We start from the raw sequence: 230,686 nt of genomic DNA, 5'->3' as shown, positions 1-230,686 counted from the left end.
CCACCCGGTTCGTGGAGAAACCGCTGCGGGACTGGCACTGGCCCAAGCTGCGGGCCTGGCGCACCGCCGTCGTCATTGCCGCCTGTGGTGCCATCCTCGCCGGACCCGTTTCCGTCTGGCAGACCTTCCTCACCGCGGAAGAAACCGCGACGGCGGCCCAGCCGAGGGAGCTGACGCCCGGCGCCGCGGCGCTCACCCCGGGGATCGAAGCGGACCCCGCTCCCGCCGCGAGGATCATCCCGGGCCCCTCAGCCCTGGACAATGACTGGGCCGGTATCCAGACCCCCTGCGTCGGGTCCAATTCCACGGACGATCCCATCCTCGAGGGCTGCCGCCAGGAGATCCCCGAAGGCGGCGGGACCAAGCGGATCGTCGTCCTGGGTGACTCCCACTCGCAGCAGTATCTCGGTGCGCTGGCCCCCATCGCCGCGGCCAAAGGCTGGGAACTGGTCACTCTCCTGATGCCTGCCTGCAGGTTCGGTGCCGAGTCGGACACCAGGACCGCCGAATGCAACGCCTACAACAGGGCAAGCGCTGATTACGTGCTGGAACACCGGCCCGACGCCGTCTTCACCGTGGCATCACTGACGCACGAGGAAGCCCCGTTCGAAACTGAAGTCCCCGGCTACCTGGACGGCATCCGCCCGTTTGCTGACGCTGGGATCGAAATTCTGGGCATCCGCGACAACCCCCGGTTCACGTTCAACATGCCAGAGTGCGTCCAGCGCAACGGTGCCGACGCACCGGAATGCAACCCGCCCCTTGCCGAGTCCCTGGTGGAGCCTTCGCCGCTGGAAAATTACCGCGGCAAGGTGGACGGCCTGCACCTGATGGACATGAGTGACTTCATCTGCGCCCGCGGCGTCTGCCCAGCTGTGGTGGGCAACGTCTACGTCTACAAGGACGACAACCACCTGAGCAGGACCTACGCCGAATCGATGATTCCCATGTTCGAGCAACGGCTGCTCGCCGCCACGGGCTGGACCTGAGCCATGCCCTGCGGGCCGCACGCCAAGGTGCGGGGCCGGGGGAGTGCGGTTGCTCACATCGTCCGGCTGGAATAGGGGGATTGGCGCGAAGGTTCTAATATTTACTCAACACTTTCTGCTCCGGATGGCCGCCTGACGCAAGCGGCGTTCCGAAGTATGTCCTGCACAGGCCAGTTCCGTAATGACGGGCTGGTCATCGGCTGCAACCCCTACCCGCCCCAGCAACCAAGGTAAGAGGCGCACTCATGACCGAGCCCGAACACAACCCCTTTGGCCTCATCGGCCTGACCTACGACGACGTCCTGCTCCTGCCCGGGCACACGGACGTCATCCCGTCGGACGCCGACACTTCCTCCCGGATCTCCAAGCGGATTTCGGTTCACACGCCGCTGCTGTCCGCGGCCATGGACACCGTCACCGAATCACGGATGGCCATCGCCATGGCACGCCAGGGCGGCCTGGGAGTCATCCACCGCAACCTCTCGATCCAGGACCAGGCGGACCAGGTGGACCGGGTGAAGCGCAGCGAGTCAGGAATGATCACCAACCCGCTGACCATCGGACCGCAGGCCACCCTTGCCGAGCTGGATGAGATCTGCTCCCAGTACCGCGTTTCCGGCCTGCCCGTAGTGGACGAGGGCATGCGCCTGCTGGGCATCGTCACCAACCGCGACACCCGCTTCGTGCCGGAGTCCGACTTCCCGCTGCGGCTCGTCAGCGACGTCATGACCAAGATGCCCCTGATCACCGGGCACGTGGGGATCAGCCGCGAAGAAGCTTCGCACAAGCTGGCCACCAACAAGATCGAGAAGCTGCCCCTGGTTGACGAGCAGGGCCGGCTCAAGGGCCTGATCACCACCAAGGACTTCACCAAGGCCGAGCAGTACCCCCTGGCCACGAAGGATGACGAAGGCCGCCTCCGCGTCGGCGCAGCCATCGGATTCTTCGGGGACGGCTGGGAGCGTGCCATGACGCTCATTGACGCCGGCGTCGACGCCCTGTTCGTGGACACAGCCAACGGCCACTCGCAGGGTGTCCTGGACATGATCCGTCGGCTCAAGTCAGACCCGGTGGCCGCCCACGTGGACGTCATCGGCGGCCAGGCAGCCACCCGCGAAGGCGCACAGGCGCTGATCGACGCAGGTGCTGACGGCATCAAGGTTGGCGTCGGTCCCGGCTCCATCTGCACCACCCGCGTGGTGGCCGGCGTCGGCGTTCCGCAGATCACCGCCATCTACGAATCCGCCAAGGCCGCCATTCCTGCCGGCGTTCCGCTGATTGCCGACGGCGGCCTCCAGTACTCCGGCGACATCGGAAAGGCCCTGGTGGCCGGTGCTGACACCGTCATGCTCGGATCCCTCCTGGCCGGCTGCGACGAATCTCCGGGCGACCTGATCTTCGTCAACGGCAAGCAGTACAAGTCCTACCGCGGCATGGGCTCCCTGGGCGCCATGCAGTCCAGGGGCAAGAACACGTCCTACTCCAAGGACCGTTACTTCCAGGCCGACGTATCCGGTGATGACAAGCTGATCCCCGAGGGCATCGAGGGACGCGTGGCCTACCGCGGCCCGCTGTCCTCCGTGGCCTACCAGCTGGTCGGCGGCCTGCGCCAGACCATGTTCTACACCGGTGCGCCGACCATTCCCGAGCTCAAGGCCCGCGGCAAGTTTGTCCGGATCACTCCGGCCGGCCTCAAGGAATCGCACCCGCACGACATCCAGATGACGGTCGAGGCGCCGAACTACGGTTCACGCTGACGATAACGCTAACGCTGACGCTAACGCTGACGCTGACGCTTGCGATGAAGATGGGATGGGCAGCCTGCCCATCCCATCTTTTTTGCTGCGAAAATCCGTGCTGCCAGCGGTAATAGGCTGATGGCATGTCCCAACCGAGCCATCCGCCCGAACTAAGCCCCAAACGCGAGCCCGCACGCAGGCTTGCCCTGCGGCCCTATGCCCGCGCGGTGGCCCAGGTCCTGAGGGTAAGCTTCCGGGCCTCCCCGGGGGCCGTGGTCATGAAGGTGCTCGGCTCGCTCATCTCCGCCGTCCTTCCGCTCGTCACCACCTACTTCGCGGCCCTCACCACCACAGCCCTGGCGGCCGCGTACGCGGGCGACGCCGGGGCGGGACAACGGGCCATCGTCTACGTCGTCATCACCGCAGTGCTCGGCCTTTTCTGGGGGGCCTTCACCAGTGTGGACCGCTACATCCAGCAGCTGATGAGCTTCAAGGTGGGAGCCATCGTCGGCGACCAGATGTACGAGCGGTTCCTGGCGCTGGAATTCTGGCGCTACGACGACAAGGAAACGGTCGATCTCTACGACCGGGCCAAGCGCTTCTCGGATTCCTATGCACGGGTCCTGGACCGCATCGCGGCGATCTTCACACAGCTGGTCTCCGTCATCCTGGCGGTGGGGGCGCTGCTGCTGGTCAGCTGGTGGATAGCGGTGATCGTCCTGGTGGCCATCATCCCCAGCGTCTACCTGCAGTTCAAGCTGTCCCGTGAACAGATAGCGCACTGGAACACCCAGGTGGATTCCCGGCGGCAGCGGCGGATGATCGAAACCAACCTGCTCCGCCCCCAGCACATTGCCGAGATGCGGCTCTACGGCGTGGTCGGTTTCCTGATGGGCCTGAGGTCCCGCCTGCGCGACGCGGATGAACGGCGCCGGCTTGACTACCAGCGGCGCTACATTCCCCGCCAGCTGGCCGCCGACGCCCTCCAGTACGGTGCGGAGGTGGTTTCGCTGATCTGGGTGGTGGGCCAGATCATTGCGCACGCCCAGCCTGTGGGCCAGTTCCTCTACGTCCAGCAGATCGTCAGCCGGGCCCTGTCCACGGCGAACAACCTCGTCTCCTCGCTCAGCTCCATCGACGAGGACCTCGCCAACCTGAAGGATTACGAACTGTTCATGGACCTGCCCGTCCACTCCGGGCACGCCCCGCCGCTGCCGGCCGCTCCTCGCGAAGTGGAACTCCGGGACATCCGCTTCACCTACACGGGCAGCGACGTAGAGGTCATACGCGGCATCAGCATGACCATCCGGGAGGGCCAGCACATCGCCATCGTAGGGGAGAACGGCGCCGGCAAGTCGACGCTGATCCGCATCCTCGCGGGCCTCTACCGTCCGGATTCCGGGCAGGTGATGCTCGACGGCGTCGACCTCGCCGCGGTGGACGTCACCTCATGGCACCGGCACCTGGCGGTGCTCAGCCAGGAGTTCCTCAAGTACGAGTTCGCCACCGCCGCGGAGAACATCTACTTCGGGGATGTCCAAAGCCCCCGGGACGAGGCCAGGATCCGCCGCTCGGCGGCCGACGCGGAGGCGCTGGACTTCATCAACAAGCTCCCCAACGGACTGGAGAACCACGTCAGCAACTGGATGGAGGACCCGCGCGGCCGCAAGGGGAGCGGCCTGTCCGGAGGCCAGTGGCAGCGGCTGGCCATGGCCCGCAACTTTTACCGCGACGCAGCCTTCATGGTGATGGACGAACCCACATCAGCCATCGATGCCCTTGCCGAGCACCGGATCTTCACCAGGCTTTTCGCGGACCGCAGCAGCACCATCATCGCCATCAGCCACCGGCTCGCCACCATCGAGAAGGCGGACGTCGTCTACATGCTGGAGGACGGGCAGGTGGTGGAGCAGGGAACACACAAGGAACTGGTGGCCCTCCGCGGCCGCTACTTCCGGATGTTCGAATCGCAGCTCACCGTGGATGAAGCCGGCCAGCCCTAAGTCAGCGCCGGACTGGATCATGCCCTTCCACCACAGTCGTACGGACGCGGGCGAGGCTGGGGCGGGGCGGCACGCTGCTGAACCCGAAGGTCACCGGCGGCACCACCGGAGCCAGCGCACCGGCGTCGGCCCCATCCCAGCTGACGACGGCGGACCTGACATGGTGGAGGTCGCTCACCCCGTAGTACTCCAGCCTGCCGCTGCCGGCCGTACCGAACGTCTGCGCACCCGCAGCCACCAGCGATGCGAGGGGGTTGACGGTGGCCAGCCAGCGTGGATGCACGGCAAGCCGGTGCGGAAGCATTCCCAGCGCTGTACCCAGCAAGGTCCTGCGCCCGGTCACCGCCCGGATGGCCAGCGGGCCGGCATCGACCGACAGGATCCGGTCGGCCAGGACTGCCCGGACGTCAGCCACCTGCACATCGTCAAACCGGTACGTGGCGAAGATGAACTCCGCAATGGCTTCCGTGGGTGCCAACAGCAGCCTGTGCCCTGTGGGCTGCTGGACCATGACGTCCGCAAAAGCACCGAAGGGGGAATGCTGCCACATGCCCACCACTGCACGGAGGCCAGATGAGGTACCGATCCCGGCAATGTGCCCGTCGAAGATCCAGCGATTGCGCATCGCGCTGCTCCCGCTACCGGCTCACAGCGGGCCGTAGCCGGCGTTGCCGTGGGGATCCCGCCAAACCGCCAGATCTTCTTCCACAGCCCTCCGGAGCCCTGGGTTGGACTGAACCCGCAGCCGAAATGACTGCCGGGCACGGCCCATGACCGTGGAGGGGACCACGATGCACGCGACCAGGAGGGCCAGGAGCAGCACGAAGGCGCCCACAAGGGAGATCGCCGTGCCGTCACCCTTGGCCGCCGCGGAGGGCAGGTACAGGGCCAGGATCCCCGCCAGGGCAACTCCCAGGACCGACACCATGGCGATGCCGCCGCGGGCCGATCCCGGGCCGCGGCTGATGAGGAGCCGGCCGGTATCCGGAAGTGAGGTGCGCACCCGCTTCCAGGACCACACGCCGAGCAGCGTCAGTGCCGCCCCCAACGGGAGCAACACCAGTACCGGGGCCGGATGTCCGTACATGGCTGAAAAGAATGCGCCCGCAAGGGCCAGAACGGGTCCACCCGCGATCGCGCTGCTCCAACCGGCAGCGATGGTGCCTTGGGCATCTGCCAACTGCCGCAGCCGGGACGGTGCGTTCGGCGGGCTGACGCGGGCCAGTTCAGGCGAGAGCCAGTGGTCGAGCGAATGCGCGGGCGCGCCGGCGGGGAAAGGAATGTGATGTGTCATGCCGGGAGCAGGCCCAGTCCCCGGCGGAGCTGGTCCTCAAGGTCCTCCGATTGCAGCGGCGCAGGGGCAGGCTTGGCGTCATCACCGGTGACGATCTCCAGGGAACCATCGGGCTCCGTCTTGACGTGGACGGAGTGGAAGCTGCCGTCCGCGAGGTGCCTGCGGACCGTGCCGGCCGCCGGGCGTCCGTCCGGTGCGGTCCCAAGGTAGAACGTGACCATCTCGACGGCGGTGGTGAACATGCCCTCGGAACCGGTCAGCGGTCGCAGTTCGTGGACACCGAACTTGCTGAGGCTGAGGACCAGGGCGCCGCCGTTCGAGCCGAACAGAAAGTAGACGTGTTCGGCTTTGGGGGTCACCAGGGCAACTTCCAGCCAGGCATCGGAGTCCGCAAGGACCCCTGCCACGCTTGCGGCCGGCCCTGCCGGCACGAGGCTTTCCCCTTCAACGGTCATGAGTCCGCGTTCCAGGAGGGTAGCCACTCCGGCCTGTTCGAGCGGCGCCCCGGCAGCGTGGTCAAGCCTGAAGAGACTCTGGCACTTCAGTGCGCCCGGCGTTCCTGCCAGGGCAACCAGTGCGATGAGTTCGTGTTCGGTAATGGGCAGGGGTGCGTCTTCTTGGATAGTCACAACAGCCTTAGGGTCGACAGGTCTCGGGTCTTATTCTAGGGAAGCCGGCCCTCAGGTGAGCCAGCCCCACACCTTCTTGGCGCCGTCGGCTACGGCATCAATGGTTTTCTTTGCACCGTCAGCCACGGCATCCGCAGTCTTCTTGGCGGCATCTGCCACCATCTCCGAGGCCGAACCGTAGCCGAGGTTCGAGGCCAGCAGGCCCATACCGCCCCACGCGATCCCGGCCACGGCGAAGAAGGGTCCTGCGCCCGGGATAAAGCTTCCGGCCGCAAGGACCGCGGAGACACCTCCGTCGATCGCCATTCCGGTATTGCCGCTCTCCAGGCCCTGTGCCAACTGGAGGCCGCCGGTGACGATTCCCAGGCCACCGGAAAGCCGGCCCAGCATGGATGTCCCGTTGAGGAGCTGTGTTCCGCGCACATAGCCGACCCCCGGAACCTGGGCGTACTGCGCGCTGAGCCAGGGCCAGTTGGTGAGCTTCGTGAGGAGCCCGCCCTTGGCCATGGTGGCCAGCAGGTTGTCCGTGTACAGCCCCGCACCGGTCACGGCGGCGTTGGCACCCCACCAGCCAGGACTCGCGGCGACACCCAGCACACTGTCCAGAGGGTTCGTCGCGGCAGCGTCCGGGGCAGTACCGCCCGGACCCGACGCACCGGGACCACCGGACGATCCGCCCGTGCTGGCGTTCTCTTGCTCATCAGCCTGCGTGACGAGAGTCTTGGAGGCGTCAAGGAGGATTGCGACGTTTGCTTCATCATGGGGCGCCACGTATCGCTCCATTCACGGCGGAAGCGGCCCCCGTCGTTTCCCTTCCAGTCGATAGCCGATACCAGGCTGGTGATCTGGCGTTCGGTATCCATCAGGCGTGATCCGGAACGGTCCATGGATTTGGACAAGGACCGCAATTGTTCGATGTCGGCGCCATAGAGGCCAGGGGCCATGGTGGTTCTCCTCGGAAGCTGGGCACGGGAGCGTTCACCGAGCCCCCGGCCCTAGGCTACGTGCTTGGTCCACGCCGCCGCCATGGGCAGCCCTGCCCATCCGGACCCCCGCTTGTCCGCGCGGAGCCGAGGCCAGGCGAAGCCACCGAACCTGCTGGGATAACCTAGAGCAGTGACTTACGAGATCGAGATTGGCCGTGGCAAGCGTGGGCGTCGTGCCTACTCCCTGGATGACATAGCTGTTGTCCCCAACCGTCGCACCCGTGACCCCAAGGACGTCTCGGTCTCGTGGCAGATCGACGCCTACCAGTTCAGCATGCCTGTCATCGCCGCCCCCATGGATTCAGCCATGTCTCCCAAGACGGCCATTGCGCTTGGACGCCTCGGCGGACTGGGCGTCCTCGACCTCGAAGGCCTCTGGACCCGGTACGAGGATCCGCAGGCAGTCCTGGATGAAATCAGTGCCCTGGAGGACGAGACCAACAGCCCCGCCGTCACCGGCCGGATGCAGGAGCTCTACAAGGCCCCCATCCAGCCCGAACTCATCACGTCCCGCCTGGCCGAAATCCGTGAAGCCGGCGTCACCGTGGCCGGCGCCCTCACGCCGCAGCGCACCCAGGAGCACTACAAGACAGTCCTGGCTGCCGGCGTCGACATCTTCGTCATCCGCGGCACCACCGTGTCCGCCGAGCACGTCTCCAAGGACCACGAACCGCTGAACCTCAAGCAGTTCATCTACGAGCTCGACGTACCCGTGATCGTCGGCGGGGCCGCCGGCTACACGCCGGCCCTGCACCTCATGCGCACCGGTGCCGCCGGTGTCCTGGTCGGCTTCGGCGGCGGGGCCACCACCACCACGCGCCGCGCGCTGGGGATCCACGCGCCCATGGCATCGGCGATTTCCGACGTCGCCGCCGCCCGCCGCGACTACATGGACGAGTCCGGCGGCCGGTACGTCCATGTCATTGCCGACGGCGGCATGGGCACCTCCGGCGATATCGTCAAGGCCATCGCCATGGGCGCCGACGCCGTCATGCTGGGCAGTGCCCTGGCCCGCGCCGAAGAAGCGCCGGGCAAGGGCTGGCACTGGGGCCAGGAAGCCCACCACCTGGAACTCCCGCGCGGGGACCGGGCCAACGTGGGAACCGTTGGGCCCATGGAGGAAGTCCTCTTCGGGCCCGGCCACCACACCAATGGAACGTCAAACCTCATCGGTGCGCTGCGCCGCTCCATGGCGACCACCGGCTACTCGGACCTGAAGGAATTCCAGAGGGTCGACGTCGTGGTTTCCCCCTACGAAGGAAACTGACACCCACGCACTCCGGCAGGGCGTCCAAAAGGGCGCCCTGCCCAAGCGTGCCCCAAGCAAGTAGGGTGGTTCTACTACCGGCACTTGAGGCACTGGAGGCGTTCAATGAAGACTGATCCTGCAGGCGGCGGGGCCCTGGGCCCGGAAGCCAGGGAAGCATCCATCCAGCGGCTGCGCGCCACGACGGAACCCGGCCAGGAGCTGGACATCCTGATTGTTGGCGGCGGGATCGTGGGAACCGGAGCGGCGCTGGACGCCGTCACCCGCGGCCTGAGCGTGGGCATCGTCGAGGCCAGCGACTGGGCGGCAGGAACGTCCTCCCGGTCATCCAAGCTCATCCACGGCGGCCTCCGCTACCTGGAGATGCTGGATTTCGCCCTGGTTAAGGAGGCGTTGCAGGAACGCGGACTGCTGCTCTCCGAACTGGCGCCCCACCTGGCCCGGCCCGTTCCCTTCCTCTACCCGCTGACCAAGCCCTTCGTGGAACGGCCCTATGTGGGCGCGGGCATCGCCCTCTACGACGCCATGTCCGTCTCCAGCGGCCACAGCCGCGGCGTGCCCTTCCACAAGCACCTGTCCAGGCGCGGCACCCTGCGGGCTGCGCCGAGCCTGAAGAACGACGCGTTCGTGGGCTCCATCCGCTATTACGACGGGCAGGTGGATGACGCCAAGTACGTCGCCAACCTGGTCCGCACTGCCGCCCATTACGGGGCCCATGCCGTCAACCAGATGGCGGTGGTGGACTTCCTCCGCGAAGGCGAGCGGGTGGTGGGAGCCAAGGTGGAAAACCGCGAGGATGGCTCCCGGTTTAACGTCCGTGCCAAGCAGGTCATCAACGCCACGGGTGTCTGGACCGACGAAACCCAGGCCATGGTCACGGACCGCGGGCAGCTGAAGGTCCGGGCGTCCAAGGGCATCCACCTGGTGGTGCCGAGGGACCGCTTCCAATCCACCGTCGGGCTGATCCTGCGCACCGAGAAATCCGTGCTGTTCGTCATCCCCTGGGGCAGGCACTGGATCATCGGCACCACGGACACCGACTGGCACCTGGACAAGGCCCACCCTGCCGCAACCAGCAAGGATATCGACTACATCCTCGAGCACGTCAACAAGGTCCTCAAGCGGCCGCTGACCCGGGAAGACGTCGAAGGCGTCTACGCGGGACTCCGGCCCCTGCTGGCCGGCGAGAACGACTCCACAGCGAAGCTCTCCCGCGAACACGTCGTGGCCCACCCCGTGCCGGGGCTGGTGGTGGTGGCTGGCGGCAAATGGACCACCTACCGCGTGATGGCCAAGGACGCGGTGGACGAGGCCACCCGCACCATGGACGAACGGGTACCGCCGAGCTGCACCGAGACCATCCCGCTGCTGGGGGCCAGCGGTTTCCGCGCAGCCTGGAACCGCCGTAACCGGACGGCCGAGGAAACGGGCGTGCACGTGGCCCGCATCGAGCACCTGCTCAACCGCTACGGCTCCATGACCCCGGAAGTCCTGGCCCTCATTGCCGAGAATCCGGAACTGGCCGAGCCTTTGCCGGGAGCGGATGACTACCTGCAGGCCGAAGCGGTCTACGCGGCCACCCACGAAGGCGCCCGGCATGTCCACGATGTCCTGACCCGGCGGACCCGCATTTCCATCGAGGCCTGGGACCGCGGCGTGTCCGCTGTTCCGGTTGTCGCTAAACTGATGGGTGACGTCCTCGGCTGGAGCGACGCTCAGCGCGAAAATGAGGTCCGGCACTACATTGCCCGGGTTGAGGCGGAACGGCTCAGCCAGGAACAGCCGGATGACGAATCCGCAGACGCCGCCCGCCTGGGCGTGGAAGACATCGTGCCCTTGCGCTAAGGGGTGGATGGCCGGCGCTGCTGACTGAAGGGACACGCCTTGGCGGAACCGCTTGACCCGTACGACGCCGAACTCACCACCCCGGACATGGTCATCCTGGAGTTGGAGGCCACGGACAAGGACGACGCCGCCACTCAACTGTCCGAGCGGTTGTTCGCTGCCGGCAGGGTGTCCGACCTCGACGGGTTCCTCCGGCATGTCAATGCCAGGGAACACCAGCTCGCCACCGGACTCCCGGGCGGCATCGGCCTGCCGCATGCGCGCAGCGAGTTCGTCACCCGCACCTCCATCGCCGTGGGCATCACCAAGTATGGCCATGCCCTGGACTTCGGCGCCGCCGACGGCCCGGCCACCGTGATCCTGCTCATCGCCACCCCCGCCAGTTCCTTCTCGGACCACCTCGAGGTCCTGGCCACGCTGGCGCGCTCGCTGTCCAAGGAATCGTTCCGCGAATCGCTGCGCCGGGCCTACGACGCCGAAGTGATCGCCGAACTCATCAACTCCAGCCTGGTGTTCTTCGACCACTGACCGGAGCCGGCGGGCGTGCCCGCAGCTCCGGCGTTTAGTTGTTCTACAGAACTACGAAGTACGGTTAAGACGTGTGGAAAACAGCCCTTAAGCCCCGATGGATTGCGGGATTCATCTTTGCGATCGCCGTGTCCGGGGTCTTCGTGCTGCTGAGCCAGTGGCAGTTCGGCCGCTCCACCAGCCCGGAAATGCCGGTGAATCCGGACACCGAGAAGGTCCAGCCGCTGACTGACACCCTCCAGCCCGGCGAGTTCTTCCACGGGTCCGACGCCGACCAGATGGTCAGTGCCACCGGAACCTATGATCCTGCCAAGCAGGTCCTGGTCCCCGGGCGCCTGCACGACGGGAAGACCGGCTACTGGGTTGTCTCCGCTTTCGCGGTGGACGGCGCACCCGCGCTGACCGGTGCCGCTGTGTCGCCCCGGACCTGGATCCCTGTGGCCCGCGGATGGGTGGCCGACGCCGCTGACGCGACCGCGCCGCCGTCGGGCCCCGTGCAGGTAACCGGACGGCTCCTGCCCTCCGAAGCGCCCGTGGCCGCTAAGGCCGCCAACCCCGGCGAAGCAACGGCGGTCTCCGTGGCGGAACTCATCAACGATTGGGAAATCAGCAGCTACCCGGGCTTCGTGGCGGCCACCGCCGAGGTTGCCGGGGGAGCGGACGTCAGCGCTGCCGCCGTCCCGGGGGACCTCCTGCCGCTGGAGATCGGTCCGCAGCCGCCCGCACAGCAGATCAACTGGCTCAACCTCTTCTACTCCCTGGAATGGGTGGTCTTTGCCGGGTTCGCATTCTTCATCTGGTGGCGCCTGGTCAAGGACGATTACCACCGGGACCTCGAAGATGCCCTCGAGGGCCACGCCGAACCGCATGAACCAGAACAGCAGCCAGGGACCACCCGGCAGCCTGAACACACCGAGCAAAAGGTACAGCCATGATTGATCCGAAGCCGGCCACCGGAAACGAAACGGCCGGGAAGGCCGCCCCCAGGAAGCGCCGGTTCGGCGGCACCGAAGCGCAGATCCGGTCGGCCCTGAAGTTCTACAAGGTGCTGGCCTACCTGACCGGTGCCATGCTGCTGCTCCTGTGCGCCGAGCTCGTGGCACGGTACGGCTTCGGGCAGTACCTCTTCGCCGGTGGCACCAACGCCACCACCGGCCAGCCCTTCGGCTTCGGTTTTGCCGACGCCGAGCCGCCGGGAGTCCTCAACGGCGTCAACCTGTCCATCACGGTGCTGATCGTCCACGGCTGGATGTACGTGGTGTATCTGATTTCAAACTTCCGGCTCTGGTCGCTCATGCGCTGGCCGTTCCTCAAGCTGATCCTGCTGGCACTGGGCGGCGTGGTCCCGTTCCTCTCCTTCATCGTGGAGAAGAAGTTCCATGCCGAGGTGGAAGCCGAGCTCGCCGCGAACCCGCAGGCGCCGCAGCGCTACTGAAATCCCGGCAGGCCTGAACCACGGCGCTGCCTCGCCAGCAGCTGTGCCGCCCACCCGCCGTCGGACGTTTGCTCCGTCACAGCGCGGCGTCTCAAGGTGCGCCGGTGCAACGCCGCAACGTAGGCTATTACAGTGACTACTCCCACTGCATCCCAGACTTCCCAGAAGCCGGTGCTGGTTGTTGACTATGGAGCCCAGTACGCGCAGCTGATTGCCCGCCGCGTCCGGGAAGCGAATGTGTATTCGGAAGTGGTTCCGCATACCTACACCACCGAACAGCTCCTCGCCAAGAACCCCGCCGCGATCATCCTTTCCGGCGGACCTTCCAGCGTTTATGCCGACGGCGCCCCCAGCGTGGGTGCCGACCTCTTCGAAGCCGGCGTACCCGTCTTTGGCATCTGCTACGGCTTCCAGGCCATGGCCAACGCCCTTGGTGGCAAGGTGGACAAGACCGGCCTCCGGGAATACGGCTCCACCCAGACCACCATCCTGGGCGAGGGACGCTCCGTGCTTGAGGGCATGCCCCAGCACCAGAACACCTGGATGAGCCACGGCGACTCCGTCCACGCGGCCCCGGACGGCTTCGAGGTCCTGGCCACGACGGCCGGCGCCGAGGTTGCAGCCTTCGCCAACGAAGAAAAGTGCCTCTACGGCGTGCAGTGGCACCCCGAGGTCAAGCACTCGGCCTACGGCCAGCAGGTGCTGGAGAACTTCCTCTTCAAGGGCGCCAAGATCGAGCCCAACTGGACCACGGGGAACATCCTCGAAGAGCAGATTGAGCGCATCCGCAACCAGATCGGCGATGCCCGGGTCATCTGCGGCCTCTCCGGCGGCGTCGATTCCGCAGTCGCAGCTGCCCTGGTCCAGCGCGCCGTGGGCGACCAGCTCACCTGTGTGTTCGTTGACCACGGCCTGCTCCGCGAAGGCGAAGCTGAGCAGGTGGAACGCGACTTCGTTGCTGCCACCGGCGTCAAGCTCTACATCGCGAACGAGCAGGAACGCTTCCTCACCGCACTGGCCGGCGTGAGCGATCCCGAAACCAAGCGCAAGATCATCGGCCGCGAGTTCATCCGCGCCTTCGAAGAAGCCGAACTGGCCATCATCGCCGAGGCCGCCGCGCACGGTGAGAAGATCAAGTTCCTGGTCCAGGGCACCCTGTACCCTGACGTCGTCGAATCCGGCGGCGGCGAAGGTGCAGCAAACATCAAGAGCCACCACAACGTGGGCGGCCTCCCCGAGGACCTGCAGTTCGAGCTCGTGGAGCCGCTGCGGGCCCTGTTCAAGGACGAGGTCCGCGCCGTGGGCGCCCAGCTGGGACTGCCCCAGGAGATCGTGGGACGCCAGCCGTTCCCGGGCCCCGGCCTGGGCATCCGGATCGTCGGCGACGTCACCAAGGAACGCCTGGACCTGCTGCGCAAGGCCGACGCCATCGCCCGCGCCGAGCTGACCGCCGCAGGCCTGGACAACGAGGTGTGGCAGATGCCCGTCGTGCTGCTGGCAGATGTCCGCAGCGTCGGCGTCATGGGCGACGGCCGCACCTACGGCCACCCCATCGTCCTGCGCCCGGTCTCGTCCGAAGACGCCATGACGGCTGACTGGTCACGCCTGCCCTATGACCTCCTGGCCCGGATCTCCAACCGGATCACCAATGAGGTGGACGGCGTCAACCGTGTCGTGCTGGACGTCACCAGCAAGCCACCGGGAACCATCGAGTGGGAATAGCATCCTGAAGTGGCCGGCCTCCGTTGACGGAGGCCGGCCACTTTTGTCTTGGCGCCTGGGCCACGGTGGTGAATCTCCCGGGATCCGCCTGTGAAATCTCCCCTATTTCGCGGCTCCAGTGTTGCGGTCTCTCAGTCCGGCCGCGGAAGCGGCTACTCTCGAACCTATGCCGGTATGGTCCAGGGCGTCACGTGCAAACGCAGAAAAGAAGGCAGAAGTGTCAGTTGGTCAAGGCCACCCGGAAGGCTCGGAAGAGCTTCGTAAATGGCTGTCCGGGCTCAAACCCGTCACCGGGGCAGACACAATGCTGCGCTTCACCAAGACGCCCGAAGGTTCCATAGACCTCACCTCGGCCCACCCCTCAGGCCTGGCCCAGCTCATGGCCGGGCGCCGCACACGCCTGTCCACACTGATCCGCGATCAGCAGCAGTATGTGGTGGCAGCCAGGGCATCCCGCAACATCCGGTCCAAGATCTTCGAACTGTCCAATGACCGCGGCATCGACGCCGGGTACCTCTCCGCGGGCACCGTGGTGTGGACCTCCGCCGTCGGAGGTAAACCGCAACGGGTTTCCGCGCCCGTCATGCTCACAGCGATCTCCCTTACCGTCCGGCCCGGGGAAGACGACTACGAGCTCCAGCTGACGGAGCAGGCACATATCAACCCCGCGTTGGTCCGCCACCTGAAGTCTGTCCACGGCATTGTCTTTGACGTCAACGCCGTCACCCGCCTCGCGTACAGCACAGCGCGTTTCGATCCGCAGCCCGTCCTGGACCGGCTTTCCACCCTCATCCGCCCCATCCACGGCGCCGAAGCGCAGCACAACCTGCTGGTGTCCACGTTCGCGGACCTCTCCGGGAACCTTGACGACCCGTGGATCAATGACTCCAACCCGGTTGTCTCCGCCCTGGCCACGGCCGGCGGCGGGGAAGTGGTGGATGTCGAGGCCCCGGACCCGGCCCGCTTCCCGCCGCTGGACAGCCGGCATCCCCAGGACGAACTGCTCCTCCTGGACGCGGACACTGACCAGCAGTACGTGGTGGACGCCGCCCGCGCCGGCGACTCGCTGGTGGTCAGCAGCCCGCCCGGGACAGGGCAGACTCAAACAGCCATCAACACTATCGGCGCCCTGGTGGACGCCGGCCGGACCGTCCTGGTGGTGGGGGACCGGCGCGCCAGCCTGAACGAGGTGTCCGGCCAGCTCGAAGCCCTGGGCCTCGACTCGATCCTGTTCCAGTTGTCCGGGAACGTCACCGCGCAGCAGCTGAAGTCCCAGCTGGTCCGCGCCATTGTCCGGAACGAAAAGTCCCTCAAGCCACAGCTGGGGAACCTGCACAGCACGCTGACCGAACACCGCCACGCGCTGATGGACCATGTGGCGTCCCTGCACAATGTCCGCGACCGGTGGGGCTGCTCGCCCTACCAGGCCATGCAGTCGCTGGCCGAGCTGACCTCCATCCATCCCGCACCCGCCACCACTGTGCGGCTGAAGCGAAGCGTCCTGGACAGCATCCGCGACCGCGAGGAACTCGCCGGCCGGTTGCAGCGTGCAGCAGAGCTGGGCAGTTTCAGCAAGGCGTCCACCACCAGCCCGTGGCATGGCGCCCGGCTCCTGACGCGCAAGGAAACGGAAGAAGCCCAGGACCTGGTCCGGGCCATCGCAAAGAGCCTGCCCGTGCTCCGGGAGCGGATGAACGCCGTGGCCGAGCACGCGGAAATCCGTCTTGGTGAATCGTTCGCCGAGTGGGGCGAACAGCTGGAGCTGCTGGTCGCCGTGCGTGGAAGCCTGGATAAGTTCACGCCGGATATCTTCGACCGGCCGGTCACCGACCTCATTTCCGCCACCGCACCCTCGGCGTGGCGGCGTGAACGCGGGATCGAGATGACCTCCATGCAGCGGTCGCGGCTCCGACGGGTGGCCAAGGAGTACGTCCGGCCGGGCGTCCACATCGCAGACCTGCACACGTCCCTGGTCCTGGTCCAGGAACAGCGGGTCCGCTGGGCAGGCTACGCCACCACCCAGCGGCACCCTGCCGTCCCGTCCGGGCTGGCGGAGATGAACGCCCTGTACCGCGAGCTGGACCAGGAGCTCGCGAGCCTTGGTGAATGCCTGAAGCACACAGCCGGGGGCGGGACGCTGTCCACCGTGCGCTACGAAGACCTCCTGGAGCGGCTGGAACGGCTGGTCGCCGATACTGACACGCTCAAGACGCTCCCCGAACGGACGCTCCTCGTGGAGAACATGCGCGAGCACGGCCTCGGCGAGCTCCTGGCCGACCTCGCCGAACGTGAGGTTCCCGCCGGATCGGTGGCTGCTGAACTTGAACTGGCCTGGTGGCAGTCAGCCCTCGAGGCCATGATCAGCGGCGACGACTACCTCGCAATGTCCGACGGCGATGCCCTGCGCCAGCTCGAAGCCGAGTACCGCCTCGCGGACAACGCCCACATCGCCAGCGGGGCGGCACGCCTGCGCTGGGACCTGGCCGAGCGCTGGAGGGAAGCCATCGGGGACCAGCCCCGGCAGGCAGGCCTCCTGCGCAGCCTGCTCAAGGACGGACGGGTCTCACTGCCGGCGCTGACCGCCCAGGCGCCGGACCTGATCGGCACGCTGGTTCCCGTCTGGTCGGTGAGCCCCTACCTCATGAGCGGGCTGCTGCCCGCGGAACAGCACTTCGACGCCGTGGTGATCCTCGACGCCGAAGCCACCAGCCTGCAGGCGGTCCTGCCTTCCATCGCCCGCGCCCGGCAGGTCATTGCCTTCGGCGATGCCCGGATCGCCAGTCCCCGCAGCTTCACCGTGGGGGTGGAGCGGCTCGCGCCCGGCGAGTCCGCGCACCAGCGGGTCGAGAGCGCCTTCAAGGCCCTCTCCGCCGTGTTGCCGGTGTGGCAGCTCACCAACGTCTACCGGGGTGTGGACGAGGACCTGGTACTGCAGCTGAGCAGGAACTTCTACGACGGCGGCCTCCGCCGCCTTCCAGAGGGCCAGTCGGCCACCGGGCTGGACCGGTCCTTGCTCGTGGAGTACTTGCCGGACGGCACCGGCCTGCCCAGCGCCGACCACGAGGGCGTGGAGTCTGTGGTGGCTGAGGTCAACCGCGTGGTGGAGCTGGTGTTCGAGCACGCTCGGCTGCGGCCCAGGACGTCCCTGGCGGTTGTCACAGCAAGCCTGCGGCATGCCGCGAGGATCGGCGAGTCCATCCGGCTCCAGTTGCCGAACTACCCCGGGCTGGCCAGTTTCTTCGGAGCGGGGCCGGAGTCCTTCCGGGTTGTTGACCTTGAACGGGCACAGGGCCTGGTGCGTGACCATGTCATTTTCTCGCCCGGCTACGGGCGCACACCGCATGGGCGGGCCCTTCACAACTTCGGCCCGCTGTCCGCCGAGGGCGGCAGGGAGAAGTTCGCGCTGGCCATGACCCGTGCCCGCCGTTCCATCCACGTCCTGACGTGCTTCCGCCCGGAGGACCTGGACCAGACCAGGCTGGCGTACGGTGCTCTGGACCTGTACGCGCTGCTTGACCGGGAGATTTCGGGGAACACCGACCTCGGCACTCCGGCGTCCCGGGCGGCTGCCAGCGAGCAGGCGCTCGGAGCCGACCCGCTTGTTGCCGACCTCGGCGACAGGCTTCGTGCCCGCGGCGCCCGGGTGTGGCACCAGTACGACGGCGTCATCGACGTGGTGGCGGCCGCAGACCCGCTGGGCACCATGGGCCAGGATGAGGCAGACCTTCCCTGGCCGGTGGCGATCGAGTCCGACGGCACCGAGCAGTACCGCACCATGAGTGTCCGTGAGCGCAGCCGGCTGCGCCCGCAGATGCTGGAGCGGCTGGGGTGGCGGTACATGCCGCTGTGGACCATTGAGGTGTTCACTGATCCTTCGGCCTGTGCGGACCGGATTGCAGGGTACTTGGGGCTGGAACGGGTGGTTCTTCCGGGCCGCTCTGCCGAGTCCGCCGGTTTCCTTGACGACGACGTCCATCAGGCGCTGAATGGAATCGACGCTGCGCAGCCCGCTTCGGTCCCGTACGCGGGCACGCATGGGTCAGGGTTCCGGCGTGACGCCGCGCGGGGCGAGGAACGCCACGAATCCCGGGACGATTCCGATTCAGGCGGCGCCGATGACGCCGTTGCAGGACCAGACAGTGAGGAGGCGGGCACCGTGACCCCGAATGATGCCGTGACGCCACAAGATGCCGTGAACGCCGAGGATGTTGAGAGCACCGTGGACGCGACCGATACCGGGAGCGCCGCAAGTTCTGGCGATGCCGCGGACGCGGAAGAGGCCGGCTCACCGGCTGCGCGCGGCCAAGTAGAGGACGTACTGCCCAAGACCGCCGCGGAAGATGACCCGCGGGCCTGGGGCGATCGCGACGACGACCACGACGCGTGGTTGAAGGAGCAGAAGCCCCCGCACTGGGGCTGACGGCCAATAGCGCTGCCGACGTGATGGCAGGCCCTGCCGGGCAAGGCAGGGCCGGTCACGACGGCGGTCCCACCAGGACGAAGAACAACTTGCCCTGCGTGGACGCCCCGGCCAGCCGTGCTGACTGTTCAGCGGTGGCTGCCACCACGATCAGCCCGTCGGTTTCGGCGGTGCCCAACCATTGTCCGCCCTGGCCACCTTTGGCAGCGGTCCAGAGGACGGGGACTCCCGCGGCCAGGACTTCCGAGGGTCCCTGTCGGTCGAACCCGTTCCCGGATGTCAGGACGATGTTCACCAGTTGCCCGGGCGAAACCAATTGGATGGACGAGGCATCGGCCATCCGCAACGGAACGGCAGCCGATCCCGGGGGAGTGCCGGTGAGCAGCCCGGGACCCAGGAGCTGGACATCGGTGACCAGCTGCCCTTTTCGCAGCGGCGTTGCCAACTGTTTGCCTTCCGCCTCAGTCTGCTCACTCAGCACGCCCTCGGACAGCAGGCCTGGCGGTACCCGCACCGGAACAAGGTCAGAGGCCGTGACAGCCGTTCCGGCGGGCAGGTCCCTCGCTGCGGACAGGGCTGTGGCAGTGTCGGCCGGCGCAGGGGTGAGCTGGTGGACGGTCATGGACGCCGCTGCGCAGAGCAGCAGGGCAACAGCGAGGCGCCGGTTGCGGTTGAGCAACCCGCCCATACGGGTCAGCGGGCTGCCGCGCCGGGACGAGGCAGCTCCCTTTTTGGCTTGGAAGACAGGCGGTCTGCGGTGGGCACGGACGGGATGTGCAGGCATGCCTTCACGCTAGGCGGGCAGGCATGGCAGACGACAGCGGCCCCGATCCTATGTGGACAACATGGTGCTGCCAACAGGAGCGGGGCCGCGGTCAGCCCGAGTGTGGTGGGGGCCGGTGTCAGCTGGCGGCAGCCGCCGGTGCGGGTGCCGGAGCAGGGGCTGCCGGGGCCGCGGGTGCTGCGGAGACGGTGCTGCCCTTGGAGTCGCGGGAGTCGGTGCGGTAGAAGCCCGATCCCTTGAAGACGACGCCAACGCTGTTGAACTTCTTGCGCAGCGTGCCTTCGCATTCCGGGCAGGACGTCAGCGAACTGTCCGAGAATGACTGGACGATGTCAAAAGCATGGCCGCAATCCTTGCAGGCGTAAGCATATGTTGGCACTGGTGCTCCTCCTCTTGGGCAAACGAGAGGTCCCGTGCTGCCATCCGTTCCAGTGGTGGTCCGTTAGCAGTCGCAGGGCCTGAGTGCTAATTCTATCATCCCCGTCCACCAGCGTCCCGGGTTCAGAGAGCGCCTGCCAGGACCCGCAGTCCGCCCGGAGTCAGGACGGCCGGAACGGGACGGTCGAACTCCTCGGCGGGGATCCGCCCGGCAGGCAGGAGTTCTTCGTCGTAGATAACAGCGGCAAGCGGAATATGCTTCCCGGCAGTGTCCAAATGGCCCAGGAACTTGTCGTAGTAGCCTCCGCCCTGGCCGATCCGGTTACCGGAAAGGTCAACGGCCGTGGCCGGGATGAACAGCCCGGACGCCCCACCGGCCACATCCGGCCCGTGTCGCGGCCCGTCGGGTTCCATGACGGGCGCGTACCGGCTGCGCGCAAAGGGGATGCCGGGAGACCAGAACACCCAGCTCAGTTCGCGCGCCGGTTCGCACACCGGCAGGAGGACCCGGTGTCCGCGGGCGTGGAGGGCCTGGATCAGCGGCAGGGTAGGGGGTTCGACGCCGACGCCCAGGTAGACGCAGAAGGTTGCGGCCGCGCCGTCCGCAAGGGAGCCGGCCCAGGCTGTGCCATGTTCCGCCAGGGCGTTGCCCGCCTCCTCCAGGGCCGCCGGCGAGAGTTCCGCGCGGCGGGCACGGTGGGCAGCCCGAATGCCGTCCTTGGCACCGGTCTGATGTTCAGTCATGGGTTTTCCCTCCATCGCCGCGGGCGGCGGGTTCATGTGCAGGTCGGCGCCGGGGCCGGACCGCTGATTACTTAATGCTTGCCGCTGACGCTAGATTAGTCCGGTGACTACCAGTAACCCGAGAGTTCGCAAAGCCGTCATCCCCGCTGCGGGGCTGGGTACCCGGTTCCTTCCCGCCACCAAGGCTATGCCCAAGGAAATGCTTCCGGTGGTGGACAAGCCTGCCATCCAGTACGTCGTGGAGGAAGCCGTTGGCGTCGGACTCAACGATGTCCTGATGATTACGGGACGCAACAAGCGGGCGCTCGAGGACCACTTTGACCGTGTCCCGTCGCTTGAGTCCACCCTCTCGGACAAGGGTGACACCAAGAAGCTGGAGTCCATCCAGGCCGCCAGCAACCTCGGCGACATCCACTACGTCCGCCAGGGCGACCCCAACGGGCTCGGTCACGCCGTGCTGCGGGCCCGCCAGCATGTGGGCAATGAGCCTTTTGCCGTGCTCCTCGGTGATGACCTGATTGATGCCCGGGACGAGCTCCTGGGAACCATGATCGACGTGCAGGCCAAGACCGGCGGTTCGGTGGTTGCGCTGATCGAAGTGGATCCGTCCCAGATCAGCGCCTACGGCTGCGCGGACATCGAAGAGATCGACGGCGAAGGCTACGTCCGGATCAACAGGCTCGTTGAGAAGCCTGCAGCGGACGAGGCACCGTCCAACCTGGCAGTCATCGGCCGCTATGTGCTGCACCCCGCCGTCTTCGACGTGCTGGAGGAAACCGGCCCCGGCCGCGGTGGCGAGATCCAGCTGACCGACGCCCTGCAGGAACTTGCCACCGGCGAGGGCGAAGGCTACGGCGTCTACGGCGTGATCTTCCGCGGCCGCCGCTACGACACCGGCGACAAACTGAGCTACCTGAAGGCCTGCGTGCAGCTGGCCGTCGACAGTGATGACCTGGGCCCAGGCCTGCGGGAGTGGTTGCCGGGCTTCGCCGCCCAACTTTCCAAGTAGCATCGTGCGCTTCGGTCCCATCTGGCCGGCCACGCTTGAGTGCGGTGACCTGGTCCTGCGGCCCATCCGCTACCGCGACCGGAAAGAATGGACTGAAGTGCGGTCACGGAACAGCCAGTGGCTTGCGCCGTGGGAAGCGTCCAATCCGGATCCGCGCGGAGGGTTGCCGGACTACCGGCAAATGGTACGTTCGCTGAATTCCCAGGCGGCCCAGTCCACGGCGTTGCCGTTCCTCATTACGGAGCGGGTGGCCGGCAGCCGGACCCCGCACATCGTGGGCCAGCTGACGGTGTCATCCATCCTCTGGGGCTCGGCAATGATGGCCACGCTGGGTTATTGGGTGGACCAGGCCCGGGCGGGCCGGGGGATTGCTCCCACGGCGGTGGCCCTGGTGACAGACCACTGCTTCCAGACCCTTGGGCTGCATCGGATGGAAATCAACATCCGGCCAGAAAACGGACCCAGCCTGCGGGTGGTGGAGAAGCTGGGCTTCCGCGACGAAGGGTACCGGCCCCGCTATCTTCACATCAACGGTGAGTGGGCTGACCACCGGTCCTTTGCGCTGACCTCCGAAGAAGTCCCGGACGGCCTGTTGCCGCGTTGGATGTCGTCCCGGCCGTCTTAATTCCACTCATTTGGCAACCGCCCTGCGACACACCGCAGCCAATGCCACTGTGGCAGTGGTGATACTCATACGGTTTTGAGTGTGGACTTCCCCCTTAGCAGCTCTGTGATCCTTGTGGTTGCTGTCGTGCTCTGGATCGTGTGGGTTGCCCCTTACGTCCTCCGGAACCGCAGGCACCAGTTCCAGCCCGCCGGCGATTTCACGGCGGACACACCCGCAGAGGAGAAACCGGAACGGCCGCAAGGCATGGTTCTGAACGTCGCCGCCAAGCAGGAGAAAACGATGGATACGAGGAAGAGCGCCGCACCCGCTGCCAAGCCCGCGGCCGCTGCCGGGGCCACCGGCGCAGCCAATGGGCGGCTGCGCATCCACTACGGGCGCACATCCATTGCACTCGTCGGGTTGCTCTCGCTCATCACGGCGTTCGTCTCCGGCGTCCTGCTCCCCTTCGGCCTCGGTTCCGCGGTCCTGCCGCTGTCCTGCGTGGCGCTCACGGCGGCGTGCGTCGTTCTTCTCCGCACCCTCGCTGTCCGGAGCCGCAAGGAAAAGGTCAACGCAGCGTTCCGCTCAGCCATGAGCGCCCCGTCCAGGACAGCTGTCCCCGTTGACCGGATTCCGCCTAAGCCGGAAACCGCACCGGTGCCTCCCCGGCCGGACAGCCCGCTTTTCGACGCCGAGGCCCACAAACCCCAGGCCAAGCCGCTGACCGCCGTCGAGCTGCGTGAAGCAGCCATTGCCGTAGCCGTGGCCGCGGGCGATACCAGCGCGGCAGCCCCGGCGTCGGACGTTCCCTCCAGCACGCCCTGGGAGCCTGTTGAGGTCCCCAAGCCTGTTTACGTGGAGGCTGCCAAGGCCGAGCGGCCGGAGCCCAAGCCGCTTGAGCTTCCCGAGGCGCCGAAAGCCGTCGGCAAGCCGTCGCTGAAGCAGGGCGCGGCCGGAAACACGGCGGGAGCGGCCGGCGCTGCACCTGCTGACGCCCAGCAGCTCACCAAGGCGCAGAGCGCGCTCAGCAACCTCGACGACGTCCTGCAGCGCCGCAGGGCTTAGTCCCCACAGGGACCCGACGACGCCCGCCAGCGCGGGCCTTCACGGTGCCGGGAACGTCGGTTGGCATTGGGACAGGAAAAATGTGTAGCCTAGGGTCACCGGTTCAGATCCCGCCAAAAGGTCGCACCGTTCCGGGGCTATAGCTCAGTTGGTAGAGCGCTTCGTTCGCATCGAAGAGGTCAGGAGTTCGAATCTCCTTAGCTCCACAGTTTTCGTTTCATCAAAGGCCATCCCTCCGGGATGGCCTTTGTCGTTTCCAGGCAACATCGGGCACAGCGGGGAAAGTGCGCCGCCGTTCTTCGGACCAGAGTTGTCAGTTTGATAATTACCCGCTAGGTTGTAATTATCGGATTGATAATTAGGAAAGGAAGTGGCGATGACGGCCCTACTCGACTGGATGAACTCCACCGCAGTGCCAGATCTCCTCGGCTCTCCCGTGAGCTGGATCGAGGTCATCGGCTTCGTCACCGGCGCCGCGTGCGTCTACGGCGTCGCGAAGCAGAAGCTGTGGAACTGGCCGGTGGGAATTCTGAACAACGTTGCGTTCATCATTCTCTTCCTGGGTGCCGGCCTCTACGGCGAAACGGTCCTTCAGGTCATCTTCGCTGCAGTGGCCGTTTATGGCTGGTTCAATTGGGTCCGCGGCAGCTCCGCCACCGAGGCCAGCAATGATCTGCCCATCCGGGACGCCACCGGCAAGGAAGTCCTCCTCGGCACCGGTGCCACCCTGGCCGGCACTGTTGCCGTGGCCATGATCCTGACCCACGGCACCGACTCCCAGGTGCCATGGCCGGATGCCTTTGTCCTGACAGCTTCCCTGGTGGCGACCTACTGGCAGGCGAAGAAAATCTTCCAGCACTGGTACGCCTGGATCCTCATCGATGTGGTCTCCATTCCGCTGTACTTCAGCCGGGGGCTGGCCCTGACAGCCATCCTCTACATCGGATTCCTCGCCCTCTGCATTTACGGGCTCATCGGCTGGAAGCGCACCCGGGCCGCTGCGAATACCACCCTGATCACCGTCCCGGCAGGAGCCTGAGAATGTTCACCCAGTCAATGGTCATCGGCAAGTTCTACCCTCCCCACGCCGGCCACGCCCATCTCATTGCCACGGCCGCCTCACAGTCCGAAAGTGTCGCGGTCCTTGTCCTCGGCACGCGCTTTGAGTCCGTCACCGTCGCCGACCGCGCCAAATGGCTGGCCGCCGAATTCGAAGACACCAACGTGCAGGTCATCGCCATGCCGAACGACTGCCCCGAGGACTACCACTCAGACGCCATCTGGAAAGCCCAGAACGAGCTCATGCGCCTGGCCCTGAAGTGCCACGGAATCACCGCCGTCGACGCCGTCTTCAGCTCCGAGGCCTACGGCGCCCGGCTGGCGGGCTACTTCGGCGCCGACCACGTGCTGGTCGACCAGTCCCGCACCACCTACCCGATCAGCGGCACCATCTGCCGCGACGACCCCGGCGCGGCCTGGCCGTATGTGATAGCCCCGGCACGGCAGGAGCTGGCCACCAGGATCATCATTGTCGGCGCGGAATCCACCGGCACCACCACCCTCACACGGGCCCTGATGGACCACTATCGGGCCCGGTTCCCGCTGATCGCCGACGTGCCCGAATACGGCCGCGCCTACACCTACGAAAAGTTCGACGCCCTGCGGGCCTGGAAGCCGGACGCGGAACTGGCCGACATGGTGCGGACCGCGCGGGACTTCAGCGTTATCGGTGCCCGGCAAAACCAGCTGGAGAACACGGCAGCCGATACCTGCCCGCTGGTCATCGCCGACACCGACGCCTTGGCCACCACCTTGTGGGAACGGTATTACCTGGGGGAGCGCAGCTACGGTTCCTATCACGCCATGGATACCCTGCCGCGCCGTGATCTGTACCTGGTCACCGACGATGCAGGCGTGCCGTTCGAAGACGACGGCTGGCGGGAAGGCGAGCACCGCCGTGCCGATATAACCGAATGGTTCAAGGAGACCCTGACCGCGGAAGGACACTCCTGGATCCTGGTCACCGGCAGCCACGAACGGCGCATGAAAACCGCCACCGACGTCATCGACCTGGTCCTGGCCCAGCGGAACGGCTTCACCACCCCGCCCTGGGCCACCCGCACCGTCCTGGAAGGTGCGCCGGCATGAATGACTCCAACGCCGAGCGGGACTATCTCGAGTCCTACCGGCCCGGTGACTACCCCTCCGTCGCCCTGACCGCAGACCTTGTGGTCTTCGCCGTCAACGGCGGCGTCCTCCACGCCGCCCTGGTCCGCCGCGGCTCCCACCCCTTCAGGGGCCGGCTGGCACTGCCGGGGGGATTCGTCGGACCCCGGGAATCAGCGGAGGCAGCCGCCGGCCGCGAGCTCTCCGAGGAAACCGGGCTGGACCTGGGAACACTGCCGGTCCACCTCGAGCAGCTGGCTACGTACAGCGACCCCGGGCGCGACCCCCGGATGCGGGTGGTTTCCGTTGCCCACCTGGTCCTGCTGGCGACGGACGGCGCAACCCTTCCCGCCGTCTCGGCCGGGACCGATGCCGCCGGTGCCGACTGGTATCCGGTCCACGACATGTCCGCCGGCGGCGCCGGCGGATCCTTGGCTTTCGACCATTCGCAGATCCTTGCGGAGGGCCTGCAGCGGCTCGCAGGCAAGATGGAATACACCACCGTCGCGGCCAGGCTCCTCCCCGAAGAGTTCACGCTCACCCAGCTGCGCACCGTTTACGAGGCAGTGTGGAACGCTCCGCTGGCGGCAGGAAACTTCACCCGCAAGATGACACCACACCTCGAGGACACCGGAAGGAAGGCCCGCGCCTCAACCGGCGGAGCGCCCGCTGCGCTGTTTACGGCAACCGACCGGTATGTCCATCCGCCGCTGTCACGGCCCAGGCAGGAGTGACGCCCGCGTCCTGCCGGAGGCTCTTCAGGCACCGCCTGGCTACAGCCAGCCCTTGCGTTTGAAGATTCCGTACATGAGTCCCGCAGCGGCCACCATCAGGACCAGCGCCATGGGGTAGCCGAAACCCCAATGGAGTTCGGGCATATGGTCAAAGTTCATGCCGTAGACGCCTGCCACGAAGGACGGCGCGAACAGTATTGCTGCCCAGGACGAAATCTTCTTCACCTGTTCGTTCTGTTCGGCGCTTGCCTCGTTCTGCCGGTTGGCGGTGAGGGTCCCGTCCAGGGTCAGGGCGTTCTGCAACAGGTCCCGGAAGGAATCGGCCCGTGAGATGACACGCTCGGCGTGGTCCTCCACGTCCCGCAGGCTGTGCTGGAGTTCGGTTTCCACTCCGTACTTCGCAAACCCCCGCTTGAGCTGGTGCATCATGTCCGGCAACGGGTGGATGGCGCGCTGGAACTGGATGACCTCACGGGCCAGTTCGTAGATCCGGCGCGAAACGCTGCTATCGCCGCTGAACAGCTGGTCCTCGATCTCATCGATGTCGTTTTCCAGCCCGGCCACCACGGGGGCATAGTCGTCCACCACACGGTCCAGCAAGGCATAAAGCACGGCTTCGGGCCCATGCCGCAGGAGTTCGGGACGGGCTTCGAGCCGCTGCCGAACCCTGGCCACGCCGGCCATCTCCGCGTGCCGGACGGTCACCACGAAGTTCTTTCCGGTGAAGATGTGGAGTTCGCCGAACTCCACGGTCTCGCTTGCATCGAGGTAGCGCGCGGGCCGCAGGACGGTGAAAAGGTTGTCGTCGTAGCGTTCCATCTTGGGGCGCTGGTGTGCCGAGATAGCGTCCTCGACAGCCAGTTCGTGGAGGCCGAACTCGGCAGCTACGGCAGCCATCTCCTCGGCGGTGGGCCTGTACAGGCCGATCCACGCCATGCCGCCGTGCCGGGCCAGGGTTTCGAACGTCTGCTCAAGGCTTTCCGGCTCCGCATGGCGGGCGCCGTCCACGTACACGGCGTTATCGATGATGGTCATTCAGGAAATCCTAGCGGCCGGCGGATGCCGAATTGCTCAGGCCACTGATGAGTGGTTCGGTCCGGTACGGGATGTGGGTGTGCAGGGCCAACACCGTTTCGGTACGGATGACGCCCTTGATCCGCAGCACCTGGCGCAGCGATGACTGGAGGTTGTGGGTATCCGTTGCCACCACCCGGCACCAGACATCGCCGCGCCCGGAAATTTCGTGGACCTCCAGCACCTGGGGAATCAGCCTCAGGGCTCCCACAACGCCGTCCAGTTCCCGGTGTGACACTTCGATGGTCACGAAGGCCACCACGTCGTAGCCCACGGCCTCCAGGTCCACTTCCCGTCCGCCGGGCCGGAGGACGCCGGTCCTGATCAGGCGCCGTACCCGCGTCTGCGCGGTGTTCCGGGCAATACCCACGGCATCGCTGAGTTCCCCTACCTGGATCCGGGGGTCCCGGATGAGGGCCAGCAGGATCTTCAGGTCGGTGGCATCCAGATTGTTCAAATGCTCATTCTCCGTCACTCGCTCGCGGCATCTTTGATGATTGTGCTCAATTCTTGCACTTGTTTCGGATCAAAGGGGCAGCAGTGCCGCACTCTGGAGTCACACCTGTATTTCCCCTGCGCGGCACCCCACAAGGGCCACCCGCGCGGCCAACCCCGGAGGCGGCACCATGACGGTCTTCAGTGAACTGCGGATGCGCCCCGCCACGGCGTCCGGCTGGAACGCCTCTAACACTGCCCGGCTGGTGATCTCCGGCGCGGTGATCTTCGCCCTGCTGGTGGGGGCCAACCTCGCCACCCCGCTGTATCCGCTGCTGCAGGCATCGCTGGGACTTTCCGCGCTGGACGTCACGGCGGCATTCGCCAGCTACGTCCTGGCCCTGGTGGCCACCCTGATGCTGGCCGGGCACTGGTCGGACCACATCGGCCGCAGGGCCGCGCTGCTCCTGGCTGTGCTGGGCGGCCTCGCCGGCAACCTTGTCTTTGCCGAGGCCCACACCCTGGCAGGGCTGTGCGCGGGCCGGGCCCTGCAGGGGATCGCTGTTGCGCTGGCAACGGGCGCCAGCGCGGCCGCCCTGCGCGAGCTGCTGCCCTCCCGCCCGGAGTGGGCGTCGCGCTTCACGCTGCTGGCTTCCTCCGGGGGAGTCGCTGCTGGCCCGGCCATCGGCGGCCTGCTGTCCCTGCTGCCGGGAGCCACCACGGCACCCTACGGCGTGCATTCTGTGGTCCTCGCCGGCCTGCTGGTCCCGCTCTTCCTTATCCGCGCACGCCCGGCCATTGCGGTTCCGGCCGTGTCGCGGCCGCTCCAGGCCCTTGCCCCGCGCCGCCCGGCGGTGTCCCGGAATGCGCGGGGAGCTTTCTGGCTTGCTTCCGGCGTTGGGTTCCTGAGTTTCGCCGTGTTCGGGTTTTCCCTTTCCCTGGCGCCCGGGTACTTTGCACGGGTCCTGGAGACTGATTCCCGGCCACTGATAGGTGTCCTTGCCGGTTTGCCGCTGGCGGCCTCGGCCTTCAGCCAGCTGCTCACCGTGCGGGGCCGGTTTGTTGTTCCGGCGGGCCTTGCCGTCCTGGGGGTATCGGTGGTCCTGCTGGGGACTGCCGGGGCCATGCACAGCCCGCCGCTGCTGGTGGCCGCCTGCGTGGCAGCTGGGATGGGGCAGGGGCTGGCTTTCCGCACGGTCTTCAATGACGTTGCGGGCAAGGTGGAGCCCGCCCGCCATGCCCAGGTGATCAGCACGGTTTACGTCATCACGTACCTGGGCAGCGCCGTCCCGGTACTGGGCCTGGGGTGGGCGTCGGGCATGGTGGGACAGCCTGCGGCGGTGCTCGGCTTCGTTGTGGTGTGCGGCGCAGCTGCGCTGGTCCTGGCCGGCCTTACGCTGGCACGGGCGTTGCGCGGCCGGCACGCCTGACGGCAGTAATCCGTCAGTCGGGCAGCGGCCCGTGGTTGCCCTGGATGTGCTCAAAAACCAGTGTGGTTTCGGTATGGCCCACCACGGGGTCCGTGGCCAGGTTGTCGAGCACCCAGTCACGGAGGTCCTCGGTGCTGCCGACGGCGATGTGCAGCAGGTAATCCACGGAACCTGAGGTGTGGAAGGTGGACAGTACCGCCGGCAGGTGAGGGACCCGTGCGGTAAAGCGGTCGATCTGGTCGCGGTCGTGGGCGCGCAACCGGACAGCCACCAGTGCCTGCACGGACCTGCCGATGGCCGAAAGGCTCAGCTTTGCTTCATAGCCCTTGACTATTCCGCGTTCGGAGAGTGCCCGGGTGCGCATCAGGGCTGTGGACGGCGCGATGCCCACCAGTTCGGCGAGCTGCTTGTTCGAGATCCGCGCATCGGCCACCAGCGCGGCAAGGAGGCGCTCGTCGATGGCATCCAGTGGTTCCAAATGCGCTCCGGGCCTGGGGTGCCGGGGATTCATGCTCACTGCGGGTTCCTTCCAACGGTCCTGCATTCATCCTAGACCGCCGGAACCGCCCTCCCGGGCCCTGCAGCGCCGCTCACACCGAATTTCTGCGGTCCCATCAGTTCCTGCGAAGGACTTAATTCGTTGCGCAGGTAGTCACGGGGGCGCGTTCAGGCCGCCGCGGGCTCGCGCGAGGGATGGACGACGGCGACAATCGCCCCCGTGAGGCAGGCCAGCAGCATGACGGCTGCTGCCAGGGCGTTCCAGCCCAGGGATTGGAACAGCAGCCCGCCCGCCCAGCCGAGCACGCTGGAGCCCAGGTAGTAGGCCAGGTTGTACAGCGATGCCGCCTGGGCCCGGCCGGACGTGGCAATGGCTCCCGTCCACCCGGCCCCGATGCTGTGGGCGGCAAAGAAGCCGCCGGTGAAGACCACCAGGCCGGCGAGGATCAGTGCCAGGGACTGCGTCAGTGTCAGGGCAAGCCCGCCGACGGACAGCGCCAGGCCGGCCAGGAGGACGGACCGGCGGCCGAAGCGCATGGTCAGGCCGGCAGCCCAGCGGGAGGTGACGGTCCCGGACAAGTAGGCAAGGAAAATGAGGCTGATCAGGGTCGCGGGCAGGGTGAACGGCTCGCCGGACAGCCGGAACCCCAGGTAGTTGTAGACAGCCACGAAGCCGCCCATCATGAGGAAGGCCTGGAGGTAGAGCGCCAGCAGGCGGCCATGGCGCACATGCCCGGCAAGCGTCCTGAAAGCCCCGCGCAGGCCGGTGCCCCCGGATGCCACGAAACCCCGCGCCTTGGGGACCAGCAGCAGGAAGGCAACAGCTGCCAGCGTGGCCAGGACGGACACCGCCAGGGCAGCTGCGCGCCAGCCCCACAGTTCCCCGGCCGGTCCGGCCACCAGCCTCCCGGCCAGGCCGCCAAGGGTGGTGCCTGCCACGTAGCTGCCGGCAGCGACGGCGGCGTGCACCTTTGTCACTTCTTCGTTCAGGTACGCGATGGCAATGGCCGGGATTCCGCCCAGCGCCATCCCTTCCAGCAGGCGCAGGGCCAGCAGGAGCTGGAAACTGCCGGCCAAGGGAACCATGAGGCCCAGGACGGTGGCCATGCTGATTCCCCACGTCATGGCACGGACCCTGCCGATCCTGTCGGCGAGGAAAGACCAGGGGATGACAGTCGCGGCAAGTCCCACGGTGGCCAGCGAGATGGTCAGTGCGGCTTCGGCTGCGCTGATCTGCAGGTCGGAGGCAAGCAGGGGCAGCACCGCCTGCGTGGAGTAGAGCTGGGCGAAGGTGGCAACACCTGCAAAGGACAGGCCGGCGAGGATCCTCGCGTAGGCGGCGGATCCCTTCGCATGCCCGGTCCAGCGCGGCGGCGAGGCGTGGGTGCCTGCAAGGCTGGTGTCTGGTGGCATGGGGTAAGCGTAGTCCCGGGCCAACAGATGCTTCCAATGCATAGTTCGTGTCAGACTCATAGCCATCACGGATGGTTTGAGTGAGGAAAGGGCTGATGGAACCGGACCGGAAACAACTCGTTCAGCTGCTTCCGCTGCTCCCCGTGCTGTCCGAGCTGGGCCGCACGGAGCACATCACCGGGACAGCGGAAGTCCTGGGAGTACCCCAGTCCACGGTGAGCCGCGCCATCGCCCGGGCGAGCGCCGTCGTCGGAACCGAACTCCTGGTCCGCGACGGAAGGGGAGTCCGCCTGACCCCCGCCGCGCGGACCCTCCTGCCCTACATCGAAAACGCCCTGGAGGAGTTCCGGGCGGGCCTGGACGTGGTGCGCAATGAATCGGATGTGGCTCGGGGAAGGATCGCGGTGTCGTTCCAGCACACCTTCGGCGAAGGGACACTGCCCCTGCTCATCAGCGCCTTCCGCAGCAGGCACCCTGGAGCGGCCTTTACGCTGAGCCAGGGTGCCCGGAACGCCTGCCTCGAAGAGCTGGCATCCGGCGAGTCAGACCTCGCCCTCACCGCCCCGGCAGCACCTGCCGGCCGCCACCTGGAATCGGCGCCGCTCTACCGGGAGCCGCTGCGCCTCGTGGTGCACCATGCCCACCGCCTCGCGGGAAGGCCGACGGCGGACCTTGCCGACATCAGGACGGAACCATTCGTGGCCCTCGGCGCCGGATACGGGCTGCGGTCCCTGACTGACGCGCTGTTCAAAGAGGCCGGCTACCGGCCCCGGATAGCCTTCGAAAGCCAGGATTCCCACACGGTCCGAGGGCTCGTCTCGGCCGGGCTCGGTGTCAGCATCCTGCCGCCAGGCGGTGACGCACCCGGCAGCACGGTGAGCCCCGAAACCGGCAACCTCGGGTGGGTGGAGGTGCCACTAAGCTCGGCGCTCGCCGTTCGCGAAGTGGGCCTGTCCTGGCGCCGGGCCAAGGCCGGCGCCGAACCTGCGTCCGTGCGCCTGTTCCGGGAGATGGTGGTGACCGAAGGTCCCCGGCTGCTGGCCGGCCTGGTCAGGCACCGCACGGAGCACTGACACCGGCAGTGACATTCCGGCATGCCGCAGCAGCCCCGCTGGCCGCTCCGGACAGTAGTCTTGTGACGTGCAAAACAGCGAACAACCCCCTGCCGTTCCCCTCCAGAACTCCGCTGCGCCCGGCGCCGGCCCATTGGCCGGCATCATCATCGGCCTCGACATCGGCGGCACCAAGACCCGCGGAATCCGGTTCGAAGACGGGATTCCGGCGGCTGACGAGTCAGTGGGAAGCTCCAACGTCCAGAACGTCAGCCGCGACGAGGCCGCACGCAACATTGCCGAGCTGTTCGCACGGATCGGTGAGGGGCCCGTGTCCCGCGTCTACGCCGGATCCGGCGGCATCGATACCGCCGAGGACGCCGAAGCCCTCGCCGCCCTGATCCGGCCGCACGTTCCCGGCGCCGTGGTCACGGTGGTGCACGACTCCCGCCTGCTGCTGGCAGCCGGACGCGCCCGTACCGGCGTGGCTGTCATCGCCGGCACCGGCTCGGCGGCTTGGGGAAAGAACGCCGACGGCGACGAGGCCCGGGCCGGAGGGTGGGGTTACTTGCTCGGTGACGAAGGCAGCGGATACTGGCTGGGCCGGGAAGCGGTCCGCCACAGCCTCCGCAGGATGGACCAGGGACTGGCTGTCGATCCACTCACGGCAGCGCTGCTGGAGTCATGCGGAGTGGACCACCCCAACCGGCTCATTGCCCTGTTCCACTCACCGGACACCGGCCGCAGGTTCTGGGCCCAGCAGGCACGGCACGTTGTTGAGGCAGCCGCCCGTGGGCACCAGGAAAGCCGGGACATGCTCGACCAGGCCGGCAAGGACCTTGCAGGCCTGGCCCTCCAGGTCCTGCGCCAGCTGGGAATCAACGGTCCGGTCATCCTCGGAAGCGGCCTGGGCATGAACGTGGTTCCCCTCCAGGAGGCTTTCCGGCGCCACCTTGCTGAGGGCGGCGCGGCCGACGTCAGGGTGCTGGACCAGGAACCCGTCTTCGGGGTGCTCCAACTGGTGGCCGAGCCCGCCTGCCGGGCAGGGCGGCCCGGCGTCAGTCCCGGACGGTCCGCTTGCGGGGTGTGAGCCGGACGCCTGGAAGCGGCGGGGCCGGTATCCGTCCGGCTTCAGCGCCGGCGTCCGGGCCATGGCCGGGAACCAGCCCGTAGCGTGCGGCTGCCGCCTCGGCCCCGCCCAGGCCCGCCTGCGCTTCCCAGTCCCCGCGGGCCTGCTCCACCTCATCATGGGTGCGGCCCACGAAGTTCCACCACATCAGCAGTTCCTCCCGGAAAGGCTCCCCGCCGATGAGCAGGAACCTGGTGCCGGGATCTGCCTGCAGCCGAAGCTCCTTTCGGCCCGTCCCCAGGTACCCGAGCGGCCCCGGCGGAAGCTCCTGCCCATCCAGGCGCAGCCCGCCGTCGAGCACCAGGATGCCGTGTTCAAATTCCGGATCCAGCGGCAGGACGGCATCGCCGTCGCAGGAGACGTCAGCCCCAACAATGGGTGAGAACATCGTGGCAGGCGAGGCCACGCCGTCGAACGTTCCCACCATGACGGTGGCGGTGAAACCGGCACCGGTGGCCCGCGGCAACTCCCGGTGCTGTTCAAACGCCGGCGCGCAGTGCCGGTCGGCGTCAGGAAGCGCCACCCACAACTGGAGGCCGCGCTGCACAGGCAGGACGCCGTCCTGCGGCAGGACCGCGAACTCCGAGTGGGAGACGCCGTGGCCCGCCGTCATGATGTTCAGTTCACCGGGCCGCACCACCACGTCGCTGCCCACGCTGTCGCGGTGCCGGATGTTCCCGGCGAGCGGCCAGGTCACCGTTTGCAGCCCGATGTGCGGGTGCGGCAGGACGGACATCGCCGTCCGGTCCGGGCCGAAGCTGTCCAGGAAGCACCATGCGCCGATGGTGGGCAGGCCGCGTTGGGGGAGGGTCCGCCGGACGTTCATGGCGCGCACCCCGCCGAGCGGCACTTCGCGTTCAGGCCACAGCTGCAGGCACGGGCCGGACGGACCCTCTGCGGCGGCCGGGGGACAGACTTCCTGCTGCGGCGATACTTCCAAGTTGGTCACCCTCCCACTTTAGGGCCGTGGCGTGCTGCAGTGCGGCAGCGGTGTCCCATCCGAACCGTACCCGGCTGCGAATGGTCACAGTAGGGATTCCTTTGTCCGGATCCGTGCCGCAAACTGCTGTGCGCCGGGCCGGCTTGGGCTACCGTAACTATCAGCGTGCCGATGACCATGTCACGTCGCTTTCAGTGGCATCCGAGCAGAACAGGTAAGTCCGCACCATGGACACATCGATGATCGAATTCCAGAACGTGACCAAGGAGTACCAGGGCGGACAGGCTGCCGTGGACGGCTTGACCATGTCCATCCGCAAAGGCTCCATCACGGTCTTCGTGGGACCATCCGGCTGCGGAAAGACCACGTCGCTGCGCATGATCAACCGGATGGTGGAGCCCACCTCCGGAGTGATCACGGTGGACGGCAAGGACGTCACTTCGGCGCCTGCCGCCGAACTGCGGCGTTCCATGGGCTATGTCATGCAGTCCGCGGGGTTGCTGCCGCACCGTTCGGTGCTGGACAACATCGCCACCGTTCCGCGGCTGAACGGCGTCTCGAAGGCCGACGCCCGCAAGCGCGCCGAAGAACTTCTCGACGTCGTGGGCCTGGCCCGGCCCCTCGGGAAGAGGTACCCCGCCCAGCTGTCCGGCGGCCAGCAGCAGCGTGTGGGGGTGGCGCGCGCCCTGGCGGCCGACCCGCCGGTCCTGCTCATGGACGAACCGTTCAGCGCCGTGGACCCCGTGGTCCGGGAAGAGCTGCAGCAGGAACTCCTCCGCCTCCAGAAGGACCTGGCCAAGACCATCGTCTTCGTCACCCACGACATCGACGAGGCCACAGTGCTGGGGGACATGGTTGCCGTCTTCGCTGTCGGCGGGAAACTGGCGCAGTACGCCACACCGGAGGAGATCCTCCGGGCACCGGCCAACGACTTCGTCGCCTCCTTCGTGGGCAGGGACCGCGGGTTCCGCCACCTCGGGTTCACCCCGTCCGACGGCGTCACCCTCCATCCGGTGCCCACGATCATCCGGGGGGCGGCCGGCAACGAGTCCGATCCCGGGGCCGCCGGCGGCTGGCAGCTGGTGGTGGACGCGGACATGCACCCCCTCGGTTGGGCGGTGCCCGGCAACGACACCGGCCTCATTCCCGGCGGGTCGCTGTTCCGGCCGGGGGAGAGCCTGCGCCGTGCCCTGGACTCGGCCCTGTCCTCGCCGTCGGGCCTGGGCGTGGCCGTGGACGCCGCCGGCAAGGTGCTCGGTGCCGTCCGGGGCGGTGAAGTCCTGGCCCTGATCGAAGAGGCCCGCCAGGTCAGGCAGGCAGCGCTCTGATGGAATGGTTCCTGTCGAACAGCGGCATGGTCTTCGAAAGGGCGGGACAACACCTGGTCCTCGCCCTTGTGCCCATGGTGCTGGGGCTGGTGCTGTCCATCCCGCTGGCGCAGCTCGCGCGCAGGAACGGGGCACTGCGGTCCGTGGTGCTGACGTCCAGCTCCCTGCTGTACACCATTCCGTCGCTGGCACTCTTCATCATCCTCCCCACCATCCTGGGCACCCGCGTCCTGGACCCCCTGAATGTGGTGGTTGCCCTGACCATCTACGCGGTGGCACTGCTCGTGCGGGCCGCGCTGGACGCCTTCGATTCCGTTGACCAGGAAGTGAGCCAGGCCGCCGTCGCCATGGGATACCGGCCGCTCGCGAGGTTCCTCCAGGTGGACCTGCCGCTGTCCCTGCCCGTCATGTTTGCCGGCTTGCGCGTGGTGTCCGTCAGCAACATCTCGCTGGTCAGCGTTGCAGCGCTGCTGGGCATCGGAAACCTGGGCATGCTTTTCACTTCCGGCCTGCAACGTGACTTCGTTACCGAGATCGTGGTGGGCATCGTCGCCATCCTGGTGCTGGCGCTGCTGATGGATGCCGTCCTGGTTCTTCTTGAAAGAATCCTCACACCCTGGGTACGGGCCGGAAGGCACTCCCGGCCGGGACTGGACGCGGATGCTGCCGATGAACCGGCCGATGCCGCGCGGCGCCTGTCCCAGCCGCAGGCCGGAGGGGGCAACGCATGAGCAACGTCTTCACCGATACCTTCGCCTGGCTCGCGGACCCCCTGCACTGGTCCGGAAGCATGGGGATCCCCGTCCGGCTGGCCGAGCACCTGCAGTACACAGGGCTGGTGATGCTGATCGCCACGGCCATTGCCGTCCCCATCGGCCTGTTCGTGGGCCACACCGGAAAAGGGCGGGTGGCGGTGGTGGCCCTGGCGGGCGCGCTGAGGGCCCTGCCCACGCTGGGCCTCCTGACGCTGTTCGTGCTGCTCGCCGGCATCGGCCTCATGCCGCCGGTCTGGGCACTGGTGATCCTTACCGTTCCGCCACTCCTGGCCGGAACCTATGCCGGAATCTCCAGCGTGGACCGCAACGTCGTGGATGCCGCCCGCGCCATGGGCATGACGGAACTGCAGGTCCTGTTCCGGGCCGAGCTCCCGAACGCCCTGACCGTCATGTTCGGAGGGTTCCGCACGGGCGTGCTGCAGGTGGTGGCCACCGTCTCCGTGGTTGCCTACATCAACCTGGGCGGCCTGGGACGGTACCTCTTCGACGGACTGGTCCTCAGCGACTTCCCCCAGATGCTGGGAGGCTCGCTGCTCATCGCGGCGCTGGCCATCGCCGTCGACCTTGTCCTCGCCCTGTTCCAAAGGCTCTTCCTCACCACCGGGGCCTCACACAAGCCACGCCGCAGCCAGCAGGCCGCGGCAGATCGTACAGACCCCGTCCCTGCGGAGACTGTCCTACAAGGAGGTAAGTCATGAAAGAAAACCGTCCACTCAACCTGGGCCGGAGGAGCTTCGGCGGCCTCGCGGCGGGGCTTGGCCTTGCCGTTGTGCTGTCCGGCTGCGGCGGATCCTCCGACCCGCTCAGCAACGCCCCGTCCAGCAACGCCGGGTCCTCCGGCGGTGCGACGTCCCTGACGGTGGGCTCGGCCGACTTCCCCGAGAGCCAGATCATCGCGGAACTGTACGCCGGGGCGCTCAACGCTGCCGGCGTGACCGCCACCACCAAACCCAACATCGGTTCACGCGAGGTCTACTTCAAGGCCGTCCAGGACGGTTCCGTTGACGTGGTTCCGGACTACACCGGCAACCTGCTGCTGTACGTGGACAAGGCAGCCACACAGGTCTCCGCCGACGACATCTACAAGGCCCTGCCGGACAAGCTGGCCGACGGCCTCGCCGTAGCCGACGCGTCCAAGGCTGAGGACAAGGACGCCATGGTGGTCACCAAGGCCACCGCCGAGAAGTACCAGCTCAAGTCCATCGAGGACCTCGCCAAGGTCTGCAGCGAGATTGTGGTGGGTGCGCCGGCAACGTTCGCAGAACGCGCCTACGGGCTGCCCGGGCTTAAGAAGAACTACAACTGCGAGCCCAAGAAGCTGGAACCCTTCAGCGACGGCGGCGGCCCCGTGACCCTGAAGGCGCTCCTCGAAGACCAGGTCCAGGTGGCGGATATCTACACCACCACCCCGTCCATCGCGGACAACGACCTGGTGGTGCTGGAGGATCCGAAGAACAACTTCATCGCCCAGCAGGTAGTGCCGCTGTACAACGAAAAGAACATGACGGACAAGGCCAAGGAAGCGTTGAACTCTGTCTCCCGCATCCTGACCACCGATGACCTCATCAACCTCAACCGCGCAGTCAGCGGCAGCCAGAAGCAAAACGCCAAGGACGCTGCGGCCGCCTGGCTGAAGGACAAGGGCATCGTCAAGTAGTCCCGCGCCCCTCGGGGCTAGATTTGCCATGACGACGGCGGCTGCCGGACTTCCAAAGTCCGGCAGCCGCCGTCGTCCGTATGTGGGCGAGGTCTCAGCGGCTGTCCATCCTTCCTGTGGCATATTTGAGGAATGGCAGAATTCAGGCAGTCCACGAAGCTCAACAACGTCCTTTACGACATCCGTGGACCCATCCTGCAGGCCGCCCAGCAAATGGAAGCGGAAGGCCACCGCATCCTCAAGCTGAACATTGGCAATCCCGCCCCGTTCGGCTTCGAGGCCCCGGACGCCATCCTGGTGGACATGATCCGCCACCTCCCGCACGCCCAGGGCTACAGCGATTCCCGCGGCATCTTCTCGGCGCGCACCGCCGTCTCGCAGTACTACCAGACCCGCGGGATCCAGAACATCCACGTGGATGACATCTACCTGGGAAACGGCGTCAGCGAACTGATCACCATGTCGCTGATGGCCCTCCTGGATTCCGGCGATGAAGTGCTCATCCCCACCCCGGACTACCCGCTGTGGACAGCGTCCGTTGCCCTTGCCGGCGGAAAGCCCGTGCACTACCTCTGCGACGAGGAATCCGGCTGGCAGCCCGACCTTGAGGACATGGAAGCCAAGATCACGCCCCGCACCAAGGGCATCGTGGTGATCAACCCCAACAACCCCACCGGTGCCGTCTACCCGGAAGAGACGCTGAAGCGGATCGTTGCCCTGGCCGAAAAACACGGCCTGGTGCTCTTCGCGGACGAGATCTACGAAAAGATCCTCTACGAGGACGCCGTCCACGTGAACATGGCCGGACTGACCGGCGACGACGTCCTCTGCCTGACATTCAGCGGACTGTCCAAGGCCTACCGGGTGTGCGGGTACCGGGCAGGCTGGATGGCGATCTCCGGGCCGAGGAAGGACGCCGCGGACTACCTCGAGGGCATCAGCCTGCTGGCCAACATGCGCCTGTGCGCCAATGTTCCCGCCCAGCACGCCATCCAGACGGCCCTGGGCGGTTACCAGAGCATCAACGACCTCATCCTTCCCGGCGGTCGGCTGCTCGAACAGCGCAACAAGGCCTATGAGATGCTCAACGCCATTCCCGGTGTCAGCACCCAGCAGGCCAAGGGGGCCCTGTACCTGTTCCCGCGGTTGGACCCCGAGGTCTACCACATCCGCGACGACGAGAAGTTTGTCCTGGACCTCCTGCGCGAGCAGAAGATCCTGGTGTCGCATGGACGCGCCTTCAACTGGGTGCGCCCGGACCACTTCCGGATGGTCACCCTGCCCAACGTCAAGGACATCGAAGAAGCTGTCGGCCGGATGGGGGACTTCCTCAGCAGGTACCAGGGGAACTAGCCTGTGGTCACGGGCGCGCCGCGTCCGTGACCCTCCTGCGGAAGGACCCTCGTGGCCAGCATTGTCGGATTCGACCAGCATCCCTCTGATACCCTCCGCGTCGGGAAGGGCTTCTCGCTGGCGGCGGTGGATCCGGAGGCCACTCCGGGATACAGCGGCAGCAAGGCTGACGGCGAAGCTTTGTTGGCCGACCTCGACGGCAAACTTACCGAATTGCAGGAGAAGCTGTTCGCGGAGTCTCGGTTCGGCGGGAAGAAGCGGATCCTCCTGGTCCTGCAGGCCATGGACACCGCAGGCAAAGGCGGGATCGTCAACCACGTCATGGCCACCATGGATCCCCAAGGTGTCCAGTTCAAGGCATTCAAAGCTCCCTCGGAGCTGGAGAAGTCCTACGATTTCCTGTGGCGCATCGAGAAAGAGGTGCCGGCCGCGGGCATGGTGGGTATCTTTGACCGTTCCCATTATGAGGACGTCCTCATCCACCGGGTCCACAACTGGGCCACACCGGACGAAATCACCCGCCGCTACCGGGCCATCAATGAATTTGAGGCACGGCAGGCGGACGCAGGCACCAGGATCGTCAAAGTGATGCTCAACATCAGCAAGGACGAGCAGAAATCCCGGTTGCTGGCCCGCCTGGACAATCCCGCCAAGCACTGGAAGTACAGCAGCGGCGACCTGAAGGAACGGGCCTTCTGGGAGGACTACATGGCGGCCTACCAGGCGGCCTTTAACGAGACCAGCACTGCCGCGGCCCCCTGGTACGTGGTTCCGGCCAACAAGAAGTGGTACGCGCGGATCGCCGTGCAACAGCTGGTGATGTCCGCGTTGTCAGATTTCCGCCTGGAGTGGCCTAAAGCGGCGTTCGACGTTGAGGTGGAACGGGAACTGGTAGCCCGCTCCTGACCGGCCGGCCACGCCGGGGTGTCGCGCCGGCGGTCGCGGAAGGGTTGCCGTAATACGGGGGTGGATCAGAGCGGTTGGTCCCGGGCGGCGGCGAGCCGTTTGCGGGCGCCCTCCAGCCATTCCTCGCAGCGCGCCGCCAGGGCCTCGCCGCGTTCCCACAGGGCCAGGGACTCCTCGAGGCTGGCGCCCCCTGCCTCAAGGCGGCCTACGACGGCGATGAGCTGTTCGCGTGCTTCCTCGTAGCTCAATGCGGCGGTGCCGTTATCCGGCGTCTGCTCGGTCATGTTGTTTCTCCCGTTTCCGGATGGTGCTGGTCAGGTGTTTCTGGTTTTTCCCCAGGGCTGCCGCTGCTGCTGCCGCTGCCGGTGGACGTGGCGCCGAAGCGGCCTTCGGCGACGCGGATGGCCAGGGGCTGCCCTGCGGGGGCATCGGCCGGGCGCCGCACCACTGCGTGGCCGGAGCCAGACGACGCCGCGTGCGGCCCGGCGAGCTCCACCACCGCGTACCCTCGGTCCAGCGTTTTCTGGGGGGACAGGGCACGTACCTGGGTCCTGAGATGCTCCAGCCGGTCACCGGCACGGACCACCGTGGAGTTCACGGCCGTTGACGAACGCCGAAGCAGCCGTTCGATTTCCTCGCTGCGGACAGTGACCAGGCCTTCCGGCGACGCCAGGACGGGACGGGAATGGAGGGAGGCCAGCCGGTCCGATTCCCGGTCCACCAGCCGTTCAATGCAGCGGCGCAGCTGTTCCCGGGCCTGCCGGACACCGGCCAGTTCCTCGGAGACCTCCGGAACGATCCGCTTCGCTGCATCGGTGGGAGTGGACGCGCGGAGGTCGGCAACGTCGTCGAGCAGCGGCCGGTCGGCTTCATGCCCGATGGCGCTGACTACCGGCGTGGCTGCCGCCGCCACCGCCCGCACCAGCTCTTCGCTGTTGAACGGGAGCAGGTCCTCCAGTGCCCCGCCGCCCCGGGCGATGACAATGACGTCGACTTCCGGGAGTCCGTCCAGTTCCCGGAGGGCGCGCACTACCTGCGAGACGGCGCTGTTGCCCTGGACTGCCACTTCGCGGATCTCAAATTCGACGGCGGGCCAGCGCAGGGCGGCGTTGCGCACGACATCCTTCTTGGCGTCCGAGTCCCGGCCGGTAATGAGGCCGATGCGGTGGGGAAGGAGGGGGAGGGGTTTCTTCCTCGAATCAGCGAACAGGCCTTCAGCTGCGAGGGCCTGGCGGAGCCGTTCGATGCGCGCGAGCAGGTCCCCAAGGCCGACGGGGCGGATATCCCGGACCTGCATGTTCAGCCGGCCGGTCTTCAGCCAAAACTCGGGTTTGAGCAGGGCCACCACCCGTGATCCGCGCTCCAAGGGAAGATTCTTGCGTTCCAGGACCTTGGTCCACACAGACGCCGGCAGCGACACCTCGGCATCGACGTCGCGCAGGGTCAGGTAGGCGTTGCCTCCCCGGCGGTTCATCTCGATGACCTGGCCCTCCACCCAGGCAGACGGCGTGCGGTCGATGTGGACTTTCAGCTTCTGCGAGAGCAACTGCAGGGGCCACGGGTTCTCCGGCGTGGTTTCAGCGGCCGTAGCCGGCAGGGTGGTCGGCGCGGTGTCCGGCAGGGAAGGCTGCTCAGACATGCGTGTGCCCCTGCGGGACTGGAACTGCGGGCATGGGGTCCTTTGGTGGCTGTGACAATCAGGCTGTCTGGAAAAGCTGCGTTTGAAGAAAGCTGGGTACCGGTTCTTCAACCTTATCCATAAGCAATAGCACGCGGGACTGACAGAGCCCGGTCAGGTTACCTGCCTAGGATGGGGTTACCGCCATCAACCTGAAGGACGTGCTGTGCGCACTTTCGTTTCCGCCCTGGCTACCGTGCTGGGCATCCTCCTGGCCGCCGTGGCGGTTCCTGCCATCTGGCTGGACCGCAACATCGTCGGCGAAGACGGTTTCGTGAGCCTTGCGGCACCGATGGGGCAGGACCCCGAATTCCGGCAGCAACTGGCGACGGCCGCCGTCGGGACCATCGACACCAGCGCCGTTCCCGGGTTCCTCAACGACCTGGTGCAGCCGGTCCTGGAGAACGCGGCAACAACCCTGACCGGGCTTCCCGGGTATCCTGCGGCGTGGGACGAGACGCTGCGCAAGAGCCACCGCCTGAGTTTCGCCTCCACGGACGGTGATGCAGGCGCCGCCGGGCAGGCATCGTCCCTGACGCTCGACGTCGCGCCGCTGGTGGCCCTCGGGGTGGAGGAAATTTCCAGGGCCAGCGGGATTCCCATTGATGCACCGCAGGAGACGCTGATCAACGTCGGCCAGCCGGAACACCGGGAGTGGGTGGAACGCCTCGCTACCTATGCGCCCATGGGGTACCTGCTGGCCATCGGTTCAGGTGTCGCCTTCCTCCTCGCGCTGGTGGCGGGCCGCCGCCGCTGGACAGTGGTGGCTGCTGCCGGCATCGGTGCGCTCCTGATGGCCGGTGCGTGGAAGCTGGCCACGGATGCCGGAACGGCCAGGGCCCTTGCAACAGACACGGGCAACGACGTGGCGAACCTGTTCCGTGACGGGTTCGTTCCCGCTGCGGCATCGAATTTCGGGGGCTGGACCCTGGGCACGGCCGTGGCCGGCGGGGTGCTGTTGGTCCTGGCTCTTGTGGGCGGAGCCGTATCGCGAAGGCGGCCCCGGGCAACCCGGTAGCATGGAGAGATGACCTCCACAGCTGTTTCCCTCTCGATGCCAACCGTCCCGCGTAGGCGCCGCTCGCCCGAGGAAGTAGCAGCTGCAGCGCCCGTCACCGGGGCCAAAAAGGTGCTGCTCGCGGCCCCCCGCGGCTACTGCGCGGGAGTGGACCGGGCCGTGATCGCGGTCGAAAAGGCACTGGAGCACTACGGCCCCCCGGTGTACGTCCGCAAGCAGATCGTCCACAACGTCCATGTGGTCAGCTCCCTCGAAGAGAAGGGTGCTGTGTTCGTTGACGAGACGGACGAGGTTCCCGAAGGTGCCCTGGTCATCTTCTCCGCGCACGGAGTGTCACCTGCCGTCGTCGAGTCTGCCGGCCAGCGCGGACTGCGCACCATCGACGCCACCTGCCCCCTGGTGACGAAGGTGCACAAGGAAGCCGTCAGGTTCGCCAAGGACGATTTCGACATCCTCCTGATCGGCCACGACGGCCACGAGGAAGTGGAAGGAACAGCAGGTGAAGCGCCCGACCACATCCAGATCATCAACGGCCCCCACGAGGTGGACAAGGTCACCGTCCGTGACCCGGAAAAGGTCATTTGGCTTTCACAGACCACCCTCAGCGTCGACGAAACCATGGAAACGGTCCGGCTGCTGAAGGCGCGGTTTCCCACCCTGCAGGACCCGCCCAGCGACGACATCTGCTACGCCACCACCAACCGGCAGGTGGCCATCAAGAAGATTTCGCCCCAGGCGGACCTGGTGATCGTGGTGGGGTCCGCAAACTCCTCGAACTCCGTGCGGCTTGTGGAAGTGGCCCTGGAATACGGCGCCAAGGCGTCCTACCGCGTGGACTTCGCCAACCAGGTGGACGAAGCATGGTTTGAAGGCGTAGCGACCGTCGGCGTGACCTCGGGGGCCTCCGTTCCCGAGGTGCTGGTCCAGGATGTGCTCCGATTGCTCGCTGAATACGGCTACGGAAGCGTGGAAGAAGTGGTCACCGCCGAGGAAGACCTCCTGTTCTCGCTGCCCAAAGAACTCCGCGCCACCCTGAAGGAGGCCGGCGACGTCAGCCGCGCCCTCGGCGGACGCCGGCCGCGCGACTGACGTCCGGCGTTCTACGCGGCAGCCTCGTCCTGCTGGAGCTCGGGGGCTGAAAGCGCGCGGGGTGTGACCTCCACGGGTGCCGGGGAGGCCAGGCCCGCTTCGTCCAGGGTGTTCAGCTTGCGGGCCGTGGGCAGCACTCGGGCTTCCAGCGTCCCCACCAGGGAGTTGTAGCGGTCGACCGACGTCTTCAGCGATGACCCCAGCTTGGTGACGTTCTCGCCCAGGGTTCCCATCCGGTCGTAGAGTTGCCGGGCGAGGTCAAACAGTTCCCGCGCATTGTCGGTCAGGACGTCCTGCCGCCACGTGAACGCCACCGACTTCAGCACGGCAAGCAGGGTCCCCGGAGAGGCCAGGACCACGTTCTTGGACAGCGCGTGGTCCAGGAGCGACGCGTCGGCTTCAAGGGCAGCCGCAAGAATCGATTCCGCAGGGATGAAGCAGACCACCAGTTCGGGGGAGTTCCCCGGAATGTCCCAGTACCTCTTGCTGCCCAGAGCATCCACATGGGCCCTCAGCGCCTTTGCGTGGGCAGCCAGGAGCGCCTGCTGTGAACGGCGGTCGGAGACCGACTGGGGTGCCTGCCGCGCCTCGGCATGCTGCATGAAGTGTGCCGCGGAAGCGCCCATCTCCTGTGCCTCAAGGTAGGCGGACAGCGGGACCTTGGCATCCACCACCAGGATCTTCTCGCCGGGAAGCTGGACTACAAGGTCGGGACGGACTGCGGAGTCGCCGCCCGCGCTGTGGACCTGCTCCACGAAATCAACGTGGCGGAGCATGCCGGCAGCCTCCACCACCCGCCGCAGTTGGACTTCACCCCACTGGCCCCTTGCGCTGTTGGACCTGAGGGCCGATTCCAGCGCATGAGTGGAGCGCATCAGCTGTTCATCGGAGAGGCGCGCTTCCTGGAGCTGCTGGGCAAGCTGGCCGTACTGTTCCACGCGGTCCCGTTCCAGCAGCGCCACCTGCTGCTGGACTGCCGTGAGCTTCTCCGCCACCGGGGCAAGGGCGCGCAGCACGCTGCCGTCCTGCGACCTGGCCTCACCCAGCTCGCGGTTCTGTGCCGCCAAAAGCCGGCGTTCGGCGTCGGCCGCTGCAAACTGTGCGCTGACCTCCGACAGCCGGGCGGACACGGCGTCAAAGTCAGCTTCAACGCCGTTGGTGTTCTTCCGCAGCACAAAGTACGTGGCGGCCGCACCGGCCAGGGCACCGGCAAGAAGCATGAAGAGGGCAAGAATCAAGGCAAATCCATCCATGGGTTCACTGTTGCACGGGGCACTGACAATCAACGGGAGTGACATCCGCCGGTACGGGCGGACAGGGCGCTGCGGGTAGAATCAGTGCTCGTGGCTCTTACTATTGGCATCGTCGGACTGCCCAACGTCGGCAAATCAACCCTCTTCAACGCGCTGACCCGCAACCAGGTCCTGGCGGCGAACTACCCGTTCGCCACCATCGAACCGAACGTCGGCGTCGTGAACCTGCCGGATCCCCGGTTGCAGCAGCTTGCCGGGATCTTCAACTCCCAGCGCGTCCTGCCCGCCGCCGTGTCCTTCGTGGACATCGCCGGCATCGTCAAGGGCGCGTCCGAGGGCGAAGGGCTGGGCAACCAGTTCCTGGCCAACATCCGCGAGGCGGAGGCCATCGCCCAGGTGGTGCGCGTGTTCGATGACCCCGATGTCATCCATGTTGACGGCAAAGTTGATCCGCGCTCGGATATGGAGACCATCAACACCGAGCTGATCCTCGCGGACCTGCAGACCATCGAGAAGGCCATTCCCCGGATCGAAAAAGAGGTCAAGATCAAGAAGCGGGAGGCCGCCGAACTGGCTGCCATCAAGGCCGCCCAGACCGTCCTCGAGCGCGGCGACACCATTTTCTCCTCGATCAAGAGCGACAAGCTGGAGATGGAGCACCTCAAGGAGCTCGGGCTCCTGACGGCCAAGCCGTTCATCTACGTCTTCAACGCCGACGAGGCCATCCTGGGCAGCCAGGAAAAGCAGGACGAACTGCGGGCCCTCGTAGCCCCCGCGGACTGCATCTTCCTCGACGCAAAGCTCGAAGCGGACCTCGTTGAGCTGGACGAGGAAGAAGCCCGCGAAATGCTGGAGATGAACGGGCAGGAAGAGTCCGGCCTGGACCAGCTGGCCCGCGTCGGTTTCCACACCCTCGGGCTGCAGACCTACCTGACGGCGGGTCCCAAGGAAGCGCGCGCCTGGACCATCCGCCAGGGTGACACGGCCCCGCAGGCCGCAGGAGTGATCCACTCGGACTTCCAGCGCGGTTTCATCAAGGCTGAAGTGGTCTCCTTCGCCGACCTCGTGGAGGCCGGGTCCATGGCCGAGGCGAAGTCCCGCGGCAAGGTCCGGATCGAAGGCAAGGAATACGTCATGTCCGACGGCGACGTGGTGGAGTTCCGCTTTAACGTTTAGTTCCAGAGGATTTCGGAACGGGCCCATTTGCTTGAGCAGATGGCCCCGTTCCTGTTGGCGCGCTTCCTCCCGATGAGCGGTGAAGCCTGCTTCGCTGCCTGTTTGGTACCGCAGCCGTCCAGCCCAGGGAACCGACGCGCGGACTGCTACCTGCAGCACGTGGCCTAGGATCTATCCATGACGACTCTTGAGGGAGCGGTTGTCCTGGTAGTCGGCGCCAGCGGCGGACTCGGTTCGCGCGTCGCCGCCCTGCTGGAGAGCAACGGCGCCATCGTCGTTAGGTCCTCAAAGTCAGCTGGGCACGATCTGCGCGTACCTTCCGTGATCCAAGCGATGCTGGATGAGACGAATGCGCAGTACGGCCGCCTCGACGGGTTAGTGGTTGCGTCAGGGGTCGTTGCCTTCGGCGCCGCGTCAGACCTTGAACCCGCCACGGTGGACGAACTTTTCGCTGTGAACACGACCGGTCCGATCCGCCTCATCACCAAGAGCCAGCCCTACCTCGCGGTGTCCGCACGCGAGGGCCGGGAGCCCTTCATTGTCACATTGAGTGGCGTTGTGGCCGAGGCGCCTGTCGCTGGCCTGGCGGCATATTCGGCGTCGAAGGCTGGACTCGCGGCCTTCGTTGTTGCAGCGGCCCGCGAGTATCGCCGGGCGGGCATCAGAATCGTGGACGCACGTCCAGGCCACACCGGCACCGCCCTGTCTGAGCATCCGATCGCCGGGACAGCGCCGCGATTCGGCGCGGCGCTGGATCCCGACCTGGTTGCAGCGCGGATTGTCACTGCGATCGCCGATGGCGAGAAGGACCTGCCCAGCACCGCCTTCTAAGCTCGTTCAGCTCCGGCCGGAGACCAGCCAAGTGCCGGACCCAGCCGGGTGGCGATGTCGGTGAGGATCTGGACGTAGTCCTCGTGCTCAAAGCTGAAGGGCAGGGCGAAGGCTACTTCGTCAACTTCCTGGAAACCTGCGTGCGCGTACAGTTCCTCCGCGATGTGCTCGCTCGTGCCGATGAGGTCCCGGGCGAACAGCATTCTTTTCGGCCCCTGCGGGGCGGCCGTGCGGGGCGTGCGTTCGTCGACGTACTGCTGGTACTTCTCCCTCTGTGCCGCTGAGGCCGAATCGGTGGGAATGACCACCAGCCCCTGCGATACGCGGGTCCGCTCCTGCGGCTGTCCTGACGCTGCGGCCGCGTCCCGGTAGGCGCGGATTTGGGACTGCTGGATCCGGGCGAAGTCGGGTTCTTCGCCTGCTTCAGGGAAAATCACGCTGCTGGAGAGCAGGTTGAAGCCGTTTTCCCCTGCCCAGACCGCGGATTTCCGGCTGGCAGCGCCGTACCAGAGGCGATCGCGCAGTCCCGGGGAATGCGGCTCCACGCGGTTGGAGAACTCCTCCACCACACCCTGCTTGCCGGAGAAATCGCGGACAGGTTCACCCGCAACCAGCCGGGCGAACCGCTCCACACGGGCGTAGCTGAAGTCCTCCACCTCGGCGGAATCGGGGTAGAGCTCATGCTTCACCGTGTCCCAGTGCATCGGTTCGCCCACGCTGAGGCCGGGGTTGATCCGGCCGCCCGCCAGCAGGTCCGTGGTGGCGATGTCCTCGGCCAGGCGCAGGGGATTCTCCCAGCCCAGCGGCGTAACGGCTGTACCGAGCTCGATCCGGGACGTACGCTGGCTGGCCGCTGCCATGACCGCCACGGGCGAGGAAATGCCAAACTGCAGGTGGCGGTGCCGCAGCCACGCGCTGTCGAAACCGAGCCGCTCACCCAGTTCGATGACCTGCAAAGTGGATTCGTGGCCTGCGGCCGGGTTGGCCGGATCGAAAAGGCCGATGGTGAGGAAGCCAAGCTTTCGCAGGGGACGGTTCTGATCTGGCATGGGCTTCCTTTGCTTGGGCCTGGTGGTTGACCCCAGAATATGCTCGCCCGGCCCGGCGTTCGTGGACAGGGCAGGTGCAGGTTACCGTTTGCGACAGCGGAGCCGCTGTCCGCCCGGCAACGTCCGGAGAACATTCCAACTATCGTTGGGGCATGCAAGCCGGCCAGCACCTGCGCCTCGTCCTGCCGCATCAGCTCTTCGAACAGCAGCTTGAACTGCCGGCTGACGGCACGGTGTTTGTGCTGATCGAGCACGACCTCATGTTCCGGCAGTACGCCTTCCACTCCCACAAACTGGTCCTGCACCGGGCGTCGATGGCACGCTTTGCCCGGCGGCTCCGCAGCCATGGCCACGAGGTAGCCGTCCTGGCCAGCCACCCCTCGCGCACATCGCGCAGCCAACTGGGGCAGCTCATCCGCAGCCGCCGCCCGCGGCAGGTGACCTGGTTCGACGTCGTGGATGACTGGCTTGAGCAGGACCTGTTCGCCGGCCTCGCTGACGGCGGATACCGGATGCAGGCCGGCGACGTCCTGGAGACTCCCAACTTCCTCACGGACCGCCGTCGGATCGACGGGTGGTTCGCGGGCAATCCTGCCCGGATGCACGACTTCTACGTATGGCAACGCCGCCGGCTCAACGTCCTGGTGGACGGCGGCGGCCCTGTGGGCGGCAAATGGTCCTTTGACGCCGAGAACAGGAAGAAGCTTCCCCGCGGGTACGTTCCGGCCGCCGTGGGCAGGTTCAACAGCGGAAACGACGCCGGGCAGGCGATGTTCGACCTTGACGCGCTGATCGACGACGGCGGGCCGGACACCATCCCCGACGCCGGGTCAAGCGAGGTCGAGGCAGCCATCGCCTGGGTAGCGGAGGAGTTTCCGGACGCCCCGGGGAACCCTGCTTCCTTTGCGTGGCCCACCGACGCGGCGGAGGCCAGGCAGCACCTGCACGAATTTGTCCGCGATCGGCTTGCCGGCTTTGGTGCCTACGAGGACGCCATCTCCACCGCGCACCCGTTCATCAACCACGGCCTGCTCACCCCGGCACTCAATATCGGGCTGCTGGACCCCCGCGAGGTCCTGGACGCAGCTCTCGACGGCGCAGGCCAGGACACGCCGTTGGCTTCGCTCGAGGGTTTCGTGCGGCAGCTGATCGGATGGCGGGAGTACATGCGCGCCACCTACCGTCTCCGCGGCCGGCAGATGCGCAGCGCCAACCTGCTCAACCACACCAATGAGCTGGGCGCCGGGTGGTGGGATGCCACCACCGGGCTGGCCCCTGTGGATATGGTGACTTCCCGGGTGCTTACCACCGGATACAGCCACCACATTGAACGGCTGATGATCCTGGGCAACGCCATGTCCCTCCTGCGCATCCACCCGCACGACGTCTATGAATGGTTCATGGCCATGTATGTGGACGCCTACGACTGGGTCATGGTTCCCAACGTGTACGCGATGAGCCAGTTCGCCTCAGGTGCCGGAATCACCACCAAGCCGTACATCTCCGGCAGCAACTACCTGCGGAAAATGTCCGATCTGCCGCCGGGGGAGTGGATCCCCGACTGGGATGCCCTGTACTGGACCTTCATCGATGACCACCGTCCCGTGATTGAGCGCAACTCCCGGTCCCGGATGGCGGTCTCCCTGCTGGACTCAATGGATCCGGACACCCGGAACGGCCACCGGCGCCGCGCGGAGGCGCTGCTTAAACCGAACGACGGCGGCACGCGGCTGCTGCGGCCCGCCCCCGAACCGGGTGCGTAGGGTTCCTCCTCCCCGCCCAGCCGGCGACACCAAAGTATCCTGACTGTGTAGGGCGCGTTCCTGGCGACTCCAGGCCCCCTTCCCCGGGATGGAATACACAAGGAGGCGGAGGCATGCCAGTCAGGCGCCTGATGCAGTACATCACCGCAGCGGCAGTGGCCGCAATGGCCCTTTCAGGCTGCTCAGGCGGCGGCAGCGCGCCGGTCGTGGTGGGCGAGGCCAAGCGCGGAGGCAGCGCCACCGTGGCTGAGGTCAACGCTTTTTCCTCCTTCAACCCGTTCAGCACCGATGGCAACACGGACATCAATTCCAAGATCGGTTCAGCCACGCACTCCGGCTTCTACTACCTGGACGACAAATCCGTGGTGGTCCGGAACGACAAGTTCGGCCGCTACGAAAAAGTCTCCGATGATCCGCTCAAGGTGCGGTACACAGTCAACGAAGGCGTCAAATGGTCCGACGGCGCGCCGATCGACGCCGGCGACCTCCTCCTGAGCTGGGCCGCGGGTTCGGGTTACTTCGACGACGCGGATCCCGCGGCGGGGACGGGCACCAGGTACTTCTCGGCCGCGTCAGCCGCCGGCGGTCTCGCGGGCACGGCGTTCCCCGAGCTCGGCGACGACGGCCGGTCCATCACGCTGCAGTACGCCGCGCCGTACGCGGACTGGCAGACCGCGTTCGACGTCGGCCTGCCGGCCCACGTAGTCGCCGCCAAGGCCGGGCTGAGCGACGAAGAGGACCTGGTCGACCTGATCAAGGACGCGCCCAAGGGAAACCCCGGGAAGCCGGCAGTAAATTCGGCATTGAAGACGGTGGGAGATTTCTGGAACAACGGATTCGATACGAAATCCCTGCCTGACGACCCCGCGCTGTATCTTTCCAGCGGACCCTACATCGTGCGGGACATCGTTCCTGAAGTATCCATGAAGCTCGTGCGGAACCGCGACTACGTCTGGGGAAGCGAGCCGTGGCTTGACGAGATTAACGTGCGGTTCACCGGTGCTCTTCCCACCGCTGTTGATGCGCTCCGCAGCGGTCAGGCGGACATCATCTCGCCGCAGCCTTCTGCTGACACCGCAAAACTCTTCGCTGGCCTGGCGGACCAGGGAAACACGGTGGAGCAGTACAGCCAGTCGGGATACGACCACCTCGACCTCAACTTCTCCGGGCCCTTCGCGGACGAAGACGTGCGCAAGGCCTTCCTGAAGGCCGTGCCCCGGCAGGCCATCGTGGACGCGGTGGTGGGCGACCTGATTGCGGACGCCAGACCGCTTGATTCGCAGGTGTTCCTTCCCGGGCAGCCCAAGTACGCGGACACGGTGAAGAACAACGGCTCGGCCAACTACGCCACGGTGGACATCAAGGCAGCCAAGGAACTCCTCGACGGCGCCACACCGACGGTCCGGATCCTGTACAACCGCGACAACCCCAACCGGGCCAAGGCGTTCACCCTGATCCGCGATTCTGCGCAGCAGGCCGGTTTCCGCGTGGTTGATGCCGGCCAGGGAAACGCGGACTGGGCAAAGTCGCTGGGGGGCGCAGGCTATGACGCCGCGTTGCTGGGGTGGATCGGAACGGGCGCCGGCGTGGGCCGCATCCCACAGATCTTCCGCACAGGAGCGGGCAGCAACTTCAACGGATTCTCCGACGGCGACGCGGACAAGGCGATGGAACAACTGGCCACCACCACTGACCTCGGAAAACAGGACGAACTGCTGGCCGGGATCGATAAACGCGTCTGGGAGAAGGCGTACGGACTGCCCCTGTACCAGACGGTCGGAGCCATAGCCTTCAACGCCCGGGTGGCAGGCGTGAAACCCAGCCCGGGTCCCCTCGGTGTGTGGTGGAACATCTCCGATTGGCGCCTGGCCCAGCAGGGCACCAAGAACTGATTCCCCGCCGGGCAAATGGGTGATGCAGGCCACGCTTCGATTTCGCAGTGGCGCTACCGCCGAGTAGCATGTGACTTGCACAACTTCCGTTAACCGGTTAACGCGTCTCGAACGCCCCGGTCACGGTTTGGCAACGGAGTACCAGTATCTGGACTTCGTGCGGTTAGGCTACTCGTACATGTAGGACAGGTCACAGTTCACAGCTGTGCCCGGCCTGCGGGGAAACACCAGATTTCCCCTCGTTATCTCCCACAACTCATAGGAGGCGGAATGCGTTTCACGCGCACTTCCAAAGCACTGGGCATCGTGGCAATCGCTGCGCTTGCCCTGACCGGGTGCGGCGCTGGAGGCGGCACCACGGAGGGGTCCAGCGACGCCACCGGCGATCCCAACAAGGTCATCACGGCCTACAGCAACGAACCACAGAACCCGCTGCTGCCGGCCAACACCAACGAGGTCTACGGCGGCCGTGTCGTCGAACTCCTCTTCGAAGGCCTGCGGACCTACGACGCCGACGGCAAGCCGGTCAACGCGTTGGCAGAATCCATTGATTCCTCCGACGCCCAGAACTGGACCATCAAGGTCAAGCAGGGACAGAAGTTCACCAACGGTGAGGCCATCACGGCCAAGACGTTCGTTGACTCCTGGAACTTCGCAGCCAACTCGAAGAACCTGCAGAACAACGGCTTCTTCTTTGAGTCCATCGCCGGCTACGAAGAAGTATCGGCGGTCAACAGCGAGAAGACGGCCGACGGCAAGACCAAGACCACCCCTGCTCCGACGGCCGAGACCATGTCCGGCCTGGCAGCAACCGATGACTCCACGATCACCGTGAAGCTTGCCCAGCCTGAAGCAGACTGGTCGCTGCGCCTGGGCTACTCCGCTTTCTTCCCGCTTCCTTCCGCTGCCCTGGCAGACCCGAAGACCTTCGGCGAGAACCCGGTGGGTAACGGCCCGTACAAGCTCGAGAAGGAAGGCGCCTGGGTACACGACCAGTCGATTTCCCTCGTCAAGAACGCTGACTACAGCGGCCCGCGCGAGTCCAAGAACGGCGGCGTGACCTTCAAGTTCTACACCGATCCGGGCCCCGCATACACGGATCTCCAGTCGGACAACCTGGACATCACCGATGTCCTGCCGTCCAACGCCCTGAAGACCTATGAGACAGACTTCCAGGACCGTAACGCCACCAAGGCAGTTGCCACCAACTCCACGCTGAACATCCCGCCGTACAACCCGAACTTCCAGGGTGAAGCCGGCAAGCTGCGCCGCGAGGCCCTCTCCTACGCCATCAACCGCGAGGAAATCGCCAAGGTTGTCTTCAACGGCACCCGCACCCCGGCCAAGGCCTTTGTCCCGCCGGTCATCGACGGATTCAAGGGAGACCTCAAGGGCAGCGAAGTCCTGAAGTTCGACGCCGCCAAGGCCAAGGACCTCTGGGAGCAGGCCAACAAGATCCAGCCCTACGACGACTCCAAGCCGCTCCAGATTGCTTCCAACACCGATGGTGGCAACAAGGAATGGATCGACGCCGTGGCCAACGGCTTCAAGAACAACCTCGGCATCCAGGCTGAAATCCAGCCCTTCGCCAAGTTCGCTGAAGTCCTGAACCTGCGCAAGTCCCAGCAGCTCCCCGGCCTGACCCGTGCAGGCTGGCAGGGTGACTACCCGTCGCTGTACAACTTCCTCGGCCCGGTCTGGGGCACCAACGCTTCCTCCAACTACGAGAAGTACACGAACCCCGAGTTCGACAAGCTCCTCAAGGAGGGCCTGGCTGCCACATCCACCGAGGATGCAAACGCCAAGTTCAACCAGGCACAGGAAGTGCTGTTCGAGGATCTGCCCGGCCTGCCCCTGTGGGACCAGGCACGTCCGATCGTGTGGAGCAACAACGTCGTGAAGGCCGAAACCGGCTGGAACGGCAGCATCCTCTACTACAACATCACGGCTAAGTAGTCCTTGATCTAACTTGCCGCCAAGGCTAATGGGGGTCCGGTTACGGCCGGGCCCCCATTGGCTTGCACGGCAGGAAGGTATGCATGAACCTGTTCACTTCCTCCCCGGAAGGCTGGTGATACCGTGGTCCGCTTTATCCTTCGCCGGCTCCTCCAGGTGATCCCTGTCTTCATCGGCACCACCCTCCTCGTGTACTACATGGTCTTCGCCCTGCCCGGCGATCCCATCGCGGCACTGTTCGGCGACCGCCAGCCACCCCAGGCAGTCATCGATACCCTTCGCAGCCAGTACCACCTTGATGAACCCTTCATTGTCCAGTACGGCCTGTTCCTGAAGAACCTCTTCACGTTCAACCTTGGCAACGACTTCACCGGCCAGCCCATTGCGGCAAGCCTGGCCCGAGTCTTCCCGGTAACGGCGATGCTGGCCGTCGAAGCGCTGGCCATCCAGGCCATCTTCGGTGTCGCGTTCGGCGTATTCGCCGGGCTCCGCCGTGGCGGCTGGTTTGACTCCACCGTCCTGGTGGCTTCCCTGGTGGTCATCGCAGTTCCCACCTTCGTGCTGGGCTTCGTGTTCCAGCTGGTCTTTGGCGTACAACTCGGCTGGGCGAAACCCACCGTGGGCGCCAACGCAGACTGGGGCAGCCTGCTGCTGCCCGCCGTCGTGCTGGGCCTTGTCTCCTTCGCGTACGTCCTCAGGCTGACCCGTGCGTCGGTCAGCGAGAACATGAACGCGGACTACGTCCGGACCGCCACCGCCAAGGGCCTGTCCCGGCCCCGGGTGGTCCTGGCACACATCCTGCGCAACTCGCTGATCCCCGTGGTGACCTACCTGGGCGCCAACCTTGGCGGCCTGATGGGCGGCGCCATCGTTACCGAAGGCATCTTCAACGTCCCGGGCGTCGGCAACAAGCTGTACCAGGCAGTCCTGCGCACTGAGGGCCCCACCATCGTGTCCATCGTCAGCGTGCTGGTGCTGGTGTTCGTGGTGTCCAACCTGCTCGTTGATCTCCTGTACGCCTGGCTTGACCCGAGGATTCGCTATGACCAGTAACAACAGCCACTTCGTGGCGCCCATCGATGAAACCCCGCTGCAGGCGACGGACGCGGTCAAGACCGACCAAGCCCCGCTCAGCCTGTGGGCAGACGCGTGGCGCAAGCTCCGCCGTCGTCCGCTGTTTATCATCTCGTCGCTGCTGATCCTCGCCCTGATCGTGATTGCGCTGTTCCCCGGCCTCTTCACGTCCACCCCGCCGAACGACGGCTGCGAACTCGGGAACTCGGAAGGCGGGCCCACTGCCGGCCACCCGTTCGGGTTTACGTTCCAGGGTTGCGACATCTACTCGCGCGTCATCCACGGCACACAGGCATCACTGTCCGTTGGCATCCTTTCGGTGCTCTGCGTACTGGTGATCGGTGTAACCCTCGGCGCGTTGGCTGGCTACTACGGCGGCTGGGTCGATGCCGTACTGGCCCGCCTCGGCGACATCTTCTTCGCGCTGCCGCTGATCCTCGGCGCCCTGGTGATCACCCAGCTGCCGCTGTTCCGCGAGAACAAGAGCGTGTGGACAGTAGTGTTCGTCATATCGCTCCTGGCCTGGCCGCAGATGGCACGCATTACCCGTGGCGCCGTCATAGAAGTACGCAACGCAGACTTCGTCACCGCGGCCCAGGCGCTGGGCGTGTCGAAGTTCAAGGCGCTGGTCCGGCACGTCCTGCCCAACGCCCTGGCACCGATCATCGTTCTGGCAACCCTGGAACTGGGCGTGTTCATCGTGGCCGAAGCCACGCTGTCCTTCCTGGGCATTGGACTGCCGCAGAGCATCATGTCGTGGGGCAATGACATTGCAGGTGCCCAGGCCTCCATCCGGACCCGGCCCGAAATCCTGCTGTTCCCCGCTGCAGCCCTGTCCATCACCGTGCTGAGCTTCATCATGCTGGGCGATGCCGTCCGTGACGCCCTCGACCCGAAGAGCCGCCAGCGATGAGAGATAAAGAGATGACAACTCCAGACGTCAGCATCGGCGAGGCCCGCGCCAACGGCAACAAGCCGCTCCTGGAAATCCGCGACCTTGCCATCACCTTCAAGACCGGCAGCGGCGAAGTCCAGGCCGTGCGCAACGCACACCTGACCATCATGCCCGGAGAGACGGTAGCCATTGTGGGGGAGTCCGGCTCGGGCAAGTCCACCACGGCACTGGCGGCCATAGGACTCCTGCCGAATAACGGCAGCGTCTCCGGCGGCCAGATCCTGCTTGACGGCGAGGACATTTCCCACGCCAGTGAGCAGCGGATGATCGAGCTGCGCGGAAACACCATCGGCATGGTTCCGCAGGACCCGATGTCCAACCTCAACCCGGTGTGGAAGATCGGGTACCAGGTGCGGGAGACCCTGCGCGCCAATGGCCGTCCGAGCGGACCGGATGACATCGCCAAGGTGCTGTCCGAAGCCGGCCTGCCCGACGCCAAACGCCGCGCGAACCAGTATCCGCATGAGTTCTCCGGCGGTATGCGCCAGCGTGCACTGATCGCCATTGGCCTTTCATGCCAGCCGCGCCTGCTGATTGCCGATGAACCCACGTCCGCGCTGGACGTGACGGTCCAGCGGCAGATCCTGGACCACCTGGACACCATGACCACGGACCTTGGCACCTCGGTGCTGCTGATCACCCACGACCTGGGCCTGGCAGCAGAACGTGCCAACAAAGTGGTGGTCATGTACCAGGGACGCGTCGTGGAGGCAGGGCCGTCACTGGAACTGCTGCGTAATCCGCAGCACCCGTACACCAAGCGCCTGGTTGAGTCGGCGCCATCCCTTGCCAGCCGGCGCATCCAGGCAGCCAAGGAACAGGGCGTGGAGACGGCGGACATGCTGGCTCCTGCAGCGGAAACGTCCGTCGCGGACAACGTCCTGCAGATCCAGGACCTTCGGAAGGTGTACAAGCTCCGCCAGGGCCTGGGCAAGGCCACGGATTTCGCGGCCGTGGACGGCGTGAGCTTCGACGTCAAACGCGGAACAACGACGGCGATCGTGGGGGAGTCCGGTTCGGGCAAGTCCACGGTGGCCAAGATGGTGCTCCAGCTTGAGAAGCCTACCGACGGCAAGATCCTCTTTGACGGCGTGGATACCTCGCTGCTGAAGGCCGGGGACCTGTTCAAGTTCCGCCGGCGTGTGCAGCCGATCTTCCAGGACCCGTACGGATCCCTGGACCCGATGTACAACATCTACCGCACCATCGAGGAGCCGTTGCGGGTCCACAAAATCGGTGATGCGGCCAGCCGCGAGAAAAAGGTCCGGGAACTGCTGGACCAGGTGGCACTGCCCCAGTCCGCCATGCAGCGGTACCCGAACGAGCTCTCCGGAGGCCAGCGTCAGCGCGTCGCCATTGCCCGCGCCCTCGCACTGGACCCCGAGGTCATCATCTGTGACGAGGCCGTGTCCGCACTGGACGTCCTGGTCCAGGCGCAGGTCCTGAACCTGCTGGCTGACCTGCAGTCGAACCTGGGCCTGACCTATCTCTTCATCACCCACGACCTGGCAGTCGTCCGGCAGATTGCCGACCATGTCTGCGTCATGGAGAAGGGCCGCCTGGTGGAGACCGGAACCACCGACGAAGTCTTCGAAGCGCCGCAGCAGGAGTACACCAGGGCACTCCTGAACGCCATCCCGGGTGCGAAGCTGATGCTGCCGCCGGAAGTGGCATAAAGCGCGATCCGTCGTCGTACAGCTGAAGGGCTGGGGCGCCGCTCCGAATGGAGCGGGGCCTCAGCCCTTCTTGCTGCCGCCTCCGGCCTGGGCGGTGGCCGCGGCAGTGGCGGTGATGTCCGGAATTCCCAGTTCCCGGAGGCGGCGTTCCAGCACCGTCCCCAGCGCCTTCCGGCCTTCGCTGTCCATGTGGACGGGGTCCGCAAGGTGCTGTACCAGGTTGTACTTGGTCAGCCAGTCTCCCGCGCTGACAAACGTGATGCCCTGCTTGGCTGCGATGCTCGAGAGCAGGTTGTCCACTTGGCTCCGGCGGCCGCCACCGTTGTTGGCGCCCTTCGCGAGGGTGCCCACCATGACCATCCTGGTAGTGGGGTAGCGGGCTTTCATGGCCTGGACAAGGCGGTTGGCGTTGGCGGTGATCTGGGCATCCGAGGCGCCGCGGGCAGCATCGTTGCCGCCGCCTTCAATCACCACCAGTCCGGGAGTTCCCACCGGCAGCATCCAGTCGCCCCGCTCCAGGGCGTCAATGTAGTTGCCCACCTTGCCGTTGGCTGCCGTGAAGCCCGTACCGCCATAACCGCAAAAGTGGACGTTGTAGCCAAGGGAAACCAAGGCGCGGCGGGGCCAGCTGTCGTCCGGAACCGACTGGGAGTCGCCGATCAGGACAGCGGTGTTCCGTACGTTCGGCACCACTACTTCGTTCCGCCCAAAGACCGGGTTCCGGAAGACCTCCCCTGGGCGCATGGCGGGGCGGGAGAGGACCTCGGACAGGTCGGCGCCCGGCGTGTATCGGGGCGCATCCGCCGGATCCGTCGCAGCGGCCCTGAGCAGGGAAGGCGGAACCTGGTCCGGGCTGGCCGAGGCTGCCGGTGCATCCGACGCCGGAAGTTGTGCCGGTTGGCCCGGGGCCGCCAGGACGATGCCGGCGGCAATAGCAAATACCGCGATCCGCGTTAAAGCGGATGCGGGACGCATGCTGGTTTCTCGTGGTATTCGCTGCTCATCAACAGCAATAATGGGGCATAAATCCGTATTTATCCAGTGAGTGTGACTGCTCTCAATTTCCGTCCCTCGGCGGATCGGCAGAGGACCGGATACCTGCCGGTTCCGGACCGGTTTTAGGCCATCACTTGCCACTGCGGTTAGACTTGTTGAAGGAGCCCTGTGTTATGGGCCTGATCTGTCGTGCGTTTCGGTTGGAAATGTCGCGATGACTACAGCTGACCACGGAATCGAGTCTTTACGCATGTCTGAAACCACCACCAACACCGCGGTAGCCACTGCCTCGCGCAGTGACCTCCGCAACGTCGCGATTGTGGCCCACGTTGACCACGGCAAGACCACGCTGGTTGACGCCATGCTCAAGCAGACCAACTCCTTTGCCGAGCACAACCACCTCGAAGACCGCGTGATGGACTCCGGTGACCTGGAGCGCGAAAAGGGCATCACCATCCTGGCCAAGAACACCACGGTGGCCTACAACGGACCGTCGTCCAACGGTGAAACCATCACCATCAACGTCATCGACACCCCCGGCCACGCCGACTTCGGTGGCGAGGTGGAGCGCGGCCTGTCCATGGTCGACGGCGTCGTCCTCCTCGTTGACGCGTCCGAAGGTCCGCTGCCGCAGACCCGCTTCGTCCTCCGCAAGGCCCTCGCCGCGCACCTGCCGGTGATCCTGCTGGTCAACAAGACCGACCGTCCCGACGCCCGCATCGAGGAAGTCGTCCACGAGTCCATGGACCTCCTGCTGGGCCTCGCCTCTGACCTCGCGGACGAAGTTCCGGACCTTGACCTGGACAAGATCCTCGAAGTTCCCGTTGTTTACGCTGCCGCCAAGGTTGGCCGCGCCTCCCTGGACCAGCCCGCCGATGGCGCCGCCCCGGACAACGAGGACCTTGAGCCGCTGTTCAAGACCATCATCGAGCACATCCCCGCTCCCACGTACAACCCGGAGGGCGTCCTCCAGGCGCACGTCACCAACCTTGACGCCTCCCCGTTCCTGGGCCGCCTCGCCCTGCTCCGCATCTACAACGGCACCCTGCGCAAGGGCCAGACCGTGGCCTGGGCACGCGCCAACGGTGAACTCAAGAACGTCAAGATCACCGAACTGCTGGCCACCAAGGCCCTGGACCGTGTCCCGGCCGAGTCCGCAGGCCCCGGCGAGATCGTCGCCGTCGCCGGTATCGAGGAAATCACCATCGGTGAGACCCTGACCGACGCCGAGAACCCGCAGCCGCTGCCGCTGATCACCGTGGACGATCCCGCGATCTCCATGACCATCGGTATCAACACCTCGCCGCTGGCCGGCAAGGTCAAGGGCGCCAAGGTCACCGCACGCCAGGTGAAGGACCGCCTGGACAAGGAACTGATCGGTAACGTCTCCATCAAGGTTCTGCCCACCGAGCGTCCCGACGCCTGGGAAGTCCAGGGCCGTGGCGAGCTCGCGCTGGCCATCCTCGTCGAGCAGATGCGCCGCGAAGGCTTCGAGCTGACTGTGGGCAAGCCGCAGGTGGTCACCAAGACCATCGACGGCAAGATCCACGAGCCGATGGAGCACATGACCATCGACGTCCCCGAAGAGTACCTGGGCGCCGTCACGCAGCTGATGGCCGCCCGCAAAGGCCGCATGACCAACATGGCCAACCACGGCACCGGCTGGTGCCGGATGGAATTCATCGTTCCGGCCCGTGGCCTGATCGGTTTCCGCACCAAGTTCCTCACGGACACCCGTGGCGCCGGCATCGCAGCGTCCATCTCCGAAGGCTACGAGCCGTGGGCCGGCCCCATCGAGTACCGCACCAACGGTTCCATGGTTGCCGACCGCGCCGGCGTTGTGACCCCGTTCGCCATGATCAACCTGCAGGAACGTGGCTCCTTCTTCGTGAAGCCCACCTCCGAGGTGTACGAGGGCATGATCGTCGGCGAGAACTCCCGCGCCGACGACATGGACGTCAACATCACCAAGGAAAAGAAGCTCACCAACATGCGTGCAGCTTCCTCCGACACCTTCGAGAACCTGACGCCGCCGCGCGACCTGACCCTCGAAGAGTCCCTCGAATTCGCCCGCGAAGACGAGTGTGTTGAGGTGACCCCGGACGCCATCCGCATCCGCAAGGTCATCCTGGACACCAACGAGCGCGCCAAGGCCGCCCGCGCCCGCGCCAAGTCGTAACACCCCGCAACATACAGAATGCCGCCGGCTCCCATGCCGGCGGCATTCCGCGTTTAAGCAGGCCTGCGGCTCAGCCCCGCGGGCGGCGCTCCGGGGCCGGCGGAACCTCTTTGGCCGCCACCACGGCGGCGAGGGGGATCACGACGTCGGCCTGCCGCGTCCGGACGGTGCACGCACCGCCGTCGCACGAGACAAGGTGGCCCAGGGCGTCAGTGAAGCCTCCATCGATCCGGTACCGCACCACGACGCGGGTTCCGGGGGCGGCAGCGGACAGGAAACCGGCGGGAGCGGGGGTGGGCAGCGTCACCACTTCATACTAGGAGGCCCGGCTAGGTTCGCGGGAACGGCGTGGGAGATAATAGGCTCAGATGTCAATAGTCCGGCCGCGCCGGGCGAAAGAGCCGGCGGGATGCCGGAACCAACGTGGAGAGGCCAGGGACGTGACGTACGTAATCGCGCAGCCGTGTGTAGATGTCAAGGACAAGGCATGCATCGAGGAATGCCCGGTCGACTGCATCTATGAGGGCGAGCGTTCGCTGTACATCCATCCGGACGAATGCGTCGACTGCGGCGCGTGCGAGCCGGTGTGCCCCGTGGAGGCCATTTACTACGAGGATGACACCCCGGACGAGTGGGCTGACTACTACAAGGCAAACGTCGAGTTCTTCGACGACCTCGGCTCGCCGGGCGGCGCCGCGAAGATCGGCAACACGGGCAAGGACCACCCGATGATCGCCGCGCTGCCCCCGCAGAACCAAGACCACTGATACGGACGTAACGGTGACCGCTGCAGTGCGCACTTTCGGCCTGGACCTGCCCGACTACCCGTGGGAGGCCATGGCGCCGTACCTGGCGAAGGCTTCGGAACACCCGGGCGGGGCAGTCAACCTGTCCATCGGAACGCCGGTGGACCCCACGCCTGCCATCATCCAGGACGCGCTGAAGGCTGCAGCCAACGCCCCGGGCTATCCCACGGTGCACGGAACCCCCGCGCTCCGCGAGGCCATTGCAGGCTGGTTCGAGCGCCGCCGCGGGGTGGCCGGCCTGGACCCGCGCAACATCATGCCCACGGTGGGTTCGAAGGAAGTTGTTGCGTGGCTCCCGCTGCTGCTGGGCCTGAAGCCGGGAGACGTCGTCGTACGTCCCAAGGTGGCATACCCCACGTACGATATCGGCGCCACGTTTGCCGGCGTCACCTCCGTGGCCACGGACAATTTGGACGAGCTCGACGACGCCGTCCGCGCCCGTGTGCGCCTCATCTGGGTCAACTCCCCGGGCAATCCCACCGGCAGCGTGCGGGACGTCGAGTCGCTGAAGGCACTGGTGGTCCAGGCACGGGAGCTCGGCGCCGTGGTTGCCTCTGACGAATGCTACGCAGAACTCGGCTGGGGGGACTGGGACGTCCAGCGCGGCGGCCAGCCGGTCCCCAGCATCCTGGATCCGCGCGTGGCGGGCGGATCCCATGAAGGCCTGCTGGCGGTGTACTCGCTGAGCAAACAGTCGAACGTGGCCGGCTACAGGGCGGCGTTCGTTGCTGGAGACCCGGCGCTGATGCCCAACCTGGTCAACAGCCGCAAGCATGCCGGAATGATTGTTCCGTTCCCGGTCCAGGAGGCCATGCGGGTGGCGCTCGGCGACGATGCCCACGTTGAGGCCCAGAAGGACCTCTACCGCAGGCGCCGGGAGCAGCTGGTACCCGCACTGCGAGGGTTCGGCCTGGAGATCAAGGATTCCGACGCCGGGCTGTACCTCTGGAGCTCGGCAGGGGAGAGCACCTGGGATACCGTTGCACGGCTTGCCGATCGCGGCATAGTGGTAGGGCCCGGCGTGTTCTACGGCGAAGCCGGCAACGGGTTCGTCCGCGTCGCCCTGACAGGCTCCGACGAACGGATCGGCGCTGCTGTGGAGCGGTTGTCCTGATCACGTGCGTGATCCCGTAACAATCATGTGACTCGCAGCACACTGCCCGCATTTAAGGGGCATTTGCGCCGACCCGGATTAGTGACACGTGCCCAACTGGCGGTAGTTTTTAAGTGACTATCAATGGTGGCTTTCTACAAGTAGGCAGTCCGGGTGTTGGATCCTGTCTTCTCAGGCTCAAGTGCGCGGCTCACCTGATGTTGGATCAAGCTTTCGACAGAGGCCGAGAAGCCTCATGAAGGGGACTCCATGACTGAGACCAACAACGCGGCCACCCTGCTTCACGCAGGCGGAGAGCTCAAGCTGCCGCGCATCCAGGTTATTGAAGGAAACGAAGGCTACGACGTTTCCAAGCTCCTGAAGCAGACGGGCGCAGTCACCTTCGACCCCGGCTTCATGAACACCGCGGCAACCACGTCCGCGATCACCTACATCGATGGCGATGCGGGCATCCTGCGCTACCGCGGGTACCCCATCGAGCAGCTGGCACAGCACTCCAGCTTCCTCGAGGTGTCCTACCTCCTGATCTACGGCAACCTGCCCACTCCCACGGAACTGGACGAGTTCGACCAGAAGATCCGGCGCCACACCCTCCTGCACGAGGAGCTCAAAGGCTTCTTCGGCGGGTTCCCCCGCGACGCGCACCCCATGCCGGTGCTGTCGTCCGCAGTGTCCGCACTGTCCACGTTCTACCAGGACTCGCTGGACCCGTTCAATGCAGAGCAGGTGGAAGTTTCCACCATCCGCCTCATGGCCAAGCTGCCGGTCATCGCTGCGTACGCGCACAAGAAGTCCATCGGCCAGCCCATGCTGTACCCGGACAACTCCCACAACCTGGTGGAGAACTTCCTCCGCCTGAGCTTCGGGCTTCCGGCCGAGCAGTACGAGGTTGACCCGGTGGTCGCCAAGGCCCTGGACCTGCTCCTCATCCTGCACGCGGACCACGAGCAGAACTGCTCCACGTCAACCGTGCGCCTGGTTGGCTCGTCCAACGCCAACCTGTTCGCGTCCGTCTCTGCCGGCATCAACGCACTGTTCGGCCCGGCCCATGGCGGCGCCAATGAGGCTGTGCTCAAGATGCTGCGCCAGATCCAGGCCGAGGGCCTCAAGCCCGAGGACTACATGGAGAAGGTCAAGAACAAGGAAGACGGCGTCCGGCTTATGGGCTTCGGACACCGCGTCTACAAGAACTACGATCCGCGTGCCAAGATCGTCAAGGCCACGGCCCACGAGATCCTCACCAAGCTCGGCGGCAACGACGAACTGCTGGACATTGCCCTCCGCCTCGAAGAGAAGGCGCTGAACGATGACTACTTCATCCAGCGCAAGCTCTACCCGAACGTGGACTTCTACACCGGCCTGATCTACAAGGCCATGGGATTCCCCGAAAAGATGTTCACCGTGCTGTTCGCCATCGGCCGCCTCCCCGGCTGGATCGCCCAGTGGCGTGAAATGATCAGCGACCCGAACACCAAGATCGGCCGCCCGCGCCAGCTGTACATCGGCGAACCGGAACGCGACTACCCGGTCCGCTAATCTCCACCGCACAGCATTAATGACGACGGCGGCCGCCCACCTTCCAAAGGTGGGCGGCCGCCGTCGTTAATTCCCATCCATTGCTCCCCACCGGCACCCTAACCTCGCAAGCTCGGCCAGGGAACCCTGCCGGCGTGGGCCCACGGCCCTTTTGAGCGGTCAAAACGGCGGTTACTGAGCAGTCGATGAGGGGAGGCTAGGACGCGTAGCCCTGCGGGTTGTTCTTCTGCCAGCGCCAGTGGTCCTCGCACATCTGGTCCACGGTCTTGGTGGTGGACCAGCCCAGGTCCGCCAGCGCGGAGGCGGCGTCAGCCCAGAAGGCCGGGAGGTCGCCTGCGCGGCGCTCCGTAATTTCGTAGGGGATGGGCTCGCCCACGGCCTTTTCGAAGGAGCGGAGCACTTCGAGGACGGATGAGCCCCTGCCGGAGCCAAGGTTCCAGCGGAACACGCCTGCACGGCCGGCCACGTAGTTCAGTGCAGCGACGTGCCCCTCGGCAAGGTCCTCCACGTGGATGTAGTCGCGGAGGCACGTACCGTCCGGGGTGTCGTAGTCGCCGCCGAAGACCATCAGCTTCTCGCGGCGGCCCACGGCCACCTGGGCGATGAACGGCACGAGGTTGTTCGGGATGCCCTGCGGGTCCTCGCCGATCCTGCCGGACGGGTGAGCGCCCACCGGATTGAAGTAGCGCAGCAGTGCGATATGCCAGCGCGGGTCGGCATCGCCCAGGTCCGAGAGGATGTCCTCGATCTGTTCCTTGGTGCGGCCATAGGGGTTGTTCGCGCCGATCTCCATCTTTTCCACGTAGGGGATGGGGTTGTGCTCGCCGTAGACGGTGGCCGACGAACTGAACACGAAGGACCGGACGTCATGGCGGTCCATGACGCGGATCAGGTTCAGCGTGCCCACCAGGTTGTTGTAGTAGTACTTCAGCGGTTCCCGGACGGATTCACCCACGGCCTTCAGCCCGGCAAAGTGGATGACGGCGTCGATGCCGGCGCCGGCGAACACCCGCTCCACCGCGGCTTCGTCCACCAGGTCAACGTTGTGGAACTCCGCTTCCTTTCCGCTGAGTTCGGCAACGCGCCGCAGGGACTCTTCGCTGGAATTGACCAGGTTGTCGATGACGACCACGTCGTGGCCGGCTTCCTGCAGGGAAAGGACAGTGTGGGAACCGATGTAGCCGGTGCCCCCCGTAACCAGAATTTTCATGCCTCAACCCTATCCAACGCAGCCCTGACCTGCCGCCGCGTTCCGGATGCCGGGCAGGGGTGGCCGGTCCCGCTTTTGGGGCACAAGTGTGCTAAATAATAAGGGTGCCCAAAATTGTTGACCCGGATGCCCGGCGCCGGGATGTAGTAGACGCCGTCCTGCGCATTATTGCCGTCGACGGACTGGAGCGGGCGTCACTGCGTGAGGTGGCGGACGAGGCGGGGCTCGCCGTCGGGTCCGTCCGCCATTACTTCGCCGGCAGCGATGAGCTTCTCGCATTTTCCTTTGCCAGCGTTGTGGACAGGGTGGTGGGGCGGCTCCAGGCCATGCTCCCCGCCGCGGATGCTGCACTTCCCGGCAGTGCAGCCCATCGCGAGTCCGTATTAACACTGCTGGGCGGGATGCTGCCGCTGGACGAAGAACGGGCCGTGGAGATCTGTGCCCTGATGGCCTTCAGGAATGCCGCCCGGATCAAACCGTTCCTGGCGCCCGAGGCGGACCGCAGCCACCGGCAGGTCGCAGCCATCGCCGGCCGCATCGTAGCCGGACTGATGCCCGCAGACGAGCCGCAGGAGAATCTGGTGATCGAGGCCGAGCGGCTGCTGGCGACCCTCGATGGCCTGGGCATGCACGCACTCCTTCAGCCCGCGTGGATGACCGCTGAAATGTGCACCGGCGTTTTGGAACGCCATCTTGACGGACTGGGGCGCTGACGGACATTAACGTGAGGTGGAACCGGGAATAGACTGGGAACCGGGGCTGCCGGCGGATGGCGCAGGCGGCCCGGGCAGGGGAGTACTCCAGGAAGGACTTCGGATGCAGCAGGCAAGCGGTTCCAGATGGCAGATCACCACGGACACCTCGGGGCCCATGATGATTGCGCTCTTTCTCCGCGATACCGCAGGACTGAACGGAGCCGGACACCCTGCGCTCTCGCACGCCAAGCCCAAGGTCCGCCCTGCCGACCACAGCCACCTCACAGCCGATGTCGGCGGGCTGGGTGCCCTGAAAACTGAGTGGGAAGCCTGGTGGGAACAGCTGCTCAAGGCCTACCCGCACACCTCGCCGGACCTCTCGCCGCCTGACTTCGAGGCGTTCGGCAACTCTCCGGCCCTCCAGCGGGTCCTGCAGGCACACTTTGGTTCCGCCCTGACCTGGGCCAGGGAACGGCGGAGCGAGTACGCAGAGCTGGAAGCGGAACGGGAGGCCAACGGCGCTGATCACCTGCTCACCGACATGGTGGATGACAGGCTCATGGAGGTGGGCCGCGATTCGCGTGACTTCAAGCTGTCCATCATCGAGTTGCCGCTCAACGAGCACCGGGCGTGGTACCTGGAGCCGGACAAGATCATCATGAGCCAGCAGCTGATGGGCGAGCCGGAGCTGTTCCGCAGTTACGTGCAGCCGGTGGTGGAAATCCTCGTCTGATCCGCAGCCGGGGCTCAGGCGCCGGAGGAGGCCCGGGACACGGTAATGCGCACCTGGCCTTCGGCCGCGTCCGACTCCTGCCAGCCGGCACGGTCGTCGCGGTCCCAGCTCCTGCCTGCGACGTCCACCCGGATAACGTCAAGGCCCTTGGCGTTGGCTACGGCCCATTGGGCGACGGACCACGCCGCGCTGCCGCTGGCCTCCACCACCAGGGCCTGCCCTTCGTCCGTTGCCGCGAGGTTTCCGTAAGCACGGCCGAGTTCGGCCAGGACTGCGCCCGTGTCACCCTCGGTGCCGGCGGATCGGAGCGTGCACTGCACAGCCCCGGGGGTCTGGCCGGACAGTCCGGAGGCGAAGGAGCGGCCCATGTCCTCGTGCTCGGCATAGGCGGTGGGGAAGGCGGAGCGCTGCACGCGCTGGGCCGCGTCCGTAATCTCGAGCGTTTCGTAGCCCGGTACCTTCACCAGGGCGTCGTAGAACGCGTTGACGGCGTAGTAGGGGTCCATGACCTGGGCTTCGGTTCCCCACCCCTGTGACGGTCTCTGCTGGAACAGGCCGCGCGAGTCAGGCCCGGCCTGGTCGCCGTGGCCGATGTTGCGCAGCTTCGATTCCTGCATGGCAGTGGCCAGCGCGATGCTGGCGGCCCGGGGAGGCAGTCCTCGCTGCACCGCGACGGCGGTGATGAGGGAGGCGTAGACGGCCTGGTCCGGAGCCAGTTCGGCCTTCCTGTCGCCCACCACAGCCGTGCAGCGCTCAGAAACGAGGGTTTCGGAGCGCTGCACGAAAAACACTGCAGAGTAGATGCCGCCGGCTACCAGGACCAGGACGAGCAACAGGACAGCGAGTCGGCGGAGGCCGCGTCTGCGTGCCACCGTGGAATCAGTTGGCGTGGAGCGCGTCGTTCAGTTCCACCGTCTGGCCCTGGCGGGGGAGGACCTCCACAGCGCCGGTGGTGGAATTGCGGCGGAAGAGCAGGTTGGGCACACCGGAAAGGTCGGCGGCCTTGACGATCTTTGTGGTGTCTTCGCCTACCTCGTCCTTGGGTCCGGGGACGCGGACACGGGTACCGGCCGTCACGTACAGGCCGGCTTCAACGACGGAGTCGTCGCCGATGCTGATGCCGACGCCGGAGTTGGCTCCGAGCAGGACCCGCTCGCCGATGGTGATCTTTTCCTTGCCGCCGCCCGAGAGGGTGCCCATGATCGAAGCGCCGCCGCCGACGTCGCTGCCGTCTCCGGTGACCACGCCGGCGGAAATGCGGCCCTCAACCATGGAGGTTCCCAGGGTTCCGGCGTTGAAGTTTACGAAGCCTTCGTGCATGACGGTGGTCCCGGCGGCCAGGTGGGCACCGAGGCGGACGCGGTCGGCGTCGGCGATCCGGACCCCGGCGGGCACCACGTAGTCCACCATGCGCGGGAACTTGTCGACTCCGTAAACGGTGACGGCGCCGCGGCGGCGGAGGCGGGCACGGGTGAGTTCGAAGCCTTCGACGGCGGCGGGACCGAAGTTGGTCCACACCACGTTGGGGAGCTTGCCGAAGATTCCGTCCAGGTTGATGGTGTTGGGCCGGACCAGGCGGTGGGAGAGCAGGTGCAGGCGGAGGTAGGCGTCCGCCGTGTCTGCCGGTGCTTCGTCGAGGTTGATCTGGACGAAGACCACCTTCTGTTCGGTGTTACGGTCCTCGTCGGCTCCGTTGTCCGCGATCTGGGTCAGCGCCGGGTCGGCGTTTTCCACGGAGCGGAGGTTCTCCGCGGCAACACCCAGCGACGGCGCCGGGAACCACACGTCCAGGACTGTTGCTTCAACCGAACCATCGCCGCTGGCGCTAGCAATGGTGGCAACGCCAAAGCCGTAGGCGGAGCGGCTGTCAGTGGTGTCGTTCAGGGTTTCGGGCACGGCGGAGGAAGCGGTCTCAGTCATGTGGTCCAGTCTATCGAGGGGTGGCCCCAGGGTTCGAACTAGACTGGCTTCGTGACTGCCGAACCCGCCCCCCGCACATCCGTACCCGCACTGGACCTCCGCCAGGACGTCGCGATGCTGACCGCAGCCGTGATGGACATCAACAGCGTCTCGGGCAACGAGAAGGAACTCGCCGACGCCGTGGAAGCGGCACTGGCGGACATTCCCCAGCTGACGATTGTTCGGGACGGCGATTCCATCATCGCCCGCACGGAGTTGGGGAAGGCCGAACGCGTCATCCTCGCCGGGCACCTGGATACCGTTCCGTTGCCGCTGACGGAGGGGTCGAAGGGAACCGTGCCGTCCACCTGGGAATCCGGTGTACCGGGGGAGGGTGTGCTGTACGGACGCGGTGCCACGGACATGAAGGGCGGGGTGGCTGTCCAGCTGGCACTCGCTGCCACCATGTTCGACGACGGCGGCCAGCCGCAACGCGATGTCACCTTCGTCTTTTACGACCATGAGGAAGTCGAGGCGGTGAAGAGCGGCCTGGGGCGCCTGGTCCGTAACCACGGCCACCTGCTGGACGGCGACTTCGCCATCCTGCTGGAACCGACCCACGGAACCGTGGAAGGCGGCTGCAACGGCACCAGCCGTTTCGAGGCCACCACCGTCGGGGAGGCTGCCCACTCGGCCCGGGCGTGGATGGGCAGCAATGCCATCCACGCGGCGGCCCCGATCCTCGCCCGGCTGGCAGCCTACGAACCACAGACCGTCAACGTTGACGGCCTCGATTACCGCGAGAGCCTGAACGCGGTGAAGATCAACGGCGGAACGGCCGGCAACGTTATTCCGGACCGGTGCGTGGTGGAGATCAACTACCGCTTTGCGCCGGACAAATCGCCGGATGAGGCCGAGGCCGTTGTCCGGAACCTTCTTGAGGGCTTCGACGTGGTCCGTACCGATGCCGCCGCCGGTGCCCGGCCGGGCCTGAACCACCCCGCTGCAGCCTCCTTCGTGGCCGCCGTGGGTGCCGAGCCGAAGCCGAAATACGGCTGGACCGACGTCGCGCGGTTCAGCGAGCTGGGGATTCCCGCCGTGAATTTCGGCCCTGGTGATCCGCTGTTGGCCCACAAGGACAACGAACACGTGGATGCCGAAGCCATCCGTGAGTGCCTGCGGGCGTTGCAGGACTGGCTTCAGGACTGACCGCCCGCTGCCGCCCACGCAGCGCGGCGCTCAAACAGTTATGGCCCGGATCATCAGATCCGGGCCATAACTGTTTAAAGGCAACGCGCGGAACTATGGAGCCCCGGCTTCCACCACAGCCGGGTCGGCCTTGGCTGTGCCACCGGCCGCCTTCTTGGAACCGCGCCGCTCGATCCACACGGCAAGCCGCGAGATGCAGATATTGATGGCGATATACATTCCGGCGGCCACGAAGAACACCGGGAAAAGGTACGCCGGCCCGAGGACGTCAGCCATGAGCTGTACCGCCCGCAGCAGTTCTCCATAAGCGACGATGTAGCCCAGCGAAGTGTCCTTCAGGAGCACCACCAGCTGCGCCACCAGGGACGGCATCATCCGGCGGACAGCCTGGGGAAGTTCAATCAGCATCCGCGACTTGAAGCTGGTCAGGCCGATTGCCAGGCCTGCCTCGCGTTGGCCCTTGGGGAGGGACTGGATGCCGGCGCGGATGATTTCCGCAAAGACTGCCGCGTTGTAGACCACAAGGCCCGCGACGACGGCAATAAACTGCGACGTGCCAAAGCCGAGGAGGATAAACAGCATCATCAGGACTACGGGCATGCCCCGGAGGAACTCCAGGACCACGCGGGTAGGGACGCGGATGAGCTTGACGTCAGAGATCCGGAACAGGCACAGCAGCAGGCCCAAGGGGAAGGCGATGACGGCGGCCAACGCCGCGGCAGACAGTGTCGCCCCCAGCCCGTTGCCAAGCAGCCGCCAAACGTCCGCACGGGTGAAGATTTGCCAGCGGCGGCCTTCAAAGATCCCCTGCTGGCTCAGGGTGAAGATGATCCAGGCGAGCAGGCCGAGGATAGCCAGGCCGCCCACTACCGAACCGATCAGGGAAATCCGGCGGGCCTTGGGGCCGGGAACGTCGTAAAGTACCGAGCTCATCGGGCAATCGCCACCTTTCGCTCCACCGTGCTGGCGAGGATGCCCAGCGGGACGGTGAGAAGGAGATAGAAGAACGCGGTACCCAGCAGGACCGTGATGACCTGGTCACCGTTGGCGTTGGCCAGCTGGCGGCCGTAACCGAACAATTCAAGGACGAAGAAGGCGCCGGCCACTGACGAGTTCTTGACCAGGGCGATCAGGATGTTGATCAACGGCGGGATCACCGTCCGGAGGGCCTGCGGCAGGATGATGAGGTTCAGGACCTGGCCGAAGTTCATGCCAATGCTGCGGGCGGCTTCGGCCTGGCCCACGGGGACACTGTTCACACCGGAGCGGACAGCTTCAGCGATGAACGCCGCGGTGTAGGTGCTGAGTGCGATGATGGCTGCCACTTCGAACTGGGCGAACTGGACGCCCAGGCGTGGCAGCACAATAGCTGCGAAGAAGAAGGCGATGGTCAGGGGGGTGTTGCGGAGGATTTCAACGTAGACAGTGCTGAAACCGCGAAGCGCTGCCACCGGCGAGACCCGGGCGGCTGCCAGGAGGGTGCCCAGTACAAGCGCGATGACCCCGGAAACAACTGACAGGAAAAGGGTGCGTAGAAAACCTTCCCAGTACAGCGGGAGGTTTTCAATGATGACGTCCATGGGTTCCTTCGGCTCAGGAAGCGGAGGGTAGGGGAACAGTGCAGTGCCGGGGCTGCCGAAGCGCGCCCCGGCACTGCCGTTGAGCCTTAGTAGCGGTTGATCGCGGGCAGGCTCGGAGCAGTCTTGATGACTGAACCGGCAGTGGCCTCCCAGGCCTTCTTGTAGTCGCCGTCCTTGTCGAAGGACTCCAGCTGGTCGTTGATCCAGTTGCGGAACTCGGTATCGTCCTTCTTCAGGCCGATGCCGTAGGGCTCCTTGGTGAAGGTTTCGTCCGAGGCGAGCTTGAAGGCGTCCGGTTCCTTGTCAACGAAGCCTGCGAGGATCACGTTATCCGTGGTGATTGCTTCAACCTGCTTGTTGCGCAGCGGCTCCAGGCAGGCGGAGTAGGTGGCTGCGGGAACCAGTTCCGCGCCGTACTTGTCCACGATGGTGGCGGCCGGGGTGGAGCCGGTCACGGAGCAGACCTTCTTGCCCTTGACGTCTTCGGGCTTCTTGATGGAGTCGTTGTCCTTGTTCACCATCAGGGCCTGGCCGGCTTCGTAGTACGGTCCGGCGAAGCTGACAACCTGCTTGCGCTTGTCGTTGATGGTGTACGTGGCGATCACCAGGTCAACCTTGCCCTGCTCGATGAAGGGTTCGCGGTTGGCGGAGACAGTCTCGGACCATTCAATCTTGTCTGCCGCGATGCCCAGCTTGGCGGCGATCAGCTTGCCGATTTCAACGTCGAAACCGACGGGCTTGCCGTCCAGGCCCACCTGGCCGAAGAGCGGCTGGTCGAACTTGGTGCCGATCTTGATGGTGCCGGCCGAAGAGATCTTTTCCATGGTGGTGCCGGCAGCGAACGTCGGCTTTTCCACGGGAGCGGGGTTGCTTCCGCCACCGGCGTCGCCGCCGCCGCAGGCGCTCAGGGACAGGGCAAGGGCGGCGGTGGCCGCCACAACAAATGATTTCCGCCGGGTCAAAAATGCCTTCATGACATTCCTTTCATTGATGGCCGCGGATCACGGCCTGGGTGCGAACTTGGAGTGTTTGTTCGAAGGGGAATCAGTGGGTGAGGAGCTTGGAGAGGAAGTCCTTGGCGCGGTCGCTCTTGGGGTTCGTGAAGAACTCCTCAGGCGTGGCGTCCTCGACGATCTGGCCATCGGCCATGAAGACGACCCGGTCCGCGGCTTTGCGGGCGAATCCCATCTCATGGGTGACCACGATCATGGTCATGCCTTCCTTGGCCAGCTGCACCATGACGTCCAGGACCTCGTTGATCATTTCGGGGTCAAGCGCGGAGGTGGGCTCGTCGAAAAGCATGACCTTCGGCTTCATGGCGAGGGCACGGGCGATGGCCACGCGCTGCTGCTGGCCGCCCGAGAGCTGGGCGGGAAGCTTCGGAGCCTGGTGCCCAACGCCTACGCGCTCGAGCAGGGCCATGGCATCCTTGTCGGCCTCGGTCTTTGAAACACCTTTCACCTTGATGGGGCCGAGCGTCACGTTTTCGAGGATGGTCTTGTGCGCGAAGAGGTTGAAGGACTGGAACACCATTCCGACGTCGGCGCGCAACTGGGCGAGGGCCTTCCCTTCTTCGGGAAGGACCTTCCCGTCAATGCTGATCCTTCCGTCCTCGATGGTCTCGAGGCGGTTGATGGCGCGGCAGAGGGTGGACTTACCGGAGCCAGACGGCCCGATGACCACGACAACCTCGCCCTTGCGGACCTGCAGGTTGATGTCCTTCAAAACGTGCAGCTGGCCGTAATGCTTATTGACGGCGTTCAGGGAGACGAGGGCATCGCCGGGCACATGAGTAGTCATAGGAAGAATCTAGCGAAGAACGGCGGGTTATGACGCGAATCACGGCATGTTCCTGCACATCGTGATTCAAGAGATACCTGCCGTGGCTGCGCCAAGAGTCGCGTTAGCCTTGGGGAATGAGCATCAGTGCAGATCCGGCCAAGAACATCCAACCGCGCCGCAAAGGCCCCCTCGAACTCCGCCGAAAGCAGGCGGCCGTGGAAATGTCGGACCAGCATCTGCTCGATACCAAGGGCCCCGGACAGTTTGTCCACACCGATCCGTGGCGCGTGCTGCGGATCCAGAGCGAATTCGTTGAGGGTTTTGGCGCCCTGGCGGACATCGGCAAGGCGGTCAGCGTCTTCGGTTCGGCACGTACGAAACCGGGCAGCGTCTATTACGAAATGGGCGTTGAAGTGGGGCGCAAGCTGGCTGAAGCCGGCGTTGCGGTGATCACCGGCGGCGGCCCCGGCTCCATGGAAGCGGCCAACCGGGGCACCGTGGAGGGCAACGGTGTCTCCGTGGGCCTCGGCATTGAACTGCCCTTCGAGCAGGGCCTGAACCAGTGGGTGGACCTCGGCATTAACTTCCGCTACTTCTTCGCCCGCAAGACCATGTTCGTGAAGTACGCCCAGGGCTTCATCGTCCTGCCCGGCGGCCTGGGCACCCTCGACGAACTCTTCGAAGCCATGGTGCTGGTGCAGACCCGGAAGGTGACATCGTTCCCCATCGTCCTGCTCGGCGTCGACTTCTGGGGCCCGATGATCGACTGGATCAGGGGAACCCTGGTGGCCGAGGGCATGGTCTCGGAGAAAGACCTCGACCTGATCCAGGTGGTGGACAGTCCGGCCGAAGCCGTTGAGCGCGTGCTCCACGGTGGCCCCATTCCGCCCCTGAACGGCGAGCAGCGCCCGGAGTAGCACGCAGCCTGCCCGGCACCGTTCTGGCACGATGGGACGGTGAGCTTCTTTCTCGTTTTCCTTGCCATCGTGCTGGTTGGGGCAGTGCTGTGGACCGGCGTCGGGCTGCGCTCGCGGAAGACCGGCCGGCAGGCGTTGCCCGCGCTGCTGGACGGCGGTTTTGAGCAACCGCCGGCAAACCTTCCCCCGGTGCTGCTCCCGGCCGACGCCGCGCCCCGCGATGTGGACCGGGTGCGTTTCGCACTCGGCCTCCGGGGTTACCGCATGGACCAGGTGGACCAGGTCCTCGACGAGCTGCGGGACCAGCTCGCTGTGGCCCGGCAGGAGTCCGACGAGCTGCGGTCACGCCTCCACGCCCTGGAGGCCAATGCCGGGCGAGGGGACAGCCAAGGCGCGGTGTCCGCCGTCGAGCCCGGAAAGACGTCCGACGGCGGGACCGCGCCATCCGCTGCGGACGTCCGGTGAGCACCGTGGACAGCCGCCGCGCGAACCTTGGTTCTGCGCAGGCTGCGGCCGCCAGGGTGGGCGAGGTGGTCCGGCGCTGGCCGTGGTGGGCGCAGGTGTCCGCCATTTACGTGGCTGCCCGGCTCGTCAGCGCCTGCATCTTCATGGCTGCAGCACTGCATCAAGGCACCAACCCATGGTTCCCGGCCAAACCCGACTATTGGAACTTCATCAATATCTGGGATGCCCGGTGGTACGGCGAAGTCATTGCCAACGGCTATCCCACGCAACTGCCTACGGATGCCCTGGGCAACGTGCAGGAAAATGCGTGGGCGTTCTACCCGCTTTTCCCGGCGTTGGCCCGTGGCCTGAGCGGCCTGACCGGGATGAACCCCGCAGCTTCGCTGACCATCATCGCCATGCTGTCCGGCTGGGCGGCCGCGCTGGTGGTTTACGTGCTGTTCCGGCACAAAGCGGCCCACGCTCCGGCGCTGTGGGGGGTGGCGTTCTTCGCCACGTTCCCGGTATCGGCCGTCCTGCAGGTGCCCTACGCCGAGCCGCTCACGCTGCTGCTGCTGGCGGCGGCGCTGTTGCTGGTGGTCCGCCGGCAATACCTGTGGGCGTTGCCCGTGGTGGTGCTGATGTGCCTGTCACGCCCGGTGGGGGTGCCCTTCGCCGCGATGCTTGCGATCCTCCTCGTCGTCCGGCTGGTGTCCCGGTTCAGGCAGGGACAACCGATCGCACCGAATTCCGCCGGGCACTCGGCAGGTGAACTGGTCCGCCTGGGCGCCCTGACAGGTGTCGCTGGCCTGTCCGCACTGGCCTGGCCGGCGGCAGCGTGGGCTGTAACGGGCGACATCGAGGCGTATACCAAAACCGAGACGGTGTGGCGCGGGCATGACCTGGTGCCGTTCAGGCCCTGGTTTGATACCGGCGTCGACCTTTTCGGCCCGGTGCTGGGCGTACTGGCCCCGTTTGTTTTCGTGGCGCTGTTCGGCGCCATGCTGTTCCTTCCGCCGGTGGTGCGCCTCGGCGTCGAAATGCGCCTGTGGTGCGCCTGCTACATGGGTTACCTGGTGGTTTTCCTGCACCCGCAGACCAGCACCTTCCGGATGCTGTTGCCCCTTTTCCCGCTGGCACTTGGTGCCGTCCTGCTGTCCCGCTCGAGGGCCTACCGGGGGACTGTCGTGACAATGTTCCTGCTGCTGCAGATGGTGTGGATCGTGTGGCTGTGGGCCTGGGCGCAGTTGCCCGGCGGGGGCGATTACCCGCCCTGATTAATTGTGCTTCCGTGCAGGTCAAAGCCGGAATTAAGGCGTGCCGAAAATGTCCATCGATTAGCTACGTACGGGTAATTCCGGGATAATAGTCAGTAAGCAAGGACAAAAAGCATTCAGAATACGCGCAGCTTTGGCGGTGGAGAGCCCCGCCGTCATAGCAGCCTGATCGACATGCGGACACAGCCCGACCGGGCTGATCAGTCCTGGGACAAAATGGAGGGGAATTCCTCATGGCTGCTATGAAACCACGCACCGGCGACGGCCCAATGGAAGTCACCAAGGAGGGCCGCAGCCTGATCATGCGCGTCCCGCTCGAAGGCGGCGGACGTCTTGTGGTTGAGCTGAACGCTGCGGAGGCAGCAAACCTCAAGGAATGCCTGGTAGGCGTTACCGAATAATCGTGCCGGACAGGGTCCGCGGCCTTTGGCTGCGGGCCCTGTTCCGTTCCCGGTGCGCTTTGCTGCTAATCCGCTGCCGGCAGGGCGCCATCGCGCAAACCAGCAGCGTTACTTCTTGACGGCCACCAGCAAGCCGTCTCCGGTGGGGAGCATGGCGGTGGCCAGCCTGTCGTCCTCGCGGATGGCCTTGCCTACCTGCCGAAGGATGACCGTGTTGGGTTCGCGTCCCGCCGGATTGGCAACCTTGTCCTTGTCCAGGGCGTCGTTGATGATCAGCAGCCCGGAACGCTTCAGGAGGCGGACGGCCTGCTCCACGTAGCCGGGCAGGCCGGGCTTGTCCGCGTCGATAAAGACGATGTCGTAGGCGTTGTCCGTGAGGCGGGGCAGGACGTCGCCGGCGCGGCCCGAGATGGTGCGGGTCCGGTTGGCGGGGCTGCCGGCTTCGGCATAGGCTTCGCGGGCGGCTTTCAGGTGTTCAACATCCACGTCGATAGTGGTCAAAACGGCCTGCGGCCCGAGGCCGCGCAGCAGGCAAACGCCGGACACCCCCGCACCCGTTCCAATTTCGACGGCGGTCTGGGCCTTGGACGCGGCCCCCAAGACCGTAAGGACGGCCCCTACCCCCGGGCCGATGGGGGTTACGCCGAGTTCAAAGGAACGCTCCCGGGCCCGAAGCATGACGTCATCCTCAGCGGGCAGATCTTCTGCAAAGGACCAGCTGATGGACTTGTCGGCACTCATTAATGTTCGCTTTCTGGGCGTAGAGGGGGTTGTCTTCTACAGCCTAATGGGTCGGGGCGAAACCGTATGGCAGGCGGGCGGTTGCGCCCACGGCATAACTTTCCCGCAGTCAGGAAATTCCCAGCCAAGTTTGAAATGATTATTATCCGCTCATCCAAGAGATGACCGGCGCCGAATCAGAGATGTCAACAGTATCCGGGCGTTAGCATTCCACGAGGGGAGTGGACGATGTCATCTTCAGTAGTGGCACCTGTCCCAGCAGTACAACATCCCGAAGCCGATTGGGTCCGTCCCACCTGGGAAGAAGTGGTCACCAACCACTCGGCAAAAGTTTACCGGCTGGCCTACCGCCTGACCGGCAACAGGTTCGACGCCGAGGACCTCACCCAGGAGGTGTTTGTCCGCGTCTTCCGCTCGCTGGAAAACTTCAAGCCCGGAACGCTGGATGGCTGGCTGCACCGCATCACCACAAACCTCTTCCTGGACCAGGCGCGCCGGAAGACCCGCATCCGGTTTGACGCGCTGGCCGAGGACGCAGAGTCCCGCCTTCCCGGACGCGAGCCCGGTCCGGAGCAGAGCTTCGAACTGAACAACCTGGACCTGGACGTCCAGGCCGCCCTGGAGGAACTGCCACCGGACTTCCGCGCCGCCGTCGTGCTGTGCGACCTCGAAGGCCTGTCCTACGACGAAGTGGCAGCAGCCCTTGGCGTGAAGCTCGGGACGGTCCGCTCCCGGATCCACCGCGGCAGGACCATGCTGCGGGAAAAGCTCGCGCACAGGGATCCCCGGCCGCAGCACGCCCGGCGCAAACTGTCCATGCCCCGCATCGCCGGCATCCTCTGATCGGCGCATGAGGCCCCCCTTCAACTCCGGCGGCAGGCACGCGCGCACCTCCAGCCACGTGGCGTCCTGTCCGGAATGCGCCCTGGCCATGCGCCGGGAACGCCAGTACTTGGAGCGGCTCCGTGAGGCTCCCATCCCGCCGGCAAGCAATGACCTGACGGCGCGGCTCCTGGAACGGACGTCGCTGCTCGCGGCCCAGCCGGTTCCTGCAACGCTTCCCCTCACTGCCCCCCGCACGGCAGCACGAGTCCTGGCCATGGCCGCGGGCGGTACCGTGGCCGCCGCGGGTGTCCTCGGTGTCGGTGCACTCGCTGCGGCCGGAGAGCCCCTTCCCGGAAATGCCGTTGCGCCGGCGACACTTGCCCAGGTCTCGGCACACACCCCCGCTGACGGCAGGGCCCTCACAGCGGACCAGCTCAGCAGCCTGCGCCAGGAGGGCTGGGCCTGCCCGGTGCTCGAAGCCATGGGGTTCCGCCTGGAGTCCGCCAAAGCAGTTACCAGGGGCGGACAGCCGGCGGTGGAGCTGCGGCTTAGCGACGGATCCCACTACGCCACCCTGACCGAGCAGCACGCGGGCAACACGGCGGCGGTAGAGGCGGTGGGCCGCCAGGGCAGTCCGGTCCAGGTGCTGGGAACCTCGCCGTGGTCAGCAACCTATACATCCGGAGGACGGACCTTCACTTTCGAGTCGAACCTGCCCGCCGAGCAGGCAGATGACGCAGGGCCCATCCTGGAGCAAGTCGGCGGCGTGGCCGCGGAGGGGCTCACTGCGGGCGTCGACAGCAATGCCCAAGACGCCGCTCAGGAGCCCTTGGGAAACCGATTACAGCGCGGAATCAACAGGATCGTGGCCGTCTTTACCCAGTAATGCAGGCTGTTTCCGCCCCCGCCGGGCGCGAATCGTCACTGGCAGCCCGGAGAGGGTAATCTTCCTAAAGTGTTTGGTATCAACGGCCCGGAGTTCTTCCTCCTGCTGATCATCGGTGTCCTGGTGATCGGCCCCCAGAGGCTGCCCGAATATACCCAGAAGCTCGCCAATCTGGTGAAGGAAGTCCGGCGCATGGCGTCCGGTGCCCGCGAACAGATCAAGGAAGAAGTGGGCATCGACATCGACGATGTCGACTGGAAGAAGTACGATCCCCGGCAGTACGACCCGCGGCGCATCATCAAGGAAGCGCTGCTGGATGACGACACCAAGCCCGTCAGCTCCGGTGCCCCGGCCGCAGTGGCAGCCGTTGCAGGCGCAGCAGCAGTAGGAGCGGCAGATGAGTCCGCCCGGTCCCGGCCGGAACGCGTAGTGCAGAGCCTGCCACCGGGCGAGGCCGCACCATTCGACACCGAGGCCACCTGAGCCGTTCAGGCCAAGCGACTGCGGGATTAGACCAGCGCGACTAGCGGGGCTGCAGGCCCAGCTTCATCCCGGCCAGGCCACGCGGCTTTGAAGCCAGGCTCGCGGCAATTCCCGTCAACGCCTTAGCCGCCGCAGTGTCCGGCTGGCCAAGCACGATGGGCGCCCCGGTGTCCCCGCCTTCGCGAAGTTTGATGTCCAGCGGGATCTGGCCCAGCAGTGGAACGTCGGCGCCCACAGCTGCAGTCAGCCGCTCGGTGAGCACCGCCCCGCCGCCGCTTCCGAACAGTTCCATCCTCCCGCCGTCGGGCATCTCAAGGTAGGACATGTTCTCGATGACGCCCGCAACCGTTTGCCCCGTTTGGGTGGCGATGGCGCCCGCGCGTTCGGCGACGTCCGCGGCGGCGGCCTGCGGAGTGGTGACCACCAGGATTTCGGCCTTGGGCAGTAGCTGGGCCACCGAAATGGCAATATCTCCCGTGCCCGGCGGAAGGTCGAGGAAGAGGGCGTCCAGGTCACCGAAGTAGACGTCCGTGAGGAACTGCTCCAGTGCCCGGTGCAGCATTGGCCCGCGCCAGGCCACGGGCTGGTTGCCGGTGACGAACATGCCGATGGAGATGACCTTCACGCCATAGGCCACCGGCGGCAGGATCATGTCGTCCACGCGCGTGGGGGCCTGGGTGATGCCCATGAGCGCCGGAACAGAGAAACCGTAGACATCCGCATCCACGATCCCCACGCGGAGCCCCTGCGCGGCCAGTGCCGTGGCGAGGTTGACGGTTACGGAGGACTTGCCCACCCCGCCCTTGCCGCTGGCAACCGCATAGACCTTCGTCAGGGAACCGGGCTGGTTGAAGGGGATGCCGCGCTGGCCGCCAGGCCCTCGGAGTTTTTCCTTCAGGGCGTCCCGCTGGGCCTGGTCCATGACCTTGAGTTCGACGTCGACGCCGGTCACGCCCGGGACTGCTGCCAGGGCTGACTCGGCGTCGGACGTGATGGTGTCCCTCAGCGGGCAGCCGGCGATGGTGAGCAGGACCGTGAGGTTGACTTTGCCGTCCCCGGACACGTGGACGGCGTCCACCATGCCGAGTTCGGTGATGGGACGCCGCAGTTCAGGGTCAATGACGGTGGCGAGGGCGTCGTGGACGTCCTGGAGCAGCGGGGAATTGCCGGGTGTTGCTGTATCCATGAAGGGTGTTTACCGGTCCTGGGTGGAATGGCCGGGCTTGACCCGGGGGATTTGCTGCGTGCGGGGATTGCGCTGCCGGTCGCGTTGTTCGCGGAGCTTTTCCTTGACTTTGTCCTTGGGCGACTCGTGGCTGCCCTGGCCGGTGGTGTCGTGCGTGCGCAGTTCTTCCTGGGCTTCCAGCATGTCCTCGAGGAGGGAGCGCAACTCGGCCCGGACATAGTCGCGGGTGGCCACCTCGCGCAGGGCGATCCGCAGCGAGGCGAGTTCCCGGGTGAGGTATTCGGTGTCCGACAGGTTCCGCTCGGCACGCTGGCGGTCCTGCTGAAGGGACACGCGGTCGCGGTCGTCCTGCCGGTTTTGGGCCAGCAGCAGCAGCGGTGCCGCGTAGGACGCCTGGAGGGACAGCATCAGCGTCAGCAGCGTGAAGCCGAGGTCGCGGGAGTCGAACTGCCAGTCAACCGGCGCCCAGGTGTTCCAGCACAGCCAGAAGATGCAGAAAATGGTCATGTAGACCAGGAACTGCGGAGTGCCCATGAAGCGGGCGAAGCCCTCCGTGGCGTGACCGAAAGCGTCGGGGTCCGGAGAGAACTTGGGCAGGATCCGCTGCCTGCCACTCAGCGGCGTGTCCAGGCTGCCCTTGTTGTTGTTCTTGGCCGCGGCGTTGCCGGTGTTCCGCTGGTTGGGGTTCTTCGGAGCGCTGTTGTCAGCCAATACGGCCACCGAGCCTTCTTATCGGGGCCTCGCCATCATGGGCGCGCCAATCATCCGGCAACAGATGATCCAAAACGTCATCAACAGTCACCGCCCCCACAAGCCGGCCGGCATCGTTGACCACCGGAAGGGAGTTCAGGTTGTAGGTCGCCAGCGTCCGCGCCACTTCGCTGATGTGGGCCTGGTCGGAGAGCGGCTCAAGGTTCTTGTCCACCAGGTTGCCCAGCGGCTCGAACGGCGGGAACCGGAGCAGCTGCTGGATGTGCACCACACCCAGGAACCGGCCGGTGGGAGTCTCCATGGGTGGCCTGGCAATGAAGATGGACGAGGCCAGGGCGGGGGAGAGTTCCTCGCGCCGGACATGTGCCAGCGCTTCAGCCACAGTGGCTTCCGGGGGCAGGATGACCGGTACGGGTGTCATAAGGCCGCCCGCGGTGTCCTCGTCGTATTCCAGGAGCCGGCGGACGTCCTCTGCGCCCTCGGGCTCCATCAGCTGCAGGAGTTCCTCCGCCTGCGCCGTGGGGAGTTCACCAAGGAGGTCGGCGGCGTCGTCCGGGTCCATTTCCTCGAGCACGTCGGCGGCCCGCTGGATGTCCAGGGCGGAGAGGATCTCCACCTGGTCGTCCTCGGGAAGTTCCTGGAGGACGTCTGCCAGGCGCTCATCCTGCAGTTCGCTGGCCACCTCGAAACGCCTCTTGTCGCTCATTTCCTGGAGCGCCTCGGCGAAGTCGGCCGGTTTGAGGTCCTCGTGGTTGGCCACGAACTGGGTTGCTGCCTGCGGTTCGGTGCGTGCCCCCTGCTGGGCGTCGGCCCAGTCGATGATGAGGGTTTCGTTGCGGCGCAGGCGGCTGAGCGGGGACAGGGAGTGCCCGCGCCGGACGAAGAGCTTGCTGACGAACCAGTCGCGGGATCTGTGCTGGTCCATCGCGATGTCCTCGATGGTGGCGTCGCCGCTGCCGTCCCGGAGGGTCACGCGGCGGTCGAACATCTCGGCAACCACCAGTGTTTCCGCGCCGCGCTGTTCGAACCGGCGCAGGTTGACCAGGCCTGTGCAGATGACCTGCGTCTGGTCGATGGAGGTGATGCGCGTCATCGGCACGAACACGCGCTTCTTTCCGGGCACTTCGACGACGATACCCACCACGTGCGGGGTCCCCTGCGAGCCGCGGGAGAGCACCACAACATCGCGTAACCGGCCCAGCCGGTCACCCAGGGGGTCGAAGACGTCGAGTCCCAGGAGGCGCGCCACGAAGACACGGGTAGGTGTTGTGCTCACTTGTACAGGCTACCGAGTCTGCTCACTTTTAGCTGAATTTACAGGCAGCACACAACCTCATGGGCAAGAATGGAGGTATGGCAAACATTTTTGGTGCTCCCCGGACAGGTGGCCCCAACGGCCTTGACCAAGCCAGGGCCGTCCCCACCGGCGACACCGTGGGTTCCTACACCTCCTACCTGGATGCCCAGAAGGCGGTGGACTACCTCGCCGACCAGCAGTTCCCGGTGCAGATGGTGTCCATCGTGGGCAACGAGCTGAAAATGGTGGAGCGGGTCACCGGGCGCCTCAGCTACCCCCGTGTCGCCCTGTCCGGAGCCCTCAGCGGCATGTGGTTCGGCCTGTTCGTGGGTGTGATGCTTTCCTTCTTCGCACCCTCGCCCGGGTACTTCTCCATCCTCACGTCCGTGTTGATGGGCGCCGCGTTCTTCATGCTGTTCGGCATTGTTACCTACGCGATGCAGCGCGGAAAGCGGGACTTCACGTCAACCAGCCAGGTGGTGGCCACCAGCTATGACGTGATCGTGGCGCCGGAGGCTGCGCAGGAGGCCCGCCGCCTGCTGCAGCAGCTCCCCATGACCCGCTCGGACGCCGCCGGGGGCAACGCCCACCAGCCGCGGCACGGCTACCAGAACCAGCCGTACGACCAGCAGAACCAGTCTTACAACCCGCAGAACCAGCCGCACAACCAGCCCGGCAACCAGCAGGGTCCGGCGCGTCCCAATGGCTGGAACGACCCCTACGGCCAGCAGGGACACGCGCAGGATCCCGGCTACCCCACGCAGGGCCAGCAGGGTCAGCACCCTGCGCCGCAGCAGGACGCGCAGCAGTACCAGGGGCAGCAGTACGACGGCGGCCAGCACCAGCAGCCCGCGGCCGCACCGGCCCGCGCGGTCCGTTACCCCGACCTGCCCGACGGGAGGCCGCAGTACGGCGTCAGGTTGCCGCAGGGCCAGGACGGCGGAACACAGCAGCCTGCCGCGCCCGCGCAGCCGGAGGCCGGCCCGCAGCACCACGGTGATGCCCCCGCCGGCGAAGGCCAGGACGCCGGCACTGCAGAGCGGCCCGCGGACCCGCGCCACTAGGTACAGCAGCAGAAAGCGGTGCCGCCGGAGGAATCYGGCGGCACCGCTTTTTTGTGCCTGTGTTGCGGCTGTCAGCCAGGCGTCAGGCCTGGGCCGCCTGCCGGGATTCGTCTGCTTCGCGGTAGATGCCGGCCATCCACGTCTCCACATCTTCCGGCGTGCGGGGCAATGCCGCGCTCAGGTTGACCGGCCCGTTGGCGGTCATCAGGATGTCGTCCTCGATCCGGACACCGATGCCACGGTATTCCTCGGGGATGGCCAGGTCCTCGTCCTTGAAGTAGAGGCCCGGTTCGATGGTGAACACCATGCCTTCGGCCAGGATGCCGTCCAGGTACAGCTCCCGCTTGGCCTGGGCGCAGTCGTGGACATCGAGGCCAAGGTGGTGGCTGGTGCCGTGCGGCATCCACCGCCGGTGCTGCTGGCCTTCGGGGCTGATGGCCTCCTCCACGCTGACGGGGAGGAGTCCCCATTCGGCAAGGCGTTCCGCCAGCACCGTGGTGGCGGCGGTGTGGATGTCGCGGAACTTCGTACCCGGCTGCGCTGCTGCGAACCCGGCGTCGGCCGCGTCCAGGACCGCCTGGTACACCTTGCGCTGGACATCGCTGAACTTGCCACTAGCAGGCAGGGTGCGGGTGATGTCGGCCGTGTACAGGGAGTCGGCCTCGACCCCGGCGTCAAGGAGCAGGAGCTCGCCGGCGTGGATCTTCCCGGTATTGCGGGTCCAGTGCAGCACGGTGGCGTTGTTGCCGGATGCGGCGATGGTGTCGTAGCCCAGCTCGTTGCCCACCTCGCGGGCGCGGGCGAAGAAGGCGCCTTCCACTACGCGCTCGCCGCGGGCGTGGGTCAGGGCACGAGGCAGGACCTTGACCACTTCTTCGAAGCCTTCCACAGTGGCGGCAACGGCGAGCTCCATCTGCCCGATCTCCCACTCGTCCTTGACCAGGCGCAGCTCGGAGAGGGCTTCACTGAGCTTCTCGTCCAGGGCATCGAGGACGCCCATGTCGAGGTTTTCGGGATCCTTGGCGGTGTTGTACCGGGCAGTGTCCACCAGGGCGTCAATGTTCTCGTCCACCTTCCGGACCAGGCGGATGGAGATGCCGCCGATCTCCGGTGCGCCCACGTTCTTGGTGATCGCCGTTTCCAGCTGGTCGATGTGGCCGGTTGCCAGGCCAAGGCGGGCTTCGAACTCGGCCAGGGTGGGCCGGGCGCCAATCCAGAATTCGCCGGAGCGGGAGTCGGCGTAGAACTGCTCCGTATCCCTGCCTGCCAGCGGACGGAAGTAGAGCGTGGCGCGGTGGTTCCCGCCGTCGTCGCCCTTTCCTTCATCAACGGGCTCCAGCACCAGGACGGCGTCCGGCTCGTGGTCCAGGCCCAGCCCTGTCAGGTGGGCAAAGCCGGAATGCGGCCGGAACCGGTAGTCGCAGTCGTTGGAGCGGACCTTGGGCGGACCCGCGGGAAGGACCAGGCGTTCACCTTTGAACTGGGCGGAGATGGCCTTGCGCCGGGTCGCGGCGTGGCCTGCGACGTCGTCGCGGCCGGGAAGTTCCTGGCTGGACGGCGCCCAGTTGCTGGCCATGAAGGCCTTGAAGGCGTCGGAACTGGGCCGCTGCGAGCGGTTGTTGACGCGCTCCTCCAGCGGCTGGTTAGCAGAGGTTTGGGTGTTTTCGGCATCGTTCACGGGACCATCGTCTCACCAGCTTCCCGGCTGCGCGAACAGCCTCCGGTGCCGGAGCCGCAGGGTCAACTAGTCTGTACAGGTGAGGATCGACCTGCATGCCCACTCCAATGTCTCCGACGGCACGGAGAAACCCGCCGACGTCATGGCCTCCGCCGCCCGCGCGGGCCTGGACGTGGTGGCGCTGACCGACCATGACTCCACGGGCGGGTGGGCGGAAGCATCTGCCGCCGCGATTGACGTGGGGGTGGCACTGGTCCCCGGCATGGAGGTGTCCTGCCGGACGGCCGAGGGCATCAGCGTCCACCTGCTCAGCTACCTGCACGACCCCGCGCACCCCGGGCTGCTCGAGGAAATCACGAAGGCCAAGCAGGCCCGCCATACCCGGGCGGAGCGGATGGTCACGCTCCTGGCGGAGGACTATCCCCTCACCTGGGACGACGTCATCCACCATGTGGCGCCGGGGGCCACGCTGGGCCGCCCGCATATCGCCGATGCCCTGGTTGCGGCAGGCGTGGTGGAGGACCGCTCGGAGGCCTTTGCTTCCATCCTGACCTCCCGCTCCCGCTACTTCATCCCGCACTACGCACCCAACCCGGCGGTCGCCGTCGAGCTGGTCTGCGCTGCCGGCGGTGTTCCCGTCTTCGCCCATCCGGTGGCGTCCTCCCGCGGAAGGATCGTGGGGGAGCGGGTCTACCGGGACATGATCGATGCCGGGTTGGCGGGGCTGGAGGTCGACCACCGCGACAACCCTGAGGAAGGCCGCAGCTTCCTGCGCCGCCTGGCCGCCGAGAACAATCTGCTCATCACCGGGTCCTCGGACTACCACGGCACGGGCAAGCCGAACCTGCTCGGCGAAAACCTGACCGCACCCGAGGTGCTGGCGCGGATCGAGGAACTGGGTTCGGGAACCGCCGTCGTCCGTTCCTGATCCCTGCGCGCCTTTCCCAACTGGGTAGCAGCAGATGTCGTTTTGAAGGCTCAAAACGACATCCAGTGCTGCCTACTTGGGTGGGAAGGACGCAATGGTCGCGTGCGCACCCAGCCGCTTGGCCATGATGTCCACGGCCGGCTGGTTCTGGTCCACGCACACGAACTTGCGGCCCAGCTTGGCCGCCACCGCACCGAGGGTTCCGGAACCGGCGAAGAAATCCAGGCACCAGTCGCCGGGCCGGCTGGACGCTGAGACGACACGGCGGATGAGACCCTCCGGCTTCTGCGTGGGGTACCCCGTCTTCTCCTTGCCGGTGGGCGAAACAATGGTGTGCCACCAGACGTCGGTGGGCAGTTTGCCCAGCTCGCGCTTGGCTGGCGTGACAAGGCCCGGCGCCATGTACGGCTCCCGGTCCACCTCGGCGTTGTCGAAGTGGTACTTGGACGGGTTCTTGACATACACCAGGATGTTGTCGTGCTTGGTGGGCCAGCGGTTCCTGGCGCGGGCGCCGTAGTCGTAGGCCCAGATGATCTCGTTCAGGAAGCACTCGCGGCCGAAGATGGCATCCAGCATGACCTTGGCATAATGCACCTCGCGGTAATCCAGGTGAAGGTAAAGCGTGCCGTCGTCGGCCAGCAGCCGCCAGGCTTCCACCAGGCGCGGCTCCAGGAAGGACCAGTAATCGCTGAAGGCGTCGTCGTAGCGGTGCAGGGCGCCCTTGATGGTGTCATAGGAGCGGCCCTTGAAGCCCACGCGGTCGCCGCTGCCGCCGGCGTTGGCAACCATGCGGGTTTCCTGCCGGCTCTGCGCCCGGCCCGTGTTGAAGGGCGGGTCCACGTAGATCAGCGTGAAGGCGCCGTCCGGCAGCGTGGGGAGGTACTGCGCGTTATCCGCGTGCACCACCAGGCTGCCGCCGTCCGGCGCCCAAACAGTGTTCGTCATTCCGTCAGGTCAGCCCTCGGTGCTGCCGGGCTGGGTGCCCTTGTCTGCACCGGCCACTACCTCGCCGTTGCGGCGGCGGGTGCGCGTGCGGGGGCGGCGGGTGCGCGAAGACTTTTCAGCGTCGGAGGCGGCTGCCGCTTCCGGACCGGCAGCTGGGGCTGCGGGGGTTTCGGCAGCGTCAGGGGACGTACGACGACGGCGCTCACCTGAGCGGCCTGCTTCGGGGTCGCGTCCGTCGCGTCCGTCGCGTCCGCCCGAACGCGACCGGCCGCGGCCTTCACGGTCCCGGCCATCGTTTCCGCGGCTTTCCCGGCTGTTCTTCTTGCCGGTTTCACCCAGGTCCTCGAGGACCTCGGCGTCGACGCCCGCGAGGGTGCGCTTGTTGCGGGGCAAACGGCCCTTGGTTCCCTCGGGGATGTCCAGCTCTTCGTAGAGGTGCGGGGAGGAGGAGTACGTCTCCACCGGCTCAGGCACGCTCAGGCCGAGTGCCTTGTTGATCAGGCCCCAGCGGGGCATGTCGTCCCAGTCCACGAAGGTCACAGCCGTGCCCTTGTTGCCGGCGCGGCCGGTACGGCCCACCCGGTGCAGATAGATCTTCTCGTCCTCAACGCACTGGTAGTTGATCACGTGCGTAACGTCATCCACGTCGATGCCACGGGCAGCAACGTCGGTTGCCACCAGGACGTCCACCTTGTTGTTGCGGAACGCGCGCAGGGCCTGCTCGCGTGCACCCTGGCCCAGGTCGCCGTGGATTGCTGCGGCCGCAAAGCCGCGGTCCACCAGTTCCTCTGCCACCTTGGCTGCGGTGCGCTTGGTCTTGGTGAAGATGATGGTCCGGCCGCGGCCGCGGGCCTGCAGGATCCGGGCAACAACCTCGATCTTGTCCATGCTGTGGGCACGGTAGATCAGCTGCCGGATGTCCCGCTTGGTCAGGCCCTCGTCATCGGGGTCAGCGGCGCGGATGTGCGTGGGCTGGGTCATGTACCGGCGTGCCATGGCGATGACCGGGCCGGGCATGGTGGCGGAGAAGAGGAGCGTCTGGCGGACGGCAGGGGTGCCGGCGATCAGGGTCTCAACGTCAGGCAGGAAGCCGAGGTCCAGCATTTCGTCGGCCTCGTCAAGGATAACGATGCGGACATTCTTCAGGCTCAGGTGTTTCTGCTTATAGAGGTCAATCAGGCGGCCGGGGGTTCCCACCACAATCTCGACGCCCTTCTGCAGGGCATCCACCTGGGGCTCGTAGGCGCGGCCACCGTAGATGGTGGCGATACGTGCGTTGCGTTTGCGGGAGGCGGTTTCGAGGTCGCTTGCCACCTGCACCGCGAGCTCGCGGGTGGGCACAATCACCAGGGCCTGCGGAGCGCCCGGGACGGGCAGCTTGTCGAAGCCGGCATCGTCGCGGCCCACAACACGCTGGAGCGCCGGGATACCAAAACCGAGGGTTTTTCCGGTACCGGTCTTGGCCTGGCCGATGATGTCGTGGCCTGACAGTGCGACGGGCAGCGTCATTGCCTGGATGGGGAAGGGGTGGGTGATCCCGGCGTCGGCCAGGGACTCCACAATGTCAGCACGGACGTTGTAGTCCGCAAAGGACTTCTCCGCAATTTCATGCGGCTTTTCGTCCGAAATGATGGTTTCTTCCGGCTCGATGGTCTCGGTGCCGGACTCATCGGACAGAAGCTGGTGGGTATGCAATTCACTCACGGGGAGTTTCCTTATTCATTTGGGCAATCGCGCAGCGTGCTCAACAGGCAGGCCGATGGGGCCGATCCGGAGCACGAACGAAGCGCGCAAGCAATTCCAGTGGAAGCCGATCGCGGGCTATCTAACGCTGGCACTGGCGACCAGCGGGCAAATCTCAAGATCGCGTAGGGGCGGGCTTGTTGGTTTCAGTTCAAGGAAATCAACGACCGGGCATCCATTTCTACCTCTTCAGTCTAGCCGCATCAGCCCGGAATCCCTGATTCCGCACCGTGTGGAAGCCGGGACCGGATGGCATCAGGCTCACTGGACCAGTTCGAAGTGCACTTCCCTGGCAGCGATATCCGACGACACCAGGCGAACCCGGACCTTGGTGCCGGACTCCAGCTCACCGGCGCAGCGGGCCGTCACGGCAGGGTCGGCAATCTGGATGATCCCGGAGGAACCGTTCCCGTTCCCGTTCCCGTTCTTTCCGTTGCCGGTGCCGGTGCCGGTGTTGCCGTTCCCGTTGCCGTTCTCTTTCTGCGGCTTCGACCCCGAAATCACGATCGCGTCGAACTCCTGGCCGATGTGGTTGACCAGTAGGGCGGCCTCCACCGTGTCCAGGGCCATGCGCTCCATCCGGGATGCCAACTGGTCCGAGCCTGCCATGATCTCAGGGAGGGTCGGCAGCGCATCCCGCACCCAGCCGGGGACAGTACCTCCGTTGCTCAACGCCTCGCAGGTCACCAGCACAAAGCGGTCCACCAGGCGGCGCAGCGGCGCTGTGGTGTGGGCATAGGCATCGCCGATGGCTGCCTGGACCGCGGCCTCCGGAACGTTGCCATCAAAGGCGGTGTAACCGGCGCCGCGGAAGAGCATGCCGGCCGAGTGCATGATGGCCAGCTGCCGGGGGTCCGTTGGGTCAAGGGTCCGCAGGTATTCCCCGTATCCCACCTCGCCGTCCCAGGGCTTGCCCAGCACTTCCGTCTGCAGCCGGAAATGGTGCAGGGAACGCTCATCCGGTGGCGGCATGGTGCGCAGGATCCCCACCTTGGCATCGAGCATGATCTTGGCGGCGGCCATCCCCGTCATCAGGGAAATCTGGGCGTTCCAGTCCTCCACCGGCAGCTGGGGAGCAGCAGCAATGCGGTAGCCGCCATCGGGCAGCTGGACGATCTCCTGGTCCGGCATGTTCAGGCTTGCGCCGTTGCGGGCGCGTTCAAGGCGGACACGCTTGAGCCCAACTTCCTTCAGCAGGCCCAGCAGGGGAGAGGCAGTACCGGCGTCCAGGTCAGCCTGGGCACCCTTGTAGCTGAGTTTCGCGCGGCTTCGAACGCGTGCCCGGCGGACACCGACGGTCGTGACCTCGGCGTTGCCGTCGAGCCGGAAATCCCAGACGAAGGCCGAGCAGTCCTGGTCCGGCAGGAGGCTCCCGGCGCCCTCGCTGATGACTTCAGGGTGCAGGGGAATACGCCCGTCCGGGGCGTAGAACGTCTGGCCCCGGCGCCGGGTTTCGGCATCCAGGGGTCCGCCGGGCGCAACGAACGCGGGGACATCGGCGATGGCGTACAGGACGTGGTACCCGCCGTCGTCGTCCGTTTCGATGAAGAGGGCCTGGTCCAAGTCCGTGGACGACGCCGGATCGATGGTGACGAACTCCACCGCGGTCAGGTCGTAGTCCGGCAGGCGCAGCGCGGCCACCGCGGCCTCGGCGTCCCTGACCGCGTCACCGGGGTAGGGGCCCGGAAGTTCCAGCTCCGTCCGCAGCGCGGCCAGGGCCTCTTCCAGGGCATTGGTGCGCTCATGGACGTTGGGAGCCAGCCGATGATGTGACACGAAAATCAGCCTAACCCCAAGTCATGCGATTTCGCAGGGAATCGGTGCGGGCGCGGTCGTGACGTGTTGCCGCGGACCGCGGTGCGTTCGGGAAACCGGGTTGTGGGACGTCCGCGGCTTCAGGAAGCCGCGGAGTCCAGTGCAGAACGAAGCGAGGCAGCGGCAGCAGCGGGATCGGCAGCGTCGGTGATGGCGCGGACCACCACGATCCTTGACGCTCCGGCCGCGACCACCTGGTCCACGTTGGAGTGGTCGATCCCGCCGATCGCGAACCACGGCACGTCACTGGGCGCCTTCGCGGCCGCATACTTCACCAGTTCCAGGCCGACGGCGGCCCGGCCGGGCTTGGTGGGGGTGGCCCAGAGAGGTCCCACGCAGAAGTAGTCGAGGCCGGCAGGTCCTGCGGCGTCGGCCAGCGCGGCGTCCACCTGCTCCGGCGTGTGGCTTGACAGGCCGATGGCGGCGTTGCCGTTGAGCAGCGTCCTTGCGGCCGGTACCGGCAGGTCCTTCTGGCCCACGTGGAAAACGGGAGCACCGGAGAGGACCGCAATGTCCGCGCGGTCGTTGACGGCCCACAGCCGCCCGTGCCGCTGGGCTGATTCCTTGAGGATGGCCAGCAGGTCCAGCTCCTCGGCCGCCTCGATGGACTTGTCCCGCAGCTGGATGATGTCCACGCCGCCTTCGAACGCGGCGTCCACGAACCCGGCGAAGTCGCCCCGGCCGCGGCGCGCATCCGTGCAGAGGTACAGGCGTGCGGATTTCAGTGCGCCGTTACCCGCCGCTGTGGTGAAGGCATCGGTGCCGGGTGCTGCGGCGGGGGCAGGGGAGTGGGACACATTCATGGCTGCAAGCCTAGTTCCTCTACACTTGCCTCGTACTGCGGGAGCCCGCGGCAGCTGTCACAAAGCGCCGGGCTGAGAGGGCGTCAGAGCCGACCGCTTGACCTGATCCGGTTAATGCCGGCGTAGGGAAGGAGACACCATGGGCATCCCCGAAAGCCCTCCGGACAGCATCGCAGAGCCAGCCGCTGTCCCGGCAATAGCCGCCGACGTAGCAGTGATCGGCGGGGGCGTCATAGGCCATGGCATCGCCTGGGAAGCCAGGCGCTCTGGCCGGTCCGTGGTGCTGATCGACGATGCACCGGGATCCGGAGCCAGTTGGGCGGCGGCAGGCATGCTGGCCCCCGTCAGCGAGCTGCATTACCAAGAGGAAGAGCTCCTGGGCCTCATGCTGGATGCATCGGAGCGCTGGCCGCAGTTCGCGGCGGACCTTAGCCGCGTGTCAGGCCGCGGTTCCGGATTCCTGGCGACGCCCACGCTCACCATTGGCGCCGACGCCGCCGACCGGCAGGCACTGATGGACCTGCGCGGCGTGCAGCAGGCCAATGGACTCGCCGTGGAACCACTGACGGTCCGTGAGGCCCGGCGCCGGGAACCGCTGCTCAGCCCCGCCATTGCGTGCGCACTCGATACCCCGGCAGACCACCAGGTGGATCCCCGGGGACTCGTGGAGTGCTTCCGGGCAGCCCTGGCCAACCACCTGCCAGCCGGCAGCGGCGTTGCCGGCACTGCGGTTGCAGACACTGCGGTTGCCGGCGCTCTGGACGGATTTGCCGTGGCGGACAGGGCAGTGGGACTGGAGTGGGCGGACGGCGCGGTGGCTGGTGTCCGGCTGGCCGGAGGCGGACTGGTGCTCGCCGGCGAAACGGTGGTGGCCAACGGCATGGCGGCGGGCTCCCTGGAGAACCTGCCGAGGGGACTCCGGTTACCTTTGCGCCCTGTGCACGGCGACATCCTGCGGCTGTCCGTCCCCCCGCACCTGCAGCCCTTGCTGACGTCCACCGTCCGCGGGCTGGTGCGCGGTGTGCCCGTCTACTTGGTTCCACGCGAGGACGGAACAGTGGTCATCGGCGCCACCCAGCGGGAGGACGCCCTGGTTGGGGCCGGCACTGCGTTCGGAGCCATGCCGGCGAGTGCCGGATCCAGTGCAGTGCCCGCCGGTGCAGGACCGGCCAGCGCAGTGTCCGCTGGCGGCGTGTACCAGCTGCTTCGCGACGCCCAGGTGCTGGTGCCTGCGGTCGCAGAGCTGGAGCTGCTCGAATGCACGGCCCGGGCCCGCCCGGCTACCCCGGACAATGCCCCGCTGCTGGGCAGGGTGCCCGTGGACGGGGGAGACGGCAGTGCAGCGCATGTCCCCGGACTCATCGTTGCCACAGGATTCTTCCGCCACGGCGTCCTCCTCACCCCTGCCGCGGCCGCCATCTGCCGCGACCTGATGGATGGGAAGGCCGACCCCCGGTGGCAGCCGTTCAGTCCTGACCGCTTTTCCGGCCGGATCCCGGCCCCCAGATTCAACATCAAGGAGACAGCATGAACATCACCCTGAACGGGGCATCCCGCACCGTGGCGGACGGTGCGTCCATCACGGCATTGGTCAGCGAGGTGACCGGACGCGCGCTTGCGGCCGACGGCCAGGCAACCGACGGACAAAGGCTGGGGGTGGCCGTAGCTCACAATTCCGAAGTGGTGCCCCGCAGCCAATGGCACGGCACCGCGCTCGCGGACGGAGACGACGTCGAACTCGTCACCGCAGTACAGGGAGGCTGACACCATGATTGAAGCGAACACCGTTTCCGAACCGGCCACCCATACCTCCGCGGCACCCGCCAGGCCTGATTCCCTCGTCATTGACGGCGTTGCCCTGGAGTCGAGGCTCATCATGGGAACGGGTGGCGCGCCCAGCCTGGACGGCCTGGGCGCCGCGCTTGTTGCCTCCGGAACCTCCCTCACCACCGTGGCCATGCGCCGCTACTCACCCGCAGAATCGGGCTCCCTGTTCCAACTGCTGGTGGACCACGGAATCCGGGTCCTGCCCAACACCGCAGGCTGCTTTACTGCGCGGGACGCCGTCCTGACCGCCGAACTGGCCCGGGAAGCGCTGGAAACCGACTGGGTGAAGCTGGAGGTCATCGCAGACGAGCACACGCTCCTGCCAGACGCCGTTGAGCTGGTGGATGCAACCGAACAGCTGGTCAACCGCGGCTTCAAAGTCTTTGCCTACACCAACGACGACCCCGTCCTGGCCCTTCGGCTGGAAAACCTGGGTGCTACCGCAGTGATGCCCCTGGGATCTCCTATCGGTACCGGGCTGGGAATCCTCAACCCGCACAACATCGAACTCATCGTTTCCCGGGCAAGCGTGCCCGTGGTCCTGGACGCAGGGATCGGCACGGCATCTGACGCGGCGCTGGCCATGGAACTTGGGTGCGACGCTGTCCTGCTGGCCACGGCGGTGACCCGTGCCCAGAACCCGGCCCTGATGGGTGAGGCGTTCAAGCACGCCGTCATCGCCGGGCGGCTGGCGAAGGAAGCCGGGCGCATTCCGCGCCGCGAGCACGCGCTGGCGTCGTCCGCCATGGAGGGCCGGGCCGAGTTCCTTTAGCCAGTGATGCTTCAGGGGATGTACCGCCTAGGGGATTGCACCGCTTAAACGACTGTGGCCGCCACCGTTGAAGGTGGTGGCCACAGCCGTTTAACGGTGACTAGCGCCTCAGGATGGCGGTCAGCCGATGGGTATCGTTCCTTGCCCGGGTGCGGCTCAGGACAAGCACTGCCCCGACGGATGCCGCCGCGCCCAGCACTATGGGCAGCACCCAGGGGAGCCACGTCAATCCGGGAAGGTAACCGAATCCCGCCGCCATCAGGATGATCCAGCTCAGTGCAGCCACCCCGACGGCCACGCCGGCCGGAAGGCCTGCGCCATACTTGGCATGACGCTTGTCATTGGCCCAGACAATGAAGCCGGCCGCAACGGTGGCCAGCACAACAATGATCAGGGAAAGCATGGGTCTCCTTCGGGAAGCACGGCAGTTCCAGCCGGTGCTAGAACTGCCCGAATCCTACGCGCCGGACTTCTTCCGCGCCGATTTCCACGTAGCCCAGGGCGTTGCCGGGAACAATGATCAGGCGCCCCTTGTCATCGGTGAGGCGCAGTTCGCTGCCACCCTTGATGGCTTCTCCCACAACATTGGCCACGGTCTCCGCATCCTGGTTTGATTCCAGGACGATCTCGCGGCCAACGTTCTGCACGCCGATCTTAATTTCCACAGGGGCCTCCCAGCCGGTCAGGTTCTTTGATGATGGTCTATTTGTAGTCTAGGACTCTTTGGGGAAGCGAGAGATTCCGCGCCAAGCTAAACGGTAGATGAGGTCGCTGGCCACATCGAGGTCCAGGTTGCCGTCCGTTTCCAGCCAGTACCGGGCGCTGACCTGCGCCATCCCCGCCAGGCCGCGGCCCAGCAGTTCCGCTTCGAGGTGGGGCAGCTTGGTGTCCCCGGCGATCACCCGCGCAATGGCATCGGCAAAGGTCCGGTTGAAAGTTTCGAGGCGCGAACTGACGTCGGGATCGTTGACGAGGTCGGACTCGAAGACCAGGCGGTGGGCCTGGTCGTCGCTGGCGATGAACCGGAAGTACGCCCGCATGACAGCCTGGACGCGTTCCTTATTGTCTGTGGTGGAGTTCAGCGCCCCCAGCATCAGGTCGGTCAGGGACGCAAGGTGGCTGTCCAGGAGGGCCAAGTACAGCTCGCGTTTGGACGGGAAGTGCTGGTACAGGACCGGCTTGCTCACATGCGCCGTCTCGGCGATCTCATCCATGGCGGCCCCGTGGTAACCGTTCGCCACAAAGACTTCCTGCGCTGCGGAAAGAAGCTGTGCCCGCCGTTCATCACGGGGGAGCCGGGCCGACCGTTGGCCCGCGGGTCGCGGTGAACTTTGCGGTTCGGCCGCCGGCGGGCGGTCAGCCCGTGCTTCATGGACCACAGTTGTCCTTCTTTCCATTGCAGTTACCCCCTACTTTACTGCGGGGTAATATGACCCGGCGGTACCCCGGGGCATACATTGAAGTATGCCTTCGCCGTTCACTGCAAATGTTTCAGCAGTTTCCCTTGATCCTTTGGTGGAACCCGCCCCGGAACTCACCTCCGAAGAGGTGGAACGGTATTCCCGGCACCTCATCATTCCGGAAATCGGCTCGGCAGGGCAGCGGCGGCTCAAGAACGCGAAAGTACTGGTTATCGGCGCCGGCGGACTGGGCTCGCCCGCCTTGCTCTACCTCGCAGCCGCGGGAGTTGGAACCCTGGGGATCATCGACGACGACGCCGTGGACCTGAGCAACCTTCAGCGCCAGGTCATCCACGGTGTGGCAGATGTCGGACGGCCGAAGATCGAATCGGCGCGCGACGCAATCGCCGCCCTGAATCCACTCGTGGACGTCCGGTTGCACCAGGTCCGGCTCGACGCATCCAACGCGCTGGAGCTGTTTGCCGATTACGACCTCATCCTCGACGGTGCAGACAATTTCGCCACGCGCTACCTCGTCAATGATGCTGCCGCGATCCTGGGAAAGCCTTATGTCTGGGGCTCAATCTTCCGGTTCGACGGCCAAGTGAGCGTCTTCTGGGAAAAGCATGGGCCCACCTACCGCGACCTCTACCCTGAGGCGCCACCGGCCGGCTCTGTTCCTTCCTGCGGCGAGGGCGGCGTCTTCGGCATGCTGTGCGCGGCAGTGGGGTCACTGATGGTGACTGAGGCAGTGAAGCTCATTACCGGCGTCGGGCGCTCCCTGCTGGGGCGGGTGGCGCTGTACGACGCCCTGGGAGGCAGCTGGCGTGAGATCCGCGTGTCCAAGGACCCGGCGGCCGCTCCCGTCACCGAACTGACCGACTACGAGGCGTTCTGCGGCATCGAGCCCCAGGCGCCGGCAGACACCGAACACACCGTCACCGCCGCGCAGCTCGCCACCATGCTGGCCTCACGGAAGGCCGGCCTGAAGGACTTCGACCTGGTGGACGTCCGCGAGCCGGGTGAATTCGAGATCGTCCGGATCGAGGGCGCCGTGCTCATTCCGCAGGGGAGGATCCTGGCGGGGGATGCCTGGGGGGAGATTGCCCAGGACCGGGACATCGTGTTCCTGTGCAAGGCGGGGACCCGCTCGGCGAACGTCCTGGCCGCGGCGCAGAAGGCAGGCTACCGGCGCGTGAGCCATCTCGACGGCGGCATTCTCTCCTGGGTGCGTGAGGTGGAGCCGCAAAAGCCCGTCTACTGACCCCACCACCAACGCCCGCTCACTTCCGGCGGCTTAACAAGCAACGCCCGCTCACTCCCTTGAGGATAGTGAGCGGGCGTTGGCGTTTTGTGCGCCACTAGTGAGCGCGGGTTGGGATTATTGCCGCCACTGGTGAGCGCGCGTTGGGATTGTTGAAGCCACTGCTGAGCGGCCGTGACGAACAGGGGAGGGTCAGGCGCTTTCGAGGCCCTTGTGGTCCACCGGGCATTCCGGCTGGCCGGCTGCGGGAGCTGCTGTTCCGGGCTGTTCCACGGTGATGCCGTAGAGCGCTTCCAGGGCCGCCACATAGTCGTCCTGCTGGCCGTTCGCGGCGAGCTCGCGGGCGCGCACTGTGGGTACGTGCAGCAGTTGCTTCACCATCCGGCGCAGGGCAAACTCCACTTCCTCGGCCGCTGCAGTGCAGCCGTGCCGGGCGCGGACCTTTTCCATTTCGGCGTCCAGGACGTCCATGGTGTGCCGGCGGAGGGCAACGATGGCCGAGTCCACGGACCGGGCTTCGCGTTCCTGTTCAAACGCCTTGGCTGCGCCCTTGACGATGCCACTGGCCTGCGCCAGCGATTCGGCCTGCTCCTGCGGCGCCGCCAGGCGCACGGATTCGAGCGTCAGCAGTTCCACGCCATCGAGTTCTCCCACCGCGGGATCGAAGTCGTGGGTAAGGGCCAGGTCAATGGCGATCAGCGGCTGGGTGGAGCCGGCACGGACCTGCGCCAGTTCGTCGGCTTCAACGCGGGTATCGGAACCGCTGCAGCCGATCATGACGTCCGCTGCGGCCACGGCCGGGCGGAGCGAGTCAGCGTCCAGGGCGGTGCCTCCCCGGGTGGCGACGAACCCTTCGGCACGGCCGGACGAGGAGAAGACCGACACATCGGTGCAGCCGCGTTCACGCAGCAGCGCCATGGTGGCGCCGGCGTACGCGCCGGTTCCAAAAACGACAACCTTTTTGGCGGACCAGTCAGGATTCTCGGAGAGGTCTGTGGCGAGGTCCAGGGCTACTGACACGATGGACAGGCCCCGCGAGCCGAGCGCGGTCTGGGCGCCCACGTCCTTGGCGGTCTTGGAGGCGGCCTGGAAAAGCCGGACCAGGCCTGAGCTGGCAGTGCCTTCATGCTGGGCCGTGATCAGGGCGCGCCGCACCTGGCCAGCGATTTCGCGTTCGCCCACGACGGCGGAATCCAGTCCCGCGCTCACGGCAAAGAGGTGCCGGGTCACTTCGGGGCCGGTCCGGGTGCTGAAGGAGCGCGACACGAGTGGTTCGGCGAGCCCGCTCTTGGCGCTGATCTGGGCCACGAGGGCAGCGCGGGCGGCCTCGACGTCGTCCGTATTCGGAGCCTCGCCGTAGATTTCGTACCTGTTGCACGTAGCCAGGACCACGGCCCCGGACACTGCCGGCGAGCCGGAGAGCACGGAAGCGGCAATCCCGGAGGAACCGTTGCTCAACTGAGCAACAGTCTCAAGATCGATGTCGGCGTGTGTAGCCACCAATGAAAAAAGAACCACAGCAGACCTATCATAGCTTTTTCGCAGCTCCGTAGAACAACAGGTAGGCCGAAGAGCGCCTGGAAGGGGCTGTGATTCCTGCCACCGGGCGGCGGCAGGGCCCATCCGTGACAGCCTGTCGTTATCTTTTGCCGCTGATTTTGGGCACAATCGAAGGCATGACTCCTAGCCCCGCCGTCTCCGCTGCCGGCACACTCGCCGCAGACCATCCGCTCATGGATGGCCGCACCGCAGACTCCCCGCTGATCACGGCCTACCGGGGCGGCAAGCCGTCCCGCCGCCCCGTCTGGTTCATGCGGCAGGCCGGGCGTTCACTGCCGGAATACCTTAGGGTCCGCGAAGGCATCGCCATGCTGGACTCCTGCCTCCGGCCCGAACTGGCCTCGGAGATCACCCTCCAGCCCGTCCGCCGGCACGACGTGGACGCAGGCATCTTCTTCTCGGACATCGTGATTCCGCTCAAGCTGGCCGGCGTGGGCGTCGACATTGTCCCCGGCGTCGGCCCCGTGCTGGACAAGCCCGTCCGGACGGCAGCGGATGTGGCCGCCCTTCCGAAGCTGACCTGGGAAGCCCTGGAACCCATCCGGGAAGCTGTCCGCCTCACCGTTGCCGAACTGGGCAAAACGCCCCTGATCGGTTTTGCCGGCGCGCCGTTTACCCTTGCCGCGTACATGGTGGAAGGCAAGCCGTCACGCGACCACCTGGGCCCGCGCACCATGATGCACGCAGATCCGGAAACCTGGAACGCCCTGGCCAACTGGGCTGCCGACGCCTCCGGCCTCTTCCTGCGCGCCCAGCTTGAAGCCGGAGCATCCGCGGGCCAGCTTTTCGATTCATGGGCAGGCTCGCTGGGCCTTGCTGACTACCAGCGGTTTGTGGCGGCGGCATCCTCCCGCGCCCTTGACCACGTCCGCCACCTTGGCGCACCGCTGATCCACTTCGGAACCGGCACCTCAGAACTCCTCGTTGCCATGCGCGACGTCGGGGTGGACGTCGTGGGCGTGGACTATCGCCTGCCGCTCGACGAAGCCAACCGCCGGCTGGGCGGCTCCGTACCGCTCCAGGGGAACATTGACCCCGCCCTCCTGTCCGCTCCGTGGGACGTCCTCGAAGCACACGTCCGCGAAGTCATTGCCGCCGGAGCCGGGGCACCCGGCCACGTCCTCAACCTCGGCCACGGCGTCCCGCCGGAAACCGACCCGGACGTCCTGACCCGCGTGGTCAAACTCATCCACTCCATCTCCCCGGAGTAGCCGCGTGGACAGCTCGCCGGCAGAAACCAGCCGGGCGCTGGTGGTGGGCGGGGGAATATCCGGCCTGCTCTCCGCGAGGGAACTCGCCGCAGCGGGTTACCGGGTGACGGTGCTGGAGGAAAGTGGCGCCTGGGGCGGCTGCGTCGGCAGCCACACGGTGGCCGGGATCAGCCTGGACAGCGGGGCGGAATCGTTCGCCACCCGGTCCGACGCCGTCGCATCCCTCGCCGCCGAACTCGCCCTGGACACCAACATCGTCACGCCCCGGCCTGGCGGCGCGTGGGTCCAGCTGCCCGAGGGCCCCCGCGAGCTGCCCAAGACAGGCGTCCTGGGCATCCCGGCCAATCCGTGGGACCCGGAAGTCCGGCGTTCCCTGGGCCTGTTCGGTGCGCTCCGTGCCTCAGCGGACCGCTTCCTCCCGGCGTCGGTAGGTGCCGGCACGGACGTGACGAGCGTGGCTGCGCTGGTCCGCGCGCGGATGGGCAAGCGCGTCCTGGAACGGCTGGTGGCGCCGGTGGTGGGGGGCGTCCACTCGGCGGATCCGGGGATGCTCGACGTCGACATGGTGGCGCCCGGTCTCCGTGCCGGACTGCGCCGGGAGGGTTCCCTCGCTGCCGCGGTTTCCGCGCTGCGCCGGGGCAAAGCCGGCGGCCCCGCAAAAGCCGGCTCCGCCGTCGCCGGACTCAAGGGCGGAATGCACACGCTGACCGACGCGCTGGTGGCAGACCTCGCAGCCAGGGGAGTGACCCTTTTGACGGGCACCCGCGCCGAATCCGCGGACCGCACGTCCAAGGGATGGCGGGTAACCGCCGGCCAAACAACCTACGACGCCGCCGTCCTGGTGGTGGCCACCGACGGTCCCGCCGCCGTCGACCTCCTGGCGCCGACGGTTCCGGGCATCGCAGGAAAGAAGCCCGGCGCCGGCCCCGACGTGAAGCTGGTGACCCTGGTCATTGGCAATGCGGCGCTGGACAGCCGACCGCGCGGCACCGGCGTCCTGGTGGCGCCGCAAACGCCCGGCATCGGTGCGAAGGCCTTGACGCACGCCACCGGTAAATGGGAATGGCTGCGCGAAGCCGCCGGGACGGGCCGGCACATAGTGCGGCTGTCCTACGGGCGGGCCGACGGCGACGGCGGGCCAGAGAAGCAGCGCGGTCCGGATACCGATGAGGAACTGCTTGCAGCTGCCCTGCACGACGCCTCGGCGCTGCTGGAAGTTCCCATCCGGCGCAGCGACGTTGTGGACTGGGACGTGGTCCGCTGGCGCGGCTCGCTGCCGTTTGCGGCGGTGGGACACCGTGCACGGGTAGCGTCCATCCGGGAAGCCTGCTCGGGAACCGGCGCCCTGGCCGTCGTGGGCGGCTGGGTGGCCGGCAACGGCCTGGCAGCCGTGGTGTCCGACACCCGGACGCAGCTGCGAAACCTGCTCTCCTGACCATCGCCGCTGGTCAGGAGGGCGGCACCAGCTTTGGGGCTCGCCCGCGCATATAGCGGCCGCGGTTGCAAACTTTTCTTTCCCTGCCGGCTTTGGTTAGGGTCGATGACCATGGTTCAACACAGGTCCGAGCTTTCAATGTCCCGGACCGGTATCCATGGGGGAATCCGACGCAGCGCAGCAGCAGCGGCAGTCGGAGCGGTACTGGTTCTCACCACAGGCGCGCAGGCGTCCCAGGCAGACCAGGGGACGGCTGACCCCGGCGACAGCGCCGCGTCGGCCACACTGGCCGCGGGTTCTTTGCCTGTCAATGTGTCCCTCGCAATCGGCTCCGGGGCGGCCAAGGAGCCCGGCGAACCCCGCGAAACAGCAACCGCGAAGGACACCCGCCGGCGGACGGCAGCCCCGGCCGTTATCTCCGTTCCGGCGTCGCTGGTCCCGGCAGTGCAGGCATCCCTGACGGCCACCGCCACCGTTGCTCCCACGGCCACCGCCACCGTTGCTCCCACGGCCACCGCCACCGTTGCTCCCACGTCCACTGCCAGGGCGCTCACTGCGCCGGCCGTGACCCTCCCGCCGGTTCCGCTCCCGGACTTGCCCCTGCCCTTGCCCTCCGGCAGCCCGGCCGGTCCATCGGCAACCGCCTCGGCACCTGCCGGTGCCGCCACCACGCAGGCCGCACCGGAAACGCGACAGTCCCAGGCCGCCCCCGAACTCCAGGCGGCCCAGCAGGCCCCTGCCGCTCCCCGGGCGAACGCGCCGCGGGTGCCCCCAACTGTGGCTGCGCCGGCAGCCTCCCAGCCATCGTCCACGGACGGCGCCGCGCCGTCCGCCGAAGCTGTTCCCGGCAGCGACGCATCTGCTGGCGGTGCTTCGGGCACTGCCGGATCGACGGGCGCGGACCGGCTGGTATCTGCAGCCAGGGGGCTGGGGCAGGTGGCGGACACGCGCGTGCCCCGGGCCGCAACACTGCCCGGCAGCGCCGCTGCGAGCAGTACCGTTCGGAGCACCGGCACGCTGACGCCGGCGCAGTCAGAAATGCAGACAGCTGTGGTGTGGCTGGGCATTGGGCTCGTTGCCGTGGGTGGTGCAGCGGGCCTCGTTTACCTGCGTCTTCGCAAGCCCTGACGGACACTCGCGCAGCGGCGGACGCCGGGGTGTCTGTGACATTGAGCACTTCTACACGCTGTAGAAGTATTCGGTTTCGACTTGGGGGTAACGAAGGGGCAAACTTGTAACCATGAGCCACACTTCTGCCGAATCTGTCACTAAAACCGAAGAATCAGCCGAGCAGTTCTTCACCCTCTGGACGGTCTTCAAGCGGTCCGGGCAGGTTGCCCGCAGCGCCGATGCTGCAGCTGACTTCGAAACGCTGCTGGAACGGCTCGCGGCCGCCGGTGTCACGCACCGCGGCAGCTACGACGTCTCGGCCATGCGCGCCGACGCCGACGTGATGGTGTGGCTCCACGGCCCCAAGCCGGAGGCTCTGCAGCAGGCCATCCGCGACATCCGCCGCAGCGACCTGTTCGCGGGCACGGAGATTGTCTGGTCGGCCATGGGCGTCCACCGCGAAGCCGAGTTCGCCAAGAACCACACGCCGGCCTACTCACGCGGCGTTGCCCCGGCCGAATGGCTGTGCGTTTACCCGTTCGTCCGCTCCTACGAGTGGTACATCCTGCCCGACGCCGAGCGCGGCAAGATGCTCCGCGACCACGGACTGCTGGGCCGCGACTTCCCCCAGGTCATCTCCAACACGGTCTCTTCCTTCGCCCTGGGCGACTGGGAATGGATCCTTGGCCTTGAGGCCCCCGAACTGGTTGACCTCGTCGACCTGATGCGCCACCTCCGTGCCACCGAGGCGCGGAACCATGTCCGTGAAGAGATCCCGTTCTACACCGGACGCCGGATCTCCGCCGAGGAAGTAGCCGAGGTACTCGCATGAGCCCGCTCGACCCCCAGACCGCCGTCGCCAACCCCGTCACCGAGGCCGGCCGCATGGCTCCCAAGAATTACGACGCCGTCCTCCTCGCCTCCTTCGGCGGCCCCGAGGGCCAGGACGACGTCATCCCGTTCCTCCGCAACGTGACCCGCGGCCGCGGCATCCCCGACGAACGGCTCGAGGAAGTTTCGCACCACTACCGTGCCAACGGCGGCATCAGCCCCATCAACCAGCAGAACCGTGAGCTGAAGGCCGCACTCGAGGCTGAACTCGCTGCCCGCGGCATCGAACTGCCCGTGCTGTGGGGCAACCGCAACTGGGCGCCGTACATTCCGGAGACGCTGCAGGACGCGTACGACGCCGGGCACCGCCGCCTGCTGATGGTCACCACCAGTGCCTACTCCTGTTACTCCAGCTGCCGCCAGTACCGCGAGGACATCGGCATGGCCCTGACGGAAACCGGCCTGGACGGACGCCTCGAAGTGGACAAGGTCCGCCAGTACTTCGACCACCCCGGCTTTGTGGAGCCGTTCATTGAAGGCACCGCCGCAGGCCTCGCCGAGGTCCGCGCCAAGCTGGCCGACGCCGGAACCCCCGACGCTCCGGTCCAGATCCTGTTCGCCACCCACTCCATCCCCACCCGGGATGCCGAGGCCGCCGGCCGGTCTGAGGGCGAACCGCGCGAATTTGAGGAAGGCTCCGCGTACGTGGCGCAGCACCTTGCCACCGCCGCTGCCGTCATTGAGCGCGTCAAGGAAGAATCCGGGCTCACCGCGGACTGGTCCCTGGTGTACCAGTCGCGGTCCGGTGCGCCGCACGTGCCGTGGCTCGAACCCGACATCAACGACGCCATCGAGGAACTCGCAGGCAAGGGCACCAAGGGGATCGTCATCGTTCCGCTGGGCTTCGTCAGCGACCACATGGAGGTGGTCTGGGACCTGGACACCGAGGCCCTGGAAACCTGTGCAAACCTTGGGCTGGCAGCTACCCGTGTCCCCACTCCGGGCACGCACCGGAAGTTCGTCGACGGCCTGGTGGACCTGATTTCCGAACGCACGCTGGCCAACAACGTCAGCGACCGCCCGGCGCTGACCGGCCTTGGTCCCTGGTACGACGTGTGCCGGCCCGGCTGCTGCGCAAACTTCCGTGGCGAGAAACCCACCATCGCAGGGGCGGACACCACCGTCGGCACCGGGCACGACCCGTATCCGGCCGCCGGATCCGGCACCGCCTCGGGCCAGTCCGGGGAAGCAGCGCAGCAGTGACTGTCCGCATCGGCACCCGGGCCAGCAAGCTCGCCCTGACCCAGACGCAGCAGACCGCGGACCAGCTCGCCGCCGTCGGAGGCTTCCCCGTGGAGCTCGTCCACATCCGGACCGACGGCGACGTCCTCACCGGGCCGCTCTCGCAGATGGGCGGCACAGGCGTGTTCGTGGCCGCATTGCGCGACGCCCTGCTTCGGGACGAATGCGACGTGGCGGTCCACTCGCTCAAGGACCTGCCCACGGGTGCCGCCGTGGGCCTGAGCCTCGCGGCGACACCCAAACGCGTGGACGTCCGCGACGTGCTGTGCGCCAGGGACGGACTCAAGCTCGCGGACCTTCCCGAGGGCGCCAAGGTGGGGACGGGTTCGCCGCGGCGCGCAGCCCAGTTGCGGGCCGCGCGCGCCGACCTGGAGATCGTGGATATCCGCGGCAACGTGGACACCCGCCTGGGCCGCGTCCCCGGACTGCCCGGCAACACCACCGCTGAGGTGGTTCCCGGGAAGTCCTGCGACCTTGATGCCGTGGTGCTGGCGGCCGCGGGCCTGGAGCGCATCAGCCGGCTGGACGCCGTCAGCGAATTCCTTGAACCCGACGTGATGCTCCCGGCCGCGGGCCAGGGGTCGCTCGCCATCGAGTGCCGGACCTCCGACGCGCCGCGCAAACCCGGAGCAACGGAGGGTTCCCAGGAAGTGCTGGCGCAGGCTCTGGCCGCCCTCGACGACCCCGACACCCGGCTGGCCGTCACCGCCGAACGCGCCCTGCTGGCCAGGCTCGAAGCCGGCTGCGCCGCTCCCGTCGGTGCCTACGCGTACCGCAAGGGCAGCATGCTCCACCTGGAAGCCGTGGTGTGTGCCGTGGACGGTAAAGCTTCCGTCCGGGACAAGCGCGCCACGGACGGGCTCACCGAAGTGGGCGCCACACTGCTGGGCATCGAGCTGGCCGAAGTCCTCCTTGCCGGCGGGGCCGCCGACATCGCCGACCTCCAGGCCTCCTGACCCGGCCATGACGATACCTTCCAGCGCACCGGGCCAGGACGGACCGCTCAGCGGAACCCGCGTCCTGGTGACCCGCAGCCCGGAACGGTCCGCGGCGCTTGTCCAGGCGTTGGCCCGGGCAGGAGCCACTCCCGTCCTGCTGCCGCTGATCGACTTTGAACGCGCGCCGGACCAGCATGCCCTGGATGTCGCCTGCGACGCCCTGGCCGCCGGTGCCTTCGACTGGCTGGTGGTCAGCAGCGCCACCACCGTCCACGTCCTGATGGAAAAGGCAGCGGAACGCGGACTGGAACTGGGCCGCCTGGTCCCTCAGGCCACCAGGATCGGGGCGATTGGACCTGCCACCCGCAGGATCCTGGAATCCCAGGGCCTGGCAGTGGAGCTGACGCCGGCCGGGGAACAGTCGGCCGCAGGCTTCCTGGAAGCCTGGACCGGGCGCGGCAGGGTCCTGCTGCCGCAGGCCGACATTGCCGCCGACACGCTGGCCGACGGACTTCGAAAAGGCGGCGGCGACGTGACCGCCGTAACGGCCTACCGCACGGTCGACTTCCCGGCGGCAGCGGAGCGCAGGCTCGCCGTGCAGCCGGAAGACGGCGGCGCCAGCCAGGCGACGGCGTCGTACACGCTGCTCACACCCGAAGCCGCAGCGGCCGAAATCGCCGGCGGACAAATCTCCGCCGTGGTGGCCGCATCCCCGAGCGCTGTGCGCCGCATTGCCGCCCTGTCACCGTTGGCCGGCTGCCGGCTCGTGGCCATCGGACGTTCGACGGCGGAACAGGCAGCCGCGCTGGACCTGCCCGTGGCCGCGGTGGCGGATGAGCCCACCCCCGAGGGGCTGGTGGCCGCCGTCGTGAAAGCCCTCACCCCGCCCTGACCGGGCAGACCACCCGGCCGCAGCAGCACCCACGCAACAACCTGAAGGACAGCATCCATGACTTTCCCCAGCCAACGCCCCCGCCGCCTGCGCACCACCCCCGCCATGCGACGGCTCACCGCCGAAACCCGGCTGGCCCCCGCCGAACTCATCCTCCCGGCCTTCATCCGCGAAGGGCTCACCGAGCCGAACCCCATTACGTCCATGCCAGGCGTGGTGCAGCACACCACTGACTCCCTGAAACGTGCTGCGGCCGAGGCGGTTGAACTTGGCCTGGGCGGCATCATGCTCTTCGGCATCCCGGAAACCCGCGACGCCGAAGGGACCGCCTCCCTCGACCCGGAGGGCGTCCTGAACAAGGCCATCCGCGACGTCCGTACCGAAGTGGGCGACGACCTGGTCATCATGAGCGACGTCTGCCTGGATGAATTCACCGACCACGGCCACTGCGGAGTACTCGACGCCGACGGGTACGTCGACAACGACCGCACCGTGGAGATCTACGCCAGAATGGCCGTTGCCCAGGCCGAGGCGGGTGCCCACATGCTGGGGCCGTCAGGGATGATGGACGGCCAGATCGCCGCCATCCGGGCCGCACTCGACGACGCCGGCCACGCCAACACCTCCGTGATTGCCTACTCGGCGAAATACGCTTCGGCGTTCTACGGCCCGTTCCGGGAAGCAGTCGATTCACAGCTCAAGGGCGACCGGCGGACCTACCAGATGGACGCCGGCAACCGCACCGAGGCGCTGCGTGAGGTGGAACTGGACCTCGCGGAAGGAGCGGACATCGTCATGGTCAAGCCGGCCATGAGCTACCTGGATATCGTCGCTGACGTCGCCGCCATGAGCCCCGTGCCGGTGGCCGCCTACCAAATCTCGGGGGAGTACGCGATGATCGAAGCCGCTGCCGCCAACGGCTGGATCGACCGCAAGGCAGCCATTGCCGAGTCCGTCCTCGGCATCCGCCGGGCGGGCGCCCACATGGTGCTCACGTACTGGGCCGCAGAGCTCGCCGGCTGGCTGAAGGAAGCCCGGTGACCGCGACTTCCGGCGAAGGACTGGTCCCGGAATCGCCGGCCGCGTCCCCAACGGCCCCAGTGGGCGGGGACCGCATCCTCCTCGGCCTGAACACGTTCGGCGATGTCGGCGTGAATCCGGACGGCAGCCCCCAACCGCACGCCGAAGTCCTGCGCCAGCTGCTGGAGCAGGCGGAGCTGGCAGACGCCGTCGGACTCCACGCCTTTGGTGTGGGGGAGCACCACCGCAAGGACTACGCCGTGTCCGCGCCGGAGGTCTTCCTGGCCGCAGCCGCGGCGCGCACGTCCCGGATCCGGCTCGGCTCCGCCGTGACCGTGCTGAGCTCCGACGATCCCATCCGGGTATTCCAGCGGTTCTCGACGGTGGATGCGATCTCGAACGGCCGCGCCGAAGTCATGCTGGGGCGGGGGTCCTTCGTGGAATCGTTCCCGCTCTTCGGCCTTGACCTGGCCGACTACGAGGTCCTCTTCGAGGAAAAACTGGAGCTTTTTGACAAGGTGCGGGCACAAAAACCCGTGCACTGGGAAGGACGGACCCGTCCCTCACTGCACGGGCTGAGCGTCTACCCGCCGCTCGAACACCACCTGCTGCCCACGTGGATTGGCGTGGGCGGAACCCCCGAATCCGTGCTGCGGTGCGCCCAGTACGGGTACCCGATCATCTTCGCGATCATCGGCGGCCAGCCGCGTGCCTTCGGTCCACTGGCGGACCTCTACCGCGAAGCCATGGGCAAATACGGACATCCCATGCAGCAGGTGGCCACGCACTCACCGGGACACGTCGCTGCCACGGATGAGCAGGCGCGGGAGGAGTTTTTCCCGCACTGGCTGGCACTGCGCAACCGGCTCGGTGCCGAACGCGGCTGGGGTCCGGCAGGTCGCGGCGAGTTTGATGCCCTCTGCGCCCCGGAAGGTGCCCTGTACGTCGGCTCCCCGGACACGGTGGCGCGGAAGATCGTCCAGCTGAAACGGAACTTGGGCGTGGACCGCTTCGACTTCAAGTACAGCAACGGACCGCTGCCGCATGCGGCCATGATGCGCTCCATCGAACTGCTCGGCACGGTGGTGGCTCCCAGGGTGGCAGACACCCTCGCCGGCTGACCTTCCGTGCCGCCTCCCGGCGTCCCGCGAAACCGGCCCCGGCACCGCCGCCAGCTGATCAGGGCGGCACCCGGTGCGCCGGCAAACTGAGAGAATAGGAACCATGACTTCCAGCACCCCTCGCAACGAGGAACTTTTCGACCGCGCCCGCAAGCTGATGCCGGGCGGGGTCAACTCGCCGGTCCGGGCCTTCGGGTCCGTCGGCGGCACGCCCCGGTTCATGGTCTCAGCCAAAGGCCCGTACCTGATGGACGCCGACGGCAACGAGTATGTGGACCTGGTGTGCTCCTGGGGTCCGGCCCTGCTGGGTCACGCCCACCCGGCCGTGCTTGACGCGGTCCACGCTGCAGTGGACCGAGGCCTGTCCTTCGGCGCCTCCACTCCGGATGAGGCCAACCTGGCCGAGATCGTCATGGAACGCGTCCCTGCCGTCGAACGGCTCCGCATGGTCTCCACCGGCACCGAGGCCACCATGACCGCCGTCCGGCTGGCCCGCGGGTTCACCGGCCGCAACCTCATCATCAAGTTCGCCGGCTGCTACCACGGACACCTGGACGGGCTGCTGGCCGCCGCAGGATCCGGCGTGGCAACCCTCGCCCTGCCCGGCTCGGCCGGTGTCACGGAGGCAACCGCGGCCGAAACCCTGGTCCTGCCCTACAACGACCTCGCGGCTGTGAAAGAGGCGTTCGCCACCCACGGGCCCAACATCGCGGCCGTCATCACCGAGGCAGCCCCTGCCAACATGGGCGTGGTCACTCCCGGCGAGGGCTTCAACCTGGGCCTCTCCCAGATCACCCGGGAGCACGGCGCGCTGCTCATCGTCGACGAAGTCCTGACCGGCTTCCGCACCGGCTACTCCGGCTACTGGGGGCTCACCGGCGGCGCTCCGGACGCAGCAGACCCGTGGACGCCGGACCTGCTCACCTTCGGGAAGGTCATCGGCGGCGGAATGCCGACGGCGGCCCTCGGCGGACGTGCCGACGTCATGGACTACCTCGCACCCACCGGCCCGGTCTACCAGGCCGGAACACTCTCCGGTAACCCCGTGGCGATGGCCGCGGGCGTGGCCACCTTGACCCATGCGACCCGTGACGTGTACTCCTACATCGACGTACGCTCACTGGAGCTGTCCTCCGCGCTGTCCTCTGCACTGGACGCAGCCGGAGTGGACCACTCCATCCAGTTCGCCGGAAACCTCTTCTCGGTGGCGTTCGGAACCTCGGCCCACGGGGTCCACAACTACGCAGATGCGCAGGGCCAGGAGGCGTTCCGCTACGCCCCGTTCTTCCACTCGATGCTGGAGTCCGGCGTGTACCTGCCCCCGTCGGTCTTCGAAGCCTGGTTCCTGTCCGCCGCGCACGACGACGCTGCCATGAACCGGATTTTCGACGCCCTGCCCGCAGCGGCCAGGGCTGCCGCAGCCGCGCAAGGCTAGTTTCCGCCCGGTCCAGCAAGACGAGGTGCCCCCATTGGCGAGGGCCGTCGTCGTGCGGCCTTGAACATGAAAAATCCCCGGCTGCGGCGCAACCGGGGATTTTCCTTGTGTTCCCGTGGCTAGAGGACGTCTGAGAGGAAGCCCCTCAGACGGTCCGTCGCGGGAGCCGTGAAGATCTGTTCCGGCGGGCCGGACTCCACCACCACGCCGGCGTCCATGAATGTCACAGTGTCCGACACGTTCCGGGAGAAGCCCATCTCGTGCGTCACCACCACCATGGTCATGCCGCCCTTGGCCAGGTCCGTCATCAGCGCAAGGACACCCTTGACCAGCTCGGGGTCCAACGCTGATGTGGCCTCGTCGAAGAACATGACCTCGGGCTTCATGGCCAGTGCGCGGGCGATCGCGACGCGCTGCTGCTGGCCGCCGGAAAGGTTGGCCGGCCGGACATCAGCCTTGTGCTTCAGTCCCACCAGGTCCAGCTGCTCCAGGGCCTCGGCACGCGCCTGGTCCTTGGGCAGCTTCCGCAGCTTGCGCAGGGCCAGCGTCACGTTCTCCGCCACAGTCTTGTGCGGGAAGAGGTTGAACTGCTGGAACACCATGCCGATCCGCTGGCGCAGCTCGTCCGGATTGTCCTTCAGGACCGAGCGGCCATCCAGCAGGATGTCGCCCTGGTCCGGCTCGATCAACCGGTTCATGACCCGCAGCAGGGTGGACTTGCCCGAACCTGAAGGGCCGATCACCGATGCGGTGGTGCCCTTCTCCACATGCAGGTCGATGCCGCGCAGGACGTGGTTGTGTCCGAACGAAAGGTGCAGGTTCTTGCCGGTCAGGGTTCCGGAAGCGAATTCCGTCATGCCTGTGCCCCCTTGCCGATAGGTGCTGCCACGTCGTCGGGTTCTTTCTTCTCCGGCCGGCCCGTGCGGAGCCGGTTATCGATGAAGTTGACGAAGTGGGTGAGCGGGACGGTCAGGATCAGGTACAGGACGCCCGCAGCCACCAGCGGCGAGAGATTGCCCGTGTTGGCCATGGCATCGTTGCCGATCCGGAAGATTTCGCGGTCCGAGGCAGCAAGGCCCAGCATGAACACCAGCGAGGAGTCCTTCAGCAGCGAGATGAACTGGTTCACCAGGGCGGGGAGGACCCGGCGGATACCTTGCGGCACCACCACCAGGCGCATGGAACTGCCGTAGCTGAACCCGAGCGCCCTCGACGCCTCAAGCTGGCCCTTTTCAACGCTCTGGATGCCTGAACGGAAGATCTCGCCAATGTACGCGGCGGCGACCAGGGTCAGGGCCAGGATGCCCAACGGGTACGGGTTCCGCGAGCCCGTGATTTCCCGGGCAATCGGGCTCAGGCCGATGCCGATCACCAGGATCACGAGGATGGCCGGGAGGCCACGGAAAATGTCCGTGTAGATGCGGGCAACCCAACGCGCACCGGCGTTCCGTGAGATACCCATCATGGCCAGCAACAGTCCCAGCAGGGAACCGAGGATGCCGGAGGCCACGGCGAGGATCAGGGTGTTGGGCAGGCCCACCGACAACAGGGAGGGAATGACCTTGGCCATTTCCTCCCAGTTGAAGAAGGTGTCAGCCAGTTGATCGAGGAGATCCATAAACGTCCCGGCTCAATCAGCTCTGGGGAGCCGTGGCGGCCTTGCTGCCCGGCTTCCAGTCAGTCGGCGTTTCGCGGTCCGGGTACCACTCCTTGGTGAGCTTGGACCAGGTGCCATCGGCAATCACGGCGTCCAGGCCGGAGTTCAGGGCGTCGATCAGGGGCTGGTTGTCCTTGGCGACGGCGTAGGCCGTGAAGTTCTGCGTGTTGACCACGGACTCGGCGATGACGGTGCCATCACCCTCCTTGACCTGGCCGGTTGCCTGCTGCGACGGCGCCACCCAGGCGTCCACCTGGCCGTTGCGCACGTTGGCGTAGACCGTGGCGTAGTCCGGGAAACGGATGGGCTCGAGCTTGAGCGTGTTGGTGACGTAATCGTCCTGGACCGTGCCCTGGACGACACCGATGCGGAGGTCGCCCTTGAGGTCGTCGAAGCCCTTGACGTCGCTGTCCTTCTTGGCGACAACAGCCATGAAGCCGAAGTCGTAGCCGTTGGTGAAGCCAACGTTCTGGCGGCGGGCGTCCGTGGTGGAGATCGAGGAGGATCCGACGTCGAACTGCTTGGTGGAAACCTGGGACAGCAGTGCGGAGAAGTCCGTAGCTACGAACTCGACCTCAAGGCCCAGCTTGCCGGCGATGGCGCGCAGGAGCTCGTTATCGTAGCCGGTGAACTTGCCGGACGGGTCGATGAAGATGTTCGGCGGGGCGTCGGAGAGCGTGCCCACTTCGAGCTTGCCTTCGGTGTTCAGGCCAAGCTTGGTCTTGTCGATCTTGTCGACAGGGGTGACATCGGCAGTGGTGTACTTGTCCAGCGTCTGCTGGTCGCTGCCCTGCAGGGCGTCCGTGGGCGTTCCGCTCGGCTGGGAAGAGCCGGAGCCGCATGCGGCCAGGGAGACCGCCAGTGCAATGGCAACGGGAGCGGTAGTCAGCCACTTCATCGCTTTGATTTTCATCAGGTTGTCACTTTCATTGAGTCTTAAGTCAGCCGGGCCGCAAGGCTGCGCTGGTGGCGCCTGGCACCTGCCCGGTGCTGGTCCAGCATGGCCAGGGCAGGGGTGACCGCAAAACTAAATTCTCTCACCTTGGGCAAACACTGCCGTGAGGCGAAGATCCGGGCACCAAGCTGAGACAAGACCGTATGAAATTCGGCCAATGGTGCGTCCCGGGCACCGGGCGGCCGGTCAAATCCAGTACAGCCGAACAGATGGGTGCTCCCGGACGCGCCAAATGTTACGCGGCACTACTGTGACGTGCCTCGCAGCAGGGTTATGGGGGCTTAGAACCCGCCGCCGGTAGCGTCCTGCGGGGGCAGGACGGGCCAATCACCTTCGATGACGGCCGTGGGCTTCGTCTTGCGGAGATACCCCTGGAAATCCGCGGCCTGCGTCACCGCCCAATCCACCTGCAGCTGATGGAGCTGGCTTGCGGGCATCATCAGTTTAGGGAATTTACCTGCCATGGCGTCCAGGACCTTCAAGGTGGCCAGGGCATCGGCTGCGGAAGTGTGGGCATTGTCGAGGACCACTCCGTACTCCTCGCAGAGGGCCGTCAGGGTGCGTTTGCCCTTGCGGTAGCGGTCCACCTGCTTGTTCATGATGTAGGGGTCCAGCACGGGGAACCGGGTGAGCTGGGGAACACCGTACCGGGCCGACTCCGCCGCCAGGACGGTGAAGTCGTAGCTTGCGTTGAACGCGATGACGGGGACGCCGGTATCGAAAAGTTCCTGCAGCACTGCAGCAAGCTCCCTGGTGACCTCATGCGCGGGACGGCCGTCCTTGCGTGCCTGCTCCGTGGTGACGCCGTGCACATCGCTGGCTTCGGTGGGGATTTCAACCCCGGGATCGGCCAGCCACTCGTGCTCCCGGATGACCTCGCCCCTGTGGTCCACGACGGTGACCGATGCGGTCACTATCCGGGCGGCCCGCGAGTTGCGTCCGGTGGTTTCCAGGTCAAAAGCGGCGCGGGGGAGGGTGTTCCAGGTGCTCATACCTCCACGCTAAAGGGACCCCCGGACAATTCCGTGGAACGCCACTGCGGCTACATTGGATCAATGCGGATTGAGTATGTGCAGGCGGTCCTCGCCATCGTGAGGATGGTGCCGGCAGGATCCGCGGTATCGTATGGCGACGTCGCGGAACTGTTGGGTTCCGGGGGACCGCGCCAGATCGGTTCGGTCATGAGCCACTACGGCAACGGCGTCCCGTGGTGGCGGATCCTGAAGGCCAGTGGACACGCCCCCGAAGGACACGAGGCGGACGCGCTGGGCCGATACCTTGATGAAGGGACGCCGTTGGTCGGCGCCTACCGGGAGTGGCAGCGCACCGGAGACGGCCGGTGGCGGGTGGACCTCCAGGCGGCGCGCTGGGCACCCGATGGAGAGGATTTCGACCGGATGGATGCGGTGGCGGAGCAACTGGAGCGCGAGCTCCACAGATTGTCAGTGGCTGATGATGGGATGTCGGTGTGACGGTAACACTCCCACTGACAGGCCCCCTCGAGGACTACCCGGACCCGGCTGTCCAGGTTTTTGGCGACCGCGGCGGGGCGGGCGGGGAAGCTCCTGGCGGCCGCGCTGCGCAGGGTATGCTCTCCGGCTCCGGCCCCCTCAGGCTGCTTCCTCCGAGCCAGTCCCATGCCCAACGGCCCGCACTGACCCCGGACCAGCAAGCCGCCGTCGACGTCGCGGCCGGTTCCGGGCCTGTGCTGGTTCCGGGAGCTCCCGGAACCGGCAAGACCACCGTCCTTGTCGAGGCCGCCGTAGAACGGGTCCACCGAGACGGCCTTGACCCTGCAGGGATCCTGATCCTCGCCCCAACACGGCTGGCGGCGGACCACCTCCGCGACCGCTTCACCGCCCGTCTGGACAGAAGCCTTAGCACCACTCCCGCGCGGACCTGGGCCTCCTACGCATTCGACCTCATCAGGAGGGCCAAGGCTGAAGGCATCATCCCCCTTTCCAGGCCGCCGCGGCTCCTCTCGGGTCCGGAACAGGACCTGGTTATCAAGGAGCTGCTGGAAGGGCACCGGCTGCCCGGGCTGGAACTGCCCTGGCCCGCCGACCTTTCGGGTGCCCTGGAGACCCGCGGGTTCCGGCAGGAAGTCCGCCAGCTGTTCGACCGCATCATCGAGTCCGGCCGGACACCCGCCGACCTGGTGGAGCTGGGCAAGGCGTGTGGCAGGCAGGACTGGATCGCGGCGGCCGCCCTCTACAGCGAATACAGGGATGTGCTGGACCTGCGCATGCCGGAGGCTTTCGATCCGGCCGGCATCATCACCGCTGCCCGGCAGATCTTCCAGGACGCCCCGGAATTCCTCGCCGCGGAGCGACAACGGCTGCACCTGATCCTGGTGGATGACATCCAGGAAGCCAACCCTGCGGTCTTCGAACTGTTGGCAGACATCGCCGCCGGCAAGGACTGCCTGGTCACCTCTTCTCCGGACACCGTGGTCCAGGGGTTCCGCGGCGCCCGGCCCGATCTTGTGGCCGAGTTGCCCCGGCTGCTGTCGCCGGAGGCCCTGGTGCTCGAAAGGCCACTATGGCACGCCCACCGGCTGGCTCCCGCTGTCGCGGAAGCCTGGCTCGGTGTGGCAGGCCGCATCTCCCAGCGGGCCGGCGGCCAGCTTTCGCGCCGCCTGGAGCAAGGCTCCGCCGGCGATGATCCGGGCCGGGTTGAAGCCCATCTGGTGCCCTCGGCCGTCCACGAGTTGCGGTACGTGGCCCAGCGGATTCTCGACCAGCACATCGGTCAGGGCCGGCCCCTGACGGACATCGCAGTCATCGTTCGCAACGGCGGCCAGGTCAGCGAACTGCAGCGCTACCTGTCCGGGCAGGGCGTCCCTGTGCGGGTCCCGGTGGCTGAGTCGGCGGTGCGTGACGAAGTGGCCGTCCGCCCCCTCCTGGACGCCTATGCCATCGCCCTGGACCCCTCGCTCCTGACACCCGAAGCGGCGGTATCGCTCCTGACGTCCAGGATCGGTGGAGCCACCCCCCTTGAACTCCGGCGGCTCCGGCAATCGCTTCGGCGCGAGGAGCTGACGGGCGGGGGCGGCCGCGGCAGCGACTCCCTGCTGGTCGAGGCGCTCCTGGAACCAGGGGCACTGGGGAGCCTCGGGATTGAAGGCCGTGCCGCCCGCCGGACTGCCCGGATGATCCAGTCCGGCAAGGAAGCGGCAGGCCAGCCGGGGGCCAACGCCGAGTCTGTGCTGTGGGCCCTGTGGAGCGCCACCGGACTTTCCGCGGCCTGGACGGAAACCGCACTGGCCGGGGGACCGCACGGCGCCCGGGCGGACCGGGACCTGGACGCGATGATGGCCCTGTTCCACACGGCAGAGCGCTACGTGGACCAGATGCCCGGCGCCGGCCCGGAACAGTTCCTGGAATATCTCCTGAACCAGGAGCTGCCCATGGACACTCTCGCCGCCCGTGCCCAGGTGGACGACGCCGTCGAACTCATGACCCCGGCCAGCGCCGCGGGCCGCCAATGGCCAGTAGTCCTCATCGCAGGCCTGCAGGAAGGGGTGTGGCCCAATACCAGGCTCCGGGGGGAGCTCCTGGGCAGCACACTCTACGCTGACGCTGTTGAGCACGGGACGGCCTACGCCCTGCAGCGCGACCCGCTCAGCCGGCTGCGCGATATCCGGTATGACGAACTCCGCAGCTTTTCCACTGCCGTCTCCCGTGCGGAGGAACTGCTGATCTGCACTGCTGTGGCCTCCGAGGACGACCAGCCGTCGTCGTTCCTGGACTACGCGGCACCGTTGGCCCCGGGTGGGGATGCACGGAGCTTCACGGCAGTTGAACGGCCCATGACGCTGCGTGCCCTCGTCGCGGAGCTTCGCCAGCACGCACAGCTTGAGGGCGCCCAGGCGCAGGAGGCGGCGAAGGTCCTGGCAGGCCTCGCGGCCGCCGAGCCTCCGGTCGCGGGCGCCCATCCGGACAGCTGGTGGGGGATTCAGCCGCTCACATCCGCCGACGCCGTGGTGCCGCCGGGCGGCACGGTGTTTGTCTCCCCCTCAAAGGTCGAATCCGTGCAGAAATCACCGTTGGACTGGTTCGTCCAGGCAGCCGGCGGCGAAGCGGCGACGGACTTTGCCCGCAGCCTCGGCACACTGGTCCACGCCATCGCCCAGGACATGCCTGACGCGTCCGGCCACGAATACGTTGCAGAGCTTGCCCGGCGCTGGCCGCAGCTGGGAATGAAAGACAACTGGGAGGGCAGGCTCGACCACCAGAGGGCCGAGGCCATGGTGCGGAAGCTCGCCCAATACGTGCTGGCGATGCGCGGCAGCGGACGCAGCCTGCTCGGCGTGGAACAGGACTTTGACATTGCCCTGGGAGAAGTGTTGCTCGATGACGCATCTCCGCGGGAAGCAGTGCTCCGCGGCCAGGTGGACCGGCTCGAAATCGACAGCGAGGGAAGACTGGTCATCGTCGATCTGAAAACAGGGAAACGGCAGCCGGGGAAGACTGAATTGGCCAGCCACCCGCAGCTGGGCGCCTACCAGGCCGCCGTCCTCGCCGGCGGTTTCGGCGATGGCAGCGACACCGGGCAGGTGCTTCCCGGCGGGGCGGTCCTTGCCCAGCTGGGGACAACGGCGAAGTCGCCCGCTGTCCAGGAACAGGAGCCGCTGGACCCGCAGGACAACTGGGCGCTCGACATGGTCAAGGAGGCCGCAGCCGTCATGGGAGGCAACACGTTCGAGGCCAGGCACGACCCCGGTAAGGGAAGCTTTGGCGGACACGGCTGCCGGCTACCTGAGGTCTGCCCGCTCTGTGCCCGCGGACGGCAGGTGACCGAATGAGCCAGGATGTGCAGGCGCCCCTCGACGGCCGGCCAACCGCCGAACCTGCTGACGCCGAATTCCCGCCGCCCGTGCGTTTCAGCCCTGAGGAACTTTCGGTCCTGCTGGGGGAGAAGAACGTCCCCACCACGGAGCAGTCGGCAATTATCTCCTCGCCGCTGACGCCGCGTCTGGTCATTGCAGGGGCAGGTTCGGGCAAGACCGCCACCATGGCGGACCGTGTGGTGTGGCTCGTGGCCAACGGCTGGGTCCGGCCCGAGGAAGTCCTCGGTGTGACGTTTACCCGGAAAGCCGCCGGCGAACTCGCGTCGCGGATCAGGGCCAAACTCGTGGCGTTGCAGCGGGTGGCGTCCCGGGACACCGGCGCACCGCTGTTTCCGGCCGGGATGATCAGCAGTGACGCCCTTGAGCCCAAGGTCTCCACCTACCATTCCTTCGCCAGCGGCGTCGTGTCGGACTACGGGCTTCGGCTCGGCGTCGAGCGGGACGTGGTGCTCCTGGGCGGGGCGCAGGCGTGGCAACTCGCCACCGAAGTCGTCGAGGCGTACGACGGCGAGTACGGCCACTTCCGCGCGGCCAAGTCCACCCTCGTGAAGGCCGTCGTCCAGCTGGCCGGCGAATGTGCCGAACACCTGCAGGAGCCCGAGGAGGTGGAGGCCTGGCTGATGGCCCGGCTTGCCGACTATGAGGCGCTGCCGTACCTCGCCGAGAAGCAGAAGAATCCGCCCCAGGCAGCCGCGGACATCGCACGCATGCTGAGGACGCGGGCCAGCGTGGCGGACATGGTGGGCCGCTACACGGATGCCAAACGCGCCAGGGGAGCGCTGGACTTCGGGGACCTGGTTTCCCTGGCCGCCCGGGTGGCCCGCGATGTTCCCCTCGCGGCACACATGGAGCGGCAGCGGTACAAGGTGGTGCTGCTTGATGAATTCCAGGACACCTCCTATGCCCAGCTGGTCCTGTTCTCGCGCCTGTTCGGCGGCGGTCACGCCGTCACTGCGGTGGGCGATCCCAATCAATCCATCTACGGATTCCGGGGCGCCTCGGCAGGGCAGCTGTTCCACTTCGTTCGCGAGTTCCCGGTCCGCACCGGCCCGGCGGAAGGCCCCGCCCGGTGGGAGCCGGCCCCCACGTCGTACCTGACAACGGCCTGGCGGAACGGCAAGTCGATCCTGGCCGCCGCCAACGTCATGTCTGAATCCCTGGCCAAGGCAGAAGCGCAGCGCGGACCGGCCGGCGGGGGAGCCACAGCCGCGGCCAGCGTGCCGCCGCTGCAGCCCAGTCCGTTCGCAGTGGAGGGCAGGGTGGTCCTGGGGCGCTTCGCCAGCGACGCTGAAGAGGCCGCTGCGCTCGCGGACGATGTCCTGAAGTACCGGGTCACTGACTTTGAAACCAAGACGGACGGATCGTCGGTGGCCCCGGCGCTCGCCGTCCTGTGCCGGCGCCGTGCCCAGATGGAAACGATCCGCCGGCAGTTTGAGGCACGCGGCATTGCCTACGAAATTGTAGGGCTCGGCGGGCTCCTGGATACCCCGGAAGTGGTGGATCTGGTGGCCACCCTCAGGGTCCTGGCCGACCCCGGCAGGTCCGATGCTTTGATGCGCCTGCTGGCCGGTGCCCGCTGGCGGATTGGACCGGCAGACCTGATGGCGCTGCGCGACTGGTCCAGCCACCTGGCCCGCCGGCGCGGGCAGCTTTCAACAAGTCCGGAGGGTGATGAACCCGGGGACGACGACGGAACGGTCCCGGAGTCTGACCTGACCGACGGCGCCAGCCTGGTCGAAGCCCTTGACTGGCTGCCCCGCGAGGGCTGGACCTCCTCCGCCGGGCGGTCCCTGACGGAGGTTGCCCGCGGGAGGCTCCAGCGTCTGTCCGTCGAGCTGCGCCAGCTTCGTGGCTACCTTGGCGATGACCTCACCACCCTGCTAGGCGAAGTTGAACGGGCCATGCTCCTCGACATCGAAGTTGCGGCCGTGCCCGGTGTCAGCATCCACCAGGCCCGGCGGAACCTCGACGCCTTCCAGGACGCTGCTGCCGGGTTCCTGCGCACCTCCCACAGGGTGGACATCCTCGCGTTCCTTTCGTGGCTCGAGGCAGCAGCTGCTGAGGAAAACGGCCTCGAGGCCCCGCCCGGGGACGTGAACCGGGAAGCCGTCCAGCTCCTGACGGTTCACGCCTCCAAGGGGCTGGAATGGGATGCGGTGTTCGTTCCGGGGCTGAACGCCGGGGCTTTCCCCACCGACAAGGATTCACGCTGGAGCAGCGGAACCGCTGCGCTTCCGTGGCCGCTTCGCGGGGACCGGTCCGACCTCCCGCAATGGGACCTGGACCAGCCGGACCAGAAGGGCTGGATCGATGCCGAAAAAGACTTCAAGGCAGCCGTGCAGGTACACGGTGAATCGGAGGAACGCAGGCTTGCCTACGTGGCCTATACCCGGGCAAAACATGTCCTGTGGGTGTCCAGCGCTGCCTGGGTAGGCTCGCGGTCGGGCCGGAGCACCATGTCCCCCTTCCTTGCCGAACTGGAAACCTTGGCGGTGCCGGCGGCCGGATCACTGGCCCGTGCAAGCGTGCATCCCCTGTCACTCGATGAAGAAGCCCTGCCGGAAAACAGCCCTCTGACGCTGGAAACGGAAGTGGCGGGCTGGCCTTACGATCCCCTGGAAGGACCAATTGATCCCCGTTCGGGAGAACGGCTCCGTCTCTCCGGAGGGCGCAGGGCACCCATGGAAGCCGCCGCAGCGAGGGTGCTGGCCGAACTGGAAAAAGGGCCCGCCAATCTCCTGGCCCAGCAGGACCCGGCCAAAAACCCCGGATTGGCCGGCCCGGCAGCCGGCTGGGCCCGGGAAGCTGCGTTGCTGCTGCAACGCCGTTCACGCCGGTCCCAGGGACAGGACGTCCACCTGCCAACCCACATCTCTGCTTCCACCCTGGTTGACCTGGAGGAGGATCCGGCGGCCGTGCTGGCCAGGCTCCGCCGGCCCGTACCAAGAGAACCTGGCATGTCCGCCCGCAAGGGGACAGCCTTCCACGCATGGGTGGAGGACTACTTCGGCTCCGCGGGAATGCTCGACCTCGGCGAGGCCCCAGGGTCTGATGACCACATTGATGCCGCTTACGACCTCGACGCCATGGTGGCAACTTTCCGGTCTTCGGAATGGGCCGACCGGGCGCCTGCCTACGTGGAAGTTCCGGTGGAAACCCGGGTGGGCGACGTGGTGGTGCGTGGTCGGATCGATGCTGTGTTCCGCGACGCCGACGGACGCTGGGATCTGGTCGACTGGAAGACGGGGCGAAGGCCGTCGGGCGCGCGGCTCAAGACGCGGGCCGTACAGCTTGCTGTCTACCGGCTTGCCTGGGCGCGGCTCATGGACGTTCCAGTTGAATCGGTACGGGCAGCGTTCTTCTACGTGGGAGACAACGAGGTAGTCCGGCCCCACGATCTCGGGACAGCAGCAGAACTTGAAGGGATCGTTGCCGCGGCTGTTGCCAACCAGTAACCGTTCGCTGCCGGGCTCGGCAGCGAACGGTTACTGGCCGGGGTTGGTTTTGATGACGGAAAGGGCCGCAGTGGAGGTATCGTCTCCTGCTCTGCCGGCGCCCTGGTCCGCGTCGGCCGGGGAAGCCGTGTCGCTGCCGTGCTCCGTGGCCGGCACGCCCTCGCCCTTTGCTGCTGCGGCAGGCGCCTCAGGAATCCTGGTCACGTGAACTGCTGCTTGCGCCGGCAACGGAATGGCGGAAACTGAGGGCTGGACCGGCACCGGAACAACCGTCACGGCGGGCATTCCCGCCGCCGGGCCGCCGTCGAGCGCTTCCTGCGTGGAAGAACCCGCGTGGGACTGGCCCTCCGGGGACTGGGTGTCCGATGCGGTGCCGGCGCCCGAACCTGCCGGCGCCACGTCGGCCGTCTGCCCTGGCTGGATTGGCGGCTGGGGTTCGACACTGATGGGTTGGCCTCCGTGCTCCGCGATGTCAGCGGCCAGCGTTTCAAGCATGCCCTCTGCTTCGGCCACCATTTCGGCGTCCCCCGCGGCGATGCCCTTGACCAGGTACTGGGCGAGGGCAAACTCCGCAGACAGGGCTGCCCGGCGCAGCAGGTGCGCGTCCGGGGTGTCGCGGCGGCTGGCGGTGTAGCCAGCCAGGACTGCGTCAACAAAGTCCTGTTCGTTGGAGGCCACCAGCCATGCGAAATCGTCGGCGGGGTCGCCGATCCGCAGATCGGTCCATCCCGTGACTGCCGTGACGCGCTGGCCCTCCACCAGGAGGTTGTCCTCGTGCAGGTCGCCGTGCACCACGCAGGGATTGAAGCGCCAGAGCGACACGTCTTCCATGGCGTGTTCCCAGCGCAGCAGCAGCGCCGAAGGAATTTTGCCGGTGGTGGCCGCCTGGTCCAGCTCATTAAGGCGCCGCTGGCGGAACTCATTGGGGGTGTAGCTGGGCAGGTCGGCGTTGCTGACCAGCGACCTCGGAAGGTCATGGATGGCTGCCAGGGCAGCGCCGATCTCCCGGGCCAGCGGAGCCGGGCCGGCGGTGAGGTCCTCAACGCTGCGGGTGCTGCCGGCCAGGTGCGAGTAGACGAAGGTGCTCAGGGTTCCCAGCCGGACGCTGCCAGCCACCGTGGGCATGAGGAACGGCAGTTCAGCCCGGATGGCAGGAGCGAAGGCACGAAGGACGAGGAATTCCGTTTCCAGCCGGGCGCTGGCTTCCGCATGGCGGGGTGACCTGACGCGCCAGCGTTTGCCTTCGGAGTCAAGGAGCAGCGCCGAGTCGAAGTCCGCGGGATCATCCGGAGCGGAGCTAACTGCCGTCGGGGTCAGTCCGGGGACTGCTGCGGTTGCAACGGCTGCCAGTTCAATCGGTTTTCTTCTCACCGTCCCACGGTAGATTGCCCGCCGTCCAAGACGCCGGTCCGGTAGCGGCGAGTCTCCAGATACGTGCAAAACAGGGGGATACCCAACGGGGCCAAAATGTTCAAATGTCAGTCCCAGTCAGTACGGTGGAGTCATGAGCCACGCGGAGTCTGCCACGCCCGTCCACCAGGAAACGCCCGCCCAAGGGCAACCAGCCATCATGCCGGACGGGCCGGGACTCCTGGCTGCCAACCATCTTCGCGACACCCTGCTTCCGGTGCGGCCCGCCCTGGTGGACAGGGGCTCCACGGAACGGATGAAGGCAGGAATGGTGGAAGAGCTCCTGGCCGCTCCGGACACCCTGGCGGTTGTGTTGGCAGGCAGGCAAGGGCTGGTGAGCGGGGGCAGCCTGCTCCTTTCCAACGCCCGCTCCCTGCACGCGGAGCTGGCGGCGGCGGGTACCGTTCCGGAGCTGATGGTTTACCTGGGTTCCGCGTTGCCGGCGGCCGATCTTCCCACGGGGACGGAACTGCTGCTGTTCGTGCTGCCCGCCCCGGTCGAGCCGGGAACGGCAGGCGTTCCCGAAGAGGCTTCATGGGCCGGGTTCCGTGATGTGGCCGCCGGCCTGGGTCCCACGGCGACAGCGCTCTTTGTGGAGGCGAGTGCCATTGCCAACTGGCACGCCGGCCATACGCACTGTCCGCGGTGCGGCACGCCCACTGAAGTGCAGGCCGGAGGCTGGGTGCGGCGTTGCCCCGCGGATTCGTCCGAGCACTATCCGCGGACAGATCCTGCCATCATCGTGACGGTGGTGGGCCCGGATGGCCGCCTGCTCCTGGGCGGCGGGGGGCCGGCCGACGCAAAAAACTTCTCCACCCTGGCCGGCTTCGTCGAACCCGGGGAGTCGCTGGAACAAGCCGTGGTCAGGGAGCTGTTCGAGGAGGTGGGTGTCCGCGTGAAAGCCTGCCAGTACTTGGGCTCGCAGTCGTGGCCTTTCCCCGCCTCCCTTATGCTTGGATTTACCGCCGTCACCGATGACGCCGTGGCAACGCCCGACGGCGTGGAGGTCACCAGGGCGCGCTGGTTCAGCCGGGAGGAACTCCAGGACGCCGTGCTCAGCGGCGAGATCACCATTTCCAGCAGGCTCTCCATCGCCCGGGCACTCATTGAACACTGGTACGGCGGCCGGATCCGGGACCTCGCCGACGTCTGAGATCCATATTCACAAGACTGGCGCGGCAGTCGAACAAAGCAGCAACGGGACACAGAGCAATAGACGTGACTACAGACAACTTCACCGGAGCCCTTTCGCAGGACGGTACTGCCTCACTGGAGGACCGCATCCTGGGCGGGCTGGACGCCGAACAGCGCGAGGTGGCCAGCACCCTGAACGGACCCTTGTGCGTCCTGGCAGGTGCCGGAACCGGAAAAACCCGGGCCATCACCCACCGCATCGCCTATGGGGTCCACTCCGGCGTCTACACACCGCAGCGGCTCCTGGCCGTGACTTTCACGGCGCGGGCCGCGGCGGAGATGCGAAGCCGGCTCCGGGACCTTGGGGCAGGCAACGTGCAGGCCCGGACGTTCCATGCGGCGGCGCTGCGCCAGCTGCAGTTCTTCTGGCCGCAGGCCGTTGGCGGCACGCTGCCGAACCTCCTGGAGCACAAGGCACAGACCCTGGCGGAGGCTGCCCGCCGGCTGCGGCTCAGCACTGACAGGGCTTCCATCCGCGACCTCGCCTCGGAAATCGAGTGGGCCAAGGTTTCCATGCTGACCCCGGCCAACTACCTGGAAAACGCCCAGGACAGGGGCGCCCCGGGCGGCTTCGACCTCACCGCCGTGGCCCGCGTCTTCCAGTCCTACGAGGACGTGAAGACAGACCGCAACGTCATCGACTTCGAGGACGTCCTCCTCATCACCGTGGGGATACTGCAGGAGGACGAGAAAGTGGCTGCCACCGTCCGGGAGCAGTACCGTCACTTCGTGGTGGACGAGTACCAGGACGTTTCGCCCCTGCAGCAGCGGCTGCTGGAGCTTTGGCTCGGTGGCCGGGACGAACTCTGCGTGGTGGGCGACGCAAGCCAGACCATCTACTCCTTCACCGGCGCCTCGCCCCGGCACCTCCTGGATTTCAAGGCCCGGTACCCGCAGGCCAACGTGGTCAAGCTGATCCGCGATTACCGGTCCACACCCCAGGTGGTGAAGCTGGCAAACGACCTGCTGGGCGGACGTCGCAGCGGTGGTCCGGCAGCGGATGCCGCGTGGGCCGCGCCCCTGCAACTGGTGGCGCAGCGTCCCGCCGGCCCGGTGCCCACCTTTACCGAGTGCACCGACGACGAAGCCGAGGCGGCCACCGTCGCCCAAAAGATCAAGGCACTGCTCGACGCCGGCACCCCGGCAAGCGAAGTTGCCATCCTTTTCCGCACCAACGGGCAGTCCGAGGCCTACGAGCAGGCACTGGCCGCCGCCGGCATCGGCTACCAGCTCCGCGGCGGCGAGAGGTTCTTTGCCCGCAAGGAAGTACGGGACGCCATCCTCCAGCTGCGTGCCGCCACCAGGGCGGTGAGTGAAGAGGGAGCCAGCGAACCGCTCGGGCAGTTGGTCCGGGACATCGTCTCCTCCCTTGGGTATACGGACTCCGCCCCGCACAGCGGCGGTGCACTGCGGGAACGGTGGGAGTCCCTGGCGGCACTGGTGGCCCTCGCTGATGAGCTGGTCCAGGTCCGTGGACCGGAGTTCGGACTGGCGGACTTCGTCAACGAACTCCAGGAACGTTCGCTCGCCCAGCACGCCCCCACAGTGCAGGGCGTCACCCTGGCGTCCCTGCACGCCGCAAAAGGCCTGGAATGGGACGCGGTGTTCCTGGTGGGCCTCAGTGAAGGCCTGATGCCCATCTCCTTCGCCGATTCCCCGGAATCGGTGGATGAAGAGCGCCGGCTTTTGTACGTCGGCATCACCCGTGCGCGGGAGAACCTTTCCCTGTCCTGGAGTACGGCGCGGACGCCGGGCGGCCGGGCAAACCGGAAACCGTCCAGGTTCCTTGACGGACTCCGTCCCAATTCCGTGGCCACGTCCAGCACCCGCGGGAAGGGCCCGGCTCCACGGCGGAAGGCTGCCGCCCCGGCAGTGTGCAGGGTCTGCGGCAGCATGCTGTCCTCCGGCGCGGAGCGCAAGGTGGGACGGTGCAATGCGTGCCCGCCCAGCTACGAGGAACAGACGTTCGAAGCCCTGCGGACCTGGCGCCGTGAAGTGGCACTCTCTGCCGATGTGCCAGCGTTCGTGGTCTTCACCGACGCCACCCTGACCGCCATCGCCGAGGCGAGGCCGGCATCAATCGAGGACCTTGCCGGCCTGGCGGGTGTGGGTCCATCAAAGCTTGAGAAGTACGGCGAAGACGTCCTGCGGGTGCTGACCGAGAGCACCGAGCTGTGAGGTCCGGCGGGCCGCCCACACTGACCACAGCCGACGGCGCGCCGGTGGAGGTCAGGCGGTCTTCCCGCCGGACCCGTACGGTGGCTGCGTTTTGGGAGGATGGGACTGCCGTCGTCGCCATCCCTGCGCGGTTTACCTCGGCCCAGGAAACCGAGTGGGTTCGGCGCATGCTGGCAAAGTTGCAGCGGCAGGGGGAGCGGCGCAGCGCGGCGGGCAGGAAACGGCCGGCGTCCGATGCCGCCCTCGCGGCCCACGCCGCCCACCTTTCTGCCCAGTACCTGGGGGGACGGTCAGCTCCGGCTTCCGTCCGGTGGGTCAGCAACCAGAATTCACGTTGGGGCTCCGCCACCCCGGCGGAGGGCACCATCCGGCTTTCGGACAAGCTGAAGCCGATGCCCCAGTGGGTCATTGACTATGTCCTGCTGCACGAACTCGCGCACCTCCTCGTGGCCGGGCACAACGCCGCGTTCTGGAAGCTGCTCGAGGCGTACCCGGAAACGCAGCGGGCGAAAGCATTCCTTGAAGGGGTGTCCTTTGCCTCCGCGCGCGGCCTGGCCAACGGCCGCGGAGCCGGAGACGACAAAGCCGGCGCCCTGCCGGAGCCCGAGGGCTGGCCGGAGGACGCCGACTAGGTGGAATGCGCTGCCGCCGCAGCGGGAAGGTCAGGCCTTCGGCTGGGTACCTTCGCCGCCGTCGTCGGTGGCTGGGGCATCAAAACCACCACTGAGCAGCTTCTGCAGGGCATCGTCCACTTCGCTGTCGCTGGCCTCTGCCAGCTTGCGGCGGGCGCTGAAACCCTTGGGATCGTCCAGGTCCTCGGCGGTGGGCAGCAGGTCCGGGTGGTGCCAGATGGCGTCCCGGCCTTCGACGCCGCGCTCGTCCTTGAGGGCGGCCCACAGCGTGGCCGCGTCCCGGAGGCGGCGCGGCCGCAGCTCCAGCCCCACCAGGGAGGCGAAGGCATGTTCTGCCGGGCCGCCGGTTGCGCGGCGCCGCCGGACGGTTTCACGCAGCGCGGCAGCGGAGGGGAGCACATTCTCGGTGGCCGCGGCCGTCAGTTCGTCCACCCAGCCTTCCACGAGGGCCAGCGCCGTTTCGAGCTTTTCCAGGGCCTGCTCCTGCGCAGGGGTGCGCTTGGGCATGAAGACACCCTGGGAGAGGGCTTCCTGGATTCCCTCGGGGTTGCTCGGATCCAGGTCCCGGGCCAGCTCTTCGATGCGCGAGGTGTCGATGTGGATGCCGCGGGCATATGCCTCAATGGCTCCGAGGAGGTGCCCCCGCAGCCAGGGGACCTGCACGAACAGCCGGGCGTGGGCGGCCTCACGCACTGCCAGGAACAGCCGGATGTCGTTTTCCGGCAGGGACAGGCCATCCCCGAAAGCGGCAACGTTGGCCGGCAACAGGGCCATTTCCAGATCCGCAAGCGGCACGCCGATATCAGTGGAGCTGACAACGTCTGCCGAGAGTGCGCCGATGGCCTGGCCCAGTTGCATCCCGAAGATGGCGCCGCCCATGTTCTGCAGCATCGAGGAGGCGCCGCCCATCATGGACTTCATTTCCTCGGGCATCTGCTCCGTCATGGCGGAGGAGAGGGCATTGGCAATGCTGTTCGCCACGGGCTCCGTCAGCCGCTTCCAGGTTCCCAGTGTTGCCTCGACCCACTCCGCACGCGACCAGGCCCGCCCGATCAGTCCGGTGGACGGCAGGTCCGTGACCGGGTCAAGCCACAGCTCCGCCAGGCGAAGGGCCTCATCCACCTCCCGGGACTGCTGGGAGGTAACCGACGGATCGGAGCTGCTCGCGGCCACTCGCCGTGCATTGTCGTGTGCCAGCGTCCAGTTGACGGGCCCCTCGGACGGGGCACTCATCATGGCCTGGACCTGGGAGAACATCTGGGCCAGCAGGTTGGGATCGTTCGGCAGGCCGGCAGCCTTTGCGAGCTCGGCCGGATCGAAGTTTTCCATGCCCTTGCCGCCCATCAGGTTCTGCAGCATCTCGGCCAACGGATCCTTGGGGGTATCGTCGCCGTTCGAAGAATTGTGTGGGTTGGAGGTCATGATCCCGCCGATCGTCGGTGTGACTGGTGCTCAACCTTCACGGTACCCCGGCCATCCGCGGCTGTCTGCCGCACCGGCTTGACGTTCGCTGTGGGCAAAGAGCCCCCGGGTCCTGCCACCGCGTACTGTTGTTGGGTGACTACAACCCGTGGCGGGTACCCCTCCGAGGACCACGCTTCAGAGCTTCTTTCCCAGCCCCGGCAAGGGGATCACGACGGCGGAGCGGCCGGCGGCAATGACGCGGACGGCGGCGCGCCAACTGGGCCTGCGCCCCGCCGAAGCCCCAGGGTTTCAGCCATGATGCTTGCCGGTATGACGGCGCTGGGCCTGGGCATCGCCGTCGGGGTCATCCCCGTGCCGTACGTCATCGAATCCCCGGGACCCACGTATAACACCCTGGGACAGGGGCAGGGGACTCCCGTCATCAAGGTCACCGGGCATGAGTCCTACCCGGCGGCAGGCAACTTGGACCTCACCACGGTGTACGTCGACGGCGGCCCCAACAGCCCGGTCAGCATCCTCACCGCTTTCTCCGCCTGGCTTGACCGGTCCAAGTCCGTCTATCCGGTGGAGCTGATCTATCCCACGGGGACCACCAAGGAAGAAGCCGCCCAGCAGAGTTCCGTCGCCATGACCACTTCCCAGGAAAACGCCGTCGCCTCGGCCCTGAACGAACTGGACATCCCGTTCGGCCAGCAGCTAGAGGCCGCGGGACTGTCAAACGGGTCGGCTGCGGAAGGCAAGATCCAAACCGGGGACGTCCTCAAGACCATCAATGGCAAGGACATCACGTCACTGGCCGTCATCCAGGACGAGCTCGCGGCAGGCAAGGGCGCCCCCGCAGCCGTGGTGCTGGAGCGGGACGGTCAGCCGGTGACTGAGACCATCACCCCCAAGGACAACGGCGAAGGCCGGTTCATCCTCGGGGTGATGCTCAAGTACCTGTTTACGTTCCCCTTCGATGTGCATATTTCGCTGGACAAAGTGGGCGGCCCGTCGGCCGGGCTGATGTTCTCCCTGGGCATCATCGACACCATCACCCCCGGCGACCTGACCGGCGGCAAGCACATCGCCGGCACAGGCACCATTTCGCCTGACGGCACTGTTGGGGCCATTGGCGGCATCGTGCAGAAAATGCAGGGCGCCCGCGCCGGGGGAGCCACCCTGTTCCTGGCACCCGCGGAAAACTGCGGGGAAGTGGTGGGGCACATCCCGGACGGGCTCCAGGTGGTCAAGGTGGACAAGCTCGCGGAGGCAAGGTCCGCCGTCGAACGTGCCGGCAGCGGCCAGGACACAACGGGCCTGCCCACCTGCGGAAACAACTAGACTGGGCGCATCTAGACTCGACAGGAACTAAGCCTTACCGCCACTCGTGGCAAAGGTGACGGACAATTCCAGCTGCAGGCCGGGGGAGTACGTCACTCGCACGCACGCTTCGAATATCTGACGACCAGCTATGAGGTACCCAGTTTGTCCCGTCCCGCCAGCACCATGTCCACCGGCAGACCCCCTTCCCGACGCGGCGCGCTGACGCCCACCCTGATCGTTGTTGCCCTCGTCGTCGTGGGCTTCATCTTCTTCGCCAACGTCTGGACCGACGTCCTTTGGTACCGGCAGCTGGGGTTCATGGAAGTCTTCATCACTGAGAACCTTGCGAAGATCGCCATCTTCGCTGCCGGGTTCGCCTTGATGTTCGCCGGCGTGTTCTTCGCCATCCGCATTGCCTACCGCTCCCGGCCGGTCTACGCGCCTGATTCCGATATCCGGGACAACCTCAACCGCTACCAGGCACAGCTGGAACCTGTACGGCGGGTGGTCATGATTGGCCTGCCCATCCTCTTCGGCCTCTTCGCCGGAAGCGCGGCCGCGAGCCAGTGGCAGAAGGTATTGCTCTTCTTCAACCAGGTGGGCTTCAACAAGCAGGACCCCCAGTTCAACATGGACATCAGCTTCTATGTGATGGTCCTGCCCTTCCTGGGATTCGTCACAGGCTTCCTGATCAGCGTGGTTGTCATTGCCGGCATCGCCGGCATCCTGACGCACTACCTCTACGGCAGCATCCGGCTCATGGAGCGCGGCGTCTACACCGCCCGTGCCGCCCAGATCCACATTGCCGTCACCGGTGCCGCGTTCCTGATCCTGCTGGGCATCAACTTCTGGCTTGACCGGTATTCCTCGGTCCAGAGCAATGGCGGCCGCTGGGCCGGTGCCCTCTACACGGACGTCAACGCCGTCATCCCCACGAAGGCCATCCTCGCCGTCGCTGCCGTGCTGGTAGCCGCGCTGTTCATCGTGGCAGCCATCATCGGCCGCTGGCGCCTGCCGGTCATCGGAACGGCGATGCTGATCATCACGTCCATCCTGGCCGGTGGAGTGTACCCCTGGGTGATCCAGCAGTTCCAGGTCCGTCCCTCGGAAGAAACGCTGGAGAAGGACTACATCCAACGGAACATCGACAACACCCGCAGCGCTTACGGGCTCGATGGAATCCAGGAGACCCGCTACGACGCCACCAACACCGCAACATCAGGTGCCCTGGCCCCGGACGCGCAGACCACCGCAAACATCCGGCTCCTGGACCCCAACCTGATCTCTGACGCCTTCGCACAGCTGGAACAGTACCGCCCGTACTACCAGTTCCCCGAGGCCCTCAACGTTGACCGGTACGAGGTGGACGGCAAGATCCAGGACACCGTGATCGCTGTCCGGGAACTGAACCCCACCAACGTGGCAGCCAACCAGCAGGGCTGGTTGAACCAGCACGTCGTGTACACGCACGGCTACGGCGTGGTAGCGGCCAAGGGCAACAAGTTCACCGTGGACGGCAAGCCTGAATTCCTGCAGTCGGGCATCCCCTCCAATGGCGTCCTGGGCAACGACTCCTCCTACCAGCCCCGCATCTACTTCGGTGAATCCTCACCCGAGTACTCGATCGTTGGCGCCCCGGAAGGCACCGCTCCGCGTGAGCAGGACCGTCCGTCCGGCCGCGAAGGCGAAGGCGAAACCCAGTACACGTTTACCGGCAACGGCGGCCCGAACGTGGGCTCGTTCTTCAACAAGGTCCTGTACGCCATCAAGTTCCAGTCCTCGGACCTGCTGCTCTCGGACGGCGTGAACTCCGATTCGCAGGTCCTGTACGACCGCAACCCCCGGGAACGCATCCAGAAGGTTGCGCCGTACCTCACCGTTGACGGCAACGCCTACCCGGCGGTTGTTGATGGCCGCGTGAAGTGGATCGTGGACGGCTACACCACCAGCCAGTACTACCCTTACTCGCAGCAAAAACAGCTGTCTGAGGCCACTGCTGACACGCAGACCACCTCCGGCCGCGCCGTGGCCCTGCCGAACAGCACCGTGAACTACATCCGGAACTCCGTCAAGGCAACCGTGGACGCCTACGACGGCTCCGTCACCCTGTACGCCTGGGATGACCAGGACCCTGTCCTCAAGGCCTGGAACAAAGTGTTTCCCACGTCCCTGAAGCCCTATTCTGAGATGTCCGGCGCGGTGATGAGCCACGTCCGTTACCCGGAGGACCTGTTCAAGGTCCAGCGTGAACTGCTGGGCCAGTACCACGTGACGGACCCCCGCAGCTTCTACAAGAACAACGACGCCTGGAGCGTTCCGGCCGATCCCACAGTGGACACGGACGTCAAGCAGCCGCCGTTCTACATGTCGCTGCAGATGCCTGACCAGGACAAGCCGGCGTTCCAGCTCACGTCATCCTTCATTCCGCAGATCGTGAACAACAACGCCCGCAACGTCCTCTATGGCTTCCTGGCAGCGGATTCCGACGCCGGTAACCAGGCAGGGGTCAAGGGTGAGGGCTACGGCAAGCTGCGCCTGCTCAATATCCCGCCGGAAACCCAGGTCCCCGGCCCGGGCCAGGCGCAGAACAAGTTCAACTCCGATCCCACGGTGTCCCAGGCCCTGAACCTGTTGCGCCAGGGTGCCTCGGACGTGCTGAACGGCAACCTGCTGACCCTGCCCGTGGGCGGCGGCATCCTGTATGTGCAGCCGGTCTACCTGAAGTCGACCGGTGAGACCTCCTATCCCACCCTGCAGCGCGTGCTGGTGGCGTTCGGTGACAAGGTGGGCTTCGCGCCCACCCTGGACGAAGCACTCAAGCAGCTGTTCGGCGGTAATTCCGGCGCAGCGGCGGGCGACTCGGACAACAACGGGCAGACGCCAGCCGCGCCGGCTAATCCATCGGAGCCGGGAGCGGACGCCAAGGCTGAGCTCAAGGCGGCGCTGGACGAAGCAAATGCCGCCATCCAGGCCGGCCAGTCGGCTCTCTCAACCGGTGACTTCGCCGCTTATGGTGAGGCGCAGAAGCGGATCACAGCGGCACTGAAGAAGGCCGTGGACGCCGAGGCCAAGATTCCCGGCACCGCCCCGGAAGCCAGCCCGGCACCAACGGCAACGCCGACACCGTCGCCCAGCAACTAGCCAGGCTCGCGGCGTCCTGAGCCCCCCCGGGTGCCCAGGACCTGAATGAAAGTACGACGACGTAAAGCGGCACCCGCTTCCTCCGGGAAGCGGGTGCCGCTTGCGTAACGGACGTCACGCTGTCTCGATTTGGCTTGGCGTTCACCTCCCGGTAAAGTAGTTCTTGCGACGCGGGGTGGAGCAGTTCGGTAGCTCGCTGGGCTCATAACCCAGAGGTCACAGGTTCAAATCCTGTCCCCGCAACTGGTAAAAGACCCGGACATTGGAAACAGTGTCCGGGTCTTTTTGTGCTCCTGGCTGTGTCGGTTGGCGGTGGCATGGCACGCCTCTGGCGGATGGCCGGGAGGGGCTTTGGGCCACGTGGTCACGGCGGCCGAAAAGATAGGGTAGTGTTGATCAAGCGACGCGGGGTGGAGCAGTTCGGTAGCTCGCTGGGCTCATAACCCAGAGGTCACAGGTTCAAATCCTGTCCCCGCAACTATGGAAAGACCCCGTTCGGCACACCAGCCGGACGGGGTCTTCTTTTTTCCGTGGATGAGGGTAGTTCCTAGTATTCTCGTTCGCAGGGCTTGCGTGCTGCGAGCACCTGGCCAGTCATTCTCGAGAGGAATGTAGTTCGATGTCCACACCCACGAAGAAGCCCGGCGCCGCCACGGGTAAGCGGTCCCGACTCTACTGGGGCGTCCCGGCCGTCCTCGTGGCGCTGGTACTGGTGGTCCTCGCCGCCCGATGGCTTGTGGGCCTTCCCGCCGTGGCTTCCTTCGTGGCTGCCTACCCGGGGCATTCGGAGCTGCCGGCCTCGGCACCCGAGGGCTTCCCGGCGTGGCTGGCGTGGCAGCACTTCCTCAACGCCTTCTTCCTGCTGCTGATTATCCGTACGGGCTGGCAGGTGCGGACCACCACCCGTCCCAGCGCCCACTGGACCCGCAACAACAAGGGCCTGATCCGGACCCGGAACGCTCCAACGAAGATCAGCCTTGAGCTGTGGTTCCACCTCACGTTGGATGCCCTGTGGATCCTCAACGGCCTGGTGTTCGCCGTTCTCCTGTTTGCCACCGGCCAGTGGATGCGGATTGTCCCCACCAGCTGGGATGTGTTCCCGAACGCCCTTTCGGCCGCCCTCCAGTACGCATCGCTGAACTGGCCCACGGAGAACGGCTGGGTCAACTACAACGCGCTCCAGCTGCTGACCTACTTCATCACCGTCTTCATCGCCGCACCGCTGGCGTTCATCACCGGGCTGCGCATGTCCGGTGCATGGCCCAAGAAGGCTGCCGGCCTGAATAAGGCCTACCCCATCGAGTGGGCCCGTGCCGTGCACTTCCCGGTGATGATCTACTTCGTGGCCTTCGTGGTGGTGCATGTGTTCCTGGTCTTCGCCACGGGGGCGCTCCGGAACCTCAACCACATGTACGGTGTGCGTGACGACGACGGCTGGTTCGGTTTCTGGGTCTTCGCCGCTTCCGTGGCTGTCATGGTTGGCGCCTGGTTCCTCGCCCGCCCGCTTTTCCTGCGCCCCATCGCGTCACTGATGGGCAAGGTCAGCCGCTGACCCTGGCGGCCCGTACAAGCGGTCACGAGTCCTTGAGCTTCTGGTAGGCATCCAGTGCCCGCTCCCGTGACTCTGGGAGCTCCACCAGGGGCTGGGGGTAGCTCTCCAGCTCCGCCGTCCATGGTTCGTGGATCGCTTTGCCCTCAAGGCCGGCGATCTCCGGGATGAACCGGCGCAGGTAGTCGCCGCCGGCGTCGAACTTCTTGCTTTGGGTTACCGGATTGAAGATGCGGTAGTAGGGCGAGGCATCCGCTCCGGAGCCGGCCACCCATTGCCAGTTTGCGGGATTGTTTGCGGCGTCGGCGTCCACCAGGGTGTCCCAGAACCATTGTTCGCCCACCCTCCAGTCGGTCAGGAGGTTCTTGACCAGGAAGGATGCCGCTGCCATGCGGACGCGGTTGTGCATCCACCCGGTCTGCCAGAGCTGCCGCATACCGGCGTCAACCAGCGGATAGCCGGTCTGGCCCTGCTGCCACGCGGCCAGTTCCTGCCGGCTCAGTGATCCCCATTCGAACTTCTCAAAGTCGGGCCGGAAGCTCCGGGTGGCCAGTTCCGGATTGTGATACAGCAGGTGCCAGTTGAATTCCCGCCAGCCGAGTTCGGAGCGGAAGATGCCGACGTCGGCAGGAACCTGCCGCGGATGGCGGCGGCGGATCTCACGCCATACCCGGAACGGACTGACTTCGCCGAACCGGAGGTACGGAGACAACCGGCTGGTTCCCTCAGTGCCGGGGATGTTCCTTCCGGTCCCGTAGTCCTCAATGGGACCGTCCAGGAAGTCCGTTAGGCGGTCCAGCGCGCCCTTTTCGCCCGGCACCCACGTGTCGGCCAGCCCTCCGCTCCAGTCGGGCGAGGTAGGCAGCAGCTTCCAACTGCCTAGGGAGTCGCTCGCCGGGAGGCCGCGGCCGGAGGAAGCCGGTTCGGGAAGGTCTTGGGGAACGTCGAAAGGATCCCGGATGTCGCCGGCTGCCAGGCAGGCACGCCAAAACGGTGAGTAGACCTTGTACGGGCCGCCTGCGCCGGTCCTAATGGTCCAGGGCTCGAAGAGCAGGTTGGCCTGGAAACTGAAGGCCTCGATGCCGTTGCCGGCAGCCCATTCCTTCAGGCCGGCGTCGATATCGCGTTCCGGCCCGCCGTAGCGGCGGTTCCAGAAGAGGTGGCCCGCATGCGTCTGCGCAGCCAGTGAACTGATGACGTCGGCGGCCTTGCCGCGGCGCAGCACCAGCCGCGAACCCTTGGCTTCCAGATCGGCGCTGAGTGCCGCCAGCGAGTGGTGCAGCCACCACCGGCTGGCCCCTCCGAGCGCCCGAACACCGTCCGACTCCTCGTCCAGTACATAGACCACTGTCATCGGCACACCGAGGTGGGCAGCTTCGGACAGTGCAGGGTTGTCATCGAGGCGAAGGTCGTCGCGCAGCCATACGAGTGACGTCAGATCTGTGGAAGCCATGCCACCACGCTACACACCGGGGAACGGCAAAGGGCCGGGACTTTCCGTCCCGGCCCTTCAACGTTGGTGATTACCTGCTCCCGCAGGCTCAGAGCTTATCGAAATCCGCCTCATCCACGGTGGATGCTGGTTCGGCCGAATTGCCCGAACCGATGGCCTGGGTGCTCTTGCCGCCGGACTTCAGTGCGGCCAGGCGGGCCTCGATCTCCACCTGCTCACCAAGGTCTTCCAGCTGGTTGAACTGTGCATCGAGGCTCGATGCGGCGAGTTCCTGCTGGCCGCGGACCTTCGCCTCTTCGCGGCGGATCTTCTCTTCGAAGCGTCCCACTTCGCTGGTGGGATCCATGATGTCGATGCTCTTGATGGCGTCGTGGACCTGCGTCTGTGCGGCTGCGGTCTTGGACCGTGCCACCAGTTCGTTGCGCTTGCTGGTGAGCTGGTTGAGCTTGCCCTTCATCTGGTCGAGGCCGTTCTTGAGCTTGTCAACCACTTCGCGCTGCGAGGCGATGCTGGGCTCAGCGCCCTTGGCTTCGCTCTCGGCAGCCATCTGGCGCTGCAGGGCCACCTTGGCCAGGTTGTCGAACTTCTCGGCGTCCGTCACGTCGCCATTGCTGCGGAACTCATCGGCCTTGCGCGAGGCGGCCAGGGCCTTGTTGCCCCAGTCGCGGGCATTGCGGACATCCTCGTTGTAGTCGTCTTCGAGCATGCGGAGGTTGCCAATGGTCTGCGCCACGGCTGACTCAGCCTCGGCGATGTTGTTGGTGTAGTCCCGGACCATCTGGTCCAGCATCTTCTGCGGATCCTCAGCGTTGTCCAGCAAGGAGTTGATGTTTGCCTTCGCCAGCTGAGCGATGCGGCCGAAAATGGACTGCTTAACCATGGTGTTACCTTTCGTCCTGCTCTGTTGTGGCCACTGCTGCCGGTGAACAGTGGTGTACTGCGTCTATCCGCCCGCCGGTATTCCGGCGGGCGCCTAGCCTGTGGATCTAGAAACTCCCCGAGTCACCGCCGCCGAAGTCACCGCCGCCGAAGTCGCCGCCACCGAAGCCGCCGGAATCTCCGCCGAACCCGCCGCCCCCGTCGCCGTGGCCGCCGCCCCAACCGCCGCCGCCGCCACCGTTGAGGATGGAGTTGATCAGGATGCCGCCCAAGATGGCGCCACCCAGGCCGCCGCCTCCGCCGCCGCCGAACATGCCGCCCCGGCCGTAGCCCTGGTTGGCGTAGCCGTCGAAGTGGTCCACATCCGCCTGGGCCAACTGGGCTGCCTGCGCGGCGAGGGCGTGTGCCTGCTGTGCGTAGGTGAGGGCTGTGACGGGATCGGTCCGTGCAATGGAGAGCGCGTAGTCCAGGTTCCGCTGGGATTCCGCCAAACGGGTCCGCGCCTCGGTGCCGACGCCGCCGCGGCGGGCCGTGATGTAGTCCGAGGTAGCGCTGATCTGCGCCTGTGCGGACATGATGGTCTGCTGCAGCGAGGCCTGGGCCCGGCGTGCCTGCTCCTGCTGGTCGCGGATTCCGGTCAGCGACTGGTCGAGGGACTGATGGGCAGCCTCGACCCGCTGCAGCGTGGCAATGGGGTCGATCTTGCCACCCTGGATTTCGGCTTTGACCTGGGCCAGGGCAGCCTCGACGCCTGCTACCGGGCCGGCAAGCTCGGGGTGGGCGCCGGATTGGATCATCGCCCGGGCCTGGGCAAGGTCCTGGGAGGTGTCAACCACCGCGGCCTCAAGGCTGTTGCGGGCCTCGTCCAGGCTGGACGAGAGCTTGGAGATGGCATCGATCAGGACGGTCGTCTGGTGGAGGCTTTCCTCAGCAGCACGCACGGCCACGGCGGCGAGGCTCGCTTCACCCTCGTCCAGCTTCTGCTGCGCGGCCGCGGTGGCGTTCTTGACGAAGGCGAGGCGTTCCTTGGCCTGAAGGATGTTGTCGGACACCTGGACCAGGGCGCTGTCGGCGTACTTGGCGCGCAGCGTGGTGAGCGATTCCTCGGCGTTGGCAATCTTTGCGTCGGCGTCGCGTGCTCCGGCATTGATGACGGCAAGGGCCTGGGGAGCGTTCTTTTCGAGTTCCCTCAGCGAGTCGAAGTCCGCCTTCTGCTCCTGCAGGGAGGCCAGCGCAGCCTCCGACCGCCGGATGATCTCGCCCAGCCAGGTCCGCTGCTGCTCCTCAGTGTCCGGGATGTGGTCGTCGAGCTGCTGCTGGAGCTTGAACGATTCGGTCATGTGGGCTTTGGCCTCATCGAGGGCCTTGGTGAAGTTGCCCACGGCAGAGTCGCCGTACTGGGCCTGGGCGAACATGAGTTCCTGTTCGCTGGACTTGATGGCGTCATCAGCCTCGATCAGCAGTGGGCCGCTCTTGCGGCGCAGTTCTTCGACGCTAAGGGAAGCCAAGGGGTCCACCTGGCCACCTTGAGGGCCATAGCTGGCGCTCGAAGCCTGACCGGCTGCCTTCTTGCGGCGGTTGCGGAAGTACAGGTAGGCGCCGGCGCCACCGGCGGCCACAACGCCTGTCCCCACGAGTACCGCAGCACCGGCGTCGTTGCCGGAGGAGACGTTGCCGTTACCTCCGCCTGCAGCGTCTCCGATAGCCGCCGCAGTGTCGATGGCGGCTTGGGCATAGTCGCGCTTGCCACCGGCGAGGTTGGCTGTGACAGCGTTCTGGCTGATGTTGGCCTGCTTGGACCGTATCGGGCTCGCGGAGTTCGTGACGAAATTGAACTTTCCGTCATCCACGGCCATCGCCAGAACTGCGTCGGCCCGGCCCATGCCCTTCAACTCGGCCACCTTCTGCGTCCATTGGACGGGATCAGTAGGGCTCGTGAAGGTGTCGACCGTGACAACGTAAAGGTTGTACTTGTGGTCTTTGAGCAAGTCCTGGATGGCCTTCTGGACTTCACCCTCGCGGCCGCCAAGAACCTTCGCGTTGTCGACGATGTTCTTTCCCGACGGGATGGTGACCGGATCTTCGGCCCAGGCCGCGCCGGCGGGCACCGCCAGCAGGCCGGCAAGGCCAACGACGGCGAGAATACGTTTGAACTTTGACCGCATGTGCAACCCTTCAGCACGCCTGACACCGATTCCGGACGAATCAGTCGTCACGAAATCCAGCAGCGCCCCCACGCTTGGTGTGAAGCCGCAGGTCGCTGTGGCATTTCATCTTGATTCTATGGTGCACCCCACAGGCCGTCCATTGAGCTGAATATGCCACCAGCGAAACGATGCGGGCAGGGCCGCTCCCAGGGGAGGTCATAGCTGGTGTTCAGGCGCCAGCCGCGTTCAGCAAGCTCCCAGCAAACATCCGAACTTGTTCCAGCGACGGGGTACATAGTTAATGCAGACGAGGATGAAAGGAAGTCCCATGACTGAGAACCAAAGTTCCGGACACGGCCCCGAGGACGGCCGGTCCACCAGCCGGAATCCCTGGCAGCAGCCCACGATGCCGGGAGACGGTCCCACGGACGCTCGGCATGCGGACGGTCCGGGTGCCGGCCCTGAAACAGGAAACCAGGGCGCGGACGGCAATACTCCTACCCACGCGACCACCGGGGGAGCTGACCAGGGGCGCCAGTACCCCACCGAACAGTTTGACCGCCAGGCCACGGACAACCCCACCCGGGAAATTCCGCGGGGCCAGCACCCCGAGTACCCGCAGCGCCAGCCGTTCTACGGCCAGTCGGCCTATTACGGGCAGAACCCGCAACACGGGCAGAACCCGCAACACCAGCAGAACGGGAACGCGCACAATTACGGCCAGCCGGCTGCCGGAACTGCCCACGGGGATCCCGCCGGCGGCGTTGGATTTGCCCCCAACGCCAAGGATGCTCCTCGGCGCAAGGCGACGTTCGGGGTCGGGACCCTGGTGGCCAGCATCCTTGCTGCCGGCCTCGTAGGCGGCGGCGTGGCCACGGTTGGTTCCGGCGAGCTGTTCGGCAGCACGGGAACCTCCACCACGGCCAGCAGCAACAGCCAGCCCGGCACCGTGATCGTCAACAACCAGGACAGCGTCAACGAGATCACCGCGGCCGCCGTGAAGGCTTCGCCGAGCGTGGTCACCATCAGCGCCACCAGCGGAAGTTCCGGCGGAACCGGCTCGGGCATCGTCCTTGACGACCAGGGCCACATCCTGACCAACACCCACGTGGTGACCCTTGACGGCCAGTCTGCCAACGCCAGCCTGGAGATCCGTACCAGCGGCGGCAAGGTGGTTCCCGCCAAACTGGTGGGCACCGACCCGTTGTCTGACCTTGCGGTGATCAAGGTGGACGACACGTCCGGCCTCACGCCTGCCACCCTCGGCGACTCCTCCAAGCTCAATGTGGGCGACACCGCCATTGCCATCGGTTCACCGCTGGGACTCACCGGCACCGTGACGGACGGCATCGTCTCAACCCTCAACCGCACCATCAGCGTGGCCTCGTCGGCAGCGCCCGAAGGCGGAGACAACAGCCAGGGCGGGGACGAGGGCTTCCAGTTCGCGCCTCCCGGCGGCGGCCAGAGCCAGCAGAGTTCAAGCCAGGGATCCATCGCCATTAATGTGATCCAGACTGACGCGGCCATCAACCCGGGTAACTCCGGCGGCGCACTGGTCAACAGCAAGGGCGAGATCATCGGCGTGAACGTTGCCATCGCCTCCGCCGGCTCGGGCACCTCATCCTCCTCCAGCGGCAACATCGGTGTGGGCTTCAGCATCCCGATCAACAACGCCCAGCGCGTGGCCCAGGAGATCATCGACAACGGCAAGGCGTCCCACGGGCAGCTTGGGGTCAGCGTCAAGGCAAAGACGACCTCCGGGGCATCCTCCGAGTTCTCCGTCGGCGCAGACGTTGCCACCGTGGAAGCCAACTCGCCCGCAGCCAACGCGGGGATCATGGTGGGCGATGTCATCACCAAGTTCAACGACCTCGCCATCGGTGAGCCGAACCAGCTGACCGCGGCTGTCCGCGAACAGCCGGCAGGATCCTCGGTGAAGATCACGGTCCTGCGCAGCGGCAAGGAACAGACGTTCGACGTCAAACTGGGCACCGCGGCCAGCTAGGGCCACCACACCGGTGAACGGGCAATAACGACGGCGGCGCCGCACCTTCGGGGGCGGCGCCGCCTTCGGTTGACCACCCGTCCGCCGTGTTTCCGGATGCCGGCGTCCGCGCAGGGAAACGCACGGACACAGGGGTTAACCGGGCGTCACATGGCGGTCGCAATATGGTTAGCTAGACCTACCCGCATGCCGGGCACTCCGCGGCCATGACCTCACCCGGCTGGCTGTCCACAAGCATGGAAGGCTGCTGTCACTACAGTGGAAGATACTTTGAAGATTGTCGTCTTGGTCAAGCATGTACCGGACGCCCAGTTCGACCGCCACCTCAACGGAGAGGGCAACACTACGGACCGCGATGAAAGCATCCTGTCCGAGCTGGACGAGTACGCGCTCGAAGCGGCGCTGCAGCTCGCCGAGGCACGCGGCGGCAGCAAGGCCGGCAACCAGGTCATCGCCTTGAGCATGGGCCCCTCCGGCGCAGTCAACGCCGTCAAGAAGTCCCTGCAGATGGGTGCCACCGAAGGCGTCCACCTCACCGACGACGCCCTGGCAGGCTCCGACGCGGCCGCAACGTCGCTCGCGCTCGCAGCAGCCATCCGGCACCTCGGCCAGGTGGACCTGGTCATTACCGGCATGGCATCCACCGACGGTGAGACTTCCCTGGTGCCGGCACAGCTGGCCGAACGGCTTGGCCTGCCGCAGGTGACCTTCGCTTCCTCGCTGGAGGTCGCCGGTGGCAGCCTTACTGCACGCCGCGACGCGGACACTTCCTCGGAAACCGTGGAAGCACCGCTGCCCGCCATCGTGTCCGTGACGGACCAGATCAACGAGCCCCGGTACCCCAACTTCAAGGGAATCATCGCTGCCAAGCGCAAGAGCATCGCCACGCTGTCCCTCGCGGACATCGGAGTTTCCCCCGACCAGGTTGGCTTCGCCGGCTCCTGGACCACGGTGACCAGCGCCGAAGAACGGCCGCCACGGACCGCCGGCACCATCATCACCGACGAAGGCGACGCCGGCATCAAGCTGGTGGACTTCCTGGCCGCCCAGAAGCTGCTCTAAGAGGATCACAGACATGGCAAAAGTACTCGTTTTCATTGACAACCCGGGCGCAGCCCTGAAGAAGAGCAGCCTTGAGTTGCTGACCCTGGCCCGCTCGCTGGGGGAACCCGCCGTCGCCGTCAACGGTGAGCTCACCGACGCCGTCGCCGCCTCCCTCGCCGAATACGGCGCCGCGGCCGTGCTGCGGCCCTCTGCCCAGGACCTGAACGACTTCCTGGTCGCCCCCAAGGCCGCCTTCCTGGCCGCGGCCGCAGAGAACACGGGAGCCGGCGTCGTCCTGCTGGATAACTCGCCGGAAGGCAAAGAAGTAGCGGCGCGCCTGGCCATCCGGCTCAACGCCGGCGTCATCACCGACGTCGTGTCAGTGGATGCCGACGGAACCGCCCACAAGTCGGTCCTGGCGGGGTCCTACACCACTGCCTGCAAGGCCAAGACCCCTGTGTCCGTCCTGACCATCAAGGCCAACAACGTGGTACCGGAACCGGCGGCAGCAACCTCTGCACCGGAAACCGTCACCGTGGAGGTTGCAGCCGGAACCGTCCCCGCTGCCCGCATCACTGCCCGCGAGCAGAAAGCGGCGAGCGGACGCCCCGACCTGACAGACGCACGCGTAGTGGTGGCCGGCGGGCGCGGCATGGACGGTGACTTCGGCCCCGTCGAGGAACTGGCAGACGCCCTGGGCGCTGCCGTGGGTGCATCGCGGGCGGCTACAGACGCAGGCTGGATCAGCCACGACGCCCAGGTGGGACAGACCGGCAAGACCGTGTCGCCGCAGCTCTACATCTCGGCAGGCATCTCGGGCGCCATCCAGCAGAAAGCCGGGATGCAGACCTCCAAGGTCATCGTCGCGGTCAACAAGGACGCCGAGTCTCCCGTCTTCGAAATCGCAGACTTTGGAATCATCGGCGACGTTTTCGATGTGCTGCCCCAGGCAGCGGCGGAAATCAGGAAGCGCAAAGGCTGACCTTGGCTGCACTGATTCAGCAGGACCAGAGCCCGTTCAATCCGGAAATCCACCGGGTGGAGCGGGTGCTCTGTTTCGCGGCACATCCCGATGACATCGACTTCGGTGCTGCCGGGACTATCGCCGCCTGGACGGCGGCAGGGGTGCAGGTGAGCTACTGCATCATGACCGACGGCGACGCCGGGGGATTCGATCCGGCCCACCGGGCAGACATTATCGTCATGCGTGACGCTGAACAGCGAAGGGCCGCCCAGCTGGTGGGCGTCTCCGACATCCACTACCTCCACGAGCGCGACGGCTACCTCGAACCGACGCACGACGTGATGCGCGGAGTGGTGCGGCTTATCCGCGAAATCCGTCCCGACGTCGTGCTTTCCATGCATCCTGAACGTAACTGGCGGCGCATCCAGAAAAGCCATCCGGACCACCTGGCGGTGGGGGAGGCCGTGACACGCGCCGTCTACCCGGCGGTCGAAAACCCCTTCGCCTACCCGGAACTGGCTGAAGCGGGGCTTGAGGCCTATAAGCTGCCGTGGCTGTGGCTCTATGCGGGCCCGGAGGAGCGCGAAAACCACGTGGTGGACGTGACCGGCCACGTGGACGCGAAGCTCCAGGCCATTCACGTGCACGTGAGCCAGCATCCCGATGTGGCAGCCATGGAGGCAGCCGTCAGGCAGGGCATGAGCGTCAACGCCCAGCGGGCCGGGCTTCCGGCCGGGCAGAGCGCAGAGGCGTTCCATGTAGTGGCCGTGAACGGCCCAGGGACCATCGCCGGCTTCTAGCCGCCAACGCAAAACACCCCGCCTCCTTCAGGAGGCGGGGTGTTCTGCGTTCGGGGTGCGGCTACGCTCCGAGCGGAGCAGCTGCGACCGTGGGCAGGGTGGGGGTGCGGGAACCGCCCACAGGCTCCACGGTGATTCCGAGCGTTGCGGCTGACGAAATTCCTTCCACCACAGCCGGCTTGGACAGTGCTTCCTTGTCCATCAACCCCTGGGAAACTGGTGCCGAACCGTCCTTGGGAATGAGCCACATCTGGTAGACCTTGCCCGCCGGAGGCGCCGGAACGCCGTTCATCTTCACCACAGCGGCGTTTTCCGAGGGCGAGATGAACAGTGTGGCCGTACCGCCGCCGGTAACGTCCACAGACGCCTCGCGAAGATCCGATGCCCTGACTACCTGGTTGACGGGATCGTTCTGGTCTGCGAAGTACGCTCCCAACCCGACTCCGCCCAGGGCTATTGCCGCGGCAGCAGCAACGCCCGCGAGCCAGCGGCGTGTTCCCGAAGACCGGCGCCGTTCTTCCCGGCGCTGGCGCGCCATGGCGAGTTCATCGCCGTCCGCCGCTGCGGGCACTGTTGCCGGTGGGGCCTCGGTGGCCACTGCGTGCGCCGGAAGCTGGGCGACAATCCGATCAAAGAGATCTGCGGGGGGTTCTTCCTCGACGCGGAAGGCGGCAGCCAGTGTTTCCCGTGCCTGGCGGACCCTGTCGAGGAAGGCCTGCCGCTCGGGCTCCGGTGCGGAGGAGACGTACTCGTCGATGGCGCTCCGCTCCTGGTCCGTCACAGCGTCCAGGGCATAGAGCTCCGCGAGATCCACGGCCCTGCCTGATGCGAGGTCCGCGGCGACCGTATCGCCGAAAGACCGGCCGTGGTGTCCTTGGTTCATGTCTGTCATCTCAACTCACCCCCAAACAGGTCTTCAATCGGATCAGCCCGTCGCGGATTCGGGACTTAATGGTTGGTACTGCAGCGTTCAGCCGTTCAGCGACTTCCCGGTAGGTAAGGCCGCCGTAGTAGGCCAGGCGCACTGACTCCTGCTGCGTTTCGGTCAATGTCTCCAGGCAGCGGACCACAGCTTCGGCTTCCAGCCTGCTGCTTACCTCGTCTGAAACACTGTCATGCTCGATGTCCTGCGAGCTCGCGCCGTACTTTGCCTCGCGGTCGCTGGAGGACTGTGCCGACCTCACCCGGTCCACGGCCCGCCGATGGGAAATAGTCATCAGCCAGGACAGCGGGCTTCCCGCCGAGGAATCGAACTTCGCAGCGTTCTGCCACACCTGCAGGAATACTTCCTGGGTGGTGTCTTCGCTGAGTTCGGGGTCGATAAGCACCCGGCGCGCCATGCCGAACACCCTGCGTGACGTCAGCCGGTAAAACTCGGCAAATGCTGCCTGATCGCCCCGCGCTATACCCTCCAGCAGGACTGCCAGTTGGTGGCTCGAGTCAGCCGGGGGATCTGTTACTGCTGCCACAGCCTCGGTGTTTGGCGCCTTGGGAGTCTCCATTGCTTCCAAGCATAAGTCTCCTGGCGGAGAATCTTTAGCAATGCCCTTGACATGCCGAGCGGGTCTGGACCCTGCCTCCAGAAGTGTCACCTGCTCCTCCTCCATCACGCGTGCGACGATTCCCAGCTGTGATTCGGGGCTGCCGGGCCAATGGATGGGCCGCCTTGCGGATTTCCTGCAGGCACCCGGCTTCGGCGCGACGCGGAGTGACGATGCCTGATCAGACTTTGGCGCCGGCAAACCCCTGCTGCCGCCACGCCTCATAGACGGCGATCGAGGCGGCGTTGGCCAGGTTGAGGGAACGCAGGGCGGGCAGCATGGGCAGCCGGACAGTGGCCGTTACGTGCGGGTCGGTCTTCACCTCGGCGGGCAGGCCATCGGATTCGCGGCCAAACATCAGGACGTCGCCGGGTTGGTAGGCGATGTCCGTGTAGCTGGCTGTGCCATCGGAGGTGAAGGCGTAGACGCGTTCCGGCTTCAGGTGGCGCCACGCGTCCTCAAGGGTGGGATGCACGGTAACGACGGCGAGGTCATGGTAATCCAGGCCCGCCCGCCGGAGCTTCGCGTCAGAAAAGTCGAAGCCCAGCGGCTCCACGAGGTGCAGTTCCGCACCGGTGATGGCTGCGAGCCGGATGGCATTGCCCGTATTGCCGGGAATCTCGGGTTCGTGAAAGAGGATGCGGAACACCATCCCATCCTAGCTACCGCAGTCAGTGCATTCCGCGCAGGAGGCGGGCAAGGACCGGAACATTCACGGTGTTGGGGGCCGGGCCGGAGGACAGGAACTCCTTGAGCCCGCGGGTCAGCCCCGCAGCGTTCACGATCCTGACTGCTTCGAGTTCGCCAGCTGATCGCCGGTGCTGGTCAATCACCGGTTCGTGCAAATTTCCGCCGGGGCTGTGGACCACAGTCCATCCCGTCACGTTCAGCTCCGGGAAGATATCCTGCATGGCGCGCACCACCTGCCCAAGCTGCGGTGGTGCGATGGCACGCCCTCCGTGGTTCAGCGTCCGGCCGTCCCACGCGTAGGCGCCCTTGGGAAGCAGCATGGAACCCACCAGCGCCAGCCGGTAACCCGAGAGGACCGCGTGATCGATGTGGCTGTTGTCAGCGGGGGACAGGAGGCCGTTGATCAGCCTCGCGGCCGGGATGGCCGGCAGCACCTGCCGGGTGAGGAGCTGAACCGTGCGCATCTCGCGCTGGATTCTGGCCTCGGCGCCGAAGATCCCGCGTTTACGCGGCATGCCGTGGACCTGCTGGCTGGCCTGGGCGAGGGGAATCAGCGGAACCGTGCCGCCGTCGTCGTAGGGCGGCACATAAACGGGTGGGTCTCCGGCGGTGTTGCGCGTCCCGGGCTGGCGGTGGACGGTAGCGGAAGCCCGGCTGCCGGCAGGCGGAGCGTCAAAATGCGGTCCACTGTCCGCTGCACCGTTCTGGAAGGATCCGGCCGCATAGGAACGGTCGTAGGCCTTGCGGCGCTGCGGATCGATGAGGGTTTCATACGCTGCAGTCACCTGCCGGAAAATCGCGGCATCGCCGCCCTGGTCCGGATGAGCCGAGCGGGCAGCGCGGCGGTACGCCAGCTTGATTTCCTTGTCGGTGGCAGTGACGGCCACCTTGAGGACCTGGTAGTGGGAGCTGTTGCCCTCAGTCAAACACTCATCCTTTTCTCCGTCAGCCGGTCCGCGGGAATCCGGCCTGCCCAGTCTAGCCAGCGACCTTCCTTATGGGACGGCCGCGGTCTCTGTTCTCTCAACGTCTGTCCGGGCGGCTCCGGTTCCCGGTGCCCTGGAGTTTAGACTCGTGGGGGCACGGCCGAAGCGGCCGTCCGGGAACTGACTGGGGTGGAGATGGAGATGCCGACGGCGGACAGGGCTGCGCGCGTAAGGCCTCGGCGGGTGCCGCTGCAGGCGCTCGCGGCCGGAGCCGCAGTGGTGGGTACTTTGCTGGCGGGGTGCAGCGTGGATGTCCGCGATCCGTCCGTTCCCGAACCGGTGCAGAGTCCGTCGGCGCTGGCCACCCCTACCATCACTCCAGGCCATGATGCTGAAGCCGTGGCTGCGCAGGACCTTCCCTTCAGCGCCGGCGCCATCCTGGCGCGCGGTGTTCCGGTAGGGCTGGCTGACGGCCTGAAGGAGGCCCCGGGGTGGAAGCAGGTCAAGGACAACGTCGCCGGTGAAAGCCAATATCTTAAGGCTGACGGCTGCCTGGTGGCGGCGAAGGTCAGGGGTAACCAGTCGGCGTTGGCCAAGGGTGACGACCGCGAATCCACAGTGGCGCTCTTCAAGTACCTGGATCCCACCATCCTGCCGGAATACCTCAAGGCGGAGAAGTTGCGGTGGGGCGGCGATCCTGACGCGCCCGCCCGCACCGTCGAGGTACTGGCGCTGGAGCCCGCCGTTCCGCAGGGCGGCCGGGCCACGGCAATCCTGGCCCGGCTGTTTGCGACTGCAGCTTCTTCGGTCTACGTCAGTGTGTCCTGCCCTGATACCGCATCCTTGGGGTCGGCACGTGGCGACGTCGTTAAGTTCCTGCCGGTCCTGCCACCGTCCAACTAAGTGGTCCGCGGCGCTGTCTGCTCCTGCCGGGACGCTCCATTCCGCTGGGCGCTGCCGTTCCATTGCGCCAGGCGGTTGAGGGCCAATGCACCCACCAGCAGGCCGAAATCGCGAAGGGCAACGTCGAAGAAGCTTCCCAGGACGAGGAGGTTGATGATGATGCCGGCCAGCCAAGCGGCCACCAGCAGGGATCCGAAGCGGGGGCGTACTGCGACGGCGATGCCTGCCACTACCTCCACGACACCAACCACGTACATGAAGGTCTGGGGTTGGAGCGGCACTACGGCGGTGGCCTGCGGGGCGAGGTAGATGGTCCAGTCCGTGAGCACGTTCGTGAACTTGTCCAGGCCGAACAGGATCGGCGCAACCGTGAACACCGTGCGCAGGAGCAGGAAGGCCTGCCGCGCCGGATCAACGGCCGTCAGGTGATGGGTGCGTGTGGCTGATGCAGTTTTCATAGCAACTCCTTCTAAAAGTAGATTTCACTATTTTAGAAACTTCGCAGGTCTATAATCAAGAGATATTGACTATGGAAGTGGTGGAATATGGGCAGGCTTCCCTGGGTGCGCCGTGTGGCGGCCCTCGCCTCGCTGGCCGACGACAAGCGGCTCCGGATTTTTGAACTCGTCGCTGCCGCCCCGCACGCGCTGGGACGCGATGAGGTGGCCGGCGCGGCCGGCGTACCGAGGAGCACCGCCTCGTTCCACCTGGACCGCCTGGTCCAGGACGGCCTTCTGTCCGTGGAATTCCACAAGCCGCCGGGGCGCACCGGGCCCGGATCGGGCCGGCCGGCCAAGATGTACCGGCCCGCTGCCCGGGAAGTTACGGCCTCGGTTCCCGACCGGAACTATGACCTTGCCGGAGAAGTCCTTGCTGCGGCCATTGAGCGGGCGCAAACCACGGGGGAAACGGTCGGCGAGGCGCTTCGGGAAGCTGCCTTTACGGCGGGCCGCGACCAGGCCGGCGGCGCCGCGTCGCTGGAGGACTTCCTGACGTCCACGGGATACCGGCCGGTTCCGGACGGGAGTGGCGGCTACACGTTGCCAAACTGCCCGTTCCACCGGCTGTCACGGGAGTACCGCGACGTAGTCTGCGTCATGAACGGAGCCTTCCTGCGCGGCGCCGCGCAGGCCTGCGGGGGCAGCGGGGACGATGTGGCGGCCGCCGCTGTCCCGGGAGGATGTTGCGCCAGGATCAACGCGGATACAGCTGTGGATACGCCCGCGGGTACACAGCAGCCAGGGGCGGTCACGCCCCGGGGATAGAATTGCAGCGTGTCCGCCTACCTCGACCACGCCGCCACCACCCCACTTTCCGCCGAAGCGCTGGCCGCTTTAACGCGCGAGTTGGCCCGTACCGGAAACGCGTCGTCACTGCACGGCTCAGGGCGCCGGGCGCGCCGCACGGTCGAGGACGCCCGGGAAGTGGTGGCCGCTGCCGCCGGCGCCCACCCCTCCGAAGTCATCTTCACCTCCGGCGGCACTGAGGCCGACAATCTCGCCGTCAAAGGCCTGTTCTGGTCCCGGGTGGCAGAGGATCCTGCGCGGCGGAGAATCCTCTGTTCCGCCGTCGAACACCACGCAGTACTGGACACTGTGGAATGGCTGGAGCGGCACGAACACGCCGACGTGACGTGGCTGCCTGTAGACAGCGACGGCGTAGTGGACCTCGGCGTCCTGGAAACTGAACTTGCGCGCGACCCCGGATCCATCGCCCTGGTGACCGTGATGTGGGCCAATAGCGAAGTGGGGACCATCCAGCCCATTTCGCGGATTGTCGGGATGGCCCACGCGGCTGGCGTTCCTGTCCATTCGGATGCCGTCCAGGCCTTCGGCTCGGTAGAGGTGGACTTCAAGGGCTCGGGGCTGGACGCCATGTCCGTGTCCGGCCACAAAATCGGCGGTCCGGTGGGCGTGGGGGCGCTGCTTCTGGGCCGGGCAGTCAAGCTGACCCCGGTCCAGCACGGAGGGGGCCAGGAGCGCGATGTCCGCTCGGGGACCCTGGATACGGCGTCCATCGCCGCTTTTGCCGCTGCGGCCCAGGGGGCAACCTCTGCCCTGGCCTCGGAGTCCAGCCGGATCGCCGCCCTCCGGGACCGGCTGATCGACGGCGTCCGGGAGCGGGTGCCGGAAGCGATCCTTCGCGGTGCGCCGGGCGATGGCCGGCTGCCCGGCAATGCCCATTTCACCTTCCCGGGTTGTGAAGGCGATTCGCTGTTGTTCCTCCTGGACCTCGCCGGCGTGGAGTCCTCCACCGGTTCGGCCTGCACCGCCGGGGTGCCGCGCCCCTCGCACGTCCTCCTGGCCATGGGGCTGGATGAGGAAACCGCGCGTGGTGCGCAGCGCTTCACCCTCGGCCACGCGTCCACGGAGGCGGATGTGGAGGCCCTGCTGGCAGCGCTTCCTGATGCCTGCGCCCGTGCGCGGCAGGCGGGGATGGCCGGCCATGAATCCTCCATCCAAACGGCCGCAACGGTTGCCCGCCGAAACGTCCGCTGACCGGGTGCCGTTACCGGCCGTGGGCGGGCAAGGGTGTCGATTTGCGGCTGGCCGTAGAATAGATAGGCGAGGATCGTTTTCCGGCACGTGCCGGCGGTCCGCCCCTTGGCCACGAGCCGAATACCTCCACCAGAAAGCCAGCATGCGAGTTTTAGCAGCCATGAGCGGCGGCGTTGATTCCGCCGTTGCAGCCGCCCGCGCCGTCGAGGCGGGCCACGACGTCGTCGGCGTCCACCTGGCGCTGTCCCGGATGCCCGGTACGCTGCGGACAGGCAGCCGGGGTTGCTGCACCATTGAAGACTCGCGGGACGCCTGGCGTGCTTGCGATGTACTCGGCATTCCCTATTATGTGTGGGACTTCTCGGAGCGCTTCAAAGAAGATGTGGTCCAGGACTTCATCGACGAATACGCCGCGGGCCGCACCCCCAACCCCTGCATGCGCTGCAATGAACGGATCAAGTTCGCGGCGCTTCTCGAAAAGGCCATCGCCCTGGGCTTTGACGCCGTCTGCACCGGCCACTACGCCAAGGTCATCGAAGACTCCCACGGGAACCGCGAGCTCCACCGCGCCGCGGACTGGGCCAAGGACCAGAGTTATGTGCTGGGCGTCCTGACCCACGAGCAGCTCAAGCACTCGATGTTTCCCCTTGCAGACACGCCGTCCAAGGCCGAGGTCCGCGCGGAAGCTGAACGCCGGGGGTTGTCGGTGGCCAACAAGCCCGACAGTCACGACATCTGCTTCATCCCCGACGGCGACACCGCCGGGTGGCTCGCCGAAAAGATCGACATGGCCACCGGGGACATCGTGGACGAAACCGGCGCGAAGGTTGGCGAGCATCCCGGCGCCAACGCCTTCACGGTAGGCCAGCGTCGCGGCCTGAAGCTGGGACGCCCGGCCGCTGACGGCAAGCCCCGTTTCGTGCTGGAGATCCGGCCCAAGGAAAATAAGGTGGTGGTCGGCCCTGAGGCGCTGCTGGCCATCGATGAGATCCAGGGCATCAAAGTGTCCTGGGCCGGGCTGCCCATCGGGGAAGTGGAAACCGGCGCGGCATTCGATTGCTATGCCCAGGTCAGGGCCCACGGGGACCCCGTTCCGGCGCGTGCCCGGATGGAAGCGGATCCAGAGGCCGCGGACGCCCCTGCTCGGCTTGTGGTCACGCTGACTGACCCTCTGCGCGGCGTGGCACCCGGGCAGACGGTTGTCCTGTACCAGGGCAGCCGGGTGCTCGGCCAGGCCACCATCGACGCCGCCCGCTCGCTTCAGCGAGCAGTGCTCTAGGACATTTCCCCAGGCCGGGCAGTCGCCCGCCTCACGACGCCGCCCCGCGCAGTAGGGGCGGCGTCTTTTGCCGTGCCGCCCCCTGACCGGCAGGCCGGAGGAAAACATCTGTTGCCCAAGGTAAATTTTGTGTCTCAACTCACAGGATTGGCGCTCCTGGGTGCTGACTCTCTGATTGAATCTACCCATCAGCACTGCGCGCCGCTGCCCGGGCTCATGCGCCTTTTCGTGGCCGGCGCGCAGGTACTCATCGGACAGAAAGTTCAGAGATGACCAAGAGCAACAAAGCACTGCACAGCGCCATCGCGCTGGCAGGCATCTCCGCACTCGCACTGACGGCCTGCACGGGCCCGTCGGGCGGTGGCGGTACCTCCACGAACGGCAGCGGAGGCAGCACGATTACCCTCGGAACGACTGACAAAGTGGTCACGCTCGACCCCGCGGGTTCCTACGACGCCGGTTCCTTCCTGGTGATGAACCAGATCTACCCCTTCCTGCTGAACGCCAAGCCCGGAAGTGCCGACGCCTCGCCGGACATCGCTGAATCAGCGTCCTTCACCGCCCCCACCGAGTACACGGTCAAGCTGAAATCCGGACTGAAATTCGCCAACGGGCATGCGCTCACTTCATCCGATGTGAAGTTCTCCATTGACCGCGTGGTCAAGATCGCGGACCCCAATGGCCCCGCGTCGCTGCTGAGCAACCTGGAGTCCGTTGAAGCGACTGACGACACCACCGTCGTTTTCAAGCTCAAGGCCGCAAACGACCAGGTCTTCCCGGGCGTCCTGGCGTCAAACTCGGGACCCATCATCGACGAGGAAGTCTTCCCGGCGGACAAGGTCATGGGCGACGACGACATCGTCAAAGCCAAGCCTTTCGCCGGTCCCTACAGCATCGACAGCTACAAGAAGAACGAGCTCATCAGCCTCAGCGTGAACCCTGACTACCAGGGACTGCTCGGCAAGCCAGCCAACGGCGGCGCCAACATCAAGTACTACGCCGACGCCAACAACCTCAAGCTCGATATCCAGCAGGGCAACATCGATGTTGCCGGCCGGTCGCTGACCGCCACGGACGTCGCCGACCTGGAGAAGGACTCCAAGGTCAAGGTCCACAAGGGCCCCGGCGGCGAGCTGCGGTACATCGTCTTCAACTTCGACACCATGCCGTACGGCGCCAAGACCCCCGAGGCCGACCCCGCAAAGGCCTTGGCCGTCCGACAGGCCATGGCCAACATCGTGGACCGCGACGCCATCGCCACCCAGGTCTACAAGGGCACGTACCTGCCTGCCTACTCCGTGGTCCCGGAAGGATTCCTCGGCGCAAAGCAGCCCCTGAAGGACCTCTACGGAGATGGCGGCAAGCCGAGCCTGGACAAGGCCAAGAAGGTCTTCGCCGACGCCGGAATCAGCGGCCCGGTCACCATCAAGCTCCAGTACAACCCGGACCACTACGGCAGCTCCTCGGGCGACGAATACGCCATGATTAAGGAACAGCTTGAAAAGTCCGGCCTGTTTACCGTGAGCCTGCAGTCCACCGAGTGGGTCACGTACTCCAAGGACCGCACCGCCGACGCCTACCCGGTCTACCAGCTGGGCTGGTTCCCCGATTACTCCGATCCGGACAACTACCTCACCCCGTTCTTCGTTCCGGGTAACTTCCTGAAGAACCACTACGACAACCCCGCCGTTGCAGCCCTGATCCAGAAGCAGCTGACCACAGTGGACAAGGACGAGCGCGTCAAGATCCTGGGCGAAACCCAGGACGCCGTTGCCAAGGACCTCTCCACCCTGCCTTTGCTCCAGGGTGCCCAGGTCCTCGTGTCCGGTGCCGACGTCAAGGGCGTGGAGACCACCCTGGACGCTTCGTTCAAGACCCGCCTGGGTGTTATCTCCAAGTAGTCCGGCCAATTCTGCCCACGGCGGGCAAAGGGGCGGGATGCACCAGCATCCCGCCCCGTTGGCCGCTTCCAGCCAGTCCTGTGGGGGAGCAATGGCGCGGGCTTTAGCTTTTAGGTAATCCGATGACCACATTGATTGAAGCGCCGCCGGAAGATTCCGACGGCCTGTTGCCGGCTAAGAAGAAGTCGTCCGGCGGGGGACTTGGCCAGTACATCCTGATCCGTTTCCTCCTGATTTTCCCCACTATTTTCATCCTGGTCACCATGGTGTTCTTCCTCATGAGGATCACAGGCGACCCGATCACCGCCGCGATGGGCGGCAGGCTGCCGCCAGACCAGTTGCAGCAGCGGATCACCGCCGCCGGGTACGACCGGCCGCTCCTGGTGCAGTACTTCGAATACCTGGGACAGCTGGTGACCGGCAACTTCGGCACCACACTGTCCGACAACCGCAAAGTGACAGAAATGCTCGGGACCTACGGGTCCGCCACCCTGGAACTGAGCATCAACGCCCTGATTGTGGCGCTCCTCGTCGGCATTCCGCTGGGCATGCTGGCGGCCCAGCGCAGGGACCACCTTCCGGACGCCGTCCTGCGCATCTTCGCCATCCTCTGCTACGCCACCCCCGTGTTCTTCGCCGGACTGCTGCTGAAGCTGACGTTCTCCGTCTGGCTGGGCTGGCTGCCGGTGGCCGGGCGCGCGAAGACCTCGACCGAACTGGCACTGACGTCGCTCCAGGCTCCCACGGGAATTTACTGGCTGGACGCCTTGCGCAGTGGGAACATGGCTGCCCTGGGCGACGTCATGGCCCACGCTGTGCTTCCGGCCATTGCCCTGGGCCTGCTGACGGCCGGGATTTTCCTCCGCCTCGTGCGGACGAACGTCATCGGCACGCTCGGCAAGGACTATGTCGAGGCCGGCCGTTCACGCGGGGTCAGCGAGTTCAGGCTGGTGACCAAGCACGCGTACAAACCGGCGCTGATTCCGATCATCACCGTGATGGGATTGCAGATCGCCGTGATGCTCGGTGGTGCAGTCCTGACGGAGAAGACCTTCGAATGGAAGGGGCTGGGCTTCCAGCTTGCAACGTACCTCACGGCCCGTGACTACGTTGCCGTCCAGGGCATTGTGGTGCTCCTGGCAGTCATCGTCGCCACCACCAACTTCATCGTGGACGTCGTCGCCGCGCTGATCGACCCGCGGGTGAGGTACTGACCATGTCCACAACTGAAGCACCAGCACCCGTGGCCAACCCGCGGGCATCCTTCTTCCTTCGGCTCCCGGTGGTGTCGCATGTGCGCCAAAGCGTGGGATTGCAGCGCGGGATGCTCATCATGGGCCTCGTCCTGACAGCAGTCTTTCTCCTGACCGCACTGCTTGCCCCCTTCATCGCCCCGTACGGATTCGCCCAACTGTCTGACGGCGACGGAAACTTTCCCGCCCAGCAGCCGCCCGGCGGCAAGCACCCGCTGGGCACCACCGTGGGTGGCTACGACGTCCTCTCCCGCGTGATGTGGGGAACCCAGACGGCACTGCTGGTCATCATCATCGCCGTGGTGCTGTCCATCTTCGCCGGCGTCATCCTTGGACTGGTCAGCGGCTACATCGGCGGCTGGCTTGACCGGATCCTGGTGGTGGTGGCTGACGCCATCTACGCCTTCCCTTCCCTGCTGCTGGCGATCGTCATGGCCATCGTGATCAGCGGCGGACAGTCCAGCCTCTTCGGCGGTGTCATGGCAGCGGCCATATCCATCACCGTGGTGTTCATCCCGCAGTACTTCCGGGTCATCAGGGCCGAGACCATCCGGCTCAAAGCCGAACCGTTCGTTGAGTCCGCCAAGGTGGTGGGGGCGTCGAACCTCCGCATCATCACCCGCCATATCTACCGGAACGCCACGCGGACACTGCCACTGATCTTCACGCTCAATGCGTCAGAAGCGATCCTCACGCTGGCCGCACTGGGTTTCCTGGGCTTCGGCATTGAACCCAGCTCGGCCTCCGAATGGGGCTTCGACCTGAGCAAGGCCCTTGCCGACACCACCTCCGGTATCTGGTGGACGGGAGTCTTCCCGGGCCTGGCCATTGTGTGGGTGGTCCTGGGACTGACCCTGGTGGGTGAAAGCATCAACGACCTCAACGATCCCCGCCTGCGCGGCCGCAAGCGGGCGAACCGCAAGGCCCCGGCCGCTTCCCCTGCCGCTAACGCCGCCCCGGGACGAGACACAGAATCGAGCAACCCGTGACCGAAAACCTGGACACGCCATCGGGCAACGGAGGCCCGGAAACAAAAACCGTCCTTGGCATCGACCACCTGGAGGTGACCTTCGCCACCGACTCCGGCGACGTTCATGCCGTCAAGGATGTGAGCCTGGAGCTCAAGGCCGGTGAAGTCCTGGCCATCGTGGGGGAGTCGGGCTCGGGCAAGACCGTCACCGCCAAAACCATCCTCGGCCTGCTTCCTGAAACGGCAACCAGTTCCGGCGCCGTCCTCATCAACGGCACCAACATCATCAGCCTCAGCCCTGCCCGCCTGCGCCAGATCCGCGGGCGGGACGTGGCAATGGTGTTCCAGGAACCGTCCACGGCGCTGAACCCGGTCTTTACTGTCGGCTGGCAGATCGCAGAGGGTATCCGCGCCCACTCCGGACAGGGCGGCGGCAAGCGGGTCTCAGCCAAGGAAGCCAAGGAACGGGCCATCGATGCCCTCCGCAAGGTGGGTATCCCGGATCCTGAACACCGGGTGAACTACTACCCCCACCAGTTCTCCGGCGGGCAGAAGCAGCGGGTGGTCATCGCGGCAGCCCTCGCGCTGAACCCCGGACTGATCGTGGCGGACGAACCCACCACAGCCCTCGACGTCACTGTCCAGGCGGAAATCCTGGAACTGCTCCGTGACCTGCGCAGCCAATACGGCACCTCGATCGTCCTGATCACCCACAACATGGGCGTGGTGGCAGACCTGGCTGACAGGGTGGTGGTGATGTACCGGGGCGACATCGTGGAAGAGGCGCCGGCGCGGAAGCTGTTCGCCGAGCCCAAGCAGGAGTACACCCGGCAGCTCCTGGCCGCGGTGCCGCACCTGGGCCGGAACTCGGCGTCGGAAGGGCTGACGGAACGGCGCCACCAGGAGGAGGAGGTGCTGGTCGAGGCGAAAAACCTCACCATCGAATACCCGGGAAGGTTGGGAACACCGGCCTTCAAGGCAGTGGACGGCGTCAGTTTCACCCTGTCCAGGGGTGAGGTTTTCGGGCTGGTGGGGGAGTCCGGCTCCGGCAAGACCACCATTGGGCGGGCCATCGCCGGCCTGAACCGGACCACCGGCGGCAGCCTCAAGGTCCTGGGCTACGAGATGCTGGACCTGCGGGAAAGGACCTTCAAACCGCTCCGCAAGGACATTGGCTTCGTCTTCCAGGACCCGGCCGCTTCCTTCAACCCGCAACTGACCATCGGGGAATGCATCGCCGAGCCTATGGTGATCCACACCCGGCCCAGCGAAGCGCAGGCGCGCAAACGCGTTGGCGAGCTGCTCGAATCAGTCCAGCTCCCGGCGTCGTATGCGGGACGGTACCCGCATGAACTCTCCGGCGGGCAGCGGCAGCGGGCGTCCCTGGCGCGCGCGCTGAGCCTGAACCCGCGGCTGCTGATTGCCGACGAGCCGACGTCGGCCCTCGACGTCTCGGTCCAGGCGAAGGTCCTGGAGCTGTTCCGGGACATCCAGGAGGAGTTCGGTTTCGGCTGCCTGTTCATCAGCCACGACCTCGCAGTGGTTGACATCCTGTCCACGTGGGTGGGCGTGCTGTACAAGGGAAAGCTGGTGGAACAGGGGATCGGCAGCCAGGTCATGGGAAGCCCGCAACACGACTACACCCGCCGCCTGATCGCCTCGCTTCCGGTTCCCGATCCTGACGAGCAGGCCCGGCGGCGGGAGGAAAGCCGGGCACTCCTGGGCCTCTAGGCTCGGGGCTCGGCCACGGGGTGAAGCGCCGGTGCGGCAAACGCTGCACCGGCGCTTCACAGCCGGTTCAATACGCTGCCTGCCCATAGACTGGATGCATGACGCAGCACAACCTCCATTCTTCCGATTCCGACGATTTCGACCCCGCAGCCAGTTCGCTGGCCGGGCAGGTCGACCAGTCGGTGATGGCTGAACTGCTGTCAATCCGCTCCAGCATCGACAACATCGATGCGACCCTGGTGTACCTGCTGGCCGAGCGGTTCAAGGCAACGCAGAAAGTCGGATTCCTCAAAGCCAACCACCGCCTGCCTGCGGGCGATCCCGGGCGGGAATCGGCGCAGATCGCAAGGCTGCGGAGGCTCGCCGAGGACGCTCACCTGGATCCGGCGTTCGCCGAGAAGTTCCTTAACTTCATCATTGGCGAAGTGATCCGGCACCACGAAGCCATTGCCGAGGACCACCAGGCGGCGACTGGCCGGCAGGCGCAGGCGCCGACGCGAGCGTGACCGCCCAACACCCAGGGGTTTCCGCTCCGGCGCCGGAACAGCTCCTGCCCACGGAAGTGACCGCCACGGCACTCGGGCAGTGGCCCGGTGACGACCCCTACGAAGCAATGCGGATCATCCGCGGCGAACTCGGCAGCCCGCACCTGCCGTTCCTCCCGGAACTCCCGGCCCGCGGCGTCGGCTCCGACGCATTGGGGCGCACCGCGTCCCTCCTTGAAGAGCTCGCCGTCGATGTGCAGCCCTTCGGCTGGCGCCTGGTGGACCGGCCGGGCAAGGATTACCGCCGCGCGGCCTCGGCATTGTCCACGGACATCAACATCCTGGCCGATGTGGCGGGCGCAGAAGACAGCCCTGCCCCGGAAATCAAGATTCAGCTGGTCGGCCCGATGAGCCTGGCCGCGGGACTGCACCTGCATAACGGTGAGCGTGCCTTGATCGACTATGGTGCCCGGCGGGACCTCGCGGCGTCGCTGGCTGCCGGCGTGGGAAGCTACCTCGGCAGGGTGGCGGCCGCCGTGCCCGGAGCCCAGCTGGTTGTCCAGCTGGACGAACCGGACATTGCTGCGGTCCTGGCCGGCACCATCCCCACGGCCAGCGGCTACCGTACCCTCCGCGCGGTGGCGGGTTCCGAAGCCCGGGAGTCGTGGCGCCTGGTCCTCGATGCATTACGCGATGCCGGCGCCATGGAAACTGTTATTGCGGTACCTGAGGTGGAGGCGCCGTTCGAACAGATCCTCGCGGCCGGTGCGGACGGTATTGCCGTGCCGCTCAAGGCGCTGACCACCCGCCAGTGGGAACAGCTGGCGGGCGCCTCTGAAGCGGGGAAGCGGCTCTGGATCGGCGCGCTGGACGTGGCCGGCACTGCACGGACGAAGACCGCTGACTGCGTTGACGCCATATGGCGCCCGTGGCGGCAGCTTGGTCTTCCTGCCGCCGCCATCAGCAGCGTCCGGATCACACCCTCATCCGGGCTGGCCGCCGTCACCCCGTCCCGGGCACAGGAACTCCTGGGCCAGCTGACCAAGGTGGCCGACGGGCTGAACCAGCAGGCCCTCGGCTAGGCCGGCCAGGACGCTTAGGTTCGGTTTTCCCACCGGTCAGGCTGGGCGTACCGCGGCAGGAAACTCTGGGCGGAGCTGCCCCCGGTGTAAGGCCGCAGCCGGTAATCGAAGCTGCCGGCGTACACCAGCACCAAGCCGATCTGCGGCTGGATGACCTTGACCTGGATGCGGTGCCTGCCGGCGGGGCCCTCGGCGGGATCCCACCATTGCTCGGCGTAGGCTTTGGCGTCGAGCGCGGACGGCAGGGGAATGCGCAGCGGCCCGAGGAACAGGCGGGAGGCCTCGGATACGCCGCGCAGCCTGCCCTCCGGGGTCACACTGAGGTTCAGGTCGGTGACCATCCGCCGGTACCGTCCCACGTAGTCCACCAAGGGGGTTCCGCCGTGCGGCCCCTTCCCCTCGCCCTGCTCCTGCCCTTCGCTCCGCTGGTTGACGCTGGTGGTGTCCTGGAACATCCGGGTGCGGCCCGTAAAGCGGATCTCCCGCCGTGCCGTCAGGCTGGAACGGCCGAAGGGATCGAGGTGGGCGTGGTTCTCGATCCTGAACGGGACATTCTCGCCGTACTCCGGAAAGAACGCCTCTTCGCTGCTGGTAAGCCGCATGAGTGGGCGCAGCCAGGATTGGCGGCAGCCCACGACGTCGAACGTTCCCTCGCCCACGCCGTACCGCCCCGAGCCGGGCACCAGGGAAAAGTACTCCTGGAGTTCCGGCTGGAGCCGGCTGAAGTCCGCGCCCAGGGCCTGCTGATAGATCGGTGCGTTCATGGGGACCTCCTGCTGGATTGCGGCGCTGGATTCACAATCTACCGGCAGCCTTGAGCCGGATGTACATGTCGGCCAGCCCGGGTGGCAGCTGGTGCGGCTCGGCATCCACCACCTCCACGCCAAAACGGCGGAGTTCAGCGCTGACGGCGGCACGCTGGAGGAGTGCACGTTCGGCGGCAGCTGCCCTGAAGACTCCTGCAGCATCGCTGCGTTCGGCCAACATGGCGCCCAGTTGGGGGTCACGCACCGCGGCCACCACCACCACGTGCTGTGCGGCCAGCTGCGCCGCCGCGGGAATGAGGCCTTCCTCCGGTGCGCCTCCGTCGAGGCTGGTGAGCAGTACTACCAGGGAGCGGTGGGCAGTTACCGCCCGTACCTCGGCGGGAACGGCAGCCCAGTCCATCTCGATGAGTTCCGGTTCCAGCGGTGCCATGGCCTGGACAAGCCGTCCCAGCAGGTTGCCCTTGCCCGCGGTGCCAGCCCGGGCGCGTGCCCTGCGGTCGAAAGCGAGGAAGTCCACCCGGTCTCCGCCGCGCTCGGCGAGGATGCCAAGCAGCAGGGCAGCTTCCAGGCCGCTGTCCAGCCGCGTCTCGTCGTCGATCCTTGCCGCCGCGGTGCGGGAAGTGTCCAGCACCATCACCACGCGGCGGTCCCGTTCGGGACGCCAGGTCCGCACCACCACGGCGGAGCGCCGCGCCGTTGCCCGCCAGTCAATGGAGCGGACGTCGTCGCCCCGGACGTAGTCGCGCAGGGAGTCGAACTCGGTGCCGGCGCCGCGGATCTGGACCGCCGCCTTGCCGTCGAGCTCGCGGAGTTTCTGCAGCTTCGAGGGCAGGTGCCGCCGCGAATTGAACGGCGGAAGCACCCGGATCGACCCGGCCGAAATGACGCTCCGCTGCCGGGCGGCAAGCCTCATGGGGCCGAAGGAACGGAAGGTGACATGCGGCGATTTCAGGTCGCCGCGCCGGACGGGCCGGAGCACGACGGCGGCACGCCGGCTTTCGCCCGCGGGCACGTCCACCAGCTGGATTGGGTTGGCCGCCCCGGCCGAAGGCTGCCAGGCGTCGCGGAAACTGCCGCGCACGCGGCGCCGTCCGTTGTTATGGATGGTGAGCGCGGCGTGCACCGGCGCGTTGAGGGCAACGTTGACGGGCCCGCTGCGGACCAGCTGCAGCAAGCGGGGCGATCCGGCCAAGGCAAGGTCAGCGCCTGCAACGGCTGCAAGCACAGCGGCCACGGCGAAGAACGAGCCCCACCCCGGCAGCAGCAGGACCGGTACCAGCCCCAGCAGTACCAGGAGGACGAAACGCCCGGAAATGGCCATCAGCGCGGAACGGGGACCGACGCCAGGATGCTGCCCAGCACATCATCCACCTGCACCCCGTCCATCTGTGCTTCCGGCTGCAAGGCCACCCGGTGCCGCAGGCAGGGGAGGGCGAGCGCCTTGACGTCGTCCGGCGTGACGAACGTCCGGCCGGACAGCCATGCCCAGGCCCGGGACGTGTTCAGCAGGGCTGTCGCCCCGCGCGGCGACACACCCAGCAGGAAGGACGGGGCAGTCCGGGTAGCCCGCACGAGGTCAACGATGTATCCGATGATTTCGGGGGTTACGTCCACGGTGGCCACTGCCTGCCTGGCCCGCTCCAGGTCACGGGCATCCGCTACGGGACGCACACCCGCCGCTGCCAGGTCCCGGGGGTCGAAACCCGCCGCGTGGCGCCTGATGACTTCCATCTCGTCTCCGCGCTCCGGCAACGGCATGGTGAGCTTGAGCAGGAACCGGTCCAGCTGCGCCTCCGGCAGGGGATAGGTTCCCTCGTACTCCACCGGGTTCTGCGTGGCGGCAACCAGGAAGGGCGACGGCAACGGGCGGGGCTCCCCGTCCACCGAGACCTGGCGTTCCTCCATGGCTTCGAGCAGCGAGGCCTGCGTCTTGGGCGGGGTCCTGTTGATTTCGTCGGCCAGCAGCAGGTTGGTGAAGACCGGCCCCTCCCGGAACGTGAATTCGGACGTGTGGGAATCGTAGACCAGCGACCCTGTCACGTCGCCGGGCATGAGGTCCGGCGTGAACTGGACCCGCTTGGTTTCCAGGTCCAGTGCCGCGGACAGTGCCCGCACCAGCAGGGTCTTGGCGACGCCGGGCACCCCCTCTAAGAGGACATGGCCTTGCGACAGCAGGGCTATCAGCAGGCCGGTGACGGTAGCGTCCTGTCCCACCACGGCTTTGGCCACTTCATGCCGTACATCCAGGAGCGCCTGCCGGGCGGAATCGTGCTCCATCGGGTCAAGGACCTGCTGGCCGCTGCCATGTTCACTCATCGTCTTTTGACCTCTTTCTCCAGGGTGTGCAGTTCCCGGGCCCAGGCCACCAGGCGGGCCTCGCTGCGGGGATGTTCATTGACCAGGTCGTTGACCGTGGACGCCGGCTTACCCAACTGCCGTGCCGCGGCATCACCGATCGCCTCTGCGGTGGCTCCTGGACCAAGCCGGAGGGTTGCCGCAAGCCGGGACAACGTGCCCGCGCGCAGGTTGTCCCGGGCCTGATCCATCGCCCGGTAGTCGTGGTAAAGCCGGGCACGGCCCTCGGCAGTCTCCACCGCCTTGACCACTACGGGAAGGGGCTCGAAGACCAGCGGCCCGTGCCTCCGGCCGCGCCAGGCGATGGCGGCGAGGGCTACGACAACCAGCCATGGGCCCAGGAAGCGCACCCAGTCCGGTGCCAACTCGTCGAGGGTCCGCGGCGAGCCTGTGAGGTCCATGTCCTCCAGCGACGGCAGGTACCACACCAGGTCAAGCGAGCCACCCAGCAGCCGCAGCCCGAGGGCGGCATTTCCCAGTTCGTCCAGCCGCTCGTTTCCCAGGACTGCGGTGCTGCCGAGGACCACCAGCCTGCCGTCGGCGCCGGCCGCAAGCACCCCGGCGGCCGAGCCGGACGGGCGGAAACAGGTGGTCCCGCCGTCGTACACAAATCCTGACCCGCCGCTGACCTGGCCTGCCGCCCGCGCATCCGGGAGGGAGCAGCCGGGGTCCAGCGCGGGCGTGCCGTCCGGCACAACGCCTGCCTGCCGGATGTCACTGTCCAGGGCGCGGAGCGTCTCGAGGCGTGGTGAGACCACCACTACCCGGGCACTTGAGTCCGCGAGGTCACGGAGGCGCTGCCCGTCCAGGGCTCCGTTCCGGTCGTAAAGCAGGAGGGTGGGGGATGAACTGCCGTCCAGGGCAGCCATTGCAGCGTCGTAGTTCCGGACGTCGTGGACCTTCACGCCGTGGTCGCCAAGGATTTGGGCGACGGCACGGGCGCCGCCGGGACCGGCATTACTCACGGACAGCGGGACGACGTCTCCCTTGGGCGCCAGCTGGGCCCAGATCACCAGGCCAAGCCCGACGGCGACCAGCGCGCCGAATGCGGCCAGTCCCCGGTGGCGGCGCAGCCGGGCCCGGAAGGACGGGCGGGTAGCTTGTTCCGGGCCCGCTTGCCGGGCAGCCTCCGTCGCGTGTCCGGTCACGGCAGGACCGCCGGCTGGTGCCGGTCCAGGGGCCGTTCGGGTTTGGCTGCCGCCAGGGCGTCGTCGAGCAGGACCATGTCCTGGTACTCCGCGCTGCCGGCAGGCCTGTTGCCGTAGCGGACCGCGTCGAAGGCAGCGGCTGCCTGGGCCAGCCGCTGCGCCTCGGCACTGAACGGCACGGAGAGTTCGCGTGCGGTTTCATCTGCGGTCCGGCCCGGCTGCGGATCGATGACGGCCCTGTCCTCGGCGGAGCGCACCAGGGCACGGAAACGGTCGACGACGGCGTCGCCCCACTTTCCGGCGGCAGCGGCCTCAGTGGCGCGCTGGCGGTAGTCCGTGGAACTGAGGGTGCTGTCAGCACCAAAGACATCCTTCGGCTTCCGGTCGGCCGGGTTGAGCCGTGGGCGGGCCAGGACAATGGCCGCGGCCAGGACCAGGACGATAACGATGCCTATGACCGGGGTGGGAACCGACCCGTCAGGACCCGAGGGCCCGTCCAGGGAACCCAGCCACTCGAGGAAGTTCCGCCACGCGGTCTCCAGCCAGGACGGCTCAACGTCCCGGTACTCAGGCTTTGCCAGCTCCTCCGCGGCCCACCTGCGTGCCTGGTCCGCGTCGGGAAGCACCGGGGGTTCAGCGGACATCCGGCCATGCACTTCCGGTCGGTCCCTGGGAACCGTGGCCCGGTGCGGTGAATGCCGCACCCCGGCCTGGAACGCCGTCGGGATCAGCGCCCGTCTCGAGCAGGCGGAGGAGTGTGATGTCCAAGCCGTCCTTCCGCATGCGGAGGTCCATGTACAGCAAGGCCATCACCGACGTTTGGAACGCGTAACCCAGCGCGCCCACCAAGGCGCCGAGGACAGCGGTGGCGATCCCTATAGCCACCGCCATCCCCGCGTCCTGTCCCGATCCGCCGTGGGGTGAGACCACGGTGCCGAGGAAACTGGTCAGCAGGCTGACCGGGATCATCACCACCTGGCTGATCACGCCCACAAGAAGACTTACCACCAGGGTCATTCCGAAGATCCGCCACCAGTTGGCGCGGGTCAGTTGCCAGGACCGGCGGAGGGCGGCGATCGGACCCACTTCCTCGATGACCACCGCGGCCGGGGCCACCATGACCTTGATGGCAATCCAGGCAAACACTGCAATGAAGGCAGGGACAAGGGGAATCAGGAACAGCGCCCCGGCTGCCCGGTCGGTGCCGGCGATGAGCGCGAACGCCACGCCACCGAATATCACGAAAGCAAGCAGCACGGCTGCCACCAGCAGCGCAGCGAGGCCAATCAGCGCACCGGCCCTGGACTTGGCGAGGGCCCACATCTGGCGGAACCCTGTGGGCCTGTTGAGGATCGAGCGGGCCACCGGCACCACCATGGCGCCCTGCAGCACCGAAGAAATAACGAGCGTCAGGATACTGGCCACCAGGATGGCGCCGGCGAAGCCGAATCCCACTCCGGCCAAGTCCGCGGGGCTGGCGCCCTCCACCCAGGCTTCGATGGAGCCGGCAGATGTGGCGGACACGGCCGTGACGACGGCGGCGAGTATCGCCGAGAGCGATTGCGCCAGCAGGGCGGCACCCAGCATGGCTTTCGGGTTCCGGCGGATGGCCTGGAAGGAGCCGTCAAGGATTTCGCCGAACATCAGTGGCCGCAGCGGAACGATGCCGGGCTTAGGCGGGGCAACATAGCGGGGCTGTCCGTAGGGGCTCCCAAACTGGTTGCCGTACTGGTTCCCGGAGCCGGGTGAATAGGGCGTTCCGTAGGGCTGCTGCGGATAAGCTGCGCCCGGGTAAGCCGGCGGGGGACCGTTCCACGGGGCCTGCTGTCCGTACGGGGCCTGCTGTCCGTACGGCGGCTGGCCCGGCCCCGGCTGGGCTTGGCCTGGTTGGTCTGGGCTGCCGCCCGGGTGCTGGGACCATGGCCCGGGGGGACCCCACGACGGGGTGCCATCCCACGTCCCCTTGCCTTCGCCGGCAGTTTCCCGGTTCGGAGCCACCCATCCGTCATCGCCACGGCTCCGCTGGTTCCCGGTGCTGCCGTGCTGGCTTTGGCCTGGCCACGGTTCCCGGGAACCGTCGGAGGGCTGCTCCGCTCCGGCCGGTTCCTCCCGGCCTGAATCCTGTCCTGCCACGCTCTTCCTTCCCCCATTCCCGCCGCACCCTTGTCCCGCGGCCGGGCCCTGAGAGCCGTAAGCCGCCGGGAAGGTCCGGCACGGTCCCAGCCTATAGTTCCGGCGTCGGACGTCCTAGCGTTCCGCCATGCCGAAGCCGCTCAACAGGACAAAGCCCCGCTGATAAGGGAATATATAACTATGAAGGCACGCATTCTGGTGGTTGACGATGACGAAGCGCTGGCCGAAATGATTGGAATTGTTCTTCGCAACGACGGCTTTGAACCCCTCTTCTGCGCGGACGGCGCCCAGGCGCTTGACATCTTCCGGTCATCGCGGCCGGACCTGGTCCTGCTGGACCTTATGCTCCCCGGGGTGGACGGCATCGAGGTCTGCCGGCAGGTCCGCGCTGAGTCGGACGTGCCCATCGTCATGCTCACCGCTAAGGCGGACACGTCCGACGTCGTCCGTGGCCTTGAATCCGGTGCCGACGACTACGTGCCAAAACCGTTCAAACCCGCCGAACTTGTGGCACGGGTGCGGGCAAGGCTCCGCCCGGGAGACCAGAAGGCACCCGAAACCCTGCGGATCGCGGACATCACCATTGACGTTGCAGGGCACACGGTAAGCCGCGGGAGCGAACGCATCTCCCTGACGCCGCTGGAGTTCGACCTCCTGGTTGCCCTTGCCCGCAAGCCGTGGCAGGTATTCACCCGTGAACTGCTGCTTGAACAGGTATGGGGTTACCGCCACGCGGCAGATACCCGCCTGGTCAACGTCCATGTCCAGCGCCTGCGGTCCAAGATCGAGCAGGACCCGGAAGCTCCGGAAGTTGTATTGACGGTGCGTGGTGTCGGCTACAAAGCAGGGGCCTGACCCCGCTTCCTCCGACGGGGAACGCCGGTCCGGCGTCCCCGCGCAGGCCACCCCCGGAGAAGCAGCGGATACGGAACAGCATGCCGTGGCACAGCCACACCCGGAACTGCAGCCGCACCAAGCAGCGCAGCACCACCAGGCGCCGGAGCACACCGACGCCATCAGCCCCGGATTCAGGCAGTTCGCCTTTCGCGCGAGAATCTGGCAGCGGCGGGCCGTCATTGTCAGTCTCAGGGTGGCCAGGCTCGTCAAAACGGGAATCCTCCGTTTCCTGCCGGCCCTGCGCTACGTTGGACGCACCCTGCGAAAGCGTTGGCGCCGGTCCCTGCAGTTCAGGACTGTCCTCACCACCCTGCTTCTGGCCGTCACGTCGTTCGCCGTCGTTGGCGCCTACCTGTCGAACCAGATTGCCAACAATCTCTTCCAGGAACGGCTGACACAGGCCGAATCGGAAACCCGGTACAACGTCAAGCAGGTCCAGGAGACGTTCGACGGCGCCCAGGTCACCGACCAGTCAAGCGTCATCACGCTGGTCTACGACACCCTGAACGCGGTGGAAGGCCGTGGCTCGGTGATCCAGCGGCGCTATGTCTTCGAAGCCATGCCGGAGCAGACCAAGCCACGGAACCGCTGGGTGGAATCCCGGGCCTCTGACCAGCTGACTGTCAGTGTCATCCCCCCGGAGCTCCGCAAGGCGGTCCAGGAATCCGGCAAGGACCAGTACTGGGCGTCCACCGTGATCCCTGTGGGCACCGAGGACCGGCCAGGCATCGCCGTCGGTAACAAGGTGACCTTCAACGGCACCGTTTATGAGCTGTATCTGATTTATGACCTCAACACGGCGCAGCAGACCCTGGACGAGATCCAAAGCGTCCTCTGGGCCGGCGGCGCAGTGCTGGTTCTCCTGATCGGTGCGGTGGCCTGGTACGTCACCCGCAACGTGGTCAGCCCGGTCAGCCACGCAGCGATGGTGTCGGAGAAACTGGCCGCCGGGCAATTGCAGGAACGCATGGTGGTCCGCGGCGAGGACGAGGTGGCCCGGTTGGGCGCCTCGTTCAACCACATGGCTGCCAGCCTGCAGGAGCAAATCACCCAGCTCGCCACACTCTCGCAGATGCAGCAGCGTTTTGTGTCCGACGTGTCCCACGAACTGCGCACTCCCTTGACCACCGTCAGGATGGCGGCCGAGGTACTGTACGACGCCCGTGACGATTTCGACCCCATTAACAAGCGGTCTGCCGAGTTGCTCTACAACCAGGTGGAGCGGTTTCAGTCGCTGCTCTCGGACCTGCTGGAGATCTCCCGCTTCGACGCCGGTGTGGCCGTGCTGGATGCCGAACCGGAAGACATCCTCCACGTCATCGCGCACGTTATCGAGGGCGCGTCGCCCGTAGCCGCGGAATACGGCTCAGAGATCGTTCTGAGTGCACCAGCCGGGGCCATCGTTGTGGACATGGACGCGCGCCGGATCGACAGGATCCTGCGGAACCTGATCCTGAACGCCGTCGAACACGGTGAGGGCAGGCCGGTGACCGTCACTGTGGCAGCCAGCGAAACCGCCGTCGGCATCGCTGTCCGTGACCATGGCATCGGCATGGAACCGGCTGAGGCGGCCCGGGTCTTTGACCGGTTCTGGCGCGCGGACCCTGCCCGCGCCCGGACCACCGGCGGCAGCGGCCTGGGACTGTCCATTGCCGCGGAGGACACCAAGCTCCACAACGGCTGGCTGCAGGCATGGGGGAGGAAAGGCAGCGGGGCAAACTTCCGGCTCACCCTGCCGCTGCGCCAAGGCGAAGAGATCGGCAACTCGCCCGTGCAGCTCGAACCCGAAGACAACATCACCACTGGCGAACCGGGCAGCGTTCCCCGGGAACCCGACACCAGGAACATCCTGGTCCTGGAAACCGGAGCGGCGCGGTTGGCGCCGGTGCCGACGACGAAGGAGAACCCATGACCGGCCGCGGCCGTCCGGCACAGCTCGGTGCTTTCCTGCTGGCTCTGCTGGTTGTGGTGCTGGCAGGCTGCGCCCGGATCCCCATCTCGGGACCGGTCGGCAAGAGCAGCGAAGGCAGCGCCGGCAACCTGAACGCGCCGGTCTTCCTCCCGGCTGCACCGCAACCGGGCGCATCACCGGAAACCATTATCGACTACTTCTACCGCGCCGGCAGCGGCTACGAGGACGACTACGCCGTGGCCCGCCAGTACCTCACGCAGGCCTCGTCCGTGTCCTGGAAGCCGGACCAGCGTGCCCTCGTATACCGGGACGCGCGCGTGGTGGCCACAGGCACCGAAAACGTCTACAACTATGAATTGGATGTGGCCTACACCGTCGACGCCGACGGGATCACCACCCAGTCCCCGGAAGGCACCGTGGAACGGATCCCCGTCACCGTTACCCAGGTGGACGGGGAATGGCGTATCTCTGCAATACCGGACGGGACCGCCATCGCCGAGGAAACGTTCAAGGTGATCTACGGCGCCTATCCCATCTACTTCTACGACCCCACGTTCACTTACGCCGTCCCCGACGTCCGCTGGTTCATCAGGAACAAGACGGTCAAGGCCATGACAAGTGCCCTGCTGGCGGGGCCGGCCCCCTACCTTCGCGGCGCGGTGGCCAGCGCCTTCCCGTCTGGCATCAAGCTCGCCCGTGAGTCCGTTCCCGTAGTCTCGGGAGCCGCACAGGTGGACCTGACGGCCAAGGAACTCACTGAGACATCCCCGGAGGACCGCCTTCGGATGCAGATGCAGCTCACCCTGACGTTCCGCAGCCAGCCCGACGTCGTGAATGTCGAGCTGCGGGCCAACCAGGACCTGGTGAGGGTGGAGGACAACGGCTCGGTCCTCCCGCCGGTCCAGGACAAGAGCGCCCCCTCGCGCCAGATCGCCGTCAGCGGCAATGAACTGGTGCGGTACGAAAACAACAGGATTTCGCCTCTTCCGGATATGCAGCCCGTCTCCGCCCTGGACCCACGGTTTCCTGCGGAATCTCCGGTCTCGCAGACCGCTGCCTTCCTCAATGAGAGCCGAACAACCCTGTACAGCATCAACCCGGGCCAGCCGGCCCGCGCCCTGACGACCCGGAGCACACTGAGCCGGCCCTCCTTCAGCCTCAACGACTGGGTATGGTCGGCCGGGCCCGGGGGAAACGGGGCCACCGAAGTGGTGGCCTTCCGCCCCACCGGAGTCGCTGAAGGGGCTTCGGTTCCGTCGGTGACGCTGGCGCCGGCCTGGCTGGCGGGACGGTCCGTCAAGGAATTCCGGGTTTCCCGGGAAGGCGTCCGTGCGCTGGTCATCTCCGAACAGAACGGCAAGACCCGGGTCCAGGTCGCCGGGATCATCCGCGGCGGTGACGGGACACCCCGTGAACTGACCCAGCCGACCACCCTGGCGACCGACAGCAACCCGGACCAGGGTGCCTGGGTCAACGACTCTACGGTGGTGGTCATGAAGGGCGCGGCGGCAGCCAACGTGACGCCGGAACTGCTCTCCCTCACCTCGGGCCAGCCCCAGCAGCTCGCTCCCTGGCCGGGCCTGGTGGCGCTCAGCGCAGGAAACGGGCAGGAGGAGATCTACGGGCAATCGTCAGAGGGTATCTTCCAGCGGCTTGGGAACGGATGGTCGCCGCAGATCAAGGGCCCCATCGATCCTTCGTACCCGGGGTAGGGGCTGCAGGTACTGAGGCCCATGGGTAACGCGGTGTGGTCTGGGTCCACATAGGCCCTGGTGCTGCTTTCCTTTGCTGCCGGCTGCAGGAATCGTCGAGCCGTGAGCAGCGAATCAATGCCCGGCAGTGGCCGGGCAGACCCTGACCTCCTCCCGTCCCAACCCGTGGCGAGGCACCGGTCAGAACATCGGAGCGCCCTCCTTCGGTTTGGCGACCAGGTGGCAGGAGCCGCGGCAGACCTTCTGGCTCTGGCGATTCCTGCCGACTGTGTGGGCTGCGGTGCTGAGGACCACCAGCTCTGCCCGCACTGCTCCCGGCAGGTACGCCGGCTCACCGCGCAACCGTTCCGTGCCGAAGCTGCCGCACCCGCGCTGACAGATGTGGACGGAAGGATCCTGCTGCCGGTGGTTGCAGCCGGCGTCTACAGGGAGGAACTCGCCCAGGCTTTGCTGTCCTATAAGCGCCACGGCCAGCACCGGCTCCGGAAGTGCCTGGGCAGGGCGCTCGCAGAAGCGGTGCGGACGGCAACGGGAGACTGCCGGCCCTATGTCCTGGTTCCGGTTCCCACCAGTTCAGCCGCCTATCTGGCTAGGGGATTCAGCCCCGTGCACCTGCTCCTTGCCGAGGCCGTCCGGCAGCTTCCCGGCGCCGTTATGCAGGACGTCCTCGCCAAGGCCACCCCCGGAGGTATCCGGCCGGCCGGCGGCCAGAAAGGCCTCGACAGGGGTGACCGGGCAAGGCGCGTCCGGGGCTCCATGACGGTGCGGCGGCGCGCCCGCGGCAGGGTGGCCGGGAGGCGCTGCATCATCGTCGACGACGTCCTCACCACCGGTTCCACGTTGTCCGAAGCCGCGCGTGCACTGCACCGCGACGGGGCCCGGGTGGCAGGGGCGGTGGTACTCGCCGCAACGCGTCCGCCGGTCTCGGGCGGCCCGGACGGCCCATCCTAAGCCAGCAGCGAAACTACCGCGACTTAGAAAAAAATAAACCGGGAAAGGATGAATAACGGATGACGATGAACTAACGTCGGTTGTGGGTACCAAGACAGAATGTACCTTTCGATGGCGGCTCGGAGAGGGGCTCGACTGTCAGGCAGATCGGCCCAGGGAAGCGCCGCCGTCGTGTCACCGAAGTCATTTGGAGGGCACCATGGAGTTTATGATCAGCGGACGAAATCTGACAGTGTCAGACCGGTTCCGCGAATATGCCGGGGAGAAGATCTCAAAGATCGAGTCGTTGGGGGACAAAGTCCAGCGGGTCGATGCCAAGGTTTCCAAAGAGACCAATGCCCGGCAAACAGGCGACCAGTTGACCGTTGAGGTGACAGTCCTGGGCCGCGGACCGGTGATCCGCGCCGAAGCCAGCGCTGCCGACAAGTTCGCCGCCTTCGATCTTGCGTACAACAAGCTGCTTGAACGCCTGCGCCGGGCCAAGGACCGGAAGAAGGTCCATCACGGACGCCACACGCCCAAGGCTGTGAGGGAAGCAACCGCGTCCCTCGAACCGGCCAGTGCGCACGAGCCCCTTTACATGGAGGCCAGCCACCGGAGCGAGGCCAGCGCGTCATCCGCCGACAGGTCTCCCTACGACGTGGACAACGATATCCCGGCAGGCGATTCCCCCGTCCTGATCCGCAGGAAGGTCTTCCCGGCAGCGTCGCTGACGCTCGACGACGCCGTGGACAACATGGAACTCGTGGGGCACGACTTCTATCTGTTCGTCGACAAGGCCACCAATACCCCGTCCGTCGTGTACCGGCGGCGCGGCTGGACCTATGGTGTGATCACGCTTGACCACGAGTGCGAACCCGGAGACACCGTGGTGGAAGAAAAGATCCTCGCCTACCGTTCGGATGATGCCGCGGCAACCGCTTAGGGTGCTGGCAGCAACAATCAACAGAGAGGACTGGGGTGCCCGCTTCGCTGAGCCTTAACCAGGCCCGGCGGATCGCTCTGGCAGCACAGGGGCTCGACAAAGGACGGCCCACCGGACCCGTAACTTCACGGACGGTGGGCCGCACCTTTGCCCGCTTGCAGCTGGTCCAGATCGATTCCGTAAACGTCCTGGCGCGGAGCCATTTCCTTCCCTTCTACTCGCGCCTCGGGAACTACGACCGGAGCATTCTGCAACGGATGTCCGGTGTCCACCCGCGCAGGATGGTTGAGTACTGGGCACACGAGGCCAGCTACATCCGACCGGAACACTATGCGGACCTCCTGCTCTGGCAGAAACGTTCGTGGGTTGGTGCCGGAAGCATGGACCCGGACCAGCGGGCTGCGATATCGGAGCTGATCCTGGCAACCCTTGCCGGTAGCCGTCCCCTGACCGCATCCGAGCTGACCGCCCGGATCGGCCACGTGGAAGAACGGCAAACAGGCAATTGGGGCTGGAACTGGAACGCCGTCAAAAGGGTCCTGGAACACCTCTTTGAAGCGGGGCTCGTCTCCGCAGCTGCACGGACAGAGCAATTCGAGCGGAAATACACCCTCACGGCGAAGATTCTCCCGCATGCCGGAATTGGCGCGGGGGAGGACCCCACGGGAACCGGAGATCGGGCCGGGGCACTGGACCGGCTGACTGAGGCTGCCGCCCGTGCGCACGGCGTCGGAACTGTCCGGTGTTTTGCCGATTATTTCCGGACACCCGTCAACGCAACGGCGCAGTCTGTGGAACGCCTGGTGTCGCGGGGTGTGCTGGAACCGGTGACCGTCTCGGGCTGGAAGCGCGATGTCTACCGCCATGCCGATGCTGTCCTGCCTCGGCGGGCAACTGGACGTGCCCTGCTCAGCCCCTTTGATTCGCTGGTGTTCGAGCGCCGCAGGCTGGAAGAACTCTTTGGCTTTCACTACCGGATTGAGATCTACACGCCCGAACACAAGCGGCGGCACGGCTATTACGTCCTTCCCTTCCTCCTCCGGGACGGCATCGTTGCCCGGGTGGACCTGAAGGCCGACCGCGCAGGCGGAAAACTGCTGGCCCGGGCCGCCTTCGCCGAGCCGGCCGCCCCGCCGGACACCGCCGTCGAACTTGCCGCGGAACTGCGCCTTATGGCTGAATGGCTGGGCCTCCAGTCCGTGGAGGTCTGGCCGTCCGGTGACCTCGCGCCGGACCTTGCGCGGGCCGTCGGCAACGCGGACTCCGATCCGCTCTGAGGGAAACCGGCACCGGCAGGTTGTCTCTCCCGTAGACTAAAAACGCCAGAATTCGGCGGCATGAGACTGGGAGCATCTTCACGTGGCATCACTTATCGAAAAACTTCTCCGCACGGGTGACAAGAAAACACTTCGGCAACTGCGGAATTATGCCGACTCCATCAATGCCCTCGAAGACTCGTTCAAGACCTTTACCGACGCCGAGCTCCGTGAAGAAACGGACCGGCTCCGCGAACGCCACCAGGACGGCGAAAAGCTCGAGAACCTCCTGCCGGAGGCCTTTGCTGCTGTTCGGGAAGCGTCTTCGCGCACCCTGGGAATGCGGCACTTCGACGTCCAGCTGATGGGTGGCGCCGCCCTCCACCTGGGCAACATCGCGGAAATGAAGACCGGTGAAGGCAAGACCCTGGTGGCAACCGCTCCTGCCTACCTGAATGCCCTCGCCGGCAAGGGTGTCCATGTGGTCACCGTGAACGACTACCTCGCCGAATACCAGTCCGACCTCATGGGCCGCGTCTACCGCTTCCTCGGGCTGACCAGCGGATGCATCCTTGCCAACCAGGACCCTGCGGTCCGGCGCGAGCAGTACGCAGCGGATATCACCTACGGAACCAACAACGAATTCGGTTTCGACTACCTGCGCGACAACATGGCCTGGGACCGGAACGAACTGGTCCAGCGTGGACACAACTTCGCCATCGTCGATGAAGTTGACTCCATCCTCATTGACGAGGCCCGTACCCCGCTCATCATCTCGGGACCCGCCCAGGGCGACACAAACCGCTGGTACAGCGAATTCGCAAAGGTCGTTCTTCGGCTGCAGCCCGAAAAAGACTACGAAGTCGATGAAAAGAAGCGCACCGTCGGCGTCCTTGAGGGCGGCATCGAGAAGGTCGAGGATTACCTCGGCATCTCCAACCTGTACGAGTCCGCCAATACGCCACTCATCGGCTTCCTTAATAACGCCATCAAGGCCAAGGAACTCTTCAAGCGGGACAAGGACTACGTCATCATGGACGGCGAAGTCCTGATCGTTGACGAGCACACCGGCCGTATCCTTGCCGGCCGCCGGTACAACGAGGGCATGCACCAGGCGATCGAGGCCAAGGAAGGCGTCGAGATCAAGGCGGAGAACCAGACCCTGGCCACCGTCACCCTGCAGAACTACTTCCGCATGTACGGCAAACTCTCAGGCATGACCGGTACCGCTGAGACCGAAGCGGCCGAGTTCATGAGCACCTACAAGCTCGGCGTCGTGGCCATTCCCACCAACCGCGACATGCAGCGCATCGACCAGTCCGACCTCGTTTTCAAGAACGAAACAGTGAAGTTCGACGCCGTCGTCCGGGATATTGCCGAACGCCATGAAAAGGGCCAGCCCGTCCTGGTGGGTACCACCAGCGTCGAGAAGAGCGAGTATCTTTCCCGGCTGCTCGCCAAGGACGGCATCCGGCACGAAGTCCTGAATGCCAAGAACCACGCACGGGAGGCCGCGATCGTTGCGCAGGCCGGCCGTAAGGCCGCCGTCACGGTGGCCACCAACATGGCCGGCCGAGGCACCGACATCATGCTGGGCGGCAACGCCGAGTTTACGGCGGTTGCCGAACTTGCCAAGCGCGGCCTCGACCCGGAGGAGAACTCCGAGGAGTACGAGTCCGCGTGGCCGGCTGCACTTGAAGCGGCCAAACAGGCCGTCAAGGATGAGCATGAAGAGGTCCTCAACCTCGGTGGACTGTATGTCCTCGGCACCGAACGCCATGAGTCCCGCCGCATCGACAACCAGCTGCGCGGCCGTTCCGGACGCCAGGGCGACCCGGGCGAGTCCCGGTTCTACCTTTCCCTGACAGACGACCTCATGCGGCTGTTCAACTCCGGCGCTGCAGAACGCCTCATGAACAGCTCCGTTCCTGACGACGTGGCCCTCGAATCCAAACTCGTATCCCGCGCCATCGCCTCGGCGCAGGGTCAGGTGGAGGGCCGCAACGCTGAGCAGCGAAAGAACGTCCTGAAGTACGACGACGTCCTGAACCGCCAGCGTGAGGCGATCTACAGCGACCGCCGCCGGATCCTCGAGGGTGACGACCTGCACGAAAAGGTGCAGTTCTTTGTCGAGGACACCATCATGGCCCTCATCGATGACGCCACGGCCGAAGGCAACGGCGACGACTGGGACTTCAACCAGCTGTGGACCAATCTCAAGACGTTGTACCCAGTCAGCGTGAGCGCGGACGACATCATCGAAGAAGCCGGCGGAAAGTCCCGGCTGACGGTGGAGTTCCTGAAAGAAGAGCTGCTTTCGGATGCCCGGCTTGTCTACCAGGCGAGGGAGGAAAGCATCGGCTCCGAGAGTATGCGGGAACTGGAACGCCGCGTCGTGCTGTCAGTCATCGGACGCAAATGGCAGGAACACCTCTACGAGATGGACTACCTCAAGGAGGGCATCGGGCTGCGTGCCATGGCCCAGCGCGATCCCCTGGTGGAGTACCAGCGCGAGGGTTTCACCCTTTTCCAAAGCATGATGGAAGCCATTCGGGAGGAAAGCGTCGGGTTCCTGTTCAACCTTGAAGTCGAAGTGACTCCGGCCCAGGACGTGGTGGTGGAGGACGCCGCCGGCGGACACACCGAACACGTTGAGCCGCAGGTCCGGGCTGCCGGCCTGGAAGCCCCCGAAAAGCCTGCGCAGCTGCAGTACACGGCACCCAGCGAGAGCGGTGGCACCCAGACCCGGGTGGAAACCCGTTCCTCAGGACGCTCAGGAAACCCCGCAAAGGCGGCGGAGCAGGATGCGGCGAAGGAAGCCGCCAAGCGTCCGGCTAAGAAGAAGCGGCGCTAAAGCAGAGTCCACGGACGACGACGTGTAAGGCGAGGGCAGGGCCAGCGGGAGACAGTATCCCGGGGCCCTGCCCTTTTCTTCGTCCGGTGGCCAGCCGGATGGTCATCCAATGACGAGCTCTGTGACCCGCCACACCTTCTTGCTGCGCTCCAGACGGATGGCGACGGCCCGCGCACGGACGTCATCGACTACCACTGCACTGGCTTCATAGGTGCCCTCTGCCACCTCGCAGATCCTTACTGACCGGACAATGGAGTTTCGGTGCAGCCGGCCCAGCGCAGGATTTCCGCTCCTGGTGATTTCCCGCCGAATCAGTGCAGCGCGGTGCTGGAGGGCAGCGAGGCACCGGGGGTCAAGCCGGCGGGCCAGTTGGTGGACGGGCCGGATCCCGGCCAGCACTTCCATGGCAGCCTGCACCGTTCCACGCGTAAGGGCCCGGACTTCCGATTCCTCGTCCGCGGCCCGGAGCTGAACCGGCTCTCCGGAACGCGGGGCCGGCCGGCCCTGGCCCAGGGCCCGCAGCTGCCCCTGTCGCAGCTGCGTGTGTTCCTGCGGCTCCTGGCTGGCTGCGCCCGGGGTGAAGCCCTTGTCAGCTTTACTTTCGGTTCTTCCTTGGAGGGCGCGGATTGGCGTCACTGCTGGCATTGCTTTCCCCTTTGGTTTTTGTGGTGCCGGCACCAAACCGGCATGGTTACGGATGCTTAAGACGCTGAGGGTGGCTGCAGGACCTGGCCCGGGAGCAGGACATCCGGGTTCTGGCCGATGACAGCCCTGTTGGCTTCGTACCATCTCGGCCACTCGAGGGCGACGTCAATGTCGGAAGCATTGGTGCCCAACTGGCCCCGCACAATGTCCCACAGGGTGTCCCCGGCCAGGACTGCCACGTTTCCTGTTGTGTGATCTGACCCCCTACCCGGCGTGGCCTCTTCGCGCGTGGCGGGCGGGGCCAACAGCCCTGGATCCACCAGCGGGGCAGTCCGGGGCTGCCATCGGGGTTGCAGCTGGGAATGATTCGCGGCGCCGGAGCTTGCGTCCGCAGTGATTGGGGCAGCAGCGTGCGTTGTCTGGGCAAGTTGGTCCGGTCCCGTTGACGTCGGGACTAATCCCGGCGTCAAGGTCTGCTCCGGCTGGCCCGCCGCCGGGCCTGCATCCGATGCCGGAGCCTGCGTGGAGGTGGCGTCCCAGATGGGATTGCCTGGCGTACCTGTGGAAGGTACCGGGCGCGGGACCGGCAGGTCCGGGGTTGCCTCCATAGCCGAGGCGTACTCCTGCGTGGGGGCCCACTGCGGACCCGAAGCCAAGGTTTCGGCGTTGGCCGCTGCACCCGACACCAGTTGCAATGAGAACGCCGTGACGACCAGGCGCCTCATGAAAGCGGGCGAAAGCTTGCGCGTCAGCGAAGCTGCACGGACCTTTCCGTGTCGCTCCAGGAGCACGCCCGCTCCGGCGGCCACAAGAGACAGAAACCACCAGGCGATAAGCACCGAGCCCGAAATTAGTGCAACGGCCCCCAGGATGTCCTCGGCGGACGTGCTCTGGTGCCTGGCCGTTGCCTCCTGCCACTGCAGGACAAGACCACATCCGATGAAAACGAGCACAGCTCCCAGGACTAACAACGCCAAGGCCATCAGGGCGTCCAGCCTGAATCCGTGCGAGTCGCGCTTCATCATTGATTCATCCTTTTGATGTCGTTTGATGCAGTTTGATATTGCTTGACTCAGTTTGCGCCCGTTTTCAGCCATATGTCCAGACGGTGGAGAGAAAAACTTCCTGGAATTGACGGCGTGCCCGGTCGGACCTACTGTGGCCGGATGCGCTGGGATGCACTCTTCAACGACCTGGAAAGCCAACTGGCGGAATCTGACCGGCTTTCACTGGAGGCCGAGATCGGGGAGAGGACCCGCGCTGAACTGGTGGCTATCGAATTCTCCGACAGGCTCCGCGGCGTACTTGGATGCACGCTCGGGGTCCACCTCCTGAGCGGAGAATCGGTCAGTGGCCGCCTTGCCCACGCCGGTGCCGAGGCCCTGGTTATTGACGAAGACTGGTACCAGGTCCTCATTCCATACCCGGCGGTTGCCCGCTACGTAGGCCTGGGCAGGCTCGCTCGAACCGAACCGTCAGCCGTACGGCGCGCGCTTGGGTTGGCGCATTCGCTCCGGGCCCTCGCCAGGGACAGGGCTGAGCTGAGTATCAGCCTCGGTGGCAGCACGGGCGTCACGCGGTTGGACGGCGTAATTGACCGCGTGGGCAAGGACTATGTGGACGTAGCGGCAGTTACGCCCGGTGAAGCCCGGAGAAGCCGGCATGTTGGAGACGTATCAACCGTGCCGTTCGCCGCACTTGCGGCCATCAGGTCCAGGAAGCAGGCCGGACTGTAGCCGGCGCCCGGTCCCGGCAGGGCCGGCGGTGACGAAGCACGCGCCCGCTCAGACCGACTTCGACTTGGACTCCTGAATCATCCTGCTCGCTTCTGCATAGCGTTCCTCGATGTACTGTTCGAGCATCTTCTCTTCCACGCGCCATTGCCCGCGGCCACCAACCTGGATGGCCTTCAATTCTCCGCTCCGTACAAGTGCGTACGCGGCTGGAGAGTTGATCTGGAGCTGCTCGGCAACATCTGCGAGCGTGAGGAACCTGGGCATGCCACCATTTTGCCATCCGAACGGGGTACACGCCTGCGTTATCCACAGTTCCGGCATATTTGGGACTTTGACTTTCGTTCCGGCGTCCGTCCCGCCACAATGAGGTGTCCGGCCACGGAACGGCCCGCCGGCATGTCTAGGGGGAGAAACGGCATGGTTCCAGAAACATCAGCCGCATCAGCACGCCTGAAGCGCCCCTCGTGGAAAGATCCGCGCCTGCTGGTAGGGATCCTCCTGGTGTTTGCATCAGTGGCGGGAGTCGTATTCCTGGTCGGAAGTGCAGACCAAACCACGGAGGTCTACGCGGCCCGCGACGGAATAGCCGTGGGCGAAGCGCTGACGGAAGAGAACGTGGTACGTGCCAAGGTGCGGCTCGGCGATTCGGAACAGCACTACATCACCGCCGAATCCGGGTTGCCCCGGGGCGCGGTGGCCGTGCAACGCATCGGAAAAGACCAACTGGTCCCTCGTGCCAGCCTCGGGGAGGTGGACGACCTTGACCGCAAGCCGGTGGCCATTACGGTGGACGGAACCCTGCCTGCGCAGGTTATCGCAGGGGCCCGTGTGGACGTCTGGGTTGCCCAGCCGGATGCCAAGAACGGATTCAGTGAACCCAAGCTCCTGCTGCCGGGTGCCGAAATCGCCGAAGTAGCAGCAGGTTCAACAACACTCGGATCCGCCAAAAGCACGGTGCTTATGGTGCTGGTGGAGGACAGCCGTATGCCGGCGATCCTGGGCGCCCAGGCCAACGACGCCCGGATCTCCGTCGTGTGGAACCCGGGGGGCGCCAAGTGAGCATACCTGTCGTCACTGTCGGGCAAACCCGGGAAGACCTGGTGGGCGGACTCGAACGCCTGCACGGCCCTGTCACAGTTGTCAGGCGATGCGCCGAACTGCCCGAACTGCTGGCGGCGTGCCAAAGCGGGCTGGCCAGGGCGGCCGTCGTGGCAGACGGATCCGAAGGTCTCACGGCTTCGTTGGTAGACCGGCTGGGAGCGGTTGGCGTGGCCATCATCGCCCTGACCGACAGTGCCGAAGAAGCAGCACGACTCCGCAAGATCGGTGTGGCGTCCGCGCTGACGGGCGTGCAATCTGCAGAACTTTCGGACCGGATCGCCGACGCCGTGGAGCAACTGACAGGGGCGCCGGCCCGTGCGGCCGCAATGAGCTCCCTTGCGGACACAGGCGCAGCCCTGCATCCGGTTGCCGCGGAACCTGAGCCAGATCCGGGCGGGCCCGGACCAGGACGAATAATCGCAGTATGGGGACCCGTCGGCTCTCCGGGCCGGACCACCCTTGCCGCCAACATGGCGGCTGAACTGGCGGCCGATGGCGAGCAGGTCCTCCTCATCGACGCTGACAGCTACGGGGCAAGCGTCGCTGCGGTGCTCGGGCTGCTCGACGAATCAGCTGCATTGGCACAGGCCTGCCGGCTTGCCGACCAGGGCGCCCTCGATGCCGACGCCCTCCGCAGGCTCGCCGTCCCTGTGGCAACCACTGCCGGAACCTTCACAGTACTCACCGGGATTACGCGGGCAGACCGCTGGACGGAGCTCAGGGCACCGGCCTTGGCGCTCGTCCTGGAACGGGCGCGGCAGATCGCCGACGTTGTTGTGGTGGACACAGGCTTCTGCCTCGAGGCGGATGAAGAACTGAGTTTTGACACCATGGCGCCACGGCGAAACTCGGCAACCCTGCGTGCGCTGGAGGTGGCGGACACCGTGTTCGCGGTCGGGGCTGCTGATCCCGTGGGCGTTCCGCGGTTGGTCAAAGGACTTGCTGAACTTGAGAACGTCGTTCCCCAGGCCTCGCCCATGGTAGTGATGAACAAAGTGCGGTCGTCTTCTGTTGGAAGGGGCCCCGAACGGCAGCTGCGGGATGCCTGGGAGCGTTACGGTCCGGCATCTGAGCTCCAGGCATTCCTGCCGTACGACATCGCTGCCGCAGATGCGGCCCTGCTTGCCGGATCATTGCTGCTCGAATCGTCGCCCGAGTCAGCCCTTCGCCGCTCCATCCGCCAACTTGTTTGTGCACCCGTCCAGCAAAAGGCGAAATCCTCTGTATTTTCTTCCACAGCGGGCCGCAGGGCAAAGGACTAGGCTCGCCATAAGAGCTGCAAAGGTGCAGCGCATATCGTGTGATGGAGGCGTTTGTTGATGTCGTCTGGATCCAGCGTGGAGGATCAGGCCCTTTCCGTTGAAGGCTTTGAAGGCTTCATGGGGGACTACTACCAGCATCTCGCCGAGGAGGACGCGCGCAGCTATCCGCAGGAACTGCTGGCACAGCGGGCGGAGCACCACCGCGAAGTCGCGTCAGAGCGGTTGCCGGGGCAGGCCAAAGTGGCCATTTCCGATGAGGAAGACAGCAGCGTCGTGTTTGTCGTCACGGACGACATGCCCTTCCTGGTGGATTCAGTCAACGCTGAACTGGTCCGCCAGCATGCAGCCATCAAGCTCGTCATCCACCCCATGTTCGTTGCCACGCGCAACCGGGAATCCGGGCACCTGGTCAAGGTCAACAGGGTTCCGTCGCATATCGGAATTTCCAGCGGTGACACTGCGGCAATGCCGAGCCTGTCCCACCTGATTGCCACCGGCGAAAACGCCTCACACATGGAGTCCTGGATCGCCGTCGAGATCAGCCGCATCTCCGACGAAGCCAAAGCATCGCTCCTTGAAGGACTGCAGCGAGTACTCAAGGACGTGCGCGCCGCCGTCGAAGACTGGCCCAAAATGCGCCAGAAAGCGCTGCAGATTGCCGAAAGCCTTGACCAGGTAGCCAACCCGGCCCAGATAGCCGAACTGCGGCAGGCGCAAGACCTCCTCCGTTGGCTCGACGACGGAAACTTCACCTTCCTCGGTTACCGGGAATACGTCCTGATCAACGTAGACGGGGAAGACGTCCTGGAATTGCGGGAGGACAGCGGCCTTGGCCTGCTTCGGGCAGCGGCCGATTCCCCCCACATCCAGCACCTGACGGACACGGGACGCAAAAAGGCCCGGGAAAAGCGTGCCCTTGTCATCACCAAGGCCAATTCCCGCTCCACCGTCCACCGGTCCGCCTACCTGGACTACATCGGCGTCAAGAGTTTCGACGCCGCCGGCAACGTCAACGGAGAACGGCGCTTCATCGGGCTGTTTGCCACCAGTGCCTACACCGGCTCAGTACGCGAAGTTCCGATCGTCCGGGAAAAGGTCGACGCCGTCCTCCGCAATGCGGGGTTCCCGCCGGATTCGCACTCCGGAAAGGACCTGCTCGGCATCCTGGAGACCTATCCCCGCGACGAGCTGTTCCAAATCGAAGTCCCCGACCTCGCCGCCACGGCAGTCGGCATCCAGAAGCTGCAGGAGCGCCGCCGGACCCGGCTCTTCCTCCGGCCCGACATCTACGGCCGCTTCATGTCGGCTGTCGTCTACCTGCCCAGGGACCGCTACACCACCAATGTCAGGCTTCGGATCGAGCAGGAACTCCGCGAGACCTTCCAGGCGGTGTCCATTGACTACGAAGCCAGGATGACGGAATCGGCTCTGGCCCGACTCTTCTTCAGGATCCGCCTGCCGAAGGATGCAGACGTCAGCCACGTTGACAGCGGGGAGCTCGAAAAGCGGCTGGTCCGTGCGGCGAGGTCCTGGAGCGAGGGCATCGCCGAGGTGCTGCGCGACGGCGGCGACGCGGCGGAAGCCAAGGAACTGGCGGCCATCTGGGCTGAAGCGTTCCCGGCGAGTTACCGGGTGGACTACGAAGTGGAAGATGCCCTTGCCGACATCGCCCGCTTCGAGAAGTACGGAGCGGCAGCCGAGCGCACCGAAGGTGCACGGCAGGAGCGTCCGGGCGTCCACGTCTACCTCCCCGAGGGGGCCGGCGCAACCCTTGAGGAGGACGCGCGGGTCAAGCTGTACATGCTCGAGCCCAAGAGCCTGAGCCAAATCCTTCCGTTCTTCCACAATCTGGGACTCGAGGTTCTCGATGAACGGCCCTTCGAAATCGAGACCGCGGACCGCCGCGACTTCTTCCTCTACGACCTTGGGCTGAAATACCCTGCGGGCGTTGACCCGGTGGCAACCGGAGGCTTCCTGGCCGACTCCTTCAGCGCGGCTGTGACCGGCGCGGCAGAATCCGACGCTTTTGACCGTCTGGTCCTTCGGGAGGGGCTGCACTGGCGCCAGATCACCGTCCTGCGTGCCTACGCCCGCTACATGCGTCAGATGGGTAACACCAATTCGTTCGGGTTCATGGCTGATACCCTCCTCGCCAACCCCGACGTGACCCGGGGGCTTAGTGCCCTTTTCGCCGCACGGTTCGATCCGTCACTGGATGCCGATGCACGGCAGGCGGCCCAGGAATCCGTACGCGAAGAACTGTCAGCGTCCATCGAAAAGGTTGCGACACTGGACGCTGACCGTGTCCTGCGGACATTTGTGAACCTCATTGAGGCCACCCTGCGGACGAACTTCTACCAGGACAAGCGGCACCTGAGCTTCAAGCTCGATCCGGCGCGGATCGACGGCCTGCCGTTCCCGCGCCCGATGTTCGAGATCTGGGTCTACTCTCCGCGGGTTGAGGGCGTGCACCTCCGATTTGGCAAGGTCGCCCGCGGTGGCCTGCGCTGGTCGGACCGCCGGGAGGACTTCCGCACCGAAGTGCTCGGCCTGGTGAAGGCCCAGACGGTAAAGAACGCGGTCATTGTTCCCACCGGGGCCAAGGGCGGCTTCTTTGCGAAGCAACTGCCGGACCCCTCCGTCGACAGGGCTGCGTGGATGGCCGAAGGCGTTGAAAGCTACAAGACCTTCATCCGGGGCCTGCTGGATCTCACCGACAATCTGGTTACTGAAGGCGCGGATGAGAAGCTGGTGCCGCCGTCGGACGTTGTCAGGCATGACGACGACGATTCCTACCTTGTGGTCGCAGCGGACAAGGGGACTGCCACTTTCTCGGACATTGCCAACGGCCTGGCCGCTGAGTACGGATTCTGGCTGGGAGACGCGTTCGCTTCGGGCGGCTCCGTTGGCTATGACCACAAGGCGATGGGCATCACCGCCCGCGGTGCGTGGGAATCCGTGAAACGGCACTTCAGCGAGCTGGACCTGGACACCCAGACCCAGCCGTTCACCGTGGTGGGCGTGGGCGATATGTCCGGCGACGTGTTTGGCAATGGCATGCTGCTGTCCCGGCACATCCGGCTGCTCGCTGCCTTCGACCACCGGCACATCTTCCTGGATCCCACGCCGGACGAGGAGCAGTCCTTCGCTGAACGCCGGCGCCTGTTCGAGCTGCCCCGGTCGTCATGGGACGACTACGACAAGTCCCTCATCAGCGCAGGTGGCGGTGTCTTCGCCCGGCAGGCCAAGTCCATTCCGGTGTCGCCCCAGGTACGCGACGCCCTGGGACTTCCCGCCGCCACCACGGAGCTCAGCCCGCCCGAACTCCTGCGGGCCATCCTGCTGGCCCCCGCAGATCTTCTCTACAACGGCGGCATCGGGACGTACGTGAAGGCCAGCAGCGAGACCAACGCGTCGGTGGGGGACAAGGCCAACGACTCGATCAGGGTTGATGGCAGGGACCTCCGCGTCAAGGTGGTCGGTGAAGGCGGCAACCTGGGAATGACGCAGCGCGGACGAATCGAGGCGGCACTCCAGGGCGTCATCCTGAACACCGACGCCATCGACAACTCCGCAGGCGTGGACTGCTCCGATCATGAGGTCAACATCAAGATCTTCGTTGACCGGATGGTTGCTGCGGGGAAGCTGGACGCGGCCGAACGTGCTGAATTCCTTGCCTCCATGACCGACGAGGTGGCACGCCTCGTTTTGGAAGACAACATTGACCAGAACATCCTGCTGCTGAACGACCGCACAAGGGTTGCCGAGTGGAGCCCCAGCTACGAACGCCTCATGGACTGGCTGGAAAAATCAGCCGACCTGAAGCGCGACCTGGAGGCCCTGCCCACCACGGACACACTGCGCGAACGGCTGCAGCAGGGCCAGGGACTGACGTCTCCTGAGCTTTCAGTCCTCGCGGCGTACGCCAAGATAGAACTGGCGACAGCACTGCGGGAAAGCGATCTTGCGGACGATCCGTGGTTCCGGCAAACCCTCCGCGATTACTTCCCGACGCAGCTGCGTGAACGTTTCGACGCTGAACTGGACACCCATCCGCTGCGGCGCGAAATCATCGCCACGGTGGTTGCCAACGACATGATCAACATGGGAGGCATCACCTTTGCTTTCCGCGTCATGGAAGAAACGTCAGCCAGCGAAGTGGCCGTGGCCAAGGCTTTCGTCGCACTGCGTGAGATTTACGAGCTGGACGTGATGGTCCGGGAGCTCAACAGCCTGCCTGCCTCGTTCCCCACGGAGCACTGGAGCACGGTCCACCTGGATATCCGCAGGTTGCTTGACCGCGCAGTGCGGTGGCTCCTCACCCAGGGCACCGTATCCCAGCCCATCGATGAAGTGGTGGCTGAGTTCAAGCCACTCATGGATCCCCTGCGTGCTCGCGTCCTGGACTACCTGCGGGGCGAGGACCGTGAACGGGTGGGAAGCTGGCTCGAGAACGCGCGCGAATGGGAACTTCCGGATGGCCTTGCCCTGCGCTGGGCTGAACTGTTCGAAAGCTTCGTGCTGCTGGACATCGCAAAGATCGCCCGCCTGCGGAAAGAGCCGGTTGAGGACATCGCCGCCGCGTATTACACGGTGTTCAACCGTTTCCACGCCGATTCCCTACTGGAACGGATCAGCAGCCTTCCCCGGCAGGACCGCTGGCAGGCATTGGCGAGGGCGGCACTTCGTGATGACCTGTACTCCACGGTGTCGGACATTACGACGGCGGTGCTGGACGCCACGGCCGCGGGACAGTCACCAGAGGCGCGGCTCACGGAGTGGGAGGCCCGGAACGCCGAACAGCTGGGGCGTGCGAAGAGCATGTTCGATGAGGTCAACGCACTCGAAACAGACGATATGGCGTCGCTGTCGGTAGCATTGAGGCTCTTGAGGTCTATCGTCCGGCGCTGATTAATCAGGCGTCGCAACTGGAGGTGCAGTGGCAATCTTTACCGACCCCATCAGGGAACACGCCGATTTTGGCCCAGGTGATGCCGAATGGCTTCACCTGCTGGTGGGGGACTGGCAGATGGTTGCTGACCTGGCCTTCGCCGACCTCGCACTGTGGTTCCCGCATCCCGAATACGGGTATGTGGCGCTGGCGCACGTCCGGCCGTCCACAACGCACACCGTGTTTCACGGGGACTTCGTCGGCGAAGGCATCCGCTCCGACCTTCGGCCCCTGGTGGACAAGGCCTGGAACAGCAGGGCCATCGAGCGCTCCAGCGAGACAAACTGGAGCAGCGACATGGCCCTGCGGGTCGAGGCTGTTCCCATGGTTCGGAATGGACGGACCCTGGCCGTTGTCACTACCCACATGGACCTGTCCAGCTCACGGATGCCGTCCCGGCTAGAGCTGACGTACCGTCAGTGCGCCTATGACCTGTTAAGGATGGGGACGCTTGGCCTGTGGCCCGACTTCGCTTCACCAACGGGGTCGCGCCGCGGCGCACCGCGGGTAGGGGACGGATTGATCAGGCTCGACGCCGACGGTGTGGTGCAGTACGCCAGCCCCAACGGCGTTTCTGCCTTCCGCCGGCTGGGTGATGGTGAATCGCTGGAGGGCCGTTCCTTGGCGGAAGTAACCGCCAGCCTCCTCAAGGACCGCCGGATGGTCGATGAAACCTTGCCCCTGGTTGTTACCGGCCGGATGCCGTGGCGCAGTGAAATCGAGTCCCGCGGCGTCAGCCTGTCCCTTCGGGCGATTCCCCTTCGCGACGAACAGCAACGGTTCGGAGCCCTGGTGCTGTGCCGCGATGTGTCGGAGCTCAGGCGGCGGGAAATGGAGCTGGTCACCAAGGACGCCACCATCCGCGAGATCCACCACCGGGTGAAGAACAACCTGCAAACCGTTGCCGCCCTGCTGCGGATGCAGTCGCGCCGGATGGTCAGCGAGGAAGCCAAACAGGGCCTGGAGCAGGCGATGCGCCGGGTTGCGACGATCGCCCTGGTCCACGAAACCTTGTCCCAGGGCCTGACCCAGAGCGTCGATTTCGATGAGCTGATCGGACGGCAGTTCAGGCTGTCCGCGGAGGTCGCCTCGCCGTCCCAGCAGGTGAAGACGGAGCGTTCGGGTACCTTTGGCGAGCTTCCCAGCGATCTGGCCACCCCGCTCGCGCTGGTGATCAACGAATTGGTCACCAATGCTGTGGAACATGGCCTTGAGGGGCGGGCAGGGACTGTGTGGCTCATTGCCGACCGTGCCGAGGGCGAAGATGGTGACGACGAAGAGCTCACCGTGACCATCGCCGATGATGGCGTGGGACTACCGGATACTCCGCACGTCGAGGGTCTTGGCCTTCAGATCGTGCGGACCCTGGTGACCAGCGAGCTTGGCGGAACCATCCAGTGGCTGCCCCGCGAAGGCGGCGGCACAGCGGTCCGCATCCGCCTCAGCCTCTTGGGCAGGTAGCCGGACGCCGCCTGCTGTCCGGCGGCGTCCCCTGGCATTGAATGGAGAGAGCCCCGGCGGCAACCTGATCGGTTGCTGCCGGGGCTCTTTCTACTTGGCGGATATCCTTCCGCTGTATGTCGGGGGGGCTGCCGCTTATGAAGCGCGGCGTGCCCGGGCTGCCCGGCGCTTAAGGGCGCGGCGCTCGTCTTCGCTCATGCCGCCCCAAACGCCGGCATCCTGGCCGGACTCAAGTGCCCACTGGAGGCAGGTATCGACTACCGGGCACCGGCGGCAGACACTTTTGGCTTCCTCAATCTGCAGGAGAGCCGGCCCTGTGTTCCCGACGGGGAAGAAGAGTTCCGGGTCCTTTTCGAGGCACGCTGCGCGGTTACGCCAATCCATGCTGATTAGTTGCTCCATTTCTGGGAATCGCCCTTTGTGAAATTATTCACTAGTAGCTACAAAGGAAAAGGGCCCGGCGGGGCCCCCTTGGTCATCTCCATCAAGCCTGTCATGTTAACGCTGTGTAAACAAGGGGTAATAACGCTTGATATCCCGGGAATGCTGAGCGATACATCACACTGCTGGCACTGGCCCTCACCAGTCTCCGACTATGTCGGGTAGGGTGCCAGTGTGTCAAGACCCCCTTCCAACCCCGCAGATTCCTCGCCTCCTCCGGGGGGAACCCACCCTGGCCAGGACGGTGCCGTTCCATCAGTGAAAGTGCGGCCTCCCCGCGCCGCTGTCCTTATTGCCGTGGTGGTTGCGGTTGAGGCGACGGCCCTCCTGGCGGCAGCTGCCTGGTACGCATTCGAGTTGGTATCGGGGAGCCCTGTCCTGTCGTTCTGGGGTGCGGTGTTTACCCTCGGGCTTTTGCTCGCCTTTTCGGCGTGGTTGTTCGCGGTCGGTCATTTCCTGTACCGCGGGTTCCGGTGGACCCGTGCGGCGGCCCTGGTAGCCCAACTGTTCGTTCTGACGATCGGTTTCCCCACCCTGACCAGCGGACTGATCCTGGCTGGATTGGCGATGGTCGTTCCTGCGGTGGCAGCCCTTGTGCTCCTGTTCCATAGCAGCGTTATCGCCTACGCTTCCCGGACCGGAGGAGCGCCGCCGGCCTTATAGCCCGCCTACGCTTCCCGGACCGGAGGAGCGCCGCCGGCCTTATAGCCCGCCTACGCTTCCCGGACCGGAGGAGCGCCGCCGGCCTTTAGCCCGCCTTGCGGCCTCCGGCGACCCCTCCCGGCGGCGCCCACGCGACCTGGAGGGCGGCCGACCCTCCTCCGGAAATCAGCACTGCCCTGCCCGGCGGAGCAGTGGGCTCCGCTTCGAAGCGGACGCCGAAGAGGTCCCCGTCCGCCATGGAGCGCGGCGCGAGCAGCATTCCGGTGCCGTGAGCCCTGGACGCCATAACAAGGGGGAGGCGTTGCAGCAGCAGGGGATTGTAGTTTGCTGTCAACAGGACGTTATGGCCCCGTGACTGGAGTTCCGCCAGTGCGGTCAGGGCGTCGGCAGACAGTTGGTCGGCGTCGTCGGCGATGAGGATCCGGCGCCCGGCCGCGGCCCGGGACGCGGGGTCCAAGCGCAGTGATGTCCAAAACCTGTCCGGCTCTACGGTGTCCGGCGGATGCACCCAGCAGGCTTCCGGGTTCAGGATCCTCAGCGCGCGGAGGCTGTTGGTTTTACCACCGCCGGGGCGGCCAAGGATGGTGAAAACGCCGCCGGCGGGTAAGTTCAGGCGGACCGGGGAGAGTTCGTCCCCACCCACGCCGATCAGAAGTCCGGGCGGGGTGGACCGGGCGGCGGCCACGGATGAGAACGGGCTCGCCGCAGACTCCTGAACGTCCGTCGCTGAGATAAGCGGGGGCAATGACTCAATCCGGAAGGGCGGGACTTCAGGCGTGGAGTTCAGCTCCATGTCCGGGTCCCGTTGCCACTGGTCCGCTATGGCGAGGTCGTAGACCTGGCAGACCGCGGGCTCGCTTCCGGCGACTGGTCCGAAGGCCACCGCCCGCCCTTTTACCTTTTCCGTGGAAGGCATCCTGGGCCACGCGAGCCTGCTGTCCTCGTTGGAGGCTGCGGGGAAGTACAGCCGGTTGGGCAGGGAACCGCCAAAGCGGGCGGTGGCCAGTTCCCGTTCCCCGGATATCGCGACAGTTATCCCGGCGCGCTGACCGTCCCGGACCAGGTCCTGTACCACGTCCTCAGCCCACGCAAGCGGTCCGGACCTGAAGGCAGACATCCACGATCCCCATCCGGAGATGACCAGCACCAACGGAGTAGCCCCTTCATCAGGGCGGCTGAGGCGGTGCCCAAGCTCGAGGGCCAGCCGCTCCAATATCCGGACCGCGCGGCGGAGTTCGTGGATTCCGGCATGGGCACCCGTCCTTCTATGGCCGGCGGCATGCTGGAGTCCGCCAGGGGCGTCGAGGAAGTAGCAGTGTGACTCACGCGGGTGCGCCAGAAGGCGACGGACTGCGAGGTCCAGGGCTTCAACGGCGCCGGAGGAGGCAGAGCCAACAAGTGCCAGGTGGCCGTGCCGGGATGGTTCCCAGGTCAGGGGAAGGACGCATTGGGCATGGGGCAGGTCGAGGGCGCCCAGCTCAACAGACCAATCCGGCCGCGATCCGGTTGGCGGCTGGCCGCTTGCCTGCGCCGGTGCCGAAACAGGGTCTCGGAGATCATGCGGGAGGGGAGGCGCTACTGGGTGCCGGGGCAGGGACCGGCCCCGTGATGTCCAAAGCCTGCGGACCATTTCAACATAGGGCCGCGCGGCCTGCGCTGGGGTTGGCGTTTGGCATCCGGGAGCAGCTCCTTCTTCCGCCCTCAGGAAGTCGAAGGTGCGCTGAACGTGAAGGGCATCGATCCGGGTTTCACTGCCGGAAAGGTTCAGTGTTGCCGCTTGGAATTCCTGGGCAGGCTCCGTTCCCCGTGCAAGGAATGCGCGTCCTGGGCAGTCCACTCCGATGCCCGCCGCAGCTTTGGTGCCGATAATGTCATGGGATTCCATGTCGGACTGGACCCGCAGGGCAATGCTGGATGTCACGTTGGCCCTGATATCGGCTGTCAGTGCTCCCTGCGGCCGCTGCGTGGCCATCACCAGATGGATGCCCAGGGACCGTCCGATGGCGGCAATGCGCATCAGCTCCCGCAGGACGTCCGGGGCGTCATCCACGAGCATCCTGAACTCATCAATGATGATGACCAGATGGGGGAGCGCAGGGCCGGCCGCATCCTGCGTGGATTGGTAGGAGGCCAGATCCGGCACGTTGGCCGCGGCGAGGGCCTCCTCACGGAGCCGGATCTCAGCCCGCAGTGAGGCAAGCGTGCGGTCAAGCTCACTGGCGGACAAGTCAGTCAGCAGCCCGACACAGTGCACGAGGTCGGCCAGCGGCCCGAGTCCGGAGCCACCCTTGAAGTCGACGAACAGGAAGTTCACCAGTTCTGGCGGATGATTTAGTGCCAGCGCAATAACGAGGGTTCGCAGCAACTCCGACTTCCCCGAACCGGTGGTCCCCGCCACCAGGAGATGAGGCCCGTCTCCGTCAAGGTCCCAGGACCTGACGCCTCCGGCGCTGAGCCCCAACGGAACTGCCAGCCCGGTGGTCTGCGCACCCTTCTCCCACCGGGCAGCCGTTGCGTCCGCCGATAAGGGCATGACGTCCGCGAGGGCGCACGTATCCGGGATGCAGTCTTCCCGCGCCCTGCCATCCGCTCCGGCTGCAAGGTTTCGGCAGAACGCGTCAAAGACCTTCGCAGGGGCCAGATCGGAAACGAATTTCGTGTGGGTTTCCGGGCAAAGGAGGGACGATTCCGGTTCGGACAGTTCCACATCCGCGGTACTGGCTGGCTCTGCCGGGGTGGTGAACCTGAGCACCTGCCATCCGAGCTGGACGCCAGTCGCGGCAAGGGTGTTGTCCGTTTCCCGGCAATCGGACGGGCCGGCCAGAATGAGGACTCCATGCGGGCAACCCCCTAATAACTTCTCCGACAGATGCCGTCGGCATGACTCCCCGGTTGCCGTCAGGACGACTCGCGGAAGGAACCTTGCAGCGAGGGGCAGGACTTCGGGCCGGCCGTGGATGACCACCCTGGTCTCACGGCCCCTGGGATAACCGGCCAGTTGCATGACCAGCGCCCTAATCATGGCATCCAGCGCCGGGCGTGCTCCTTGAAACACTGTTTCCGGCCGGGACGGGTCGAGGAGGAGTGGCACTGCACCCGCGGACGGCAGGTCCCGGACGGCGCGGGCATGCTGGACGCTGATATTCGCGGGCTGGACGCCGAGGCCGAGTCGAAGCCAGATCCTCCCTTCGCCGGCGCCTGTTCCGTTGGATCCAAGGCGCGGCGTACTCAAGGCGAGTGTGGCCAGGGATGGCCCGGCCCGCCGTCGTCGTTGTCTGTCTTCCTGGACAGCACCAGCGACTGCGGCTGCGGTTTCCCGCCGTTGCCTTCGCCCTGTTAGCAGCGGAATCAGCATCGAGACGGCTGAGGCGCCGGCGAACGCCAGGAACATCCACATTCCCGTAAAGACGGCCAACCCGACCCCGATGGCCAGGGGGAGCGTTGCGGTCAGTACGAGGACTGCGCGGTTTCCATGATCAGTGCCGGCGGTAACGGGGATGGGGTCCGCCACCGAAGCGCCCGCGTCCGCCAGGGGCGCCGGCGGGCCGTCCGTGAAGATCAGGGACATGGCCGACGTTCCGCACCGGATGTCGGATGCCGTGGACACCGCCGCATTCCGGACTCTCCGGCCATCCACCCATGTTCCGTTGGAGCTGTCCAGGTCTTCGATGAAGATGCCCGTGTCCGTGACGGTCAGTTTTGCGTGCTCCCGCGACATTTCGGCGTCGTCAATGGATATCCGTGCGCCGCTCCTGCCAATCGTGAAGGTCCCGCGGGCGAGGGCTACAACGGTGCCGGCTCCCGAGCCGCTGTGGACAGCCAACGCCAGTCCAGCTTCCGCCTCGTCTGCAATCCGGGGCAGCTGCTTCCGGAGCGGCGGCCTGGCATCTCCGGCATCGACGAGTACCGCGCCGGCGACTAGGGGAGCCGTGCCAACGTTGAGCGAGCCCAGGCGTATTCCCCGGACGGTAACCTCCCCTGTGCCGAACTTGCGGGCAAGAAGGTGGTGGATTTCCGTCCCGGCCGTTCCGGCGGGAGCCTCGATGGTCAGCTCCAGGGGCTCGTTGCCCGAACCAGGGCCGGCTGCTCTTACCAACGTGCAGTGGAGTGTCATGTGGTGGATTCCTTTGAACGTTGTTTCCAAGCTAAGGGCCGGGCTCCGAACGGGCAGGCCCGTACCGGGGCTATGTGGAAAACCTCGAATTGTTCCGCAGGTACTGCCTTGCTGATCCTTCGCTGGGCTAGGATCGCCCACACGGACCTCCACCGGCGGTCCTGCGGCCACGAAGGAGACCTGTGAGCACCATTGCTGCCAGTGCCGATGTTTCCCCCGATTCCGTCATCGGGTCCGGTTCGAAAGTGTGGCACCTTGCCCAGATCCGGGAATCGGCGCGGCTGGGGAGTAACTGTGTGATTGGACGCGGGGCCTATATAGGTCCGGGAGTGGTCCTGGGGGACAACTGCAAGGTGCAGAACTACGCCCTTGTCTATGAGCCCGCCGTCCTTGCCCCGGGCGTCTTCATCGGACCCGCCGTTGTACTCACCAATGACGTCTTCCCCCGGGCGGTCACGCCCGACGGGGGCCTGAAGGCGGAGGGGGACTGGGACAAGGTAGGGGTAACCATCCGGGAAGGTGCCGCCATTGGAGCGCGGGCCGTGTGCATTGCGCCCGTAACGATCGGTGCTTGGGCCACCGTTGCTGCGGGCGCCGTCGTCACCAAGGATGTGCCGGACTTCGCCCTTGTCGCGGGGGTGCCTGCCCGCCGCGTTGGATGGGTTGGCCGTGCCGGGCACCCGTTAAAGCAGGAGGGAACCTTTTGGGTCTGTCCGCAGACCGGGGCCAATTATGTGGAAACAGACGGGGAGCTGCGCGAGGTATGACCCGCATCCCTGGCCGAGCCGGTAAGGGAGGCGATTCGACTGGCGCCGCAGTCACTCGGGTAGGCTAGAGCAGCAGACAATGCTCAACATTGCGCTGCCCGCATTCGAACCAGGAGATTTTGTGACCGCTGACCTCGTCATCGTAGGGTCCGGCTTTTTTGGCCTGACAATCGCAGAACAGGCCGCCACTGAGCTCGGCTTGAAGGTCGTTGTCCTCGACCGTCGCCACCACATCGGCGGAAACGCCTACAGCGAAAAGGAAGAGCAGACAGGTATCGAGGTGCACCGCTACGGTGCCCACCTGTTCCACACCTCAAACGAACGCGTGTGGGAGTACGTCAACCGGTTCACCAGCTTCACCAACTACGTGCATAAGGTTTACGGCGTTCACAAGGGTGAGGTTTACTCCCTCCCCATCAACCTCGCCACCATCAACCAGTTCTTCCGGGCAAACCTCACTCCGGGCCAGGCCAAGGACCTGATCCAGGAGCAGGCCGGAGAGCTTGCAGGCACCGACCCGCAGAACCTTAACGACAAGGGAATCCAGCTGATCGGGCGTCCCCTGTACGAAGCTTTCATCAAGCACTACACGGGCAAGCAGTGGCAGACGGACCCGAAGGACCTTCCCGCCGGGATCATCTCGCGGCTGCCGGTCCGCTACAACTACGACAACCGGTACTTCAACGACAAGTACGAGGGCCTGCCCACCAATGGCTACACGGCCTGGATCGAAAAGATGGCGGAGCACCCGAACATCGAGGTCCGCCTGAACACTGACTTCTTTGACGAGTCGCACGAATACAGCAAGAACAAGGTTGTCGGCAATATTCCGGTCGTATACACGGGTCCCGTTGACCGCTACTTCGATTACGCCGAGGGTGACCTCTCCTGGCGCACGATTGATTTCGAAGAGGAAGTCCTCGATGTCGGCGACTTCCAGGGTACGTCCGTGGTCAACTACAACGACGAAGACGTGGCTTACACCCGCGTTATCGAACCCCGGCACTTCCACCCCGAGCGGGAATACCAGACGGAAAAGACCATCATCATGCGCGAGTTCTCGCGCTTTGCGGAGAAGGGCGACGAGCCCTACTACCCGATCAACACATCGGCAGACCGCGACCGGCTGCTCAAGTACCGCGATCTTGCGGCCGGTGAGAAGGACGTCCTCTTCGGTGGCCGCCTGGGCACCTACAAGTACCTTGACATGCACATGGCCATCGGTTCTGCCCTGACCATGTTCGACAACAAGATCCGTCCTCACTTCGAGGCGGGAGCCGACATCGAAAGCGGAGGAGTCGACGCATGAGCGTCCCCACCGATACCAAGAACCAGAACAAGGCCGAGGGCGGAGCGGTGGAAACCGGCCAGCAGTGGCAGACGCTGCAGCGCGTCATCCTCCCCAGCGCCAGCCAGATGGATACTGTTCCCCTCTACATGGACATGGGCACTGCCACAGGGATCCAGTTGCCGACAGCCGGCGACAGGGACGGGAAAACCCCCAAGGCCCGGACTATCAGCAGCCCCACCAAGGAAGCCCACGTGGAGGATTTCCTCTCGCGGCACTCGACTTCCGTACGGTCTGGCGAACGGGTGTCCTTCGGCAGCTACTTCAATGCCTTTCCTGCAAGCTACTGGCGGCGCTGGACCACCGTGGACAAGGTCCGGCTGCAGGTCCGCACGCAGGGTGCTGGTTCTGTCATCGTGTACAAGTCGAACGCCCGCGGCTCCCTGCAGCGCGTAGACACGCGCCGCGTTGAGGGTACTGCCGAGAACTTCTTCGAGCTGTCGCTGGCACCTTTCGGTGACGGCGGTTGGTATTGGTTCGACCTGTTGGCCGGAACCGAGCCACTGGTGATGCTCGATGCGGAATGGCAGGGCCCTGCCGTTGAGAGCAGCCCCGGCTCTGTGACCCTCCAGATCACCACCCTGAACAAGACCGACTTCTGCCTCAATAACCTTCGGCTCCTGGCCGAAAGCAAAGAGGCTCTCGACCACGTACAGGAAATCCTGATTGTGGACCAGGGGACGCAGAAGCTCGCCGATGCGGATGGCTTTGAGGACATCAAAAAGATGCTCAACGGCAAGTTGCGCATCATTAACCAGTCCAACCTCGGCGGGTCGGGCGGATTCGCCCGTGGCATGTTTGAGGCCGTTGAAAACGGCAGCGACTATGCACTGCTCATGGACGACGACGTCGTCGTGGAGCCGGAAAGCATCATCCGGCTGCTGACCTTCGCGGATCGCTGCAAGACGCCAACGCTGGTGGGCGGGCACATGTTCGACCTCTACAACCGGACGGTGCTGCACACCTTTGGAGAGGTGGTTAACCCCTACCGCTTCCAGCCGTCCCTGCCCAGCGACGAAATGATCCTGGGTCACGACTTCCAGTCCTCCAACCTTCGTCAGACGTCCTGGTTGCACCGCCGCTGCGATGTTGACTACAACGGGTGGTGGATGTGCCTGATACCCACGCAGGTAATCCGGGAAATCGGGCTCTCCCTTCCTTTGTTCATCAAATGGGACGACTCGGAGTACGGGCTGCGTGCGAAGGCCCACGGTTACTCCACTGTCTCTCTTCCGGGATCGGCCGTGTGGCATGTCTCCTGGATTGACAAGGACGACCTCGTCGGTTGGCAGGCGTACTTCCACGCCCGGAACCGCGTAGTGGCCGCCCTGCTCCACAGCCCTTACGAGTTCGGCGGGCGCGTGATCAAGGAATCGCAGTATGCCGATGTCAAACACCTTGTTTCCATGCAGTACGCCACCGCGCAGGGCCGCCAGTGGGCGCTCGAAGACGTCCTGAAGGGACCCGAAGCCCTGCCTGACCTTCTGCCGGCCAAGCTGCCCCAGATCCGCGAAATGATGTCCGCGCACCCCGACGCCGTCTTCAAACCGAATCCTGAAGACTTCCCGGCGGCCAAGATGGACAAGCCGCCGCGCCGAGGACACGGGCCGGCCCAACCGTCAAAGATTTCCCTGCTTCCCTGGGCAGCAAAAACCGTCGTCCGCCAGCTGGCGAGCCCGGTGAAGGGAACCAGCACTGAACGCCCGCAAACGACCATTGCCCACCAGGACAACCGGTGGTGGCGCATGGCGCAGTACGACAGTGCAGTTGTCTCGAACGCCGAGGGGACCGGTGCGTCCTGGTACCAGCGGGACCCCAAGCAACTGAGGAAGATGCTGGCGGAGAGTGCGCGCCTGCACACCGCGCTGCTCAAGGAATGGCCCGCGCTCAGCAGGAAGTACAAGGCAGCTGTCGCAGACCTGACGTCGATGGAGTCGTGGAGGAAGACGTTCGAGCAACACACGCAGAACGAAATCAAGTGAGTGCATCTTCTCCGGCTGAACTGACAAGTCCAGGGCTTGGGGGTGGACTGCGGGACATCCGGCAGTCGGGATTCCTCCTCAAGCTGTTGGTCCGCAAGGAACTCAAGGTCCGCTACCGAGGGTCCGTTCTCGGACTGCTGTGGTCCTACGTAAAACCCGGCGTTCAGTTCGTCGTCTTCTACGTTGCCCTTGGTGTATTCCTGGGGCTGGAGCGCAGCGCCAGGAACCCCGAGGGTCTTCCGAACTATGCGGTCTACCTCTTCTCGGGGATCGTTCTGATCAACTTCTTCTCCGAGGCGCTGGGAAACGCGTCCCGTTCAATTGTGAACAACGGAAACCTGATCAAGAAGATCTACCTGCCCCGTGAGCTCTTCCCGGTTGCCTCTGTGTGGGTGTCCGCGGTTCACTTTTTCCCCCAGTTGGTGGTCCTTGTGGCCGGCTGCCTGCTGGCAGGATGGCACCCGAGTGTGTTCCAGCTCCTGGCAGCTGTGGCGGGTTTCGTGATCGTGGGCCTGCTGGCCACCGGCCTTGGCCTGCTTTTCGGATCTGCCAACGTGTACTTCCGGGATTCGGAGAACCTGGTGGACATGCTCCTGATGGTTGCAACCTGGGCTTCGCCGGTGATGTATGCGTGGTCGATGGTGGAAGCGAAACTCGGTTCAACGTGGTTTGCCATCTACCAGGCGAACCCCATCACCATTGGTGTGGAACTGTTCCATTACGCGTTCTGGTTCCCCACCACAGATGGCACCACCGCTATGCCACCAAATCTCTTCACCCTGTGGACACCGCTGGGCCTGGTTATCGCCTTGGCCATTGTCATTTTGGGTCAGTTCACCTTCCGGCGGCTCGAGGGCCGCTTCGCTCAGGAGCTGTGAGTGGTCAACGCAATTGAAGTTTCAGACATCAGCAAGCAGTTCGTCCTCCGCCACACGCGCTCCATCAAGGAGGCAGTTGTTTGGTTGGTCAAGGGCCGGAAAGGCGATCTGTCCGAGAAGTTCCACGCGCTGAAGAACGTCTCTGTCGACGTCAAAACGGGGGAGACCGTGGCGCTGTTGGGCCTCAATGGTTCCGGCAAATCGACGTTGCTGAAGCACATCTCCGGAGTGATGCTGCCGGATTCGGGAACCGTAAGGACCAGGGGGCGGGTGGCGGGCCTCATCGAAGTGGGGGCCGGATTCCATCCCGACCTGTCCGGCCGGGACAACGTCTTCCTCAACGGCGCCATCCTGGGAATGACCGAGCAACAGGTCAAGGACCGATTCGACGACATTGTCGAATTTTCCGAGATCGGGCAATTCATTGATACCGAGGTCAAGTTCTACTCATCAGGAATGTATTTGCGGCTCGCATTTTCCGTTGCCGTCCATACTGATCCCGAAGTGTTCCTGATCGATGAGATCCTTGCCGTGGGCGACGAGCCTTTCCAGCGAAAGTGCATCGACAAGATCCAGGAACTCGCCCGCGACGGGAAGACGCTTGTGGTGGTGAGTCACGACCTGGACCTGGTCTCCCGCATCTGCGACCGGGGAATCCTCCTGGAGCACGGTAACGTGAAATTCGACGGACCAATCCACGAGGCAGTCTCGATTCTGCGGGCCTGACAGTTAGCTGCGCGAGGACGTTCGCTTCGGGGCGGATGATGGTCCCTTATCGTCAAAGTTTTGTGGCACGGCGTGCCGCTCTGGCCGCTGTGCCACTGAATTTTCGGAGGATTCTTGTCCTGGTTTGATACAGTCCCTCAGTTTGTCCTGGCAGCGGCATTGCTGTTTGTTCCGGGACTCGCCGTGGGTGCGGCAGCCAGGCTGAGGGGATTCCGTATCTTCGCCTTGGCACCCGGAATCAGCGTCTCAATCGTGGCCATTGCTGCGATCGTGGCTCCGTTCGCGGGAGTCCGGTGGTCGCTGCCGCCAGTCCTTGTTATCACTGCGATTTTGGCCGGACTCGCCTTTGTGGCGTCGGTTGTGGTGGCGAAGAAAGGCACGGCAGTTCAGCCGCATGACGGCGGCAATCGGCGTTGGGTCCTGGGCTCCATCGTGTTGGCGGTTGTCATGGCAGCCTTTTTGGTTGCGCGCCGGCTTGTGGAAGCGATCGGCCACCCGGAGTCATTTTCCCAGACATTTGACAATGTCTTTCATCTGAACGCGATCCGGTACATCCTCGACACCGGCTCAGGCTCATCCCTGACGCTCAATGAGATGACCGGTGCGGCCTCCTACCCCGCGGCATGGCATGACCTTGTTTCATTGCTGGTCAGCGTTGGCGGCGGCGGAATACCGGTCTCGGTCAATGTGATCAACATTGTCGTAGCCGCCGTTGTCTGGCCCCTGGGCTGCCTGTATCTCGCACGTACTGTCTGGGGAAAGCGCCCCGCGGTCATCCTGTCCGCCGGTGTCCTGTCCGCCGGTTTTGGCGCCTTTCCCATTTCACTGCTGGATTTTGGGGTGCTGTACCCGAATTTCCTTGCCGTTGCCCTCCTGCCCCTGGTTCTGGCTGTCTCGCTTGAGGTACTCGGATTGTCCGCGGTGCCGATCCATTCCAGGATCATCGGAGCACTCTTCCTCCTCGCAGTACTCCCGGGCGTCGCCCTCGCCCACCCCAGCGCCGCCATGGCCTGGATTGCCCTGATGACTCCGCCTGCGGTTTTCGTCTATGTGCGCTTCCTGGTGCGGACATGGACTTCGGCGCGCGGGCGAACCCGATGGACGGCCACGGCGGCCCTGATGGCGATGGGCGTGATCGCCGTCGTCGTTGTGCGCATCCTCTGGGACCTCGTCCGGCCACCGGCGGAGGCTGCCTTCTGGCCGCCCGTTGAGAGCAGCGGCCAGGCCATAGGAGAAGTCATCGCCAGCTCCGCGATTGGCCGCCCCGTGGCGTGGGCCGTCATGGCGCTGACCCTTGTTGGCATCTTCGTGGTAATCAGGTCCGGCCGGCATCTGTGGTGGTTGGGAACCTATGCCGTGGCGGCGTTCCTCTTTGTTGTGGTCAGTTCTTTCCCTGCTGACAACTTCAGGGCCTACTGGACGGGAATCTGGTACAACGATCCTCCCCGGCTTGCCGCTCTCCTGCCGTTGGTCACGATTCCCCTTGCCACCCGTGGTGCTGTTTGCGCTTGGGAGCTCATGCTTCGGGGCGTCACCCGCAGCGCGGGGATTGTGAAGCGGAAGACTGCAGCGGAACGGGGCAAGCCCTTCGAAAAGGGCGCCCGTGTACCGCAGGCAACCTACATGGTGGTTGCCGGCCTGATTGCCGTCCTGGCGCTGGGTGTGCTCACCCAGCGTGGAAGCGTGCGCCAGGCGCAGGACTCCATGGCCGGTTCATACAGGCTTTCTGCTGACTCACCCCTGATCTCCAGTGATGAGCTGGAGCTGATTGACCGCCTTTCGGAGGAAGTGCCGGAGGACGCCGTCATGGTGGGGAACCCCTGGAACGGCAGTTCCCTGGCTTATGCCCTGGCAGACCGGAAGCTCATCCAGCTGCACATCCTTAGCGCCGTTCCTGACGGAACGGGAGCGCTCCTCAACGGGCCAACCCCGTCCAAAGACGATCCCGCGGTTTGCCCTGCGGTCCAAAAGCTGAACATCGACTACATACTGGACTTCGGCCACCGTGAAGTGCACGGCCGGGACAGCGGTTACAAGGGGCTGGACAGCCTCATTGCCGCAGGCATGGCCACACTTGAAGATTCGGAAGGCGACGCAAAGCTTTACAAGCTCCAGCTTTGCGGCAACTGAGCGAGGGACCCGCCAGCGCCACATACCGTGGCGTTGACGGAAACTGGTACTGGGCTACGCCTTTTTCAGCAGGCGTAGCCCAGGCACCAGCAGGCCCAGGAAAAGTATGGCCTCGCTGAGGGCCATTGCCAGCGCGATGCCATCGGCCCATCCTCGGCTCGCAGCAAGAAACATGAGGGTAATTCCGATGACGGCCGAGATCAGCGTCCAAACAAGGATGAGACGCTGGCGGCCCTGCGGGAGCAGGAGGTTACGGATGAACGGAGTGCTGGCGGAGATGAAAAGGAATGACAGGCCGTAGAGAGCGCATGTCGCTTGGCCGGCCTTGTTGACGGATCCAAGGATAATCTCTGTAGCCAGCGGTCCCAGGATCGCCAGGAAGGCAGCTCCCGCCAGCCCCAGTGCAAGGTGGGACACAATGGCGGCGGTGTGGCGCTTCTTCGGACTGGCCTCCTGCGGCTCCAAAGTCCAGCCTTGGAACGTATTGCCCAAAGCCATCACGGAGAAGAGACCGAAACGGTAGACCGTGTCCGCGGAACTGAATCCAGCCATAACGGTATTGGGAACAAGGGCCTGGCCTATGGGGACAGGTGTTGCTGCGTAAGTTGTGCCGGACAGGCTGATGGCGGCCGGCCCGAAGTGTTGGCGCAAGTAGCGCCAAGTTCCGCCCCAGGACGTGAAGGTTTTACCCCGTTCCGGGACTACGATGCGTTGGAATATGGCCAGGCTTACGCCAACGGCAGCGAGCAGGATGACTCCGTACAGCCAAATATGAGTCGTCAGCAAGATCACGGGGACGGCAACAATTGTGGCCGCCACCCGGGGAAGCGCGTCGAACGTTGCCAGAAGGGCAGGCTTTCCTGCGCCGATGCAATACCAGGCCGGGGATAGTCCAGCAACAGCGGTGGTCATGGACATCGCTGCGCCATCCAGCCGGTGGTCAGGGGCTGCCAACTGCCAGGCCAGTATGAACACAAACGGGAAAACCAACGCCGACAGGACCAGCCTGGTTCTGATGCTTTGCCGGTAAACCTCGGCACGGTGCTGCTGGGAAGGGTTCTGGGCTATCTCTACTGGGCCGAGGGTGTTCCAACTCCACGCGATGACTGCACCGCCAAAGGCCCCAATGGCCTGCCCGGATGCGACGGTAGACCAGCCGCCCTCCCCGGCAACGCGCGCCACTATGGGAACAAGAAGGAACGGGGTCAGTATCGACACCAGGGGCAACCCTGTAAAGCCGGCCAATCTTAACAACACAGCTTTCATGCTCTAAGTGCTTCCTTCTGTTGGTATTGCCGGCTGGCCGTGGGGCAGCTCCGTCCGGTCTTGTTAGAGCCGTTTGCTGCGCGTCCCAGGGCCGCGTGCGTGGATGTTTGACGATCCCGAGCCAGATCGTGGCGGAGCGCCGCCTCAGGTCTCTACCGCCGGTGCTCTGGGAGCGACACTGGGTTACCGTGGATTGCTGATCCCGCTGTGCCGGTTCCATGGGAGCACGACGCCGAGGTAAATCTCCGCAGCCCGGATGGGAGCGACGTTCTTGCGCCGCACCCCGTCCCTCAGGGACCTGAACAGGCGCCAGGCCCGGGGCCGTGCATACAAGTTCAGGGCATCCTGCAATTCCGGGTTCGTGGAGGAGCCGGCCTGCGCGGAGCGTGCCAACAGAGTCCTCGCCATGAGCGTCCGCCATCCGAGCCCGGTCTTATAGATGATGCTGCAGATACTCCGCGGTGAGGTGCTTCCTTCGTACCGCTTCACGAAACGGAGCGTGTTCCGTATGGAAGTGGGCAGGCTTTGCCGCGATTCGCCCACCACGTTGCCGCCGTGCTGGATGTAATCCTGCAACACCTCGTCAAGGATGCTGATGCCTCCGGAGGCGAGGGCGCACAGCGCAAGCCAGTGGTCGTGATATTGGGACGGCGCTGCCAGCGACGGGAAGGGGATAGCTGTCTCAAGCAATTCGCGCCGGAATACGCACAGGGATCCGGTGACCTGGTTAGTGGCGATGAGGTCCGCAGCCCCGACATTTCTCCTATCGGTGAGCCTCCCCCTTGCGGGGTCCGAGTCGGTTGCGGAGATTTCCGGCGACACCACCCGTGCCTGCCCTGTAACCAGGGCGGCACCGTCAAGGCGGGGGAGAAGCGCCTCCAGTTTCCCGGGATACCAGTAGTCGTCCTGGTCGCTGAGGGCAACCCAGCGGGCCTCTTCCGGAACGGCTTTGAGGGCCCGCTCGAAATTGTGGTGGAACCCAAGCCGGCTGCTGTATCCGAGAACCTGGAAGCGGTCATCCCCGCCACAGATCTGCCGGACCATATCCGCAACCTGCTGGTAGTCGCCGTCCACCGAGATGAGACAGACGAAATGCGTGTGGGTCTGTGCCTGGATTGACAGGAGTTGGCGCGCAAACATGGGATGGTCCGGCTTGTAGGCGGCCAAGGCCACCGCGCCGAAGGTTCCGGCGTAGGTACCCGCCCCGGATGGGTGCGGTGCAGGGGTCCCTTGCGATGTCATCGAGTTCCCGGCTTCCGCACCAGGGCCACGAAAATGGCGCGAAGGAGCATGATCCTTGCCCGCAGGATCACTGCGACCGGACGGCGGGATTTGGGGGTCGTATTCTCGTCGTGCAGCCTCCGGGCAACGGTGGGGGCTGCCACGTGGACCATGCTCCGGTTGAGGTTGGCGACGATAGCGATCCATTGATCGTGGGTTTCGGTGAGGAACTCCGGGAAGGGGAGGATCTGTTTCTTGGCTGCCGCCCGGAATGCCATGGTGCACCCGTAGTAGGGGCGGATGCCTATCCACGTGGTGACCAGGTTGGCCACCCACCTACCGCTGTCCGATTCCTTGAGCTGAACTTTGTGATATCTGTTGGCCGGGCCCCCGAACACGGTGAAATTACTCGCGGCGAAGTCCTTGGTCTGCAGGGCGTCCACTAGCTTCTCGACGCGTCCGGGAAGCCAGATGTCGTCCTGGTCCGACAGCATGATGTACTCGCCCCTGCTGGCAGAGACTGCCTTTTCGAAACTGGCAACATAACCCTTGTTTTCCGCGCTTGGCAGGAGAACTATGCGCGGGTCCTCAATGCGACGGACGACGTCGAGCGTGGAGTCCTTTGACGCATCGTCCACGACGATGAGCTCGTCCTCCGGTGACAGCTGCGAAAGGATGGATTGAATCTGTTCTGCAACGTACTCCTGGCCGTTGTACGTTGCCATGCACACGGATACCCGCACAGCGCCGGCCCCGCTCACGCGCTGATCTTCCGCTGGAAAGACGGATCGATCTTGCCGAGCCGTCCCAGCCAGCCATCCACGAAGCCGCGGGCGAACGCCCGGTACTGCCCCTTCCGATTGGCGCCGTACAGCATCCTGAAAACGTCACTTTCCACTTGGAAGCGGAGCCTGCGGAGCAGCCAGATCGGGAATCTGGCGCCGTACTGCCGCCAGAGGTGGATGTTGTTCCGGGTCATGTAGTACACCCGGAAAGCGGCATGTGAATGTACGTGGCGCTTTCGGCCCAAAACGCTGACATGCCATCCGAAAAGCATCATTGGCTGTGCCTGGCCGAGGGCATGGGTCATGTTGCACCCCTTGCCCACAAGGGTGGCCAGGCCGTGGGACCTGACACGGAGGTTGAATTCAGAATCGACGCAGTCAATGAACAACCTGCCGTCGAGCATTCCAGCTGTTTTGAGCGTGGATACCGGGATGACGGCGCCCGACTGCAGGGGGTCAAAGGCTTCGGGAAACCGTGCCCTCTTGGCCAGCAGCGGAACGTGGAGGCCGTTGTGCGACTGGGCACTGACCAGGCCGACGTCGACCCCGTTGGCACTTGCCTCCGCGTACGTGGCCAACGCGGCAGCGATGTATCCATCATCAAGCGCGGAGTCCTGGTCAAGCGTGACGAGGAAATCCGGAGACCACGCCTTGAGCGCTTCATCGATTCCTGCGTTGAGTGCTGCCGCAATTCCCACGTTCTCGGGCATGCGCAGCACGGTGCATCCCAGGGCTTCCAGACCCTTCAGCACGCTGCTCGTTTGCTGGGGGTCGGAACCGTCGTCTACAACAACTGTGTGGACGACTTGCTGGTTGAGTTTTTCGACCCTCTCGGGAAGGTCCTGGGGAGGGTGGAAGGCCGAGATAACAGCCACCACCCGCGGGTCACTCTGGTGCGTCACGTCTTATAGTTCCTTCTCGCTTACCCAAATAGACCGTTCCAATGCGTCAGGGAACTGTCAGACAGCAGGCTTCAGTCTATCGTCGGGGCGGAGGGGCCTCCATTTGCCCAGGGTCAGGGGCCGGGACAGGCAGCTGGAAGCCGCCCGCACAGGCCGACACGGTAGCATTGACCGGGGTGCTCATCTCCGGGCAAACAGATCCAACCCTGTGAATCTTCAAGAAAAGGACCTACCTGGCACATGGCCATTGATGTATTGCTTCCGTACTACGGCGACGTCGACCTGATGAAACTTGCGGCGCAAAGCGTCATGAGCCAGCAGTTCGAGGATTGGCGCCTCATCGTGGTCGACGACGGTTACCCCAGCCCGGAACCCCAGCGTTGGTTCGAATCCATGTCTGACCCGCGGGTCAGCTACCAGAAGAACGAAGAGAACCTCGGCGCCAACGGCAACTACCGCAAGGCGCTGGAACTGGCCGAAGCTCCCATTGTTGTGGTCATGGGTGCCGACGACATCATGCTGCCGAACTACCTCGACGTCGTGTCCAGGGCGTTCGAAGCCTACCCCGAGGCCAGTGTTGTCCAGCCCGGCGTTCAGGTTATCGATGAGCAAGGGCGTGCATGCTCCCCGCTGGTGGACATCGTCAAGAAGGTATACGCACCCTCCACCAAGTCCACAGTCCTGCTGCAGGGCGAAAAGATGGCCACCAGCCTTGTCCGGGCCGACTGGGCGTACTTCCCGTCCCTGGCATGGCGCACGGATGTTATCCGCCGTATCGGCTTCACGGAGGGTTTGCACGTGGTGCAGGACCTTGCGCTGCTGTTGGATATTGCAGCCGAAGGCGGTGCCATGGTGGTTGACCCGACGCTCGCGTTCCTCTACCGCCGGCACTCGGCATCGGACTCGTCGGTCAAGGCACTTGACGGGCGCCGGTTCGATGAAGAGCGCGCGTACTTCGAAGGACAGGCACGGCGTTTCCGGGAACTTGGCTGGAACGGGACGGCGCGCGCTGCGGCCTTCCACACGACGTCGCGGTTGAACGCAGCCACCTTGGTTGCCCGCTCACTGATGATCGGGAAAACCGATTCGCTGCCCAGGCTGCTGAAGCACGTGGTTTCCTAGCGGACTGAATAAAAAGGTGGCTGCCCCCAGATCCTGGGGCAGCCACCTTTTTTCGTTAAGCTGTTGGTTCGGGTGGGAGCGTTTCCGGGTGTGTTTCATTGCCGGCGGCTGTGCCACGCTGCGTCAGGCTCTCTTCCAGCTGGAGGACTTTGAGCCGAAGGATACCCACTTCCTCCGCCAGGACGCGGACTTCGTCTTCCGCCTGGGACTGTTCGAAGGACAGGTGCAGGCAAACGGACACCAGCAGCACGATAGCCATGGCGAACAGGAGGTTTGAAGGCACCTTCACGCCGAGCACTCCGCTTGACCAGAAGAGAAGCTGCGGAAAGGCCACCAGCACCAGGACGCCAATCCCAATTATGATCCAGATGACGGCGTACTTTTCGCGCAGGTGACGGCGGCGCAGCATTTCGAAGATGATCAGCAGAATGACCAGCACAAAGATGAAGCCAACGAGGGTGGCCATGGAAACTCCTAGTTGGACGACGGTTCGTTCTTCTTGCGCGTCAACGCAAAGAGGAGGGCAAAGGCTGACCGGCCCAGGTAGATGGCGGCCTTGACGGGGTCATGGCTTGGGGTCCCGCCCTGCCGTTCGCGCATCGAGACGCCCACCTGGCGCACGGTACATCCCGACCGGATGGCGACGACCAACGAATCGATGGTGTCGCCAAGGTATTCGGCGGGGTAGTGGTCCACGTACTGGCGGATGGCCTTGGCATTGGCAGCGCGGAAACCGGACGTCACGTCCGTGAGCCGGGTGCCCGCAATCCGCGAGATGGTCCAGGCCAGGACGTTCATGGCCCACTTGCGGGGGCCCCTGACGGTGTACGTGCCCTTGTCCGCGAACCTGGCCCCGATAACGATGTCCGCTTCCTGCAGGCCGTCGAGGACGGCCTTGATATCACGAGGATCATGCTGGCCATCGGAGTCCACCTGGATGACCCGGGTGTAGCCATGCATTTTTGCGTACTTGAAGCCGGTCCGCATCGCTCCGCCCACCCCCATGTTGAACGGGAGCTGCACCACCAGTGCGCCGGCGTCGCGGGCAACCTGGGCAGTGTTGTCGCGTGAGCCGTCGTCCACGACGAGGACGCTGCAGTCAGGGCCGAACTCGAACACTTCCCGGATGGTGCCGCCGATGGCCTCCGATTCGTTCCAGGCCGGCATGATCACCAGGGTGCGGTGGGCTTGCTCTGCAGGAGTCATGCTTTATCGTTTTCCGCCTTTAGGTAGGCAGTCAGCCGCTCATCGGCATTGGCGACATCAAAACCCGTGGAGTGTGCCTTCGCCAGGTTCAGGGCACTCTTGAGCGGTCGCGGAGCGGCGGCCTTGTCCTTGAAGTATTCAGCAGTGGTGATTCCAGTGACATCAGCCCTGGAGGCGCCGGCCTGCTCGTAAACGTCCGCAGCTATGTCGGCCCAGCTCTTTACGGGTCCGGCGTTGCTGAAGTTGTAGGTACCGTAGGCGGCTTCGGTGGTCAGCAGGTGGCTGATGAAAGCTGCGATGTCCTGGGTGAAGGTCAGGCGGCCGGTCTGGTCATTGACCACCGCCGGCTTGATCCCCCGCCCAGCGAGGCTGGCCATGGTCCGGACAAAGTTGTTGCCTTCACCGATAACCCAGCTTGTACGCACGATGTAGTGGCGGGGAACGACACCTGCCACCGCCTCGCCTGCAGCCTTGGTCTGGCCGTAAACGCCCAGGGGTGTGAGGGGCTCGTCCTCGTCGTGGTTGTCCTGGCTCCCGTCAAAAACGTAGTCGGAGGAGACGTGGACCAGCGTGAGGTCATGCTCGACGGCGGTGCGCGCCAGGTTGGCGACGGCCGTTACGTTGATGGCCCAGGCGGCAGCCCGGCCTTCCTCGGATTCGGCAGCGTCCACAGCGGTGTAGGCCGCGGCGTTGACGATGGCGGAGTAATTCTTCCAGTTCCGGTTCTTGAAGGAATCCTCCCGGGCGAGGTCGAACTCACCGCGGCCGGCGAACTCGACCCTTGCGTCGCCGTCGTACTGTTCGCGCAGTGCCTTGCCCAGCTGGCCGTTGGCGCCAACGACGAGGATCTTCTTGGCCGGCATCGGGGCGACGTCTGCCATCCGCGGGTGGGCTTTGTCCTTGTCGGAGAGCTCGGCCTGGTCCAGCGGGATCGGCCAGGAAATGGCAGCGGTTTCGTCAGCCAGGTTCAGGAAGGTGTACTGCCCCTGGGCATCGGCGGACCAGTGGTCGTTGACCAGGTAGGTGTAGGCCGTGTTGTCCTCGAGGGTCTGGAAGGCATTACCGACTCCGCGCGGAATGAAGATGGCCTGGCTGGGGTCCAGTTCAGCGGTGAAGACAGCGCCGAACGAGGGCCCTTCGCGAAGGTCAACCCAGGCCCCGAAGATCCGGCCCGTGGCAACGGAGATGAACTTGTCCCACGGTTCGGCATGGATGCCGCGGGTGGTTCCGGCTTTTTCGTTGAAGGAGATGTTGTTCTGGACCGGCCGGAAGTCCGGCAGTCCCAGGGCAACCATTTTTTCCCGCTGCCAGTTTTCCTTGAACCAGCCGCGGTTGTCGCCGTGGACCGGGAGGTCGTAGAGAACGACGCCGGGAATGGGGGTTGTGTGGCCGGAAAGCTTTTTCGAGAACTCCAGAGACATGGACTACTGGCCCTGTTCCTTGTATTTGGCTTCGGTGGCGGCTTTTTGCGGGCGCCACCACTGTTCGTTGTTGCGGTACCAGTCGATGGTGTCTTCGATGCCGGCGTCGAAGTTGGAGAACTGGGGTTCCCAGCCAAGTTCGTTGCGGAGTTTGGTGGAGTCGATGGCGTACCGCAGGTCGTGTCCGGGGCGGTCCACTACATGGTCGTACGCGTCCGGGGCCAGGCCCATGTGCTTGAGGATCAGTTCAACGACGTCCTTGTTGTTCTTTTCGCCGTCAGCACCGATCAGGTACGTTTCCCCGATGGTTCCCTTGGCGATGATGGCCAGGACGGCGGAGGAGTGGTCGTTGGCGTGGATCCAGTCGCGGACGTTCTCGCCCTTGCCGTAGAGCTTGGGACGGATCCCGTCGATCACGTTGGTGATCTGCCGCGGGATGAACTTCTCCACGTGCTGGTACGGGCCGTAGTTGTTCGAGCAGTTGCTGATGGTTGCCTGCAGCCCGAAGGAGCGCACCCAGGCGCGGACCAGGAGGTCCGAGCCGGCCTTCGTGGACGAGTACGGGCTGGAGGGGTTGTACGGGGTCTGCTCGGTGAACCGCTCGGGATCGTCCAGCTCGAGGTCGCCGTAGACCTCGTCGGTGGAGATGTGGTGGAAGCGCTTGCCGTGCTTCCGGGCCGCTTCGATCAGCGTGTAGGTGCCGATGATGTTGGTGTCCAGGAAGGGGCGGGGGTCGTGCAGGGAATTGTCGTTGTGCGATTCTGCTGCGTAGTGGACCACGACGTCGGTGCCTGCGACCAGGCCGTCCACGATGCCGGCGTCGGCGATGTCACCCTCAACAAAGGTGAAGCGGTCCTCGGGCAGGCCGCGCAGTGATTCAAGATTGCCGGCGTAGGTCAGCTTGTCCAGAACAGTGACGTGGTCATCAGTGTTTTCCAATACATAGTGGACAAAGTTTGAGCCAATGAAGCCGGCTCCGCCGGTCACAAGAAGTCGCTGCATAATTCCCAAGGGTACCGGATTTGCCGCTGCACTTAGCGAAGGGAAAGATGGGGGGCATGCGCGGAATAATACTTGCCGGCGGAACCGGCTCAAGGCTTCACCCCATCACACTGGGTGTCAGCAAGCAGTTGGTACCTGTCTACGACAAGCCGATGATCTACTACCCGCTGTCGACCCTCATCCTTGCCGGGATCAGGGACATTCTTATTATCACCACCCCGCATGACGCCGAACAGTTCGAGCGGCTCCTCGGAGATGGCTCCCGTTTCGGCGTCTCCATCACCTACAAGCAGCAGCCCTCGCCGGATGGCCTTGCCCAGGCATTTGTCCTCGGAGCAGAGCACATCGGCGACGACAGTGTGGCCCTCGTGCTCGGCGACAATATCTTTTACGGCCAGGGCATGGGCACCCAGCTGCGCCGGTTCAAGACCATCGACGGCGGTGCGGTCTTCGGGTACTGGGTCAAGGATCCGTCGGCCTACGGCGTGGTCGAGTTCGACGAACAGGGCAAGGCACTGTCCCTGGAAGAAAAGCCAGCTGCACCGAAGAGCCACTACGCGGTGCCCGGACTGTACTTCTACGACAACAACGTGGTGGACATCGCCAAAAACCTGAAGCCCTCGGCACGCGGAGAGCTTGAGATCACGGATGTCAACCGTAAGTATCTCGAAGCCGGAAAGCTGCAGGTGGAGATCCTGCCACGGGGAACTGCCTGGTTGGACACGGGGACATTCAATGACCTGAACGACGCTTCAAACTTCATCCGCACCGTCGAGAACCGGCAGGGTCTCAAGATCGGGGCACCGGAAGAGATCTCGTGGCGCCTGGGCTTCCTGACGGACGACGAGTTGCGCGAACGCGCCGAGCCGCTCGTCAAGAGCGGTTACGGGGCGTACCTCCTGGAGTTGCTGGCCGAGAGCAACAACTAGTTACCAACAGAAAGAGGGGTGAAGCCGAGCTTCACCCCTCTTTCTGTTGGCCGGGCAGCCCCTAGTACGTCAGGGTCCGGCAACCCAGCGCCGTGTTACCGGTGGTGAACGGTGACACTCCGATCCCGTAGGTGCACAACGTATAAGTTCCACGGACCGTGGTTTTGACGTTGACGGAATATCCGTGGGTACCCGTGATACCGAAAGCCTTGTTTGCATCGGGCCGGTCCACCGTCGTTGAGAAAACGTATCCCGTGGTCTTGCCGTCGGGGCCGGTGACATAAGCGTGAACAGGATTCGAAAGCGTGGGCATATCCGGGTCGTAGGTCCACCCCGTCGCCTCCAGCGAGGTAACCCCCGCAACCGTCTTGATTGCTACAGAGTCGAGCACGCCCACTGGTACACCGCTCTTGCCGGCGTCAGCCGTGCGGCAGCCGATCAGCGGGTTGTTGGACGCCAGAGGGCTGGGCGCGATGGCGTAAGCACAGGCAGTGTAGACGCCGGGGCTGGTGATGGGGATCGAGGGAGCGAAGCCGTGGTCGCCCGTCACACCGAACGCAGTATTGACGTCAGCCCTGGGGCGGGACGCGTTGAAGGCATAGCCCTTAGTGGTTCCATCAGGTGCCGTGACATATACGTGCACGTCGATGGGCCGCGAGGCGTCTGCCTTATCCACGGCCCAGCCGGCGAGGGACAGCGAGGCAGCGGTGCTCGTCTTGTTGACAGTCAGGCTGTCGAGGCTCCCGATTGGTGGTGCGACCGCTCCGACATCGACGTTGCGGCAGGACAGCAGGGGGTTTCCGGGGGCAAGCGGGCTGAGTGCTATGGCATAAGAGCAGACCTTGTACTGTCCGGGCGCCGTGATGGGTATGGCCGCGGCAAAGCCATGGTTCCCCGTCACCCCAAGGGCGCTGTTGACGTCGGCCCGGGCCTGGGCGGCGGAGAACGGATAGTTCTTGGTGGTGCCGTCCGGCGAGGTCACATAGACGTGGACAGAGATGGACCGTGTTGAGTCCCCGCGGTCCAGCGCCCAACCACGGACTGAAAGTGCGGCTGTGGTGGAGGTCTTTATCAGGGACGCGTCATCGAAGCTGCCAATGGGAGCGGCCGCCGGGGCGAAGTTCAGCTGCCTGCAGCCGATCTCGGTGTTGCTGTACTGGCCGATGGCATAAACGCAGAGTTTGTAACTGCCGGGCGCCGTAATGGGAATATCGCGTTGGTAGCCATGATTGGCGCCCATCCCCAATGCTTGGTCGACGTCGGGTCGCGACAGGTTCGCGGGCATCACGTAACCGGTCCTGGTACCGTCCGGCGCCGTCAGGTAGGCATGGGCTTCTGTTGCCGTGGCCGGGTTGGCACCGTCAATTGCCCAGCCCCGAAGGGAAAGCGTGACCTTGTCTGCGCTCCGCACTTCCCTGGCGTCATCAATGCTGCCCATGGGCGACTCAACGCCCTTTGCATCAATCGACTTACAGCCAATTTCAGTACTGCTGAATGCGCCAATGGCGTAGGCGCAGACCTGGTAGGTTCCGGATTTCTGAATCTGGATGCCTTGCTGGAAGCCATGTTGCCCGGTGACTCCAAGGGCAGCATTCACATCCGGGCGGGCTATGTTGGCGGGGAGCGCATAGCCGGTGCGCACGCCATCCGGGCCGGTGACATAGACATGAGCCTGCGTTGAGGCCGAAGAATTGGCAAAGTCGACAGCCCAGCCGCGCACGTTCAGTTGCGTAGTGGATCCGACCCGCTGCACGGACATGTCGTCGAAGGACCCGTCGGGAGCCGCAGCTCCGGCAAACGTCCGCAAGGAGGCGTAGTCGCCGTTCCAGACGTTGGAATCGCCGGCGAAGGGGCCCGTGGAACTGTATTGCCAGATGCTGTAGGTGCTCCAGCTACCCGTCGGGACAGGGCCGGCATTGTTGGTGGCAGAACTGGGGTAGGCGGCCATCCACAGTGGATAATCACCGAACCCGGAAGGATTGCCCACACATTGGTTCCACCAGCTCGTGTTGGTGTAGATAACGGGAAGCCGCCCGGTCAATGAGCGCATGGTGTTTCCGAAGTCCCGGATCCAGGACTGAAGCTGCGCTGCGGACATGTTGTAGCAGGTGTTGCCGAAGTAGAAACCGTTGATCGTTCGGCCCTCGTAAGGGTTGAACTCAAAGTCCAGAACCGGCGGCATGGTGTAGCCGTCCGAGGACCAACCGCCGCCATTCTGCACAAAGTAGCGGGCCTGGTCTGCGCCGGACGACCAGTTGGGGATGGCGAAGTGATAGGCGCCCCTGATCATTCCCACGTTCCGCGCTCCCTGGTATTGGGAACTGTAGGAGGGATTGGTGTAGTAGTTCCCTTCAGTTGCTTTCACATAGGCGAACCGGGACCCCATGTTCCACTGCTGTTTCCAGTCCACGCTTGGCTGGTGGCCGCTCACGTCGAGCCCCTGGACCCCGAACGTGGGCATCCAGGTGCCTTCGCTGGTCAGCGCTTCGGAACTAAGCTTCCGTACGGATTCCGAGGGGGCCGAGCGCACCACCCGTGCAGATCGCTGGCCCATTTCGGCGCCGCCAATCCCGACCGCTTCGGCCATGGACTGCTGGGCTTCCGGAGAGGGCGCCGGAGCCGGCGGCTCGGTGGCTGCCGCGGGCTCCTGCGATGCCGGGGTGGCTCCGCCCGGAGATGGCGAGGCGGGTGCAGGCGGTGTGGTCGGCGAACTTGCTTCTGGTGCTGCCGACGCAGTTGGTGAAGGCGCCGGTTCAACAGCCACGGCGGCGCCCGTAATTCCGGGGCTTGCCATTAGCGAGGCTGCGAGCAGCATGACCCACAGCGATTTCACGGCGGGGCGACGGGACTGAGACGGGTTCCGCTTCATATTGGCTCCGGAGACAATGTGGCGCTCTCCTGAGCGCTCATTTCGATAACTGGCCAAATGCTGCCCCCCAGGGAGGCACCTGACCGTGGTAATTCGACAATTAACGCGCTCACCATAGCACTGGTGTGACCAGCGTAACCAGTGGTTCTTTTGGGGCTGGAGTGATAAGGGGCGGCGCTGTGGTGGTTTATCCACATTCTGTGGAATTTGACTTGTTGCCATGGTGTAGCCTCCCTAGGCTGGACCCAATTGCACTGCCTCCGCCGGGGGCGGCAGTCAACTGGGGGAAACTGGCATGGATGCTCTGGGGATAGTCGAGGACGAAGTCCGGGAACTGATCAGGCGCAGGGGGCTTGACCCGCTCAACCAATCAGGCGAAGTGCGACGGCTAGTCGACGCCGCGGTAACGGACTACGACGAGCGGGCCCTCATGGGGCCGCTTCCGCCACTGGGTCCCTTGGACGCAGCGCGACGGTTTCTGTTCGACGCAGTTGCACGCTTCGGAGTGCTCCAACCGCTGCTGGACGATCCTTCGATAGAAGAGATCTGGCTGAACGCCCCCAACGAAATCTATGTGGCACGCAACGGGGAATCAGAGTTGACCTCGCTCAGCCTTACTGAGCAGCAGGTGCGGGACATGGTGGAGAGAATGCTGAAGAGTTCCGGCAGGCGCCTGGACATGTCATCTCCGTTTGTTGACGCTGCGCTCCCTGATGGCTCCAGGCTCCACGTCGTCATTCCGGACGTGACGCGCCGCCACTGGGCCGTGAATATTCGAAAGTTTGTCGTCAAAGCCAGCAGGCTCGAACACCTGGTGGAGCTGGGCACCCTGACGCCGCAGTCGGCCCGGTTCCTTGGGGCGGCAGTGTCCAGTGGTCTCAACATCCTGGTATCAGGGGCAACCCAGGCCGGTAAGACCACCATGTTGAACTGCCTCGCCGCCAGCATCGGCAGCCGGGAGCGGGTCATCACGGTGGAGGAAATCTTTGAGCTGCAGTTTCCCCTGCGTGATGTGGTGGGACTCCAGTGCCGGCAGCCGAACCTTGAAGGAACAGGCGAGATCCCGCTCCGGCGCCTCGTCAAGGAAGCGCTGCGAATGCGGCCGGACCGCCTCGTGGTCGGTGAAGTACGGGAGGCTGAAAGCCTTGACATGCTGATTGCGCTCAACAGCGGATTGCCGGGGATGTGTACCGTCCACGCCAACTCAGCCCATGATGCCGTCACCAAGATCTGCACGCTTCCCCTGTTGGCAGGGGAGAACATCTCGTCGGCTTTCGTCGTTCCAACGGTCGCATCCTGTATTGACCTGGTGGTTCACTGCAGCCGGCTTGCCAACGGACGCCGGGAGGTAACCGAGATCCTTTCCCTTGGGCGGCGGGTTGAAAACGGAATCATTGAGTCATCGCCGGTGTTCGCCATGGCCGACGGCATTCTGCAGTCACGCGCCAACGCGATGCCTGCGATAGAAAAGTTTGCCCGCGCAGGCTATGACGTTGCAGCCCTGCTGGACCCGCGATGATGTCCGCACTGCTGGGAGCCACGGCGGGAACGGGCCTGTTCCTTATTTGGTGGTCACTGTGGGAATCGCCGGAGCGCAAGCCCCGCCAACGGAAGCCCAGCCGGATCGCAGACCTGCTGGCCGCCGCAGGAGTCGAAAAGGTCTCTGTGGGCGGACTGCTCGGAACCTGCCTCGGATTGGGATTGTTCGTAGTCCTGGTGTTCTTCGCCGTGAGCAGGTCGTGGCCGATCGCTGTGTGCTTCGGGCTGTTCGCCGGCTGGCTTCCGCTGACCATCCTTCGGTGGCGCGCGAAGAAACGGACTACACTCCTTCGCCAGCTGTGGCCCGACGTCGTTGACCATCTGCGATCCGCGATCCGGGCCGGACTCCCGTTGCCGGAGGCGCTCATCCAACTGGGTGATAAGGGGCCTGAGGAGCTAAGACCGGTCTTTCGCGACTTCGGCGCGGACTACAGGGCCGGAGGACAGTTCGACGGTTCCCTGAACAAGCTGAAGAACCGGCTCGCCGACCCCGTGGCCGACCGGATCGTCGAAGCCTTGCGGCTGACCCGTGAGGTCGGAGGGTCGGACCTCGGCAAGTTGCTGGGAACCCTGGCCGAGTTCCTCCGCGAAAACGCCCGAACGCGCAGCGAACTCGAAGCCCGCCAGTCCTGGACCGTCAATGCCGCCCGGCTTGCCGTCGCGGCGCCGTGGATTGTGATGCTTCTTCTCGCTACCCGGCCCGAGGCTGTGCAGGCATACAACACAGCCATGGGAGCGGCGGTACTCCTCGGCGGGCTCGTGATCTCGTTGGTCTGCTACTCAACGATGCTCAGGATCGGTGCCCTGCCCCAGGATGAACGGGTGCTCCGATGATCACCGTGTCACCGGCCGCCGCCGTTTGCGGTGCCGTGCTGGGAATCGGACTGTGGCTGGTCATTTTCAGGTCTCCGCTCATGCGGGCGACCACTCTGGCCCAGCGCGTTGAGCCCCAGCTTAAATCGCAGAACCTGGAATCGCGCCTTCTGTCCGGTGAACACACCCTGACGCCCTTCGGACCGTTGGAGCGGATCCTCCGCCCGTTTATCCGCGATGGCATCTCCGCCCTGGGAAAGATGAGTCCCGCTCCGGGGGCAACAGCCCGCCGGCTCGCACAGGCCGGAATCAGCAAGTCAGTCATAGATTTTCGCGCCGAGCAGGTCATGTGGGCCGCCGCAGGTTTTGCCCTCACTTCGGCCATTGTCGCCGTGGGGGCTGCGGCCGGAAGGTTTAACGCCCTGCTGGCTGCTGTGGCCATCATCGGCAGCGGGGTGGCGGGCTTTGTTGTCCGGGACTACTGGCTGGGTGTGCAGGTCCGCAGGAGGGAAGAGCGGATGATGGCCGAGTTTCCCAGCCTCGCCGAACTAATGGCACTGGCCGTCGGTGCAGGGGAGAGTGCCACCGGAGCCCTGGACCGGGTCTGCCGGAGCGCCAAGGGCGAGTTGTCCAAGGAGTTCTCCACGATCCTGGCAGAAACGCGGGCAGGCAAGCCCTTGATCAACGCCCTACAGGAGTTCTCCGCGCGTACGGACCTTGCACCTCTCGTCCGGTTCGTGGACGGAATCGTTGTTGCGGTCGAACGGGGTACACCCCTCGCAGACGTACTGCGGGCGCAGGCCCAGGATGTCCGCGACACAGCCAAGCGGGACCTGATGGAAGCCGCCGGAAAGAAGGAAATTGCCATGATGGTGCCCCTCGTCTTCGGCGTGCTTCCACTGACGGTGGTATTTGCCGTCTTTCCCGGCATCGCCGCAATCAGCCTGGGTCTCTAACGGCGTCAACTGATCGGGACGAAAACAGCACGCAATCCAAGACAACGCCGTCAACGGCACGGAAAACAACAGGACAGGAAGAGTAAATGAAGATTCGAGCACTCCGCTGGGCAGTATTACTGATTGCGCTCGCCGCCTCACCCGGCGCTTGGGCCAGCACGGGCGTGCGGCGAGCGGCCCGGTACCGTTTCCCTGCCGTCCATCGCCGCGCGCAACAGCGGGGGCAGTCCCACGTTGCCGATCATCCCGAGAGGGGTGATGTTCCTGGGTGGGTCATGATCACATTGATGTCCGCGGTGCTCGTGGCTGCTCTGCTGGCGCTAGCCGGTCCCGCCCTTGAGGCCATGTTCAACCAGGCAATGGACAAGGTGGGCAACTAGCCCCATGGCCGCTTCCGTACGCGCCTTCGGTCGCGCTCAGCCAGGTGTCCCTGGCCGGGAGCAGGGTTCGGCAGTGGTGGATTTTGTGCTGGTGGGTGGCCTGCTCACGATGTTCTTCCTGGCAATTCTCCAACTGACCCTTGTACTCCACGTCCGGAACACACTGATTGACGCGGCAGCTTCTGGCGCGCGGTACGGAACACTCGCGGACCGGGGTCCTGGTGATGCGGAAGAACGGACCCGCGGCCTCATCATGACTGCCCTGAACCCATCCTTCGCTGAGGAGATCAGCACGAGCGAAGTGACCGTCCAGGGGCTAAGGACGCTGGAAGTAACGGTCCGGGCTCCCATGCCTGTAGTGGGGTTGATCGGACCCCGCGGAATGTTGGAGGTGACGGGCCATGCCGCGGTACAGCCGTGACTCCCGGCGAGTGCTCCGACGTGTCTGTTGCCGGTTGCTGGAGGCACTGTGCCGGGGACCGGAATCATCCGGCCGGCGAGCCGCCGGGAGCAGCGAGCAGGGAAGTGCGGTTGTGGAGTTCACGTTCCTTGCCCTGCTGCTGATGGTCCCGCTCGTTTACTTCATCATCACCGTCGCGCAGATGCAGGGCGGCTCGTTCGCTGTGGTGGGGGCGGCCGACCAGGCTGCGAAGGTCTACGTCGCCCAACCCGACAGCACGTCAGCCCAGGCGGCCGCGGAGCAGGCCGTGGCGTTGGCACTGGCCGACTTTGGACACAGCCCGGATCAGGCCTCGATGGCAACAACCTGTGACCCCGCTGACTGTCTCGCGCCGGGCACTGCTGTGACCGTCACCGTCAGGTTGTCCATCCCGCTGCCGTTCGTTCCGTTCCAGGATGGCGTCCGGCTCTCTGCCACCGAGGTGGAGGCAGCCGCTACCCAGATTGTGGGGAGGTTCCGGTGAGGGAGTCGACATCCGAGGACGGCCAGATAACGGTGATGATAGTCGGGTATGTGGCGTTGGCGCTGCTGGTGGCCACAGTCGTGATGGGAATTTCTTCCGTTTACCTGGAGCATAAGCGCCTGCTGTCACTGGCAGACGGCGCCTCCCTTGCTGCAGCGGACAGCTACACGCTGGGTGAGGTGGCTTCCCAGGGCGGCAGCCCATCTGCCGTCCTCAACCCCGCGAGGGTTCGGAGTGTCGCGGCTGACTTTGTAGCCAGGAGCCCCGCCTCGGTACGGTTTGACGCCCTGGCAGTTGCCGGGGCAACCGGTACCCCGGATGGCTCTACCGCCGTTGTGGTGCTCACCGCCGCGGTCCATCCGCCGGTGGTGAACTTCCTGGTTCCAGACGGAATCCTGATTGAAGCGACGTCGACAGCGCGCTCGCGGTTAACACGGTAGGCCGGCAAACCCGCGGCCGGGTGCGGAGAACAGTGCCTTTCGCCGGATAGCGTAGGCTTAAACGACCATGGCCAATATTGATTTTTCCGCTGAAATCCGCGCGCTCCGCGCCACCTACGAGTCCATTGAACGGGTTACCGACATGGAGGCGCTGAGGGAAGACATCGCCGAACTCAGTGAGCGTGCGGGGGAGCCGGACCTGTGGGATGACCCCGCCGCGGCCCAGAAAATCACGTCCCGCCTCTCGCACCGGCAGTCAGAGCTTGAGCGCTTGACAACCCTGGCATCGCGCATCGATGACCTTGAAGTCCTGGTGGAGCTCGGCCAGGACGAAGGCGACGCCGACTCCATGGGAGAAGCGGCCACGGAGCTGGAGTCGATCCAAAAGGCGCTGAAGAACCTGGAGGTGGTCACGCTTCTGTCCGGCGAGTACGACGAGCGTGAAGCTGTGGTCTCGATCCGTGCCGGCGCCGGCGGCGTTGACGCTGCCGACTTCGCTGAAATGCTGATGCGGATGTATCTCCGCTGGGCAGAGCGCCACGGATATCCCACCACTGTCATGGACACGTCATACGCCGAAGAAGCCGGGCTTAAGTCGGCCACGTTCGAGGTCAAGGCACCGTACGCGTTCGGCACCCTCAGCGTTGAGGCCGGCACCCACCGGCTGGTGCGGATCAGCCCCTTCGACAACCAGGGGCGGCGCCAAACGTCCTTCGCCGCGGTGGAGGTCATTCCGCTGATCGAGCAGACGGACTCGATCGAGATCCCGGATAACGAGATCCGGGTAGACGTCTTCCGGTCCTCCGGTCCTGGCGGCCAGTCAGTCAACACCACAGACTCCGCTGTCCGGCTCACGCATATTCCCACCGGCGTAGTGGTGTCGATGCAAAACGAAAAGTCGCAGCTGCAAAACCGGGCAGCTGCACTGCGCGTCCTGCAGTCCCGCCTTCTGCTGCTGAAGAAGGAACAGGAAGACGCCGAGAAGAAGGCGCTGGCCGGGGACGTCAAGGCATCCTGGGGAGACCAGATGCGCTCATACGTCCTGAACCCGTACCAGATGGTCAAGGATCTGCGCACCGAACACGAGGTGGGCAACACGTCGGCTGTTTTCGACGGCGAGATCGACGACTTCATCGACGCCGGCATCCGCTGGCGCACGGACAACCGCAACGCTGAGAAGTAGGGCCGGAACGCGGCCACGGCAGATCGGCTTACCGCGACACGCCCCCAAAGCCGCGTATTAGCCAGCGAATCCTGCGTATAGTCGAGGGGCCGGGGCCCTACTTCCCCCAACGAACACCCGTGCACCGGCTGCAGAACTGGGCTGCATTCCGAATCAGCCATGCCCTGCAGGGTACTTAGGGCCATGATCCGATTCGAAAATGTCACCAAGGTCTACGACCAGAAGGCCCGGCCGGCGCTGGACTCCATCAACCTTGAGATCGACCGCGGCGAATTCGCGTTCCTCGTCGGAGCATCAGGCTCCGGAAAATCAACATTCCTGCGGCTCGTGCTCAAAGAGGACCGCGCCACCTCGGGCGCCGTCTACGTGGCCGGCCAGAACGTCGCGAAGATCTCGAGCTGGCGGGTGCCCCGCCTCCGCCGCGGCATTGGCGTCGTCTTCCAGGATTTCCGCCTCCTGCCTCAAAAAAACGTCTTCGCCAACGTGGCTTTCGCCATGCAGGTTATCGGCAAGAGCCGCAGCGTCATCCGCGACACCGTCCCCGAGGTCCTGAAGACCGTGGGGCTCGAAGGCAAGGAGCACAGGATGCCCCACGAGCTCTCCGGCGGTGAGCAGCAGCGTGTCGCCATCGCCAGGGCCGTCGTGAACCGCCCCGGCATCCTCCTCGCTGACGAACCGACCGGAAACCTGGACCCCACCACCTCCATGGGCATCATGGGAGTGCTGGACAAGATCAACCAGAATGGCACCACGGTGGTCATGGCCACCCACGACGACGACATCGTCAACGAAATGCGCAAACGGGTGGTGGAGCTCAAGAACGGCGTGGTGATCCGCGACGAGGCCAAGGCTCTTTACACCTCGATGATTCCGGTCATCGGGCAGTCCCGCAGGCTCAAGGACGCCAGCGGCAGGGACGAACCCGACGCGCGCCCGGCGGACGAAGGCAGCGAAGGTGAGGCGCAGCGATGAGGCTCGCATTCATCCTTTCCGAAATCGGCAGCGGCCTGCGCCGCAACCTTTCGATGGTGGTCTCGGTCATCCTGGTCACGTTCGTCTCGCTGACATTCGTGGGTGCGGCCGGAATGCTGCAGATGCAGATCAACCAGATGAAGGGCTACTGGTATGACAAAGTCCAGGTAGCAGTCTTCCTGTGCAGCGACGGCTCGACGGCCACCGGCTGCGCGGGCGGTTCGGTCACCCCGGAGCAGCAGGACAGCCTCAATACCCTGCTCGAGTCCCCGGCAGTGGCCCAATACATCAACGACTTCCAGTTCGAGTCCAAGGAAGATGCCTACAAGCACTTCAAGGACCAGTTCTCGAACTCACCGATCGTCGATTCCGTAACCCCGGACCAGTTGCCGGCTTCCTTCCGGATCAACATGAAGGACCCGGAAAAGTACGAAATCATCAGTGAAACCTTCAGCTCTCAGCCCGGAGTGGAAACCGTGATCGACCAGCGTCAGCTGCTGGAGCGGCTCTTCTCGGTGATGAACGGGGCTTCCCTCGTTGCGGTGGGCATCGCGGGTGTCATGATCGTGTGTGCCATCCTGCTGATCGCCACCACCATCCGGCTTTCGGCCTTCAGCCGCAGGCGGGAAACCGGAATCATGCGCCTGGTGGGCGCCTCGAAGACCGTCATCCAGTTGCCCTTCATCCTCGAAGGCGTCATAGCAGCGGTGATCGGTGCAGCCCTTGCCTCGGCAACGCTGTGGGCCGTGGCCCACTTCTTCCTGGGGGAGTACATGTCCAAGCAGTATCCGGACACCGCGTTCATTTCCTCGGGCCAGACACTGATCCTGGTGCCTGCACTGCTGATCCTTGGCGGATCCTTGGCTGGAATTTCGTCCCTCTTGACCCTTCGCAGATATTTGCGCGTTTAGGCTATGCAAACCGACCAAGGAATGCCGATGAACGTAACGTCAGAAAATCCCGTGCGCCTGCGACCGAGGCGTCATGCAGGGCGCCGCTCGGCGCTCCTGAGCGGGGTACTCGCCGTCGTCCTCGCTTCCGGGCTTGCCTCGTCCACACCGCCGGCATTCGCCGATGAGCTGGAAGACAAGCAGGCCGCGCTCCAGGCCGAAGCGCAACGCGTCCAGCAGTCTTTGGAGTTCGTTGACTCGCGGATTGCCAAGGCCGCCGGCGACCTGGTCCTGTACCAGGGCCAACTGCCCGGCGCCCAGCAGGCGCTGCTCGAAGCGCAGGGGCGCGTGGCCAGCGCCGTCAAGGAAGTCGAGGCACTGTCCGCCCGCGTTGACATGGCCCAGCAGAACAAGGCGAAAATCACACAGCAGCTGGAAACGGACAAGCAGAAGATCGCCGACACCAAGAAACTGATCGGCCAGATCGCCACGCAGGCATACAAGTCCGGCGGTGTCCCCTCCAACCTCTCGCTGTTCTTCGGTTCGAACAACGGCGGCAGCCTCACCGACACCATGGACCTTGCGGATCAGGCCATGCGCAGCCAGAACGCCGCCATGGACAAGTTGAGCCAGCAGAACGCCACCAACGTCAACTCCGAGGCACGCCTCCAGGCCGTGGAAGCGGAAATCAAGGACCTAAAGGCCAAGGCCGACGCCGCCCTTGAGCGTGAGAAGGCGGCCCGCGACGAAGCCGCAGCCAAGAAAGCCCAGGTTGACCAGCTGATCGCAGACACGACGCGCCTCGACGCTGAGCTGCAGGCCGCCAAGCCGGGAATCCAGGCCCAGCTCGCCGGGGTCCAGGCAAGCCAGAACCAGGTGGCCAACGAGATCGCCGAGCGCGATCGCAGGGCACGGGAGGCATGGGAAGCTGAGCAGCGCCGGCTGGCCGAAGCAGCTGCTGCGGCTGCCGCCGCCGCGGCCGCGGCAGCGAACCGCCCGGCACCGCCGGTCCAGCCGTATGTGCCCCCTGCTGCCGGATCGCCGTCGGCCTTCGGCCTCCGCCATCCGTTCGACGGCAGCATTCCCATCACGTCCGGTTTTGGTTGGCGGACCACTCCGCCAGGGACCATCGATTTCTACGGCCAGGGCGGCTATGTCCACACTGGTATCGATTTCGGTGCCGCCTGCGGTACTCCTGTGTACGCCGCAGCAGCCGGTGAAGTCTTCAGCTCCGGCTGGAACTCCGCTGACGGCGGCGGCTGGCGGGTGAAGCTGGACCATGGGGTGGTGCAGGGCAACTCGCTGACCACCATTTACTACCACAACTCCAGCATCGTGGTGTCGAATGGGCAGCGGGTCTCGCAGGGCCAGCTCATCGCCTACTCCGGCAGTACGGGCAACTCCACAGGTTGCCACGCCCACTTCGAAACCTGGCTGAACGGTGCCGCCGTCGACCCGATGGGCCTGCTCTAGGGCTGCGCGGCCCTGCCGTACACTGGTATGACTCCGCTGCGACCCGGCCGGAGGACATTTCGATTCGATTGAGGAGCTGTTCCGTGCCCAAAGAAAGTGGCCGTAAGGTGGTGGCCACCAACCGCAAGGCCCGGCATGATTACCACGTGCTGGATACCTATGAGGCCGGCATTGCGCTGATGGGCACCGAAGTGAAATCCCTTCGAGAGGGGCACGCGTCCATGGTGGACGGGTTCTGTACCTTCTATAACGACGAACTGTGGATGGAAGCCATCCACATTCCGGAGTACAACCAGGGCAGTTGGACCAACCACGCTGCCCGGCGCCGCCGTAAGCTGCTCCTGCACCGCGAAGAGCTCATCAAGATCTCCCGCAAGGTCCAGGAGGCCGGCTACACCATCGTGCCGCTGCAGCTGTACTTTGTGGATGGCCGCGCGAAGGTTGAAATAGGCGTAGCCCGCGGTAAGCGCGAGTACGACAAACGCCAGACACTCCGCGAACAACAGGACAACCGCGAAGCCCAGCGCGAGATGCGGGAACGCAACCGGCGGCGCGGCTGAGCGGTGTTGCCCGGAATGAATCCGGCACAACATGCGTTACTATGAATAGTCCGGCGGGTACGCCCGCGGGATTGGGTAACATGGATTGGTAACAAAATACGGGGATGATCGGTTTCGACGATGTTAGTCGCGACAGGTGAAGCGGGCCGAGGATGCAGAATTATCTCGTAAACGCTGTCTGCAAACCAATAAGTGCCGAATCTAAGCGCACTGACTTCGCTCTTGCTGCCTAAGCAGTAAGACAGTCCGTCAGCCCGAGGTTGCTATTGCCCCGGATCCTGGCGTCATTTAGATAGCCACTGCTGTTTGCCCCCGTCATCGGGGTAAACGGGACTCTTAGATGACTGGGCCCGGATCAGCCAGCTGTTTGCAGCATGGCTGGGGCCGAGAAAGTCCGACGCAAACTGCGCCCGGAGAAGCCCTGACAACACGACATCGGACGGGGGTTCAATTCCCCCCATCTCCACACCCAAGCGGTGATTCGGGACATCCTTCGCGGATGGGTCGAGTCACCGAAAAAGCACCCCGGTCTTCGGACCGGGGTGCTTTTCTTTGCCCGGATTGCCCAGGCTGGTGCCTCAAACAAAGAGCGGACCCTGGACCAGCGTGATCCAGGGTCCGGTTCCTCAGACCTCTGCAGGCAGGGTTATTGCCGGGCCTCGTTGAACCGCTGCGCCACCACGGGCATCAGCGAGTGGATGTAGCTCCGTGAGGCGTGGTCGAAATCGGCGTAGACCTGCAGGCCGCCGATGACCGCGTAGCAGGTCTGGTCGTCGCAGAACTGGTCCGACATGTCGAGCACCTTCACCGAGGGCTTGCCCATGCCAACGGCTGCACTCGCAATCGGGTCCGGCACCAGAGCCTCGGTACGGGGGTTCGCGCAGTTGATGGGCTGTTGCTGGTTGAGCGCCACGCAGTCCGGGCTGCTGTGGCGCAGGGTCAGGGGGGGATCGCGGAAGACGAAGACCCGGGACCCCGCACCTGTCCAGGCGAGGAAGCGCTTGGCGACGGCGTCGCTGTACTGTTCCAACTGGGGGCGGCCGGTGCCGTCGTCAATCGTCTCGCCGGCGCCGAAGGAGGACGCGAAGACCATGCCGGGTTTTTCCTGGACGATCCTGTCCGTCACCTGCTTGCTCCATTCCAGGCACCGTTTCTGGGAGCGTGCGTCATCCGCGGGTTCGCCCATGAAAGCGACCCGCTTTACATCGACGAACGGACACCCGCCCACCATGGACTCTTTCAGCTTCCACTTGTGCAGCCGGGCCAGTTCATACAGGGCGCTTTTCCACTGCTCCGCGTGCGAGTCGCCGATCAGCCAAACAGTTGCGGAGGCCGGAGCGCCGCCGGTGAAATCGCATTCCGTCAGGAGTTTCTGGTCCTCAAAAACGATGGGGTCTGCGGCCGGGTGGCATTCCGGGGCGTCAAAGCGCGGTGCCTCGTTCGGGCCCACGTTGGCAACCCGGGCAGCGCCAAAGGGATCACCGCAGTTGTTTTTCGGGTCCAGGCTGCGGGCGCCGTAGCAGGGGTCCCCGGAAAGATTCTGCAGCTTGGCTGTCTCTGCCTCCTGCGCTTTTCCGAAACTCAGCAGAAGGCCCCCGCACAAGGCACAGACGGTGGCCATGGCGGCCGCCATGACCAGCACGACGCGGAGCGGTTTGGCCCCCTTCAGGAGCTTGGTGCGGCCCGGGTCTTCAACGAGTTTCTTCGAGGCGTAGGAAAGTCCGATGGCCAGTGCCAGGATGCCGATCTTGTCCAAGGTGCCGAGCGGGCGGCTCAGGATGGCCGGCGCCAGGACGATGAGCGGCCAGTGCCACAGGTAGAGCGAGTAGGACACGTCGCCCACAAACTGGATAGGCCTTGCGGCAAGGACCTGGTTGGGCGACCAGAAGGGGCTGTTCGGCCCCGACGCAATCACCAGTACAGTGCCGAGGACGGGAACCGCGGCAGCGAAGCCGGGAAAAAACGTCTGCTCATTAAACGTCAGGGCGGAGAACGCGATCAGGCCGTACCCCAGCCACTGCGCTGTTCCGGAGAGGGCCAGGTGGTAGGAGGGCAGCCGCAGGCGCAGAGCTCCCACAGCGTGGGCGCCCCCAATGGCTAACAGGGCCCCGGCGCCGAACTCCCAGACGCGGGCCGGCGTGACAAAGTAGGCCGGGCTCTTGTTGGTGTATGTAAACCAGATGCAAAACACCAGCGCGATGACGCTGGCAAGAGCGACCCCCAGGGCCAGAAGCGCCCGCCGGCGGAGCCGGAACCTGACCGCGGCGGTAAACAGTCCGAGCATAAGCAGCGGCCAGACCAGGTAAAACTGTTCCTCGACGGAGAGCGACCAATAATGCTGCACTGTGGACGCGGCTTCGTTGTGCGCTGAATAGTCCACGGATTTGGCGGCCAGAACCCAGTTTTCGACATACAGGACCGATGCCATGGTCTCCTGGGCTATGGCCACCCAGCGCGAGAACGGAAGGAGCACCCAGGCGGCCAGGAGGGAGACGACGCCCACAAGGGTTGCTGCCGGAAGGAGCCGCCTGATCCGCCGGGCATAGAACTGACCAAGGTTGATGCGGTCTGACCGTTCCAGCTCGCCGAGCAGGTGCTTGGAGATCAGGTAGCCCGAGATCACGAAGAATACGTCGACGCCGACGTACCCGCCTGGAAGCCGGACGGGCCACAAGTGGTTGAGGACCACGAGCATGACTGCCAGGGCCCGAAGGGCCTGGATGTCCTTGCGGGTCGCGTTGACCGATTCTTTCCGTCGCAGTTCCGACCGCGTTCGGAACAAGACCTGTCCGGTCACACGTACTCCTTGTTATTCGTCCTGTGGGTTCACCTTGGTACGGGGTCCTGTGCCGGCACAGCTTTGGCGGCCAGGCGTGCTTTCCGCGGGAACAACGCCCGGGTGGCATGAAAACCGCTTCGTCGGTGAAGCCAGTACAACCCACAAAGTTTGGGGTTGTGGAGGAATTCCCCTCGGGTACTTTAGCACCGCACATGCCCCGGTGATGGTGCGGGCGGGCCAAGGTGAAGGCGGCCCGGGGTGCGCCGGAGATGCGGTTGCAGCAGGGGAGGAGCACGAAGAGCAGGCGTTCACCGAAGGCGTAGCCGGCCCGGGACTAGGGTTGCCCGGCCGCCGGTTGTATCCGGTATGCACCCCAAGCGCCGCAGGCGCAGGGTGCCAGGACAGGGAGGTGCGTCATGGAGCGCGCACGGGAAGAGGCTTCGGGCAGGTACGACGACGACGCCTTGGATTCGTATTCACGCACAGTCATGCGGGTGGCAGCGGCGGTCACGCCGCATGTTGCCGCCATCGAAATGTCAGCCACCCGCCGCAACGGCCGGATGCGCGTTGGAGCGGGTTCAGCGGTGCTTTTCACGGAGGACGGCTACCTCGTCACGAACTCCCATGTGGTGACGGGAACAAGGAACGGGCACGCTGTCTTTGCCGATGGGAGCAGGATGGAGTTGGAATTGGTGGGCGCTGACCCGCTGTCCGACCTTGCAGTGGTCCATGGCCGGCGCCCCAGGGTCCGGCCCGCCGAGCTGGGAGATGCCGAGTCGCTCCGCGTCGGGCAACTCGTCGTCGCCGTCGGAAACCCCCTGGGACTTGCAGGATCCGTAACAGCAGGAGTGGTCAGCGGCCTGGGCCGCGCCATACCGGTCTGGGCGGACGGCAACCGGAGGGTGATCGAGGACGTCATCCAGACCGACGCTGCGTTGAACCCGGGGAACTCAGGCGGCGCCCTGGCCGATACGCACAGCAGGATCGTGGGCATTAACACCGCTGTGGCCGGGGCAGGGCTGGGCCTGGCAATCCCCATCAACTCCACCACCCGGCGGATCATTTCCGCCCTGCTATTGGACGGCCGGGTGCGGCGGGCCTACCTGGGACTCGTCAGTACCCCGGTCCGGCTCAATCCCAGCGCTGTCATCCGGAGCGGCCAGCGGGACGGCCTCCGCATCGTTGAGGTGCTGCCCGGCTCTCCGGCAGACCGGGCTGGCCTGGCTGCAGGGGACATTGTCATGACCGCCGGCGGGAGGGCAGTCAGCAACGCCGAAAGCCTGCAGCGGCTGCTGTTCTCCGATGCCATCGGTGAGCCGCTGGACCTGGAGGTGCTCCGTGACGGGGCGGAACTCCGCCTGGTGGCGGTCCCTGACGAAATGACCAGCAACCCCAAGTGAGCCTGGCCGAACGGGTCAGCGTCCGCCGTCGGGCGCTTCCACGTCCGCGATGCCGACGAAGCGGGTGCCCACGCCGTCGAACTCGCTGCGGACAAATCCCGGCTGGGCCGGCGGCACTTCGTCCGGGCGGTGATGGTCGCACACCACATAGGTGAAGTCCGGCCACCATTTCTTGGGCCGTGCCGCTTCCTCGTAACCGCACACCGCGCACACGAGGTGAACCCAGACCGGCCGTTTGCCCGTCCGGTTGGCACGGGACTGTTCCAGCCAGGCCGGCGGGCTGTCCAACAGCGCGCTGAGTTGCTCCTCGGACATGAACTTGGGGAGGCCGTGGCGCTGGGCCATTTCCATGGGGATATCGAGGGCTATAGCCACGTCGCGTCTGCTGATCATCACCTCCACAATACGTGAACGGGACAGGCCGCCATGGACGGGACGGCGTCCTCAGGACACCAAGGCGATCCCGGCGGCGGCGGCGCCAAGGCCCAGTACCAGGTTCACTGCGAGGTTCATGGCTGCGGCTCCGAACCTTGCCTCTCCGAGCAGGCGCACCGTGGCAGTGGTCCAGGAACTGAAGGTTGTCAGGCCGCCTGCAAAGCCCGTAGCCAGGCCAATGCTCCACTCGTGCCCCAGCCCCAGCTGCGTGGTGAGGCCGTACGAGATCCCGATGATGAAGGAGCCTGCCACGTTGACCACCAGTGTTGCCCAGGGCCAGTGGAGCCGGTCCTTCGACAGTCCCAGCCGGACGGTGCGCCGGGAGCTGTGGTGGGCGAACCAGCTGTCCGTGGCGAACCTCAGGAGCGCACCCGAGATACCGAAAATTCCCACCAACACGGCGCTGATCACTGCCGGCTCCCGGAGCCGTCCGGGGTGGACAATCGCCCGGTGAGCTTACCGAGGCGCCAGCCCAGGGCGGCCGAGAGCAGGCCCAGCAGCAGGGAGAGCCCCAGGTAGGCGATCCACACCATGTGCTGCCCGTCGCGCGCCAGCTGGTCCACGGCAAACACCACCGCCGAAAACGTTGTGAAGGAGCCAAGCAGTCCAGGCCCCAGCCCGGCACGGAGCCAGAACGCGGTGTGCGGCCGCGCCATCCAGGCGGTGGTCAGGGCGGCCAGGACGAAACTGCCGACGACGTTGATCCAGAGCGTTGTCCAGGGCACCGACCCGGCGGGGTCGGGGAAGGCCAGGCCCAGCCCGTACCGGAGTTCAGAACCAACGAGGCCGCCGGCGGCTACCGCCAGCCAGGCACGGCCCGACGGAATCCACGACTCCCTCATCCGGCCGTGCGCATGTCAGGACTCCGCCAGGATGCAACCCTCGTGGGGGCGGCCGGTGTGCACCCACAGCGCGGAGGTGACCTCGTCCGCGAGATCGAATTCCCTGGTCCGGCCGGCACTGCTGATGCGCACGATGAGTGCACCGCCGAAGGGCCGCCGTCCCAGGATTTCAACCTCGGAATCAAGGTCGATCTCTTCGGCCGCGAGGTAGCGCAGCAGCTCAGGGTTGTCATCGCTGATACGGGTGATCCGGCCGGTGTGGCCCTCGTCGAGTTCGCCGAGGAGGCGGGCAACGGGCATGTGGACCTTGCCGTCGGCCGTGGGAATGGGATCACCGTGCGGGTCGCGGTCCGGGTGGCCCAGTTGCGCTGACACCCGTTCGATAAAGGTGTCTGAGACAGCGTGTTCCAGCAGTTCGGCTTCGTCGTGGACTTCATCCCAGCTGTAGCCCAGCTGCTGGACAAGGTACGTTTCGATGAGCCGGTGGCGGCGCACCATGGACAGCGCAAGCCGGAGCCCGGCATCCGTGAGGGTAATTGCGCTGTAGGGCTTGTGGTCCACCAGCCCCTGGTCCTTCAGCTTGCGGACCATCTCCGAAACTGAGGAATTTGCCACTCCCAGGCGCTGCGCCAGCTGCGAGGACGTGATGGGCTTGTCCTGCCATTCAGTGAACGAATAGACCACCTTGACGTAGTCCTCAATGGAGGAGGAGGGCGCGCTGGTCTTCACAGTTCAAGCCTACCCGTTGGCGGGACGCGGCCGGGATCCGCGTGTCACGCGCGGACGGCGCGCCAGGACAACGTCAGGTACGGCAGGCTGAGTTCTTCACCCTCGGCGTGCCCCAGATGTTCGTGGAGGTACCAGGTGAGGTTGGCCAGGACCTTGGCACGGGTCTGTTCATTGGCCCGCAGGTAATAGCTCCGGGATTTGGTCAGTTCCATCAGGTCGGCCGGCGTGACAGGATCCTGCCAACGGGTCACGTGACCTTCGAGGCCCTCGAATTCGGGGCCTACCAGCGGCCGCTGTCCGGGCTTGTAGACGTCCCCGGCATGCATGATGCGGGAAAGCCGGTGCACCCACGGCACTGAGGTGTCCAGCTGGTTCCACACCAGTCCCAGCGTTCCCTGCGGGCGGAGGACCCTGGCCAGTTCCGTGCTGGCCGCGAGGGCGTCGCACCAGTGCCAGGCCTGGGCAACGCTGACGACGTCGAAACTTGAGTCCTCGAGCCCGGTGGCCTCGGCAGTGCCGCGCAGGGCTGCAACGGCCGGGTATTGGCCGGACAGTTGCGCGAGCATGTCCGCGGACGGGTCGACGGCGGTTACGGACAATCCCAGCGCCAGCAGCAGGTCGGTAAATTTTCCCGTCCCGGCACCGACGTCGAGCGCATCATGGGCGCCCGCGGGCACCAGCCACTGCGCGGATTCCGCCGGGTACCCCGGACGGACCCTGTCATAGTGCTTGCCGCCGTCCTGGAAGCTCTGGCCGAGCTCACGGCGCCGCCCGTGATCGAGTTTGGGCCCACCCCGAACCACGTACGGCCTCCTTCAGCTGATTCCCTGCGGGTACCGTCCGAATTTACCGCATGCACCCGGGTGCGGGCTTCTGGCCGTCAGTCGTCGAGGCAGGGAGCTGCGCCGGCAGTTCCCGGGGTGTTCGGTGCCCAGTGGGGGTAGGTCCTGGTGTCGTTGGCCGGCACCCATCGTCCGGCATCCACTACGTAGTCCCAGCCGAGCCCGTCCCGGCGGAGCTTTTCAATGCCTGCGAGGAGCCGCTGGGCATCTTCGAGCCGGGAGCCGACTCCGAAGCTTGCCCGCAGCGATCCCGATGGCAGGCCGAGGCGCTTCAGCAGCGGGTGGGCGCAGAAACGGCCATCACGGAGTCCCACACCGTGCTCGGCGGACAGGTACGCGGCTACCAGGCCGGCGTCGTAACCCGCCACCGAGAAGTTCACTACCCCGATGGTGTCTTTGTCAGGATCGGTGTCCTTGAAGATCTGGTGCACCGTGACGCCGTCGATCGCCTGCAGGCCTTCCACCAGGTAGGAACGGATGGCCGACTCGTGGGCGTGCCAGCGGTCCTGGTCCAGGCCCGCGATAACCTGTGTTGCCCGCGCCAGGGTAGCGGCGCCCAGCACGTTCGGGGAGCCGCCCTCATGGCGGGCCGGGCCAGTGGCCCAGCTGACGCCGTCGAGCCTTGCTTCCTTGACGGCGCCGCCGCCGGCAAGGTGCGGGGTACCAGCGTCGAGCCAGTCCGGGCGGCCCACCAGGACGCCGGCGCCAAAGGGTGCGTAGAGCTTGTGCCCGGAGAAGGCAAGGTAGTCGACGTCGTCGGCGCTGATGTCGACGCGGCGGTGCGGCGCCAGCTGGGCCGCGTCCACCACGATGCGGGCACCGTACCGGTGGGCGAGGGCGGCGAGCTCACGGATGGGAAGGATTTCGCCGGTGACGTTGGAGGCGCCGGTGACGGCCAGCAGGCTGACGCCGCCCTGCTCAAGCTCGGCGCGCACCGAATCGATGGTCCCGGCGATCGTGTCGGCCGCAACGATGCTCCGGTGGGGGACACCCTGCCACGGCAGCAGGTTGGCATGGTGTTCGATGTCCAGGTAGAGGACATCCCCTGCGGGGCGCCCGTCCGTGGTGGGCAGGCAACCTGCCAGGAGGTTAAGGGAATCGGTGGTGTTCCTGGTGAAGATGACGGAATCGTCGGGGCGTCCGCCGACGAACTCGCGGACGATGTTGCGCGCGTTCTCGTAAACGGACGTGCTGATCTGCGAAGCGTAGCCGGCGCCGCGGTGGACGCTGGCGTAGAACGGCAGGATCTCGTTGAGGTAGGCCGACACCACGGTCAGGGCCGGGGCGGACGCCCCGTAGTCGAGGTTGGCGTAGCGGACGTGGCCACCTGAGATCAACGGGGCCAGGATTTCAGCGCCGGTAACCGCTGAAAGCGGACGTCCGGCGGCGGCCAGGCGTTCGTCAGGGACGTTTTCGGCCGCGATGGCGGTAATGGGGGAGTCGACGGCAGTAGTCATGGAGACCTCACTTCAGGACAGGACTCCGGCAGTGCTGGAATCCGCGCTTGCCGCATCCGCTCCGGACCGGCCTGGTCGTCACCCGGGGCACCCCACCGCGAATGGAGGGTTGCCGGCCAGCAAACCGGGGTTTAGCGCTGGCACTCGTGACCTGGATAAAACCTTAGAACATCCGGCGGCCCCGT

General features: G+C 65.6%; 201 protein-coding genes, 3 tRNA genes, 1 other RNA gene and 2 riboswitches (1 of these 207 only partly in view). Of the genes, 126 read left to right on the top strand and 79 right to left on the bottom strand.

The annotated features are described in order from the left end of the window. From AC1DBN_RS04650 to AC1DBN_RS04640, 3 genes are all read left to right on the top strand, one after another. Nucleotides 1-989: the 3' end of an acyltransferase family protein gene (locus AC1DBN_RS04650; protein WP_477722644.1), read on the top strand. It extends 1,075 nt beyond the left edge of the window; 989 of the gene's 2,064 nt are visible here — the last part of the coding sequence; its start codon lies off the left edge, out of view; it ends in the stop codon at nt 987-989. Between the two features lie 245 nt (nt 990-1,234). Further along, the gene (gene guaB, locus AC1DBN_RS04645) at nt 1,235-2,746 is read left to right on the top strand and encodes an IMP dehydrogenase (protein WP_091721801.1); all 1,512 of its coding nucleotides are present in this window, start codon (nt 1,235-1,237) and stop codon (nt 2,744-2,746) included. 125 nt (nt 2,747-2,871) lie between these two features. Next, the gene (locus tag AC1DBN_RS04640; protein ID WP_091721799.1) at nt 2,872-4,731 is read left to right on the top strand and encodes an ABC transporter ATP-binding protein; all 1,860 of its coding nucleotides are present in this window, start codon (nt 2,872-2,874) and stop codon (nt 4,729-4,731) included. 1 nt (nt 4,732) lies between these two features. Here AC1DBN_RS04640 and AC1DBN_RS04635 read toward each other — a convergent pair whose 3' ends face one another. Genes AC1DBN_RS04635 through AC1DBN_RS04620 form a run of 4 tightly spaced genes read right to left on the bottom strand, consistent with a single transcriptional unit; the run spans nt 4,733 to nt 7,425 of the window. Further along, nucleotides 4,733-5,356, bottom strand: a complete 624-nt coding sequence (locus AC1DBN_RS04635; RefSeq protein WP_314213880.1) for a hypothetical protein — start codon at nt 5,354-5,356, stop codon at nt 4,733-4,735. A gap of 21 nt (nt 5,357-5,377) precedes the next feature. Beyond that, nucleotides 5,378-6,025, bottom strand: coding sequence for a hypothetical protein (locus tag AC1DBN_RS04630; protein WP_091721795.1), 648 nt, complete (start codon nt 6,023-6,025; stop codon nt 5,378-5,380). Next, complete coding sequence (locus AC1DBN_RS04625) at nt 6,022-6,654, bottom strand: hypothetical protein (protein WP_091721792.1); 633 nt, start codon at nt 6,652-6,654, stop codon at nt 6,022-6,024. Before AC1DBN_RS04625 ends, AC1DBN_RS04630 begins: the two co-directional genes overlap by 4 nt. Nucleotides 6,655-6,705: 51 nt before the next feature. Then, nucleotides 6,706-7,425, bottom strand: a complete 720-nt coding sequence (locus AC1DBN_RS04620; protein WP_477722643.1) for a WXG100 family type VII secretion target — start codon at nt 7,423-7,425, stop codon at nt 6,706-6,708. A 345-nt stretch (nt 7,426-7,770) separates the two neighbouring features. On the opposite strand from AC1DBN_RS04620, the gene AC1DBN_RS04615 reads away from it, so the two are divergent. From AC1DBN_RS04615 to AC1DBN_RS04585, 7 genes are all read left to right on the top strand, one after another. Next, the gene (locus AC1DBN_RS04615; RefSeq protein ID WP_091721788.1) at nt 7,771-8,907 is read left to right on the top strand and encodes a GuaB3 family IMP dehydrogenase-related protein; all 1,137 of its coding nucleotides are present in this window, start codon (nt 7,771-7,773) and stop codon (nt 8,905-8,907) included. A gap of 105 nt (nt 8,908-9,012) precedes the next feature. Further along, on the top strand, nt 9,013-10,752 hold the full coding sequence (locus AC1DBN_RS04610) for a glycerol-3-phosphate dehydrogenase/oxidase (protein WP_091721784.1): 1,740 nt from the start codon (nt 9,013-9,015) through the stop codon (nt 10,750-10,752). Nucleotides 10,753-10,791: 39 nt separating this feature from the next. After that, nucleotides 10,792-11,280, top strand: a complete 489-nt coding sequence (locus AC1DBN_RS04605; protein WP_091721781.1) for a PTS sugar transporter subunit IIA — start codon at nt 10,792-10,794, stop codon at nt 11,278-11,280. 71 nt (nt 11,281-11,351) lie between these two features. Further along, the gene (locus tag AC1DBN_RS04600; RefSeq protein WP_091721778.1) at nt 11,352-12,215 is read left to right on the top strand and encodes an SURF1 family protein; all 864 of its coding nucleotides are present in this window, start codon (nt 11,352-11,354) and stop codon (nt 12,213-12,215) included. Then, on the top strand, nt 12,212-12,715 hold the full coding sequence (locus AC1DBN_RS04595) for a DUF3817 domain-containing protein (RefSeq protein WP_091721776.1): 504 nt from the start codon (nt 12,212-12,214) through the stop codon (nt 12,713-12,715). The genes AC1DBN_RS04600 and AC1DBN_RS04595 overlap by 4 nt, the downstream gene beginning before the upstream one ends. 132 nt (nt 12,716-12,847) lie before the next feature. Continuing rightward, the gene (guaA, locus tag AC1DBN_RS04590; protein ID WP_091721773.1) at nt 12,848-14,437 is read left to right on the top strand and encodes a glutamine-hydrolyzing GMP synthase; all 1,590 of its coding nucleotides are present in this window, start codon (nt 12,848-12,850) and stop codon (nt 14,435-14,437) included. 166 nt (nt 14,438-14,603) lie between these two features. Continuing rightward, nucleotides 14,604-18,857, top strand: coding sequence for an AAA family ATPase (locus tag AC1DBN_RS04585; RefSeq protein WP_477722642.1), 4,254 nt, complete (start codon nt 14,604-14,606; stop codon nt 18,855-18,857). Between the two features lie 55 nt (nt 18,858-18,912). On the opposite strand, the gene cpaB is transcribed toward AC1DBN_RS04585, so the two are convergent. From cpaB to AC1DBN_RS04570, 3 genes are all read right to left on the bottom strand, one after another. After that, nucleotides 18,913-19,641: a Flp pilus assembly protein CpaB gene (cpaB, locus tag AC1DBN_RS04580; protein ID WP_091721768.1), complete on the bottom strand. Its 729-nt coding sequence runs from the start codon at nt 19,639-19,641 to the stop codon at nt 18,913-18,915. A gap of 118 nt (nt 19,642-19,759) precedes the next feature. After that, nucleotides 19,760-20,020, bottom strand: a complete 261-nt coding sequence (locus AC1DBN_RS04575) for an FmdB family zinc ribbon protein (RefSeq protein ID WP_015937748.1) — start codon at nt 20,018-20,020, stop codon at nt 19,760-19,762. 122 nt (nt 20,021-20,142) lie between these two features. Next, the gene (locus AC1DBN_RS04570; protein WP_091721766.1) at nt 20,143-20,763 is read right to left on the bottom strand and encodes a 5-formyltetrahydrofolate cyclo-ligase; all 621 of its coding nucleotides are present in this window, start codon (nt 20,761-20,763) and stop codon (nt 20,143-20,145) included. 103 nt (nt 20,764-20,866) lie between these two features. Between AC1DBN_RS04570 and galU the strand changes: the two genes are divergently transcribed. The 7 genes from galU to AC1DBN_RS04535 all read left to right on the top strand — a co-directional run bounded on the left by galU (nt 20,867) and on the right by AC1DBN_RS04535 (nt 26,344). Continuing rightward, nucleotides 20,867-21,772 (top strand): UTP--glucose-1-phosphate uridylyltransferase GalU, encoded by a 906-nt coding sequence (gene galU, locus AC1DBN_RS04565; RefSeq protein WP_091721764.1) that lies wholly within the window; start codon nt 20,867-20,869, stop codon nt 21,770-21,772. A 4-nt stretch (nt 21,773-21,776) separates the two neighbouring features. Next, complete coding sequence (locus AC1DBN_RS04560; protein WP_091721761.1) at nt 21,777-22,397, top strand: GNAT family N-acetyltransferase; 621 nt, start codon at nt 21,777-21,779, stop codon at nt 22,395-22,397. 105 nt (nt 22,398-22,502) lie between these two features. Next, nucleotides 22,503-23,444, top strand: coding sequence for a hypothetical protein (locus AC1DBN_RS04555; RefSeq protein WP_091721759.1), 942 nt, complete (start codon nt 22,503-22,505; stop codon nt 23,442-23,444). A 133-nt stretch (nt 23,445-23,577) separates the two neighbouring features. Continuing rightward, nucleotides 23,578-23,650 (top strand) — tRNA-Ala (locus AC1DBN_RS04550). A gap of 170 nt (nt 23,651-23,820) precedes the next feature. After that, nucleotides 23,821-24,483, top strand: coding sequence for a nicotinamide riboside transporter PnuC (gene pnuC, locus AC1DBN_RS04545; RefSeq protein ID WP_091721756.1), 663 nt, complete (start codon nt 23,821-23,823; stop codon nt 24,481-24,483). Between the two features lie 2 nt (nt 24,484-24,485). Further along, nucleotides 24,486-25,592: an AAA family ATPase gene (locus tag AC1DBN_RS04540; protein ID WP_477722641.1), complete on the top strand. Its 1,107-nt coding sequence runs from the start codon at nt 24,486-24,488 to the stop codon at nt 25,590-25,592. Beyond that, a complete protein-coding gene (locus AC1DBN_RS04535; protein WP_477722640.1) occupies nt 25,589-26,344 on the top strand; it encodes an NUDIX hydrolase in 756 nt (251 codons plus the stop codon). Before AC1DBN_RS04540 ends, AC1DBN_RS04535 begins: the two co-directional genes overlap by 4 nt. A gap of 39 nt (nt 26,345-26,383) precedes the next feature. Here the strand turns inward: AC1DBN_RS04535 and corA are convergent, their stop codons facing one another. Both corA and AC1DBN_RS04525 read right to left on the bottom strand, forming a co-directional pair. Then, nucleotides 26,384-27,379 carry a magnesium/cobalt transporter CorA gene (gene corA, locus AC1DBN_RS04530; protein ID WP_045729655.1) on the bottom strand — a complete coding sequence of 332 codons (996 nt, stop codon included), beginning with the start codon at nt 27,377-27,379 and terminating at the stop codon, nt 26,384-26,386. A 10-nt stretch (nt 27,380-27,389) separates the two neighbouring features. Then, nucleotides 27,390-27,875 carry an Lrp/AsnC family transcriptional regulator gene (locus tag AC1DBN_RS04525; RefSeq protein WP_091721748.1) on the bottom strand — a complete coding sequence of 162 codons (486 nt, stop codon included), beginning with the start codon at nt 27,873-27,875 and terminating at the stop codon, nt 27,390-27,392. A gap of 169 nt (nt 27,876-28,044) precedes the next feature. Here AC1DBN_RS04525 and AC1DBN_RS04520 point away from each other — a divergent pair, with 169 nt between their 5' ends. Then, nucleotides 28,045-29,283: an MFS transporter gene (locus AC1DBN_RS04520; protein ID WP_477722639.1), complete on the top strand. Its 1,239-nt coding sequence runs from the start codon at nt 28,045-28,047 to the stop codon at nt 29,281-29,283. Nucleotides 29,284-29,296: 13 nt separating this feature from the next. On the opposite strand, the gene AC1DBN_RS04515 is transcribed toward AC1DBN_RS04520, so the two are convergent. Together AC1DBN_RS04515 and AC1DBN_RS04510 are read right to left on the bottom strand one after the other, a co-directional pair. Continuing rightward, nucleotides 29,297-29,794 (bottom strand): Lrp/AsnC family transcriptional regulator, encoded by a 498-nt coding sequence (locus AC1DBN_RS04515; protein WP_314214202.1) that lies wholly within the window; start codon nt 29,792-29,794, stop codon nt 29,297-29,299. A 155-nt stretch (nt 29,795-29,949) separates the two neighbouring features. Next, the gene (locus AC1DBN_RS04510) at nt 29,950-31,194 is read right to left on the bottom strand and encodes an MFS transporter (protein WP_477722638.1); all 1,245 of its coding nucleotides are present in this window, start codon (nt 31,192-31,194) and stop codon (nt 29,950-29,952) included. A 95-nt stretch (nt 31,195-31,289) separates the two neighbouring features. Here AC1DBN_RS04510 and AC1DBN_RS04505 point away from each other — a divergent pair, with 95 nt between their 5' ends. Then, nucleotides 31,290-32,267, top strand: a complete 978-nt coding sequence (locus tag AC1DBN_RS04505; RefSeq protein WP_477722637.1) for a LysR family transcriptional regulator — start codon at nt 31,290-31,292, stop codon at nt 32,265-32,267. 67 nt (nt 32,268-32,334) lie between these two features. Then, nucleotides 32,335-33,336 carry an N-acetylglucosamine kinase gene (locus AC1DBN_RS04500; protein ID WP_477722636.1) on the top strand — a complete coding sequence of 334 codons (1,002 nt, stop codon included), beginning with the start codon at nt 32,335-32,337 and terminating at the stop codon, nt 33,334-33,336. Here AC1DBN_RS04500 and AC1DBN_RS04495 read toward each other — a convergent pair. Further along, nucleotides 33,305-34,324 carry a pirin family protein gene (locus AC1DBN_RS04495; RefSeq protein ID WP_477722635.1) on the bottom strand — a complete coding sequence of 340 codons (1,020 nt, stop codon included), beginning with the start codon at nt 34,322-34,324 and terminating at the stop codon, nt 33,305-33,307. The genes AC1DBN_RS04500 and AC1DBN_RS04495 overlap by 32 nt on opposite strands. Before the next feature lie 218 nt (nt 34,325-34,542). On the opposite strand from AC1DBN_RS04495, the gene AC1DBN_RS04490 reads away from it, so the two are divergent. The 6 genes from AC1DBN_RS04490 (at nt 34,543) to AC1DBN_RS04465 (ending at nt 40,335) form a co-directional block, all read left to right on the top strand. Continuing rightward, entirely contained in the window at nt 34,543-35,643 is a 1,101-nt protein-coding gene (locus tag AC1DBN_RS04490) for an ABC transporter ATP-binding protein (protein WP_091721735.1), read from the top strand. Beyond that, nucleotides 35,643-36,374 carry an ABC transporter permease gene (locus tag AC1DBN_RS04485; protein ID WP_477722634.1) on the top strand — a complete coding sequence of 244 codons (732 nt, stop codon included), beginning with the start codon at nt 35,643-35,645 and terminating at the stop codon, nt 36,372-36,374. The genes AC1DBN_RS04490 and AC1DBN_RS04485 overlap by 1 nt, the downstream gene beginning before the upstream one ends. Beyond that, nucleotides 36,371-37,117, top strand: coding sequence for an ABC transporter permease (locus AC1DBN_RS04480; protein WP_091721729.1), 747 nt, complete (start codon nt 36,371-36,373; stop codon nt 37,115-37,117). Before AC1DBN_RS04485 ends, AC1DBN_RS04480 begins: the two co-directional genes overlap by 4 nt. Further along, entirely contained in the window at nt 37,114-38,076 is a 963-nt protein-coding gene (locus tag AC1DBN_RS04475; RefSeq protein ID WP_091721726.1) for an ABC transporter substrate-binding protein, read from the top strand. Before AC1DBN_RS04480 ends, AC1DBN_RS04475 begins: the two co-directional genes overlap by 4 nt. A gap of 132 nt (nt 38,077-38,208) precedes the next feature. Further along, on the top strand, nt 38,209-39,429 hold the full coding sequence (locus AC1DBN_RS04470; protein WP_477722633.1) for a pyridoxal phosphate-dependent aminotransferase: 1,221 nt from the start codon (nt 38,209-38,211) through the stop codon (nt 39,427-39,429). A gap of 51 nt (nt 39,430-39,480) precedes the next feature. Continuing rightward, nucleotides 39,481-40,335: a polyphosphate kinase 2 family protein gene (locus AC1DBN_RS04465; protein WP_314216750.1), complete on the top strand. Its 855-nt coding sequence runs from the start codon at nt 39,481-39,483 to the stop codon at nt 40,333-40,335. Nucleotides 40,336-40,400: 65 nt separating this feature from the next. Here the strand turns inward: AC1DBN_RS04465 and AC1DBN_RS04460 are convergent, their stop codons facing one another. Together AC1DBN_RS04460 and xseA are read right to left on the bottom strand one after the other, a co-directional pair. Then, the gene (locus tag AC1DBN_RS04460; RefSeq protein WP_015937726.1) at nt 40,401-40,619 is read right to left on the bottom strand and encodes an exodeoxyribonuclease VII small subunit; all 219 of its coding nucleotides are present in this window, start codon (nt 40,617-40,619) and stop codon (nt 40,401-40,403) included. Beyond that, nucleotides 40,616-41,974 carry an exodeoxyribonuclease VII large subunit gene (gene xseA, locus AC1DBN_RS04455; RefSeq protein ID WP_314216749.1) on the bottom strand — a complete coding sequence of 453 codons (1,359 nt, stop codon included), beginning with the start codon at nt 41,972-41,974 and terminating at the stop codon, nt 40,616-40,618. Before xseA ends, AC1DBN_RS04460 begins: the two co-directional genes overlap by 4 nt. 205 nt (nt 41,975-42,179) lie before the next feature. Between xseA and AC1DBN_RS04450 the strand changes: the two genes are divergently transcribed. Continuing rightward, the gene (locus AC1DBN_RS04450) at nt 42,180-43,031 is read left to right on the top strand and encodes a hypothetical protein (protein WP_477722632.1); all 852 of its coding nucleotides are present in this window, start codon (nt 42,180-42,182) and stop codon (nt 43,029-43,031) included. 9 nt (nt 43,032-43,040) lie between these two features. Next, entirely contained in the window at nt 43,041-44,120 is a 1,080-nt protein-coding gene (locus AC1DBN_RS04445) for a 4-hydroxy-3-methylbut-2-enyl diphosphate reductase (protein WP_314216747.1), read from the top strand. Between the two features lie 11 nt (nt 44,121-44,131). On the opposite strand, the gene AC1DBN_RS04440 is transcribed toward AC1DBN_RS04445, so the two are convergent. Beyond that, entirely contained in the window at nt 44,132-45,373 is a 1,242-nt protein-coding gene (locus AC1DBN_RS04440) for a DNA recombination protein RmuC (protein WP_477722631.1), read from the bottom strand. Nucleotides 45,374-45,463: 90 nt separating this feature from the next. On the opposite strand from AC1DBN_RS04440, the gene ychF reads away from it, so the two are divergent. Both ychF and AC1DBN_RS04430 read left to right on the top strand, forming a co-directional pair. After that, nucleotides 45,464-46,549: a redox-regulated ATPase YchF gene (ychF, locus tag AC1DBN_RS04435; RefSeq protein WP_477722630.1), complete on the top strand. Its 1,086-nt coding sequence runs from the start codon at nt 45,464-45,466 to the stop codon at nt 46,547-46,549. 177 nt (nt 46,550-46,726) lie between these two features. Next, complete coding sequence (locus AC1DBN_RS04430; protein ID WP_477722629.1) at nt 46,727-47,380, top strand: SDR family NAD(P)-dependent oxidoreductase; 654 nt, start codon at nt 46,727-46,729, stop codon at nt 47,378-47,380. On the opposite strand, the gene AC1DBN_RS04425 is transcribed toward AC1DBN_RS04430, so the two are convergent. Then, nucleotides 47,377-48,429, bottom strand: a complete 1,053-nt coding sequence (locus AC1DBN_RS04425) for an LLM class flavin-dependent oxidoreductase (protein ID WP_477722628.1) — start codon at nt 48,427-48,429, stop codon at nt 47,377-47,379. The genes AC1DBN_RS04430 and AC1DBN_RS04425 overlap by 4 nt on opposite strands. 152 nt (nt 48,430-48,581) lie before the next feature. Here AC1DBN_RS04425 and AC1DBN_RS04420 point away from each other — a divergent pair, with 152 nt between their 5' ends. The 6 genes from AC1DBN_RS04420 to AC1DBN_RS04395 all read left to right on the top strand — a co-directional run bounded on the left by AC1DBN_RS04420 (nt 48,582) and on the right by AC1DBN_RS04395 (nt 57,745). Next, nucleotides 48,582-50,192 (top strand): cryptochrome/photolyase family protein, encoded by a 1,611-nt coding sequence (locus AC1DBN_RS04420; RefSeq protein WP_477722627.1) that lies wholly within the window; start codon nt 48,582-48,584, stop codon nt 50,190-50,192. A 113-nt stretch (nt 50,193-50,305) separates the two neighbouring features. Then, on the top strand, nt 50,306-52,084 hold the full coding sequence (locus tag AC1DBN_RS04415) for an ABC transporter family substrate-binding protein (RefSeq protein WP_314216740.1): 1,779 nt from the start codon (nt 50,306-50,308) through the stop codon (nt 52,082-52,084). A gap of 270 nt (nt 52,085-52,354) precedes the next feature. Beyond that, nucleotides 52,355-54,040 carry a peptide ABC transporter substrate-binding protein gene (locus AC1DBN_RS04410; RefSeq protein WP_091721703.1) on the top strand — a complete coding sequence of 562 codons (1,686 nt, stop codon included), beginning with the start codon at nt 52,355-52,357 and terminating at the stop codon, nt 54,038-54,040. A gap of 123 nt (nt 54,041-54,163) precedes the next feature. Beyond that, nucleotides 54,164-55,093 carry an ABC transporter permease gene (locus AC1DBN_RS04405; RefSeq protein WP_056075047.1) on the top strand — a complete coding sequence of 310 codons (930 nt, stop codon included), beginning with the start codon at nt 54,164-54,166 and terminating at the stop codon, nt 55,091-55,093. Next, nucleotides 55,083-56,027, top strand: coding sequence for an ABC transporter permease (locus tag AC1DBN_RS04400; RefSeq protein WP_056075044.1), 945 nt, complete (start codon nt 55,083-55,085; stop codon nt 56,025-56,027). Before AC1DBN_RS04405 ends, AC1DBN_RS04400 begins: the two co-directional genes overlap by 11 nt. Nucleotides 56,028-56,038: 11 nt before the next feature. Further along, complete coding sequence (locus AC1DBN_RS04395) at nt 56,039-57,745, top strand: dipeptide ABC transporter ATP-binding protein (protein ID WP_477722626.1); 1,707 nt, start codon at nt 56,039-56,041, stop codon at nt 57,743-57,745. A gap of 60 nt (nt 57,746-57,805) precedes the next feature. Here AC1DBN_RS04395 and AC1DBN_RS04390 read toward each other — a convergent pair whose 3' ends face one another. Next, a complete protein-coding gene (locus AC1DBN_RS04390; RefSeq protein ID WP_477722625.1) occupies nt 57,806-58,720 on the bottom strand; it encodes an SGNH/GDSL hydrolase family protein in 915 nt (304 codons plus the stop codon). A gap of 271 nt (nt 58,721-58,991) precedes the next feature. Here AC1DBN_RS04390 and typA point away from each other — a divergent pair, with 271 nt between their 5' ends. Next, on the top strand, nt 58,992-60,920 hold the full coding sequence (gene typA, locus AC1DBN_RS04385; protein ID WP_056075034.1) for a translational GTPase TypA: 1,929 nt from the start codon (nt 58,992-58,994) through the stop codon (nt 60,918-60,920). A gap of 70 nt (nt 60,921-60,990) precedes the next feature. On the opposite strand, the gene AC1DBN_RS04380 is transcribed toward typA, so the two are convergent. After that, entirely contained in the window at nt 60,991-61,227 is a 237-nt protein-coding gene (locus tag AC1DBN_RS04380; protein ID WP_091721694.1) for a putative acetyltransferase, read from the bottom strand. A gap of 133 nt (nt 61,228-61,360) precedes the next feature. Here AC1DBN_RS04380 and fdxA point away from each other — a divergent pair, with 133 nt between their 5' ends. From fdxA to AC1DBN_RS04365, 3 genes are all read left to right on the top strand, one after another. After that, nucleotides 61,361-61,687, top strand: coding sequence for a ferredoxin (gene fdxA, locus AC1DBN_RS04375; RefSeq protein WP_009356972.1), 327 nt, complete (start codon nt 61,361-61,363; stop codon nt 61,685-61,687). A gap of 13 nt (nt 61,688-61,700) precedes the next feature. Next, the gene (gene dapC / locus AC1DBN_RS04370; RefSeq protein WP_477722624.1) at nt 61,701-62,840 is read left to right on the top strand and encodes a succinyldiaminopimelate transaminase; all 1,140 of its coding nucleotides are present in this window, start codon (nt 61,701-61,703) and stop codon (nt 62,838-62,840) included. A 249-nt stretch (nt 62,841-63,089) separates the two neighbouring features. Further along, a complete protein-coding gene (locus AC1DBN_RS04365) occupies nt 63,090-64,376 on the top strand; it encodes a citrate synthase (protein WP_091721691.1) in 1,287 nt (428 codons plus the stop codon). Nucleotides 64,377-64,572: 196 nt separating this feature from the next. Here the strand turns inward: AC1DBN_RS04365 and galE are convergent, their stop codons facing one another. Beyond that, complete coding sequence (galE, locus tag AC1DBN_RS04360) at nt 64,573-65,586, bottom strand: UDP-glucose 4-epimerase GalE (RefSeq protein WP_091721688.1); 1,014 nt, start codon at nt 65,584-65,586, stop codon at nt 64,573-64,575. A gap of 104 nt (nt 65,587-65,690) precedes the next feature. On the opposite strand from galE, the gene AC1DBN_RS04355 reads away from it, so the two are divergent. Then, entirely contained in the window at nt 65,691-66,299 is a 609-nt protein-coding gene (locus AC1DBN_RS04355; RefSeq protein WP_314216772.1) for a TetR/AcrR family transcriptional regulator, read from the top strand. Between the two features lie 103 nt (nt 66,300-66,402). Then, a complete protein-coding gene (locus AC1DBN_RS04350) occupies nt 66,403-67,014 on the top strand; it encodes a hypothetical protein (RefSeq protein WP_056075023.1) in 612 nt (203 codons plus the stop codon). Nucleotides 67,015-67,028: 14 nt separating this feature from the next. On the opposite strand, the gene AC1DBN_RS04345 is transcribed toward AC1DBN_RS04350, so the two are convergent. Beyond that, entirely contained in the window at nt 67,029-67,886 is an 858-nt protein-coding gene (locus AC1DBN_RS04345; protein ID WP_314216771.1) for a transglycosylase SLT domain-containing protein, read from the bottom strand. A 7-nt stretch (nt 67,887-67,893) separates the two neighbouring features. Continuing rightward, the gene (dapD, locus tag AC1DBN_RS04340) at nt 67,894-68,934 is read right to left on the bottom strand and encodes a 2,3,4,5-tetrahydropyridine-2,6-dicarboxylate N-succinyltransferase (RefSeq protein ID WP_091721682.1); all 1,041 of its coding nucleotides are present in this window, start codon (nt 68,932-68,934) and stop codon (nt 67,894-67,896) included. A gap of 51 nt (nt 68,935-68,985) precedes the next feature. Here dapD and dapE point away from each other — a divergent pair, with 51 nt between their 5' ends. Further along, nucleotides 68,986-70,122, top strand: coding sequence for a succinyl-diaminopimelate desuccinylase (gene dapE, locus AC1DBN_RS04335; protein ID WP_091721679.1), 1,137 nt, complete (start codon nt 68,986-68,988; stop codon nt 70,120-70,122). A gap of 93 nt (nt 70,123-70,215) precedes the next feature. Here the strand turns inward: dapE and AC1DBN_RS04330 are convergent, their stop codons facing one another. The 4 genes from AC1DBN_RS04330 to AC1DBN_RS04315 all read right to left on the bottom strand — a co-directional run bounded on the left by AC1DBN_RS04330 (nt 70,216) and on the right by AC1DBN_RS04315 (nt 73,502). Then, nucleotides 70,216-71,055: an amino acid ABC transporter permease gene (locus AC1DBN_RS04330; RefSeq protein WP_091721676.1), complete on the bottom strand. Its 840-nt coding sequence runs from the start codon at nt 71,053-71,055 to the stop codon at nt 70,216-70,218. Further along, nucleotides 71,052-71,702, bottom strand: a complete 651-nt coding sequence (locus AC1DBN_RS04325; RefSeq protein WP_091721673.1) for an amino acid ABC transporter permease — start codon at nt 71,700-71,702, stop codon at nt 71,052-71,054. The genes AC1DBN_RS04330 and AC1DBN_RS04325 overlap by 4 nt, the downstream gene beginning before the upstream one ends. Nucleotides 71,703-71,788: 86 nt before the next feature. Further along, on the bottom strand, nt 71,789-72,676 hold the full coding sequence (locus AC1DBN_RS04320; protein WP_091721671.1) for a glutamate ABC transporter substrate-binding protein: 888 nt from the start codon (nt 72,674-72,676) through the stop codon (nt 71,789-71,791). 70 nt (nt 72,677-72,746) lie between these two features. Beyond that, nucleotides 72,747-73,502 (bottom strand): amino acid ABC transporter ATP-binding protein, encoded by a 756-nt coding sequence (locus tag AC1DBN_RS04315; RefSeq protein WP_477722623.1) that lies wholly within the window; start codon nt 73,500-73,502, stop codon nt 72,747-72,749. A gap of 116 nt (nt 73,503-73,618) precedes the next feature. Between AC1DBN_RS04315 and AC1DBN_RS04310 the strand changes: the two genes are divergently transcribed. From AC1DBN_RS04310 to AC1DBN_RS04295, 4 genes are all read left to right on the top strand, one after another. Further along, nucleotides 73,619-74,401, top strand: a complete 783-nt coding sequence (locus tag AC1DBN_RS04310) for an LOG family protein (protein WP_091721666.1) — start codon at nt 73,619-73,621, stop codon at nt 74,399-74,401. A gap of 39 nt (nt 74,402-74,440) precedes the next feature. Further along, complete coding sequence (locus AC1DBN_RS04305; RefSeq protein ID WP_091721649.1) at nt 74,441-74,866, top strand: DivIVA domain-containing protein; 426 nt, start codon at nt 74,441-74,443, stop codon at nt 74,864-74,866. After that, nucleotides 74,863-76,122, top strand: a complete 1,260-nt coding sequence (locus AC1DBN_RS04300; protein ID WP_091721647.1) for a hypothetical protein — start codon at nt 74,863-74,865, stop codon at nt 76,120-76,122. The genes AC1DBN_RS04305 and AC1DBN_RS04300 overlap by 4 nt, the downstream gene beginning before the upstream one ends. A gap of 233 nt (nt 76,123-76,355) precedes the next feature. Then, nucleotides 76,356-76,523 (top strand): DUF3117 domain-containing protein, encoded by a 168-nt coding sequence (locus tag AC1DBN_RS04295; protein WP_009357720.1) that lies wholly within the window; start codon nt 76,356-76,358, stop codon nt 76,521-76,523. A gap of 108 nt (nt 76,524-76,631) precedes the next feature. Here AC1DBN_RS04295 and AC1DBN_RS04290 read toward each other — a convergent pair whose 3' ends face one another. Then, on the bottom strand, nt 76,632-77,264 hold the full coding sequence (locus AC1DBN_RS04290; RefSeq protein WP_477722622.1) for an O-methyltransferase: 633 nt from the start codon (nt 77,262-77,264) through the stop codon (nt 76,632-76,634). Between the two features lie 228 nt (nt 77,265-77,492). Here AC1DBN_RS04290 and sigE point away from each other — a divergent pair, with 228 nt between their 5' ends. The 3 genes from sigE to AC1DBN_RS04275 all read left to right on the top strand — a co-directional run bounded on the left by sigE (nt 77,493) and on the right by AC1DBN_RS04275 (nt 79,458). After that, nucleotides 77,493-78,107 carry an RNA polymerase sigma factor SigE gene (gene sigE / locus AC1DBN_RS04285; protein WP_045729696.1) on the top strand — a complete coding sequence of 205 codons (615 nt, stop codon included), beginning with the start codon at nt 77,493-77,495 and terminating at the stop codon, nt 78,105-78,107. 7 nt (nt 78,108-78,114) lie between these two features. Further along, a complete protein-coding gene (locus tag AC1DBN_RS04280) occupies nt 78,115-78,975 on the top strand; it encodes an anti-sigma factor (RefSeq protein ID WP_091721642.1) in 861 nt (286 codons plus the stop codon). A gap of 69 nt (nt 78,976-79,044) precedes the next feature. Beyond that, nucleotides 79,045-79,458, top strand: a complete 414-nt coding sequence (locus tag AC1DBN_RS04275) for a twin-arginine translocase TatA/TatE family subunit (RefSeq protein ID WP_091721639.1) — start codon at nt 79,045-79,047, stop codon at nt 79,456-79,458. Nucleotides 79,459-79,498: 40 nt separating this feature from the next. On the opposite strand, the gene AC1DBN_RS04270 is transcribed toward AC1DBN_RS04275, so the two are convergent. The 3 genes from AC1DBN_RS04270 to AC1DBN_RS04260 are packed head-to-tail and all read right to left on the bottom strand — an operon-like array spanning nt 79,499 to nt 82,631. Next, nucleotides 79,499-80,644, bottom strand: a complete 1,146-nt coding sequence (locus tag AC1DBN_RS04270) for an Mrp/NBP35 family ATP-binding protein (protein WP_091721637.1) — start codon at nt 80,642-80,644, stop codon at nt 79,499-79,501. Nucleotides 80,645-80,653: 9 nt separating this feature from the next. Continuing rightward, nucleotides 80,654-81,364, bottom strand: a complete 711-nt coding sequence (locus AC1DBN_RS04265; protein ID WP_091721635.1) for a DUF1003 domain-containing protein — start codon at nt 81,362-81,364, stop codon at nt 80,654-80,656. Next, nucleotides 81,348-82,631 (bottom strand): magnesium transporter MgtE N-terminal domain-containing protein, encoded by a 1,284-nt coding sequence (locus AC1DBN_RS04260; RefSeq protein WP_091721632.1) that lies wholly within the window; start codon nt 82,629-82,631, stop codon nt 81,348-81,350. Before AC1DBN_RS04260 ends, AC1DBN_RS04265 begins: the two co-directional genes overlap by 17 nt. Nucleotides 82,632-82,708: 77 nt before the next feature. Here AC1DBN_RS04260 and AC1DBN_RS04255 point away from each other — a divergent pair, with 77 nt between their 5' ends. Continuing rightward, complete coding sequence (locus tag AC1DBN_RS04255; protein WP_477722621.1) at nt 82,709-83,716, top strand: YflT domain-containing protein; 1,008 nt, start codon at nt 82,709-82,711, stop codon at nt 83,714-83,716. A gap of 82 nt (nt 83,717-83,798) precedes the next feature. Here AC1DBN_RS04255 and AC1DBN_RS04250 read toward each other — a convergent pair whose 3' ends face one another. Continuing rightward, on the bottom strand, nt 83,799-85,394 hold the full coding sequence (locus AC1DBN_RS04250; protein WP_477722620.1) for an aminopeptidase P family protein: 1,596 nt from the start codon (nt 85,392-85,394) through the stop codon (nt 83,799-83,801). A gap of 79 nt (nt 85,395-85,473) precedes the next feature. Between AC1DBN_RS04250 and AC1DBN_RS04245 the strand changes: the two genes are divergently transcribed. Next, nucleotides 85,474-86,322 (top strand): PHP domain-containing protein, encoded by an 849-nt coding sequence (locus AC1DBN_RS04245; protein ID WP_477722619.1) that lies wholly within the window; start codon nt 85,474-85,476, stop codon nt 86,320-86,322. Nucleotides 86,323-86,394: 72 nt separating this feature from the next. Here AC1DBN_RS04245 and AC1DBN_RS04240 read toward each other — a convergent pair whose 3' ends face one another. The 4 genes from AC1DBN_RS04240 to thiE all read right to left on the bottom strand — a co-directional run bounded on the left by AC1DBN_RS04240 (nt 86,395) and on the right by thiE (nt 91,628). Further along, nucleotides 86,395-87,267: a DNA-methyltransferase gene (locus tag AC1DBN_RS04240; RefSeq protein WP_477722618.1), complete on the bottom strand. Its 873-nt coding sequence runs from the start codon at nt 87,265-87,267 to the stop codon at nt 86,395-86,397. Between the two features lie 9 nt (nt 87,268-87,276). Beyond that, a complete protein-coding gene (locus AC1DBN_RS04235; protein WP_477722617.1) occupies nt 87,277-88,971 on the bottom strand; it encodes a DEAD/DEAH box helicase in 1,695 nt (564 codons plus the stop codon). Nucleotides 88,972-89,271: 300 nt separating this feature from the next. Next, entirely contained in the window at nt 89,272-90,786 is a 1,515-nt protein-coding gene (locus tag AC1DBN_RS04230; RefSeq protein WP_477722616.1) for an RNB domain-containing ribonuclease, read from the bottom strand. A gap of 119 nt (nt 90,787-90,905) precedes the next feature. Next, complete coding sequence (gene thiE, locus AC1DBN_RS04225) at nt 90,906-91,628, bottom strand: thiamine phosphate synthase (protein WP_314213798.1); 723 nt, start codon at nt 91,626-91,628, stop codon at nt 90,906-90,908. A 27-nt stretch (nt 91,629-91,655) separates the two neighbouring features. Beyond that, nucleotides 91,656-91,774: riboswitch (TPP riboswitch) on the top strand. Here thiE and AC1DBN_RS04220 point away from each other — a divergent pair. From AC1DBN_RS04220 to AC1DBN_RS04210, 3 genes are all read left to right on the top strand, one after another. Then, nucleotides 91,768-93,159 (top strand): FAD-dependent oxidoreductase, encoded by a 1,392-nt coding sequence (locus AC1DBN_RS04220; protein WP_314213796.1) that lies wholly within the window; start codon nt 91,768-91,770, stop codon nt 93,157-93,159. It overlaps the preceding riboswitch by 7 nt. Continuing rightward, the gene (gene thiS / locus AC1DBN_RS04215) at nt 93,156-93,392 is read left to right on the top strand and encodes a sulfur carrier protein ThiS (protein ID WP_091721612.1); all 237 of its coding nucleotides are present in this window, start codon (nt 93,156-93,158) and stop codon (nt 93,390-93,392) included. The genes AC1DBN_RS04220 and thiS overlap by 4 nt, the downstream gene beginning before the upstream one ends. 4 nt (nt 93,393-93,396) lie before the next feature. Next, nucleotides 93,397-94,227 (top strand): thiazole synthase, encoded by an 831-nt coding sequence (locus AC1DBN_RS04210; protein WP_477722615.1) that lies wholly within the window; start codon nt 93,397-93,399, stop codon nt 94,225-94,227. A gap of 100 nt (nt 94,228-94,327) precedes the next feature. Here the strand turns inward: AC1DBN_RS04210 and AC1DBN_RS04205 are convergent, their stop codons facing one another. The 3 genes from AC1DBN_RS04205 to AC1DBN_RS04195 are packed head-to-tail and all read right to left on the bottom strand — an operon-like array spanning nt 94,328 to nt 95,606. After that, nucleotides 94,328-94,630, bottom strand: coding sequence for a hypothetical protein (locus AC1DBN_RS04205; RefSeq protein WP_091721609.1), 303 nt, complete (start codon nt 94,628-94,630; stop codon nt 94,328-94,330). 37 nt (nt 94,631-94,667) lie between these two features. After that, nucleotides 94,668-94,892 (bottom strand): DUF3107 domain-containing protein, encoded by a 225-nt coding sequence (locus AC1DBN_RS04200; protein ID WP_091721591.1) that lies wholly within the window; start codon nt 94,890-94,892, stop codon nt 94,668-94,670. A gap of 48 nt (nt 94,893-94,940) precedes the next feature. Continuing rightward, nucleotides 94,941-95,606, bottom strand: coding sequence for a TetR/AcrR family transcriptional regulator (locus tag AC1DBN_RS04195; RefSeq protein ID WP_314213790.1), 666 nt, complete (start codon nt 95,604-95,606; stop codon nt 94,941-94,943). A gap of 85 nt (nt 95,607-95,691) precedes the next feature. Here AC1DBN_RS04195 and moeB point away from each other — a divergent pair, with 85 nt between their 5' ends. Next, complete coding sequence (gene moeB, locus AC1DBN_RS04190) at nt 95,692-96,891, top strand: molybdopterin-synthase adenylyltransferase MoeB (protein WP_091721568.1); 1,200 nt, start codon at nt 95,692-95,694, stop codon at nt 96,889-96,891. Between the two features lie 192 nt (nt 96,892-97,083). Here the strand turns inward: moeB and AC1DBN_RS04185 are convergent, their stop codons facing one another. Beyond that, nucleotides 97,084-98,409, bottom strand: coding sequence for a glutamyl-tRNA reductase (locus tag AC1DBN_RS04185; protein ID WP_314213787.1), 1,326 nt, complete (start codon nt 98,407-98,409; stop codon nt 97,084-97,086). A gap of 158 nt (nt 98,410-98,567) precedes the next feature. Between AC1DBN_RS04185 and hemE the strand changes: the two genes are divergently transcribed. The 10 genes from hemE to hemL all read left to right on the top strand — a co-directional run bounded on the left by hemE (nt 98,568) and on the right by hemL (nt 109,746). Further along, on the top strand, nt 98,568-99,662 hold the full coding sequence (gene hemE, locus AC1DBN_RS04180; RefSeq protein WP_477722614.1) for a uroporphyrinogen decarboxylase: 1,095 nt from the start codon (nt 98,568-98,570) through the stop codon (nt 99,660-99,662). Nucleotides 99,663-99,666: 4 nt separating this feature from the next. Beyond that, nucleotides 99,667-101,097 (top strand): protoporphyrinogen oxidase, encoded by a 1,431-nt coding sequence (gene hemG / locus AC1DBN_RS04175; protein ID WP_314213784.1) that lies wholly within the window; start codon nt 99,667-99,669, stop codon nt 101,095-101,097. 111 nt (nt 101,098-101,208) lie between these two features. After that, nucleotides 101,209-102,225, top strand: coding sequence for a hypothetical protein (locus AC1DBN_RS04170; RefSeq protein ID WP_477722613.1), 1,017 nt, complete (start codon nt 101,209-101,211; stop codon nt 102,223-102,225). Nucleotides 102,226-102,337: 112 nt separating this feature from the next. Then, nucleotides 102,338-103,039, top strand: coding sequence for a hydrogen peroxide-dependent heme synthase (gene hemQ, locus AC1DBN_RS04165; RefSeq protein ID WP_091721556.1), 702 nt, complete (start codon nt 102,338-102,340; stop codon nt 103,037-103,039). After that, a complete protein-coding gene (locus AC1DBN_RS04160) occupies nt 103,036-104,301 on the top strand; it encodes a ferrochelatase (RefSeq protein ID WP_477722612.1) in 1,266 nt (421 codons plus the stop codon). Before hemQ ends, AC1DBN_RS04160 begins: the two co-directional genes overlap by 4 nt. Continuing rightward, nucleotides 104,298-105,296 carry a hydroxymethylbilane synthase gene (gene hemC / locus AC1DBN_RS04155; RefSeq protein WP_091721551.1) on the top strand — a complete coding sequence of 333 codons (999 nt, stop codon included), beginning with the start codon at nt 104,298-104,300 and terminating at the stop codon, nt 105,294-105,296. The genes AC1DBN_RS04160 and hemC overlap by 4 nt, the downstream gene beginning before the upstream one ends. Nucleotides 105,297-105,303: 7 nt before the next feature. Next, a complete protein-coding gene (locus AC1DBN_RS04150; protein ID WP_231994303.1) occupies nt 105,304-106,170 on the top strand; it encodes a uroporphyrinogen-III synthase in 867 nt (288 codons plus the stop codon). Nucleotides 106,171-106,227: 57 nt separating this feature from the next. After that, nucleotides 106,228-107,211 carry a porphobilinogen synthase gene (gene hemB / locus AC1DBN_RS04145; RefSeq protein WP_091721549.1) on the top strand — a complete coding sequence of 328 codons (984 nt, stop codon included), beginning with the start codon at nt 106,228-106,230 and terminating at the stop codon, nt 107,209-107,211. After that, nucleotides 107,208-108,311, top strand: a complete 1,104-nt coding sequence (locus AC1DBN_RS04140; protein WP_314213774.1) for an LLM class flavin-dependent oxidoreductase — start codon at nt 107,208-107,210, stop codon at nt 108,309-108,311. Before hemB ends, AC1DBN_RS04140 begins: the two co-directional genes overlap by 4 nt. A gap of 103 nt (nt 108,312-108,414) precedes the next feature. After that, nucleotides 108,415-109,746 carry a glutamate-1-semialdehyde 2,1-aminomutase gene (hemL, locus tag AC1DBN_RS04135; RefSeq protein ID WP_091721545.1) on the top strand — a complete coding sequence of 444 codons (1,332 nt, stop codon included), beginning with the start codon at nt 108,415-108,417 and terminating at the stop codon, nt 109,744-109,746. Nucleotides 109,747-109,865: 119 nt separating this feature from the next. Here hemL and AC1DBN_RS04130 read toward each other — a convergent pair whose 3' ends face one another. The 4 genes from AC1DBN_RS04130 to AC1DBN_RS04115 form a co-directional block, all read right to left on the bottom strand. Continuing rightward, nucleotides 109,866-110,603 (bottom strand): amino acid ABC transporter ATP-binding protein, encoded by a 738-nt coding sequence (locus AC1DBN_RS04130; protein WP_091721542.1) that lies wholly within the window; start codon nt 110,601-110,603, stop codon nt 109,866-109,868. Then, nucleotides 110,600-111,364, bottom strand: coding sequence for an amino acid ABC transporter permease (locus AC1DBN_RS04125; protein ID WP_314213772.1), 765 nt, complete (start codon nt 111,362-111,364; stop codon nt 110,600-110,602). Before AC1DBN_RS04125 ends, AC1DBN_RS04130 begins: the two co-directional genes overlap by 4 nt. Nucleotides 111,365-111,380: 16 nt before the next feature. Then, nucleotides 111,381-112,316: a substrate-binding periplasmic protein gene (locus tag AC1DBN_RS04120; protein ID WP_091721540.1), complete on the bottom strand. Its 936-nt coding sequence runs from the start codon at nt 112,314-112,316 to the stop codon at nt 111,381-111,383. A 323-nt stretch (nt 112,317-112,639) separates the two neighbouring features. Next, complete coding sequence (locus tag AC1DBN_RS04115) at nt 112,640-113,350, bottom strand: 3'-5' exonuclease (protein ID WP_015937658.1); 711 nt, start codon at nt 113,348-113,350, stop codon at nt 112,640-112,642. Nucleotides 113,351-113,413: 63 nt separating this feature from the next. Between AC1DBN_RS04115 and AC1DBN_RS04110 the strand changes: the two genes are divergently transcribed. The 3 genes from AC1DBN_RS04110 (at nt 113,414) to AC1DBN_RS04100 (ending at nt 120,665) form a co-directional block, all read left to right on the top strand. After that, a complete protein-coding gene (locus AC1DBN_RS04110) occupies nt 113,414-113,830 on the top strand; it encodes an MGMT family protein (RefSeq protein ID WP_314213769.1) in 417 nt (138 codons plus the stop codon). 116 nt (nt 113,831-113,946) lie between these two features. Then, nucleotides 113,947-117,165, top strand: coding sequence for an ATP-dependent helicase (locus AC1DBN_RS04105; RefSeq protein ID WP_477722729.1), 3,219 nt, complete (start codon nt 113,947-113,949; stop codon nt 117,163-117,165). After that, nucleotides 117,162-120,665, top strand: coding sequence for an ATP-dependent helicase (locus AC1DBN_RS04100; protein WP_477722611.1), 3,504 nt, complete (start codon nt 117,162-117,164; stop codon nt 120,663-120,665). Before AC1DBN_RS04105 ends, AC1DBN_RS04100 begins: the two co-directional genes overlap by 4 nt. Nucleotides 120,666-120,695: 30 nt before the next feature. Here AC1DBN_RS04100 and AC1DBN_RS04095 read toward each other — a convergent pair whose 3' ends face one another. Next, nucleotides 120,696-122,036: a macrolide 2'-phosphotransferase gene (locus tag AC1DBN_RS04095; RefSeq protein ID WP_091721532.1), complete on the bottom strand. Its 1,341-nt coding sequence runs from the start codon at nt 122,034-122,036 to the stop codon at nt 120,696-120,698. Between the two features lie 133 nt (nt 122,037-122,169). Here AC1DBN_RS04095 and nudC point away from each other — a divergent pair, with 133 nt between their 5' ends. From nudC to AC1DBN_RS04080, 3 genes are all read left to right on the top strand, one after another. Then, on the top strand, nt 122,170-123,228 hold the full coding sequence (nudC, locus tag AC1DBN_RS04090) for an NAD(+) diphosphatase (RefSeq protein WP_091721530.1): 1,059 nt from the start codon (nt 122,170-122,172) through the stop codon (nt 123,226-123,228). Between the two features lie 65 nt (nt 123,229-123,293). After that, nucleotides 123,294-125,447, top strand: a complete 2,154-nt coding sequence (locus tag AC1DBN_RS04085; protein WP_091721527.1) for an ATP-dependent DNA helicase UvrD2 — start codon at nt 123,294-123,296, stop codon at nt 125,445-125,447. Next, nucleotides 125,444-126,079 (top strand): M48 metallopeptidase family protein, encoded by a 636-nt coding sequence (locus AC1DBN_RS04080; protein ID WP_091721524.1) that lies wholly within the window; start codon nt 125,444-125,446, stop codon nt 126,077-126,079. The genes AC1DBN_RS04085 and AC1DBN_RS04080 overlap by 4 nt, the downstream gene beginning before the upstream one ends. Before the next feature lie 30 nt (nt 126,080-126,109). Here the strand turns inward: AC1DBN_RS04080 and AC1DBN_RS04075 are convergent, their stop codons facing one another. After that, complete coding sequence (locus AC1DBN_RS04075) at nt 126,110-127,501, bottom strand: zinc-dependent metalloprotease (RefSeq protein ID WP_477722610.1); 1,392 nt, start codon at nt 127,499-127,501, stop codon at nt 126,110-126,112. 135 nt (nt 127,502-127,636) lie between these two features. Between AC1DBN_RS04075 and AC1DBN_RS04070 the strand changes: the two genes are divergently transcribed. The 5 genes from AC1DBN_RS04070 (at nt 127,637) to AC1DBN_RS04050 (ending at nt 133,502) form a co-directional block, all read left to right on the top strand. Beyond that, nucleotides 127,637-128,827 carry a YlbL family protein gene (locus AC1DBN_RS04070; RefSeq protein ID WP_231994302.1) on the top strand — a complete coding sequence of 397 codons (1,191 nt, stop codon included), beginning with the start codon at nt 127,637-127,639 and terminating at the stop codon, nt 128,825-128,827. A gap of 165 nt (nt 128,828-128,992) precedes the next feature. After that, nucleotides 128,993-131,950 carry a UPF0182 family membrane protein gene (locus AC1DBN_RS04065; protein WP_172829981.1) on the top strand — a complete coding sequence of 986 codons (2,958 nt, stop codon included), beginning with the start codon at nt 128,993-128,995 and terminating at the stop codon, nt 131,948-131,950. Nucleotides 131,951-132,119: 169 nt separating this feature from the next. Continuing rightward, nucleotides 132,120-132,193 (top strand) — tRNA-Met (locus AC1DBN_RS04060). Nucleotides 132,194-132,354: 161 nt separating this feature from the next. Continuing rightward, a tRNA-Met gene (locus AC1DBN_RS04055) sits at nt 132,355-132,428 on the top strand. 141 nt (nt 132,429-132,569) lie between these two features. Further along, on the top strand, nt 132,570-133,502 hold the full coding sequence (locus AC1DBN_RS04050; RefSeq protein WP_091721515.1) for a cytochrome b/b6 domain-containing protein: 933 nt from the start codon (nt 132,570-132,572) through the stop codon (nt 133,500-133,502). A 22-nt stretch (nt 133,503-133,524) separates the two neighbouring features. On the opposite strand, the gene AC1DBN_RS04045 is transcribed toward AC1DBN_RS04050, so the two are convergent. The 3 genes from AC1DBN_RS04045 to AC1DBN_RS04035 form a co-directional block, all read right to left on the bottom strand. After that, nucleotides 133,525-134,952, bottom strand: a complete 1,428-nt coding sequence (locus AC1DBN_RS04045) for a cryptochrome/photolyase family protein (protein WP_091721512.1) — start codon at nt 134,950-134,952, stop codon at nt 133,525-133,527. An 88-nt stretch (nt 134,953-135,040) separates the two neighbouring features. Then, entirely contained in the window at nt 135,041-135,832 is a 792-nt protein-coding gene (locus tag AC1DBN_RS04040) for a PspA/IM30 family protein (RefSeq protein ID WP_091721510.1), read from the bottom strand. Between the two features lie 106 nt (nt 135,833-135,938). Continuing rightward, nucleotides 135,939-137,996, bottom strand: a complete 2,058-nt coding sequence (locus AC1DBN_RS04035) for a TPM domain-containing protein (RefSeq protein ID WP_091721507.1) — start codon at nt 137,994-137,996, stop codon at nt 135,939-135,941. A gap of 310 nt (nt 137,997-138,306) precedes the next feature. Here AC1DBN_RS04035 and AC1DBN_RS04030 point away from each other — a divergent pair, with 310 nt between their 5' ends. The 4 genes from AC1DBN_RS04030 to AC1DBN_RS04015 all read left to right on the top strand — a co-directional run bounded on the left by AC1DBN_RS04030 (nt 138,307) and on the right by AC1DBN_RS04015 (nt 142,791). After that, the gene (locus tag AC1DBN_RS04030; protein WP_477722609.1) at nt 138,307-139,983 is read left to right on the top strand and encodes a S1C family serine protease; all 1,677 of its coding nucleotides are present in this window, start codon (nt 138,307-138,309) and stop codon (nt 139,981-139,983) included. 270 nt (nt 139,984-140,253) lie between these two features. After that, a complete protein-coding gene (locus tag AC1DBN_RS04025; protein ID WP_015937642.1) occupies nt 140,254-141,045 on the top strand; it encodes an electron transfer flavoprotein subunit beta/FixA family protein in 792 nt (263 codons plus the stop codon). 13 nt (nt 141,046-141,058) lie between these two features. Next, on the top strand, nt 141,059-142,009 hold the full coding sequence (locus tag AC1DBN_RS04020) for an electron transfer flavoprotein subunit alpha/FixB family protein (RefSeq protein WP_477722608.1): 951 nt from the start codon (nt 141,059-141,061) through the stop codon (nt 142,007-142,009). 2 nt (nt 142,010-142,011) lie between these two features. Then, nucleotides 142,012-142,791, top strand: coding sequence for a PIG-L deacetylase family protein (locus AC1DBN_RS04015; protein WP_091721500.1), 780 nt, complete (start codon nt 142,012-142,014; stop codon nt 142,789-142,791). A 61-nt stretch (nt 142,792-142,852) separates the two neighbouring features. On the opposite strand, the gene AC1DBN_RS04010 is transcribed toward AC1DBN_RS04015, so the two are convergent. From AC1DBN_RS04010 to AC1DBN_RS03995, 4 genes are all read right to left on the bottom strand, one after another. Continuing rightward, nucleotides 142,853-143,683, bottom strand: a complete 831-nt coding sequence (locus AC1DBN_RS04010; protein ID WP_477722607.1) for an anti-sigma factor — start codon at nt 143,681-143,683, stop codon at nt 142,853-142,855. 1 nt (nt 143,684) lies between these two features. Continuing rightward, nucleotides 143,685-144,293 (bottom strand): sigma-70 family RNA polymerase sigma factor, encoded by a 609-nt coding sequence (locus AC1DBN_RS04005; protein WP_091721495.1) that lies wholly within the window; start codon nt 144,291-144,293, stop codon nt 143,685-143,687. A gap of 220 nt (nt 144,294-144,513) precedes the next feature. Next, nucleotides 144,514-144,981 carry a tRNA (cytidine(34)-2'-O)-methyltransferase gene (locus AC1DBN_RS04000; RefSeq protein WP_091724047.1) on the bottom strand — a complete coding sequence of 156 codons (468 nt, stop codon included), beginning with the start codon at nt 144,979-144,981 and terminating at the stop codon, nt 144,514-144,516. 22 nt (nt 144,982-145,003) lie between these two features. After that, entirely contained in the window at nt 145,004-145,948 is a 945-nt protein-coding gene (locus AC1DBN_RS03995) for a J domain-containing protein (protein WP_477722606.1), read from the bottom strand. A 201-nt stretch (nt 145,949-146,149) separates the two neighbouring features. Here AC1DBN_RS03995 and AC1DBN_RS03990 point away from each other — a divergent pair, with 201 nt between their 5' ends. Next, nucleotides 146,150-146,851, top strand: coding sequence for a hypothetical protein (locus AC1DBN_RS03990; RefSeq protein WP_477722605.1), 702 nt, complete (start codon nt 146,150-146,152; stop codon nt 146,849-146,851). Here the strand turns inward: AC1DBN_RS03990 and AC1DBN_RS03985 are convergent. Next, nucleotides 146,848-147,309, bottom strand: coding sequence for a hypothetical protein (locus AC1DBN_RS03985; protein WP_477722604.1), 462 nt, complete (start codon nt 147,307-147,309; stop codon nt 146,848-146,850). The two genes, AC1DBN_RS03990 and AC1DBN_RS03985, sit on opposite strands and share 4 nt — an antisense overlap. Before the next feature lie 87 nt (nt 147,310-147,396). On the opposite strand from AC1DBN_RS03985, the gene AC1DBN_RS03980 reads away from it, so the two are divergent. From AC1DBN_RS03980 to AC1DBN_RS03940, 9 genes are all read left to right on the top strand, one after another. Then, nucleotides 147,397-148,116, top strand: coding sequence for a helix-turn-helix transcriptional regulator (locus AC1DBN_RS03980; protein WP_091721487.1), 720 nt, complete (start codon nt 147,397-147,399; stop codon nt 148,114-148,116). Between the two features lie 9 nt (nt 148,117-148,125). Then, nucleotides 148,126-149,349 carry a cysteine desulfurase family protein gene (locus tag AC1DBN_RS03975; protein ID WP_477722603.1) on the top strand — a complete coding sequence of 408 codons (1,224 nt, stop codon included), beginning with the start codon at nt 148,126-148,128 and terminating at the stop codon, nt 149,347-149,349. Nucleotides 149,350-149,491: 142 nt separating this feature from the next. Continuing rightward, nucleotides 149,492-150,628 (top strand): tRNA 2-thiouridine(34) synthase MnmA, encoded by a 1,137-nt coding sequence (mnmA, locus tag AC1DBN_RS03970; protein ID WP_314213740.1) that lies wholly within the window; start codon nt 149,492-149,494, stop codon nt 150,626-150,628. 269 nt (nt 150,629-150,897) lie between these two features. Beyond that, on the top strand, nt 150,898-152,529 hold the full coding sequence (locus tag AC1DBN_RS03965) for an ABC transporter substrate-binding protein (RefSeq protein ID WP_477722602.1): 1,632 nt from the start codon (nt 150,898-150,900) through the stop codon (nt 152,527-152,529). A 122-nt stretch (nt 152,530-152,651) separates the two neighbouring features. After that, on the top strand, nt 152,652-153,743 hold the full coding sequence (locus AC1DBN_RS03960) for an ABC transporter permease (RefSeq protein WP_314213739.1): 1,092 nt from the start codon (nt 152,652-152,654) through the stop codon (nt 153,741-153,743). Nucleotides 153,744-153,745: 2 nt separating this feature from the next. Beyond that, a complete protein-coding gene (locus tag AC1DBN_RS03955; RefSeq protein WP_477722601.1) occupies nt 153,746-154,771 on the top strand; it encodes an ABC transporter permease in 1,026 nt (341 codons plus the stop codon). Then, a complete protein-coding gene (locus tag AC1DBN_RS03950) occupies nt 154,768-156,483 on the top strand; it encodes an ABC transporter ATP-binding protein (RefSeq protein WP_477722600.1) in 1,716 nt (571 codons plus the stop codon). The genes AC1DBN_RS03955 and AC1DBN_RS03950 overlap by 4 nt, the downstream gene beginning before the upstream one ends. A gap of 98 nt (nt 156,484-156,581) precedes the next feature. After that, on the top strand, nt 156,582-156,989 hold the full coding sequence (locus AC1DBN_RS03945) for a chorismate mutase (protein WP_314213733.1): 408 nt from the start codon (nt 156,582-156,584) through the stop codon (nt 156,987-156,989). Next, entirely contained in the window at nt 156,986-158,050 is a 1,065-nt protein-coding gene (locus AC1DBN_RS03940) for a uroporphyrinogen decarboxylase/cobalamine-independent methonine synthase family protein (protein ID WP_314213731.1), read from the top strand. Before AC1DBN_RS03945 ends, AC1DBN_RS03940 begins: the two co-directional genes overlap by 4 nt. A 14-nt stretch (nt 158,051-158,064) precedes the next feature. Here the strand turns inward: AC1DBN_RS03940 and AC1DBN_RS03935 are convergent, their stop codons facing one another. The 6 genes from AC1DBN_RS03935 to AC1DBN_RS03910 are packed head-to-tail and all read right to left on the bottom strand — an operon-like array spanning nt 158,065 to nt 164,453. Then, a complete protein-coding gene (locus AC1DBN_RS03935; RefSeq protein WP_477722599.1) occupies nt 158,065-158,814 on the bottom strand; it encodes a DUF4166 domain-containing protein in 750 nt (249 codons plus the stop codon). 31 nt (nt 158,815-158,845) lie between these two features. Continuing rightward, on the bottom strand, nt 158,846-160,138 hold the full coding sequence (locus AC1DBN_RS03930) for a DUF58 domain-containing protein (protein WP_477722598.1): 1,293 nt from the start codon (nt 160,136-160,138) through the stop codon (nt 158,846-158,848). Next, nucleotides 160,138-161,133, bottom strand: a complete 996-nt coding sequence (locus tag AC1DBN_RS03925) for an AAA family ATPase (protein WP_477722597.1) — start codon at nt 161,131-161,133, stop codon at nt 160,138-160,140. Before AC1DBN_RS03925 ends, AC1DBN_RS03930 begins: the two co-directional genes overlap by 1 nt. Further along, nucleotides 161,130-162,320, bottom strand: coding sequence for a DUF4350 domain-containing protein (locus AC1DBN_RS03920; RefSeq protein WP_477722596.1), 1,191 nt, complete (start codon nt 162,318-162,320; stop codon nt 161,130-161,132). Before AC1DBN_RS03920 ends, AC1DBN_RS03925 begins: the two co-directional genes overlap by 4 nt. Next, a complete protein-coding gene (locus AC1DBN_RS03915) occupies nt 162,317-162,964 on the bottom strand; it encodes a DUF4129 domain-containing protein (RefSeq protein ID WP_477722595.1) in 648 nt (215 codons plus the stop codon). The genes AC1DBN_RS03920 and AC1DBN_RS03915 overlap by 4 nt, the downstream gene beginning before the upstream one ends. Then, nucleotides 162,954-164,453 carry a DUF7847 domain-containing protein gene (locus AC1DBN_RS03910; protein WP_477722594.1) on the bottom strand — a complete coding sequence of 500 codons (1,500 nt, stop codon included), beginning with the start codon at nt 164,451-164,453 and terminating at the stop codon, nt 162,954-162,956. Before AC1DBN_RS03910 ends, AC1DBN_RS03915 begins: the two co-directional genes overlap by 11 nt. Before the next feature lie 180 nt (nt 164,454-164,633). On the opposite strand from AC1DBN_RS03910, the gene mtrA reads away from it, so the two are divergent. The 7 genes from mtrA (at nt 164,634) to secA (ending at nt 174,960) form a co-directional block, all read left to right on the top strand. Beyond that, nucleotides 164,634-165,308 (top strand): MtrAB system response regulator MtrA, encoded by a 675-nt coding sequence (mtrA, locus tag AC1DBN_RS03905; protein WP_477722593.1) that lies wholly within the window; start codon nt 164,634-164,636, stop codon nt 165,306-165,308. A gap of 160 nt (nt 165,309-165,468) precedes the next feature. Further along, complete coding sequence (gene mtrB, locus AC1DBN_RS03900) at nt 165,469-167,262, top strand: MtrAB system histidine kinase MtrB (RefSeq protein WP_477722728.1); 1,794 nt, start codon at nt 165,469-165,471, stop codon at nt 167,260-167,262. Then, nucleotides 167,259-168,974 (top strand): LpqB family beta-propeller domain-containing protein, encoded by a 1,716-nt coding sequence (locus AC1DBN_RS03895; RefSeq protein WP_091721458.1) that lies wholly within the window; start codon nt 167,259-167,261, stop codon nt 168,972-168,974. The genes mtrB and AC1DBN_RS03895 overlap by 4 nt, the downstream gene beginning before the upstream one ends. 102 nt (nt 168,975-169,076) lie before the next feature. Beyond that, nucleotides 169,077-169,925, top strand: coding sequence for a ComF family protein (locus AC1DBN_RS03890; RefSeq protein ID WP_477722592.1), 849 nt, complete (start codon nt 169,077-169,079; stop codon nt 169,923-169,925). A gap of 199 nt (nt 169,926-170,124) precedes the next feature. Next, nucleotides 170,125-170,850, top strand: coding sequence for a ribosome hibernation-promoting factor, HPF/YfiA family (gene hpf / locus AC1DBN_RS03885; RefSeq protein ID WP_015937616.1), 726 nt, complete (start codon nt 170,125-170,127; stop codon nt 170,848-170,850). Between the two features lie 35 nt (nt 170,851-170,885). Continuing rightward, nucleotides 170,886-172,127 (top strand): winged helix-turn-helix domain-containing protein, encoded by a 1,242-nt coding sequence (locus AC1DBN_RS03880; RefSeq protein ID WP_091721453.1) that lies wholly within the window; start codon nt 170,886-170,888, stop codon nt 172,125-172,127. Nucleotides 172,128-172,209: 82 nt separating this feature from the next. Next, on the top strand, nt 172,210-174,960 hold the full coding sequence (gene secA / locus AC1DBN_RS03875) for a preprotein translocase subunit SecA (RefSeq protein WP_477722591.1): 2,751 nt from the start codon (nt 172,210-172,212) through the stop codon (nt 174,958-174,960). A 102-nt stretch (nt 174,961-175,062) separates the two neighbouring features. On the opposite strand, the gene AC1DBN_RS03870 is transcribed toward secA, so the two are convergent. Both AC1DBN_RS03870 and AC1DBN_RS03865 read right to left on the bottom strand, forming a co-directional pair. Continuing rightward, nucleotides 175,063-175,605 (bottom strand): Rv3235 family protein, encoded by a 543-nt coding sequence (locus AC1DBN_RS03870; RefSeq protein ID WP_477722590.1) that lies wholly within the window; start codon nt 175,603-175,605, stop codon nt 175,063-175,065. 56 nt (nt 175,606-175,661) lie between these two features. Beyond that, a complete protein-coding gene (locus AC1DBN_RS03865) occupies nt 175,662-176,630 on the bottom strand; it encodes a LysM peptidoglycan-binding domain-containing protein (protein WP_477722589.1) in 969 nt (322 codons plus the stop codon). Nucleotides 176,631-176,771: 141 nt separating this feature from the next. Between AC1DBN_RS03865 and AC1DBN_RS03860 the strand changes: the two genes are divergently transcribed. Then, entirely contained in the window at nt 176,772-177,341 is a 570-nt protein-coding gene (locus AC1DBN_RS03860) for a hypothetical protein (protein ID WP_477722588.1), read from the top strand. Between the two features lie 48 nt (nt 177,342-177,389). Here AC1DBN_RS03860 and AC1DBN_RS03855 read toward each other — a convergent pair whose 3' ends face one another. Next, nucleotides 177,390-177,605: a helix-turn-helix domain-containing protein gene (locus AC1DBN_RS03855; protein WP_045729765.1), complete on the bottom strand. Its 216-nt coding sequence runs from the start codon at nt 177,603-177,605 to the stop codon at nt 177,390-177,392. A gap of 153 nt (nt 177,606-177,758) precedes the next feature. On the opposite strand from AC1DBN_RS03855, the gene AC1DBN_RS03850 reads away from it, so the two are divergent. Genes AC1DBN_RS03850 through AC1DBN_RS03835 form a run of 4 tightly spaced genes read left to right on the top strand, consistent with a single transcriptional unit; the run spans nt 177,759 to nt 186,116 of the window. After that, nucleotides 177,759-178,400, top strand: a complete 642-nt coding sequence (locus AC1DBN_RS03850; RefSeq protein WP_477722587.1) for a hypothetical protein — start codon at nt 177,759-177,761, stop codon at nt 178,398-178,400. Then, entirely contained in the window at nt 178,397-179,704 is a 1,308-nt protein-coding gene (locus tag AC1DBN_RS03845) for a CpaE/TadZ family protein (RefSeq protein WP_477722586.1), read from the top strand. The genes AC1DBN_RS03850 and AC1DBN_RS03845 overlap by 4 nt, the downstream gene beginning before the upstream one ends. A 57-nt stretch (nt 179,705-179,761) precedes the next feature. Continuing rightward, nucleotides 179,762-184,615, top strand: coding sequence for an NAD-glutamate dehydrogenase (locus AC1DBN_RS03840; protein ID WP_477722585.1), 4,854 nt, complete (start codon nt 179,762-179,764; stop codon nt 184,613-184,615). 28 nt (nt 184,616-184,643) lie between these two features. Continuing rightward, a complete protein-coding gene (locus AC1DBN_RS03835; RefSeq protein ID WP_091721433.1) occupies nt 184,644-186,116 on the top strand; it encodes a sensor histidine kinase in 1,473 nt (490 codons plus the stop codon). 135 nt (nt 186,117-186,251) lie between these two features. On the opposite strand, the gene AC1DBN_RS03830 is transcribed toward AC1DBN_RS03835, so the two are convergent. Continuing rightward, the gene (locus AC1DBN_RS03830; protein ID WP_015937605.1) at nt 186,252-186,500 is read right to left on the bottom strand and encodes a WhiB family transcriptional regulator; all 249 of its coding nucleotides are present in this window, start codon (nt 186,498-186,500) and stop codon (nt 186,252-186,254) included. Nucleotides 186,501-186,821: 321 nt separating this feature from the next. On the opposite strand from AC1DBN_RS03830, the gene AC1DBN_RS03825 reads away from it, so the two are divergent. Continuing rightward, nucleotides 186,822-187,220, top strand: a complete 399-nt coding sequence (locus AC1DBN_RS03825) for a hypothetical protein (protein WP_091724039.1) — start codon at nt 186,822-186,824, stop codon at nt 187,218-187,220. Nucleotides 187,221-187,305: 85 nt separating this feature from the next. On the opposite strand, the gene AC1DBN_RS03820 is transcribed toward AC1DBN_RS03825, so the two are convergent. Beyond that, nucleotides 187,306-191,334: an FtsK/SpoIIIE domain-containing protein gene (locus AC1DBN_RS03820; RefSeq protein ID WP_477722584.1), complete on the bottom strand. Its 4,029-nt coding sequence runs from the start codon at nt 191,332-191,334 to the stop codon at nt 187,306-187,308. Nucleotides 191,335-191,516: 182 nt separating this feature from the next. Here AC1DBN_RS03820 and AC1DBN_RS03815 point away from each other — a divergent pair, with 182 nt between their 5' ends. From AC1DBN_RS03815 to AC1DBN_RS03790, 6 genes are all read left to right on the top strand, one after another. Beyond that, nucleotides 191,517-192,101 (top strand): acyltransferase, encoded by a 585-nt coding sequence (locus AC1DBN_RS03815; RefSeq protein WP_091721426.1) that lies wholly within the window; start codon nt 191,517-191,519, stop codon nt 192,099-192,101. Nucleotides 192,102-192,222: 121 nt separating this feature from the next. Then, a complete protein-coding gene (gene glf / locus AC1DBN_RS03810) occupies nt 192,223-193,410 on the top strand; it encodes a UDP-galactopyranose mutase (RefSeq protein ID WP_091724038.1) in 1,188 nt (395 codons plus the stop codon). Then, a complete protein-coding gene (locus tag AC1DBN_RS03805; RefSeq protein ID WP_091721424.1) occupies nt 193,407-195,431 on the top strand; it encodes a glycosyltransferase in 2,025 nt (674 codons plus the stop codon). Before glf ends, AC1DBN_RS03805 begins: the two co-directional genes overlap by 4 nt. Continuing rightward, nucleotides 195,428-196,309, top strand: coding sequence for an ABC transporter permease (locus tag AC1DBN_RS03800; protein WP_056085018.1), 882 nt, complete (start codon nt 195,428-195,430; stop codon nt 196,307-196,309). The genes AC1DBN_RS03805 and AC1DBN_RS03800 overlap by 4 nt, the downstream gene beginning before the upstream one ends. Beyond that, nucleotides 196,310-197,035 (top strand): ABC transporter ATP-binding protein, encoded by a 726-nt coding sequence (locus AC1DBN_RS03795; protein WP_045729775.1) that lies wholly within the window; start codon nt 196,310-196,312, stop codon nt 197,033-197,035. 114 nt (nt 197,036-197,149) lie between these two features. Further along, complete coding sequence (locus AC1DBN_RS03790; RefSeq protein ID WP_477722583.1) at nt 197,150-199,165, top strand: DUF6541 family protein; 2,016 nt, start codon at nt 197,150-197,152, stop codon at nt 199,163-199,165. Between the two features lie 54 nt (nt 199,166-199,219). Here the strand turns inward: AC1DBN_RS03790 and AC1DBN_RS03785 are convergent, their stop codons facing one another. The 4 genes from AC1DBN_RS03785 to AC1DBN_RS03770 all read right to left on the bottom strand — a co-directional run bounded on the left by AC1DBN_RS03785 (nt 199,220) and on the right by AC1DBN_RS03770 (nt 203,339). Continuing rightward, complete coding sequence (locus tag AC1DBN_RS03785; protein WP_477722582.1) at nt 199,220-200,431, bottom strand: lipopolysaccharide biosynthesis protein; 1,212 nt, start codon at nt 200,429-200,431, stop codon at nt 199,220-199,222. Between the two features lie 183 nt (nt 200,432-200,614). Then, nucleotides 200,615-201,673: a glycosyltransferase gene (locus tag AC1DBN_RS03780; protein ID WP_091721416.1), complete on the bottom strand. Its 1,059-nt coding sequence runs from the start codon at nt 201,671-201,673 to the stop codon at nt 200,615-200,617. Next, nucleotides 201,670-202,377: a glycosyltransferase gene (locus AC1DBN_RS03775; protein WP_091724036.1), complete on the bottom strand. Its 708-nt coding sequence runs from the start codon at nt 202,375-202,377 to the stop codon at nt 201,670-201,672. Before AC1DBN_RS03775 ends, AC1DBN_RS03780 begins: the two co-directional genes overlap by 4 nt. A 32-nt stretch (nt 202,378-202,409) precedes the next feature. Then, entirely contained in the window at nt 202,410-203,339 is a 930-nt protein-coding gene (locus AC1DBN_RS03770) for a glycosyltransferase (protein WP_091721414.1), read from the bottom strand. Between the two features lie 240 nt (nt 203,340-203,579). Between AC1DBN_RS03770 and AC1DBN_RS03765 the strand changes: the two genes are divergently transcribed. After that, nucleotides 203,580-204,461 (top strand): glycosyltransferase family 2 protein, encoded by an 882-nt coding sequence (locus tag AC1DBN_RS03765; RefSeq protein ID WP_091721411.1) that lies wholly within the window; start codon nt 203,580-203,582, stop codon nt 204,459-204,461. 55 nt (nt 204,462-204,516) lie between these two features. On the opposite strand, the gene AC1DBN_RS03760 is transcribed toward AC1DBN_RS03765, so the two are convergent. From AC1DBN_RS03760 to rfbB, 4 genes are read right to left on the bottom strand one after another with little or no spacing between them, the layout of a single operon-like run. After that, nucleotides 204,517-204,927, bottom strand: a complete 411-nt coding sequence (locus AC1DBN_RS03760; protein ID WP_091721409.1) for a DUF2304 domain-containing protein — start codon at nt 204,925-204,927, stop codon at nt 204,517-204,519. 8 nt (nt 204,928-204,935) lie between these two features. Then, complete coding sequence (locus AC1DBN_RS03755; protein WP_056085032.1) at nt 204,936-205,667, bottom strand: glycosyltransferase family 2 protein; 732 nt, start codon at nt 205,665-205,667, stop codon at nt 204,936-204,938. Beyond that, a complete protein-coding gene (locus AC1DBN_RS03750) occupies nt 205,664-207,088 on the bottom strand; it encodes a sugar nucleotide-binding protein (protein ID WP_091721406.1) in 1,425 nt (474 codons plus the stop codon). Before AC1DBN_RS03750 ends, AC1DBN_RS03755 begins: the two co-directional genes overlap by 4 nt. Before the next feature lie 3 nt (nt 207,089-207,091). Next, nucleotides 207,092-208,090, bottom strand: coding sequence for a dTDP-glucose 4,6-dehydratase (gene rfbB / locus AC1DBN_RS03745; protein ID WP_091721403.1), 999 nt, complete (start codon nt 208,088-208,090; stop codon nt 207,092-207,094). Nucleotides 208,091-208,146: 56 nt separating this feature from the next. Here rfbB and rfbA point away from each other — a divergent pair, with 56 nt between their 5' ends. Beyond that, a complete protein-coding gene (gene rfbA / locus AC1DBN_RS03740; RefSeq protein ID WP_015937587.1) occupies nt 208,147-209,019 on the top strand; it encodes a glucose-1-phosphate thymidylyltransferase RfbA in 873 nt (290 codons plus the stop codon). 61 nt (nt 209,020-209,080) lie between these two features. Here the strand turns inward: rfbA and AC1DBN_RS03735 are convergent, their stop codons facing one another. Continuing rightward, a complete protein-coding gene (locus AC1DBN_RS03735) occupies nt 209,081-211,888 on the bottom strand; it encodes a lysozyme (RefSeq protein ID WP_477722581.1) in 2,808 nt (935 codons plus the stop codon). 295 nt (nt 211,889-212,183) lie between these two features. Here AC1DBN_RS03735 and AC1DBN_RS03730 point away from each other — a divergent pair, with 295 nt between their 5' ends. The 13 genes from AC1DBN_RS03730 (at nt 212,184) to ssrA (ending at nt 222,486) form a co-directional block, all read left to right on the top strand. Then, complete coding sequence (locus AC1DBN_RS03730) at nt 212,184-213,407, top strand: TadA family conjugal transfer-associated ATPase (RefSeq protein WP_314213667.1); 1,224 nt, start codon at nt 212,184-212,186, stop codon at nt 213,405-213,407. Next, on the top strand, nt 213,404-214,261 hold the full coding sequence (locus tag AC1DBN_RS03725; protein ID WP_390896660.1) for a type II secretion system F family protein: 858 nt from the start codon (nt 213,404-213,406) through the stop codon (nt 214,259-214,261). Before AC1DBN_RS03730 ends, AC1DBN_RS03725 begins: the two co-directional genes overlap by 4 nt. Further along, nucleotides 214,258-215,196 (top strand): type II secretion system F family protein, encoded by a 939-nt coding sequence (locus AC1DBN_RS03720; protein WP_314213665.1) that lies wholly within the window; start codon nt 214,258-214,260, stop codon nt 215,194-215,196. The genes AC1DBN_RS03725 and AC1DBN_RS03720 overlap by 4 nt, the downstream gene beginning before the upstream one ends. Before the next feature lie 164 nt (nt 215,197-215,360). After that, nucleotides 215,361-215,576 (top strand): hypothetical protein, encoded by a 216-nt coding sequence (locus tag AC1DBN_RS03715; RefSeq protein WP_456154002.1) that lies wholly within the window; start codon nt 215,361-215,363, stop codon nt 215,574-215,576. Between the two features lie 4 nt (nt 215,577-215,580). Further along, on the top strand, nt 215,581-215,997 hold the full coding sequence (locus AC1DBN_RS03710; RefSeq protein WP_091721280.1) for a TadE family protein: 417 nt from the start codon (nt 215,581-215,583) through the stop codon (nt 215,995-215,997). A gap of 112 nt (nt 215,998-216,109) precedes the next feature. Next, on the top strand, nt 216,110-216,499 hold the full coding sequence (locus AC1DBN_RS03705; protein WP_390896659.1) for a hypothetical protein: 390 nt from the start codon (nt 216,110-216,112) through the stop codon (nt 216,497-216,499). Further along, on the top strand, nt 216,496-216,939 hold the full coding sequence (locus AC1DBN_RS03700) for a pilus assembly protein TadG-related protein (RefSeq protein ID WP_314213659.1): 444 nt from the start codon (nt 216,496-216,498) through the stop codon (nt 216,937-216,939). The genes AC1DBN_RS03705 and AC1DBN_RS03700 overlap by 4 nt, the downstream gene beginning before the upstream one ends. 67 nt (nt 216,940-217,006) lie before the next feature. Further along, nucleotides 217,007-218,122, top strand: coding sequence for a peptide chain release factor 2 (prfB, locus tag AC1DBN_RS03695; protein ID WP_091721272.1), 1,116 nt, complete (start codon nt 217,007-217,009; stop codon nt 218,120-218,122). A 183-nt stretch (nt 218,123-218,305) separates the two neighbouring features. After that, nucleotides 218,306-219,094 (top strand): cell division ATP-binding protein FtsE, encoded by a 789-nt coding sequence (gene ftsE, locus AC1DBN_RS03690; protein ID WP_091721269.1) that lies wholly within the window; start codon nt 218,306-218,308, stop codon nt 219,092-219,094. Next, nucleotides 219,091-220,005 (top strand): permease-like cell division protein FtsX, encoded by a 915-nt coding sequence (gene ftsX / locus AC1DBN_RS03685; RefSeq protein WP_015937576.1) that lies wholly within the window; start codon nt 219,091-219,093, stop codon nt 220,003-220,005. The genes ftsE and ftsX overlap by 4 nt, the downstream gene beginning before the upstream one ends. A 27-nt stretch (nt 220,006-220,032) precedes the next feature. Then, nucleotides 220,033-221,457, top strand: coding sequence for a peptidoglycan DD-metalloendopeptidase family protein (locus AC1DBN_RS03680; protein WP_314213653.1), 1,425 nt, complete (start codon nt 220,033-220,035; stop codon nt 221,455-221,457). A gap of 83 nt (nt 221,458-221,540) precedes the next feature. Beyond that, nucleotides 221,541-222,017 carry an SsrA-binding protein SmpB gene (gene smpB / locus AC1DBN_RS03675; protein WP_015937574.1) on the top strand — a complete coding sequence of 159 codons (477 nt, stop codon included), beginning with the start codon at nt 221,541-221,543 and terminating at the stop codon, nt 222,015-222,017. A gap of 100 nt (nt 222,018-222,117) precedes the next feature. After that, nucleotides 222,118-222,486: a transfer-messenger RNA gene (ssrA, locus tag AC1DBN_RS03670) on the top strand. 177 nt (nt 222,487-222,663) lie between these two features. On the opposite strand, the gene AC1DBN_RS03665 is transcribed toward ssrA, so the two are convergent. Next, entirely contained in the window at nt 222,664-224,814 is a 2,151-nt protein-coding gene (locus AC1DBN_RS03665; RefSeq protein ID WP_477722580.1) for an acyltransferase family protein, read from the bottom strand. Nucleotides 224,815-225,212: 398 nt separating this feature from the next. On the opposite strand from AC1DBN_RS03665, the gene AC1DBN_RS03660 reads away from it, so the two are divergent. Beyond that, nucleotides 225,213-226,196, top strand: coding sequence for a S1C family serine protease (locus AC1DBN_RS03660; protein ID WP_477722579.1), 984 nt, complete (start codon nt 225,213-225,215; stop codon nt 226,194-226,196). Nucleotides 226,197-226,211: 15 nt separating this feature from the next. Here the strand turns inward: AC1DBN_RS03660 and AC1DBN_RS03655 are convergent, their stop codons facing one another. From AC1DBN_RS03655 to AC1DBN_RS03630, 6 genes are all read right to left on the bottom strand, one after another. Further along, entirely contained in the window at nt 226,212-226,589 is a 378-nt protein-coding gene (locus tag AC1DBN_RS03655; RefSeq protein WP_091721261.1) for a hypothetical protein, read from the bottom strand. A gap of 51 nt (nt 226,590-226,640) precedes the next feature. Then, the gene (locus tag AC1DBN_RS03650; RefSeq protein WP_477722578.1) at nt 226,641-227,042 is read right to left on the bottom strand and encodes a fluoride efflux transporter FluC; all 402 of its coding nucleotides are present in this window, start codon (nt 227,040-227,042) and stop codon (nt 226,641-226,643) included. Then, nucleotides 227,039-227,473: a fluoride efflux transporter FluC gene (locus tag AC1DBN_RS03645; RefSeq protein WP_314213642.1), complete on the bottom strand. Its 435-nt coding sequence runs from the start codon at nt 227,471-227,473 to the stop codon at nt 227,039-227,041. The genes AC1DBN_RS03650 and AC1DBN_RS03645 overlap by 4 nt, the downstream gene beginning before the upstream one ends. 15 nt (nt 227,474-227,488) lie before the next feature. After that, nucleotides 227,489-228,202 carry a metal-dependent transcriptional regulator gene (locus tag AC1DBN_RS03640; RefSeq protein ID WP_091721253.1) on the bottom strand — a complete coding sequence of 238 codons (714 nt, stop codon included), beginning with the start codon at nt 228,200-228,202 and terminating at the stop codon, nt 227,489-227,491. Nucleotides 228,203-228,246: 44 nt separating this feature from the next. Then, a complete protein-coding gene (locus AC1DBN_RS03635) occupies nt 228,247-229,005 on the bottom strand; it encodes a class I SAM-dependent methyltransferase (RefSeq protein WP_091721251.1) in 759 nt (252 codons plus the stop codon). 77 nt (nt 229,006-229,082) lie between these two features. Further along, nucleotides 229,083-230,501, bottom strand: a complete 1,419-nt coding sequence (locus AC1DBN_RS03630; RefSeq protein WP_091721248.1) for an aminotransferase class V-fold PLP-dependent enzyme — start codon at nt 230,499-230,501, stop codon at nt 229,083-229,085. Between the two features lie 38 nt (nt 230,502-230,539). After that, nucleotides 230,540-230,653: riboswitch (SAM riboswitch) on the bottom strand. Nucleotides 230,654-230,686 lie beyond the last annotated feature (33 nt).

Source organism: Pseudarthrobacter sp. 10T415 (assembly GCF_056394175.1).
The sequence above is the reverse complement of the archived record's forward strand: the minus strand, read 5'-3'. Positions and strand labels throughout refer to the sequence as shown.

Excerpts from the sequence above, each read along its gene's own strand:
- guaB (WP_091721801.1), top strand. The coding sequence starts at position 1,235 with ATGACCGAGCCCGAACACAACCCCTTTGGCCTCATCGGCCTGACCTAC.
- AC1DBN_RS04640 (WP_091721799.1), top strand. The coding sequence starts at position 2,872 with ATGTCCCAACCGAGCCATCCGCCCGAACTAAGCCCCAAACGCGAGCCC.
- AC1DBN_RS04635 (WP_314213880.1), bottom strand. The coding sequence starts at position 5,356 with ATGCGCAATCGCTGGATCTTCGACGGGCACATTGCCGGGATCGGTACC.
- AC1DBN_RS04630 (WP_091721795.1), bottom strand. The coding sequence starts at position 6,025 with ATGACACATCACATTCCTTTCCCCGCCGGCGCGCCCGCGCATTCGCTC.
- AC1DBN_RS04610 (WP_091721784.1), top strand. The coding sequence starts at position 9,013 with ATGAAGACTGATCCTGCAGGCGGCGGGGCCCTGGGCCCGGAAGCCAGG.
- AC1DBN_RS04595 (WP_091721776.1), top strand. The coding sequence starts at position 12,212 with ATGATTGATCCGAAGCCGGCCACCGGAAACGAAACGGCCGGGAAGGCC.
- AC1DBN_RS04585 (WP_477722642.1), top strand. The coding sequence starts at position 14,604 with ATGCCGGTATGGTCCAGGGCGTCACGTGCAAACGCAGAAAAGAAGGCA.
- cpaB (WP_091721768.1), bottom strand. The coding sequence starts at position 19,641 with ATGCCTGCACATCCCGTCCGTGCCCACCGCAGACCGCCTGTCTTCCAA.
- AC1DBN_RS04570 (WP_091721766.1), bottom strand. The coding sequence starts at position 20,763 with ATGACTGAACATCAGACCGGTGCCAAGGACGGCATTCGGGCTGCCCAC.
- pnuC (WP_091721756.1), top strand. The coding sequence starts at position 23,821 with ATGACGGCCCTACTCGACTGGATGAACTCCACCGCAGTGCCAGATCTC.
- AC1DBN_RS04540 (WP_477722641.1), top strand. The coding sequence starts at position 24,486 with ATGTTCACCCAGTCAATGGTCATCGGCAAGTTCTACCCTCCCCACGCC.
- AC1DBN_RS04535 (WP_477722640.1), top strand. The coding sequence starts at position 25,589 with ATGAATGACTCCAACGCCGAGCGGGACTATCTCGAGTCCTACCGGCCC.
- corA (WP_045729655.1), bottom strand. The coding sequence starts at position 27,379 with ATGACCATCATCGATAACGCCGTGTACGTGGACGGCGCCCGCCATGCG.
- AC1DBN_RS04520 (WP_477722639.1), top strand. The coding sequence starts at position 28,045 with ATGACGGTCTTCAGTGAACTGCGGATGCGCCCCGCCACGGCGTCCGGC.
- AC1DBN_RS04515 (WP_314214202.1), bottom strand. The coding sequence starts at position 29,794 with ATGAATCCCCGGCACCCCAGGCCCGGAGCGCATTTGGAACCACTGGAT.
- AC1DBN_RS04510 (WP_477722638.1), bottom strand. The coding sequence starts at position 31,194 with ATGCCACCAGACACCAGCCTTGCAGGCACCCACGCCTCGCCGCCGCGC.
- AC1DBN_RS04505 (WP_477722637.1), top strand. The coding sequence starts at position 31,290 with ATGGAACCGGACCGGAAACAACTCGTTCAGCTGCTTCCGCTGCTCCCC.
- AC1DBN_RS04490 (WP_091721735.1), top strand. The coding sequence starts at position 34,543 with ATGGACACATCGATGATCGAATTCCAGAACGTGACCAAGGAGTACCAG.
- AC1DBN_RS04485 (WP_477722634.1), top strand. The coding sequence starts at position 35,643 with ATGGAATGGTTCCTGTCGAACAGCGGCATGGTCTTCGAAAGGGCGGGA.
- AC1DBN_RS04480 (WP_091721729.1), top strand. The coding sequence starts at position 36,371 with ATGAGCAACGTCTTCACCGATACCTTCGCCTGGCTCGCGGACCCCCTG.
- AC1DBN_RS04475 (WP_091721726.1), top strand. The coding sequence starts at position 37,114 with ATGAAAGAAAACCGTCCACTCAACCTGGGCCGGAGGAGCTTCGGCGGC.
- AC1DBN_RS04470 (WP_477722633.1), top strand. The coding sequence starts at position 38,209 with ATGGCAGAATTCAGGCAGTCCACGAAGCTCAACAACGTCCTTTACGAC.
- AC1DBN_RS04460 (WP_015937726.1), bottom strand. The coding sequence starts at position 40,619 with ATGACCGAGCAGACGCCGGATAACGGCACCGCCGCATTGAGCTACGAG.
- xseA (WP_314216749.1), bottom strand. The coding sequence starts at position 41,974 with ATGTCTGAGCAGCCTTCCCTGCCGGACACCGCGCCGACCACCCTGCCG.
- AC1DBN_RS04445 (WP_314216747.1), top strand. The coding sequence starts at position 43,041 with ATGACCTCCACAGCTGTTTCCCTCTCGATGCCAACCGTCCCGCGTAGG.
- AC1DBN_RS04440 (WP_477722631.1), bottom strand. The coding sequence starts at position 45,373 with ATGGATGGATTTGCCTTGATTCTTGCCCTCTTCATGCTTCTTGCCGGT.
- AC1DBN_RS04430 (WP_477722629.1), top strand. The coding sequence starts at position 46,727 with ATGACGACTCTTGAGGGAGCGGTTGTCCTGGTAGTCGGCGCCAGCGGC.
- AC1DBN_RS04425 (WP_477722628.1), bottom strand. The coding sequence starts at position 48,429 with ATGCCAGATCAGAACCGTCCCCTGCGAAAGCTTGGCTTCCTCACCATC.
- AC1DBN_RS04420 (WP_477722627.1), top strand. The coding sequence starts at position 48,582 with ATGCAAGCCGGCCAGCACCTGCGCCTCGTCCTGCCGCATCAGCTCTTC.
- AC1DBN_RS04415 (WP_314216740.1), top strand. The coding sequence starts at position 50,306 with ATGCCAGTCAGGCGCCTGATGCAGTACATCACCGCAGCGGCAGTGGCC.
- AC1DBN_RS04410 (WP_091721703.1), top strand. The coding sequence starts at position 52,355 with ATGCGTTTCACGCGCACTTCCAAAGCACTGGGCATCGTGGCAATCGCT.
- AC1DBN_RS04400 (WP_056075044.1), top strand. The coding sequence starts at position 55,083 with ATGACCAGTAACAACAGCCACTTCGTGGCGCCCATCGATGAAACCCCG.
- AC1DBN_RS04395 (WP_477722626.1), top strand. The coding sequence starts at position 56,039 with ATGACAACTCCAGACGTCAGCATCGGCGAGGCCCGCGCCAACGGCAAC.
- AC1DBN_RS04390 (WP_477722625.1), bottom strand. The coding sequence starts at position 58,720 with ATGCGTCCCGCATCCGCTTTAACGCGGATCGCGGTATTTGCTATTGCC.
- typA (WP_056075034.1), top strand. The coding sequence starts at position 58,992 with ATGTCTGAAACCACCACCAACACCGCGGTAGCCACTGCCTCGCGCAGT.
- AC1DBN_RS04365 (WP_091721691.1), top strand. The coding sequence starts at position 63,090 with ATGACTGAGACCAACAACGCGGCCACCCTGCTTCACGCAGGCGGAGAG.
- galE (WP_091721688.1), bottom strand. The coding sequence starts at position 65,586 with ATGAAAATTCTGGTTACGGGGGGCACCGGCTACATCGGTTCCCACACT.
- AC1DBN_RS04350 (WP_056075023.1), top strand. The coding sequence starts at position 66,403 with ATGCAGCAGGCAAGCGGTTCCAGATGGCAGATCACCACGGACACCTCG.
- dapD (WP_091721682.1), bottom strand. The coding sequence starts at position 68,934 with ATGACTGAGACCGCTTCCTCCGCCGTGCCCGAAACCCTGAACGACACC.
- AC1DBN_RS04330 (WP_091721676.1), bottom strand. The coding sequence starts at position 71,055 with ATGAGCTCGGTACTTTACGACGTTCCCGGCCCCAAGGCCCGCCGGATT.
- AC1DBN_RS04325 (WP_091721673.1), bottom strand. The coding sequence starts at position 71,702 with ATGGACGTCATCATTGAAAACCTCCCGCTGTACTGGGAAGGTTTTCTA.
- AC1DBN_RS04320 (WP_091721671.1), bottom strand. The coding sequence starts at position 72,676 with ATGAAGGCATTTTTGACCCGGCGGAAATCATTTGTTGTGGCGGCCACC.
- AC1DBN_RS04315 (WP_477722623.1), bottom strand. The coding sequence starts at position 73,502 with ATGACTACTCATGTGCCCGGCGATGCCCTCGTCTCCCTGAACGCCGTC.
- AC1DBN_RS04310 (WP_091721666.1), top strand. The coding sequence starts at position 73,619 with ATGAGCATCAGTGCAGATCCGGCCAAGAACATCCAACCGCGCCGCAAA.
- AC1DBN_RS04295 (WP_009357720.1), top strand. The coding sequence starts at position 76,356 with ATGGCTGCTATGAAACCACGCACCGGCGACGGCCCAATGGAAGTCACC.
- AC1DBN_RS04290 (WP_477722622.1), bottom strand. The coding sequence starts at position 77,264 with ATGAGTGCCGACAAGTCCATCAGCTGGTCCTTTGCAGAAGATCTGCCC.
- sigE (WP_045729696.1), top strand. The coding sequence starts at position 77,493 with ATGTCATCTTCAGTAGTGGCACCTGTCCCAGCAGTACAACATCCCGAA.
- AC1DBN_RS04280 (WP_091721642.1), top strand. The coding sequence starts at position 78,115 with ATGAGGCCCCCCTTCAACTCCGGCGGCAGGCACGCGCGCACCTCCAGC.
- AC1DBN_RS04270 (WP_091721637.1), bottom strand. The coding sequence starts at position 80,644 with ATGGATACAGCAACACCCGGCAATTCCCCGCTGCTCCAGGACGTCCAC.
- AC1DBN_RS04255 (WP_477722621.1), top strand. The coding sequence starts at position 82,709 with ATGGCAAACATTTTTGGTGCTCCCCGGACAGGTGGCCCCAACGGCCTT.
- AC1DBN_RS04240 (WP_477722618.1), bottom strand. The coding sequence starts at position 87,267 with ATGACGAACACTGTTTGGGCGCCGGACGGCGGCAGCCTGGTGGTGCAC.
- thiE (WP_314213798.1), bottom strand. The coding sequence starts at position 91,628 with ATGAATGTGTCCCACTCCCCTGCCCCCGCCGCAGCACCCGGCACCGAT.
- AC1DBN_RS04220 (WP_314213796.1), top strand. The coding sequence starts at position 91,768 with ATGGGCATCCCCGAAAGCCCTCCGGACAGCATCGCAGAGCCAGCCGCT.
- thiS (WP_091721612.1), top strand. The coding sequence starts at position 93,156 with ATGAACATCACCCTGAACGGGGCATCCCGCACCGTGGCGGACGGTGCG.
- AC1DBN_RS04210 (WP_477722615.1), top strand. The coding sequence starts at position 93,397 with ATGATTGAAGCGAACACCGTTTCCGAACCGGCCACCCATACCTCCGCG.
- AC1DBN_RS04205 (WP_091721609.1), bottom strand. The coding sequence starts at position 94,630 with ATGCTTTCCCTGATCATTGTTGTGCTGGCCACCGTTGCGGCCGGCTTC.
- moeB (WP_091721568.1), top strand. The coding sequence starts at position 95,692 with ATGCCTTCGCCGTTCACTGCAAATGTTTCAGCAGTTTCCCTTGATCCT.
- hemE (WP_477722614.1), top strand. The coding sequence starts at position 98,568 with ATGACTCCTAGCCCCGCCGTCTCCGCTGCCGGCACACTCGCCGCAGAC.
- AC1DBN_RS04170 (WP_477722613.1), top strand. The coding sequence starts at position 101,209 with ATGGTTCAACACAGGTCCGAGCTTTCAATGTCCCGGACCGGTATCCAT.
- hemQ (WP_091721556.1), top strand. The coding sequence starts at position 102,338 with ATGAGCCACACTTCTGCCGAATCTGTCACTAAAACCGAAGAATCAGCC.
- AC1DBN_RS04160 (WP_477722612.1), top strand. The coding sequence starts at position 103,036 with ATGAGCCCGCTCGACCCCCAGACCGCCGTCGCCAACCCCGTCACCGAG.
- AC1DBN_RS04150 (WP_231994303.1), top strand. The coding sequence starts at position 105,304 with ATGACGATACCTTCCAGCGCACCGGGCCAGGACGGACCGCTCAGCGGA.
- hemB (WP_091721549.1), top strand. The coding sequence starts at position 106,228 with ATGACTTTCCCCAGCCAACGCCCCCGCCGCCTGCGCACCACCCCCGCC.
- hemL (WP_091721545.1), top strand. The coding sequence starts at position 108,415 with ATGACTTCCAGCACCCCTCGCAACGAGGAACTTTTCGACCGCGCCCGC.
- AC1DBN_RS04130 (WP_091721542.1), bottom strand. The coding sequence starts at position 110,603 with ATGACGGAATTCGCTTCCGGAACCCTGACCGGCAAGAACCTGCACCTT.
- AC1DBN_RS04125 (WP_314213772.1), bottom strand. The coding sequence starts at position 111,364 with ATGGATCTCCTCGATCAACTGGCTGACACCTTCTTCAACTGGGAGGAA.
- AC1DBN_RS04120 (WP_091721540.1), bottom strand. The coding sequence starts at position 112,316 with ATGAAAATCAAAGCGATGAAGTGGCTGACTACCGCTCCCGTTGCCATT.
- AC1DBN_RS04115 (WP_015937658.1), bottom strand. The coding sequence starts at position 113,350 with ATGAGCACCTGGAACACCCTCCCCCGCGCCGCTTTTGACCTGGAAACC.
- AC1DBN_RS04110 (WP_314213769.1), top strand. The coding sequence starts at position 113,414 with ATGCGGATTGAGTATGTGCAGGCGGTCCTCGCCATCGTGAGGATGGTG.
- AC1DBN_RS04105 (WP_477722729.1), top strand. The coding sequence starts at position 113,947 with ATGCTCTCCGGCTCCGGCCCCCTCAGGCTGCTTCCTCCGAGCCAGTCC.
- AC1DBN_RS04100 (WP_477722611.1), top strand. The coding sequence starts at position 117,162 with ATGAGCCAGGATGTGCAGGCGCCCCTCGACGGCCGGCCAACCGCCGAA.
- nudC (WP_091721530.1), top strand. The coding sequence starts at position 122,170 with ATGAGCCACGCGGAGTCTGCCACGCCCGTCCACCAGGAAACGCCCGCC.
- AC1DBN_RS04075 (WP_477722610.1), bottom strand. The coding sequence starts at position 127,501 with ATGACCTCCAACCCACACAATTCTTCGAACGGCGACGATACCCCCAAG.
- AC1DBN_RS04065 (WP_172829981.1), top strand. The coding sequence starts at position 128,993 with ATGTCCACCGGCAGACCCCCTTCCCGACGCGGCGCGCTGACGCCCACC.
- AC1DBN_RS04050 (WP_091721515.1), top strand. The coding sequence starts at position 132,570 with ATGTCCACACCCACGAAGAAGCCCGGCGCCGCCACGGGTAAGCGGTCC.
- AC1DBN_RS04045 (WP_091721512.1), bottom strand. The coding sequence starts at position 134,952 with ATGGCTTCCACAGATCTGACGTCACTCGTATGGCTGCGCGACGACCTT.
- AC1DBN_RS04040 (WP_091721510.1), bottom strand. The coding sequence starts at position 135,832 with ATGGTTAAGCAGTCCATTTTCGGCCGCATCGCTCAGCTGGCGAAGGCA.
- AC1DBN_RS04035 (WP_091721507.1), bottom strand. The coding sequence starts at position 137,996 with ATGCGGTCAAAGTTCAAACGTATTCTCGCCGTCGTTGGCCTTGCCGGC.
- AC1DBN_RS04030 (WP_477722609.1), top strand. The coding sequence starts at position 138,307 with ATGACTGAGAACCAAAGTTCCGGACACGGCCCCGAGGACGGCCGGTCC.
- AC1DBN_RS04020 (WP_477722608.1), top strand. The coding sequence starts at position 141,059 with ATGGCAAAAGTACTCGTTTTCATTGACAACCCGGGCGCAGCCCTGAAG.
- AC1DBN_RS04010 (WP_477722607.1), bottom strand. The coding sequence starts at position 143,683 with ATGACAGACATGAACCAAGGACACCACGGCCGGTCTTTCGGCGATACG.
- AC1DBN_RS04005 (WP_091721495.1), bottom strand. The coding sequence starts at position 144,293 with ATGGAGACTCCCAAGGCGCCAAACACCGAGGCTGTGGCAGCAGTAACA.
- AC1DBN_RS03990 (WP_477722605.1), top strand. The coding sequence starts at position 146,150 with ATGCCGACGGCGGACAGGGCTGCGCGCGTAAGGCCTCGGCGGGTGCCG.
- AC1DBN_RS03985 (WP_477722604.1), bottom strand. The coding sequence starts at position 147,309 with ATGAAAACTGCATCAGCCACACGCACCCATCACCTGACGGCCGTTGAT.
- AC1DBN_RS03980 (WP_091721487.1), top strand. The coding sequence starts at position 147,397 with ATGGGCAGGCTTCCCTGGGTGCGCCGTGTGGCGGCCCTCGCCTCGCTG.
- mnmA (WP_314213740.1), top strand. The coding sequence starts at position 149,492 with ATGCGAGTTTTAGCAGCCATGAGCGGCGGCGTTGATTCCGCCGTTGCA.
- AC1DBN_RS03965 (WP_477722602.1), top strand. The coding sequence starts at position 150,898 with ATGACCAAGAGCAACAAAGCACTGCACAGCGCCATCGCGCTGGCAGGC.
- AC1DBN_RS03960 (WP_314213739.1), top strand. The coding sequence starts at position 152,652 with ATGACCACATTGATTGAAGCGCCGCCGGAAGATTCCGACGGCCTGTTG.
- AC1DBN_RS03955 (WP_477722601.1), top strand. The coding sequence starts at position 153,746 with ATGTCCACAACTGAAGCACCAGCACCCGTGGCCAACCCGCGGGCATCC.
- AC1DBN_RS03945 (WP_314213733.1), top strand. The coding sequence starts at position 156,582 with ATGACGCAGCACAACCTCCATTCTTCCGATTCCGACGATTTCGACCCC.
- AC1DBN_RS03935 (WP_477722599.1), bottom strand. The coding sequence starts at position 158,814 with ATGAACGCACCGATCTATCAGCAGGCCCTGGGCGCGGACTTCAGCCGG.
- AC1DBN_RS03930 (WP_477722598.1), bottom strand. The coding sequence starts at position 160,138 with ATGGCCATTTCCGGGCGTTTCGTCCTCCTGGTACTGCTGGGGCTGGTA.
- AC1DBN_RS03925 (WP_477722597.1), bottom strand. The coding sequence starts at position 161,133 with ATGAGTGAACATGGCAGCGGCCAGCAGGTCCTTGACCCGATGGAGCAC.
- AC1DBN_RS03915 (WP_477722595.1), bottom strand. The coding sequence starts at position 162,964 with ATGTCCGCTGAACCCCCGGTGCTTCCCGACGCGGACCAGGCACGCAGG.
- mtrA (WP_477722593.1), top strand. The coding sequence starts at position 164,634 with ATGAAGGCACGCATTCTGGTGGTTGACGATGACGAAGCGCTGGCCGAA.
- AC1DBN_RS03895 (WP_091721458.1), top strand. The coding sequence starts at position 167,259 with ATGACCGGCCGCGGCCGTCCGGCACAGCTCGGTGCTTTCCTGCTGGCT.
- hpf (WP_015937616.1), top strand. The coding sequence starts at position 170,125 with ATGGAGTTTATGATCAGCGGACGAAATCTGACAGTGTCAGACCGGTTC.
- AC1DBN_RS03870 (WP_477722590.1), bottom strand. The coding sequence starts at position 175,605 with ATGCCAGCAGTGACGCCAATCCGCGCCCTCCAAGGAAGAACCGAAAGT.
- AC1DBN_RS03865 (WP_477722589.1), bottom strand. The coding sequence starts at position 176,630 with ATGATGAAGCGCGACTCGCACGGATTCAGGCTGGACGCCCTGATGGCC.
- AC1DBN_RS03860 (WP_477722588.1), top strand. The coding sequence starts at position 176,772 with ATGCGCTGGGATGCACTCTTCAACGACCTGGAAAGCCAACTGGCGGAA.
- AC1DBN_RS03855 (WP_045729765.1), bottom strand. The coding sequence starts at position 177,605 with ATGCCCAGGTTCCTCACGCTCGCAGATGTTGCCGAGCAGCTCCAGATC.
- AC1DBN_RS03850 (WP_477722587.1), top strand. The coding sequence starts at position 177,759 with ATGGTTCCAGAAACATCAGCCGCATCAGCACGCCTGAAGCGCCCCTCG.
- AC1DBN_RS03840 (WP_477722585.1), top strand. The coding sequence starts at position 179,762 with ATGTCGTCTGGATCCAGCGTGGAGGATCAGGCCCTTTCCGTTGAAGGC.
- AC1DBN_RS03830 (WP_015937605.1), bottom strand. The coding sequence starts at position 186,500 with ATGGATTGGCGTAACCGCGCAGCGTGCCTCGAAAAGGACCCGGAACTC.
- AC1DBN_RS03820 (WP_477722584.1), bottom strand. The coding sequence starts at position 191,334 with ATGACACTCCACTGCACGTTGGTAAGAGCAGCCGGCCCTGGTTCGGGC.
- AC1DBN_RS03805 (WP_091721424.1), top strand. The coding sequence starts at position 193,407 with ATGAGCGTCCCCACCGATACCAAGAACCAGAACAAGGCCGAGGGCGGA.
- AC1DBN_RS03785 (WP_477722582.1), bottom strand. The coding sequence starts at position 200,431 with ATGAAAGCTGTGTTGTTAAGATTGGCCGGCTTTACAGGGTTGCCCCTG.
- AC1DBN_RS03780 (WP_091721416.1), bottom strand. The coding sequence starts at position 201,673 with ATGACATCGCAAGGGACCCCTGCACCGCACCCATCCGGGGCGGGTACC.
- AC1DBN_RS03775 (WP_091724036.1), bottom strand. The coding sequence starts at position 202,377 with ATGGCAACGTACAACGGCCAGGAGTACGTTGCAGAACAGATTCAATCC.
- AC1DBN_RS03765 (WP_091721411.1), top strand. The coding sequence starts at position 203,580 with ATGGCCATTGATGTATTGCTTCCGTACTACGGCGACGTCGACCTGATG.
- AC1DBN_RS03760 (WP_091721409.1), bottom strand. The coding sequence starts at position 204,927 with ATGGCCACCCTCGTTGGCTTCATCTTTGTGCTGGTCATTCTGCTGATC.
- AC1DBN_RS03755 (WP_056085032.1), bottom strand. The coding sequence starts at position 205,667 with ATGACTCCTGCAGAGCAAGCCCACCGCACCCTGGTGATCATGCCGGCC.
- AC1DBN_RS03750 (WP_091721406.1), bottom strand. The coding sequence starts at position 207,088 with ATGTCTCTGGAGTTCTCGAAAAAGCTTTCCGGCCACACAACCCCCATT.
- rfbB (WP_091721403.1), bottom strand. The coding sequence starts at position 208,090 with ATGCAGCGACTTCTTGTGACCGGCGGAGCCGGCTTCATTGGCTCAAAC.
- rfbA (WP_015937587.1), top strand. The coding sequence starts at position 208,147 with ATGCGCGGAATAATACTTGCCGGCGGAACCGGCTCAAGGCTTCACCCC.
- AC1DBN_RS03735 (WP_477722581.1), bottom strand. The coding sequence starts at position 211,888 with ATGAAGCGGAACCCGTCTCAGTCCCGTCGCCCCGCCGTGAAATCGCTG.
- AC1DBN_RS03730 (WP_314213667.1), top strand. The coding sequence starts at position 212,184 with ATGGATGCTCTGGGGATAGTCGAGGACGAAGTCCGGGAACTGATCAGG.
- AC1DBN_RS03725 (WP_390896660.1), top strand. The coding sequence starts at position 213,404 with ATGATGTCCGCACTGCTGGGAGCCACGGCGGGAACGGGCCTGTTCCTT.
- AC1DBN_RS03720 (WP_314213665.1), top strand. The coding sequence starts at position 214,258 with ATGATCACCGTGTCACCGGCCGCCGCCGTTTGCGGTGCCGTGCTGGGA.
- AC1DBN_RS03710 (WP_091721280.1), top strand. The coding sequence starts at position 215,581 with ATGGCCGCTTCCGTACGCGCCTTCGGTCGCGCTCAGCCAGGTGTCCCT.
- prfB (WP_091721272.1), top strand. The coding sequence starts at position 217,007 with ATGGCCAATATTGATTTTTCCGCTGAAATCCGCGCGCTCCGCGCCACC.
- ftsE (WP_091721269.1), top strand. The coding sequence starts at position 218,306 with ATGATCCGATTCGAAAATGTCACCAAGGTCTACGACCAGAAGGCCCGG.
- ftsX (WP_015937576.1), top strand. The coding sequence starts at position 219,091 with ATGAGGCTCGCATTCATCCTTTCCGAAATCGGCAGCGGCCTGCGCCGC.
- AC1DBN_RS03680 (WP_314213653.1), top strand. The coding sequence starts at position 220,033 with ATGAACGTAACGTCAGAAAATCCCGTGCGCCTGCGACCGAGGCGTCAT.
- AC1DBN_RS03660 (WP_477722579.1), top strand. The coding sequence starts at position 225,213 with ATGGAGCGCGCACGGGAAGAGGCTTCGGGCAGGTACGACGACGACGCC.
- AC1DBN_RS03655 (WP_091721261.1), bottom strand. The coding sequence starts at position 226,589 with ATGATCAGCAGACGCGACGTGGCTATAGCCCTCGATATCCCCATGGAA.
- AC1DBN_RS03645 (WP_314213642.1), bottom strand. The coding sequence starts at position 227,473 with ATGAGGGAGTCGTGGATTCCGTCGGGCCGTGCCTGGCTGGCGGTAGCC.
- AC1DBN_RS03630 (WP_091721248.1), bottom strand. The coding sequence starts at position 230,501 with ATGACTACTGCCGTCGACTCCCCCATTACCGCCATCGCGGCCGAAAAC.